General features: G+C 69.9%; 212 protein-coding genes, 3 tRNA genes, 1 other RNA gene, 2 riboswitches and 1 other annotated feature (2 of these 219 cut by a window edge). Of the genes, 119 read left to right on the forward strand and 97 right to left on the reverse strand.

Features of this window, described 5'->3' with window-relative positions:
- Positions 1 to 100, reverse strand: partial view of a hypothetical protein gene (locus BMZ47_RS06975; RefSeq protein ID WP_091860060.1) — the beginning only. The gene continues 149 nt to the left of window position 1, outside the view; only the first 100 of its 249 coding nucleotides appear in the window; the start codon lies at positions 98 to 100; its stop codon lies off the left edge, out of view.
- 98 nt (positions 101 to 198) lie between these two features.
- Between BMZ47_RS06975 and queA the strand changes: the two genes are divergently transcribed.
- Both queA and tgt read left to right on the forward strand, forming a co-directional pair.
- Positions 199 to 1263: a tRNA preQ1(34) S-adenosylmethionine ribosyltransferase-isomerase QueA gene (gene queA / locus BMZ47_RS06980; protein ID WP_091860062.1), complete on the forward strand. Its 1065-nt coding sequence runs from the start codon at positions 199 to 201 to the stop codon at positions 1261 to 1263.
- Complete coding sequence (tgt, locus tag BMZ47_RS06985) at positions 1260 to 2399, forward strand: tRNA guanosine(34) transglycosylase Tgt (protein ID WP_091860064.1); 1140 nt, start codon at positions 1260 to 1262, stop codon at positions 2397 to 2399. Before queA ends, tgt begins: the two co-directional genes overlap by 4 nt.
- Positions 2400 to 2404: 5 nt before the next feature.
- On the opposite strand, the gene BMZ47_RS06990 is transcribed toward tgt, so the two are convergent.
- The 3 genes from BMZ47_RS06990 to BMZ47_RS07000 all read right to left on the reverse strand — a co-directional run bounded on the left by BMZ47_RS06990 (position 2405) and on the right by BMZ47_RS07000 (position 4513).
- Complete coding sequence (locus tag BMZ47_RS06990; protein WP_208601021.1) at positions 2405 to 3460, reverse strand: hypothetical protein; 1056 nt, start codon at positions 3458 to 3460, stop codon at positions 2405 to 2407.
- 204 nt (positions 3461 to 3664) lie between these two features.
- Positions 3665 to 3741 (reverse strand) — tRNA-Pro (locus tag BMZ47_RS06995).
- 79 nt (positions 3742 to 3820) lie between these two features.
- Positions 3821 to 4513 (reverse strand): 4'-phosphopantetheinyl transferase family protein, encoded by a 693-nt coding sequence (locus BMZ47_RS07000; protein ID WP_091860066.1) that lies wholly within the window; start codon positions 4511 to 4513, stop codon positions 3821 to 3823.
- Between the two features lie 127 nt (positions 4514 to 4640).
- On the opposite strand from BMZ47_RS07000, the gene BMZ47_RS07005 reads away from it, so the two are divergent.
- From BMZ47_RS07005 to BMZ47_RS07020, 4 genes are all read left to right on the forward strand, one after another.
- Positions 4641 to 5924 (forward strand): MFS transporter, encoded by a 1284-nt coding sequence (locus BMZ47_RS07005; protein ID WP_244536748.1) that lies wholly within the window; start codon positions 4641 to 4643, stop codon positions 5922 to 5924.
- Positions 5925 to 5988: 64 nt separating this feature from the next.
- Positions 5989 to 8463, forward strand: a complete 2475-nt coding sequence (ligA, locus tag BMZ47_RS07010; RefSeq protein WP_091860070.1) for an NAD-dependent DNA ligase LigA — start codon at positions 5989 to 5991, stop codon at positions 8461 to 8463.
- A 70-nt stretch (positions 8464 to 8533) separates the two neighbouring features.
- On the forward strand, positions 8534 to 9394 hold the full coding sequence (locus BMZ47_RS07015; RefSeq protein WP_091860073.1) for a 3'-5' exonuclease: 861 nt from the start codon (positions 8534 to 8536) through the stop codon (positions 9392 to 9394).
- A gap of 90 nt (positions 9395 to 9484) precedes the next feature.
- Entirely contained in the window at positions 9485 to 10180 is a 696-nt protein-coding gene (locus BMZ47_RS07020; RefSeq protein WP_091860076.1) for an aspartate/glutamate racemase family protein, read from the forward strand.
- A gap of 15 nt (positions 10181 to 10195) precedes the next feature.
- Here BMZ47_RS07020 and BMZ47_RS07025 read toward each other — a convergent pair whose 3' ends face one another.
- Together BMZ47_RS07025 and BMZ47_RS07030 are read right to left on the reverse strand one after the other, a co-directional pair.
- On the reverse strand, positions 10196 to 11248 hold the full coding sequence (locus tag BMZ47_RS07025; RefSeq protein WP_342029060.1) for a threonine aldolase family protein: 1053 nt from the start codon (positions 11246 to 11248) through the stop codon (positions 10196 to 10198).
- 29 nt (positions 11249 to 11277) lie between these two features.
- On the reverse strand, positions 11278 to 12090 hold the full coding sequence (locus BMZ47_RS07030) for an amino acid ABC transporter substrate-binding protein (protein WP_244536749.1): 813 nt from the start codon (positions 12088 to 12090) through the stop codon (positions 11278 to 11280).
- 276 nt (positions 12091 to 12366) lie between these two features.
- On the opposite strand from BMZ47_RS07030, the gene BMZ47_RS07035 reads away from it, so the two are divergent.
- A complete protein-coding gene (locus BMZ47_RS07035) occupies positions 12367 to 13314 on the forward strand; it encodes a LysR substrate-binding domain-containing protein (protein WP_244536750.1) in 948 nt (315 codons plus the stop codon).
- 42 nt (positions 13315 to 13356) lie between these two features.
- On the opposite strand, the gene BMZ47_RS07040 is transcribed toward BMZ47_RS07035, so the two are convergent.
- On the reverse strand, positions 13357 to 15555 hold the full coding sequence (locus BMZ47_RS07040) for a 3-hydroxyacyl-CoA dehydrogenase NAD-binding domain-containing protein (RefSeq protein ID WP_091860085.1): 2199 nt from the start codon (positions 15553 to 15555) through the stop codon (positions 13357 to 13359).
- Positions 15556 to 15668: 113 nt separating this feature from the next.
- Between BMZ47_RS07040 and BMZ47_RS07045 the strand changes: the two genes are divergently transcribed.
- On the forward strand, positions 15669 to 16448 hold the full coding sequence (locus BMZ47_RS07045) for an EAL domain-containing protein (protein ID WP_091860089.1): 780 nt from the start codon (positions 15669 to 15671) through the stop codon (positions 16446 to 16448).
- A 33-nt stretch (positions 16449 to 16481) separates the two neighbouring features.
- Here BMZ47_RS07045 and BMZ47_RS07050 read toward each other — a convergent pair whose 3' ends face one another.
- The 4 genes from BMZ47_RS07050 to rpsT all read right to left on the reverse strand — a co-directional run bounded on the left by BMZ47_RS07050 (position 16482) and on the right by rpsT (position 20786).
- A complete protein-coding gene (locus BMZ47_RS07050) occupies positions 16482 to 16991 on the reverse strand; it encodes a DUF2059 domain-containing protein (RefSeq protein ID WP_007561698.1) in 510 nt (169 codons plus the stop codon).
- 121 nt (positions 16992 to 17112) lie between these two features.
- A complete protein-coding gene (locus BMZ47_RS07055; protein ID WP_091860092.1) occupies positions 17113 to 18321 on the reverse strand; it encodes an acetyl-CoA C-acetyltransferase in 1209 nt (402 codons plus the stop codon).
- Positions 18322 to 18538: 217 nt separating this feature from the next.
- Complete coding sequence (dnaA, locus tag BMZ47_RS07060; RefSeq protein WP_091860095.1) at positions 18539 to 20032, reverse strand: chromosomal replication initiator protein DnaA; 1494 nt, start codon at positions 20030 to 20032, stop codon at positions 18539 to 18541.
- Positions 20033 to 20519: 487 nt separating this feature from the next.
- Positions 20520 to 20786: a 30S ribosomal protein S20 gene (gene rpsT / locus BMZ47_RS07065; protein WP_007561677.1), complete on the reverse strand. Its 267-nt coding sequence runs from the start codon at positions 20784 to 20786 to the stop codon at positions 20520 to 20522.
- Between rpsT and BMZ47_RS27880 the strand changes: the two genes are divergently transcribed.
- Complete coding sequence (locus BMZ47_RS27880) at positions 20785 to 21927, forward strand: hypothetical protein (protein ID WP_139220952.1); 1143 nt, start codon at positions 20785 to 20787, stop codon at positions 21925 to 21927. The two genes, rpsT and BMZ47_RS27880, sit on opposite strands and share 2 nt — an antisense overlap.
- A 224-nt stretch (positions 21928 to 22151) precedes the next feature.
- Complete coding sequence (locus BMZ47_RS07070) at positions 22152 to 22856, forward strand: hypothetical protein (protein WP_139220953.1); 705 nt, start codon at positions 22152 to 22154, stop codon at positions 22854 to 22856.
- A gap of 53 nt (positions 22857 to 22909) precedes the next feature.
- Here BMZ47_RS07070 and ccmB read toward each other — a convergent pair whose 3' ends face one another.
- Together ccmB and ccmA are read right to left on the reverse strand one after the other, a co-directional pair.
- Positions 22910 to 23578, reverse strand: a complete 669-nt coding sequence (gene ccmB / locus BMZ47_RS07075) for a heme exporter protein CcmB (protein ID WP_091860102.1) — start codon at positions 23576 to 23578, stop codon at positions 22910 to 22912.
- A complete protein-coding gene (ccmA, locus tag BMZ47_RS07080) occupies positions 23575 to 24210 on the reverse strand; it encodes a heme ABC exporter ATP-binding protein CcmA (protein WP_091860105.1) in 636 nt (211 codons plus the stop codon). Before ccmA ends, ccmB begins: the two co-directional genes overlap by 4 nt.
- Positions 24211 to 24317: 107 nt before the next feature.
- Here ccmA and BMZ47_RS07085 point away from each other — a divergent pair, with 107 nt between their 5' ends.
- Positions 24318 to 24500 carry a hypothetical protein gene (locus BMZ47_RS07085; protein ID WP_091860108.1) on the forward strand — a complete coding sequence of 61 codons (183 nt, stop codon included), beginning with the start codon at positions 24318 to 24320 and terminating at the stop codon, positions 24498 to 24500.
- Here BMZ47_RS07085 and BMZ47_RS07090 read toward each other — a convergent pair whose 3' ends face one another.
- On the reverse strand, positions 24501 to 25274 hold the full coding sequence (locus BMZ47_RS07090; RefSeq protein WP_091860111.1) for an RNA methyltransferase: 774 nt from the start codon (positions 25272 to 25274) through the stop codon (positions 24501 to 24503).
- Between the two features lie 197 nt (positions 25275 to 25471).
- On the opposite strand from BMZ47_RS07090, the gene BMZ47_RS07095 reads away from it, so the two are divergent.
- A complete protein-coding gene (locus BMZ47_RS07095; RefSeq protein WP_007561658.1) occupies positions 25472 to 26686 on the forward strand; it encodes an NADP-dependent isocitrate dehydrogenase in 1215 nt (404 codons plus the stop codon).
- 301 nt (positions 26687 to 26987) lie between these two features.
- Here the strand turns inward: BMZ47_RS07095 and BMZ47_RS28445 are convergent, their stop codons facing one another.
- The 3 genes from BMZ47_RS28445 to BMZ47_RS07110 all read right to left on the reverse strand — a co-directional run bounded on the left by BMZ47_RS28445 (position 26988) and on the right by BMZ47_RS07110 (position 28636).
- Positions 26988 to 27155: a hypothetical protein gene (locus tag BMZ47_RS28445; protein WP_163006204.1), complete on the reverse strand. Its 168-nt coding sequence runs from the start codon at positions 27153 to 27155 to the stop codon at positions 26988 to 26990.
- A 14-nt stretch (positions 27156 to 27169) separates the two neighbouring features.
- Positions 27170 to 27793 (reverse strand): acyl-homoserine-lactone synthase, encoded by a 624-nt coding sequence (locus BMZ47_RS07105; protein WP_007561654.1) that lies wholly within the window; start codon positions 27791 to 27793, stop codon positions 27170 to 27172.
- A gap of 153 nt (positions 27794 to 27946) precedes the next feature.
- Positions 27947 to 28636, reverse strand: coding sequence for an autoinducer binding domain-containing protein (locus BMZ47_RS07110; RefSeq protein ID WP_244536751.1), 690 nt, complete (start codon positions 28634 to 28636; stop codon positions 27947 to 27949).
- Between the two features lie 203 nt (positions 28637 to 28839).
- Here BMZ47_RS07110 and BMZ47_RS07115 point away from each other — a divergent pair, with 203 nt between their 5' ends.
- The gene (locus BMZ47_RS07115; RefSeq protein WP_007561650.1) at positions 28840 to 29070 is read left to right on the forward strand and encodes a hypothetical protein; all 231 of its coding nucleotides are present in this window, start codon (positions 28840 to 28842) and stop codon (positions 29068 to 29070) included.
- 72 nt (positions 29071 to 29142) lie between these two features.
- On the opposite strand, the gene BMZ47_RS07120 is transcribed toward BMZ47_RS07115, so the two are convergent.
- Together BMZ47_RS07120 and BMZ47_RS07125 are read right to left on the reverse strand one after the other, a co-directional pair.
- Complete coding sequence (locus BMZ47_RS07120; RefSeq protein ID WP_007561642.1) at positions 29143 to 29580, reverse strand: DUF3429 domain-containing protein; 438 nt, start codon at positions 29578 to 29580, stop codon at positions 29143 to 29145.
- 190 nt (positions 29581 to 29770) lie between these two features.
- Positions 29771 to 32968 carry a tetratricopeptide repeat protein gene (locus tag BMZ47_RS07125; protein ID WP_091860119.1) on the reverse strand — a complete coding sequence of 1066 codons (3198 nt, stop codon included), beginning with the start codon at positions 32966 to 32968 and terminating at the stop codon, positions 29771 to 29773.
- 292 nt (positions 32969 to 33260) lie between these two features.
- On the opposite strand from BMZ47_RS07125, the gene BMZ47_RS07130 reads away from it, so the two are divergent.
- Entirely contained in the window at positions 33261 to 35048 is a 1788-nt protein-coding gene (locus tag BMZ47_RS07130) for an acyl-CoA dehydrogenase C-terminal domain-containing protein (RefSeq protein WP_091860123.1), read from the forward strand.
- A 92-nt stretch (positions 35049 to 35140) separates the two neighbouring features.
- Here BMZ47_RS07130 and BMZ47_RS07135 read toward each other — a convergent pair whose 3' ends face one another.
- From BMZ47_RS07135 to BMZ47_RS07165, 6 genes are all read right to left on the reverse strand, one after another.
- Positions 35141 to 36421 (reverse strand): O-acetylhomoserine aminocarboxypropyltransferase, encoded by a 1281-nt coding sequence (locus BMZ47_RS07135; protein WP_091860129.1) that lies wholly within the window; start codon positions 36419 to 36421, stop codon positions 35141 to 35143.
- Positions 36422 to 36505: 84 nt separating this feature from the next.
- Positions 36506 to 36721 carry a hypothetical protein gene (locus BMZ47_RS07140; protein ID WP_007561630.1) on the reverse strand — a complete coding sequence of 72 codons (216 nt, stop codon included), beginning with the start codon at positions 36719 to 36721 and terminating at the stop codon, positions 36506 to 36508.
- Positions 36722 to 36750: 29 nt separating this feature from the next.
- Positions 36751 to 36993 carry a hypothetical protein gene (locus BMZ47_RS07145; RefSeq protein WP_050732968.1) on the reverse strand — a complete coding sequence of 81 codons (243 nt, stop codon included), beginning with the start codon at positions 36991 to 36993 and terminating at the stop codon, positions 36751 to 36753.
- A 651-nt stretch (positions 36994 to 37644) separates the two neighbouring features.
- Positions 37645 to 37719: transfer RNA gene (locus tag BMZ47_RS07155), tRNA-Gly, on the reverse strand.
- A 108-nt stretch (positions 37720 to 37827) separates the two neighbouring features.
- On the reverse strand, positions 37828 to 38292 hold the full coding sequence (locus tag BMZ47_RS07160; protein WP_091860132.1) for an NUDIX domain-containing protein: 465 nt from the start codon (positions 38290 to 38292) through the stop codon (positions 37828 to 37830).
- A gap of 10 nt (positions 38293 to 38302) precedes the next feature.
- The gene (locus tag BMZ47_RS07165) at positions 38303 to 38998 is read right to left on the reverse strand and encodes a fumarylacetoacetate hydrolase family protein (RefSeq protein ID WP_091860136.1); all 696 of its coding nucleotides are present in this window, start codon (positions 38996 to 38998) and stop codon (positions 38303 to 38305) included.
- Positions 38999 to 39135: 137 nt separating this feature from the next.
- Between BMZ47_RS07165 and BMZ47_RS07170 the strand changes: the two genes are divergently transcribed.
- The 5 genes from BMZ47_RS07170 (at position 39136) to BMZ47_RS07190 (ending at position 45402) form a co-directional block, all read left to right on the forward strand.
- Positions 39136 to 40560, forward strand: a complete 1425-nt coding sequence (locus BMZ47_RS07170; RefSeq protein ID WP_091860139.1) for an FAD-binding oxidoreductase — start codon at positions 39136 to 39138, stop codon at positions 40558 to 40560.
- A gap of 678 nt (positions 40561 to 41238) precedes the next feature.
- Positions 41239 to 41988, forward strand: coding sequence for a bacteriorhodopsin (locus tag BMZ47_RS07175; RefSeq protein WP_091860142.1), 750 nt, complete (start codon positions 41239 to 41241; stop codon positions 41986 to 41988).
- Between the two features lie 104 nt (positions 41989 to 42092).
- Positions 42093 to 42947, forward strand: coding sequence for a Brp/Blh family beta-carotene 15,15'-dioxygenase (locus BMZ47_RS07180; protein ID WP_091860146.1), 855 nt, complete (start codon positions 42093 to 42095; stop codon positions 42945 to 42947).
- A gap of 387 nt (positions 42948 to 43334) precedes the next feature.
- Positions 43335 to 43628 (forward strand): DUF2218 domain-containing protein, encoded by a 294-nt coding sequence (locus BMZ47_RS07185; protein WP_039902563.1) that lies wholly within the window; start codon positions 43335 to 43337, stop codon positions 43626 to 43628.
- 181 nt (positions 43629 to 43809) lie between these two features.
- The gene (locus BMZ47_RS07190) at positions 43810 to 45402 is read left to right on the forward strand and encodes an ABC transporter substrate-binding protein (RefSeq protein WP_091860152.1); all 1593 of its coding nucleotides are present in this window, start codon (positions 43810 to 43812) and stop codon (positions 45400 to 45402) included.
- Between the two features lie 57 nt (positions 45403 to 45459).
- Here BMZ47_RS07190 and putA read toward each other — a convergent pair whose 3' ends face one another.
- A complete protein-coding gene (gene putA / locus BMZ47_RS07195; RefSeq protein ID WP_091860155.1) occupies positions 45460 to 49146 on the reverse strand; it encodes a trifunctional transcriptional regulator/proline dehydrogenase/L-glutamate gamma-semialdehyde dehydrogenase in 3687 nt (1228 codons plus the stop codon).
- Between the two features lie 134 nt (positions 49147 to 49280).
- The gene (locus BMZ47_RS07200) at positions 49281 to 50057 is read right to left on the reverse strand and encodes a hypothetical protein (RefSeq protein WP_091860158.1); all 777 of its coding nucleotides are present in this window, start codon (positions 50055 to 50057) and stop codon (positions 49281 to 49283) included.
- A 370-nt stretch (positions 50058 to 50427) separates the two neighbouring features.
- On the opposite strand from BMZ47_RS07200, the gene BMZ47_RS07205 reads away from it, so the two are divergent.
- Positions 50428 to 51474 carry a saccharopine dehydrogenase family protein gene (locus tag BMZ47_RS07205; RefSeq protein ID WP_091860161.1) on the forward strand — a complete coding sequence of 349 codons (1047 nt, stop codon included), beginning with the start codon at positions 50428 to 50430 and terminating at the stop codon, positions 51472 to 51474.
- A gap of 15 nt (positions 51475 to 51489) precedes the next feature.
- Here BMZ47_RS07205 and BMZ47_RS07210 read toward each other — a convergent pair whose 3' ends face one another.
- The 3 genes from BMZ47_RS07210 to BMZ47_RS07220 form a co-directional block, all read right to left on the reverse strand.
- Positions 51490 to 53469 (reverse strand): hypothetical protein, encoded by a 1980-nt coding sequence (locus tag BMZ47_RS07210; protein WP_244536752.1) that lies wholly within the window; start codon positions 53467 to 53469, stop codon positions 51490 to 51492.
- 362 nt (positions 53470 to 53831) lie between these two features.
- Positions 53832 to 55355 carry a UxaA family hydrolase gene (locus BMZ47_RS07215; protein ID WP_091860559.1) on the reverse strand — a complete coding sequence of 508 codons (1524 nt, stop codon included), beginning with the start codon at positions 55353 to 55355 and terminating at the stop codon, positions 53832 to 53834.
- A 134-nt stretch (positions 55356 to 55489) separates the two neighbouring features.
- Positions 55490 to 56206 carry a DUF1194 domain-containing protein gene (locus tag BMZ47_RS07220; protein ID WP_091860164.1) on the reverse strand — a complete coding sequence of 239 codons (717 nt, stop codon included), beginning with the start codon at positions 56204 to 56206 and terminating at the stop codon, positions 55490 to 55492.
- Between the two features lie 81 nt (positions 56207 to 56287).
- Here BMZ47_RS07220 and BMZ47_RS07225 point away from each other — a divergent pair, with 81 nt between their 5' ends.
- Complete coding sequence (locus BMZ47_RS07225; RefSeq protein ID WP_244536753.1) at positions 56288 to 56611, forward strand: hypothetical protein; 324 nt, start codon at positions 56288 to 56290, stop codon at positions 56609 to 56611.
- 10 nt (positions 56612 to 56621) lie between these two features.
- On the opposite strand, the gene BMZ47_RS07230 is transcribed toward BMZ47_RS07225, so the two are convergent.
- From BMZ47_RS07230 to BMZ47_RS07285, 12 genes are all read right to left on the reverse strand, one after another.
- On the reverse strand, positions 56622 to 57395 hold the full coding sequence (locus tag BMZ47_RS07230) for a DUF1223 domain-containing protein (RefSeq protein WP_007561599.1): 774 nt from the start codon (positions 57393 to 57395) through the stop codon (positions 56622 to 56624).
- 7 nt (positions 57396 to 57402) lie between these two features.
- Positions 57403 to 58419: a lipid A biosynthesis lauroyl acyltransferase gene (locus BMZ47_RS07235; RefSeq protein ID WP_091860169.1), complete on the reverse strand. Its 1017-nt coding sequence runs from the start codon at positions 58417 to 58419 to the stop codon at positions 57403 to 57405.
- 87 nt (positions 58420 to 58506) lie between these two features.
- Entirely contained in the window at positions 58507 to 59529 is a 1023-nt protein-coding gene (locus BMZ47_RS07240; RefSeq protein WP_091860562.1) for a zinc-binding dehydrogenase, read from the reverse strand.
- A 45-nt stretch (positions 59530 to 59574) separates the two neighbouring features.
- Complete coding sequence (locus BMZ47_RS07245) at positions 59575 to 59928, reverse strand: type II toxin-antitoxin system PemK/MazF family toxin (RefSeq protein WP_091860172.1); 354 nt, start codon at positions 59926 to 59928, stop codon at positions 59575 to 59577.
- Positions 59918 to 60271, reverse strand: coding sequence for a hypothetical protein (locus BMZ47_RS07250; protein ID WP_091860175.1), 354 nt, complete (start codon positions 60269 to 60271; stop codon positions 59918 to 59920). Before BMZ47_RS07250 ends, BMZ47_RS07245 begins: the two co-directional genes overlap by 11 nt.
- 53 nt (positions 60272 to 60324) lie before the next feature.
- Positions 60325 to 60612 (reverse strand): SH3 domain-containing protein, encoded by a 288-nt coding sequence (locus BMZ47_RS07255; protein WP_091860566.1) that lies wholly within the window; start codon positions 60610 to 60612, stop codon positions 60325 to 60327.
- Positions 60613 to 60724: 112 nt separating this feature from the next.
- Positions 60725 to 61483 carry an SDR family NAD(P)-dependent oxidoreductase gene (locus tag BMZ47_RS07260; RefSeq protein ID WP_091860177.1) on the reverse strand — a complete coding sequence of 253 codons (759 nt, stop codon included), beginning with the start codon at positions 61481 to 61483 and terminating at the stop codon, positions 60725 to 60727.
- A complete protein-coding gene (locus BMZ47_RS07265; RefSeq protein WP_091860179.1) occupies positions 61480 to 62763 on the reverse strand; it encodes a beta-ketoacyl-ACP synthase in 1284 nt (427 codons plus the stop codon). Before BMZ47_RS07265 ends, BMZ47_RS07260 begins: the two co-directional genes overlap by 4 nt.
- Positions 62764 to 62816: 53 nt before the next feature.
- On the reverse strand, positions 62817 to 64052 hold the full coding sequence (locus BMZ47_RS07270; protein WP_091860181.1) for an allantoate amidohydrolase: 1236 nt from the start codon (positions 64050 to 64052) through the stop codon (positions 62817 to 62819).
- Entirely contained in the window at positions 64049 to 65329 is a 1281-nt protein-coding gene (locus BMZ47_RS07275; RefSeq protein ID WP_091860183.1) for a Zn-dependent hydrolase, read from the reverse strand. The genes BMZ47_RS07270 and BMZ47_RS07275 overlap by 4 nt, the downstream gene beginning before the upstream one ends.
- Positions 65330 to 65429: 100 nt before the next feature.
- On the reverse strand, positions 65430 to 65891 hold the full coding sequence (locus tag BMZ47_RS07280) for a tellurite resistance TerB family protein (RefSeq protein WP_091860185.1): 462 nt from the start codon (positions 65889 to 65891) through the stop codon (positions 65430 to 65432).
- Between the two features lie 428 nt (positions 65892 to 66319).
- Positions 66320 to 67834 carry a CYTH and CHAD domain-containing protein gene (locus BMZ47_RS07285; RefSeq protein WP_091860188.1) on the reverse strand — a complete coding sequence of 505 codons (1515 nt, stop codon included), beginning with the start codon at positions 67832 to 67834 and terminating at the stop codon, positions 66320 to 66322.
- 338 nt (positions 67835 to 68172) lie between these two features.
- Here BMZ47_RS07285 and selB point away from each other — a divergent pair, with 338 nt between their 5' ends.
- Positions 68173 to 70119, forward strand: coding sequence for a selenocysteine-specific translation elongation factor (selB, locus tag BMZ47_RS07290; RefSeq protein WP_091860191.1), 1947 nt, complete (start codon positions 68173 to 68175; stop codon positions 70117 to 70119).
- Between the two features lie 16 nt (positions 70120 to 70135).
- Here selB and BMZ47_RS07295 read toward each other — a convergent pair whose 3' ends face one another.
- The 3 genes from BMZ47_RS07295 to BMZ47_RS07305 form a co-directional block, all read right to left on the reverse strand.
- Complete coding sequence (locus BMZ47_RS07295) at positions 70136 to 70435, reverse strand: hypothetical protein (protein ID WP_091860194.1); 300 nt, start codon at positions 70433 to 70435, stop codon at positions 70136 to 70138.
- 110 nt (positions 70436 to 70545) lie between these two features.
- Complete coding sequence (locus BMZ47_RS07300; RefSeq protein ID WP_007561559.1) at positions 70546 to 70824, reverse strand: MSMEG_0570 family nitrogen starvation response protein; 279 nt, start codon at positions 70822 to 70824, stop codon at positions 70546 to 70548.
- A complete protein-coding gene (locus BMZ47_RS07305) occupies positions 70817 to 72043 on the reverse strand; it encodes an MSMEG_0565 family glycosyltransferase (RefSeq protein ID WP_091860197.1) in 1227 nt (408 codons plus the stop codon). The genes BMZ47_RS07300 and BMZ47_RS07305 overlap by 8 nt, the downstream gene beginning before the upstream one ends.
- 338 nt (positions 72044 to 72381) lie before the next feature.
- On the opposite strand from BMZ47_RS07305, the gene BMZ47_RS07310 reads away from it, so the two are divergent.
- From BMZ47_RS07310 to BMZ47_RS07340, 7 genes are all read left to right on the forward strand, one after another.
- Positions 72382 to 72831 carry a cupredoxin domain-containing protein gene (locus BMZ47_RS07310; RefSeq protein WP_091860200.1) on the forward strand — a complete coding sequence of 150 codons (450 nt, stop codon included), beginning with the start codon at positions 72382 to 72384 and terminating at the stop codon, positions 72829 to 72831.
- A 253-nt stretch (positions 72832 to 73084) separates the two neighbouring features.
- Positions 73085 to 73819: an SGNH/GDSL hydrolase family protein gene (locus tag BMZ47_RS07315; protein ID WP_244471564.1), complete on the forward strand. Its 735-nt coding sequence runs from the start codon at positions 73085 to 73087 to the stop codon at positions 73817 to 73819.
- Between the two features lie 112 nt (positions 73820 to 73931).
- Positions 73932 to 74462 carry an ATP-dependent protease subunit HslV gene (gene hslV, locus BMZ47_RS07320; RefSeq protein ID WP_091860206.1) on the forward strand — a complete coding sequence of 177 codons (531 nt, stop codon included), beginning with the start codon at positions 73932 to 73934 and terminating at the stop codon, positions 74460 to 74462.
- 107 nt (positions 74463 to 74569) lie between these two features.
- A complete protein-coding gene (locus BMZ47_RS07325) occupies positions 74570 to 76240 on the forward strand; it encodes a methyl-accepting chemotaxis protein (protein WP_091860209.1) in 1671 nt (556 codons plus the stop codon).
- Positions 76241 to 76292: 52 nt separating this feature from the next.
- Positions 76293 to 76348 (forward strand) — a sequence feature (sul1 is cis-regulatory element that is thought to sense ions involved in sulfur or methionine metabolism; They are found in Alphaproteobacteria).
- Between the two features lie 63 nt (positions 76349 to 76411).
- Complete coding sequence (locus BMZ47_RS07330) at positions 76412 to 77908, forward strand: SulP family inorganic anion transporter (protein ID WP_091860211.1); 1497 nt, start codon at positions 76412 to 76414, stop codon at positions 77906 to 77908.
- A 116-nt stretch (positions 77909 to 78024) separates the two neighbouring features.
- Positions 78025 to 79338, forward strand: a complete 1314-nt coding sequence (gene hslU, locus BMZ47_RS07335) for an ATP-dependent protease ATPase subunit HslU (protein WP_091860215.1) — start codon at positions 78025 to 78027, stop codon at positions 79336 to 79338.
- Positions 79339 to 79400: 62 nt separating this feature from the next.
- A complete protein-coding gene (locus BMZ47_RS07340) occupies positions 79401 to 80225 on the forward strand; it encodes an EamA family transporter (RefSeq protein WP_244536760.1) in 825 nt (274 codons plus the stop codon).
- Positions 80226 to 80231: 6 nt separating this feature from the next.
- On the opposite strand, the gene BMZ47_RS07345 is transcribed toward BMZ47_RS07340, so the two are convergent.
- From BMZ47_RS07345 to BMZ47_RS07360, 4 genes are all read right to left on the reverse strand, one after another.
- On the reverse strand, positions 80232 to 80633 hold the full coding sequence (locus BMZ47_RS07345; protein WP_007561549.1) for a PTS sugar transporter subunit IIA: 402 nt from the start codon (positions 80631 to 80633) through the stop codon (positions 80232 to 80234).
- Positions 80634 to 80807: 174 nt separating this feature from the next.
- Positions 80808 to 81248, reverse strand: a complete 441-nt coding sequence (locus tag BMZ47_RS07350) for an HPr kinase/phosphorylase (protein WP_091860221.1) — start codon at positions 81246 to 81248, stop codon at positions 80808 to 80810.
- Positions 81248 to 83050: a sensor histidine kinase gene (locus BMZ47_RS07355; RefSeq protein ID WP_091860224.1), complete on the reverse strand. Its 1803-nt coding sequence runs from the start codon at positions 83048 to 83050 to the stop codon at positions 81248 to 81250. The genes BMZ47_RS07350 and BMZ47_RS07355 overlap by 1 nt, the downstream gene beginning before the upstream one ends.
- A 16-nt stretch (positions 83051 to 83066) precedes the next feature.
- Entirely contained in the window at positions 83067 to 83777 is a 711-nt protein-coding gene (locus BMZ47_RS07360; RefSeq protein WP_007561543.1) for a response regulator transcription factor, read from the reverse strand.
- Positions 83778 to 84066: 289 nt separating this feature from the next.
- On the opposite strand from BMZ47_RS07360, the gene BMZ47_RS07365 reads away from it, so the two are divergent.
- The 3 genes from BMZ47_RS07365 to lepA all read left to right on the forward strand — a co-directional run bounded on the left by BMZ47_RS07365 (position 84067) and on the right by lepA (position 87119).
- Positions 84067 to 84858: a HugZ family pyridoxamine 5'-phosphate oxidase gene (locus BMZ47_RS07365; RefSeq protein ID WP_091860227.1), complete on the forward strand. Its 792-nt coding sequence runs from the start codon at positions 84067 to 84069 to the stop codon at positions 84856 to 84858.
- Positions 84859 to 84879: 21 nt separating this feature from the next.
- The gene (locus BMZ47_RS07370) at positions 84880 to 85116 is read left to right on the forward strand and encodes a hypothetical protein (protein WP_007561538.1); all 237 of its coding nucleotides are present in this window, start codon (positions 84880 to 84882) and stop codon (positions 85114 to 85116) included.
- 200 nt (positions 85117 to 85316) lie between these two features.
- Complete coding sequence (gene lepA, locus BMZ47_RS07375; protein WP_007561536.1) at positions 85317 to 87119, forward strand: translation elongation factor 4; 1803 nt, start codon at positions 85317 to 85319, stop codon at positions 87117 to 87119.
- A 208-nt stretch (positions 87120 to 87327) separates the two neighbouring features.
- Here the strand turns inward: lepA and BMZ47_RS07380 are convergent, their stop codons facing one another.
- From BMZ47_RS07380 to BMZ47_RS07390, 3 genes are all read right to left on the reverse strand, one after another.
- Entirely contained in the window at positions 87328 to 87645 is a 318-nt protein-coding gene (locus tag BMZ47_RS07380; protein WP_091860231.1) for a c-type cytochrome, read from the reverse strand.
- 166 nt (positions 87646 to 87811) lie between these two features.
- Positions 87812 to 89095, reverse strand: coding sequence for a PQQ-dependent sugar dehydrogenase (locus BMZ47_RS07385; protein WP_091860234.1), 1284 nt, complete (start codon positions 89093 to 89095; stop codon positions 87812 to 87814).
- A 112-nt stretch (positions 89096 to 89207) separates the two neighbouring features.
- The gene (locus tag BMZ47_RS07390) at positions 89208 to 90710 is read right to left on the reverse strand and encodes an NAD(P)/FAD-dependent oxidoreductase (protein ID WP_091860237.1); all 1503 of its coding nucleotides are present in this window, start codon (positions 90708 to 90710) and stop codon (positions 89208 to 89210) included.
- 162 nt (positions 90711 to 90872) lie between these two features.
- Here BMZ47_RS07390 and BMZ47_RS07395 point away from each other — a divergent pair, with 162 nt between their 5' ends.
- Entirely contained in the window at positions 90873 to 92645 is a 1773-nt protein-coding gene (locus tag BMZ47_RS07395; protein ID WP_091860240.1) for a hypothetical protein, read from the forward strand.
- 4 nt (positions 92646 to 92649) lie between these two features.
- Here the strand turns inward: BMZ47_RS07395 and BMZ47_RS07400 are convergent, their stop codons facing one another.
- From BMZ47_RS07400 to BMZ47_RS07430, 7 genes are all read right to left on the reverse strand, one after another.
- On the reverse strand, positions 92650 to 93879 hold the full coding sequence (locus BMZ47_RS07400) for a molybdopterin molybdotransferase MoeA (RefSeq protein WP_091860243.1): 1230 nt from the start codon (positions 93877 to 93879) through the stop codon (positions 92650 to 92652).
- Positions 93876 to 94367 carry a cyclic pyranopterin monophosphate synthase MoaC gene (moaC, locus tag BMZ47_RS07405; protein WP_091860246.1) on the reverse strand — a complete coding sequence of 164 codons (492 nt, stop codon included), beginning with the start codon at positions 94365 to 94367 and terminating at the stop codon, positions 93876 to 93878. The genes BMZ47_RS07400 and moaC overlap by 4 nt, the downstream gene beginning before the upstream one ends.
- 2 nt (positions 94368 to 94369) lie before the next feature.
- Positions 94370 to 95290 carry an indole-3-glycerol phosphate synthase TrpC gene (trpC, locus tag BMZ47_RS07410; protein WP_091860249.1) on the reverse strand — a complete coding sequence of 307 codons (921 nt, stop codon included), beginning with the start codon at positions 95288 to 95290 and terminating at the stop codon, positions 94370 to 94372.
- Entirely contained in the window at positions 95287 to 96324 is a 1038-nt protein-coding gene (gene trpD / locus BMZ47_RS07415) for an anthranilate phosphoribosyltransferase (RefSeq protein WP_091860252.1), read from the reverse strand. The genes trpC and trpD overlap by 4 nt, the downstream gene beginning before the upstream one ends.
- A 35-nt stretch (positions 96325 to 96359) precedes the next feature.
- The gene (locus BMZ47_RS07420) at positions 96360 to 96974 is read right to left on the reverse strand and encodes an anthranilate synthase component II (protein WP_091860569.1); all 615 of its coding nucleotides are present in this window, start codon (positions 96972 to 96974) and stop codon (positions 96360 to 96362) included.
- Between the two features lie 62 nt (positions 96975 to 97036).
- A complete protein-coding gene (gene trpE / locus BMZ47_RS07425; RefSeq protein ID WP_091860255.1) occupies positions 97037 to 98557 on the reverse strand; it encodes an anthranilate synthase component I in 1521 nt (506 codons plus the stop codon).
- 5 nt (positions 98558 to 98562) lie between these two features.
- Entirely contained in the window at positions 98563 to 100464 is a 1902-nt protein-coding gene (locus BMZ47_RS07430; protein ID WP_091860258.1) for a peptidylprolyl isomerase, read from the reverse strand.
- Between the two features lie 197 nt (positions 100465 to 100661).
- Between BMZ47_RS07430 and tpiA the strand changes: the two genes are divergently transcribed.
- Both tpiA and ppk2 read left to right on the forward strand, forming a co-directional pair.
- Positions 100662 to 101423 (forward strand): triose-phosphate isomerase, encoded by a 762-nt coding sequence (gene tpiA, locus BMZ47_RS07435; protein WP_007561514.1) that lies wholly within the window; start codon positions 100662 to 100664, stop codon positions 101421 to 101423.
- A gap of 74 nt (positions 101424 to 101497) precedes the next feature.
- Entirely contained in the window at positions 101498 to 102409 is a 912-nt protein-coding gene (ppk2, locus tag BMZ47_RS07440; RefSeq protein WP_007561512.1) for a polyphosphate kinase 2, read from the forward strand.
- Positions 102410 to 102425: 16 nt separating this feature from the next.
- On the opposite strand, the gene BMZ47_RS07445 is transcribed toward ppk2, so the two are convergent.
- Positions 102426 to 102896 carry a nuclear transport factor 2 family protein gene (locus tag BMZ47_RS07445; protein WP_091860260.1) on the reverse strand — a complete coding sequence of 157 codons (471 nt, stop codon included), beginning with the start codon at positions 102894 to 102896 and terminating at the stop codon, positions 102426 to 102428.
- A gap of 261 nt (positions 102897 to 103157) precedes the next feature.
- Between BMZ47_RS07445 and secG the strand changes: the two genes are divergently transcribed.
- The 4 genes from secG (at position 103158) to BMZ47_RS07465 (ending at position 107584) form a co-directional block, all read left to right on the forward strand.
- Positions 103158 to 103559, forward strand: coding sequence for a preprotein translocase subunit SecG (gene secG, locus BMZ47_RS07450; RefSeq protein WP_091860264.1), 402 nt, complete (start codon positions 103158 to 103160; stop codon positions 103557 to 103559).
- 285 nt (positions 103560 to 103844) lie between these two features.
- Positions 103845 to 105473 (forward strand): CTP synthase, encoded by a 1629-nt coding sequence (locus tag BMZ47_RS07455; RefSeq protein ID WP_007561505.1) that lies wholly within the window; start codon positions 103845 to 103847, stop codon positions 105471 to 105473.
- Between the two features lie 66 nt (positions 105474 to 105539).
- Positions 105540 to 105992, forward strand: coding sequence for a DNA polymerase III subunit chi (locus BMZ47_RS07460; protein ID WP_007561502.1), 453 nt, complete (start codon positions 105540 to 105542; stop codon positions 105990 to 105992).
- Between the two features lie 2 nt (positions 105993 to 105994).
- The gene (locus BMZ47_RS07465) at positions 105995 to 107584 is read left to right on the forward strand and encodes a S10 family peptidase (RefSeq protein WP_091860572.1); all 1590 of its coding nucleotides are present in this window, start codon (positions 105995 to 105997) and stop codon (positions 107582 to 107584) included.
- 3 nt (positions 107585 to 107587) lie between these two features.
- Here BMZ47_RS07465 and BMZ47_RS07470 read toward each other — a convergent pair whose 3' ends face one another.
- Both BMZ47_RS07470 and BMZ47_RS07475 read right to left on the reverse strand, forming a co-directional pair.
- Positions 107588 to 108940, reverse strand: coding sequence for a discoidin/SUN/FTP domain-containing protein (locus BMZ47_RS07470; RefSeq protein ID WP_091860267.1), 1353 nt, complete (start codon positions 108938 to 108940; stop codon positions 107588 to 107590).
- Between the two features lie 125 nt (positions 108941 to 109065).
- Complete coding sequence (locus tag BMZ47_RS07475) at positions 109066 to 110082, reverse strand: DUF4424 domain-containing protein (RefSeq protein ID WP_091860270.1); 1017 nt, start codon at positions 110080 to 110082, stop codon at positions 109066 to 109068.
- 248 nt (positions 110083 to 110330) lie between these two features.
- Positions 110331 to 110525: riboswitch (cobalamin riboswitch) on the forward strand.
- 34 nt (positions 110526 to 110559) lie between these two features.
- Here BMZ47_RS07475 and BMZ47_RS07480 point away from each other — a divergent pair.
- From BMZ47_RS07480 to cobJ, 10 genes are all read left to right on the forward strand, one after another.
- Positions 110560 to 110742, forward strand: a complete 183-nt coding sequence (locus tag BMZ47_RS07480; RefSeq protein WP_007561495.1) for a CbtB domain-containing protein — start codon at positions 110560 to 110562, stop codon at positions 110740 to 110742.
- Between the two features lie 16 nt (positions 110743 to 110758).
- Positions 110759 to 111493 (forward strand): CbtA family protein, encoded by a 735-nt coding sequence (locus BMZ47_RS07485; protein ID WP_091860273.1) that lies wholly within the window; start codon positions 110759 to 110761, stop codon positions 111491 to 111493.
- A complete protein-coding gene (locus BMZ47_RS07490) occupies positions 111486 to 111884 on the forward strand; it encodes a DUF1636 family protein (RefSeq protein WP_007561491.1) in 399 nt (132 codons plus the stop codon). Before BMZ47_RS07485 ends, BMZ47_RS07490 begins: the two co-directional genes overlap by 8 nt.
- Entirely contained in the window at positions 111881 to 112915 is a 1035-nt protein-coding gene (gene cobW, locus BMZ47_RS07495) for a cobalamin biosynthesis protein CobW (RefSeq protein ID WP_007561489.1), read from the forward strand. The genes BMZ47_RS07490 and cobW overlap by 4 nt, the downstream gene beginning before the upstream one ends.
- A gap of 112 nt (positions 112916 to 113027) precedes the next feature.
- Positions 113028 to 113633: a Uma2 family endonuclease gene (locus BMZ47_RS07500; RefSeq protein ID WP_091860276.1), complete on the forward strand. Its 606-nt coding sequence runs from the start codon at positions 113028 to 113030 to the stop codon at positions 113631 to 113633.
- Between the two features lie 11 nt (positions 113634 to 113644).
- A complete protein-coding gene (gene cobN, locus BMZ47_RS07505) occupies positions 113645 to 117121 on the forward strand; it encodes a cobaltochelatase subunit CobN (protein ID WP_091860279.1) in 3477 nt (1158 codons plus the stop codon).
- Entirely contained in the window at positions 117118 to 118548 is a 1431-nt protein-coding gene (gene cobG, locus BMZ47_RS07510; RefSeq protein ID WP_091860282.1) for a precorrin-3B synthase, read from the forward strand. Before cobN ends, cobG begins: the two co-directional genes overlap by 4 nt.
- Positions 118545 to 119225: a precorrin-8X methylmutase gene (locus BMZ47_RS07515; protein ID WP_091860285.1), complete on the forward strand. Its 681-nt coding sequence runs from the start codon at positions 118545 to 118547 to the stop codon at positions 119223 to 119225. Before cobG ends, BMZ47_RS07515 begins: the two co-directional genes overlap by 4 nt.
- Entirely contained in the window at positions 119225 to 120004 is a 780-nt protein-coding gene (locus tag BMZ47_RS07520) for a precorrin-2 C(20)-methyltransferase (RefSeq protein ID WP_091860289.1), read from the forward strand. The genes BMZ47_RS07515 and BMZ47_RS07520 overlap by 1 nt, the downstream gene beginning before the upstream one ends.
- Positions 120001 to 120762: a precorrin-3B C(17)-methyltransferase gene (cobJ, locus tag BMZ47_RS07525; protein WP_091860292.1), complete on the forward strand. Its 762-nt coding sequence runs from the start codon at positions 120001 to 120003 to the stop codon at positions 120760 to 120762. Before BMZ47_RS07520 ends, cobJ begins: the two co-directional genes overlap by 4 nt.
- Here cobJ and BMZ47_RS07530 read toward each other — a convergent pair.
- Positions 120729 to 121526, reverse strand: coding sequence for a cobalt-precorrin-6A reductase (locus BMZ47_RS07530; protein WP_167369006.1), 798 nt, complete (start codon positions 121524 to 121526; stop codon positions 120729 to 120731). The genes cobJ and BMZ47_RS07530 overlap by 34 nt on opposite strands.
- Between BMZ47_RS07530 and cbiE the strand changes: the two genes are divergently transcribed.
- Genes cbiE through BMZ47_RS07550 form a run of 4 tightly spaced genes read left to right on the forward strand, consistent with a single transcriptional unit; the run spans position 121525 to position 125235 of the window.
- Positions 121525 to 122745 carry a precorrin-6y C5,15-methyltransferase (decarboxylating) subunit CbiE gene (gene cbiE / locus BMZ47_RS07535; protein WP_091860295.1) on the forward strand — a complete coding sequence of 407 codons (1221 nt, stop codon included), beginning with the start codon at positions 121525 to 121527 and terminating at the stop codon, positions 122743 to 122745. The genes BMZ47_RS07530 and cbiE overlap by 2 nt on opposite strands.
- The gene (locus BMZ47_RS07540; protein WP_244536754.1) at positions 122742 to 123146 is read left to right on the forward strand and encodes a cobalamin biosynthesis protein; all 405 of its coding nucleotides are present in this window, start codon (positions 122742 to 122744) and stop codon (positions 123144 to 123146) included. The genes cbiE and BMZ47_RS07540 overlap by 4 nt, the downstream gene beginning before the upstream one ends.
- Positions 123143 to 123919, forward strand: a complete 777-nt coding sequence (gene cobM, locus BMZ47_RS07545; RefSeq protein ID WP_091860302.1) for a precorrin-4 C(11)-methyltransferase — start codon at positions 123143 to 123145, stop codon at positions 123917 to 123919. Before BMZ47_RS07540 ends, cobM begins: the two co-directional genes overlap by 4 nt.
- Positions 123916 to 125235: a cobyrinic acid a,c-diamide synthase CobB gene (locus BMZ47_RS07550; protein ID WP_091860305.1), complete on the forward strand. Its 1320-nt coding sequence runs from the start codon at positions 123916 to 123918 to the stop codon at positions 125233 to 125235. Before cobM ends, BMZ47_RS07550 begins: the two co-directional genes overlap by 4 nt.
- Before the next feature lie 91 nt (positions 125236 to 125326).
- On the opposite strand, the gene BMZ47_RS07555 is transcribed toward BMZ47_RS07550, so the two are convergent.
- Entirely contained in the window at positions 125327 to 125737 is a 411-nt protein-coding gene (locus BMZ47_RS07555) for a helix-turn-helix domain-containing protein (protein ID WP_091860310.1), read from the reverse strand.
- Between the two features lie 484 nt (positions 125738 to 126221).
- On the opposite strand from BMZ47_RS07555, the gene hmuQ reads away from it, so the two are divergent.
- Together hmuQ and BMZ47_RS07565 are read left to right on the forward strand one after the other, a co-directional pair.
- The gene (gene hmuQ, locus BMZ47_RS07560) at positions 126222 to 126569 is read left to right on the forward strand and encodes a heme-degrading protein HmuQ (RefSeq protein WP_007561461.1); all 348 of its coding nucleotides are present in this window, start codon (positions 126222 to 126224) and stop codon (positions 126567 to 126569) included.
- 428 nt (positions 126570 to 126997) lie between these two features.
- A complete protein-coding gene (locus BMZ47_RS07565; RefSeq protein WP_091860313.1) occupies positions 126998 to 128503 on the forward strand; it encodes an undecaprenyl-phosphate glucose phosphotransferase in 1506 nt (501 codons plus the stop codon).
- A gap of 4 nt (positions 128504 to 128507) precedes the next feature.
- Here the strand turns inward: BMZ47_RS07565 and BMZ47_RS07570 are convergent, their stop codons facing one another.
- Positions 128508 to 128993 carry a transcriptional repressor gene (locus tag BMZ47_RS07570; protein ID WP_007561457.1) on the reverse strand — a complete coding sequence of 162 codons (486 nt, stop codon included), beginning with the start codon at positions 128991 to 128993 and terminating at the stop codon, positions 128508 to 128510.
- Between the two features lie 123 nt (positions 128994 to 129116).
- Here BMZ47_RS07570 and BMZ47_RS29115 point away from each other — a divergent pair, with 123 nt between their 5' ends.
- From BMZ47_RS29115 to BMZ47_RS07580, 3 genes are read left to right on the forward strand one after another with little or no spacing between them, the layout of a single operon-like run.
- Entirely contained in the window at positions 129117 to 129251 is a 135-nt protein-coding gene (locus BMZ47_RS29115; RefSeq protein WP_268868448.1) for a hypothetical protein, read from the forward strand.
- Positions 129248 to 130054, forward strand: coding sequence for a metal ABC transporter ATP-binding protein (locus tag BMZ47_RS07575; protein ID WP_091860317.1), 807 nt, complete (start codon positions 129248 to 129250; stop codon positions 130052 to 130054). The genes BMZ47_RS29115 and BMZ47_RS07575 overlap by 4 nt, the downstream gene beginning before the upstream one ends.
- A gap of 47 nt (positions 130055 to 130101) precedes the next feature.
- On the forward strand, positions 130102 to 130926 hold the full coding sequence (locus tag BMZ47_RS07580; RefSeq protein ID WP_085985782.1) for a metal ABC transporter permease: 825 nt from the start codon (positions 130102 to 130104) through the stop codon (positions 130924 to 130926).
- On the opposite strand, the gene BMZ47_RS07585 is transcribed toward BMZ47_RS07580, so the two are convergent.
- The 3 genes from BMZ47_RS07585 to BMZ47_RS07595 are packed head-to-tail and all read right to left on the reverse strand — an operon-like array spanning position 130927 to position 133654.
- Positions 130927 to 131790 carry an SDR family oxidoreductase gene (locus BMZ47_RS07585; RefSeq protein ID WP_091860319.1) on the reverse strand — a complete coding sequence of 288 codons (864 nt, stop codon included), beginning with the start codon at positions 131788 to 131790 and terminating at the stop codon, positions 130927 to 130929. It lies immediately after the preceding gene.
- Positions 131787 to 132932, reverse strand: coding sequence for a tRNA epoxyqueuosine(34) reductase QueG (queG, locus tag BMZ47_RS07590; RefSeq protein ID WP_091860322.1), 1146 nt, complete (start codon positions 132930 to 132932; stop codon positions 131787 to 131789). Before queG ends, BMZ47_RS07585 begins: the two co-directional genes overlap by 4 nt.
- 29 nt (positions 132933 to 132961) lie before the next feature.
- The gene (locus BMZ47_RS07595; RefSeq protein ID WP_007561448.1) at positions 132962 to 133654 is read right to left on the reverse strand and encodes a glutathione S-transferase family protein; all 693 of its coding nucleotides are present in this window, start codon (positions 133652 to 133654) and stop codon (positions 132962 to 132964) included.
- A 255-nt stretch (positions 133655 to 133909) separates the two neighbouring features.
- Between BMZ47_RS07595 and BMZ47_RS07600 the strand changes: the two genes are divergently transcribed.
- The 5 genes from BMZ47_RS07600 to BMZ47_RS07620 all read left to right on the forward strand — a co-directional run bounded on the left by BMZ47_RS07600 (position 133910) and on the right by BMZ47_RS07620 (position 138449).
- Positions 133910 to 134713, forward strand: a complete 804-nt coding sequence (locus BMZ47_RS07600; protein WP_007561446.1) for an undecaprenyl-diphosphate phosphatase — start codon at positions 133910 to 133912, stop codon at positions 134711 to 134713.
- 96 nt (positions 134714 to 134809) lie between these two features.
- Positions 134810 to 136690 carry a methylmalonyl-CoA mutase family protein gene (locus BMZ47_RS07605; RefSeq protein WP_091860325.1) on the forward strand — a complete coding sequence of 627 codons (1881 nt, stop codon included), beginning with the start codon at positions 134810 to 134812 and terminating at the stop codon, positions 136688 to 136690.
- 32 nt (positions 136691 to 136722) lie between these two features.
- Positions 136723 to 137112, forward strand: coding sequence for a hypothetical protein (locus tag BMZ47_RS07610; protein WP_091860328.1), 390 nt, complete (start codon positions 136723 to 136725; stop codon positions 137110 to 137112).
- Positions 137113 to 137236: 124 nt separating this feature from the next.
- Positions 137237 to 137683 carry a hypothetical protein gene (locus BMZ47_RS07615; protein WP_091860580.1) on the forward strand — a complete coding sequence of 149 codons (447 nt, stop codon included), beginning with the start codon at positions 137237 to 137239 and terminating at the stop codon, positions 137681 to 137683.
- A gap of 46 nt (positions 137684 to 137729) precedes the next feature.
- Positions 137730 to 138449, forward strand: coding sequence for a glutathione S-transferase (locus BMZ47_RS07620; RefSeq protein ID WP_091860331.1), 720 nt, complete (start codon positions 137730 to 137732; stop codon positions 138447 to 138449).
- A 9-nt stretch (positions 138450 to 138458) separates the two neighbouring features.
- On the opposite strand, the gene BMZ47_RS07625 is transcribed toward BMZ47_RS07620, so the two are convergent.
- Entirely contained in the window at positions 138459 to 140201 is a 1743-nt protein-coding gene (locus BMZ47_RS07625; RefSeq protein WP_091860334.1) for a bifunctional protein-serine/threonine kinase/phosphatase, read from the reverse strand.
- On the reverse strand, positions 140198 to 141736 hold the full coding sequence (locus BMZ47_RS07630; protein WP_091860337.1) for a YifB family Mg chelatase-like AAA ATPase: 1539 nt from the start codon (positions 141734 to 141736) through the stop codon (positions 140198 to 140200). The genes BMZ47_RS07625 and BMZ47_RS07630 overlap by 4 nt, the downstream gene beginning before the upstream one ends.
- Positions 141737 to 141894: 158 nt before the next feature.
- On the opposite strand from BMZ47_RS07630, the gene BMZ47_RS07635 reads away from it, so the two are divergent.
- The 4 genes from BMZ47_RS07635 (at position 141895) to BMZ47_RS07650 (ending at position 144625) form a co-directional block, all read left to right on the forward strand.
- Positions 141895 to 142155, forward strand: a complete 261-nt coding sequence (locus BMZ47_RS07635; RefSeq protein ID WP_091860341.1) for a PepSY domain-containing protein — start codon at positions 141895 to 141897, stop codon at positions 142153 to 142155.
- A gap of 41 nt (positions 142156 to 142196) precedes the next feature.
- An RNA gene (gene ffs, locus BMZ47_RS07640) (signal recognition particle sRNA small type) lies at positions 142197 to 142295 on the forward strand.
- Between the two features lie 36 nt (positions 142296 to 142331).
- Entirely contained in the window at positions 142332 to 144221 is a 1890-nt protein-coding gene (locus BMZ47_RS07645) for a DNA polymerase III subunit gamma/tau (RefSeq protein WP_091860344.1), read from the forward strand.
- An 80-nt stretch (positions 144222 to 144301) separates the two neighbouring features.
- The gene (locus tag BMZ47_RS07650) at positions 144302 to 144625 is read left to right on the forward strand and encodes a YbaB/EbfC family nucleoid-associated protein (RefSeq protein WP_007561429.1); all 324 of its coding nucleotides are present in this window, start codon (positions 144302 to 144304) and stop codon (positions 144623 to 144625) included.
- 140 nt (positions 144626 to 144765) lie between these two features.
- Here the strand turns inward: BMZ47_RS07650 and BMZ47_RS07655 are convergent, their stop codons facing one another.
- On the reverse strand, positions 144766 to 145668 hold the full coding sequence (locus BMZ47_RS07655) for a DMT family transporter (protein WP_091860583.1): 903 nt from the start codon (positions 145666 to 145668) through the stop codon (positions 144766 to 144768).
- A gap of 119 nt (positions 145669 to 145787) precedes the next feature.
- Between BMZ47_RS07655 and BMZ47_RS07660 the strand changes: the two genes are divergently transcribed.
- The gene (locus tag BMZ47_RS07660; RefSeq protein WP_091860347.1) at positions 145788 to 146273 is read left to right on the forward strand and encodes a MarR family winged helix-turn-helix transcriptional regulator; all 486 of its coding nucleotides are present in this window, start codon (positions 145788 to 145790) and stop codon (positions 146271 to 146273) included.
- A gap of 42 nt (positions 146274 to 146315) precedes the next feature.
- On the opposite strand, the gene BMZ47_RS07665 is transcribed toward BMZ47_RS07660, so the two are convergent.
- A complete protein-coding gene (locus tag BMZ47_RS07665; protein WP_091860350.1) occupies positions 146316 to 147935 on the reverse strand; it encodes a phosphoenolpyruvate carboxykinase in 1620 nt (539 codons plus the stop codon).
- A 418-nt stretch (positions 147936 to 148353) separates the two neighbouring features.
- Between BMZ47_RS07665 and recR the strand changes: the two genes are divergently transcribed.
- From recR to BMZ47_RS27885, 5 genes are all read left to right on the forward strand, one after another.
- The gene (gene recR, locus BMZ47_RS07670) at positions 148354 to 148959 is read left to right on the forward strand and encodes a recombination mediator RecR (protein WP_007561422.1); all 606 of its coding nucleotides are present in this window, start codon (positions 148354 to 148356) and stop codon (positions 148957 to 148959) included.
- Between the two features lie 125 nt (positions 148960 to 149084).
- The gene (def, locus tag BMZ47_RS07675; RefSeq protein ID WP_050733091.1) at positions 149085 to 149600 is read left to right on the forward strand and encodes a peptide deformylase; all 516 of its coding nucleotides are present in this window, start codon (positions 149085 to 149087) and stop codon (positions 149598 to 149600) included.
- Positions 149601 to 149606: 6 nt separating this feature from the next.
- Positions 149607 to 150536 carry a methionyl-tRNA formyltransferase gene (fmt, locus tag BMZ47_RS07680; protein ID WP_091860353.1) on the forward strand — a complete coding sequence of 310 codons (930 nt, stop codon included), beginning with the start codon at positions 149607 to 149609 and terminating at the stop codon, positions 150534 to 150536.
- On the forward strand, positions 150536 to 151285 hold the full coding sequence (gene truA, locus BMZ47_RS07685; protein ID WP_091860356.1) for a tRNA pseudouridine(38-40) synthase TruA: 750 nt from the start codon (positions 150536 to 150538) through the stop codon (positions 151283 to 151285). Before fmt ends, truA begins: the two co-directional genes overlap by 1 nt.
- A gap of 55 nt (positions 151286 to 151340) precedes the next feature.
- Entirely contained in the window at positions 151341 to 152777 is a 1437-nt protein-coding gene (locus tag BMZ47_RS27885) for a hypothetical protein (protein ID WP_139220954.1), read from the forward strand.
- A gap of 38 nt (positions 152778 to 152815) precedes the next feature.
- Here BMZ47_RS27885 and dapE read toward each other — a convergent pair whose 3' ends face one another.
- A complete protein-coding gene (gene dapE, locus BMZ47_RS07690) occupies positions 152816 to 153985 on the reverse strand; it encodes a succinyl-diaminopimelate desuccinylase (protein ID WP_091860359.1) in 1170 nt (389 codons plus the stop codon).
- 205 nt (positions 153986 to 154190) lie between these two features.
- On the opposite strand from dapE, the gene BMZ47_RS07695 reads away from it, so the two are divergent.
- Positions 154191 to 154583: a PilZ domain-containing protein gene (locus BMZ47_RS07695; RefSeq protein WP_139220955.1), complete on the forward strand. Its 393-nt coding sequence runs from the start codon at positions 154191 to 154193 to the stop codon at positions 154581 to 154583.
- Positions 154584 to 154633: 50 nt separating this feature from the next.
- Here BMZ47_RS07695 and BMZ47_RS07700 read toward each other — a convergent pair whose 3' ends face one another.
- Both BMZ47_RS07700 and BMZ47_RS07705 read right to left on the reverse strand, forming a co-directional pair.
- The gene (locus BMZ47_RS07700) at positions 154634 to 156976 is read right to left on the reverse strand and encodes an amylo-alpha-1,6-glucosidase (RefSeq protein ID WP_007561411.1); all 2343 of its coding nucleotides are present in this window, start codon (positions 156974 to 156976) and stop codon (positions 154634 to 154636) included.
- Between the two features lie 148 nt (positions 156977 to 157124).
- Positions 157125 to 158255 (reverse strand): glycosyltransferase family 4 protein, encoded by a 1131-nt coding sequence (locus tag BMZ47_RS07705; protein ID WP_091860365.1) that lies wholly within the window; start codon positions 158253 to 158255, stop codon positions 157125 to 157127.
- 386 nt (positions 158256 to 158641) lie between these two features.
- On the opposite strand from BMZ47_RS07705, the gene rpmI reads away from it, so the two are divergent.
- From rpmI to BMZ47_RS07740, 7 genes are all read left to right on the forward strand, one after another.
- The gene (gene rpmI, locus BMZ47_RS07710) at positions 158642 to 158845 is read left to right on the forward strand and encodes a 50S ribosomal protein L35 (RefSeq protein WP_007561407.1); all 204 of its coding nucleotides are present in this window, start codon (positions 158642 to 158644) and stop codon (positions 158843 to 158845) included.
- A gap of 50 nt (positions 158846 to 158895) precedes the next feature.
- The gene (gene rplT, locus BMZ47_RS07715) at positions 158896 to 159273 is read left to right on the forward strand and encodes a 50S ribosomal protein L20 (RefSeq protein ID WP_007561402.1); all 378 of its coding nucleotides are present in this window, start codon (positions 158896 to 158898) and stop codon (positions 159271 to 159273) included.
- Positions 159274 to 159436: 163 nt separating this feature from the next.
- Positions 159437 to 160519 carry a phenylalanine--tRNA ligase subunit alpha gene (gene pheS, locus BMZ47_RS07720; protein WP_091860368.1) on the forward strand — a complete coding sequence of 361 codons (1083 nt, stop codon included), beginning with the start codon at positions 159437 to 159439 and terminating at the stop codon, positions 160517 to 160519.
- A 23-nt stretch (positions 160520 to 160542) separates the two neighbouring features.
- Positions 160543 to 160842, forward strand: coding sequence for a hypothetical protein (locus BMZ47_RS07725; protein ID WP_091860371.1), 300 nt, complete (start codon positions 160543 to 160545; stop codon positions 160840 to 160842).
- On the forward strand, positions 160842 to 161324 hold the full coding sequence (locus BMZ47_RS07730; protein WP_091860374.1) for a hypothetical protein: 483 nt from the start codon (positions 160842 to 160844) through the stop codon (positions 161322 to 161324). The genes BMZ47_RS07725 and BMZ47_RS07730 overlap by 1 nt, the downstream gene beginning before the upstream one ends.
- 18 nt (positions 161325 to 161342) lie before the next feature.
- Positions 161343 to 163763, forward strand: coding sequence for a phenylalanine--tRNA ligase subunit beta (pheT, locus tag BMZ47_RS07735; RefSeq protein ID WP_091860377.1), 2421 nt, complete (start codon positions 161343 to 161345; stop codon positions 163761 to 163763).
- 10 nt (positions 163764 to 163773) lie between these two features.
- Complete coding sequence (locus BMZ47_RS07740; protein ID WP_091860380.1) at positions 163774 to 164655, forward strand: DUF1186 domain-containing protein; 882 nt, start codon at positions 163774 to 163776, stop codon at positions 164653 to 164655.
- Here BMZ47_RS07740 and BMZ47_RS07745 read toward each other — a convergent pair.
- The 3 genes from BMZ47_RS07745 to BMZ47_RS07755 form a co-directional block, all read right to left on the reverse strand.
- Positions 164644 to 165423: a HesA/MoeB/ThiF family protein gene (locus tag BMZ47_RS07745; protein WP_091860586.1), complete on the reverse strand. Its 780-nt coding sequence runs from the start codon at positions 165421 to 165423 to the stop codon at positions 164644 to 164646. The two genes, BMZ47_RS07740 and BMZ47_RS07745, sit on opposite strands and share 12 nt — an antisense overlap.
- Before the next feature lie 97 nt (positions 165424 to 165520).
- Positions 165521 to 166042: a translation initiation factor IF-3 gene (infC, locus tag BMZ47_RS07750; protein WP_007561393.1), complete on the reverse strand. Its 522-nt coding sequence runs from the start codon at positions 166040 to 166042 to the stop codon at positions 165521 to 165523.
- A gap of 239 nt (positions 166043 to 166281) precedes the next feature.
- Positions 166282 to 167505 (reverse strand): glycosyltransferase family 4 protein, encoded by a 1224-nt coding sequence (locus BMZ47_RS07755; protein ID WP_091860383.1) that lies wholly within the window; start codon positions 167503 to 167505, stop codon positions 166282 to 166284.
- A gap of 170 nt (positions 167506 to 167675) precedes the next feature.
- On the opposite strand from BMZ47_RS07755, the gene BMZ47_RS07760 reads away from it, so the two are divergent.
- The gene (locus BMZ47_RS07760; RefSeq protein WP_091860386.1) at positions 167676 to 168443 is read left to right on the forward strand and encodes an alpha/beta hydrolase; all 768 of its coding nucleotides are present in this window, start codon (positions 167676 to 167678) and stop codon (positions 168441 to 168443) included.
- 6 nt (positions 168444 to 168449) lie between these two features.
- Here BMZ47_RS07760 and BMZ47_RS07765 read toward each other — a convergent pair whose 3' ends face one another.
- Entirely contained in the window at positions 168450 to 168734 is a 285-nt protein-coding gene (locus tag BMZ47_RS07765; protein WP_007561386.1) for a BQ00720 family protein, read from the reverse strand.
- A 148-nt stretch (positions 168735 to 168882) separates the two neighbouring features.
- A complete protein-coding gene (locus tag BMZ47_RS07770; protein ID WP_039902549.1) occupies positions 168883 to 169311 on the reverse strand; it encodes an Hsp20 family protein in 429 nt (142 codons plus the stop codon).
- 462 nt (positions 169312 to 169773) lie between these two features.
- Here BMZ47_RS07770 and BMZ47_RS07775 point away from each other — a divergent pair, with 462 nt between their 5' ends.
- The 8 genes from BMZ47_RS07775 to BMZ47_RS07810 all read left to right on the forward strand — a co-directional run bounded on the left by BMZ47_RS07775 (position 169774) and on the right by BMZ47_RS07810 (position 174856).
- Positions 169774 to 170229 (forward strand): hypothetical protein, encoded by a 456-nt coding sequence (locus BMZ47_RS07775; RefSeq protein ID WP_244536755.1) that lies wholly within the window; start codon positions 169774 to 169776, stop codon positions 170227 to 170229.
- A gap of 62 nt (positions 170230 to 170291) precedes the next feature.
- Positions 170292 to 170768, forward strand: a complete 477-nt coding sequence (locus BMZ47_RS07780) for a Tat pathway signal protein (protein WP_091860588.1) — start codon at positions 170292 to 170294, stop codon at positions 170766 to 170768.
- 132 nt (positions 170769 to 170900) lie between these two features.
- Positions 170901 to 171596, forward strand: a complete 696-nt coding sequence (locus BMZ47_RS07785) for a MotA/TolQ/ExbB proton channel family protein (RefSeq protein ID WP_007561378.1) — start codon at positions 170901 to 170903, stop codon at positions 171594 to 171596.
- Positions 171597 to 171743: 147 nt separating this feature from the next.
- Positions 171744 to 172217 carry an ExbD/TolR family protein gene (locus tag BMZ47_RS07790; protein WP_007561376.1) on the forward strand — a complete coding sequence of 158 codons (474 nt, stop codon included), beginning with the start codon at positions 171744 to 171746 and terminating at the stop codon, positions 172215 to 172217.
- Positions 172218 to 172221: 4 nt separating this feature from the next.
- Positions 172222 to 173208: a cell envelope integrity protein TolA gene (gene tolA / locus BMZ47_RS07795; protein WP_007561374.1), complete on the forward strand. Its 987-nt coding sequence runs from the start codon at positions 172222 to 172224 to the stop codon at positions 173206 to 173208.
- A 296-nt stretch (positions 173209 to 173504) separates the two neighbouring features.
- Positions 173505 to 173864, forward strand: a complete 360-nt coding sequence (locus BMZ47_RS07800) for a hypothetical protein (protein ID WP_007561372.1) — start codon at positions 173505 to 173507, stop codon at positions 173862 to 173864.
- A 6-nt stretch (positions 173865 to 173870) separates the two neighbouring features.
- Entirely contained in the window at positions 173871 to 174131 is a 261-nt protein-coding gene (locus BMZ47_RS07805; protein ID WP_091860393.1) for a BrnA antitoxin family protein, read from the forward strand.
- 176 nt (positions 174132 to 174307) lie between these two features.
- Positions 174308 to 174856, forward strand: coding sequence for a formaldehyde-activating enzyme (locus BMZ47_RS07810; RefSeq protein WP_007561369.1), 549 nt, complete (start codon positions 174308 to 174310; stop codon positions 174854 to 174856).
- Between the two features lie 93 nt (positions 174857 to 174949).
- Here the strand turns inward: BMZ47_RS07810 and BMZ47_RS07815 are convergent, their stop codons facing one another.
- The 3 genes from BMZ47_RS07815 to BMZ47_RS07825 are packed head-to-tail and all read right to left on the reverse strand — an operon-like array spanning position 174950 to position 176705.
- The gene (locus tag BMZ47_RS07815) at positions 174950 to 175432 is read right to left on the reverse strand and encodes a YaiI/YqxD family protein (protein WP_091860396.1); all 483 of its coding nucleotides are present in this window, start codon (positions 175430 to 175432) and stop codon (positions 174950 to 174952) included.
- Positions 175429 to 175632, reverse strand: coding sequence for a hypothetical protein (locus BMZ47_RS07820; RefSeq protein WP_091860398.1), 204 nt, complete (start codon positions 175630 to 175632; stop codon positions 175429 to 175431). The genes BMZ47_RS07815 and BMZ47_RS07820 overlap by 4 nt, the downstream gene beginning before the upstream one ends.
- Entirely contained in the window at positions 175632 to 176705 is a 1074-nt protein-coding gene (locus tag BMZ47_RS07825) for an adenylate/guanylate cyclase domain-containing protein (protein WP_007561364.1), read from the reverse strand. Before BMZ47_RS07825 ends, BMZ47_RS07820 begins: the two co-directional genes overlap by 1 nt.
- Before the next feature lie 334 nt (positions 176706 to 177039).
- Here BMZ47_RS07825 and BMZ47_RS07830 point away from each other — a divergent pair, with 334 nt between their 5' ends.
- Positions 177040 to 177879 carry an aldo/keto reductase gene (locus tag BMZ47_RS07830; protein WP_091860401.1) on the forward strand — a complete coding sequence of 280 codons (840 nt, stop codon included), beginning with the start codon at positions 177040 to 177042 and terminating at the stop codon, positions 177877 to 177879.
- Between the two features lie 113 nt (positions 177880 to 177992).
- Positions 177993 to 178439 (forward strand): DMT family transporter, encoded by a 447-nt coding sequence (locus tag BMZ47_RS07835; protein WP_091860404.1) that lies wholly within the window; start codon positions 177993 to 177995, stop codon positions 178437 to 178439.
- An 11-nt stretch (positions 178440 to 178450) separates the two neighbouring features.
- Here the strand turns inward: BMZ47_RS07835 and BMZ47_RS07840 are convergent, their stop codons facing one another.
- Complete coding sequence (locus BMZ47_RS07840) at positions 178451 to 180631, reverse strand: transglycosylase domain-containing protein (protein ID WP_091860407.1); 2181 nt, start codon at positions 180629 to 180631, stop codon at positions 178451 to 178453.
- A gap of 451 nt (positions 180632 to 181082) precedes the next feature.
- Here BMZ47_RS07840 and BMZ47_RS07845 point away from each other — a divergent pair, with 451 nt between their 5' ends.
- Positions 181083 to 182057: a cyclase family protein gene (locus BMZ47_RS07845; RefSeq protein WP_091860411.1), complete on the forward strand. Its 975-nt coding sequence runs from the start codon at positions 181083 to 181085 to the stop codon at positions 182055 to 182057.
- Between the two features lie 166 nt (positions 182058 to 182223).
- Here BMZ47_RS07845 and BMZ47_RS07850 read toward each other — a convergent pair whose 3' ends face one another.
- Positions 182224 to 182571 (reverse strand): ATP-dependent helicase, encoded by a 348-nt coding sequence (locus BMZ47_RS07850; protein WP_244536756.1) that lies wholly within the window; start codon positions 182569 to 182571, stop codon positions 182224 to 182226.
- 218 nt (positions 182572 to 182789) lie between these two features.
- Here BMZ47_RS07850 and BMZ47_RS07855 point away from each other — a divergent pair, with 218 nt between their 5' ends.
- Both BMZ47_RS07855 and BMZ47_RS07860 read left to right on the forward strand, forming a co-directional pair.
- On the forward strand, positions 182790 to 183281 hold the full coding sequence (locus BMZ47_RS07855; RefSeq protein WP_167369007.1) for a hypothetical protein: 492 nt from the start codon (positions 182790 to 182792) through the stop codon (positions 183279 to 183281).
- A gap of 106 nt (positions 183282 to 183387) precedes the next feature.
- A complete protein-coding gene (locus BMZ47_RS07860) occupies positions 183388 to 183633 on the forward strand; it encodes a hypothetical protein (protein WP_007561348.1) in 246 nt (81 codons plus the stop codon).
- 10 nt (positions 183634 to 183643) lie between these two features.
- On the opposite strand, the gene BMZ47_RS07865 is transcribed toward BMZ47_RS07860, so the two are convergent.
- From BMZ47_RS07865 to BMZ47_RS07875, 3 genes are all read right to left on the reverse strand, one after another.
- Positions 183644 to 184711 (reverse strand): acyltransferase family protein, encoded by a 1068-nt coding sequence (locus BMZ47_RS07865; protein ID WP_091860420.1) that lies wholly within the window; start codon positions 184709 to 184711, stop codon positions 183644 to 183646.
- A gap of 105 nt (positions 184712 to 184816) precedes the next feature.
- Positions 184817 to 185191, reverse strand: coding sequence for an HNH endonuclease family protein (locus BMZ47_RS07870; RefSeq protein WP_007561344.1), 375 nt, complete (start codon positions 185189 to 185191; stop codon positions 184817 to 184819).
- 22 nt (positions 185192 to 185213) lie between these two features.
- Positions 185214 to 186053, reverse strand: a complete 840-nt coding sequence (locus BMZ47_RS07875; RefSeq protein ID WP_091860423.1) for an alpha/beta hydrolase — start codon at positions 186051 to 186053, stop codon at positions 185214 to 185216.
- A gap of 196 nt (positions 186054 to 186249) precedes the next feature.
- Positions 186250 to 186355, forward strand: a riboswitch (TPP riboswitch).
- A 70-nt stretch (positions 186356 to 186425) separates the two neighbouring features.
- Here BMZ47_RS07875 and thiC point away from each other — a divergent pair.
- The 5 genes from thiC (at position 186426) to BMZ47_RS07900 (ending at position 191878) form a co-directional block, all read left to right on the forward strand.
- A complete protein-coding gene (gene thiC, locus BMZ47_RS07880) occupies positions 186426 to 188312 on the forward strand; it encodes a phosphomethylpyrimidine synthase ThiC (protein WP_007561340.1) in 1887 nt (628 codons plus the stop codon).
- Between the two features lie 186 nt (positions 188313 to 188498).
- Positions 188499 to 188837, forward strand: a complete 339-nt coding sequence (locus tag BMZ47_RS07885) for a flagellar protein FlaG (protein ID WP_007561339.1) — start codon at positions 188499 to 188501, stop codon at positions 188835 to 188837.
- A 180-nt stretch (positions 188838 to 189017) separates the two neighbouring features.
- A tRNA-Gly gene (locus BMZ47_RS07890) sits at positions 189018 to 189092 on the forward strand.
- 360 nt (positions 189093 to 189452) lie between these two features.
- Positions 189453 to 190772 carry an O-antigen ligase family protein gene (locus BMZ47_RS07895; protein WP_091860426.1) on the forward strand — a complete coding sequence of 440 codons (1320 nt, stop codon included), beginning with the start codon at positions 189453 to 189455 and terminating at the stop codon, positions 190770 to 190772.
- A gap of 449 nt (positions 190773 to 191221) precedes the next feature.
- On the forward strand, positions 191222 to 191878 hold the full coding sequence (locus BMZ47_RS07900) for a glycosyltransferase family 25 protein (protein ID WP_091860429.1): 657 nt from the start codon (positions 191222 to 191224) through the stop codon (positions 191876 to 191878).
- Between the two features lie 61 nt (positions 191879 to 191939).
- On the opposite strand, the gene BMZ47_RS07905 is transcribed toward BMZ47_RS07900, so the two are convergent.
- Positions 191940 to 192629, reverse strand: a complete 690-nt coding sequence (locus tag BMZ47_RS07905; protein ID WP_167369009.1) for a class I SAM-dependent methyltransferase — start codon at positions 192627 to 192629, stop codon at positions 191940 to 191942.
- A gap of 547 nt (positions 192630 to 193176) precedes the next feature.
- Here BMZ47_RS07905 and BMZ47_RS07910 point away from each other — a divergent pair.
- From BMZ47_RS07910 to BMZ47_RS07935, 6 genes are all read left to right on the forward strand, one after another.
- On the forward strand, positions 193177 to 194859 hold the full coding sequence (locus BMZ47_RS07910; protein ID WP_091860435.1) for a hypothetical protein: 1683 nt from the start codon (positions 193177 to 193179) through the stop codon (positions 194857 to 194859).
- On the forward strand, positions 194856 to 195257 hold the full coding sequence (locus tag BMZ47_RS07915) for a DCC1-like thiol-disulfide oxidoreductase family protein (RefSeq protein WP_050733844.1): 402 nt from the start codon (positions 194856 to 194858) through the stop codon (positions 195255 to 195257). Before BMZ47_RS07910 ends, BMZ47_RS07915 begins: the two co-directional genes overlap by 4 nt.
- Positions 195258 to 195448: 191 nt before the next feature.
- Positions 195449 to 196210 carry a 5-oxoprolinase subunit PxpA gene (locus tag BMZ47_RS07920; protein ID WP_091860438.1) on the forward strand — a complete coding sequence of 254 codons (762 nt, stop codon included), beginning with the start codon at positions 195449 to 195451 and terminating at the stop codon, positions 196208 to 196210.
- A complete protein-coding gene (locus BMZ47_RS07925) occupies positions 196207 to 196944 on the forward strand; it encodes a 5-oxoprolinase subunit B family protein (RefSeq protein WP_091860441.1) in 738 nt (245 codons plus the stop codon). The genes BMZ47_RS07920 and BMZ47_RS07925 overlap by 4 nt, the downstream gene beginning before the upstream one ends.
- Positions 196941 to 197957, forward strand: coding sequence for a 5-oxoprolinase subunit C family protein (locus tag BMZ47_RS07930; RefSeq protein WP_091860444.1), 1017 nt, complete (start codon positions 196941 to 196943; stop codon positions 197955 to 197957). The genes BMZ47_RS07925 and BMZ47_RS07930 overlap by 4 nt, the downstream gene beginning before the upstream one ends.
- 102 nt (positions 197958 to 198059) lie before the next feature.
- On the forward strand, positions 198060 to 198848 hold the full coding sequence (locus BMZ47_RS07935) for an aldolase (RefSeq protein WP_039902535.1): 789 nt from the start codon (positions 198060 to 198062) through the stop codon (positions 198846 to 198848).
- Here BMZ47_RS07935 and BMZ47_RS07940 read toward each other — a convergent pair whose 3' ends face one another.
- On the reverse strand, positions 198849 to 200147 hold the full coding sequence (locus BMZ47_RS07940; protein WP_091860447.1) for a lytic murein transglycosylase: 1299 nt from the start codon (positions 200145 to 200147) through the stop codon (positions 198849 to 198851).
- Positions 200148 to 200433: 286 nt separating this feature from the next.
- Between BMZ47_RS07940 and BMZ47_RS07945 the strand changes: the two genes are divergently transcribed.
- The 3 genes from BMZ47_RS07945 (at position 200434) to BMZ47_RS07955 (ending at position 202695) form a co-directional block, all read left to right on the forward strand.
- On the forward strand, positions 200434 to 200931 hold the full coding sequence (locus tag BMZ47_RS07945; protein WP_091860450.1) for an SRPBCC family protein: 498 nt from the start codon (positions 200434 to 200436) through the stop codon (positions 200929 to 200931).
- A 139-nt stretch (positions 200932 to 201070) separates the two neighbouring features.
- Positions 201071 to 202483 carry a pyruvate kinase gene (gene pyk, locus BMZ47_RS07950; RefSeq protein WP_091860453.1) on the forward strand — a complete coding sequence of 471 codons (1413 nt, stop codon included), beginning with the start codon at positions 201071 to 201073 and terminating at the stop codon, positions 202481 to 202483.
- Between the two features lie 83 nt (positions 202484 to 202566).
- Positions 202567 to 202695, forward strand: a complete 129-nt coding sequence (locus tag BMZ47_RS07955; RefSeq protein ID WP_007561257.1) for a hypothetical protein — start codon at positions 202567 to 202569, stop codon at positions 202693 to 202695.
- Positions 202696 to 202749: 54 nt separating this feature from the next.
- On the opposite strand, the gene BMZ47_RS07960 is transcribed toward BMZ47_RS07955, so the two are convergent.
- Positions 202750 to 203937, reverse strand: a complete 1188-nt coding sequence (locus BMZ47_RS07960; RefSeq protein WP_091860456.1) for a patatin-like phospholipase family protein — start codon at positions 203935 to 203937, stop codon at positions 202750 to 202752.
- Between the two features lie 417 nt (positions 203938 to 204354).
- On the opposite strand from BMZ47_RS07960, the gene BMZ47_RS07965 reads away from it, so the two are divergent.
- Complete coding sequence (locus tag BMZ47_RS07965) at positions 204355 to 204885, forward strand: GcrA family cell cycle regulator (RefSeq protein WP_007561252.1); 531 nt, start codon at positions 204355 to 204357, stop codon at positions 204883 to 204885.
- 11 nt (positions 204886 to 204896) lie between these two features.
- Here BMZ47_RS07965 and BMZ47_RS07970 read toward each other — a convergent pair whose 3' ends face one another.
- Positions 204897 to 205859 (reverse strand): TAXI family TRAP transporter solute-binding subunit, encoded by a 963-nt coding sequence (locus BMZ47_RS07970; RefSeq protein WP_091860459.1) that lies wholly within the window; start codon positions 205857 to 205859, stop codon positions 204897 to 204899.
- 281 nt (positions 205860 to 206140) lie between these two features.
- Here BMZ47_RS07970 and cysK point away from each other — a divergent pair, with 281 nt between their 5' ends.
- The 5 genes from cysK (at position 206141) to BMZ47_RS28450 (ending at position 208923) form a co-directional block, all read left to right on the forward strand.
- Positions 206141 to 207115, forward strand: coding sequence for a cysteine synthase A (cysK, locus tag BMZ47_RS07975; RefSeq protein WP_091860462.1), 975 nt, complete (start codon positions 206141 to 206143; stop codon positions 207113 to 207115).
- Positions 207116 to 207501: 386 nt separating this feature from the next.
- On the forward strand, positions 207502 to 207999 hold the full coding sequence (locus BMZ47_RS07980) for a hypothetical protein (protein WP_091860465.1): 498 nt from the start codon (positions 207502 to 207504) through the stop codon (positions 207997 to 207999).
- A 123-nt stretch (positions 208000 to 208122) separates the two neighbouring features.
- Positions 208123 to 208461, forward strand: coding sequence for a hypothetical protein (locus BMZ47_RS07985; protein WP_007561244.1), 339 nt, complete (start codon positions 208123 to 208125; stop codon positions 208459 to 208461).
- Positions 208461 to 208778, forward strand: coding sequence for a hypothetical protein (locus tag BMZ47_RS07990; protein WP_091860468.1), 318 nt, complete (start codon positions 208461 to 208463; stop codon positions 208776 to 208778). Before BMZ47_RS07985 ends, BMZ47_RS07990 begins: the two co-directional genes overlap by 1 nt.
- Positions 208771 to 208923 carry a hypothetical protein gene (locus BMZ47_RS28450; protein ID WP_007561240.1) on the forward strand — a complete coding sequence of 51 codons (153 nt, stop codon included), beginning with the start codon at positions 208771 to 208773 and terminating at the stop codon, positions 208921 to 208923. Before BMZ47_RS07990 ends, BMZ47_RS28450 begins: the two co-directional genes overlap by 8 nt.
- A gap of 426 nt (positions 208924 to 209349) precedes the next feature.
- Here the strand turns inward: BMZ47_RS28450 and typA are convergent, their stop codons facing one another.
- On the reverse strand, positions 209350 to 211176 hold the full coding sequence (gene typA, locus BMZ47_RS07995) for a translational GTPase TypA (RefSeq protein WP_007561238.1): 1827 nt from the start codon (positions 211174 to 211176) through the stop codon (positions 209350 to 209352).
- 368 nt (positions 211177 to 211544) lie between these two features.
- On the opposite strand from typA, the gene BMZ47_RS08000 reads away from it, so the two are divergent.
- From BMZ47_RS08000 to BMZ47_RS08010, 3 genes are all read left to right on the forward strand, one after another.
- On the forward strand, positions 211545 to 212246 hold the full coding sequence (locus BMZ47_RS08000) for an SDR family oxidoreductase (RefSeq protein WP_091860470.1): 702 nt from the start codon (positions 211545 to 211547) through the stop codon (positions 212244 to 212246).
- A 330-nt stretch (positions 212247 to 212576) separates the two neighbouring features.
- Entirely contained in the window at positions 212577 to 215225 is a 2649-nt protein-coding gene (locus BMZ47_RS08005) for an ABC transporter ATP-binding protein (RefSeq protein ID WP_091860473.1), read from the forward strand.
- A gap of 118 nt (positions 215226 to 215343) precedes the next feature.
- A complete protein-coding gene (locus tag BMZ47_RS08010; protein WP_091860476.1) occupies positions 215344 to 216768 on the forward strand; it encodes a cytochrome P450 in 1425 nt (474 codons plus the stop codon).
- 131 nt (positions 216769 to 216899) lie between these two features.
- Here the strand turns inward: BMZ47_RS08010 and minE are convergent, their stop codons facing one another.
- The 4 genes from minE to minC (BMZ47_RS08030) form a co-directional block, all read right to left on the reverse strand.
- On the reverse strand, positions 216900 to 217238 hold the full coding sequence (gene minE / locus BMZ47_RS08015) for a cell division topological specificity factor MinE (protein ID WP_007561229.1): 339 nt from the start codon (positions 217236 to 217238) through the stop codon (positions 216900 to 216902).
- Positions 217235 to 218050 carry a septum site-determining protein MinD gene (gene minD, locus BMZ47_RS08020; protein WP_007561227.1) on the reverse strand — a complete coding sequence of 272 codons (816 nt, stop codon included), beginning with the start codon at positions 218048 to 218050 and terminating at the stop codon, positions 217235 to 217237. The genes minE and minD overlap by 4 nt, the downstream gene beginning before the upstream one ends.
- Before the next feature lie 28 nt (positions 218051 to 218078).
- Positions 218079 to 218807 carry a septum site-determining protein MinC gene (gene minC, locus BMZ47_RS08025; protein ID WP_007561226.1) on the reverse strand — a complete coding sequence of 243 codons (729 nt, stop codon included), beginning with the start codon at positions 218805 to 218807 and terminating at the stop codon, positions 218079 to 218081.
- Between the two features lie 487 nt (positions 218808 to 219294).
- On the reverse strand, positions 219295 to 220050 hold the full coding sequence (gene minC / locus BMZ47_RS08030; protein ID WP_091860479.1) for a septum site-determining protein MinC: 756 nt from the start codon (positions 220048 to 220050) through the stop codon (positions 219295 to 219297).
- Between the two features lie 112 nt (positions 220051 to 220162).
- On the opposite strand from minC (BMZ47_RS08030), the gene addA reads away from it, so the two are divergent.
- Positions 220163 to 222889 carry the 5' portion of a double-strand break repair helicase AddA gene (gene addA / locus BMZ47_RS08035; protein ID WP_091860482.1) on the forward strand. 762 nt of this gene lie beyond the right edge of the window, so 2727 of the gene's 3489 nt are visible here — the first part of the coding sequence; its start codon is at positions 220163 to 220165; its stop codon lies beyond the right edge, outside the window.

The raw sequence follows: 222889 nt of genomic DNA on the forward strand, positions 1-222889 counted from the left end.
CGTTGTCCGGATCCTCGGCTTTGAGGATGATCTGCTCGGTGCCGGGCAACGGCCAGCGGGGATCGGCGGCATCGCGGGGTCGCACGGCGTACCAGGGCATATGTCGGGCCTCTCCCGCTTCGGTGAGGCGAGAACCGGCAGGGGTGCGAACCGGTTCCGAGGTTGAAACCGCGTCCGGTTCGGTGCAGGCACCCGGCGATGCGCGTGGACCTGTTCGATTTCGATCTGCCGGAGAGCTGCATCGCCCTGCGCCCGGCCGAGCCGCGGGATGCCGGGCGGCTCCTCGTCGTGCGTCCGGGCGATGCGCTGGCGGATTGCAGCGTGCGCGACCTGCCCGGTGCGCTCCGGGCCGGCGACGCCTTGGTCTTCAACGATACGCGGGTGATCCCGGCGCGCCTCATCGGCGTGCGCACCCGCCCCGGCGCTCCGGGGCAGCGCACCGAGGTGATGCTGCACCTGCGCGAAGCGCCGGCGCGCTGGCGCGCCTTCGCCCGGCCGGCCAAGCGCCTGACGGCCGGCGACGCGCTTCAGTTCGGGGACCTCCGCGCCACCGTCTTCGAGAAGGGCGAGGCCGGCGAGATCGTCCTCGATTTCGACCGCGCCGGCGCAGCGCTCGACGCTCAGATCGCGCTGGAAGGCGCCCTGCCCCTGCCCCCCTATATCGCCGGCAAGCGCCCCACCGACGCCCGCGACACGACCGACTATCAGACCGTCTATGCCCGCCATCCCGGTGCCGTCGCCGCGCCGACCGCGGGGCTGCACTTCTCTGATGACCTGCTGGCGGCGATCGACGCGGCCGGCCTGCAGCGCCACCACGTCACCCTGCATGTCGGCGCCGGGACGTTCCTGCCGGTCAAGGCGGACGATACCGAGGGCCACCGGATGCATGCGGAGATCGGCATCCTCGATGCCGAGACCGCCGCCGCCCTCAACGCGGTCCGGGCCGCCGGCGGCCGGATCGTCGCGGTGGGCACGACGGCCCTGCGCCTGCTGGAGAGCGCCGCGAGCCCCGCGGGCACGCTCTCGGCGTTCTCGGGGCCGACCGACATCTTCATCACGCCCGGCTACCGGTTCCGCGCGGTCGATGCGCTCGTGACCAATTTCCACCTGCCGCGCTCGACGCTGTTCATGCTGGTCTCGGCCTTCTCGGGCCTCGACACGATGCGGGCGGCCTACGCGCACGCGATCCGGAGCGGCTACCGCTTCTACTCCTACGGCGACGCCAGCCTGCTGTTTCCGGGCCCGCGCGCGGACATGCCATGACCGAAACCGTGCCCTTCGGCTTCACCCTGCACGGGCAGGACGGCACCGCCCGGACCGGCGAGATCGCGACGCCGCGCGGGAACATCCGCACGCCGGCCTTCATGCCCGTGGGCACCGCCGCGACCGTCAAGGCGATGTATCCCGGTCAGGTCCGGGAGCTCGGCGCCGACGTCGTGCTGGGCAACACCTACCACCTGATGCTGCGCCCCGGCCCCGAGCGGATGGCGCGGCTCGGCGGCCTGCACACCTTCATGAACTGGGACCGGCCGATCCTGACCGATTCCGGCGGCTTCCAGGTGATGTCGCTCTCGGCCCTGCGGAAGATCGACGAGCAGGGGGTGACCTTCCGCTCGCATATCGACGGCACGGCCCATCACATGAGCCCGGAGCGCTCCATCGAGATCCAGGGCCTGCTCGGCTCCGACATCCAGATGCAGCTCGACGAGTGCGTGCGCCTGCCGGCCGAGCACAAGGCGATCGAGAAGGCCATGCACCTGTCCCTGCGCTGGGCGGAGCGCTGCCGCGTGGCGTTCGGCGAGCAGCCGGGCAAGGCCATGTTCGGCATCGTCCAGGGCGGCGACGTCCCGGCGCTCCGCATCGAGAGCGCCCGCGCCCTGACCGACCTCGACCTGAAGGGCTACGCGGTCGGCGGCCTCGCGGTCGGGGAGCCGCAGGCGGTGATGTTCGCCATGATCGAGACCGTGGAGCCGCACCTGCCGCAGGCCAAGCCGCGTTACCTGATGGGCGTGGGCACGCCCGACGACATCCTGGGGGCGGTCGCCCGCGGCATCGACATGTTCGACTGCGTGATGCCGACCCGGGCCGGCCGCCACGGCCTCGCCTATACGCGGAACGGCCGGGTCAACCTGCGCAATGCCCGCCATGCCGAGGATACGGCGCCGCTGGATGAGACCTCGTCCTGCCCGGCCGCGCGGGACTATTCCCGGGCCTATCTGCACCATCTCGTCCGGTCGAACGAGATCCTGGGCATGATGCTGCTGACCTGGAACAACCTCGCCTACTACCAGGACCTGATGGCGGGCGCCCGGGCGGCGATCCGCGAGGGGCGTTTCGCGGATTACTGCGCCAGCACCCGGGAGGGCTGGGTGCGGGCCGAGCGCGCCGCCGCCGGATAGGCGCGTTACGGGTGGGCCAGGACCCGGTAGAACCCGGCCGGGTCGCCGGCGCCTGCGCTGACGGCCTCTCTCAGGCCCGCCACGATCCGCGCCGCCACCGGCAGGCGGTAATGCAGCGCGTCCCAGTAATTCGCGTCCTGCGTGGTCACGGGCGAGGCGAAGCGGAAATCGACCACGACGGCTCCGTGTCCGGCACCGATCGCCACGACACGGGCCTTGCAGGCCTGCTCCCGCCGGCCCGCCGGGGTGTCGGGCGCGCCCTGCGCGGCCGCGTGGACCGGCATGAAGGCGAGGAGCTTCAAGGCGTTCTGCGGGACGCGTCCGAGGAGCGCATCGAGCCGCGCGAGCGCCGGCATCGGGGCATCCGGCCGCTCGGAGGATGCCGCCGAATCGAGGGCGCCGGCCCGGATATGCGCGCGGGCACGCGCGGCATCGTACAGAGCCTCGGGCGGCGTGAAGACGGCGTAGCCGTCGGGGCGGATTCGCGGGCGGGTCAGGCCGAGGCGCGCGAGCCCCGCCTGCGTCGCGGTCGTGAGCGCGCGCAGGCTGAACTGGTGCAGGACGCCCCAGGGTGTGCCGGTCTCGTAGATCCAGTCCGGAAAGGCGTTGGCGGTGCGGGCCGGCGGATCGGCGGCGCACCAGGTCGAGTCGAGGCCGAACAGGACCGCCTTCACCGGCCGGTGCGCGAGGAAGAGTTCAGCCAGGCGGATCTGCTCGTCCGGGGTCGCGGCGTTCATGGCCAGATTGGCGAAGCGCGCGTCGAAGGCGGCATCGAGGGCGGCCGGGTCGAGCAGCCGCGCCGTCGAGGTCCCGAACACGGCGGCGTCGAACGCACCGCCCCGGGCGATCTGCGGGTAGGAGAGGCGCTGGTTCGTATCCATGATCGGGCCCGGCGGATGGCCGGGGGCCGCACGCAAGCCGTAGGGGTCGAGGAGCGCGATGCCGAGCAATGCGGCGACCCCCACGACAGCCGCGCCGATCAGAAACAGCCGTGCAAAGCCGGCCCAGATAGCAGGCGACGTCTCGACGTGGCGGAGACCGGCTTGTGTTTCAGAGGCCATAGGCAGGCCGCATACAAGGTTCGACGGAGGCCGTCGCCCTCGGTCGAACCGCTCCCGCCGAGCAGGCTGCACCGGTCCGCTCAAGACCGTGAGGTCGACAGATTTGTCCGAAAGGATCGCCAAGCGCCGGCGAGCACGTTCCAGGGAACGCGATCGAACCAACAATGCGATAAGGCGGGAAGACCTCCGCTCCCTGAAGGAGCTTGGTCGGAGTGGCAGGATTTGAACCTGCGACCCCCACGTCCCGAACGTGGTGCGCTACCAGACTGCGCTACACTCCGAAGGCCGAATTGCGTGTCCGCAACTGCCGGCAGCGGGCTTATAGCCGCGCCTTTCCCGGACCGCAAGGCCGGTGTTGGGCTATCTGCGCAGACGGCTCGGCCAGTCCTGGGCCAGATGCCGGACCGCGACGGTAGCCGCGCCGGATTGCACCGCCGCCGTGGCTGCGTAATCCGGTCCGGCATCGATGTCGGCAAGGGTCATTGCGCCGCCGTTGGTCATACGAAGAAGGCGCGCGGGCGCGGGCGGCACGCTGACGCTGAAGCGGTCGAGGGGCAGTGACAGGCCGGTGCCCAAGGCTTTCACCACCGCCTCCTTCCGGGTCCATAGGCCGAAGAAGGCCGCGTTGATCGCCGGCAGGGGCTGTGCCGCTAGGGCTGCGGCCTCGTCGGACGCGAAGTGCCCGCGTGCGATGCGCAGGACGTCCGGGATGGGCCTAATCTCCTCGACATCGACACCGATGGCTGCAGTCCGCGTGAGTCCGACGAGGGCGCGGCCCCCGGAATGCGACAGGTTGAAGCCCACGGAGCCGTCGACGAGCTCGGGCTTGCCGGCAGCGCCGGTTTTCAGGCGGATGTCGCCCGGCGGGAGGCCGAGCGCGTCGCCGAGGATCAGCCGAAGCGCTGCATGGCTCGCCTGGTAGCGAGCGCGATCGGCCGGACGGAGGAATCGGCCGGCACGGTCGCGCTCCTTCGCGTCGAGAACCGTGCCGCAGAGTACGAGCTGCGCGGCCGAGAGCGCGAGATCGACGATCCAGACTTCGGCCGCGCTCACGCGACGCCTCCCGGCAGGGCTTTGCAGGCCGTAAGGTGCTTGTGACGGAGCGGCACGGGTTCGGGTCCGGTAACGGCGGGGGAAGGAGCATCGTCGTGCGGCAGCGGGCCGGCAAGTGCATCACGACTTGAGCGGCCGGTCCGATCGGACATGGCTGCAGGCTCCGAATCTGGCCGGGCGGCGCGCCCGCTACGGTGTGTTCTTCGCGACCTATCTCTACCAGGGGCTGATCGCCGGATTCTCGCTGACCGCTCTGGCCAATCACTTGGCCGCGCACGGCGTCGCCGCAACCGAAGTCGGGTTTCACTTCGCCCTGGCCGGCCTGCCCTGGACGCTGCAGCCGATCCTGTGGGGTCCGCTGGTCGATCGCTCCGGGGATCGTCGCATGGGCCGGCGCCGGCCCTTCGCGGTGGCGGCGATCCTCGGGTGTCACGCGACGATCGCCCTGATGCTGCTGCTCGGGGTCGATCAGGTCGGCCTGCTCGGTCTCGCCTTCCTGGTCCATAGCCTGTTCGCGTCCCTGCTCGACACCGCCTGTGACCGGCTGATCATGGACCACGTCCCCGCGGCCGAGCTCGGCCGGGTCAGCGCCTGCACGCGGGCCGGGTTCGTCGCCGGGACCAGCCTCAGCGCCGCCGGTCTCGGATGGATGCTGGCGGGCTACGGGCTGAGCGTGAGCCTGTCCGCGCTGCTTGCCGCCGGCATCCTGGCGAGCCTGCCGATGCTTCTCGTGCGCGAAGCACCCGACGATGCGCTGCTGCATGTCGGCAGGCGCGGGCCGCCGCCGCGGCGCGTGCCGTTCTCGCGTTTCCTGCGCCGTCTCGGCCTCGCCCTGCGGCGGAAGCGGGCCCTGCAGCTGCTCGCCCTCTGCTTCGCCCTCGACGCCGCCCTCGGGCTGTTCGAGCTGCCCTTCTCGATCGATTTGCTCCAGGGCCGGGGCTGGGACCCGGCGACCCTGTCCCGCCTCCAGGCGGGTCTGGCACTCGTGAGCGGGACCGCGGGCGCCTTCGCGATCGGCCTGTGGTCGGATCGTGCCGGGCCGGTGCGGCCCCTGCGGGCCCTGCTGCTCGCGAGCGTCGTGACCTTCGTGCTGGCCGGCATCCTGATCGCGGCCGGCCTGCTGGGGTCGGCCGCCCCCCTGATCCTGGCGCTCACCCATGCGCTGCCGGGCCTGCTGATCGTCGCGCTGATGCCGGCCCTGCTCCAGGCCAGCCGCGGCAGGGCCGGCGCCGCGACGCAGTTCGAGGTCTACATGGCCGCGATGAACCTCGGCTCGGTCGCCGGCACGGCGTTGTCGGGCTGGCTCGTCCCGGTGCTGCCGCTGGCGGCCCTGAGCGGCGTGGTCGCCGCGATGTTCCTCGGCGCCTTCCTGCTGGTCGGGCGCGGCGATCTGCTCGCCCCCCGCGGTTGAGAGAAGCGGGGATGCCGCCCCGCCGCAGGCTCCCGTAGGGCCCGCGATGCGCTAGAACGCCCCCATGCCAACCGCAAAGCCCGATACGCCCGAGCTCGATCTCACCGCCGAGGAGGCGCGGAGCGAGCACGCACGGGTCTCGGACGCGATCCTCGAGGCCGACCGCCTCTACTACCAAGAAGACGCGCCCGAGATCTCGGATGCGGAATACGACCGCCTGCGCCGTCGCTTGGAGGAGATCGAGACCCGTTTCCCCGATCTCGCCGGGACCGGTGCTGCGAGCACGTCGGTGGGCGCGAAGCCCTCGGAAAAGTTCGCCAAGGTTCGGCATGCCGTGCCGATGCTGTCGCTGGGCAACGCCTTCGACGCGGAGGAAGTCGCCGAGTTCGTGGCCCGCGTCCGGCGTTTCCTGGGCTGGCCCGACGAGACGCCCCTCGCCTTCACGGCCGAGCCGAAGATCGATGGCCTGTCGCTGTCGCTGCGCTACGTGGACGGCAAGCTGGAGACCGCGGCAACCCGCGGGGACGGCGAGGTCGGCGAGAACGTCACGGCCAATGCCCGCACGGTCCAGGACATTCCGGCGGTGCTCGGAGGCTCCGGCTGGCCGGAGATCTGCGAGGTGCGCGGCGAGGTCTACCTGTCGCATGCGGATTTCGCCGCGATCAACGCCCGCCAGGAAGCCGCCGGCAAACCGCTCTTCGCCAATCCGCGCAACGCCGCCGCCGGGAGCCTGCGCCAGCTCGATCCGAGCATCACCGCATCCCGCCCGCTGAAATTCTTCGCCTATGCCTGGGGCGAGCTGTCGGGACCGATCGCCGACACGCAATTCGGCGTCCTCCAGCGCTTCGCCACCTGGAGCCTGCCGGTGAACCCCCTCACCCGGACCTTCACCGATATCGAGGCGATGCTCGGCCATTACCGGCAGATCGAGGCGGATCGCGCCGGGCTCGGCTACGACATCGACGGCGTCGTCTACAAGGTCGACGACCTCGCGCTGCAGAAGCGGCTCGGCTTCGTCTCGCGCTCGCCGCGCTGGGCGCTGGCCCACAAATTCGCCGCCCAGGAAGCCACGACGATCGTGGAGGACATCGTCATCAATGTCGGCCGCACCGGCTCGCTCAATCCCCTGGCGAAGCTGCGGCCCGTGACGGTGGGCGGCGTCGTCGTGTCCAACGCGACCCTGCACAATGAAGGCTACGTGAAGGGTGTGGGCGCCGACGGCGAGTTTATCCGTATCCCTATTGAAGACGGGATAGGTGCCGACGGTCAACCGAAGCTAGAACCCCGCGATATCCGCGTCGGCGATACGGTCACGGTGGTCCGCGCCGGCGACGTGATCCCGAAGGTGATGGATGTCGACCTCACCAAGCGCCCGCCGGATTCGACGCCCTACGCCTTTCCCGAGACCTGCCCGGCCTGCGGCAGCCGCGCCGTGCGCGCGGTCAACCCGCGCACCGGCCGCCCCGACGCGATCCGGCGCTGCACCGGCGGCCTGATCTGCCCGGCGCAGGGTGTCGAGCGGCTCAAGCACTTCGTGTCGCGCAACGGCTTCGACATCGAGGGTTTCGGCGAGACCTATATCGAGGTCCTGTTCGAGGCCGGGCTGGTGCGCCAGCCCGCCGACCTGTTCCGGCTGGATTTCGAGACGCTGAAGGCGGCGGTCGTGGCGCGGCGCGAGGCGCTTTCGGCCGAGCGTCGCGCCGAGGCCGGGGCCACCGAGCCGCCGAAGAAGGCCGCCAAGAAGAAGGGCGAGGAGGAGGACAAGGCGATCAAGAACCTGCTGGCCGGGGTCGAGGCCCGCCGCCGGGTTCCCATGAACCGCCTGCTCTTCGCGCTCGGCATCCCGCAGATCGGCGAGGCCACCGCGAAGGCGCTGGCCAAGCGCTTCCCCGACATGCCGACGCTGATCGCCGCCATCAGGGAGGCGGCGGCTGTCCAGCCGGGGCCGGACTGGGTCGAGCTGACTGCCGTGCCGCGGGTCGGCGGCACGACCCGGGACCGGTTGCTCGATCTCGGCTTCCCCGACGACGCCCCCACCGACGGGCCGCGCGCGCGCCTCAGCGCGCCCCAGCGCGAGAATCTTCTGAAACATTACGGCGACGCCGACGCCGTTCGGGCCGCGCTGGCCCGCGCCGCCGAGCAGAAGCCCGGCGATGCCTATCGGCTGTTCGCCGACGACGGCGAGATCGGGCCGGTCGCGACCGATGCGCTGATCCTGTTCTTCTCCGAGCCGCACAATTCCGACGCCGTCGCGGCCCTGCTGGAGGAGGTGACGGTCGAGCCCATGGAGCGGCCGGCCGCCGCTTCGGCCTTTGCCGGCAAGACCGTGGTCTTTACCGGCACCCTGGAGAAGATGACCCGCAACGAGGCCAAGGCGGTGGCCGAGCGGCTCGGTGCGAAGGTCTCAGGATCGGTCTCGGCCAAGACCGACCTCGTGGTCGCGGGCCCCGGGGCCGGCTCGAAGCTCAAGGATGCGGAGAAGCACGGCGTCCGGGTCGTGTCGGAAGACGATTGGCTGGGGATGGTGGCCGAGGGTTGATGCGCGAGTCGCGCGGGCTTAGACCGGTCTGGAACACCCCGAGAACGTTCCCCGGCATGGTCCACCCGCGATGACGGTCCTGGCCCTCGACTTCGAGACGGCCAACGAACGGCGCGACAGCGCCTGCGCGGTGGGTCTCGCTTGGATCGCGGACGGGCGCATCGTCCGCCGGGAAAGCCACCTGATCCGCCCGCCGGAGATGCGGTTCTCGCCGGGCAACATCCGGGTTCACGGCATCCTGCCGGCCAATGTCGCCGACCAGCCGGATTTCGCCGGCGTGATGGCGCCCTATCTCGGCGACCTGACGTGCGGGCTGATCCTGGCCCACAATGCCAGCTTCGATATCGGCGTTCTGCGGGCCGGCCTCGCCCGCGCCGGGCTGCCGGTGCCGGCCCTGTCCTATCTCTGCACCGTCCAGATCGCCCGCCGGGTGTTTCCGGCGCCGGAGGGGTGCGGCCTCGGCAAGGTCGCCCGGCGCCTCGGTATCCGGTTCGAGCACCACGATGCCGGCGAGGATGCCTATGCCTGCGCGGCGATCGCGCTGGCGGCCATGCGCCAGACCGAGACGCCGGATATCCACGGCCTCGCCGCGGCGATCGGCGTGCCGGTCACCCGAGTGACGGGCGGTCCGCCGCTCCCCCGCCGGGCTCCGGGGGCGATCAGCAATCGGGCGCTGGCCGCCTTCCCGGCGGCGCCCTCGGCGCTCAGCTTCACGATCCGGGGCTCCACCGGCAACCAATACAGCGTCGTGCTGGAAGAGCGGGCCGGCGGCCCGCAGCTGCGCTGCACCTGCACGGCCGGCCGCTACGGGATGCGCTGCCGCCACGTGAAGGCACTGGAAGTCGGAGACATCACCGACCTCCTCTCCGACAACGCCAACGATGTCGAACTGCTCGCCCGCATGCTCGGCGCGAAGGTCCGCGTCGCCTAAGCGGATCGGTTCGCGGCCCGTATTTTATCCTTCGCAGCCAACCAAGCTTTGCGATAGATCTGCCGGGTGAATCTGGCCGGCGGAGATGTCATGCGAACGATCGGCCTGCTCGGCGGCATGAGCTGGGAAAGCTCGGCAGAGTATTACCGCATCCTGAACCAGGGTGTTCGTGATCGGCTGGGCCCGACGGCCTCGGCCCGCTGCGTGTTGTGGTCGTTCAACTTCGCCGAGATTGAGGAACTTCAGCACCGGAGCGATTGGGACGGGCTGACGACACGCATGGTCGATGCCGCCCGGCGCCTCGAAGCCTGCGGCGCCGACTTGCTTCTGATCTGCACCAACACGATGCATCGGATGGCGCCGGCCGTTGAGGCGGCGGTGCGCGTGCCCCTCCTCCACATCGCCGATCCCACGGCGGAGCGGATCAAGGCGGCCGGCTTCCGGAAAGTCGGGCTGCTCGGCACCGCCTTCACGATGGAGCACGCCTTCTACAAGGGCCGGCTGGCCGAGCGGTACGGCTTGGACGTCATCGTGCCGGGCCGAGACGACCGGGCGACGGTCCATCGGATCATCTACGAGGAGTTGGTGACCGGGAAAGTGATCCCTGAGTCGCGAGCGGCCTATCGCGCGATCATGGCCCGATTGGTCGAGGATGGCGCCGAGGCCATCATCCTGGGCTGCACCGAGATCATGCTTCTGGTGCAGGCGGCGGACAGCCCCGTTCCGCTCTTCGACACGACCGCGCTCCACGCCGAGGCGGCGATCGAGATCGCCTTAGCCGGCTGAACGCGCGCCGGGCGATCAAGCCGCGGCGAGGCAGCTCCGGAACGCCGCGACCGCACGGTCGATATCCGCCGGGGTGATATGCCGGTGTGTGACCAGACGCAGACCGCGCTCTCCCAGCGGACGGGACAAGACACCGTTGGCTTCGAGATCATGAACCCAGTAGCCGCTATCGCGACCGGTCCCGGCCAAATTCACCTGGACGATGTTGGTTTGCGGGATGGTTGCCGCGATGCGTGGATCGAGCTTGTTCAGTCCCTCGCTGAGCCGCCGTGCCGTCGCATGGTCTTCGGTAAGCCGGGCGCCCATCACCGTCACTGCCTCCAAACCAGCCGCCGCCACGATTCCGATCTGACGCTGCGTGCCGCCGAGCATCTTACGGAGACCTCTCGCCTGCGCGATGACGGAGGTGGGGCCGGCGAGCACCGCGCCGGCCGGCGCGCTCAGCCCTTTCGATAGGCAAAGAGAGACGGTGTCGACCTGGGCGGCGATCTCCGCCGGGGTCACGCCGAGATGTACGGCAGCGTTGAAAAGCCGCGCGCCATCGAGATGGATTGGGATTCCGCGCGTCCAGGCCATGCCGGCCACCGCTACCATATGAAGCAACGGCAGCACGGTGCCGCCGGCCGCATTGTGCGATGTCTCAAGCGCGATCATCGCGGTTCGAAGCGGGCTCGCCCCCGGCCGCAAGGCGTCCTCGAGCCGGTCAAGGTCCATGGCCCCCTCGGATCCCGGGATACCGAGCAGGAAGGTTCCCGTGAACGTCGCAGCGCCCCGCTCGGTGTTGACCATATGAGCCTGTGCCTCGAGCAGGATTTGCTCGCTGCGCTGGACCTGGGCCAGGATTGCCAGCAGGTTTGCCATGGTGCAGCTCGGCACGAACAGGCCAGCTTCCTTGCCGAGAATGTCGGCCGTCGTAATCTCCAGTTCGCGCACTGTCGGGTCGCCTTCGAGCCCGTCATCACCGAGTGGAGCACTATGCATCTGCGCGTACATCGCCTCGGTGGGCTGCGTGACCGTATCGCTGCGCAAGTCGACCACGCTCGGCCGCGTTCGGGATTCGTCGGACATCATCATCTCGGACAGGACCTTGGCGGGTTTTACTTGTAATCGGCCTCGTCACCGGAATCTGTTGGCTTGGCGAGTGCCCGCTTCAAGATTTCGCTCATCGGCAAGTCGAGGTTGATGCCCTTTGGCGGAAGAGGCGACTGAAAATATTTCGTGTAGAGTTTAGCGATCGTACCGTCCTGAATCATCTCGACCACGGCTTTATCGACCGCGGCCTTGAAGTCTGGGTCGTCCTTCGGTTCCAGAATGCCATAAGCCGAGAACTCAAGCCCTTTATCGCCGATCTTGTACTCCGAGGGATCCTTAGCTCCGGCGACAGTCGCGTGGGCCAAAGCGTCGTCGTTGATCATGCCGGCCGCACGCCCGCTGGCCATGAGAAGAAAAACTTCGCCGGTATCTTTGGCTGGCATGATGCGGAGACCGAGCTTGTCGCGCACGTTGATTCGCGTAGCGACGCGCTGGGTCTCCCCGCCCGCCTGCGCGGAAATCGCCCTGCCTCGAAACGACGCCAGATCGTTCACGTCCACTGGCGTGTCTTTTTTAGCGGTCAGCACGACCTGCGCAACGAACGTCGTAGGCGCGAATGCCACGAGCTTATGCCGCTCGGGCAGGTTGCTTGCCGTCCCGCATTCGAGATCGATGGTCCCGTTGTTAATCAAAGGAATCCGCGTCGCCGACATCACTGGGACATGGCGCACCTCAAGCTTGGGCAGGTCCAAGGCGACCTTCAACTTTTCGGCGACATGCTCGCATATCTCAAGTGAATAGCCGACGGGCTTCGCATTTCCGTCCAGGAAGCCGAATGGCGGAGATGAATCCGGAAATCCGAGGCTTATCTGCCCCATGGACCGAAGCTTATCCAGGCGCCCAGACCCCGCGCTAGCGGATATAGTAATAGCTCCGGCCCACAGCAGCGATGCGAGCAGTAACGAAATCCTGTTCAACACCCAGAGGCTCCATTCTCGACAAAACCCCAGCTTCGTTTCTGCGAGGCTGGCACCATGCGGTATGCGAACATAGACTCGCTGGCTTGCCGGAAGGTGTTTATCCTAGCCACCTCGATCGGCGTCCAATTCCAATTTTTCTTCGGACCATGCGTATCTGATATGGCCAAGCGGCGAATGACCTTCCGTCACATCGAGGCTTTTCGCGCCGTGATGGCCGTCGGCTCGATGACGGGGGCTGCGCGGCTGCTGCACACTTCGCAGCCTCAGGTGAGCCGATTGGTCGCCCAGTTAGAGGTGATGACTGGCCTGCCGTTGTTCGATCGCAGCGGCAGCCGGCTATCGCCGTCCCTCGATGGCATGCGGTTCCACGCCGAAGTCGACCGAGCCTTTGTGGGCTTGACCAGCTTGGAAGCGGCGGCGGCGCGTATCCGCGCCTTTGGTGCTGAGCGCTTACGGGTTGCGGCTATGCCACGGCTGGCCGGGGGCCTGCTGTCCCGCGCGGTGGCACGCTTCAAAGCGGAGCATCCCGATGTAATCGTCGCGATTCATTCTGGAGACGACGAAACCGTGAACAGTTGGATCGCCAGTGGATCCTGCGATGCGGCGTTGACGATGATCTACGGAGATGCCCCGAATTCGCGGCTCGATCATGTGCTGACGATGGATTGCGTCGCCGTCCTTCCGCTCGACCATCCGCTTGGCAGTCGGGCTTGTCTCACGCCTGAAGATTTTCGCGGCATCCCGTTCGTCGCATCTCCTGCGACGAGTGCCCTACAGACCCAGATCGAGGCGGTGTTTGCCGCGGCGGCAGTGGATATGACGATCACCGCGGAAGCTGGCCTCGGCGCCGCGATCTGTACCCTGGTCTCGGCCGGGCTCGGTGTCAGCCTCATGAACCCCCTGGCTGCTTACGAGGAAGCGAAGGTTTCCCCCATCATCATTCGCCCCTTCGCACCCGCGCTGCCGGTGCGGTTCGCACTTCTATTCCCACCTGACCACACGCGAGGCCGCCTGATGCGGGCCTTCGGCGCGTGTGCGCGAGCCATCATGCTGGAGGAACTCGCCCGTCTACCGGGCGCAGTGAACCAGGCCGTTCCCGAGGCGTTCGGGAACGGCCCTTGAGTCATCGTTTGAAATGATCAGCTGCCGCGACGTCAGGGGATGTCAGGCCGCGCGCTTCTGCTCCCCATAAAAAGTCCCGCCCCGCTCGGCCATGGCCGCCAAGCTGTCCGGCACCCGGAATCGGGATCCGTGCTTGGCCTCCAGACCGCGGGCGAGTGCCACGAAGGCATCCGCGCCCATGAAGTCGATGTAGGACAGGGTGCCGCCCGTGAACGGGGCGAAGCCGAAGCCGAGAATCGAGCCGACATCGGCCTCCCGGGGATCGGTGACAACGCCCTCGCCGACGGTCCGCGCAGCCTCGAGCGCCTGGACCACCAGCAGCCGCTGCTTCAGCTCGGTGAAGTCCACCGCCTCCGGGTCGAGGCGGTTGGGCTGCAGCTCCGCGAGGCCCGGCCAGAGGCGCTTGGGCGCGCCCTCCGGGTAATCGTAGAACCCCTTCCGGTTCTTGCGCCCGAGCCGGCCCTGGCCCTCGACCATGGCGGTGAGGATCGTCTTCTGGGCCGGATCGACCGCCCCCGCCCCGACCTGCGCCTCGGTGGCCTTGGCGATCTTGAGCACGAGATCGAGGGCGACCTCGTCGTTGAGCGAGAGCGGGCCCACCGGCATGCCGGCCTGGCGGCCGGCGCTCTCGATCATGGCGGGCGGCACGCCCTCGGCCAGCATCTTGTGGCCTTCGAGGATGTAGGCGCCGACGCAGCGGTTGGCGAAGAAGCCGCGGGCGTCGTTCACGACGATCGGGGTCTTCTTGATCAGCCGCACGTAGTCGAGGGCGGTGGCGAGCGCTGCGTCGCCGGTGGCCTCACCCTTGATGATCTCGACCAGCATCATCTTCTCGACGGGCGAGAAGAAGTGGATGCCGACGAACCGATCCGGCCGCTGCGAGTGCTTCGCCAGGCCCGTGATCGGCAGCGTCGAGGTGTTGGAGGCGAAGATCGTGTCGGGGCCGATCACCGCCTCGACCTTCTGGATCACCTCGGCCTTGACCGTGGGGTCCTCGAACACCGCCTCGATCACGAGGTCGCAGCCCGCCAGCGCGGCATAATCCGCCGTGGGGGTGATCCGTCCCAGCAGCGCGTCACGATCGGCTGTCTTGGCGCGCCCCTTGTTGATCTGGCCGGTGATCAGCGTGTGGGCGTAGGCCTTGCCCTTTTCGGCGGCCTCTACCGACTGGTCCACCAGCACGACGTCGAGACCGGCCTGGGCGGTGACGTAGGCGACGCCGGCGCCCATGAAGCCGGCGCCGATCACCCCGACCCGCCGCAAGGTGGTGGGGGGCACGTCCTTCGGCCGGCGGGCACCCTTGTTCAGCTCGCCCATGGAGATGAACAGCGTGCGGATCATCGCCGCCGCCTCCTTCGAGCGCAGGATATGGGCGAAGTACCGGCTCTCGACCCGCAGGGCGAGGTCCATGGGCAGCTGCAGGCCCTCGTAGACGGAGGCCAGGATCGCCTTCGCGGCCGGATAATTGTCGTGGGTCTCGCGGCGGTAGATCGCGTTGGCCGGCGGCCAGATCATCATCCCGGCGGGCGAGTAGACCTTGCCGGAGGGCGCCTTGAACTTCGGCACGTCCCAGGGGGCGACCGCGGTGCCGCCCTCGCGGATCCAGGCCTTGGCGCGCTCGACGATCTCGGCCTGCGGCGCCACCGCGTGGATCAGGCCCATGCCCTTGGCCATCGGCGCGCGGATCTGCTCGCCCTTGAACAGCATCTGGAGCGCGTCGCCGGTCTGCATCAGCCGGGCGACCCGTTGGGTGCCGCCGCCGCCCGGGAACAGGCCGACCTTGATCTCCGGCAGCCCGACCCGCGTCTTCGCATCATCGGAGGCGACCCGGTGGTGGCAGGACAATGCCAGCTCGAAGGCGCCGCCCAGGCACAGGCCCTGGATCGCCGCGGCGAACGGCTTCCCGCAGGTCTCGAGCCGGCGGAACAGCAGCGAGAGGCGCCGCGACGCCTCGAAGAAGTGGCGCATCGCCACCTCCTCGCCCTGCTCGGCCTTCAACTGCTCGTAGGCCCGGCCGAGCCCCTGCAGCATCGTGAGGTCGGCGCCGCCGGAAAAATTGTCCTTCCCGGTGGCGATGACGCAGCCCTTGATCGCGGCGTCCGAGGCGACCTGCTCGATGATCTGCTCGAGTTGGTCCATCACCGCTTCGGTGATCACGTTCATCGACCGACCGGGCATATCCCAGGTCGCCACCGCAATACCGTCGGCGTCGGTCTCGAAGCGGAAATCCGTCAACGTCATGGTGCCGTCCTCCCAAAGTCTCGCCGTCTAAATGCCGAGGGTTTTACGTTAAGGTTGCATTGAGTGCTGGGGCGCATGATCCGCTGGTCGGGGGGAACCGACGGAATCGCTCCATGACGAAGGACAAAGGCTGTCGCGCGTGTCGCGACGGTGCCGCCCTCGATTTCGACTTCACGATGGCGTTCCAGCCGATCGTCGATGTCGGATCCGGACATGTCTGGGCCTACGAGGCGCTGGTGCGCGGGCCCAACGGCGAGCCGGCCGGCACGATCCTCGACCGGGTCACCGACGCGACGCGCTACCAGTTCGACCAGGCGGCGCGCGTGAAGGCGATCGAGCTGGCCGGGCGCCTCCTGCCGCGCGACAGCGATACCCGCCTGTCGATCAATTTCATGCCGAACGCGGTCTACGAGCCGAATGCCTGCATCCGCGCCTCGCTGGAGGCCGCACGGCGCGTGGACTTCTCCTACCGGCGCATCATGTTCGAGTTCACCGAACAGGAGCGGTTCCAAGACATCGAGCATGTGAAGCGGATCGTGGCCGCCTATCGCCAGCAGGGCTTCCTGACGGCCCTCGACGATTTCGGCGCCGGCTTCGCGGGGCTCAACCTGCTGGCGAATTTCCGGCCCGATCTCATCAAGATCGACATGGAGCTCGTGCGCGGCATCGATACGGATTCGGGACGGCACGCGATCGTCGCGGGCATCATCGCGATCGCCCGCGCCCTCGGGGTCACCGTTCTGGCCGAGGGCATCGAGACCGCGTCGGAGCGCGATGCCCTGCGCGGCCTCGGGATCACGCTCATGCAGGGCTATCACTTCGCCAAGCCTCAGCTCGAGGCGCTGCCCGAGGTGGAGGGGTTCGCACCCAGGGCGGCCGCGCGCGCGGCCTGAAGCCAGCCCATCGCGCGCGGGGGACGGCACCGGCTACTTCGGCGCCGGAGCGGGCGGAGCCGCCGGCGGCGGGACCGGCGGCGCACCGGTCTTGGGCGCGTTGTCGGTGGCTGCGGCCACCGCCAGCATGTTGAGCAGCTTCGTGACCGAGTTCTGCGAAATCGCGGTCACCGCCGAGTTGGGATCGGCGTTCATCGTCTGGAACTTGAGGTAGGTCGGATCGGAATAGATCTCGTCCAGATGCTTCAGCTCGGCGAGCGTGAACTTCTGGGCGTATTCCTTCGACAGGCCTTCGATCATGAGGCCGCGCTGCTTCTCGAACTCGTCGGAGAGCTCCTTGCGGACGGCCTCGGCGCGCGATTCCGGCATCGGCGCCACGGTCTTCTCCAGGGCGACGTTGAAGCCGGTCTGCAGGTTCTTGATCAGGGTCTTGTTCACGAGCGAGGTCGCCTCGGCGACGCGGTCGGACGCCTCGTCGGCACGTGCGGCGAGCGGCAGGCTCAGGGAGACGCCCAGGCAGAGCGTCGCGATCAGGCGGTTCAAGGGCTCGACTCCCAATGTTTTATCGTCCGGACCCGATTTGGGCCGACCGTCGCCCGCGCCTCTAGCAGCGTTCCCGGGCTTTGGGGAGCGGCCGTGTTCCGCCCCCGCGCCGCACCCCCGCTCAGACGCGCTCGATGATCGTGGCGGTGCCCATCCCGGCACCGATGCAGAGCGTGACCAGCGCCCGCTCCTTGCCGGTGCGCTCCAGCTCGTCGAGCACCGTCCCGAGGATCATCGCGCCGGTGGCGCCGAGGGGATGGCCCAGGGCGATCGCGCCGCCGGTGACGTTGACGATCTCCGGATCGAGATCGAAGGCCTGGCAGAAGCGCAGGACCACCGCCGCGAAGGCCTCGTTCACCTCGAACAGGTCGATGTCCGACAGGCTCAGCCCGGACCGGGCCAGGACCTTGCGGGTGACATCCACCGGGCCGGTCAGCATCAAGGCGGGGTCCGAGCCGATATTGGCAAAGGCCCGGATCCGCGCCCGCGGCCGCAGCCCTGCTGCGTCGCCGGCGGCCTTCGAGCCGACCAGCACCGCGGCGGCGCCGTCGACGATGCCCGACGAGTTGCCGGCATGGTGGACGTGGTTGACCGTCTCGACATCCGGATGCGCATCCGTCGCCACGGCATCGAACCCGCCCATCTGCCCCATCTGGACGAAGGAGGCCTTCAGCGCGGCGAGCGACTGCATGTCGGTGCCCGGCCGCATATGCTCGTCGCGGTCGAGCAGCGTGATGCCGTTCACGTCGCGCACCGGGACCACCGAGCCGCCGAACAGCCCGTCCGCCCAGGACTTGGCCGAGCGCGCCTGCGAGCGGACCGCGTAGGCGTCGCAATCGTCCCGCGAGAAGCCGTACTTGGTGGCGATCAGGTCGGCCGAGACGCCCTGCGGCATGAAATACGACTTGATGGCGATCGCCGGATCGACCGGCCAGGCGCCGCCCGAGGCGCCGATGCCGATGCGGCTCATGGATTCGACACCGCCGCCCACCGCCATCTCGTGCTGGCCGCTCATCACCTGCGCGGCGGCAAAGTTCACCGCGTCGAGGCCCGAGGCGCAGAAGCGATTGATCTGGACGCCCGGGACATGGTCGCCGTAATCGGCGACTAGGGCGGCGGCGCGGGCGATGTCGCCGCCGGCCTCGCCCACCGGATCGACGCAGCCGAGGATGACGTCGTCGACGAGCGCCGTATCGAGGCCGCTGCGGTCCTTCAGCGCCCGCAGGGCCGTTTCGGCCAGGCGCAAAGCAGTCACCTCATGCAGCGCGCCGTCCGCCTTTCCACGGCCGCGCGGCGTGCGGACGTGATCGTAGATGAAGGCTTCGGGCATCGGCGTTCCCCAGCGTGTTCTTGCCTCTTGGCGACGCGGCCTTAACGGGTTGATTCGCTGAGCGCCAGTCTGCCACGGCGGGGACGCGTCAGACCATCCCGGGCCGCCGTGAAACGGTCAGCCTGTAGCCCCGTGAAACGGAAGCGCGCCCGATCGGGGTTCGATCGGGCGCGCTCGGGAGAACGGTTGACGGGTGGCCTGGAGCCCGTTCGGGATCCTAGTCCTGCAGCATGCGCTTCAGGAGTTCGACCTCATCGCCGAGAACCGCGTCCTCGCCGATCTGCTTCTCGATCTTGCGCACCGCGTGCAGCACGGTGGTGTGGTCGCGCCCGCCGAACCGGCGGCCGATCTCGGGCAGCGAGCGCAGGGTCAGCACCTTCGACAGGTACATCGCGATCTGGCGCGGCTTAACCACCGCAGCGGTGCGCCGCTCCGACAGGATATCCGAGCGCGAGACGTTGTAGCGCGAGGCGACCAGCTTCTGGATGTCCTCGATCTTGATCCGCTTCGGCTCGCGATTCTTTACGAGGTCACGGATCGCGCTCTCGGCGGTCTCCATGGTGACGGCCGTGCCGGTGAGCGTGGCATGGGCCAGGAGGCGGTTGACCGCCCCTTCGAGGTCGCGGCCATTGGCGGTGATCGCCCGGGCCACGTAGGTCGCGACCTGCGGCGACACGTCGAAACCCGGATGGGCCGCCCGCACCGCGGCGAGACGGGCCGACAGGATCGAGACCCGCAGGGCTTCGTCGAGGGCGGTGATCTCGACGACGAGGCCGCCGCCCAGGCGCGAGCGGACGCGCTCGTCCAGCGCCTCCAGCTCGGTCGGCGGCCGGTCCGAGGCGACGACGACCTGGCGGCCGGCATCGATCAGCGCGTTGATGGTGTGGCCGAACTCGGCCTGGATCGACTTGCCCTGGATGAACTGGACATCGTCCAGGATCAGCAGGTCGATGCCGCGCAGCCGCTCCTTGTAGGCGAGCGCCGACTGGGTCTTCAGGGCGTTGACGAAGCCGTACATGAACCGGTCGGCGGTCAGATAGATCACCCGGCGGCCGGCCTCGCGGGCGGCGTGGCCGATCCCGTGCAGCAGGTGGGTCTTGCCCAGGCCGACGCCGGCATGGAGATAAAGCGGGTTGTAGAGGGCGCCCTCGCCCTGGTGCCGGGCGACCCGCTCGGCGGCGGCGTGGGCCAGCGCGTTCGAGCGGCCGATGACGAAGCTCGCGAAGGTCAGACGCGCATCGAGCGGCGTGCCGCTGAGGTCACCCCCGGCATCGGCGGAGCGATGTTCCGACGGCGTCGCGACCGCCGCCACGGGGGCCGGCGTCCCGGTCGCGTGGAGCCGGGCGAGCGGACCGCTGGCCGGGCCGGCCTTCGGGGCACCGATCGCCGCCGGACGAGCCGGGGCGGCCGTGCCGCGCACCCCGACCTCGATCCGGGCGATCTCCTCCGCCTCGGCCTTGAAGGTACCCAGAACCCGGTCGAGGTAGTGGGATTCGATCCAGCTCTTGAGGAAGCGCGTCGGCACGGTCAGCCGTGCCGTGCCGCCCGCCACGCCCTCGAGTTCCAGACGGGCGAACCAGCTGGCGAACACGTCCTCACCGAGCTCGGCGCGCAGCCGCCGCTTCACCCGCGCCCAGGCGGATCCGAAATCCGTGTTGCCGCCGCTGCGGCCGCCCTCGTCGTCGCTCGCCACCGTTCCGTCGACACGCATCACTGGCTCTCCCGACGCCGCCGGCGGAAACCCGCAGGCAGCGCGTACGCACGATTTACGCCCTCAGCGTCCCGCATGACCGGGCGGGACAGACTCCGTTGGCGGAGTCAACTCCCCACCAAGGAACTTTTGCCGATTGGAAGAGCCTATCAACAATTACCTACAGTTCCTTTAACAGTGGGACTTGTGGGGACGGCCCAGATTCCCAACCGCAAGTGTTTCCTGACCCAACCAAGCCGCTTGCTAGAGTCTTGGCGAATCGGATTGATTCGCTCTCGTCCCGATATCGGCAGTTTTTGCTTGAACCCAGTTAGTTTCTGTTAAGCTACACGCCGCCCCTAGACTCTGCAACGCGCGAAATTCTGGTCTAGGGTTAACGCTTCGCGAGGCCGGCGCGTCCGGGTCGGAAACGGGCCTCTGGAAAGCGCGCACGAAAAAGCCCGGCGCGAAGGCCGGGCTTCCTGTCGTCCAGTGATGCGGTGGCGGCTTAGGCGGCCAGCGCCTTCACCCGGGCGGCCAGGCGCGAGACCTTCCGCGAGGCGTTGTTCTTATGGACGATGCCGTGCTGGGCAGCGCGCATCATCTCGGGCTCCGCGGCGCGCAGGGCGGCCAGCGCGTCCTGCTGGTTGCCGGTGGCGATCGCCTCCTCGACCTTGCGGACGAAGGTGCGCATGCGGGAGCGGCGCGAGCGGTTGATCGCCGTACGCTTGGCGATCTTGCGGGTCATTTTCTTGGCCGAAGCGGTGTTGGCCATGGAGTCCTCGTTCTCTTCGTCGGGCGATGCCGACGGGCCGGCTCAGCCGGAAATCGGTCGTCGCATCAGGTTGTCAGGCGATGGCCGAGACGCAGCGCGCGCGAAAGCGCGGCCCCTCGGCGAAGCGGCCTCTATAGTTAGCGCGATGCGGCGCGTCAACGCGGAACAGCCCGCAGCTATCGGCGCGAGCCCAAATTCTTCGATCTTGACATTTTTCCTATGTTCTTGTTTTGTTCAGGCGGCCACGGAATGGGCGGTCTGGCAGGGCTTGGCCACGATGCGTGAAAAGTCTCAAGCGCACAGCGAGTCTATCGTCCTGCGCAACGTTCTCGCCGGTCTCGTACTGGAGACCAAGCTGATCCGCCTGCAGCGGCAGTTCCAAGCCAAAGGTTGGGAGACGCAGCCACGCGCCCCAGCAGGACAGCCAAACGGCAGCGAGTGGGTGCAGGGTCCCGGCGGTGGCCAGTGGGCCTCGCTCCACGAGGATCGACCCGGCGGACCGTCCCCACAGGATCCGCCCGCACTTACGGACAGCACGACGCTCGAGGATGGGACGCGCGTCCTCTCGATCCGAGTGCATGCTGGGCGAAAATCCTTCGATGAACAACACACCGTTACAGCGCCGGACGGCGAGAGCCGGATCTTCGAGACATCCGGCGCTACGCAAACAATCCTAGACGGTCAAACCGGCGATGGGCTGTCGCGGAGTACCTTCACGGCGACGGACTTCGTCTCGGAACCCCTCGTGCAGCCGGCTTTCCTGCCAGCTGTGCCGTTGGCGATCGAAGGCGCTCTTGCGGCGATTCAGTCAGCGCGAACGCTCGAACTCGCCCTATCGCTGCTGACGGTTCTGTCAGCGCGCAAGAACGGCTTCGGAGCAGTGCTGGGGCTAACTGCGCACGAATATGCGCTCGACGCGAGTTCTCAGGCGAACATGGCGATCTGGGTCGGACCAATCGGTCAGCAAGCTCTCGACGGTGCTTGCCCACGCAACGGCGAAGTTCGAGCCATGACCAATGAAGTCGCGAAAACGGTCAGGGCGTCGGGAAACTATCGGAACGCGACGGATTTCGGCAACAAAGTCCATATCGAAATCGCGAGACGGGTGAATTTACAAGCGGATCAGGATTTCAAAGCCTAACTCCTACTTGACCCTTCTGGACATAAGCCGAATGCACGACGCCCTGGAAACGTCAGGCTCGACCTGCTGGAAAATGTCAGAGCCTCGCAGACCGTGTGCATCTACGACTACAAAACCGGCAACGGGGAGATTTCGATGGCCCGCGCTGCGCAGCTCGTTGCAGCCGCGGCAAAATCATATCCTGGCCTTCGACGAATCATCATGATTCAAGTGAGACCGGAATTATGAGCTCGGCTCCGCAGATCAAAAGATTAGCCGGCCCTTTGTTCGCCCGGCATAACAATCTGGTGATGGTCGCCGGAAACATCGTATGTTTCTGCCCAGTTACACACTGCACTCGGTATATTTACATCAATAATCGACCAAAGCGAGGTTACTTCACCGTCGAATGGCATGTCGACACCCTGTTCGAGCCTTCGGACTCTGCCTACATCGCCTTGGGCAGAACGTTCGGCCTGCTTGGCCGGTCGCTGCGCTACCGGCCCAAGGGGCAGACCGGTCTCTTCGAGTGGGATGACCCGACCATGCCTGGCGATTTCGTCGATCAGGTTGAGGCCGAGATCATACCTCTGTTCGATACCCTCGACACTTTGGAGAAGACGATCGCGTTCCTGCGACCACACCCGCAGAACCCCTTCGCAGATTATCCACCCTGGAAGACGCTCATGCATGTCGCCCTCGGCGAGATTTCGGCCGCACAGGTGACGTGGCGGCCCGTGATGCATCAATACGTGACCGGGACGGTCCTCCAGGACGCTCGGAGCCAACGCCAGTACGATCAGTGGTGCTTATTAACCGAACCGCTAATGGCTGACGATCGTGCGGCATTGGCGCGGTTGCTGCACGGCTGGGAGGCTTCCAACGTCATCGGCACGAAGCTTGAGTCTTATTGGCTTTCGACACCATTCCCACTTGAACTCGGGGCGTGAGGTATCGTCTGACGGGTTGAAGATCGCAGCATACAGTGCACGACAGCAAACGATCACTCCGGCCAGCGCAAAGCCGCCGCCGCAGCCAACGTCCCGACCACGGCGGCAATCAGGGTCAGCGCCGCTAACACCGCCAGCGGCACGAGGAACGGCACCGTTCCGCCCGTCGCCGCCTGGGCGGCCGAGACGCCGAAGATCAGGCTCGGAATCATCAGCGGCAGGACCAGGACGGCGAGAATCAGCCCGCCCCGGCGAATCGAGGCGGTGAGCGCCGCCCCGACTGCGCCGATGAAGCTGAGCGCCGGGGTTCCGGCGAGCAGGGTCAGTGCCGTGGCGCCCATGGCGGTGCCGTCGAGGGCGACGAGCAGGCCGAAGAGCGGTGAGGCGAGCGCCAGGGGCAACCCGGTGGTCAGCCAATGCGCCGTGACCTTGGCCAGCACGACGCCCTCGAGCGGCACCGGGGCGGCACTCATCAGGTCGAGGGAGCCGTCTTCCTCGTCGGCCTGGAACAGGCGGTCGAGGCCGATCAGGGTCGAGAGCACCGCGGCGAGCCACAGGATCGCCGGGCCGATCCGCGACAGCAGGTTGAGGTCGGGCCCCAGCGCGAACGGCACCAGGGCGACGATCATCAGGAAGAACACCAGCGACAGGGCGCCGGAGCCGCCGACCCGTCCGGCCAGGCGCAGGTCGCGGGCGATGAGGGCGAGGATCGCACGGGTCACGCCCAATCCTCCATGGGCTCGGGCTCCAGGGCGACGGAGGCCTCGATGCGCAGCTCCGCCGCACCGTCGAGGCCGAGCGCCTGGTGGGTCGCCGCGATCACGAGACCGCCGTCGGCCCGATGCGCGGCCATCAGGTCGGCCAGCAAAGCCTGCGAGGCGGTGTCGAGGGCGGCGGTCGGCTCGTCGAGGAGCCAGAGGGGGCGGTGGCAGACCAGCAGCCGCGCCAAAGCCACCCGCCGCCTCTGGCCGGCCGACAGGTAGCCGACCGGGAGGTCGTGGGCGTGTCCGAGGCCGAGCCGCTCCAGCGCGTCCCGGGGCGGCAGGCGCGCGGCGCCGAGGAGCTTCTGCGCGAACAGCAGGTTCTCGCCGGCGGTGAGCGCGCTTTTGAGCCCGTCGCGATGGCCGACGACGTGGAGGCATTCCGGCAGGCTCGCCTCGCCGACCTCGGCCACGTCGATACGTCCGGCATCGGGCCGCAGCCGGCCCGACAGGATCGCGAGCAGGCTCGATTTCCCAGCGCCGTTCCGCCCGGTCACCGCCAGGGCATCCCCCGGCCCGAGGGCGAAGGTCAAGCCGGAGAAGATGCGGCGCCCGGAGCGGCGGCAGGCGAGATTGTCCACGCTGAGCCGCACCCGATACCCCGCCCTCTCGCCAACGCTTGGCGCCTCCATGCCTGATTGCCACGCGCAACGGAACCGTGCCGTCACGCTCCATCTTTCCTCCCGATACGGAGGCTCCGATGAACGAGGCGAGACACCCGAGCGAGGCCGACATCGCCGCGACGGCGGATGCGGTCGCGGGAAGGGCCCTGGTCGAGGCACGGGTGGCGCAATGCACGCCCGAGGAGCAGGCGGCGTTCTGGGAGGCCGTCGGCCGCTGCTTCGGCGGCGGCACGCCGCCCGACATGCAGGCTGCCGACTGATCAGGACCCCTTTCGCGTCAGGGCCCGCAGCGCGCCGCGGAAGGTGCGGACATCCTGCTCGGTCAGGCTCATGCGGTGGAGCATGTCGCGCATGTTGCGGGCGATGATGTCGCGCTTCTCCGGCGGGTAGAACCGGGCCTCGTCGAGGGCCGTCTCCAGGCTGCCGAACAGGGCCACCAGGGCCTCCCGGGTGGCCGGCGGCGACAGCAGCTCCCCCGAGAACGGCAGCACCGCCCGCCCACTGGCCTGGCGCCAGGCATAGCCCACCAGCAGCACTGCCTGTGCGAGGTTCAGCGACGGAAAGTCCGGCGAGACCGGGAAGGTGATGATCGCGTCGGCGAGCGAGACTTCGTCATTGGTGAGCCCGACCCGCTCGCGGCCGAACATCACCGCGGTGCGCTGCCCCTCCCGGGCGACCAGCTCGCCCATGGCGGCCTCGGGGGCGAAGACCCGCTTCATCTGACCGCGCTCGCGCGCCGTGGTCGCCAGAACGTACTGGAGGTCGCCGATCGCCTCGGCGACGCTGCCATGGATCGTCGCCCGATCGAGCACATGGGTGGCGCCCGAGGCCGCCTCGCGCACCCCCTTCTTGGGCCAGCCGTTCTTGGGGTTGACGAGACGCAGCTCCGACAGGCCGAAATTCGCCATGGCCCGGGCGGTCATGCCGATATTCTCGGCCAGTTGCGGCTCGACCAGGATCACCACCGGGGCGAGTCCGGGCGGCAGCTCGATGATCTTCGTCGGCGTCTCGCCGGATGCGTCTGGGGTCGTCATGCCGGCCCTCTGGCACAGGGGGCGACCGCCCGTCGAGGGTCGGGTGACGAAGCCGCCCGGATGACAGCCCGCGGCTTCCGCTGCCGAAAGGGCCGCGCTATGTCGCCCGAGCGATACGTACCCGATGGATATTCGGGCAGGCGGCCGCACGGCACTTGCAAACCGTGCGCGGGGACAACGCGAGAAGGCATCGGTCCATGGCGAAGATCAAGGTAGCGAACCCCGTCGTTGAACTCGACGGCGACGAGATGACCCGGATCATCTGGGCCGAGATCAAGAACAAGCTCATCCACCCCTATCTCGACGTCGACCTCGAATATTACGACCTCGGCGTGGAGCACCGCGACGCCACCAACGACAAGGTGACGGTCGATGCCGCCGAGGCGATCAAGCGCCACGGCGTCGGGGTGAAGTGCGCGACCATCACGCCTGACGAGCAGCGGGTGAAGGAGTTCAACCTCAAGGAGATGTGGCGGTCGCCGAACGGCACGATCCGCAACATCCTGGGCGGCGTGATCTTCCGCGAGCCGATCATCTGCAAGAACGTGCCGCGCCTCGTGCCCGGCTGGACCCAGCCCTTCGTGATCGGCCGCCACGCCTACGGCGACCAGTACCGCGCCACCGACTTCAAGGTGCCCGGCAAGGGGCGCCTGACCATCAAGTTCGAGGGCGACGACGGCACCGTCATCGAGAAGGAGGTGTTCAAGTTCCCGGACGCCGGCGTCGCGATGTCGATGTACAACCTCGACCAGTCGATCATCGACTTCGCCCGGGCCTCGCTGAACTACGGCCTGGCCCGCAAATACCCGGTCTACCTCTCGACCAAGAACACCATCCTCAAGGCCTATGACGGCCGGTTCAAGGACCTGTTCCAGAAGGTCTACGAGGAGGAGTTCGAGGCCAAGTTCAAGCCGCTCGGGATCACCTACGAGCACCGCCTGATCGACGACATGGTGGCCTCCTGCCTGAAATGGTCGGGCGGCTACGTCTGGGCCTGCAAGAACTACGACGGCGACGTGCAGTCGGACACCGCCGCGCAGGGCTTCGGCTCGCTCGGCCTGATGACCTCGGTGCTGATGACCCCGGACGGCCAGACCGTCGAGGCCGAGGCCGCCCACGGCACCGTCACGCGCCATTACCGCGAGCACCAGAAGGGCCGCGAGACCTCGACCAACTCGATCGCCTCGATCTTCGCCTGGACCCGCGGCCTGTCGCACCGGGCCAAGCTCGACAACAATGAGGAACTGGCGAAGTTCTCGGCGACGCTCGAGAAGGTCTGCGTCGACACCGTCGAGGCCGGGCACATGACCAAGGACCTCGCGCTCCTGGTCGGTCCCGACCAGAAGTGGCTCTCGACCACGGGCTTCCTCGACAAGGTCGATCAGAACCTGAAGACCGCGATGGGCGTCTGAACGCCCCTACCCCGGTCGTGTTTGTGCGGCGGGCGCCTCGGGGCGCCCGCCGTTTTCATGTCGATCCATTCCCCGGGCGACGCTGCGGCCTACGAGGACGGCGAGGACCGGACTGAAGGCCGAGAGGCCAGCTCGGACCGCGCCCCGGACCAACGAGCCAGACGGCGATAACGGCGCCCCGGAGCGGCGTGAGCGGCACCTGTCGGAAGATGCCTCCGACGCCGACCAGGGCGATCGGCATCGGCCCAGGATCGATCAGCGCGGCCCCACCGACCGAGACCGCGCTGAGTGCGGCGCCCGATCAGGCTTCGGCCCGGTGATCCGGCGCGCAATTCTCGGCGAGCGCCTTGCCGACCTCGATCAGCAGCAGGTCGATCGCCGCCCGCATCAGCGGATCGCCGACCGAATCGATGAGGTCGCGCACCGAGAGGCACTGCGCCGCGAGGGCGTCCAGCGGGGCATCGTTCATGTCGGGGTTTCTCATCACGCGGCCAGGTAAGCCGGCTCGGATACGAGGACGGACCGGCTATCGCCGTGGACCGTGCGCAGCCGCGCCAGGGTGCGGTCATCGAAGGCGGCGGTGGCCGCCATGATCTCCTCGCCGCCGATCTGGATCGGCAAGCCGAGCGGCTGGGCGCGGAAATGCAGCTGGATGACGTGGATCATGTACAGGGTCGGCATCTGCAACAGCAGCGCCGTGAGGCCGTGCTCCCTGCCCCACTCGACGATGCCGGTGAGCAGCGCGATCGAGACCGGGTTGACCACCCGACCGCGGGCGCGATGCGAGCGGGCGACGCCTTGGCGGGTCCATTCCCAGAGATGCGGCCCCACGGGGCGCTCGCCTTCGCAGAGCTGCGGATAGACATCCGACAGGAGATGCGGCCGCGTCGTCGGCAGGAGGCGGCTGTAGCCGATGACAGTGTCGCCCTCCATGGCGAGGAAATGCACCGCGTGCGGCGTGTCGAACTGGTCGATCTCCCGCCCGTCCGGCCGGGCGAGATCGGTCCAGCCCTTTTCCTCGACGAAGATCTGGTGCCGCAGGCGCCAAGCCTGCTCCATCGCGTCGCCGTAGCGATGCGCGTTGGCTGGGGTGACCACATGGATCATGAAACAACCTCACGTCTCTATGCCGTGAGTGTCCCGCCTTCGTGGTCGCGTGTGTACTACGTGAAACCGTAGGGTTGCGTGTAGCGCGCAGGCTCAATGCAACCGTGAATTCCGATCGCGGATCGCGGTTGGGCCGGCGGAGCGGCGCGAACTCTACGTTATGAGGCCGGCCCGCAGGGCCTGCGCGACGGTGTGCGCCTTGTTCACCGTGTCGAGCTTCGCGCGGGCCGAGCGCAGGTGATAATCGACGCCGGACGCGGTGATGCCCATCACCACGCCGATCTCGGCGTCGGTCTTGCCCTCGGCGGCCCATTGCAGGGTCTCGCGTTCCCGGGGCGACAGCCGTACCGGCTCACCCGGCACCGGACGTGCGTTCATCAGCAGCAGCTGCCCGACCGCGTAGGTCGCCACCAGATTGACCGCGATGCGGTCGGCTGCCTCGATCTCGATTGCCGCTCCGGAGAAGCTGATGCCGCCCGGCTCGCCATCGAGCGTCACGAACGGGATCGTGAGCCCGGCCCGGATGCCGAATTCGCCGGCCTCGTTCATCACGCGACCGGCCACCGGGGTGTCGGGCTGCACGGTACTCCAATCGAACGGGGCGGCGGTGGTGCAGAGCCGGCGAACGGTCGGGTCGTGCAGGGCGTAGCCGCGGGTCACGTAGCGCCGGGCCCATTCCTCGGGCATCGTGCTGGCGAGGACGTAGCCCGCATGGCGGCGCGTCGGCAGGTTCGGCTCCGGCACGATGCCGGCCATGACGTAGGAAATCCCGTGGCGCTTGAAGGCGCCGACCAGCAGGCCGGCGATTTCGTCCGGCGTCGCGGCGCGGTCAAGATCACGCAAGATGTTGAACGTCCGGTCTAAATGTCTCGAATGCGGCATGCTCGACCCGGGGTTTTGCACGTTGCGCGACAAATCGCAGATCACCACAACCTGAGGATGGCATCTGCGGCGCTTCGGCGATAGGTTGTCGGCGAAATCTCCCCCCGTGGCGGAAATCTTTTCGGCCGCGATATGTGACACGGTCGGGTGCGAGCACCGAACCAATGATCGACGATGAAACGCCCCCAACCACGCGCTACCTGCTCGAGCGCATCGCCGAGACGCTGGACGTGCCGCCGTCCTACTTCTTCCGCGTCGACTCGGTCACGGTCGATCCGAACGGGCCGAGCGCGGCGCAATGCGAAGAGGCGGCGTCCCTGTTCCGGGCCATCAAGTCACCGACCCGCCGCGGCGCGGTGCTGAAGCTGCTGCGGGAGATGGCGGCCGATTCGTGAGCAGGCGCGCGCGACCGAAGTCGGCTAACGGCTGAGCCGAGGATCGACGTCACCGGGACGTCGCGCGAAAGCTCAGGCCGAGACCAGCAGGGCGGCGCCGGCCACGCCCGAGAGAACGAGCCGCAACCGGCCGAGCCAGAGGGGCACGAGGCCGCGGCGGGGCAGGTCCTGATCGATCAGGCCCCAGGCCAGAACCAGGGCGCCCAGGACGCGCAGATCCCAAGGCGCGGGCGCGGCCATGGCGGCCCAGGCGACCAGGGACGGGACGATCGCGATCACGTAATCGCCGTTGCCGGAATTGCGGGCCGCCGCCGCGCCCCAGCGAATGCCGCCCAGAAACGACGCGATCACCGCCCCGTACGCCGACAGGATCGTCCGTGGCGAGAGGCCGATGCTGCTCAAGCCGCCATCGGTGCCCGAGACAGCCAGCGCCGCGAAGCCCAGGAACGGGATCAGGCCGGCCACGCCCAGCACGAGCGCGCTGATCGGGACCGAGTTCCGGTGCGCCATCCATTCTCCGAGCCGCCACACGAGCAACGGCTACGCCTTCTTCAACGCAGGCGGGTGCCGCCCGGGTCAAGCGTTCCCGCATCGGGGCTGAGCGGTCAAGCTGCGACCAGGGCGGCAAAAGAGAGCATCGTCCCGGGAGGCCGCGGACGGATCTTCGGGACGATGCTTCGGGTTTCGTGAACGCGCGACGCTAGGACTTGCGCGACGGCGCGGTGAAGGCCGTCGGGTTCGGCGTCGGCGCACCCAGCAGCGACATCGGCGCCGTGACGCCGTCCTTCGGAGCGGGCGGCTCGTTCACCGCCGCGTCGATCTTGCGCGGCTTGAAGGTTGCCGCCAGGCTCTTCGCGCTGGCGAGGTCGGCGGGGCTCAGCTTGTTGGCCACGTCGTCGCGCTTCTTGGCGGCGTCGTCGTCACCCTGCGCCGCAGCGGCGGAGAACCACGCGTAGGACTGGACCAGATCCTGCGTCAGGCCGAGGCCGCGGGCGTAGAGCACCGCCAGATTGTACTGGCTGTCGCGGACGCCGAACTCGGCGCCCTGCCGGAACCACGAGGCCGCGGAGGCGAAATCGGGCTTGCCGTTGGCGGCGGGGTTCTCGGCGTAGAGCACCGCCAGGTTATGCATCGAGCGGGCATGGCCCTGCTCGGCCGCGCGCCCGTACCAAAGCTTGGCCTTGTCGAGGTCGCGGACGACTCCCGAGCCCTTCTCGTAATGGCCGGCGAGCTTGTACTGGGCGGGCGCGTAGCCGGCGACCGCCAGCTTCTCGAAGAGCTTTGCCGCCACAGCGAGGTCGCGCGGCATGCCGCGGCCATCCGCCTCGCGGGTCGCCAGATCCCAGATCGCCGTCCCGTCGCCGTCCAGAGCGGCTTGCTTCACCTTGGCGAGGGCGGGCGGCAGGGCGCCGAGATCCGCCTGCATCGTGTTCATGCCCGAGACCTGGGGCACGGCTGCCTTGGCATTGGCCGGACGCGCCTCGGCGGGAGGCGGAGTCGGCAGGGCCTGCGTGGTCACCGGATCGGCGATGGCCGGCTTCGGCGCCGCAGCCTCGGCGACCGCCTCCTGGCGCGGCTCACGGGCCGGCTCGATGCGCGCCGGGGCGACTTGCGAGGTCTGGACCGGGCGGGGCGCTTCCTCGGGTGCGCGCAGGCTGATCGCCTGGAGCGCACCGAGCGCCAGCACGATCGCCGCGAGCCCGAGCAGCAGCGGCCGGCGGCGGCGGTTGATCTCGGCGCGCAGGCGATCGAACCGGCTCTCGCCCGTCGTGGCCGCTTCCGCCTCGCCCTTGCCGGCGCGCAGGTCCCGGCGATCGGCCGGGGCTTCCGCGGCGAGCTCCGCCTGGGCGGCCTGGGCGGCGCGGCGGGCCGCCGCGATGAAGCTGGTCTTGATATCGGTCTCGCCGGCCTCAGGAAGCGGGCGCGGGCGGGACGCCTCGCGGTTCGGACGGCGCACCGCGGTCTCGCGCGACACGCGTGGCTCACGGCCCGGACGTCCGCTGCCCGGCTCCAGCAGATCGTCGGTCAGGCGCGACGCCTCGGGCGCGGCGCCCCGGGCGATCTCCGGGCTCGTCGAGGCCATCAGCCGCTCGTCGAGAGACGGCATGCGCGGGTTCGCGGCTTCGGCGGGGCCCAGCCGGTTGACCAGGCGCTCGAGGGCGGATTGCACGCCCTCCAGGGTGGCGCCGAGACGCTGGTCCGACGCGATCTGGCGCGCCTGCATGTCGGCGAGGCTCGCCCGCAGGAGCCCGATCTCCCCGAGATCGGCGCTCGGGAGGGTGGATCCCTTCAGGGTCTGGGCGACGGCATTGCGCGCGGCGCGCTCCACGACAGCCTCGCTCGGCGCCGATTCGCGCAGGGCCGCGACCTGCTGCAGGAGGTCGTCCATGGTCCGTTCGAGCCCGGCCAGGGCCGGATCGCCGCCGCGGGGCGCATCGAGCCGCCCCGCCAGGGAGACGACCTGCTTCTCCAGCGCATCGAGGCCCTCGTGCTCCGAGCGGCTGCCGACCTGGTCGACCTTGTCGGCGAGGCTGCGCAGCATGGCGTGGATCGAGGCCATGTCATTCGACTGGGCCGAATCCGGCTCCCCGGCGCGATCGAACCTCTGGTCGCGCGTGTACAAACCATCGACCTTGTCGGCGAGCGTCTGGATCTGCTCGGCGATGGCGCTCGGCGCGCCGGTTCGCACGTCGCTGCGGATCTCCTCCAGAAGCGGGCGCAGGCTGGCATCGGTCCCGGTGCGCTGCAGCTGCGCGATCTGGGCGCTCACGGCCTGCAGGCTGTTCGCCAGGCCCTGGATGCGCTCCGGACCCGCCAGGGCCCCGATGAGGCGGCGGATCTCCTCGAGCTCGGCGAACAGGCCGGCCAGGGTATGGCCGTCCGACCCGGCCGGGCCGGACGCGGCGACGCTGTCGAGACGCTCGGCCAGGCGGCGGACGTCGTCGGCGACCCGGGTGTGGACGTTCTCGGCGACCTCCTCGGCCAGGCGCTCGACCTGCGCCCGGACCTGCTCGACCGGAGCCGCGATGGCAGCGAGATCGGTGCCCACCTGAGCCCGCTCGATGCCGTGGGCCAGCGTGGTGACCGCCTGCTCCAGGGCGCCGACATCCCGGCTGGTCGCCAGTTGGTTGATCGCCTCGCGCAGGCGGACGGTCTCGCGCTGCAGCTCGGAGACCGCGGCCGACGGGGCGGCCATCTCCTCGACCCGCGCCTCCAGGCGGCGGGCGAGGTCCATGCGCATGCTCGCGACCACGCCGCCATCGGCCGGGCCGCCCGAGAGCGCGCGGGCGCCGACGCCTTCCGACAGCTCGCGCTGGCGCTGGCGGATATCCTGGACGGCGTTGCGGATCTCGACCGCGTCCGGGCGTCCGCGTCGGGCGGAGGGACGCGCGGAGGCGAATTGCTCGCCGAGCTGCGACATCCGCCGCTCGATATCGCCGAGCCGCTCGGTCACCTGCTGGACCGGATTCGCCTTCAGGGCGCGCTCGATCCGGGCCTCGATCTCGGCCAGACGCCGGGCCTCCGCCTCCTGGGCCAGGCGCCGCTCCTCGTCGAGCGTCCGGTTGAGGCCGTCGATGCGGCTCATCAGGGCGGCGAAGCCCTGGCCGTAGGCATCCGGTGCCGGGTCCGGATGGGTCTCGGCGTGCCGCTCGAACCGGGCGTCCTGATCCGCGGCAGCCTCGTGCTGGTCGATCTCGTGCCGGGAATCCAGGCGGGCGGCCTGCTCGGCCCTCTGCCGGCGGCGCTGCCGGCGGTTACCCTGGAGGCCCTGCTGCTGCGGCACCACCGAGGCGATCCAGGTCTCGAGCGGAACGCCGGCTCGCGCCGCCACGTCCCGGGCGGCGTCCAGCACCTCCGGGTCGAAACTGTCGAGCTGCGGCATGGCGTTGCGGGTCATCGATGGCCTGTCGTCGGCAGCGTTCGGCGTTGATCCTGTTCGCGGGACGGGACCGAGAGACGGTATCCACGGAACGCGGGTGCCGGATCGTTCGAGGGGACCTTTAACTTTCTTGGTAAACACACGGTTAAGGTGCGGTTGACCCAGTAATCTTCAGCGCCGGCGCGCGGAGGCGTGACACATCCCGCGGCCGCGACGGCAGAACCGTTGCTCCCGGCGCGACGGCGCGCTTAGATGCTCGCAAACGGGCGGGCCGAAGGTGGCATCAGCCTGAGCGAGGGGGAATCCCGTCATGCCGCACTACCGTGCTCCGGTCGACGACACGCTGTTCCTGCTCAACGATGTCCTGGGCTTTCATAACCGGGACAACCTCGCCGGCTTCGCCGACGCCTCCCCGGACGTGGTCGAGGCGGTCCTGCGTGAGGGCGCGAAGCTCGCCGAAGAAGTCCTCGCCCCGGTGAACCGGGCGGGCGATCTCGAAGGCTGCCGCCGCGAGCCCGATGGCAGCGTCCGGACGCCCACCGGCTTCAAGGCGGCCTACGACGCCTACGCGCAGGGCGGCTGGATGGGTCTCGCGGTCCCGGAAGCGTTCGGCGGCCAGGGCCTGCCGCACACCATCAACACGGCGATGCAGGAATTCGCGTCGGGGGCGAACCTCGCGCTCGGCATGTATCCGGGCCTGACCCAGGGCGCGATGGCCGCGCTCCTCGTCCACGGCACCGAGGAGCAGAAGGCGCTCTACCTGCCCAAGATGGTCGAGGGCGCCTGGACCGGCACGATGAACCTCACCGAGCCGCATTGCGGCACGGATCTCGGGCTCCTGAAAACCAGGGCGGTGCCGAACGGCGACGGCTCCTACAGCCTCACCGGCACCAAGATCTTCATCTCGGCCGGTGAGCACGACCTCGCCGAGAACATCGTCCACCTGGTCATCGCCCGGATCGAGGGCGCCCCGGCCGGCACGAAGGGCATCTCCCTGTTCGTGGTGCCGAAATTCCTGGTGAACCCGGACGGCTCGCTCGGCGCCCGCAACGGTGTGTCCTGCGGCTCCCTCGAGCACAAGATGGGCATCCACGGCAACGCCACCTGCGTGATGAATTACGACGGCGCCACGGGCTGGCTGGTCGGCCAGGAGAATCGCGGCCTCAACGCCATGTTCGTGATGATGAACGAGGCGCGGCTCGCGGTCGGCGTCCAGGGGCTGGGCCAGTCCGAGGTCGCCTACCAGAACGCCGTCGCCTACGCGAAGGAGCGGCTCCAGGGCCGGGCGCTGACCGGCGCCAAGGCGCCCGACAAGGCCGCCGACCCGATCCTGGTCCACCCGGATGTCCGGCGCACGCTGATGCAGATCCGGGCCTTCAACGAGTCCGCCCGCGCCCTGATGCTCTGGACCGCCCTGCAGGCCGACATCCTGCACCGGTCCGAGGACGCCAAGGAGCGCCAGACCGCCGACGATCATCTCGGCCTGCTCACCCCGGTGGTGAAGGGCGTGCTCACCGACCGCGGCTTCGCCAACGCGGTGGATGCCCAGCAGCTGTTCGGCGGCCACGGCTATATCGAGGAATGGGGCATGTCGCAGTTCGTGCGCGATGCCCGGATCGCCATGATCTACGAGGGCGCCAACGGCATCCAGGCCATGGACCTGATCGGGCGCAAGCTGCCCAAGGACGGCGGCCGGGCGATGATGACCTTCCTGGGCGAGGTCCAGACCTTCCTCAAGGACCACGGCGAGGATCCCGCGATGGCGCCGTTCACCCAGCCGCTCCAGGCCGGGTTGAACGATCTCCAGGGCGCCGTGATGTGGCTGATGCAGAACGCCTTCTCGAAGCCCGACAATGCCGGCGCCGGCGCCACGGACTTCATGCACCTCTTCGGCTTGGTCGCCCTCGGCTACATGTGGGCGCGGATCGCCAAGGCGGCCCAGGTCCGCAACGCCGAGTCGGCCTCGCCCCGCTGGGAGTCCAAGCTCACCACCGGCCGTTTCTTCATGGAGCGGATGCTGCCGGAGACCGGCCTGCGCCTCGCGCGGATCAAGGCCGGGGCGGAGACCACCATGGCGCTGGCGGACGAAGCGTTCTAGCCCCGACCTGCGGTCCCTCCCCGACCCATCATCCTGAGACGCCCGCTCCGCGGGCGAACTCCAGGATGATGCGATTTGATCGGATCGGCGCCTCAGGCGCTCAGCGCGCCGTCCAGATCCTCGATCAGGTCGGCCGGATCCTCGAGGCCGATCGACAGCCGCACCACCTCGGGGCCCGCGCCGGCGGCGGTTTTCTGTGCGTCGGTGAGCTGGCGGTGCGTGGTCGAGGCCGGGTGGATCACCAGAGAACGGGTGTCGCCGATATTGGCCAGGTGCGAGAAGAGCTGGAGGTTCGACACCAGCTTGACCCCGGCCTCGTAGCCGCCCTTCAACCCGAAGGTGAAGACCGCGCCGGCACCGTTCGGCGTGTAGCGCTTGGCGAGTGCGTGGTAGCGGTCGGTCTCCAGGCCCGGATAGCTCACCCAGTCGACCGCCTCGTGCTGCGCCAGATGCTTGGCCACCACCAGGGCGTTGTCGGAATGGCGCTGCATCCGCAGCGGCAGCGTCTCGATCCCGTTGAGGATCAGGAAGGCGTTGAACGGCGACAGGGCCGGCCCGAGATCGCGCAGGCCGAGCACCCGGCACGCGATGGCGAAGCCGAAATTGCCGAAGGTCTCGGCGAGCACCATGCCGGAATATTCCGGCCGGGGCCGGCTCATCATCGGGTAGCGGGCATCGCCAGCCCACTGGAACGAGCCGCCGTCGACGATCAGGCCGCCGATGGAATTGCCGTGCCCGCCCAGGAACTTGGTGGCCGAGTGCACGACGATGTCGGCCCCGTGCTCGAACGGCCGGATCAGGTATGGCGTCGCCATGGTGTTGTCGACGACGAGCGGGATGTTGTGCTTCTTGGCGACCTGCGACAGCGCCGCGATATCGGTGATGACCCCGCCCGGATTGGCGATGGACTCGCAGAAGATCGCCTTGGTCCGCGGCGTGATCGCCGCCTCGAACGAGGCCGGGTCGTCGTTGTCGGCCCAGGCCACCGACCAGCCGAAGTTCTTGTACGAGTGGTTGAACTGGTTGATCGAGCCGCCATACAGCTTGTTCGAGGCGACGAACTCGTCCCCCGGCTGCATCAGCGCGTGCATGGTCAGGAACTCGGCGGCATGGCCCGAGGCCACGGCGAGCGCCGCGGTGCCGCCCTCCAGCGCCGCGATGCGCTCCTCCAGCACGGCGTTGGTCGGGTTGGTGATGCGGGTGTAGATGTTGCCGAAGGCCTGGAGCCCGAACAGCGAGGCGGCGTGGTCGACATCGTCGAACACGAAGCTCGTGGTCTGATAGATCGGCGTCGCCCGCGCGCCGGTGGCTGCGTCGGGCGCGGCGCCGGCATGGATCGCAAGGGTGTTGAAGCCGGGCAGGCGGTCGGTCATCGTCTGGTCTCCTCGCACCGTCCCGCCTGTATGCCCGGCCCGGTGCGGCGCGCAAGGTTCCGACCGGCGCCCGGCGCGATTCGGCTACGCGTCGTGCGAGGCGCCGATATCGACGTGCGGCTGCCCGGCATCGACGAGGGCGCGGTCCACGGCCTCGATCGCCAGCAAGGTCCGGGTCAGGTCCTCGGCCATGGAGATCGGCGCGACGTCGATCCCGCCCAGGCGCTTGGCGATGGCGTTCCTCTGCCGCGCCAGGGCACCGCGTGCGCGTTTCAGGTCTTCGACCTCGTCGACGGTCATCCGCTATCCCTCTTTGAGGCCCGAGCCGTTCAGTCGCCCGGCGTCCAGTCGATGTTCGGCCGCTGCGCCAGCATCCGGTCGAAGTAGTTGGCGACCGCCTGGGCGCCATCCGTGTGCATCATCGCGACCGGATGCGCGAGGTAGGCGCGGGCGAGATCCATCGGAATCTGCCCGGACTGGAGGGCTTTCAGCACCTCGTCGATGAATGCGTCGTTGGCCTCGTTGAAATCGCTCGACAGCTTCTTGCGGTCGTTGAGCGCCTTGATCGGCATGCCGGGTCCTCTGTCGCGGGCGGGTTTGGAATGGTCACCAAGCCGGTGCGCGGCCGCGCAGATCCGTGCGGGGACGCGGGACTTTGCGGGCGGCCCTTGCCGCGCCGTCCACTCATCGGGCGGTCACGGCAAACGGATCTCCGCAAGAACCGGCCCGTCGATGCAACTCCTACGAGCGTGCGATTGCACACTTAAGTAACTGCGCCGCCACGTCGGTTGAAGCGGATTTCCGGCGTGACACGTTAATCCACCATGTCGAGTGATCTGATACCCGCCCACAGCGTCGAAGTCATTCCCTGCGCGAGCGATCCGCGGTGCTTCCGCTGGATCATCCGGGCCGGCGGAGGCGCGGTCGTCGAGCACTCACCGTACGCGTTCGTGACGCAGAACGGCGCCCGAATCTCGGGGGAGTGCTGGATCCGCGAGCATTTCGCGGACGGCGTGCGCGGCTGAGCCGGTCCCCCTCGCCGAAGCGACGCTGAATCCGGCTTCGCTTCGGCGGTCTGCGTCATCTCACGGGCGGATCCAGCGGTCCGCCGAAGAACTGGCCGCCCGAAGGTTTCCGCAAGTCACACGACGACGACGCACGCAGCCTCAAAAGCAAAAACGCCCGTACGGGCGTTTTGCGAGATCCTGGTTGGGAAGGAAAACTGGAGCGGGCGAAGGGATTCGAACCCTCGACCCCAACCTTGGCAAGGTTGTGCTCTACCCCTGAGCTACACCCGCTCACTAGTGCCTGGCCGCCTGGACTTCCGTGCCGGCGGCCCCCGGCGGCGCTCTCTAAACACCATTCCGCCGGGCGACGCAAGCGCCCTTTTTCAGGTTCGTGACGATTCACCAGATCGGGTCCGGCGGGAGGCCCTCCCGGATCTCGCGCAGGCGGGCGCGGGTCGCCCGGGTGGTGCCCTCCGGCAGGGCGTTGGCGGGAAAGAAGGCGCAGGCGGCGATCTCGCGATCGGGCGTCTTGGGTCGCAGCACCGCGAAGGCCGGCAGCACGAACACCGCGACGTGGTCCCGGGGTGCGGCGGCGGCGTTGCGGTAGAGCCCGTGCAGGCGCAGGGGCGCCTCCGGGACGATCTCCGCCTCCTCGCGGAACTCGCGCTCCATCGCGCCGATTGCGGTCTCGCCGCGCTCGACGCCGCCGCCGGGCAGGTGCCAGCCGCTGATGTAGGTGTGGCGGACCAGGGCGACGCGGCCCTGGCCGTCGAGGGCGACACCGCGCACGCCCAGGGTCATCCCCCGGGACGCGAGCGACCCGAGGTGGAACAGGCGCCGCAGGAACGGGCGGTCGAGGAGCATCCTCGGCGCGTCAGACGACGTCGAGGGTGATCTCACCCAGGCCGGCGATCGCCGCGACCATGCGCTCGCCGCGCTGGACCGGGCCGACACCCGACGGCGTGCCGGTGAAGATCAGGTCGCCGGGTTGCAGGGTGAAGTAGCGCGACAGGTAAGCCACCTGCTCGGCCACCGACCAGATCATGTCCGCGAGGTCGCCCGTCTGGCGGATTTCGCCGTTCACCGCGAGGGTGATCGCCCCCCTGGCCGGATGGCCGATCGCCGAGGCGGGGAAAAGCGCGCCGATCGGGCCTGAATGGTCGGCGGCCTTGCCGAGGTCCCAGGGCCGCGACAGCTTCTTGGCCTCGTCCTGCAGGTCGCGCCGGGTCATGTCGAGGCCGATCGCGTAGCCGTAGACGTGGTCGAGGGCGTCCGCCACCGGGATGTCGCTGCCGCCGCCCGCCAGAGCCGCCACCAGCTCGACCTCGAAATGGTAGTTCCGCGTCTGCGGCGGGTAGGTGTGCGGCGCCGGCTCGGGCCCGACGATCTGCAGGGCGTCGGCCGGCTTCATGAAGAAGAACGGCGGCTCGCGATCGGGATCGGCGCCCATCTCGCGGGCATGGGCGGCGTAGTTGCGCCCGACGCAGTAGACCCGGCGCACCGGGAACAGGTCGCTGCTGCCGGCGATCGGCAGGGCGATGCGGGGCGGGTTCTGGATGACGGACAGCATCGCGGCCTCGGGCTCTGGGGCGTGGGGGGATCCGGGCGCGTGGCCGCCCGGGGGCACAGGAGCGTTGTAAGGCGTGCAGGGGCCCGCGCCATCCCGACGCTTGCAACCGGCCCGGCCTGGTCTACAAAATTTCGCCGATGACGCCGCCAGCCCCCACCCACGATACGCTGCTCAGCGCGTTGCGCGACGGGCTCGGCGCGCGCCATGTGCTGACCGAATCCGAGGATCTCGCCCCCTATCTCGTCGAGAGCCGCAAGCTGTTCACCGGATCGGCGCTGGCGGTGCTGCGGCCGGGCAGCACCGAGGAGGTGGCCTTCGCGGTCCGGGCCTGCACGCAGGCCGGCATCGCTGTGGTGCCGCTCGGCGGCAATACCGGGCTGACCGGAGGCGGCATCCCGCAGGGCGGCGTGGTCCTGTCCCTGGAGCGGATGAACCGCCTGCGCGCGGTCGATCCGGTGGATTCCACGATCACGGTCGAGGCCGGGATGATCCTCTCGGAGATGCAGGATGCGGCCGAGCGGGCCGGCCTGCTGTTCCCGCTCTCCTACGCGTCGCGGGGCTCGGCCCGGATCGGCGGCGGCATCGCCACCAATGCCGGCGGCATCGCGGTGCTGGCCTACGGCAACGCCCGGGATCTCGTCCTCGGGCTGGAAGTCGTACTGGCCGACGGCCGGGTGTGGAACGGGCTGAGGGCGCTCCGGAAGGACAATGCCGGCTACGACCTCAAGCAGCTGTTCATCGGCTCCGAGGGGACACTGGGCATCGTCACCGCGGCGGTGCTGAAGCTGTTCCCGCGGCCGCGCTCCACCAGCGTCGCCTTCGTGGGGCTGGATTCGGCGCGCGCCGCCCTCAAGCTGTTCGTGGCCCTGCGGACCCGGATGGACCGGGATCTCACGGCCTTCGAGTACCTGCCGCCCTTCGCGCTGGAGATCGTGCTGCGCCACGTCCCCGGCACGGTCCGGCCGCTCACCGGGGAGCATGGCGCCTACGCGCTGATCGAGGTTTCGTCGGCGCGGCCCGATGCCGATACCCGCGCCGAGCTGGAAGCCGCCCTCGGCGACGCGCTGGAAGCCGGCCTGATCGCCGACGCGACCATCGCGGCGAGCGGAGCCCAGAACGCCGCGCTCTGGAGCCTGCGCGAGGGTGTGCCCGAGGCCCAGACCCGCGAGGGCGCCTCGATCAAGCACGACGTGTCGGTGCCGCTCTCGAAGCTGCCGGACTTCCTGGAGCGGGCGGGCGCGGCCTGCATCGCGGCGATGCCGGGCCTGCGGCCCTGCGGCTTCGGCCATTTCGGCGACGGCAACATCCACTTCAACCTGACGCAGCCGGAAGCGATGGACCGCGCCGCGTTCCTGGCGGAATGGGGCCGGTTCAACCGGATCGTCCACGACATCGTGCACGGGCTCGGCGGCTCGATCGCGGCCGAGCACGGCGTCGGCCTGATCAAGCGCGACGAGCTCGCGCATTACGGCGACCCGGTCGGGCTCGACCTGATGCGCCGGGTGAAGGCGGCGCTCGACCCTGCGGATCTGATGAATCCCGGCAAGGTCATCCCGAGCTAAGCTGCTCAGCCGCCTGACCGAGCCGGACGGCCGGACTCTGTGGTCAGGACCGTGGGGCGCAAACCGAGTTCGGCCGCGTCACCCTAGATCCGGAAAGCGACCTCGGCCGTCATGGGGCGAAGCGCGTCGGACCTTCCGATCCGAACGGGTGGACACAGGATCGTTCCGCCTGCCCGCCGACGGAAGATCGCGGCGGAGACCATTCAGGACACAGCTCCATCGCCCGAAGCCGCGCGATATAGGCTCGGACTTGGCAACGCTCGATGTCGGGCTCGCCGGCGGCGCAGATTCCCAAACGGCTGATGGGCCCGCGACCATCCGCCATCCAAAGCGACGGATGCCTCCGCGACCCTTCGTCCTGCCACACCGTCCGCTCGTCCGTCTTCACGGCAGACGACGTGCCTGTGTCACCAGGCCGGCGCCGCGCGGGGTCAAATGGCTGATCGAGCTAAAAAGTATCCTCGCGCGGAGCCCTGCGCGGCGATCGTGCAATCGCCGGCTTGTCGCCTTTTCCGCACCCGAGCAGGAGCGTTTCCGAACCGCGCCGGACACGCCGCTAGGCGTGGCATCTCACTCGACTGTGACCGCGGTCCTACGCAACGATCCTCATCAAAGCCGATTGGGCAGGGGTCGCACGTCCCACGGCGTGACGTCCATCCCTGTGCAAACGAGATTTTGATGACGCCTCAGTTCTGGCTCTGGTTGGGCTTTGTGGGAATGGCGGCCGGTGCCGCCGCCATCCTGTTCCTGGCAAAGCGGCGGACGCCAGCCGAGGAAGCCGACGGGATCATTCACGGAATCGTGCCGATCATCGCGGCTTGCTCCTATTTCGCGATGGCGACCGGCCAGGGCAGCATCGTGCTCCCCGCCGGCCCCGACGCGGCCGAGGCGGCACGCCAATTCTACTTCGCCCGTTACATCGACTGGACGTTCACGACGCCGCTGCTTCTGGTCGGGCTCGCGCGTACGGCGATGCATTCCGGGATGCGCCGCCCGGCCGTCGTCTGGGGGCTGATCGGCTCCGATCTGATCATGATCGTGACGGCCCTGGCTTTCGGCCTGTCCGATGTCGCCGCGGTGAAGTGGACCTGGTTCGCCATCTCCTGCGGCGCGTTCGGAGCCGTGTTCTACGGGATCTTCGTGCAGCTGCGTGAGGAGAATGCCAGCGAGCGTGCCGACGTGCGCACCGCCTTCCGGCGCAACGCGGTGTTCCTCACCGCTGTCTGGTGCGCCTACCCCGTGGTCCTGCTGGTCGGCCAGGACGGCCTGGGCTTCCTGTCGCCGACCCTCGCCCTGGCGGTGATCGCGATCCTCGATCTCACGGCCAAGGTCGTCTACGGCATCCTCGCCACGATGGAGACGACCCGCGCCGTCGATCGCGATCTCGCGGAGGGACGCCCCGCGGCGCCGCTGCGCCGGGCGGCCTGACGCGGATGGCGGCCACGTCGTCCATCCTTTCCGAACGGGAGGCTGTCCGGGCGAGCCGCCGACGCGTCCACGCGCCGGGGGCTGTGCTCCGACGCGTCCCCGGCGTGCTACTCGTCCTCGGGCTCACGGCCTCGGCGCTCCTGCCCCGCGACATCGCCTGGCTCGTGGCGCTGACGATCGTCATCCTGCTCGGGGTTCCCCACGGGGCTCTCGACGGCGCCATCGCGGCCCCCCTGCTGCGCCCGCGCTACGGTCGGGCGTGGTTCGGGATCTTCGCCGTCCCCTATCTCGGGCTCTCGGCGCTGGTGCTCTTGGCCTGGCAGGTTGCACCCCTGGCGACCCTGGCGGGTTTCCTGGCGCTCTCGGTCCTGCATTTCGGCGAGGAGGATGCGGGCCCCGGCCGGCCCTTCGAGGCGATCGTGCGTGGGGGACTTCCGATCGCCCTGCCGGCCCTGCTTCGGCCCGATGAGACGGCCGACATCTTCGCCTGTGTCGCCCGTGTGTCGATGCCTCAGCTGCCGGCTTGGTGGATTGCATCGGCGTGGCTCTGGCTCGCCCTCACGGCGTTCTGGCTCCTCACGCACCGTCCACGCGGCGCTGTCCTGACCGAGTTGATCCTTTTGGCCGCTGCCTTCTGGGTGCTGCCGCCCCTGACGGCCTTCACGCTGTATTTCGTCGGCCTGCACGGCCCACGGCACATGCGCGCGCTGGTGCGCGACCCGATCAAGGCACCCGGCATCGATACGATGCGGCGCGCATGTCTCGCCTCGCTGCCGGTCTTCGCGCTGACCCTTTTGATCGGTGCGGGGCTTTGGCCGCTTTATGCGCCGGGTGCCCACGATCATGTGGCCAATCTGCTGACCCTGACCCTGCAGATGCTCTCGGCGCTGACCGTGCCCCACGTCATCCTCGACCGCATCGCGGCCGGGCAGCCGGCGCCGTCGTCTCCGGGCCGATGACAGCACCGTTCAGCCGTCGCGGCGGCCGAGGCTGCAACGTATTGCGCAACCTGACTGCGCGAACCGCTAGTCCGTCTGAGACCCGACTTATCCTCGGAGTTCGCAGGTCGAGGATCGGCGTCGCGGCCCGGGAGAGAATTTGTGCGGCGCGCCATAATTCGGCACGGCGGCGGGTGCAGGAGTTGCCGCGACGGCGCGGTGTGCCGCCGCCGGACCGGGCATTAAGCGCCTGCTAACGCTTCGGGCCGACCCTCAATTCAGACGCCGGGGACGCCCGCGCCCGCCCAGGCATGGTCCTTGCTCAGGGTTCATTCATTTCGCATGTGCGAGATCAATGACCAGACGTCCACCGACAGACAGCTTTTGATTTCTTTGGAGACCGACGGAATGCCTACCTCCCAGGCCCGTGTGCAGACCGCCGAGGCGAGCCGCTACCTGCAGCAGCTCTGCCGGCACTGGAGCCACAAGTTCAAGGTCGAGGCGACCCCCGAGCACGGCACGGTGCCGTTCGGCGAGGACCGCGTCTGCACCTTCGACGCGGAGCCCGACGCCCTGGTGATGCGCATCGACAGCGCCGACCCGGTCAACCTCACCCGCCTCGAGAACGTGGTCGCCGACCACCTCGCCCGCTTCGCCTTCCGCGAGAGCCTCGGCGACATCCGCTGGTCCCGCGCCGCCTGATTTCTCGGTGGCGATGCGCTGAAGCGCGCCGAACCGTCACGCTGGGGCGCGTCCGGAAACAGACCGGGCGGCCTGTTTCGTCCCTCGAATATGTCTTGGCCGGTTGCTGGCGTAGGCTTTGCAACCGGGGTGGGCCGCGCGCGTCAGCGTCGGCAACCCCAGGATATGAGCGGACGACAGCATGAAGCGACGCACCCTGCTGCAAGGCGCCGGCGCCCTGATCGCCGGCGCGGTGGCACGCCCCGCCCTGGTCCGGGCCGCCTCGGCCACCACGCTGCGCTTCGTGCCCTACGCCGACCTGGCGCTCCTCGATCCGATCATCACCACCAACTACGTCACGCGCACGCATGCGCTGATGGTGTTCGACACCCTCTACAGCCTCGACGCGTCCTACCGCGCCCAGCCCCAGATGGTGGCGGGCCACGACGTGTCGCCGGACGGGCTCACGTGGCGGCTCACCCTGCGCGACGGCTTGCGCTTCCATGACGGCACGCCGGTGCTGGCCCGCGACGTGGTCGCGAGCCTCAAGCGCTGGTCCCAGCGCGATGCCTTCGGCGGCGCCCTGTTCGCGACGGTCGACGAGCTGTCCGCGCCGTCCGACACCCTGGTGCAGTTCCGCCTGAAGCGGCCGTTCCCGCTGCTGCCGGACGCCCTGGCGAAGCCGACCTCCTATCTGCCGGTAATCATGCCCGAGCGGCTGAGCGCGACGCCCGCCACCCAGGCCGTGCCGGAGATGATCGGCAGCGGGCCCTATCGCTACGTCGCGGCCGAGCGCGTGCCCGGCTCGCTCAACGTCTACCGTAAGTTCGAGGATTACCGGCCGCGCCAGGACGGCACGCCGAGCTTCACCGCCGGGCCGCGGATCGCCCATTTCGACCGGGTCGAGTGGCGCACGATTCCCGACGGCGCCACCGCCGCGGGGGCCCTGCGCTCCGGCGAGATCGACTGGTGGGAGCAGCCCCTGGTGGATCTCGTGCCCGACCTGCTGCGCCAGCGGGACGTGCGCGTCGAGCTCGTCGAGACGACCGGGCTGATCGGCCAGATCCGGCTCAACCACACCTTGCCGCCCTTCGACAACCCGAAGATCTGCCGCGCGCTGCTGTCGGCCGTGGACCAGACCGAGATGATGGATGCGGTGGCCGGCAGCGATCCCGCGATCCGGCGCGGCCCGGTCGGCATCTTCACCGCCGGCGGCCCGATGGCGTCCGACGCGGGGATGGAGGTGCTCTCCGGCAAACGCGACCTCGCCGCCGCCAAGAAGGCCCTGGCGGCGGCCGGCTACAACGGCGAGAAGGTCGTGCTGCTCGCCGGCACCGACGTGCCGCGGATCAACGCGGTCTGCGAGGTGATGGCCGATCTCTGCCGCAAGCTCGGCATGAATCTTGACGTGGTCGCCACCGATTGGGGCACGGTGAACCAGCGGATCCTCAACGCGAAGCCCCTGGACCAGGGCGGCTGGTCGATGTTCGGCATCTTCTCCGGCGGCCTCGACATGATCTCGCCGGCCTATCACCTCGCGGCCCGCGGCAACGGTCGCGCCGGCGTCCCGAGCTGGCTCACCGACGCGCCGCTCGAGGAGCTGCGCAGCGCCTGGTTCGCGGCCCCGGACCTCGACGGGCAGAAGGCGCTGGCGGCCAAGATCCAGGCCCGGGCGCTCGAGGTCGGCGCCTACATCCCCTGCTGCCAATACTTCCAGCCCACCGCCTACCGACGCGACCTGGAGGGCGTGCTCACCGGCCTGCCGCTGTTCTGGAACCTGCGCCGATCGGCGTGAGCGGTTCGACGCATCGTCTTGGTCCGAAAGCCGGCGACCACCTCGCGGGCCGATGCCCTAGCCGATCGACATCAGGCTGGCATTGCCCCCCGCGGCCGCGGTGTTGATCGCGGTCGAACGCTCCTCGATGAGGCCGGGCAGCGCGTAGAGAGCGCCCGCCGCCAGCGCCTCCGGCGTTCGGCCCTCGACCTGGACGATCGGCCCGGGCCGTTCGGCCAGGGCGCGGTTCAGCGCGCGCAGGCCCGGCGCATCGCCCTCGTACAGCACCGCCCGCACGGCGCCGGCCCGGTCGAGGTCGGGTGCCCGCTCGATCCGGGCTGCGCAATCCTCCGGCAGGGCGCGCAGCAGATCGTCGGCGTGGCTGGAGCCGATCACCACCGCCCGGTTGCCGGCCGCCAGGATCGCGCCGAGCTGGGCCAGCAGCCCAGTCTCGGTCTGCGCGACGGCCGCGACCCGCCCGCGGGGGTGCAGGGCGTAGAGGTTGCGCTCGCCCACCGGTCCGGCCAGCTCGACCTCGGCGCCGTGCGGACAGCCTTCGGCGGCGAGCCGTTCCGCCAGCGGGCCGTGACCCCGGGCGCGCAGCCAATCGCCGTAGCGCCGGCTCAAGCCTTCGTCGCCCGTGAGCCCGTCGAGGGCGGCGGCCGGGGGGCGCTTCAGCAGGCGGCCGAGATAGAGCGGGCCGCCGGCCTTCGGCCCGGTGCCGGACAGGCCGGACCCGCCGAAGGGCTGTACCCCGACCACGGCACCGATGACGTTGCGGTTCACGTAGCGGTTGCCGGCCCCGATGCGCCCGAGCACCCGGGCCACGGTCTCGTCGATGCGGGTATGGAGGCCGAAGGTCAGGCCGTAGCCGGTGGCATCGATCTCGGTGAGCAGCCGGTCCAGGTCGGCGCGGGCGTAGCGCAGGACGTGCAGGACCGGCCCGAACACCTCGCGCTCCACATCGGCGACGCGGGCGATCTCGACGAGCGTCGGCGGCACGAAGGTCCCGTGCGGCGCCTCGGCCGGCAGCGGGACCTGATGGACCGGAAAGCCGCGCGCCCGCATCGTCGCGACATGCCCTTCGATGCGCTCGGCCGCCGCCCGGGTGATGACCGGGCCGACATCGACCGCGAGCCGGCGCGGATCGCCCAGAACCAGCTCGCGCATCGCGCTCTTGAGCATCGTGAGGGTGCGGTCGGCGATCTCCTCCTGCAGGCACAGGATGCGCAGGGCCGAGCAGCGCTGGCCGGCGGAATCGAAGGCCGAGGCGATCACGTCGGCGACCACCTGCTCGGCGAGCGCCGAGGAATCGACCACCATGGCGTTCTGACCGCCGGTCTCGGCCACCAGCGGGACCGGCTCGCCGTCCCGGGTCAGGCGCTCGGCGAGGCGACGCTGGATCGTCTTGGCCACCGCGGTCGAGCCGGTGAACATCACTCCCTGCGCCCGCGCATCGCCGATGAGCGCCGCGCCGACCTCGCCGGGCCCGGGCAGAAACTGCAGCGCAGCCTCCGGCACGCCGGCCGCGTGCAGCACCCGGATCGCCTCGGCGGCGATCAGCGGCGTCTCCGCGGCGGGCTTGGCCAGGACCGGGTTGCCGGCGGCCAAAGCGGCCGCGACCTGGCCCACGAAGATCGCCAGGGGGAAATTCCAGGGCGCGATGCAGACCGCTGGGCCGAGGGGCCTATGCGTGCCGTCGAGCGTCCGCTCGGCCTCGGCCGCGTAGTAGCGCAGGAAATCCACCGCCTCGCGAACCTCCGCCACGGCGTTGGCGAAGGACTTTCCGGCCTCGCGCACGATCAGGCCGATCAGCACCGGCATCCGGGCTTCCAGGGCGTCGGCCGCTTCGCGCAGGCGGGCGGCGCGGATCTTCGGCGCCGTCGCGGCCCAGGCTTCAGCGGATGCGACGGCCCGGGCAAGCGCAGCCTCGATGGCGGCGGGCGACGCGGCCCGGACTGCGCCGATGATGTCCCGGTGGTCGGCCGGGTTGCGCACCGGCATATCCGCCGACGCCGGGTCGATCCCGGAGGGCACCGCCCGCCACTCCGTCCGGCCACTTCCGGCCAGGTCTTCGGCGAGACGAGCCAGGGCCGCCTCGTCGGCGAGGTCGAGGCCCGCGGAATTGGCGCGGCTCCCGCCGAAGAGGTCGCGGGGCAGCGTGATGCGCTCGTGCGGCGCGCCCGGGACCGGCATCGCTGCGACCGCCGCCACCGGATCGGCGATCAAGTCCTCGACCGGCACGGCAGCGTCGCCGACGCGATTCACGAAGGAGGAGTTGGCGCCATTCTCCAGGAGCCGGCGAACCAGATAGGCCAGCAGGGTCTCGTGGGTGCCGACCGGCGCGTAGATCCGGCAGGGCCGGTCGAGCCTGCCCGGCCCGACGACCGCCTCGTAGAGCGGCTCGCCCATCCCGTGCAGGCACTGGAACTCGTACCGCCCGATGGAAAAATCCGGCCCGGCCATCTCGACGATGCTGGCCAGCGTCTGGGCGTTGTGGGTGGCGAATTGCGGGAAGACCGCGTCCGGCGCCGCGAGCAGTTTGCGCGCGCAGGCGAGGTAGGACACGTCGGTGTGCAGCTTGCGGGTGAAGACCGGGAAATCCGCGAGCCCGTCTACCTGGGCGCGCTTGATCTCGCTGTCCCAGTAGGCCCCCTTCACCAGGCGGACCATGAGCCGGCGCCGGCTGCGGCGGGCGAGGTCGATGAGCACGTCGATCGCGAACGGGCAGCGCTTGCCGTAGGCCTGGACGACGAAGCCGAGCCCGTCCCAGCCCGCGAGATCCGGGTCGAAGGCCAGGGTTTCGAGGATGTCGAGGGACAGATCGAGCCGGTCCGCCTCCTCCGCATCGATGTTGAGGCCGATGTCGTAGCGCCGGGCGAGGCGCGCGAGGTCCCGGACCCGGGGTGCCAGCTCGGCCATCACCCGCCCGCGCTGGGAGCGGGTGTAGCGGGGATGGAGCGCCGAGAGCTTGATCGAGATGCCCGGCCCCAAAAAGATCCCGCGGCCGGCCGAGGCCTCTCCGATCGCCCGGATCGCGTCCTCGTAGGAGCGCAGGTAGCGCGCCGCGTCCTCGGCGGTGAGGGCGGCCTCGCCGAGCATGTCGTAGGAATAGGTGAAGCCCTTCGCCTCCATGCGCTTGGCGTTGCGCAGGGCCTCGGCGATGTCGCGCCCGGTGACGAATTGCTCGCCCATCAGCCGCATGGCGAGGTCGACCGCCTTGCGGATCAGCGGCTCGCCCCCGCGCCCGATCAGCCGGGTGAGCGCTGCCGACAGGCCGGTCTCGCTGCGCGTCGCCGCGAGCCGACCGGTGACCAGCAGGCCCCAGGTCGCCGCGTTCACGAAGGGCGACGGGCTGTGGCCGAGATGGGCGGCCCAGTCGCCGCCGGCGATCTTGTCCCGGATCAGCGCGTCGCGGGTGGCGGAATCCGGGATGCGCAGCAGCGCCTCGGCCAGGCACATCAGGGCGACGCCCTCCTGGCTCGACAGGGCGTATTCGTGGATCAGCCCCTCGACCCCGCCGTGCCGGGTCTGGCGGCGCAGGGCCTCGACCAGATGTCGCGCGGTGTCGGCGACGCGCCCGGCGGCCTCGGGCGGCAGGCGTGCGCGATCGAGCAGCGGCGCGACGCAATCCGGCTCGGGCCGCCGGCAGGCCGCGACCATCGCGGCCCGCAGGGGCGACAGTGGCACGACCTCGGCCGCGAGGGCCGCGAACGGGTGCCCCTCCGCGTCGGCGGATCGCTCGGGACGGCCGGATCCGGACATGATGCGCCTCTCGGAATTGCGCGACGATTCACACCGTCGTCTCAGGCTACATCGTCCGCCGCTCTTGTTCAGGCCTTGTCGGCCGGATCCGACGTCGCATCCGCTGCCGGGCCGCCAATTTTCCGCAGCGTACCTTACGGGCGCTTGGCATGCGCGGCGTCGATCGCGTCGGTGAGCAGAGCCTGGACGCCTTCGCGGCGCAGGGTCGATGTCGGGATCACCACGGTATCGGCGCAGGCCTGGACCGCGTGGACCAGATCGAACGCGACGGCGAGGCCGCCCGTCTCGGCGTCGGGCCATACCGTCATGGCCGGCGGTTCGCCCGAGAAGGTCTCGGTCACCGCCTCCCGGCATTCCTTGTCGTCCGTATCCTCCGCGCTCTTGCCGGTCTTGGGCCGGTAGGCCTGCAGGTAGAGATTGTGCAGCCGCTTGGATGACAGAGCCACCATCCTGGTCCCGTCGGCCTGGGCCTCGAGCACGACCTTGCCGGTCAGGGCGGGCGGCAGCAGGGTCGTCCAATCCACCGGCGCACCCGTGGTGAGGTCGTAGACGATCGCCGTCGTGCTGTTGTTCGGATGCGGACCGCCGCAGGACCAGCTGTCGTTGATGACGTAGCTCAGAAACCGGGGACCGCGCATCGGCGTCTGGACACTCCGGTCCCAGGAGGCGTACTTGCCGCCCTCTTGCTTGCAGGTTTGCGCGGCCTTGCGGACATGGGCGTCGATGCGCTTCACTGCGGCGTTGATCTTGCGCTCGGCCTCGTCGACCGGGTCGACGATCTGCGGCAGGGCGTCGATATCCGGGCCGGCGTTGCCCGGCTTCAGTTGCACGATCCGGTCGGCCGCGGCCGCGGGAACACTGGCGGCGACGAGCAAAGCCCCGAGTGCCGCAAGCCGAAGACGTACCTTCATCGATCGCTCCCAAGCACCCTGCGCCGCTGGTTCACAACGAGTCGGACCACCGAACGCGAGTCCGCCCCCGAATACGGAACGGTCTCGCGGCGCTCAACCCGCCATCTGGATGCCGATCTAACGGATCGGTGGAGATCGCCATGTCTTCGCGCGCACACCGGATCGGTTGCGCAGGATCGGTTCCGGGACGAACATTGCCCGGTTCATGCCGGCGCGGCGGGCAGGACCGCATTTTGTCCGGACTCGACTTCCGAACGACTATCCGCGCCGGAAACCAGGCTCCCGAACATCTGACCGGCCTCGCCGCATCGACCGCGTGCCGCGGACAGCCCTTGCCGTCGCGAGCGCCCACCATGGTACAGGGGCGCCCATGACCGAGATCCTGATCTACGGCGCCACGGGCTATACCGGCACGCTGCTCGCCGAACACGCCGCCGCGCAGGGCCTGCGTCCGGTCCTGGCCGGGCGCGACCCCGACAAGCTCCGGCCGCTCGCCGCCAGGCTGGGGCTCGGCTGGCGCGCCGCGCCCCTCGACGATCCGGGCCGGCTGCGGGAGGCGCTCGCCGGGATCGGCGCGGTGATCCACGCGGCCGGGCCGTTCTCCAAGACGGCCCGGCCGATGGCCGAGGCGTGCCTCGCCACCGGGACGCATTACCTCGACATCACCGGCGAGATCGACGTGCTCGAATCGCTCGCCGCCCGGGATGCGGAGGCGAAGGCCGCGGGCATCGTCCTGCTCCCGGCGGCCGGCTTCGACGTGGTGCCGAGCGACTGCCTCGCCGCCCATGTGGCGAAGCGGCTACCGAGCGCCACGCATCTCCGCATCTCGATCGGCGGCTTCGGCGGCTTCAGCCGCGGGACCGCCCGCACCATGGTCGAGGGCATCGCCTGGGGGACGCGGGTGCGCCGGGACGGCCGCATCGTCGAATTGCCGAGCCCGCCCCGCGGCAGCGCCGATTTCGGCCATGGCGCCCGGCGCACCGTGGGGCTCGGCTGGGGCGATGTGTCGAGTGCGTGGTACTCGACCCGGGTCCCCAACATCGCGGTCTATTTCGAGGCCTTCCCCGCCATGGCGGCGGCCGCGGGCCTGCCGTCCGGGCTGCGCCGGCTCATCGCCAGCGGGACGGCGCAGCGCCTGATCAACCGCGGCATCGACCGGCTGCCGCCGGGGCCTTCGGAAAGCGCGCGGGCCAGGGCGCGGAGCACCTTCCTCGCCGAGGCCTGGGACGGATCTGGCAATCGGGCGGCGAGCCGCATGGAAACTCCGGAGGGCTACACGCTGACGGTCCTGACCGCCCTGGAATCCGCGCGGCGCGTGGCGTCCGGCGCGGTCCCCCCGGGGTTCCATACCCCGGTCACCGCCTTCGGCCCGGATTTCATCCTGGGCTTCCCGAACGTCGTTCGGACCGACCTCTGAGCGGCGGACCGTGATCTAGCGCGACGCGAACGGGCGCCGCGCCGCGAGGGCCGCGCGGACACGTTGGCCGTAGGGCGACATCCGGAGGCCGTCCGTGAGCCCCTCATACAGCTCAGCCTTCGGGACCGGGGGATCGAAGTCCGGCAGTTCCATGAACCGGTCGAGCTCGTCGAGGATCGCCTCGGCGAAGGCGTCGGGGGACAGCAGCGCTTCCGCGGCACCCACCAGGCCGGACGTGTCGAGATGGCCGCCGAGGATGATCGCGCCGTCCCGGTACTGGATCATCGCGGCGTAGATGCCGAAGCGGATCATGGCGGCATCGCGCCAGCCGGTCTCGGCGATGTAGGTCTCCAGGATCACGTCGCGGCTGTGGGTCTCGTGCTCGCCGTCGCGCCGGTCGAGATAGCGGCGGAACACGTCGTGCGCCCCCGGATCGAGATGGAGCAGTGCCTGCATCGCCGGGGCGAGCGCGCCCTGATTCTCCTTCGGTCCCCAGATCTGGCGATAGAGCTTCTTGGCGGCGACGATGTCCGGCTGGACGTCCAGATAGGTCGTCAGCAGCGCGCGCAGCTCCGGGTCGACCGCGATGCGCTCCCGGGCGAGGCGGGCGAAGAACGCCGTCTCGGTCATCGTCCGCCCGCCGACCTTGAACGCCAGATCCAAGACATCGTCCTGCAGCAGGTCGGCCAGGCCTGTGCGGATCATCTGCGCGAGTCGCTGCAGTGCATCGGCGATGGCGGCGTGTTCGAACGCGGCCACAACCACCACCGGCCGCGGACAGGCCTTCGCCAGGAACCGCTGAATCGCCGAGGATTTCGGCCCGGCCCAGGCTGTCGGCTGGAACCCGTCCTCGTCCTCCGAGATGCGCCGCGCAGATTGATCCTCCGCACACCACGCGCGCGGGATGAAGACCGCGCCGCCGACCCAACCGGCCCTGATGGCGATCGGCTGATCCGGGCTCACGTCGAGGATGTCGGGGCTCTTGAAATGGAGATAGGCCGGCCCGGTGAACCGTGACCCGTCGAAGCGTTCGAAATGGAAGACCGGCGAATGCGCCCCGTCCAGACCGATGCGCTGGAACTCGTGCTGCTCATCGCGCTTCTGCCACGGGGTGCCGGGCTCCGTTCTCTCGGCGCTGTAGCGAATCGCCTGCACCCAGACGCCCGCCTCGTCCGGCTCCCAGACCATCGCGGTGATGCGCAGGTCGCGCTCCGGCACGGCCAGCCTGAGGAGCGTCTTCCGGAGTTGAGGGGGCACCGTGGTCCAGAGCTCGATCGCTCGTCCGCCCCCCGCCTCCACCCGATGCGCCGGGCTTTCGCCGGACGCCGCCGGCGCGCCGGCCGTCAGCGTGACGGTAAGGCGGCCGCTGGGGCTGAGCCACCACCATCGCCGCTCATGCGGCAGCGGCGTGTACTGCACCGACCCGTCGACGGGGTTCAGCTGGCACAGCCCATAGCCGGTCTTATCGGGAGCGCACCGGTCGCCAATGAACGCCACGCCACCCCCCGGGACCTCGAACAGGTCGGAATGGATGGTGATGTTGACCGGCGCGCCTGGCTTGCGCGGGATGACAAGATCCTCGACGAGCCGCGCGACCGAACCATTGCCCGACCAGAGCAGGCCTTCGCCCTGCAGGATCGTCTCGAGCGTGTCGGACCGCAGCACCGCAATGGAATGGCAGTATTCCTCCGGATCAAACGGCCGTTTATCCCCATGGACGACGATCAACTCGGCATTACGCGCAACGAATATTCCTGCGATCGTGGCATAACGTTCCGGAATGGACCCGCGCGCGCGTTCCTCGCCGAGGCGCCAGTCGATCAGGCAGAGTTCCCCGGTCTTGCCCAGGCAGACGAGCCGATCCGCGCCCACGAAGGCCGCCGCCCTGATCCTCCCCTCGCGGAAGGGCTTGAACAGCCGCCAGGCACCATCCTGTTCGACGGCCGCGACAGCGCAGTAGTGGCGTTGGGTGCCGGTGATCTCCAAGCGCGGCATCAAGGCTCTCCGGGTCGGAACAGATCGTCGGCAAGATGTCGTCCGATGTCGGAATCATTCAGATCGCAGCGATCGATTGAAACAAGCGCGCTGGAAATCCGAGACGTCCGACAGTCTTCACCACATTCAAACGACGCTTCAACCGGATGATATATTTACCGGACGCGCAAAGACGCCGGGCCGACGAAGGCACGTCTTCGCGCCACCGCGATAGTTCGGATATGTGCGCACCGGCGGCAAGCCGATCACGGTGAGCTAGGACACCGAGGCGCCGCATCCGCGACCCGATTCGGCTCAAGGAAGCGGGCGGCTCAGCCTATCGGCCCCGCGGCGCGATCACCCGGCTCGCGCTCGAATGCGCTTCACACCGTCGCGCCGAGCTGCCAGGTCGCGAATTCCGACGCGCCGAAATCGAACTGCTCGCTCTTGGTGCGCTCGCCGCTCGCCACCCGCAGGATCAGCTCGAAGATCCGCTGGCCGGCCTCCTCGACGCTTTCTTCGCCGTCGAGGATCGTGCCGCAATTGACGTCCATGTCCTCTTCGAGCCGCCGGTACATCGCCGAGTTGGTGGCGATCTTGATCGATGGCGACGGCTTGCAGCCGAACACGCTGCCGCGCCCGGTGGTGAAGCAGACGAGGTTGGCCCCGCCGGCCACCTGCCCCGTGGCCGAGACCGGGTCGTAGCCGGGGGTGTCCATGAACACGAAGCCCTTGGCGGTCACTGGATCGGCGTAGCGCACCACGTCGACCAGGTTGGTGCTGCCGGCCTTGGCCATGGCACCGAGCGACTTCTCGAGGATCGTGGTCAGGCCGCCGGCCTTGTTGCCCGGCGACGGGTTGGCGTCGATCTCCGAGCCCTCGCGGCGGGTATACTCCTCCCACCAGCGCATGAGGTCGACGAGTTTCTGGCCGACAACGGGGCTCACGGCCCGCCGGGTGAACAGATGCTCGGCCCCGTAGGTCTCGGTGGTCTCCGACAGGATCACGGTGCCGCCGTTCTCGACCACGCGGTCGCTGGCGATCCCCAGAGCCGGGTTGGCCGAGACGCCGGAATAGCCGTCCGAGCCGCCGCATTGCAGCGCGACGATCAGCTCGCTCGCCGGCACGGGCTCCCGGCGGACGACGTTGGCCTCGGCCAGGATGCCGGTGACGAATGCGATGCCGGCCTCGACGGTCTTGCGGGTGCCGCCGAGCGTCTGGATGTTCATGCTGCGGATCCGGTCGCCGAGGCCCTGCTCCTCCAGGAAGGCGCCGATCTGGTTCACCTCGCAGCCGAGACCAATCATCACGATGTGCGAGAAGTTGACGTGCCGGGCATAGCCCGCGAGCGTCCGGCGCAGGAGCTTCAGGGGCTCGCCCATCGCCATGCCGCAGCCGGTCTTGTGGGTCAGCGCGACTACGCCGTCGACATTCGGATAGGGGGCCAGCGGATCGAGACCGAGGATCGGGTGGCGCCGGAACGCGTCGGCGATCAGGTCGGCGACGTGGGCGCTGCAATTCACCGAGGTCAGGATGCCGACATAGTTGCGCGTCGCCACGCGCCCGTCCGGCCGGCGGATGCCCTGGAAGGTGGCCGGCGGCGTGACGAGCCGGGTTGGGCGGGCATCGACCCCGAAGGCGTAGTCGCGGGCGAACTCGCCCATGCCGAGATTGTGGACATGGACATGCCGGCCGGCGGCGATGTCATCCTTGGCGAAGCCGATGATCTGCCCGTACTTGGTGACCGCCTCGCCGAAGCGATGCGGCCGGACCGCAACCTTGTGGCCCGGCAGGATCCGCTCGGCGGCTGTGATGCCCGGAGCCACCGGCGTGCCCGGCTCGATCGCCGTCCGGGCGACCGCCACGCCGTCGTCCGGCCGCAGGGTGATGACGGGATAGGCGGACAGCGTGTCGACCGTGATCGGCATCGTGGTTCCTCCCTGGGCCGCGCCTCGCCGGGTGCGTGCGCGCGAAGCCTAACGCCCCGGCAGGGACGGCGCGAGCAGCGCGGGTGACGCGGGAGCCCGGATGTCGTCGGGTGTCAGGAGATCTCGCGCACCAATTTGGCGATCAGGGCCCGGCCGAAGGCCTCGAACCCCTCGGCCGTCATGACGAAGGCGCCCTCGCCGCCGATCACGGTCTCCCGGTAATAGGCCGCGAGCCCGCTCGGGGGATTGGTGTGCTCGCGCAGGTAGCCCGGCATCCCGGCGGGGTCGGTGACGATCACGATGCCGTTGATGGTGATGCCCGACGCCACGGCCGAATCCCGGGCCTCCGCAATGGAGCGGCCCGCATTGCCGGTGCCGTCGCCGGAGATGTCGATGACCATCCGCTCGGCGGCGTAGGGCGAGCGGTCCAGCAGCATGGCGGCGAAGCCGATCGCCGAGCCGATGGCGGTCCGGCCGTAGAACGGGCGCGGCACCGCGGCGAGGCGCCCCGCGAAGGCCGCGGCATCCGCAGCCGTGGCGATGACCATCCAATCGACCGCGATTTGCTGCTCCCCGGGGCCCGCCCAGTCGAACAGCGCCACCGCGATGCGTCCGCGCTTGCCCTCGGCGATCGCCCGCAGGACGCGCGGATCGCTGAAGGCTTCCGCATAGCCCCGCCGCTCCAGGGCGAAGCGCTCCGCGCTGATGCTGAGCGAGACGTCGACCGCCAGCACGAGAAGGACGTCGACACCGGTCTCCGCGGCGACGGCGCGCCGTCCGGCCAGGGACAGGGCGGCGAGCATCCCGGAGAGCAGATGGCGTCGCCGCATGGCCGACACTCGGTGATGGGCGCCCACGCGGTTCGGCGGACGGCCTCACGCAGGCAACGACCCGGCCGCCCGGGCGGTTCGATGCCGCGTTCGGTCGCAGAGCGCACCGACCGGTCCGCGCTATCTGCGGACGGAACAGGATGCATCCGGCATCGCACAGATCTCGAAGGTTACACACGGACCATGCGGATTTTAAACTGGATCGGTCGCGTCGCGGATCGCGTGCTCGTTGCAGGCGTAACCGGGAGCGTTGCGCTGCTGAGCCGCGGGCTCGACGCGCTGATCGGGCTGGTCGGCCGCTCGTCCGAGCGCCTCGATGCGAAACTCGGCGGCTTGGCGCGGGCGTCGGACGAACGCCGCCGCCGGAAGGGCCGTCGGCCCCTGAACCCGATCACGCTGGATTAGGCACGGGACTCTACAGGCCCGGCCCCTTGGCGGCGCCGAGGATGCGGCCGGGCCTGCCCTCCGCGGCGCCCTGGACCAGGATCACCCAGCTGTCGGCCTCGGCGATCTCGGCGAGGGTGCAGGGCACGTCGAAGCGCGTCGGCTGCCCGGTCCAGCTGCCGAGGCGCTGGATGCCGCGCACGACATTGACGTAGGTCGCGGTCCGGCCGCCATTCTCGCCGGCCTGGATCGCGATGGCCCGGCTGCGCAGCACCGGCACCAGCCAGACATCGCCGCGCGTGTCGGGCCTGGCCTCCGGCGCGGCCCCGACCTCCACGGCGATCCGATCGCCCTTGATCTCGCCGCGGACCGGGATCGGCAAGCCGCCGCGCTGCGTGGCCTCCCGCATCAGCCGCTCGAGCGCCGGACGGTCCGAGCCCACGGCGAAGCCGCCGCCATCGACCACGACCTGCGGGGTGAAGACCTGCCGGGCCCCGCGAGCCCGCGCATAGGCGCGCTGGCGCTCGGTCAGCGGCCGCAGGGCCAGGGTGTCCTTCCAGCCGAGATAGTCCCAGTAGGTCACCGGCAGCGTCAGGGCGACCACGCCCGGCTGGCGGGCGAGGTCGCGGATGATCGGGTCGGCACCCCGGCAGGCACCGCAGCCCTGGCTGGTGAACAGCTCCACCACGGCGCGGACCGGCTCCGCCCGTGCCTCGGCCGCGGCCGAGACGGCGCAGAGGAGCGCTGCCACGCACAGCGCGCGGCTTTCGCCGATCCAGATACGGGCGCGGTGCCGATGCGTCATCAGGCCATCAGAGCGTCTGGGAAGCTGTCTGGGAAATCACGTTGGCTTGAGAAGGTTCTACTATCGGTTGCGGTTGATTGGGCTGTTTTCTCGTCTTAGGCAACATGTCCGGGCGCCAGCGGCGGTGCATCCAGAGCCATTGGCCCGGATTCTCGCGCACCCAGCCTTCCACCACCGCGGTCATCGCCTGCATGGCGCCGGCGACATCGATCACCCCGTCGGCGTTCCGCGGCAGATCCAGGGGCGGCGTCAGCTCCAGCCGGAAGCGACCCTTGGGCAGGCGGACGACGCGGACGCCGTGGACCGGGCAATCGTAGTGCCGGGCGAGCTTGGCGAGCAGCGGGTTGGCGAGGCACGGCCGGCCCATGAAGTCGACCACCACGCCGCGGGTGAAATGCTGGTCGATCAGCTGCCCGAGATGGCCGCCATTCTCGACCACGTCGCGCATGGCGAAGACGGCCCCGGGCGTGGAGGCGGCGAGGCCGCCCATGGAGCGACGGCGGACCTCCTGGACGAGCCGGGCGGCGGCGGGATTGTTCGGCGGCCGGAACACCGCGGTCGCGTCCAGGCCGAACTTGGCCGCGCAGATCGCCGGAAGTTCCCAGTTCGCGAGATGCGCGGAGAAGATCAGCCCCGGCTGTCCGTCATCGCGCAGGGTGGCGAAGTGCTCGATCCCGGCGACCTCGGTGCGCATCGGCTCGGTCGAGTCGGGATCGAAATCGAACAGCGCGTCGAGATGGGCGTATTCGGCCCCCGTCCGCCCGAGATTGTCCCAGGCCTCCAGGGCGATCCGCTTCCGTTCCGCCTCCGGCATGTCGGGGAAGGCGCCGCGCAGGTTCGCCATCGCGGTGCGATGCGCCGGCAGCAGCGGCCCGACCGTCCGCAGCAGCGCGGCGCCCAAGGCGGTGGCGCGATCCGGCCCCAGCGCGCGCGCCAGCCAGACCAGGCCGCGGATCAGCGGGATCATGGCGAAACCCGCAAGCCGCGGGAAAGACCGTCGAAGGATGAGGGCGAGGCGCAGCACATTGGATTCCCGGGCACGATGCGGGCAGGCCCGGCAGTTCGCGTATAAAGCGAAGCTTAACCCATCTTCCGCGCCGTGCGATACGTTTTAGAGGCTGACGAGGATCTTCCCGAAGACCTTGCGGGATTCGAGGCGTTCGAGCCCCTGCGCGAAGTCGCCGAGCGGGTAGACCGTGTCAACGACCGGACGGATACCCAGGGCCATCTTGTCGAGCGCCTGGGCAATATTCGCCAGCGAGCAGCCGAACGAGCCGGTGATGCGGTATTGCTGCTGGAACAGCTGCATCAGGTTCATGGTGGCCGAGACGCCGGAGGTCGAGCCGCAGGTCACCAGCCGACCGCCGCGCTTCAGGCAGAGCAGCGAGCCGTTCCAGGTATCGGCGCCGACATGCTCGAACACCACGTCGACGCCCTTGCGCTTGGTCAGCCGCCGGACCTCGCCCTCGAACCGCTCGGTCCGGTAGTTGATGACGTGGTCGGCGCCGAGCTCCGCCGCCTTGCGGCCTTTCTCGTCGTCGCCGACCGTCGTGTAGACCGTGCAGCCGATCGCCTTGGCCATGCGGATCGCCGCGGTGCCGATGCCGGACCCGCCGGCATGGATCAGCACGCTCTCGCCGGGCTCCAGCCGGGCATTGTCGAACAGCATGTGCTGGACGGTGCCGAAGGCGATGCCGGCGCAGGCCGCGTCGGTGTCGCTGACCCCGTCCGGCACCTTCACGGCGAGGCGGGCCGGCACGGTCACCAGCTCGCGGGCAAAGCCGTCGATGTGGAAGCCCATGACGCCGGACACGTCCTCGCAGAGGTTGTCGCGGCCCTCGCGGCAGGCGCGGCACTGCCCGCAGGTCATGGCGCCATAGGGTACGACCCGGTCGCCGGGGGCCAGCGCTGTGACGTCGGGGCCGACCGACTCGACCACGCCCGCCGCCTCAGCGCCGACGATGAGCGGCATCTTGCGCTTGGCGAAGGCCATGCCGCGAAAGCCCCAGACGTCGATGAAGTTCAGGCCGACCGCGCGGATGCGGATCCGCACCTCGCCCGGCCCCGGTGCGGCGGGGGCCTCGACCTCAGTGAGGCGCAGGTCGCGGTCGCCGAATAGTTGCAGGGCTTGCATCGTGATCGTGTCGTCCTCGGCGGCCTCGGGAAGCCGCACCAGTGATTAGGGTTCGGCGCGGTGGGACGCACCCAGGATCGCGTCCATTTGGAGCGCCAGGCGGGTGCGATCCGGTTCGCCGAGATGCCCGATCCGGCGACCGATCTGGCCGTTCGGCAGGGTGAACAGCTTACACCGAATGACCGAGCCGTGCCGGAGGCCTGCGGCGGCGAGATTGACGATCCGGACATCGCTCGGCCAGTGACTGTCGGCGCCCGTGGTTATCATGGCGGTGACGACGTGTCCGTGCGTGCCGTTGAAAGGGTTGGTCGACAGCACCACAACCGGTCGGGGCTTGCGAACCGGCACGTCGACGAAGGGGAAGAGCGCCGTCAGGACATCGTAGCGCTCAAAGTCCATCGTAGGCGGCCGCGTCTTCGGGACTGTTCCATTCGGTCAGCGTGGCACTCAGAGACAGCAGGTATGGATCGGTTCGGGGCGCTTCGGGCTCGACGGTGATCGTCGCGCCCCGGCGCGTCTGCAACTCCCGCCAGGCGGCGGCGTCCGCTTCGTCCGGGCCGATGGCGTCGGTCGGCTGTCCGGTTGCCCGGTCCGGCACTTTCCGGAACCGCATGGGTTGTCCCTCGATCCGCAGGACGATCGGCTGATCGGGCGACAAGGTGCGGATCGCCCGGGCCAGATCAGGATCGCCCTCGATATGGCGCGCCCGAAGCACCTCGTCGCGCAGGATCATGGTCGCCATCGCAGCACCTCCGGATGAGAGGTAGCCAGCACCGCCCGGGGGATCAACACGCACTAATCCGGCGCCAGGTAGCGCCGCCGCGCCCAGCCGACGGCGCGTCCAGCCTTGACCCGGCACCAGGTGGTCCGGCTCGGCGTGTCGTTGGTGCAGCCGAAGACCAGGGCGCGGGTGCGGATCTCGCCGACCTGCTCGGACGCGGCGTCCGGCTCGGCGCGGATCGAGAGGGGCTCGCCGGGGGGCAGGCCGGAGATCCGGTAGGCTTCCGGTTCGGCGTGGGCGCCGCCCGGGACGACGGGGGCTGCGAAGCAGAATCCGGCAAGAACGATGAGGCGGGCGCGCATCGGCAAGTCGCTAGAGCATGGCGCGTGCGAGGGGAATTCCAGGTTCCGAGTCTATCATTGCCGTACGGGACGTTTGGAGACTGATCCGAAGAGGCGCGATACGCCCAAAAAATCAGGTGCGGTGGACGCCCATCATCGCGGTGAGGCCGCCATCGACCGGCAGGACCGCGCCGGTGATGTAGGCGGCGACATCGCCCATCAGGAAGGCGACCAAGGCGGCGACATCCTCGGGCTGGGCGAACCGGCCTGCGGGGATCTGGCGCTCCATCCCGGCCCGGTGGGCGGCGTAGCGGGCCAACATGGCGGTGTCGACAAAGCCCGGGGCGATGACGTTGACTGTGACCCCGCGCTTGGCGGTCTCGATCGCGAGCGTGCGGCAATAGGCGATGAGCGCGCCCTTGGTTGCCGCGTAGGCCGCGTTGCCGGCATTGCCCCGGAGGGCGGCCACGGAGCCGATCGCGATGATGCGGCCGGTGCGTGCCTGGGTCATCGGGCGGACCAGGGCCTTGGCCAAGCGGGTCAGCGCGAAGAAATTGACCTGCATGGCCGTCTCGGCCCTGTCCTGGTCGAACATTGCCGCGAGGGCGTCGCTCGGTTGGCCGGCATTGTGGACGAGGCCGTGATAGCCGCAATCCTCGGCCGCCGCGCAGAACGTGTCGAGGGCGGCCTTGTCGGCGAGGTCCAAAGCGTGCCCGGTGAAGGCGCGATCGGGATATGCGGCGCGCAGCTCCGCGAGCAGCGCCTCGGCGGCCTCCCCCGAGGCGCGGTAGGTGAAGTCGACCGCATGGCCCGTACCGGCCAGCGCGCGCACGATCGCGGCGCCGACACCCGAGGCGCCGCCGGTGACGAGGACGCGGCGGGCGGCGCTCACGCCGGCTCCGCCCCGAACACCAGGCAGGTGTTCTGGCCGCCGAACCCGAAGGAGTTCGACAGGACGGTGCGGACCGGAAGGTCCCGGGCGGTCTCGACCACGTCGAGGCCGATCGCCGGGTCCGGCACCCGGTGGTTGATGGTCGGCGGGATGCGGCCGTTCCGGATCGTCAGCAGCGACACCGCCGCCTCGATGGCGCCGGCCGCCGTCAGCGTGTGGCCGATCATCGACTTGTTCGAGGTCACCGGCAGGGAGGGCGCGCGCGCGCCGAATACGGCGGCGAGCCCCAACGCCTCCATCTTGTCGTTCTCCGGGGTCGAGGTGCCATGGGCGTTGACCGTGTCGATCCCCTCGGGTTCGAGCCCGGCATCGTCCAGGCTCGCCCGGATCGCCGCGATCACCGGCGCCCCGTCGGGACTGGAGCGGGTGCGGTGGAAGCCGTCGCCCTTCTCGCCGCAGCCGAGCACGTAGCCGAGGATCTTGGCGCCCCGCGCCACGGCAGCCTCGGCCTCCTCCAGGACCAGGGCGGCCGCGCCCTCGCCCATCACGAAGCCGTCCCGATCCTTCGAGAACGGCTTGGACGCCTCTTCGGGGGCGTCGTTGCGCGTGGAGAGCGCCGAGAGCAGCGAGAAGCGGATCAGCGATTCCGGATTCACCGAGCCGTCGGTGCCGATGCAGAGCGCCGCCGCGGTCTCGCCCCGGCGGATCGCCTCGACGCCGAGCTGGATCGCGGTGGCGCCCGACGAGCAGGCGGTGGAGAGCGAGATTGGCGAGCCCTTGGTGCCGAACCGGTCGGCAATGCGGTCGGCCACGGTGCCGAAGATGAACAGGTCGTGCCAGGCGTCGAAGCGCCGGGTCGCGGCGGCCCGGAGCAGGCCGGCATAATCGACGTCGCCCTCGCCGCCGGCCGCCTCTGCCAAGGCTTGGCGTTGCGGCCATTCCATCTCCACCGGCGGGACCGCGATGAACAGCGCCCCCGGGAAGTCGCCCGCCATGCCGATCCCGGCCTGCGCGACCGCCTCCTCGGCGGCCTCCGCGGCGAAGCGCTCGGACAGGAGCGGCGCGACCAGCGGCTCGGTATCGAGGAAATCCACCGTGCCGGCGATCCGCGTCCGCAGGCCCTCAGTGGAGAACCGGCCGATGGCGTGGATGCCGGAGCGGCCCGCACTCATAGCCGCCCAGGTGTCGACTTGGCCCTGCCCGAGGGAGGAGACGACGCCGATGCCCGTCACCGCGATCAGCGGCCGGCCCCTGGCGTCGCGATAGGATCGCGCGCTCATGGTGCGTCTGTACGGGATTTTGGGGCGGCGTACACCCGTTCCGCGTGCGCCGTTCAGACCCCGTGTCGCGCGGCGGAAAACGCCTTGATCGCCCCGAACAGCACCCGCGCCCCGGTCTCGATATCCGGCAGGCTCGCGAATTCCGCCGGATTGTGGCTGATCCCGCCCCGGCAGCGCACGAACACCATGGCGATCGGCGCGATCGCCGCCACCGCCATGCCGTCATGGCCGGCGCCGCTCGGCAGGGCAAGGACGGGCAAGCCCTCGGCGGCCACCGCCTCCCGGACCAGATCCGTCAGGCCGGGATCGCACGGGATTGCCGCAGCCTCGTGCAGCAGGCGCGTCTCGAGATCGAGGTGGCGACGTTCCGCGATTGCAGCGACGGCCGCTGTGATGTCGGCGAGCGCGGCGAGACGCTGGCCATCGTCGGGGGCACGCAGATCGAGGGAGAAGCGCACCGCCCCGGGAATCGTGTTCACCGCGCCGGGATGCGCCTGGATCCGGCCGACGGTCCCGACCAGATGCGCCTCGCCCCGGCAGCGTGCCTCGACGGCGAGCACGCATTCGGCGGCGCCGGCCAGAGCGTCGCGCCGCTCGCTCATGGCGACCGTGCCGGCATGGCCGGCCTCGCCGGTTAGGGTGAAGTCCAGGCGGCTGGCGCCGGAAATCGCGGTCACGACGCCCACCGGCAGGCCGGCCTTCTCGAGCATCGGCCCCTGTTCGATATGCAGCTCGAGATAGCCGAGAACCGCATCCGGCGATCGTGCCGCGGACGCGATCGCCGCGGGATCGAGCCCGTAATCCCGCATCGCCGCAGTGAGGGTGACCCCATCCGCGTCGGCGACATCGAGCACGGCCGGGTCGAGACGGCCCGCGAAGGCGCGGCTGCCGATCAGGGTCGCGGAGAAGCGCACGCCCTCCTCGTCGGCGAAGGCCACCACCTCCAAAGCGTGCGGCAGGCGGATCCCGTCGCGGGCCAGCGCCTCCACGCAGGCGATCCCGGTGATCACGCCGAGCGGCCCGTCGTAGCGGCCGGCATTGCGGACCGTATCGAGATGCGATCCGACGACGAGGGCCGGACCGCCGGGCTCGGGTCCCTCGATCCGGCCGATCAGGTTGCCGACGGCATCGTGGCGCACCGCCATCCCGGCCTCACGCATCCAGCCCGCCACCAGGGCCTCGGCCCTGGCCTGCTCGGGCGTCAGGTAGAGGCGGGTGATCGTGCCGGGCTCGGCCGTGATCGCCGCCAGCGCGTCGAGGCGCGCCTGGATACGCGGGGCGAAGATCATCGCGCCGGCGGTTCCATCCGCGGCGCGTTGGCGAGCCGCAGCACCGTCTGCAGCAGGACGTCGGCGCCGGCCGCACAATCGCCCGGGGTGGCGGATTCCGATTCGTTGTGGCTCACGCCGTCCTTGCACGGCACGAAGATCATCGCGGTCGGAACCTTGGCGGCGAGGTTGCAGGCATCGTGCCCGGCCCCGGAGATGATCCGCCGCCTTGCATGGCCGAGGCTCTCGGCCGCCGCGTCCACCGCGGCCACGATGGCCGGATCGAACGGCACGGGCTCCTTGCGCCAGATCCGGGTGAGCGCGATCTCCAGCCGGCGGCTTTCGGCGATCTCGGTGGCGGCCTCGCGCAGGCTCGCCTCCATGGCGTCGAGGGCGGGCGAGCGCGGGTCGCGCACATCCACCGTGAAAGCGACGCGGCCCGGCACGACGTTGCGGGACGGCGCCAGGATCTGAGCCTCGCCGATGGTTGCCACCGCGGAGGGCGCGTGCGCCAGGGCGATCCGCTCTGCCGCCAGGGCGAATTCGGAGAGCGCCAGCAGCGCATCCCGGCGCCGCGGCATCGGGGTCGTGCCAGCATGGCTCTCAAAGCCGGTGATCAGCCCGTCGAACCACATGATCCCCTGGCCGCCCTCGACCACCCCGATGGTCTTGCCCTCGGCTTCCAGGATTGGGCCCTGCTCGATATGCAGCTCGACGAAGGCGCCGATCGCGCGGGCGCCCACGTCTTCGGCACCCCGATAGCCGATCGCGTCGAGCGCCTCGGCCACGGTGATCCCCGCAGCGTCGCGCTTGGCCAGGATCTCGTCGGTGGTGAAGTCGCCGGCATAGGCGGCCGAGGCCATCATGGCGGGGGCGAAGCGCGAGCCCTCCTCGTTGGTCCAGTTGACCACCATCAGCGGCGCCTCGGTCTCGAGGCCGGCATCGTTCAGGCTGCGCATCACCTCGAGCCCGGCCAGGACGCCGAGCACGCCGTCGAACTTGCCGCCGGTGGGCTGGGTGTCGAGATGCGAGCCGAAGGCGATCGGCGGGCGGCTCATGTCGCGGCCCGGTCGGACGGCGTATTGGGTTCCGAGCGCGTCGACCGTGACCGTGAGCCCGGCCGCCTCGCAGGCATCCCGGAACCAGTCGCGCACGCGCCCGTCCTCGGCTGACAGGGTCAGCCGGTTGATGCCGCCGGCCGGGGTGCCGCCGAAGGCGGCGGTCTCCAGGATCGTGGCCCAAAGCCGTGCGCCGTCCGCGCGCAGGTTGTGGGTCTTGCTCGGATTGGTTTCGGCCATGGCGGGTCCTCTCACGGCGCGACGCCGTGCGGCAAGATCATCGAACGCCCTTATCGGGTGTCGCGCCGGCCGGGAGCAACGGTGATGCCAGGCGCCTCGGTCACACCGGCGAACGCCGCACCGGATTGGCGCGCAGCAGACCCTCGCCATCGACCTGCAGGGCGACGGCGATCTCGCCCAGGGCATTCGCCTCGATGCCGCTGATCCCATCCTGGTCGGCCACGTCGGCGGCGATCAGGAAGACGTTCTCGCGCTGGCTCGCCGGCCGCTCGACGATCGCCGAGACGTGGCGCAGATTCTCGGCGCGGCCGAGCCGGGTGCGGGCCCGGGCGATGCCCTCGTACAGCTCCGTCTCCAGCATCAGCGCGTCGTAGCCCTTCACCAGGACCGGATCGGCGCGCAGGCCGTGCAGGGCGGCGTCGAATTCCTCGCCGGCCACCTCGCCATCGGCCACGATGACGTTGGCCGCGGCCGAAACGGCGGCGAGCATCAGGGCTTTGTCGCCCGCATAGGCCGTCACGGTACGGCCGACACGGCTGAAAATGTCGCTCAGAAGGCTCATGCCGAATATTCGAGGTGTCCGCCGGAGCGAGAGGGATAGCAGAGTGCGGTGCGGAAGGAAGCCGCCTGGAAGCACCCGGACGACGCGACGCGGGTCCGGCTTCCCGGCAGGATTTCGACGCGGACGCGTTTCAGAAATCCTCCGGCAACATCCGTATGTGAATCATGCATCCAACCGCGTCCCCAGCGCGGTGGGCGGGAGCCCGGGTCCGCTATCCCCCCCTCAGGCGGGCCCGGTTCCATCTCAACGCCGTCGGGACGGTGCGCGGGTGGCCCCAACCGCGCCTGCCGTTCCGACGGCGGTCTCGCAGCTTCAATGGCCGAGCGCGCGCCCCGCTGTGCAGGGCACCGCGCGCTTCGTGCCGAGCCGCTCAGAACCCAGCACGGATCGGCTGCCTCACGCCGCAGCGGTGCGCCTGCGGGAAAGCGTCAGCGCCAGAACGGCTTGACGTCGAGCAGTTCGGAGCGCGCCTCCGCGGCGGCATTGAGCAGGTCCTGGGTGCTCGCATCGTCCAGAACCGGCATCGGCCGCCCGCCGAGGCTTTCCGTCATCGACCGCGCGGTCTCGATATCGTTCAGCGCGCCGAGATGGTCCTGCAGGTCCGACAGCGCGGCGCCGAACTTGTCCTGACGGCGGCGAGCCTTCTTCTTCGGGAACAACTCGGCGAAGAATTCCGCCCCGTAGCGGAGTTTCTTCGCAGCGATCCGCGCCCGGTGACGGGTATGCGGATCGAGCTTCTTCAGGCCGCGGCCACGCTTCTTCAGGCGCTCGCGGGCGCGGTCGAGGACTTGGGCCGCGAAGGCTCGGCCGTCCTCGGCGGCGGCCTCCTGCCTGGCCCAGGCGCCGGCCTCGATCCAGCCGGCGAAGTCGATGATCAGCCCGCGCCATTGCGGGCTCTCCAGGGTTGCCAGCACGGAATCGTAGGCTTTGGCGCGCTCGGTCTCGGCCAGATCCCGCAACGCGTCGAGATCCGCGTCGCCCGGACGTTCCTTCGCCAGGCGCGGCAGCGTCTGGCTGAGGAACACGTCGAGGTTGCGGGCGTGACCGAAGGGCTCGGTGACGCGCTTGATCTCGTCGCCGAAGCTGATCGCGCGTGGGTCGCTCTCCAGGATCGGGGCAAACAGCGACAGCGCCGAACGCAGCCGCCGCAGCGACACGCGCATCTGGTGCAGGGCCTCCGGGGCGTGGCTCGCCAGGAAGGCGGTCTCGTTGAGCCGCATATGGCGCAGGCACGCGCGCGCCACCCGGCGGAACACCTCGCCGGCGCTCGCATCGTCGGGCAATGCGACCGGCTCGGCCTTGACCACGGACGGGCCGGTGCCATCGATCAGGGCGAAGCCGCGGCTGCTCTTGGCGGTGGCGCTCAGGCGCAGCGGCACGGTCTCGGCGAGCGTCTGGGCCAGGGCGAACAGGTCGGCCGGCTCGCCCTCGGCGATCTCGAGCTCGACCTCGCAGATGGGCGAAGCGCCGGACGGGCTCTCGACTCGTCCCTCGTCCAGGGTCACGAGAATCCGCGACTCACCCTGCCGGACCGGGATCACCCGGCGGGTGACGATCGTAGAGAACAGGCGCTCCAGCGGCGCATCCGCCTTGCGCAGCACCTTCTCGGCCGCGGTGTCGGCCCAGGCAGCCGGATCGGGCGTCTCGCCCGCGATCTCGGTCTCCCACTCGGACCGGTCGAACAGGCCGACGCCGCCCTGCCCGGCCTTCACGGTCTGGATGTGCCGGCCGCCCTGATTGCGCACCCGCAGGGTGAGCCCGGCGGCGCGAAGGTCCTGATTCGGCGTGTCGTAATAGGTGCTGACGAGGAGCTCGGGCTCGGCGCCTTCGGCCCCCTGGAGCCGCGGATGGGCCGCCAGCGCGGTCAGGTCGGAACCTGCGCAATCGAGCTTCAGCTCGATCTCGCGGGGGTCTGCCACGGCGTGGCTATCGGTCTCGCTCATGCTCTCCTCTTCGAAACGTCCGGTTCTTAACTCGGCGGGGCGCCCACCGGGTTGCATCCGAGCGTCACGATAATCGGTCTAGGCCGGGCCCTCGCGGCGTTGCAATCGCGGGCGGGCGGAAATCGAGCCTCAGGCCGCGCCGGGGCGCCCGGCCCGGGCCCGGGTGCGGATCTCGAAGCGCTCCAAATTTGCGCTTTCCCAAACCGGGAGGCCGTGGCAAAACCGATTGTCCACAATTGATCTGCCTCCTGTGCTTCGGCCCCGCCCGTTCGGCGGCGAACGGCGCGACGCGGTGCCAGGTAGACGGAATCCCTCACTGTGAGAGCGGTGCGCCCCGCGTGGACGGTTGCGCCGCGGAGATCGTCGGGTCGGTGGCTCCCTTGAAGACACTTCTGGTCGGTGTGATCGGGCATGTGGATCACGGCAAGACGGCCCTGGTCCGGGCGCTCACGGGAGTCGAGACGGATCGGCTAAAGGAGGAGCGGGACCGCGGCGTCTCGATCGTCCCCGGCTTCGCGCTGCTGGCCTCCGAGCAGGGCGAGATCGACCTGGTCGACCTGCCCGGCCACGAGCGATTCGTCCGCGCCATGGTCTCCGGCGCCACCGGCATGAGCGCCGTGCTGCTGGCGGTCGACGCCAACGAAGGCATCAAGCCGCAGACGGTCGAGCATCTGGAGATCGCCCGGCTGATCGGAGTCCGCCGCGGCGTGCTGGCGCTGACGAAATCCGATCTCGCGACCCCCGCCACGATCACGGCGCGCGCCGCCGAGATCACCGCCGCCGCCGCCCGCGCCGGGCTCGAGGCGCCGCCGGTGATCGCCACCTCGACCCTCACCGGCGCCGGGATCCCGGACCTCGCCCAGGCCCTCGCCGCGCTGCTGGCGGAGGCGGAGCCGCGGGTCGATGACGGATTCCCGTACCTGCCGGTCGACCGGGTCTTTACCCGGCCGGGCTTCGGCACGGTGGTGACCGGCACGCTGCGGCGGGGGACGCTGGCGGTCGGCGACACGCTGGAGATCGTGCCCGGCGGCCGCAGCGCCGTGGTGCGCAGCCTCCAGATCCACGGCCGCCCGGTCGAGCGCACCGAGCCCGGCCGGCGGACGGCGGTGGCTCTGCGCGGCGTCGGCCTCGACGAGATCGCCCGCGGCGACGCGCTTACGGTGCCGGGCCTCCTCGCCCCGTCGCAATGGCTCGACGTCGCGCTCACCGCCGCGTCGAGCGCAGACGCCCCCCTTGCGGGCGGGAGCGCCTGCCGGCTCCTGTTCGGCACCACCGAGGTCGAGGCCCGGCTGCGCCTCCTCGACCGCGATGCACTGGAACCGGGCGCGACCGCACCGGCGCAGCTGCACCTCGCCGAACCGGTCACCGTCCCGGCCCGTGAGCCCTTCGTGCTGCGTCTCGATTCGCCGCCCGCCACGGTGGCGGGCGGCCGGGTGCTCGATCCGGCGAGCCGCCGTCGGCGGCGGCACGATGCCCGGGTGCTCGCGGACCTCAACGCGCTGGCGACGGGCAAGCCGTCCGATGCTGTGGCGGTTCGCCTGGCCCAGGCCGGTGCGGCCGGCGCGACGCTGCCCGACCTCGCCCGCGCGGCCGGCACCGGCCTCGAGCGGGCCCGGCAAATGCTCGCCGCATCGGGCGCCCGGGAGGTCGGCGACCGGTTCATCGGGGCCCCGGCCTTCGCGTCGCTGCGCACCGCGGCGCTGACGGCCCTGTCCGGGCATCACCGGGACAACCCGATGGAGCACGGCATCGCGCTCGAGCGCCTCGCCAAGCTCCTGTCGCTGCCCGAGCCCCTGACCGGACTGGTGCTGCGCGACCTGGCCGCGACCGGCGGCACGGTCCAGGCCGGCGCGTTGTGGCGCCGGTCCGATTTCGACCCGGCCCGCAACGAGAGCGACACGGCGCGCAAGCTCGAGCAGCTGTTCCGCCGGGCCGGCCTCAACCCGCCCGACGAGAGCGAGGCGGTGGGCCGCGATGTCCGCCGGCGCGAGGCGCTGACCTATCTGGTCGGGGCCGGAACGGTCATCCGCGCGATCGACCGGGTTCAGCGCCGGGCGGTGCTGTTCCACCGGGAGGCGGTGGCGGTCGCCCGGACGCGGCTCGCGGAGGCGTTCCCGAACGCCACGACCCCCGAGACCGGCTTCCTGGCCCGGGAGGCCGGCGCCGCCCTGGGAATCTTACGGAAATTCTCGATCCCGCTCCTCGAACATCTCGACGCCGTCGGCTTCAGCCGCCGGACCGGCGACCGGCGGGTGATCGTCGATCTGGAGCCGGGCGGGCGTTGAGGCGCCGATACCGGGTCTAGTAGCCCTCGCCCGGCCAGTCGCCGATGCCGGGCTCGTAGCAGGTGTATCCGATCAGGCAGGCCGGGTTGTCCCGGGTCGGCCGGAAGGCGCGGCGGGCGATCTCGGTGATTTCGCAGAACGACCGGTCCCGCACGAAGCGGTCGTAGGTCTGGCCGCCGGTCCCGAGCACGATTGCGCCACGGGCCTGGACCAGCCCGGCCGCCTGCCGACAGGTCATGGTGGTGCTCGACGGGCGAGTCTGCGCCGCGGCAGGAGCCGCGACCATCAGGGCGGCCGCGGCGATCCGGATCATCATCGGGTGTGCCTGGCTCGATCGGCGTGCATGTCAGGACAACGCCACCGGATCCGGGACTTGCGCTGTGTCGGTTCGCCACGGATCGGCATGGCCCGGGCGCGGCGGCCTCCTTACTCCTCGAACGCCTCGACATGCACGGTGCCCGGCTCCTGGCGTCGGGCGCTCTCCTCGATCCGGGCGAGCTGCGCCTCGGCCCGCCCGCAGGGAAAGCCGTAGCGCTCCTGCACCCGCGCGCTGGCACTGCCGAGGGCGAGGCGGGTCAGCGCCAGAAACTCGTCGAGGGCGTAATCCTGTCCGACGGCGAGGTGGTCCTTGATCACCAGGGACGGCGAGTAGCAGGCCTCGCGGCTGCCATCCGGCCAGCGGATGTGGAAGCGCATCTCAGGCATCGCCGGGGATCCGTGTGGTGTTCCAGGCGCCGGATCCCGTGGCGATCGCCGCCACCGGCGCGGGTCCCGGAACCAGGGATGCGTAGGTCGGCAGATGTCGGGCCGCGCAGGACTCCCAGGCATGGGCGCGAGCGACCTCGAAGCCGGCGACCCGCAGGCGGACGCGCCGGGACGGGTCCAGGCTCGCCTGCATCGCATCCGCAATGGCGTCCGGTTCGTCGGGCTCGACCGCGAGCGCCTCCCCGGGGGCGAGGTACTCGGTGAAGGGTGGGCGCGCCGACACGATGACCGGCGTGCCGCAAGCCATCGCCTCCAGCACGCACAGCCCGTAGCCCTCGCTCAGCGAGGGGAAGACCAGGGTGTCGGCGATCCGGTAGAGACCGGGCATGTCGCGCTGGGCGATCGGCCCGGTCCGGATCACCGGCTTGCCCGGGCCGACTTCCAGACCCTCGCGCTCCAGCGCGGCGCAGCACCGGGCCTCGTAGCCGGCATGGTCGAGAAGCGAGACGCCGCCGGCCACGACGAGCTGGGCGTCGGGGATCCGGGCGCGCAGGCGCGCGAAGGCCTCGATGATCGCCAGCGTGTTCTTGCGGGCCTCGAACCCGCCGACGCTCAGGAAGACCGGCCCGGCCCCGAGGCCGAGACGGTCGCGCAGCTCGGGATCGCCGGGGGCCGGCTCGGGCGTATAGACGGCTCCGTCCACGCCGTTCCCGACCACCTCGGCCTGGGCGCCGTATTCCGCCGCGATGGCGGCGGCCCAGGCCCGGCTGACGCAGAGCAGCCGCCCGGCATCGAGGATGGCCCGGTCCTGCCACTGGCTGAGCTGCGGGTCCGGAAGCGTGTCGATGTGGTGGACCGTGCGGACGAAGCCGGGGATCAGCCGCCGGCGGGTCAGTGTCGCGAGGGCGTTGCCGCTGATCCCGCAATGGGCGTGGAAGACGTCAAAATCGCAGGCTGCCGGGGTCGAGAAATGCGACAGGTAATCGGCGATCCTGGAGCGGACCAGCGCCACCGTCGGCTCGGCGACCGGCTTGGCCGCCACCGACACGACCGGGCAGCGCGCGTCCCGGAAGAAACCGCGGCCGGTCGGATCGGGGGCGTGGACCACCGCCTCGTGGCCGAGGCCGCACAGGGCCTCGCCGAGCGCCAGGGCATGGACCACGCCGCCGCGGGGATTGGTCGAGTGCGTGAGGATTGCGATGCGCAAGCGGGCGACCATGGGACGGCTCACCGAGGCCTGCAGCCGGTTCGGACATCGCGCTCGACATCCCGGACCAGGATCTCCGCCGCCCTCTCGGGGATCCGTGCCGACCCAACGCATCGATCGTGCCGAACGCGGTCCCGGCGAGCGGCATCGGCAATAAAACGTCAGGTTTCGCTGCCCCCGCGACGACGCCCCCCCGGTCTGAGCCACGGCGTCGCGCACCGGAACTGTGGTCCGACGGCGTCATTGCCGGGAAGACACCCGGGCACCGAGGGCATCGTCTTGCTCCGAAAGAGGGCACACCCCTTTCGGGACGATGCTCGAGTCGCGGGAGACGGTGGAGAATCCCAGCCTTGCGCAACACCCTCATCGCCGCCGCCATGGCCACGCTGCTCGCCGGTTCGGCGGGCGCCGCCGACAACCCGCAACTCGGCAAGCCGTCGAGCGACGCCCTGCCGCCGGTCGAGCTGACCATCACCCTGCGGGACGGCAAGCCGGTCTGCGCGCCCGCCGAGATCCGCCTGCCGGCCAACACCAACGTGATGCTGCAGGTCGTCAGCCAGGCCAACGTGCCGGTGACGATCACCGCGGAAGGCCAGTTCGAGCAGGGCCACCTGCTGCACGCCGACGGCGATCTCGTCCACGTCATGAGCGAGAAGGGCTACACCGTGAAGGCCAATGGCCGCGGCACGCTCAAGCTGCGCACCCTCGATGCCGGCGAGCACAGCTACGGCTGCACCGCGAACAACAAGCGGGACGCGCCGTTCGTCGGCAAAATGGTTCTGTCCCCGCCGGCCGGCTGAAGCCGAACCCGCCCACCGTTGACGCCGCGCGGTTCCGGCCGCGCGGTCGTCCGCTGTTAATTTTGCGTTACGAATTCACTTTGCCTTCAAGGGACCGGCGGAACCGCTCTTTTCAAGTCCCTGTGTCAGATTGTATCTGTCGTTTACGAGCGGCGGAGCAATCGGTCCCGTGTCCCAGAATCCGACATCTTTCAGTCCCGCCAAGCCGCGCCGTAAGCGGCTTCGGGATGTGTTGATTCTGTGCGGCCTGCTGATGGTGCCCACTGCGGTGCTCGCCTACGCGGATCTGCTGCCCGACTCGCTCGACCTGCTCGGCATCGATCTGAGCGAGAGCCCCGACCTGCCGCATGTCGCCCGGCAGATCGCCATCGGCGCGCCGCTCAAGATCGTGGCCTTCGGCTCGTCCTCCACGGAGGGCATCGGCGCCTCGAGCCCGGCCAATTCCTACCCGTCCCGCCTGCAGGTCGACCTGCGCAAGAAGCTGCGCGGCATGGATGTCTCGGTGATCAACCGGGGCATCGGCGGCGAGCATGTCGACGACATGCTGAAGCGCCTGGACCGCGACGTGATCGCGGCTGAGCCGCAGCTCGTCATCTGGCAGACCGGCAGCAACGACCCGCTGCGCGGTGTCTCGCTCGATCATTTCCGCGACGCCACCGCCGCGGCCATCCGTCGGATCCGGGAAGCCGGCATCGACGTGGTGCTGATGGAGCCGCAATGGTGCCCGAAGCTCGATTCGACGCCCGGCTCCTCGCGGTTCCGCGACGCCGTGCGCTCGATCGGGGATGAGCTCGACGTGCCGGTGATCCGCCGGGCCGACTTGATGCATGGCTGGGTCCGCGAAGGGAAACTCACCGCCAAGCAGCTCTTCGCCTCGGACGGCTTGCACATGGCCGATGGCGGCTACGCCCTGCTCGCCCAGGCAGCGGCCGATTCGATCCTCACCGATGCGGGCTCGGTCCACACCGCCGAGGCGGTTGCCGAGTAGCCGACGGCTGGACGCGGCCGGCAAAGCTCCCCATCTCGGCCGCACCGAGATCGGAGCTGAAACCTTGAGCCACGACGCCTTCAGGTACGACGAACGGGGCTCCGTGCCCCAGATGCACGCGACCACGATCCTGATGGTCCGCAAGGGCGGCCGCGTCGTCGTGGGCGGCGACGGGCAGGTGAGCCTCGGCCAGACCATCGTGAAGGGCAATGCCCGCAAGGTCCGGCGCCTGGCCAAGGGCGCGGTGATCGGCGGCTTCGCGGGCGCCACCGCCGACGCCTTCACGCTGTTCGAGCGGCTGGAGGCCAAGCTGGAGCAGTATCCCGGCCAGCTCACCCGGGCCTGCGTCGAGCTCACCAAGGATTGGCGCACCGACCGCTACCTGCGCCGCCTCGAGGCGATGATGGTGGTGGCCGACAAGGAGGTCAGCCTGCTCCTGTCCGGTTCGGGCGACGTGCTGGAGCCGGAAAGCGGCGTCATGGCGATCGGCTCCGGCGGCAACTACGCCCTGGCGGCCGCCCGCGCCCTCGAGGATACCGACCTCGACGCCGAGGCAATCGTGCGCAAGGCCATGGCGATCGCCGCCGAGATCTGCGTCTACACCAACGGGAACCTGGTGATCGAAGCGCTCGATCAGAGTTGAGCGCCTCCTGCCCGCGATTCGGGCGTGAGCCGCGATCGGGAGTGCTTAACGCGGCATTGAATAATTCTGCTTAGTTTCAGCCCGCGCATGCTCGGACTGGAACTAAAATGAACATCGGCGGGAAACTCCTGGCCTTCGTGGGCGCCTGCAGTCTTACGACGCTGGTCGTGGCCGGCGTGAGCGTCGCCACGCTGCAGAGCTTCGAGCGTTCGCTGGGGCAGGTCGAGGGCGCCTCGACCCGCGCGCTCTACGCGGCCAATTTTAACCGCCTCGCCGCCGAGGTGACGATGGATTCCCGCGGCGTCTACGCGGCCGCCGACGCCACCGACGCCGCCAAGTACGCTGCCGGCGTCCGCAAGGGCCTCGCCGACATGGACGCGCTCCGCGCCGCCTGGGCGCCGCTGGTCACCGAGGACGAGCGGCCACTCTTCGACGCCATGGCGCGCAACGCCGACGCCTACCGGACGATGCGGACCGCGATCGCGCAGGCCGGCGAGACGATCGGCCCGCGCGCCGCCGCGGATCTCGGCTTCAACGACGCGAACCGCGCCAACCGCAAGGCCTTCCAGGCCGGCATCGACGCGCTGGTGGGCCGCGGACGCGACGAGATGGCGACCGTGAAGGCGCAGACGCAGGATCTGTTCGCGGCGCGCACCCGCCTCCTGCTCGGGCTCGCCTTCCTGGGCACCATCGCCTGCGCCGCCCTCGGGCTCCTCGTGGGGCAACGCCAGATCGCCCGGCCGCTGCGGGCGGTCTCGGAGGCGATCCAGCGCCTCTCGCGGGGCGACCTGTCCCTCCCGGCGGTCAAGGCCGGCCGCGACGAGATCGGTGCGATCTGGACGAGCATGGCGGTCTTCGCCGGGACGATGCGGGAGGCTGAGACCCTGCGCCTGGAGCGTGAGCGGACCGGCACCGAGGCGGCCACCCGCAAGCGCGCCGAGATGGTCGGCTTGGCCAACCAGTTCGAAGGCAGCATCGGCGGCCTAGTCGGGCATCTCGCCAGCGCCGCCGCCGGTATGGAGCGGGCCGCCGCCGCGATGGCCGGCAATGCCGAGCGTACCGACCAGCAATCCCGGGCCGTGACCCGCGCCGCAGAGACCACGGCGCACAATGTCGAGGCGGTGGCCGCCGCCACGGAAGAGCTCGCCGCCACCGCCAGCGAGATCGGCGTCCAGGTCTCGCAGACCTCCGAGGCCGCGGCGGGCGCGGTCGAGGCGACGAGGCGGACCCGGTCGAGCGTGCAGGCCCTCGCCCGCACCGCCGACGGCATCGGGCAGGTCGTGTCGCTGATCTCGACCATCGCCGGCCAGACCAACCTGCTGGCCCTCAATGCCACCATCGAGGCGGCCCGCGCCGGCGAGGCTGGGCGCGGTTTCGCGGTGGTGGCCACCGAGGTGAAGGCCCTGGCGACCCAGACCGCCCGGGCCACCGACGAGATCGCCGGGCAGATCGCCGCCATGCGGGCGGCGACCCACGAGGCGGTCACCGCCATCGAGGAGATTGGCGGCACGATCGAGCAGGTCCACGGCATCGCGATCGGGGTCGCCTCGGCCGTGGAGCAGCAGCAGGTCGCCACGCAGGAGATCGCCCGCAGCGTCGCCGAGGCGGCGAGCGGCACCCGCGCAGTGACCGAGACCATGTCGCTGGTGCTCGAGGCCGCCCACGAGACCGGGGCCAGCGCCGGCCAGGTCCTCGACGCGGCGGCCGACATCGCCCGCCGGTCCGACGGGCTCGGCGGCGAGGTCGCGGGCTTCGTGGCCCAGGTGCGGGCCGCCTGACGCCGCCGATGTTGCATCGCGATGCCAGGGCCCGTAGGGTCTGAGCCATTCGCAAGGACCCGGTGAAAGCCCGGGTGGCTCTTCCGGCCGCCGATCCGCCGGACCACGCATCCGAGACGCCACACGATCCGCCCCTCAAGCGGACGCGCGTCTCGTGCGGATTTTCATCACATGCAACGCAGCACAACCGGAACCGGCGGCCCTCTCGGGTCGTGGGTGTCCAATATCCGCGGCGATACCCTGTCGGGCATCGTCGTCGCCCTGGCGCTGATCCCGGAGGCGATCGGCTTCTCGGTCATCGCCGGGGTCGATCCCAAGGTCGGGCTCTACGCCTCGGTGGTCATCGCCTGCACGATCGCCTTCGCGGGCGGGCGCCCGGCCATGATCTCGGCCGCCACCGCCGCCACCGCGGTGGTGATGGTCGACCTCGTCCGCGAGCACGGCGTCCAGTACCTGTTCGCCGCCACCATCCTGATGGGCGTGATCCAGATCCTGGCCGGCCTGCTCAAGCTCGGCCGGCTGATGCGGTTCGTCTCGCAATCGGTGATGACCGGCTTCGTCAACGCGCTGGCGATCCTGATCTTTCTCGCCCAGCTGCCTGAACTGACGGGCGTCACGCCGGCGACCTACGGGCTGATCGCACTCGGGCTCGCGATCATCTACGGCTTCCCGCGGATCACCCGGGCCGTGCCCTCGCCCCTGGTGGCGATCGCGGTCCTGACCGCGGTGACGGCGATCTTCCACCTCGACGTTCGCACGGTCTCGCATCTGGGCGCCCTGCCCTCGACGCTGCCGAGCTTCGCCCTGCCGGACGTTCCCTTCACCTTCGAGACCCTGCGGATCCTGCTGCCCTACGCGGCGACGCTCGCCGCCGTCGGCCTGCTGGAGAGCCTGCTCACCGCGCAGATCGTCGACGACCTGACCGATACCGGCAGCGACAAGAACCGCGAATGCATGGGCCAGGGCGTCGCCAACATGGCGTCGGCCGTGTTCGGCGGCATGGGCGGCTGCGCGATGATCGGGCAGTCGGTCATCAACGTCTCCTCGGGCGCACGGGGCCGGCTGTCGACGCTGGTCGCGGGGGCCTTCCTGCTGCTGCTCCTCGTGGCGCTGCAGGACCTGCTGGCGGTCGTGCCGGTCGCGGCGCTGACGGCGGTGATGATCATGGTCTCGCTCAACACCTTTTCCTGGCGGTCGCTGGCGCAGCTGCGCACCAACCCCCTGCCCTCCTCGGCGGTGATGCTGGCGACCGTGCTCGTCGTGGTCGCCACCAAGGACCTGGCGCAGGGCGTTCTGGCCGGCGTGCTCCTGTCCGGGGTGTTCTTCGCCGGCAAGGTGTCGAGACTCAGCCAGGTCGCTGCGACGCTCTCGGAAGATGGCCGGACCCGGACCTACCGGGTCACCGGGCAGGTGTTCTTCGCCTCGGCCGGCACCTTCTCGGAGGCGATCGACGTGCTGGAGCCGGTGGATCGCCTCGTCATCGACGTGCAGGACGCGCATTTCTGGGACATCTCGGCGGTCGCCGCCCTCGACCGCGTGGTCCTGAAGGCGCGCGGCCGCGGGCGGATCGTCGAGGTCGTCGGCCTGAACGCCGCCAGCGCGACGCTGGTCGAGCGATTCGGAACGCACGACAAGCCCGGCGCCGCGGCGTCGCCGGCGGGACACTGAGCCGGTAAGCTGGCCCCTGCGGCCGCGCGCCGCCTCTTGCGTCGCGCGCGCCGCGACCCCATTCCCGGCCTGGGCCCGTGGTTTCGTCGGGCCGGGAAAAACAGGATGGCCCAGCGGTGACGACGTTCTCTCCGCGCGAGATCGTGTCCGAACTCGATCGCTTCATCGTCGGGCAGCACGACGCCAAGCGCGCCGTCGCGATCGCGCTGCGCAACCGCTGGCGGCGCCAGCAGCTGACCGGCCCGCTCCGCGAGGAGGTGGCGCCCAAGAACATCCTGATGATCGGGCCGACCGGCTGCGGCAAGACCGAGATCGCCCGGCGCCTCGCCCGGCTGGCCAATGCCCCGTTCCTGAAAATCGAGGCGACCAAGTTCACTGAGGTCGGCTATGTCGGCCGCGACGTGGAGCAGATCGTCCGCGACCTCGTGGAGGTCGCGATCGGCCTGACCCGGCAGGTGAAGCGCGAGGCCGTGAAGGCCAAGGCCGAGGCGGCTGCCGAGAACCGGATCCTCGACGCCCTGGTCGGGCCCACCGCCAGCCAGGCGACCCGCGACAGCTTCCGCCGAAAGCTGCGCGACAGCGAGCTCGACGACAAGGAAGTTGAGCTGGAACTGGCTTCGGGTGCCCCCGCCGGCCTGCCGATGTTCGAGATCCCAGGCATGCCGGGCGCCTCCTTGGGGGCGATCAATATCGGCGATGTGCTCGGCAAGGCGCTGGGTGGCCAGCGCGGCAAGCCCCGCCGGATCCTGGTCCGGGACGCCTACGCGCCGCTGCTCGCCGAGGAATCCGACAAGCTGGTCGATGACGACGCCCTGATCCGCGAGGCGATCCGCGAGGTCGAGAATAACGGCATCGTCTTTCTCGACGAGATCGACAAGATCTGCGCCCGCGAGGGCCGCTCCTCCGGCGACGTGTCCCGCGAGGGTGTGCAGCGCGACCTGCTGCCGCTGATCGAGGGCACGACGGTGGCGACCAAGCACGGCCCGGTGAAGACCGACCACGTCCTGTTCATCGCCTCGGGCGCCTTCCACGTCTCGAAGCCCTCCGACCTGCTCCCCGAGCTCCAGGGCCGCCTGCCGATCCGCGTCGAGCTGCAGCCGCTGACGGTGGACGATTTCCGCCAGATCCTGACCTCCACCGAGGCCAGCCTGCTCAAGCAGACCGTCGCCCTGATGGAGACCGAGGGCGTGACCCTGACGTTCACGGACGACGCCGTGGACGCGCTCGCTCGCGTCGCCGTCGAGGTGAACTCCTCCGTGGAGAATATCGGCGCCCGCCGCCTTCAGACCGTGCTGGAGCGGGTGATCGACGAGATCTCGTTCACGGCGACCGACCGCTCCGGCGAGACGGTGCCGATCGACGCCGCCTATGTGCGCGCCCGGGTCGAGGATCTGGCGGCCAACGCGGATCTGAGCCGGTTCATTCTGTGACCACGCTTGCGGAGCGAGGACCCGTTTCGGTCCTCCTCCCGGTCGCCGCGCTGGTGACCGGCATGGTCTCGCTGCAATACGGCGCGACCATCGCGAAGAACCTGTTCCCAGTCGTCGGCGCGGCCGGGACCTCGGCCCTGCGGGTGGGTTTCTCGGCGCTGATCCTGATCGCCGTCTGGCGTCCGTGGCGGCGGAGCCTGGCGCGGCGCGAGGCGGGGTGGATCGCGCTCTACGGGATCACCCTGGGGTTGATGAATCTGTTGTTCTACCTGGCGATCGCGCGGCTGCCGCTGGGGCCGGCCGTGGCGATCGAGTTCGCCGGGCCGCTCGCCATCGCGCTGATCGCGTCGCGCCGCACCACGGACTTCCTGTGGATCGGCGTCGCGGTGGCCGGGCTCGGGTTGCTCCTGCCCATCGCGCCCACGAGCCCGCTGGACCCGCTCGGCGTCGCTCTCGCCCTCGGGGCGGCCCTGGCCTGGGCGCTCTACATCCTGTTCGGTCAGCGCGCCGGCCGGATCGACGGCGGACAGGCGGTGTCGCTGGGGATGCTGGTGGCCGCCCTCGTGGCGGCGCCGTTCGGCCTGGCGGAGGCCGGCGCGGCCCTGCTGGCCCCGGGCGTCCTGATGGCCGGCCTCCTCGTGGCGCTCCTGTCGAGCGCCCTGCCCTACTCGCTGGAGATGATCGCCCTGCGCCGCCTCGACCGGAAGAATTTCGGCGTGCTGATGAGCCTGGAGCCGGCGGTCGCGGCCTGCGCTGGCTTCGCCCTGCTGGGCGAACGGCTCGGCGCCGTCCAATGGCTCGCCATCGGGCTGGTGATCGCCGCCTCCGCGGGCATCACGGCCACCAGCCGCAGGCCGGCGCAGGAACGGGTGATCGAAGAGGTCTGAGAAACGTTATTTGCCGGCGAGAACGCGCGACGCGACGTTGATGTATTTGCGGCCGGCTTCCTGGGCGTGAAGGACGGCGTCGCCGAGATTCTCCTCGTCGCGGACGCTCGCCAGCTTGATCAGCATCGGCAGGTTGATCCCCGCCACCACCTCGACCGAGCCGCCGTTCATACACGACAGCGCAAGGTTCGAGGGCGTGCCGCCGAACATGTCGGTCAGCACCACTACACCGTCACCGGTGTTCACGCGACAGACCGCGGACATGATGTCCCGCCGTCGCAATTCCATATCGTCTTCCGGCCCGATCGTGATCGTCTCGATCTGATCCTGAGGGCCGACCACGTGCTCCAGGGCGGCCTTGAATTCGGTCGCCAATAGCCCGTGAGTGACGAGCACCATGCCAATCATCGACACGTGTTCCAACGTCCTCTGTCTGCCGCCATGTTGTGCAATGCACAGGTCCCAACAAGGCGATCGCGACGTTTTTGCTCGGACATTACCGCGATCATGCCATGCGGGCTCGGCGCGCGCTATGGGGTCTCACCACCGTGACGCGAATCAACGGCCTGTGCGGCTGCGAAGTCACGGCTTGCCCTTTCGCAATGCCGCACGAATCAGCAACGTCGCTAATCCGGCCCGCCGCACGCCTCGATCGAGCACCAAGCGGGGCAGCCGAAGGCCGAGGATTTCAGCAACCTCCGGCGGTTCCGGCAGGCGCGGCGCGTCCGTGACCAGATCGGCCACGAGATTCAGGACCGTGTCCGGACGGAGCTTGAGGCCGAGATCGGCGGCGGACAGGATGCCCTGACCGCGTATCTCGACCTGGCCCGCCAAGGTCTCATGAGGTCGGGCGAGCAGCGAATCGGCGTGCCGTTCGCAGATCACCCGGTCATCCGCGACGAGCGCTCCGTCCGGCTCGGCGGCGAGGAGCACTGCGAGGCTCGACTTGCCCGAGCCGGACGGGCCCCGAATCAGGATGCCGGCATCGCCCAGGGCGACGCAGGCGGCGTGAAGGCTCGGCATCAGGCGTGGAGCTGGCGCGGCGCTGCGGGAAGGCGGACGGTGAAGCGGGCGCCGCGCACCGTGGGCTCGCCGTCCTCGTCGGGGGCGCCGGGGCGGTTCTCGGCGCGGATCGTGCCGCGATGGGCCTGTACGATCTGCCGGGAGATCGACAGGCCGAGGCCCGAATTCTGTCCGAAGCCCTGCTCGGGCCGGTCGGTGTAGAAGCGCTCGAAGATCCGCTCCAGGGCGTGCTCGGGGATGCCCGGCCCCTCGTCCTCGCAGACCATCTCGACCTCGCCACGGACCCGGCGCAGGGCGACCCGCACCTTGGCGTCGGTGGGCGAGAACGACCGGGCATTGTCCAGCAGGTTGTTGACTACCTGCCCCAGCCGGCTGTCGTGGCCGATCACCGTGAACGGCGCATCCTGGTCCGCGATCGCCTCGACGTCGAGCTGGATCAGGCAATCCTTCGGCCGGCGGCGCTCGTTCGCCACCGAGACCACCGTGGTCAGCAGTTTCTTCAAATCGACCCGGCGCGCCTCGGCGCGGGCCAGTTCCGCGTCGAGCCGCGAGGCATCGGCGATGTCGCTGATCAGCCGGTCGAGGCGCTTCACGTCGTGCTGGATGATCGCCATCAACCGACCGCGCGAATCGTCGGACTTCGCGAGCGGCAGGGTCTCGACCGCGCTGCGCAGCGAGGTCAGCGGGTTCTTGAGCTCGTGGCTCACATCCGCGGCGAAACTCTCGATCGCGTCGATGCGCCGGTAGAGCGCCTGGGTCATGTCCCGGAGCGCCCCGGACAGATGGCCGATCTCGTCGGTGCGCTGGGTGAAGTCCGGGATCTCTTCCCGGGTCTTGATCCCCATCCGCACCTTTTCGGCGGCCTCGGCGAGACGGCGCACCGGGCCCGCGATGGCGCCAGCGAGCAGCGCGGAGAGCACCACCATCACGGCCGAGGCGACCAGGAACACCTGGAGCAGGCCGAACCGCTCGGACGCGATGACCCGGTCGATCGCGTCGCCCTGCGTCGAGATCAGCAGCGCGCCGCGCACTGAGCCGGCGCGATGGATCGGCACCGCCACCGAGACGGTGGTCTCGCCCAGCGCATTGCGGCGGACCAAGCTGCCGCGATTGCCGTTGAGCGCCGCCTGGACCTCGCGCAGCGAGTGGCCGTTCACCGGCCCGGTCTCCTCGGGCTGGGCGGAGCGGCTGCCGAACAGGGCACTCAGCTTCGTCTGCACCGCCTGGAAGGCGGATTCGAGCATGCCGGCCTTGTGCGGCTTGGCGGCAATCGGATCACCGCGGCCGGCATCGCCGCGCTTGAACAGGGTCCGGGTGTCGAACAGCAGGCCGCCTTCCTGGTCGTAGACCCGGGCGCGGTTGCCGGTGGGCGTCACCAGGCGCGAGAGCAGCGGCGCCACCTTCTCGGGGTTAAGCGAGAAGGCGAGCGGCTGCGATTCCTCCTCGGCGGCCTCGCCGGCCTGCTGCTGGAGCAGCTTGTCCGGGTCGATCTGGATCGTGTCCGTATCGACCGAGGCGGAGGCCGCGATGGCGCCAGCGATGATCTCGCCCTGGATCGCCAAGCTCTGGATCCGGGCCTGGATCAGGCCCTGCCGGAACTGGTTCAGGTAGAGGAAGCCGACGAGCAGCGCGATCAGCCCGACGAGGTTGAGCACGACGATGCGGCGCGTCAGGCTCGACGACGCGCGCTGTCCCACCGCGTCCCAGAGGGCGCGCGGCCACGTCAACGGTCGGGAGAGGAGCTGGGTGAGCGAGGCGCGAGGCTCAGCGTCCTCGGCCTGGGCGGGGGTACGGCCGGTCACGGAGCGGATCCTTGGATCACGCCTCCTTGAACCGGTAGCCGACGCCGTACAGCGTCTCGATCATGTCGAAGCTCTGGTCGGTCACTTTGAACTTCTTGCGCAGGCGCTTGATGTGGCTGTCGATCGTGCGGTCGTCGACATAGACCTGATCGTCGTAGGCCGCATCCATCAGGGCGTTGCGGCTCTTCACGACGCCGGGGCGGTGGGCGAGCGCCTGGAGGATCAGGAATTCCGTGACGGTGAGCGTCACCGGCTCGCCCTTCCAGGTGCAGGTATGGCGCTCGGGATCCATCATCAGCGAGCCGCGCTCGAGCGAGCGGGCCGCGACCTCGGCCTCGCCGCGCGGGGTCGAGCCGGGGGCTTCCTTGGCGAAGCGCCGCAGCACCGCCTTGACCCGCTCCACCAGCAGGCGCTGCGAGAACGGCTTATGGATGAAGTCGTCCGCGCCCATCTTGAGACCGAACAATTCGTCGATCTCCTCGTCCTTCGAGGTCAGAAAGATCACCGGAAGGTCGGATTTCTGCCGCAGGCGTCGGAGAAGCTCCATCCCGTCCATGCGCGGCATCTTGATGTCGAAGATCGCGAGGTCCGGCGGGGAATGCCGCAGACCGTCGAGGGCGGAGGCGCCGTCGGTATAGGTCTGGATGCGGTAGCCTTCGGTCTCAAGCGCGATCGACACGGAGGTCAGAATATTCCGGTCGTCGTCGACGAGGGCGATGGTTGGCATGCGCGGTCCCTGACTGAACGGGCTCAAGCGCGGTCCCGGCTCTTCGCACGGGCCGCGCTTCATCCCGGCCCCCGAGGGGCAGGCGGAAGTGCGAACCGGGCCGGTTTCGGCGCCGCCCGGTTCGCGCAACGGGACAGGTGCTTTAGTACGGTCGATCGGAAAAAGCGAGCGGCGGTCATAGCTTGGCCATAAAGGCCGATCTGACGCGGGCCGCGGCGCTCGTGCGCCGGCTAAGGCATCGCTACCATGGCGCCCGATTGTGGCGGCGGTTCGAAACCCGGGGGATTCCATGGCGGATGTGAGCACAGGTGCGTCGGAACAGCGCGAGCCGGCCCGCCCGCTTCCCGCCGCGGACGCGCCCTTCGACGCTATCGGACTCTCCCGGATGCTGCTGCGGAGCATCCGCTCCGGCGCGCTGGCGACGCTCGACCCCGAGGGGACGCCCTTCGCCTCCCTGGTCACCATCGCCACCGATCAGGACGGCACACCGCTGATGCTGCTGTCGCGGCTCTCGGCGCATACCCGCAACCTGCTGGCCAACCCGCGCTGCTCGCTGCTGTTCTCGCAGGGCGGCAAGGGCGATCCGCTGGCGCATCCCCGGCTCACCGTGGTCGGAAGCGCCGTCCAGACCGCCGAGCCGCGCGCGCGGGAGCGGTTCCTGGCGCGCCATCCGAAGGCAAGGCTCTATGCCGACTTCCCGGATTTCGGGTTCTTCGCGTTGGATCCGAAGGCCGGCCATCTCAACGGCGGTTTCGCGAAGGCCGCGACGCTGACCCGCGAAGAGCTGCTCCTCGACCTGACCGGGGCCGAAGCCATCGTCGCCGGCGAGCGCGGCGCGGTCGAACACATGAATGCCGACCATGCCGACGCGCTGGCGCTCTACGCGGCCGCGGCCGGTGCGGAAGCCGGGCTGCCCTGGCGGCTGACCGGGCTCGACCCGGAAGGCATGGACCTGATCGCCGGGGAGCGCACCGTACGGGTGGTCTATCCGGAGCGGGTCTCCGATATGAGCGGCCTGCGTAAAAGCCTGGTCGCGATGGCGGCGCAGGCGCGCGGGGGTGTCGGAACGGCCGAAGCGTAACGCCCGAGATCGCCCTCAGGCATGGCGAAGCGCGGTGTGCTGCACCATATCCGCGCGATGAGCGACACACAGACAGACACCTACCCATTCAGCCTCGATGTGCAGCCGGTCGGCGAGAGCGGCTCAATGTTCCAGTGGAGCATCCGCAAGCACGGCAAGCTGCATCAACGCTCCGACCGGAAGCACCCGACCGAGTCGAAGGCTCGGACCCATGGCGAGGCAGAGATCGAGCGCCTGATCCGCGACCGCGGTCGCTGATCGCCGAACCCGATCGAATGAGACGGCGGGGGCCGGATCGCGCCGGCTCCCGCCTCATGCGTGTTCCTGCCTGAACGTGCCGCGCCGGCCCGCCGCTTGGCGCGTTCCCGCGGCGCTGCTATCTCGCGCGTGAGCCGACCTATCCGAACACGCCCAGACGTCAGACGGTGCGCGCCGTCGCGCGCCCGAACGGAATGCCGATGACAACCCCGATCGACAACATCCGCAACTTCTCGATCGTCGCGCATATCGACCACGGCAAATCGACCCTGGCGGACCGGCTGATCCAGGCCACCGGCACCGTGGCCCTGCGCGACATGAGCGAGCAGATGCTCGACTCAATGGATATCGAGAAGGAGCGCGGCATCACCATCAAGGCGCAGACCGTGCGCCTGGAATACCGGGCCGAGGACGGCAAGGATTACGTCCTCAACCTGATGGACACGCCCGGCCACGTAGATTTCGCCTACGAGGTGTCGCGCTCGCTCGCCGCCTGCGAGGGCTCTCTGCTGGTGGTGGACGCCTCCCAGGGGGTCGAGGCGCAGACGCTCGCCAACGTCTACCAGGCGCTCGACGCCAACCACGAGATCGTCCCGGTCCTCAACAAGGTCGACCTGCCGGCCGCCGAGCCCGACCGGGTGAAGGAGCAGATCGAGGAGGTGATCGGCCTCGACGCCTCCAACGCGGTACCGATCTCGGCCAAGACCGGCCTCAACATCGAGGCGGTGCTCGAGGCGATCGTCACCCGCCTGCCGCCGCCCAAGGGCGACCGGAGCGCGCCGCTCAAGGCCCTGCTGGTGGACAGCTGGTACGACGCCTATCTCGGCGTCGTCGTGCTCGTGCGCATCATCGACGGCGTGCTCAAGAAGGGCATGACCATCCGGATGATGGGCGCCGACGCGGTCCACGGCGTCGACCGGATCGGCGTGTTCCGCCCGAAGATGGCCGAGATCGGCGAACTCGGCCCGGGCGAGGTCGGCTTCTTCACCGGCTCGATCAAGGAAGTCGCCGATACCCGCGTCGGCGACACGATCACCGAGGACAAGCGCCAGACCAGCTCGATGCTGCCGGGCTTCAAGGAGGTCCAGGCCGTCGTGTTCTGCGGGCTGTTCCCGGTGGACGCCGCCGAGTTCGAGAACCTGCGCTCGGCCATGGGCCGGCTCCGGCTCAACGACGCGTCGTTCTCCTACGAGATGGAAAGCTCGGCCGCGCTGGGCTTCGGCTTCCGCTGCGGCTTCCTCGGCCTCCTCCACCTGGAGATCATCCAGGAGCGGCTGGAGCGCGAGTTCAACCTCGACCTGATCTCCACCGCGCCCTCGGTGGTCTACCGGCTCAAGATGCGCGACGGCACCGTGAAGGAGCTGCACAACCCGGCCGACATGCCGGACGTGATGAAGATCGAGCTGATCGAGGAGCCCTGGATCCGCGCCACGATCCTGACCCCCGACGAGTATCTCGGCGGCGTGCTCAAGCTCTGCCAGGACCGCCGCGGCGTCCAGATCGACCTCAACTACGTCGGCAAGCGCGCCATGGTGGTCTACGACCTGCCGCTGAACGAGGTCGTGTTCGATTTCTACGACCGGCTGAAATCGATCTCGAAGGGCTACGCCTCCTTCGACTACCATGTCTCCGACTACCGCGAGGGCGACCTCGTGAAGATGTCGCTCCTCGTCAACGCCGAGCCGGTGGACGCCCTGTCGATGCTGGTCCACCGCACCCGCGCCGAATCGCGCGGCCGGGCCATGTGCGAGAAACTGAAGGACCTGATCCCCCGCCACCTGTTCCAGATCCCGGTCCAGGCGGCGATCGGCGGCAAGATCATCGCCCGCGAGACGATCAAGGCCCTGTCCAAGGACGTCACCGCCAAATGCTACGGCGGCGACATCTCGCGCAAGCGCAAGCTGTTGGACAAGCAGAAGGAAGGCAAGAAGAAGATGCGCCAGTTTGGGCGCGTGGAGATCCCGCAGGAGGCGTTCATCGCGGCGTTGAAGATGGATGATTGAGGGACGGGCGCGTGCTGCGCTCTTCCCCGATTGCTATGGGGGAGACCCGGGGCCTGATCTAGCTTCCGCATGCGAACGTGAAACCCGCCGCGCCCGTCATTGCGAGCGCAGCGAAGCAACCTAGGACAGCGCGCGGCAGCAGAACGTGGCGTTTCCCTGGGTTGCTTCGCTGCGCTCGCAATGACGGTGTGGCGCGCGGGAAACGTTTTTACCCCGGCGGAAGCACGTCGATCTGGATGCCCGCATAATACGCTGCCAGGTTTGCGATGTCGGCATCCGACAGCTCCTTGGCGACCACGCTCATGATCTCGTTCTGCCGCTTGCCGTCGCGGTACTCGCTGAGCGCCTTCACGAGGTAGGGCTCGACCTGGCCGGCGAGGTTCGGCGCCTCCGGCAGCTTCGAGAGCCCGTCCATCCCGTGGCAGGTCTGGCAGGCGCTGGCCTTCTTGCGCCCGAGCGCGGCGTCGCCGGCCTGGGCCGAGAGCGGGACGAGCAGAGCGGCAAGAAGGAGAAGCGGGCGGATCATCGGGGGGCTCAACAGACGGTTTCACGAACGGTCGACGCAAGAGGCGTAGGTCCCCTCTCCCGCACGGGAGAGGGGGCGCGGCGCGGCCTTCACAAGCGACCGTAGCCCGCACGAGGCGAAGGGTTCGTGGCGCCTCTCACGAACAGGGGCGCCAAGTCTCGAAAACCTATTTCTCGTAGGAGATCCGGTAGATCGCCCCGGCGGCATCGTCCGAGACCAGCAGCGAGCCGTCGAGCATCACCGCCACGTCCACCGGGCGGCCGAGATACTCGCCGTCGCCGGTCAGCCAGCCCTCCGCGAACGGCTTGACCGCGCCGAGCTTCCCGTCCGCGCCCATGGGGGCGAACATCACCCGGGCGCCCACCGGCTCGGTGCGGTTCCAGGAACCGTGCTCGGCGATGAAGATCCCGCCCTTGTACGAGGCCGGGAACTGCTTGCCGTTGTAGAAGGTCATGCCGAGATCGGCCGCGTGGGGCGGCAATTCGGCGACCGGGGGGACCGCGTCCGCGGGCGGGGTCTGGTCCTTGTACTCGACGGTGCGGACCGCGCCGCCGCCGTACCAGGGGAACCCGAAATTCTCGCCGGCCTTGGTGGCGTGGTTCAGCTCGCCCGGCGGCTTGTCGTCGCCCATGCCGTCGACCTGGTTGTCGGTGAACCACAGCGACTTGTCGGCGGCGAAATCCATGCCCACCGAATTGCGGATGCCGGTGGCGAAGACCTCGCGGTTCTTGCCGTCGGCGTCGATGCGGATGATGCCGCCGATGCCGGCCTTCCGGTACAGGTCCATCTTCTCGGCCGGGGGCACGTTGTAGGGCTGGCCCAGCGCGATGTAGGTCTTGCCGTCCGCCCCGACCCGGCAGACCCGGGCGGTGTGGTTGAAGCTCTCCTCCGCAGCCGGAATGAGCGCACCCTCCTTCACGAGAATGCCGGCGGCAACGTCGGGATTTTCATAAAAAAACTCGGCGGCCGGGAAGGCCAGCACACGGTTTTGCTCGACCACGGTGAGCACGCCGTCCTTCGAGAAGCAGACGCCGTTGGGGATCTTGAAGGCGATGCCGGGTGCGAAGGCGCGGACCTCGTCGGCGACCCGGTCCTTGTCGCGGTCGGTGACCGTGTAGACCTTGTTCTTGCGGGTGCCGACGAACAGCACGCCGGCATTGGGCCCGACCGCGATGGCGCGGGCATCCGGCACCACGGCGTAGAGGTCGATCTTGAAGCCCTCGGGCAGCTTGATCTTGCCCAGCGTCTTGCGGATCGCGTCGGCCCGACGGCCGCTCTGCGGGACCTCGGGGGCGGCCTGGGTGTCGGTGCTGCGGAAGCTCTGGAGCTTCTCGAGGTCGTCGGCCTTGGTCTTCGTCTCAGCCGGCGCCGCACCCTGCGCGAGGGCCGACACGGCGAAGGCGGGCAGGGCGACACCCGCCCAGAGCGCGGCGATGATCACAGAGCGCATCTTTATTCGTCCTCCCGCCGCCCTTGGATACGGGCGTTGTCGGAGCGAACGATAGAGTTTCACTTCGGGCCGGCAAGCCGCATCGGTGACGCGGCTCCGCCCTTGTCCCGTGTCAGGCGACCTTGCGGGGAACGAGGCGCTCACTCCCCAGGGCGGCCCGGGCCCCGGACACGCCGGACTCGGTGTATTCCGCGTCCTCGTTGACCTGCCAGACATCGTGCCGGCGGCGGCCGCAGAGGATGTTCTCCACGGTCAGCATCGCGGTCATCATCGCGTGGTCCTGGTTGTTGTACTTGTGCATGCCGTTGCGGCCGACGAGGTGCAGGCTCGGGAAATCCCGCTCCAGCTCCCGCCGCACGGTGACGACGTGGCCGGCATAATCCTCGTCGTAGACCGGATAGGCCTTGGGCTGGCGGACCACGCAGGCATCGACCACGTCGGCCGGGTCGATCAGGCCGATCTGGCCGATCTCGCGCTTGGCGAGGGCCACCAGCTCGTCATCCGAGGCGGTCCAGAGCCCGTCGCCCTCGAAGCAGAAATATTCGAGGCCGAGGCAGGTGTGGTCCGCGTCCGGGACCATCTCGGGCGACCACGAGCGGAAGTTCTGCACCCGCCCGACCTGCACCGACGGATCGTGGATGTAGATCCAGTTATCCGGGAAGTTCTTCTGGGATTTTGCGATGAGCGCGACGGTGAGGAAGTCGCGGTACTTGAGGGAGCGTGCGTTGAAGGTGCTGAGCGGGCGCGGGCGGATCGAATCCACCAGCTCCCGCACCGGCGCGGAGGAGATCACGTGCCGGGCCGTGAAGGTCTCGCGGCTGCCGTCGGCGCTGCGGGCCGCCACGGTCCAGATGCCGGTGCCGGCATCGTAGCTGAGGGAATCGACCCCGCGGTCGAGGCGCACGCGGCCGCCCTGGGCCTGGATCTTGGCGGCGGCCGCCTCCCACATCATGCCGGGCCCGCGGCGCGGATAGCGGAAGGACTCGATTAGGGTCTTGATCACCGGGCCGCCGGCCTTCGGCGCCTTGCGCAGGCCGAGCGAGCGCTTGATGCCGTCGCGGATCGCTGCGCCGAGATCGAGCCCCTTGATGCGCTGGGCCGCCCAATCCGCCGAGATCGCGTCGCAGGACATGCCCCACACCTTCTCGGTGTAGGTCTTGAAGAAGATCGAAAACAGCCGCTCGCCGAACTGGTTGCGCACCCAGGCGTGGAAGTTCTTCGGGTCGCGCACCGGCCGCATGCGGGCATACAGGTAGGAGGCCACGCAGGCCGCGCTGGTCGCCAGGCCGAGATTGCGCAGCGCCTCGAACGCCTTGAGCGGGTAGGCGTAGTACTTGCCCCGATAGTAGATCCGCGACAGCCGCGGCCGCTCGATGAAGTCGTTGGGCAGGATCTCGTCCCAGAGATCGACCACCGCCTTGGACTTCGAGAAGAACCGGTGGCCGCCGATGTCGAACAGGTAGCCGTTATGCGAGACCGTGCGCGAGATGCCGCCGACCTGCGCCGGGTCGCGCTCCAGCACGGTGACCGACCGCCCCTGCTTCGACAGCAGGTAAGCGGCGGTGAGGCCGGCCGGCCCCGCGCCGATCACCAGCGTCTCGGTGTGGTGGCTCATCCCCTGCTCCGGCTGCCGTCGCGGCCGGATCCCGGCCGGCTCGCGCGGAGATTGGGCGCGGATGGTTAAGGAACCGACTCACGGTCGATTGACCGGCCGTTAAGCCGGTTCGCGCAGGCTCCATCCCGCGCTCGAGCTCGGCGCGTCCGGGAACCCGCACAGATGCCGCCCGCGGCCGCCGCCTCGCCGGCACGGATCGACACCCGCGCCTTCCTGTGGCTGGTCGTGGCCCTGTCGCTCGCGACCATGCACGCGCCGCAGGACATCTGGGACACGATCCGGCACCTGCGCGTGCCCGATACCGACGACGCCATGCGGCTCGTCGCGGTGCGCGACCTCCTGGGCGGCCAGGGCTGGTACGACAACGTCCAGTACCGGTTCCTCCCGCCCGAGGGCGTGGCGAGCCACTGGTCGCGCCTCGTGGACGCGCCGATCGCCGGGCTGATCCGGGTGCTCACGCCGCTTGTGGGACGGCCCCGCGCCGAGGGGCTGACGGCCGCGTTCTGGCCGCTGCTGCTGTTCGGGCTGTTCTGCGCCCTGATGTATCGCGGCGTCCGCGAGACCTTCGGGGACCGGGCTGCGATCCTAGCTTTGCTCGTGGCATCGCAGACCTTCGGGATCGTGATCCAGTTCCAGCCGGGCCGGGTCGACCATCACAACCTGCAGATCCTGGCGATGCTGGGCCTCGCGTTCTGCCTGATCCGCGGCGGCTTTCGCGCGGGCCTCGCCGGTGGCGGGCTCGCGGCCCTGTCGCTGGCGGTGGGCCTGGAAGGATTGCCCTTCTTGGCGCTCGGCGCCCTGGCCTGCGCCGGCGATTGGTGCTGGCGCGGCCGCCCCGCCCTCCCCTGCCTTGCAGGATTCGGCCTCGGGCTCGGCGTCGCCGCGCCGCTCCTGTTCGCCGCGCAGACGGCACCCGCCCTCTGGACCGTGACGCGCTGCGACGCGCTCTCCCCGCCCTGGCTGTGGCTCGCCGCCGGCGGCCTCGGCTTCGCAATGGCGGCGGCCGCCTTCCGTCGTCATTTGACCACAGCTGGACGGCGCGTCGCTCTGGCAATCCTCTGCGGGATCCTCCTGATCGGCGGCTTCGCCCTCGCCTTTCCGGTCTGCCTGGACGGACCGTTCCCCGGAATGACGCCCCTGGTCCGGGAGCATTGGCTGCTCACCGTCAACGAGATGGCCTCGCTGCCGAAATCCGTCGTGCAGGGCCGGTGGGAGATGCTGGTCTTCTATCCGGTGGTGCTGCTCGCGACGCTGACTGCCACCGGGATGGCCTGGCGCGGCCCGCAGCGCCGGGCGTGGTCGGTAGCGGCCCTGTTCCTGTGGCCGGGGCTGCTCCTGGGCTACGCCCAGTTCCGTGGCCTCTACATCGCCTCGGGCTTCGTGCCGCTGGTGGCGGGGCCGGTGATCGACCGCGCCTTGACGCCGGCCGCGCAAGCCGGCTCGCGCCGCTGGGGCGCGGCCCTGCTCGGTGGCAGCCTGGTCAGCGCGCTCTGGCTGGCGCCGATGGCGCTCGCGGAACGGCTCGTGCCGCCCGCCCGGACGGCACCCGATCCGGCGGCCGCGCTCGCCTGCCAGGGCGATGCCGCCGTGCGGCCCCTGGCGGGTCTGCCGGCCGGGACCGTGCTGGCGCCGATCGCGCTGGGTCCGTCGATCCTGCTGCGGACGCCGCACAGGATCGTCGCCGCGCCCTATCACCGGGCGATCCCGGGCCTCACCGCCGCGATCGAGGGGCTGGGCGGGACGCAAGCCGATCTCGACCGCGTGCTCGATGCGTTCCGGGTCCGCTATCTGGTGGCCTGCCCGGGCCGGCCGGCCGACGACCTCCAGCCCGAGCCGGCTTTCGTCACTCGGCTTGCCCGCGGGGAGATTGGCTCCGACCGGCTAGAGCCGATCGCCCTGCCCGGCCCGCTGAAGGTCTGGCGCGTGGCGCCGTGAGCCGTCAGAGCAGCCGGCGGTCCAGCCGGATGATCCGGCACGGATCGCCGGCCTTGGCCGCCGGCTCATGCGGCGCGCGGATCAGCAACGCCTCGGCGCGGCCGAGGACCGCCAGCATCGAGGAATCCTGGCGCTGCTCGGGCGAGGCCACGGGCAGCCGGCCGGGCTCGATGGCGAGGCTCGCCCGCATGTAGTCGGCGCGGCCGTCATTGGCCGGCAGATCGCGGCCGAGCGTGGCCGGCTCGCTGCGGTCGGCCCCGGCCTGGGCGTCGCCCTGAAGGGCCCGGATCGCCGGCACGACGAACAGCAGCCCGCAGACGATCGACGAGACCGGATTGCCCGGCAGGCCGATCACCAGCATGTCGCCGAGGCGCCCGTGCATCAGCGGCTTGCCGGGCCGGAGCGCCACCCGCCAGAACCCAAGTTCCAGCCCTTCCTTAGCGAGCGCCGCCTGGACGAGGTCGTGATCGCCCACCGAGGCGCCGCCGAGCGTGATCAGCAGGTCGGCCCGGGCTTCGCGGGCCCGGCGGAAGGCGTCTTCCAGGGCGCCGTGATCGTCCGCGGCGATCCCGAGATCGATGATCTCGGCGCCCGCGTCAGACGCGAGCGCGGCCAGCGCCAGGCTGTTCGAGGCGACGATCTGGTCCCAGGCCGGCTCGGCGCCGGGCTCGACCAGCTCGTCGCCGGTGGCGAGGATCGCCACGCGCGGCCGGCGCCGGACCGACAGGCGCGGATGGCCGGCCGCCGCCGCCAGCGCCAGACGCCGCGCGTCGAGAGTCATGCCGGCGACCAGCAGGGTCTCCCCGGCGGTGAAGTCGAGGCCCGCCCGGCGGATGAAGCGGTTCTGTTCGACGGGTTCGACGACCCGGACGGTCTCACCCTTGGCCTGGGCGTCCTCCTGGATCAGGATCGCGTCGGCGCCCTCGGGCACGGGTGCGCCGGTGAAGATCCGCACCGCATCGCCGGGGCCGATGCGGCCGGAGAATCCGTGTCCCGCCGCGCTGGTCCCGATCAGCTTCAGACTCGCCCCGACAGCCGAGGCGTCGGCGAAGCGGACAGCGTAGCCGTCCATGGCGGAGGCCGGGAACGGCGGCTGCGTGCGGGCGGCGGCGACATCGGCCGCCAGGGTCCGGCCAGCGGCCTGGGCCAGGGGAACGGTCTCCGCCTCGACCGGGTCGGACACGCTCGCCAGGACCCGCGCCAGCGCCTCGGCGACCGGGATCAGGCCGCTCATGCGTCGGGCGCCCGGTAGGACCCGGAGCGCCCGCCATCCTTGGCGACGAGGCGGATGCCCTCGATCCGCATGCCGCGATCGACCGCCTTCACCATGTCGTAGACGGTCAGGCAGGCCACCGAGACGGCGGTCAGCGCCTCCATCTCGACGCCGGTCGGCCCCTGGACCCGCACCTCGGCGGCGATGCGCAAACCCGGCAGCGCGTCGTCCAGGTCGCACTCCACCCGGACCTTCGAGAGCAGCAGCGGGTGGCAGAGCGGAATCAGTTCGTGGGTGCGCTTGGCCGCCATGATCCCGGCGAGCCGGGCGGTGCCGACGACATCGCCCTTCTTGGCGTCGCCCTCGCGGATCAGCGCCAGGGTCTCCGGCCGCATCACCACGCTGCCCTCGGCCCGGGCGGTCCGGTCGGTGGCGGGCTTGTCGGTCACGTCGACCATATTGGCCGCGCCGGTGGTGTCGAGATGGGTGAGCGTCGAACCGGGCTCCATGCTCAGCCCTTCTTCTTGTCGTCTTGCTTCTTGGCCTTGCCGGCCTTGGCGTCCGGCTCCGATCCGCCGTGCGCGCCGAACAGCAGCGTCCGGGTCGCCGCGGTCACGTCCGCCTGACGCATCAGGCTCTCGCCGACCAGCACGACGCCGAGGCCGTGCTCCCGGAGCCGTTCGACATCTCCATGGCCGCCGATGCCGCTCTCGGCCACAGCGATCCGGTCCTTCGGGATGCCCGGGGCGAGGCGGATCGCGGTGTCGAACGAGACCTCGAAGGTCTTGAGGTTGCGGTTGTTGATCCCGATCAGGGCCGTGCCCAGCGGCAGCGCCCGGGTCAGCTCGGCCTCGTCATGCACCTCGACCAGCACGTCCATGCCGAGCTCGTGCGCGGTGGCGACCAGGGCTTCGGCCTCGTCGTCGTCGAGGCAGGCCATGATCGCGAGGATGCAATCGGCGCCCCAGGCCCGCGCCTCGTAGACCTGGTAGGGCTCGAACAGGAAGTCCTTGCGCAGGACCGGCAGCCCGCAGGCCGCCCGTGCCTCGGTTAGGTATTCCGGCCGGCCCTGGAACGACGGCTCGTCGGTAAGAACCGAGAGGCAGGTGGCGCCGCCCGCCTCGTAGGCGGCGGCCAGCATCGCGGGGGCGAAATCCTCCCGGATCAGCCCCTTGGAGGGCGAGGCCTTCTTCACCTCGGCGATCAGGGCCGGGCGGCCGGCGGCGAGATGCGTCCGGATCGCCGCCGCGAAGCCGCGGACCGGATCGGCCTGGGCGGCGCGGCGCTCCAGCTTGGCGAGCGGCACGCGCAGCTTCGCCTCTGCGATCTCGCGGCGCTTGTAGGCCTCGATCCGGGCCAGCACGTTGGGCCGCTCGGGCGGCGCCTCGGCAGAACCCTCCTGGGCCACCGATTCCTGCGTGAGCGTGCTCATCGGCACTCCTGCCCGTTCGAGCGATCGTTCGAGGCCCGGACCAGGCGGGCGAGGGTGTCCCGCGCCGCCCCGGAATCGACGGCATCCTGCGTCCGCGCGAGCCCGTCCGCCAGGGTCGAAGCCGCCCCCGCGACGACGAGGGCCGCGCCTGCATTGAGAACGGCGATGTCCCGGTAGGCGTTGCGTGCGCCCGCCAGGACGGCTTCGAGCGCCCGCGCATTGTCGGCGGGATCGCCGCCGCGCAGCTCTTCCGGCGCCCGGAGCGGCAGGCCGAGTTCGCGCGGCTCGATGGTGAAGCGGGTCAGGCGGCCGTCCTCGAGGGCGACCACCCGGGTCGGCCCGGTGACGGTGATCTCGTCGAGACCGTCCGAGCCGTGGACGGTCCAGACCCGGCGGCTGCCGAGCTCGGCCAGCACCCGGGTCAGCGGCTCGGCCAGCGCCTCCTGGGCGACGCCGAACAGCTGGTAGGCGACGCCGGCCGGGTTGCACAGGGGACCGAGCAGGTTGAAGATCGTCCGCACCGGCAGCTCGGAGCGCACCGCCGCGATGTGGCGCATGGCCCCGTGATGGGCCTGGGCGAACAGGAAGCACAGATTGGCCTCGGCGAGGCACCTTGCCTGCCCCTCCGCATCGAGGCCGAGCTTCACGCCGAGCGCCGCCAGAACGTCGGCGGCGCCGGAGCGCGAGGTCGCAGCGCGGTTGCCGTGCTTGGCCACCGGCACGCCGCAGGCGGCGACCAGGATGGCGGCGAGCGTCGAGACGTTGACGCTGCCGGAATGATCGCCGCCGGTACCGACCACATCGACGGCGTTGTCGGGCGCCGCAATCCGGGTCATGCGGGCACGCATCGCCTCGGCCGCGCCGACGATCTCCTCGACAGTCTCGCCGCGCACCTTCAGTGCGGCCAGGAAGGCGCCGGCCTGGACGGGCGTGACCTCGCCCGACAACAGGTCGTCGAAGGCCGCGCGCGCCTCCGCACGGTCGAGGGCCAGGCCCCCGGCGACCTTGGCGAGATGGGGTCTGAAACTGTCCATGCGCTCTGTCGGAAGGCCGCCCCGGCCGTCCGGGGTCAATGCACGTCGGGGCGGGCTCTGTCACGCGCCGCGTTCCAGGCGGCGGCGAGATCCAGGAAGTTCTTCACGATCTCCGTGCCGTGCTGCGACCGGATGCTCTCGGGGTGGAACTGCACCCCGTGCAGCGGTCGCTCGGCATGTTCCAGCCCCATGATCAGGCCGTCCGCCTCGGCGGTGACCCGCAGAGTCTCGGGGCAGCTCGCGCGGTCGACCACCAGGGAATGGTAGCGCGTCGCCTCGAAACTGTCGTTGAGGCCGCGGAACAGGCCGCTGGCGCCGTGCCGGATGGTCGAGACCTTGCCGTGCAGCGGCAGCGGCGCGCGGATCACGTCGCCGCCGAAGGCCTGGCCGATCGCCTGCAGGCCGAGGCAGACACCGAAGATCGGGATCTCGTCGGAGAGATCGCGCACCACGTCGAGGCAGATGCCCGCTTCGTTCGGCGTGCACGGGCCGGGCGACAGCACGATCGCGTCCGGCGCCTTGGCGCGGATGTCGGCGACGCTCAGCGCATCGTTGCGGGCGACCTCGACGGCGCCGCAGAGCGGGCCGATCAGGTGGACCAGATTCCATGTGAAGGAATCGTAGTTGTCGATGACGAGGACGTTGGACATCGCGGCGGCACGCTCGGGCATTTTCGCGATGTGAGCCCTCTCACCCGCGGGGTCAACCTGCCCTATTGCCCGCGCTTCGCTTGGGCAGCGAACCGCACCGCCTCCTCGGCGGCCCGGAACAGGGCCTTGGCCTTGTTGACGCATTCCTGCTGCTCGGAGGCCGGGTCGGAATCGTAGACGATGCCGGCGCCGGCCTGGACGTGCATCCGCCCGTCCTTCACCACGGCGGTGCGCAGGACGATACAGGTATCCATCTCGCCGCGGGCGCCGAAATAGCCGATGCAGCCCGCATAGGGCCCGCGCTTCTCGTGCTCCAATTCGTCGATGATCTCCATGGCCCGCACCTTCGGGGCGCCGGAGACCGTGCCGGCCGGGAAGCCTGCCGCCAGGGCGTCAAGGGAATCGTGGCGGGGGTCGAGGTCGCCCTCGACGTTCGACACGATGTGCATGACCTGGCTGTAGCGCTCGATGAAGAACGAATCGGTGACCCGCACGGTGCCGATCTTCGAGACCCGGCCGGCATCGTTGCGGCCGAGATCGAGCAGCATCAGGTGCTCGGCGCATTCCTTCGGGTCGGCCAGCAGCTCGGCCGCCAGGGCCGCGTCTTCGACCGGGGTCGCGCCGCGACGGCGCGTTCCCGCGATCGGCCGGACCGTGACGGTGCCCTCGCGCACCCGCACCAGGATCTCCGGCGACGAGCAGACGATCTGGAAGGCCTCGAAATCGAGGTAGCAGAGGAACGGGGCCGGGTTGGTCCGGCGCAGCGACCGGTACAGGCTGTAGGCGGGCAGCGTGAACGGCGCCGAGAAGCGCTGGGACAGCACCACCTGGAACACGTCGCCCGCGACGATGTACTCCTTGGCCCGCGCCACCATGGCGGCGAAAGCCTCCGGCGACGTGTTCGAGACCGGCTCAGGATGCGCCACGCTCGAGAGATCAACCCGGGCGTCCACCGGCAGCGGCCCTTCGAGGGCTTCCGCCACCCGGTCGAGGCGCGCGAGCGCGGCCTCGTAGGCGGCGCGGGCGGTGACGCCGGGCGCCGGGCGGACGGGTGAGATGACGGTGATCTGGTCGCGGATCGAATCGAACACCACCATCACGCGCGGGCGCATCAGGATCGCGTCCGGCACGCCCAGGGGATCCGGGTTTGGCTCGGGCAGCCGCTCCATGGCGCGGACCATGTCGTAGCCGAGATAACCGAACAGGCCGGCAGCCATCGGGGGCAGGTCCTGCCCGTCGGATCCGCCGATGGCGCTCTCGGCGATCAGGGCCCGGAGGCTGGCGAGCGGCGCCCGGTCGTCCGGCTCGAACGCGTCGAGATCGGCGCCCCGGGCGATGGCGGGGGCGCCGTCGCGGCAGCGCCAGATCAGGTCCGGATCGAGCCCGATCATCGAGTACCGGCCGCGCACCGCGCCGCCCTCCACCGATTCGAGCAGGAAGGCCGGGCCGGAATGCCGGGCCCGCAGCTTGAGGAACGCCGCCACGGGCGTCTCGAGATCGGCCACGAGGTTCAGCTCGACGAGGCTCGGCTGACCGGCCTCGTAGCGTCCGGCAAACGCCGCGTAGTCAGGCGCCTCGGCCATGGCCCTCAATACTCTCCGCCGATGGCGCGGCGCAGGGCCGCCTGGTCGATCTTCACGCCGGCATTCTTCTGGACCTCCGAGATGTACTGGGACAGCACGTCGTCGGCGAGCGCGGCCTGGAAGTTCTTGGTGATGGTCTTGTCGGCCTGGGTGTCGACCACGAAGGCCGGCATCGTCGCCGCCGTGACCTTGAACACCGCCCGCGAATCGCCCGCCGCCGCGGTACCGGCCTTGCCGACCGGGGTCGCGAAGATCAAGTTCACGTCGTCGGTCGTGAGCATGTCCTTGGCCTGGTTGCGGGCGAGGTCCAGCGCCTCCTGGGTGTTGACCCCGACCTCCTGGGCGACCGCCTCGATGGTCGCGCCGCCGTTGAGCTTCTCGACCAGCTCACGCCCCTTGGCCTGGAGGCGCTTGGCGATCTCCGCGGCGGTCCAGCCGGCCTTCACGCCGTCCCGGACCTCGTCGAGGGGCTTGTCGTGCGCGGCGTCGATGCCGGTGACGTCGTACCAGACATAGCCGCCGGACTTGGTGCGCAGGGGCTCGTTGTCGCCGCCGATCTCGGCGCGGAACAGGGCCGGCAGGGTGGTGTCCGGGTCGGGGATGTCGGCGACGCGCTGGCCGTCCGGGCCCTTGCCCTGGGGATCGACCGCCTTGACGGTCACGAGCTTGAGCCCGCGCTCGGTGGCGATGTCGGCGAGCGGCTTGGCGCCGGCGCGCTGATCCTCGATCGCGTCGCGGGTCGTCTCCATGGCGTCCCGGGCGCGGCTCAGCGCCAGGTTCTTGCGGATCTCGCCCTCGACCTCCTCGAACGGCTTGACCGTGCCGGGCTCGATCTTGGTCACCCGCAGCAGCACCGTGCCGAACCGGCCCTGGACCGGCTGGCTCACGCCGCCCTCGGGCAGCGCGAAGGCGGCATCGGCCACGACCTTGTCGAACAATTCGGCCTTGGTGAGCGTGCCCAGGGTCAGGTCGGTGCCGCCGGTGCGGCGCTCCTCGGCGACGGCCTCGAAGGTCTTCGAGCCGTCGTCGATGGCCTTGCGGGCGGCCTCCGCGGCGGCCGCGTCCGGGAACACGATCTGCTGGATCGTGCGCTTCTCCGGGCTGCCGTAGCGGCCCTTGTTCAGCTCGTAGGCGGCCTTGGCATCCGCGTCGGTGATCGCCTCGGGCTTGGCCATCGCCTCGGGATCGACCACCAGCAGGGTGGCGGCGCGGAATTCCGGCGCCCGGAAGCCCGACTTGTTGGCCTCGTACCAGGTCTTCAGCTCGTCCTCGGTCGGGGCCAAGATCTCCCCGGCCACGGAGGGCGTGAGCATCAGGTAGGCGGCCGAGCGGCGCTCGGTGGAGTAGCGGTGGACCGCCTCGCGCATCGCCGCCGGGACATGGAGGTCGGACGACACGGCTTCGGCGAGCTGCAGCCGGGCGATGACGGCGCGCTGCTCGCGCACGAACAGGTTCTCGTTCAGGCCGGCGCGCTGGAGCATCTGGTAGAACAACGTCGGGTCGAATTGGCCCTGGGCGTTCTGGAAGCTCTTCTCGTCGTGGATCGCCCGGATCACCGACGCGTCCGGCACGCCGAGGCCGAGATCATGCGTCTTCTGGTCGAGCGCCGCCTCGGTGATCAGTTGCGACATCACCGCCCGGTCGAGGCCGAGCATACGCGCCTGATCGGGGGTGAGCGCGCGCTTCAGCTGGGCCTGATAGCGCTGCAGTTGGTTCTGGTAGGCCTGGCGCACCTGCTCGGCGGTGATCGGCGTGCTGCCCACCGTGGCGACGTTGTTGCTCGAGCCGCCGCGGAAGAACTCCTCCACGCCGAAGATGCCCACGCCCGCGATCAGCAGCGCGAAGATGATCGTCAAGACGATCTTGCCGAGCCAATGCTGGCTGGCGTTGCGGATGCCCTGAAGCATGATCTGTGATCGGATACCTTCGGCCTTCGACCCGTCGCCGGGCCGGTGCCATCCCTGAAAGGCGTTCGCGATAGACCATTCGCGTCCACAGGCAAAGGCTCAGCCTATCGGACGGTTTGCGCGCTCAAGCTCGCTCTGGTAGGCCCCGCCGACCCCGGAAAAGCCGAGGCGGCACGGGGGTGAGGCGAGGGCTAGGGATGACGCAGACGGGGCGGAAACCGCTGGTCGCCGGCAACTGGAAGATGAACGGGACGCGGGCATCGATCAAAGTGGTCGAGGCGATCCGCGACGGGATCACGCCGGAGCTTGCCGCCCGGGTCGACGTTTTGATCTGCCCGCCGGCGACGCTGATCGGCTCCTGCGTGGCGGCGACAGCCGGATCGCCGATCGCCATCGGCGGCCAGAACCTGCATGCCCGGCCGAGCGGCGCCTTCACCGGCTCGATCTCGGCGGAGATGCTCGCCGATCTCGGCGCCAAATACGTGATCGTCGGCCATTCCGAGCGCCGGGCCTACCACCACGAGACCGATGACGGCGTCCACGCCAAGGCGCTGGGCGCCCGCCGGGCCGGCCTGTGCGGGATCATCTGCGTCGGCGAGACCATCGAGGAGCGCGAGCAGGGCCGCGCCCTCGACATCGTCCGCGCCCAGCTCGCCATCGGCCTGCCGAAGGGCGCGACCGCGGCCGACACGGTGATCGCCTACGAGCCGGTCTGGGCGATCGGCTCCGGCCGCACCCCGACGCCGCGCGACATCGCCGAGGTTCACGCCTCCCTCCGCGAGATGCTGGACAAGCTCGTGGGCGACGAAGCCCACCGGATCCGCATCCTCTACGGCGGCTCGGTCAAGCCCAGCAACGCCCGCGAGCTGATGGCGGTGGAGAATGTCGACGGCGCCCTGGTCGGCGGCGCGAGCCTCGTGGCCGAGGACTTCCTGGGGATTTGCGCCGCCTACGCGTGAGGCGCCGGGGTTCTCGGAGCTGTCACACGATCCTGCTTTGAGGGGCGTGACGACATCCGACCAAGAAGCCCGACATGACGATCGACCATGCCTCCGCGGATCCCACGATGGTGGAGATGATCCGACGCGAAATCCTCGACAGCTACGACGAGGAGATGGAACTCGGCTTCGAGGATGACCGCCTCGACAGCCTCGAAGGCGGATCGGAATCCGGCCTCGACCGCAGGCGCTACTTCCGCGACCTCCTGCACCTCCAGCACGAGCTGGTCCGTCTCCAGGACTGGGTCCAGCACAAGAAGCTGCGCGTCGTCGTCCTGTTCGAGGGGCGCGATTCGGCCGGCAAGGGCGGCGTGATCAAGCGGATCACCCAGCGCCTGAACCCGCGCGTCTGCCGCGTCGTGGCCCTGCCCGCGCCGAGCGAGCGCGAGCGCACGCAATGGTACTTCCAGCGCTACGTCACCCACCTGCCCGCGGGCGGCGAGATCGTGCTGTTCGACCGATCCTGGTACAACCGCGCCGGCGTCGAGCGGGTCATGGGCTTCTGCTCCGAAGCCGAGGTGGAGGAGTTCTTCCGCTCCGTGCCCGAGTTCGAGCGTATGCTCGTGCGCTCGGGCATCATCCTGTTGAAGTACTGGTTCTCGATCACGGACGAGGAGCAGGCGCTGCGCTTCCACATGCGCATCACCGATCCGCTCAAGCAGTGGAAGCTCTCGCCGATGGATGTCGAATCCCGCCGGCGGTGGGAGGATTACACCCGCGCCAAGGAGGACATGCTGGCCCGCACCCACATCCCCGAGGCACCCTGGTGGGTCGTCGAGGCTGTGGACAAGAAGCGCGCCCGGCTGAACTGCATCAGCCATCTGCTCGAGCAGATCCCCTACGAGACCGTCGAGCATCCGCCGGTTCACCTGCCCGAGCGGGTACGCCACGCGGATTACCTCCGCACGCCGACCCCGCCGGAGATGCTCGTCCCCTCCCGCTACTGACCGGACTCGACGCGCGTCAGAGCTTGAACGCCTGACGCGCCATCAGCCGCCAGCGGCCGCCGTCCCGGCGCCAGACCTGCAGGACCCCGATATGGACCGGGGCGGTCTTGCCGTTCGAGACGGCCTCCCCGGAGAAGACGTGCCGGACAATCGCGTCCTCCCCGATCACAGAGGCCGAACGGTCCGACAGGGTGATGCTCGGGAAGCGCGAAGCGCCGCTGGTCAGCGCCGCGATGAAGGCCGCCTTGTCCTGCACCACGCCGCTCGAATGGCCGTAGCTCAAGCCGTCGAGGGTGAGGGCGTCCAGGGCGGCGCCGTCCGCCGCGAGCAGGGCCTGGGTCAGGGAATCGACGGCCGCCTCGACCGCGGCGCCCTGCGCGGCGTCGGTCGTCCCGGCGGCGAAGCCCGGCGTCGGGTAAATCAGGATCGGCGCGGCAGCGGCGATGGCGAACGCGGCAGCGAGCGCCGAACGGCGAGATAGGGTCATGGCGGGCCTCCCGGGCGGGGCGGCGTGTTGCGTGAGCCGCCCTTCCCGCCCGACAGAGCACGACCGGCGGCGCGGCGCGAGAGCTGCGGGCGACACCGCGAGGCCGATCGTCAAGTTGGCGGCGGCCGGCGAGTGGTGTATGGCCGGCACAGATTTGCGACCGGCGCGCCAAGTCGAACGTTTGGCACCGGTCGCCGCGCCCGCCGCCGGACCGGCCTCTCGGGACCGGCGCGCGAGGCCGAACCAGATTCCGGAACACCGATGCAGACCGTCCTGATCGTCGTCCACCTCATCATCGTGCTGGCGCTGATCGGCGTCGTGCTGCTCCAGCGCTCCGAAGGTGGGCTGGGCCTGGGCGGCGGCGGCGGTGGTGGCGTCGCGGGCTTCATGACCGGCCGCGGCCAGGCCAACGCCCTGACGCGCGCGACCGCGATGCTGGCCGCCCTGTTCTTCACCACCAGCATGCTGCTCGCCGTGATGTCGCACCGCTCGGCGGCGCCGAAGTCGATCCTCGACACCGGCGCGTCGGCGCCCGCCGGCCAACCGGCCAAGCAGCCCACCGGCGCCGACAACCTGCTCGACACCCTGCGCCAGCAGCAGGACCGTGCGCCCACCACCGCCCCGGCCCAGCCGGCCGTGCCCGAGGCGCCGCAATCGCGCTGATGCCCACCTGACCGGCATCGTGCGCGCCGTGCCGGAACGGATGCCGATCGGGAAACCGGCGCGAACCCTGGATCAAGCATCCAGGGTCTGCGCCGGGCGCGCGTGACATCCGGGTCCGGGCGCCGCAAGAGGACGGTCGGCGGATGAGCATGGGGCCGACGATTCGGCTCGGCTCCGGCCCGTCCGGGCAGGCCGTTTCCCGTGCCTGCACGATCCCCAGCCATTCCATCGCCGGCAGGCTTGCCGTTTGGCAAATGCCAGCGCCTTCTTTATGGACCGAGGCCCATGACGCGGTACGTTTTCATCACCGGCGGCGTGGTTTCCTCTCTCGGTAAGGGACTCGCCTCCGCAGCGCTCGCCGCCGTGCTTCAGGCACGGGGCTATCGGGTCCGGATGCGCAAGCTCGACCCCTACCTGAACGTCGATCCGGGCACGATGAGCCCGACCCAGCACGGCGAGGTCTTCGTCACCGACGACGGCGCCGAGACCGACCTGGATCTGGGCCATTACGAGCGCTTCACCGGCGTGCCGGCGAGCCGGGCCGACAACATCACGACAGGCCGGATCTACCAGGACATCATCGCCAAGGAGCGGCGGGGCGACTATCTCGGCGCCACGATCCAGGTGATCCCGCACGTCACCAACGCGATCAAGGATTTCGTCCTCGACGGCAACGACACGTTCGACTTCGTGCTGGTCGAGATCGGCGGCACCGTCGGCGACATCGAGGGTCTGCCGTTCTTCGAGGCGATCCGCCAGCTCGGCCAGGAACTGCCCCGCGGCACCTGCTGCTACGTCCACCTGACGCTGCTGCCCTACATCCCGTCGGCGGGCGAGCTGAAGACCAAGCCGACCCAGCACTCCGTGAAGGAGCTGCGCTCGATCGGCATCCAGCCCGACATCCTGCTGTGCCGCTGCGACCGGCCGATCCCCGTCGAGGAGCGGCGCAAGCTCGCCCTGTTCTGCAACGTCCGCGAGACCGCGGTGATCGAGGCGCTGGACGTCGCCTCGATCTACGAGGTGCCGCTCTCCTACCGGAAGGCCGGGCTCGACCGGGAGGTGCTCGGCCATTTCGGCCTGGAGCATGGCGAGGAGCCGGATCTCGGCCGCTGGACGACGATCTCCGACCGGGTGCGCAACCCCGAGGGCGAGGTCTCGATCGCCATCGTGGGCAAGTACACGGGGCTGAAGGACGCCTACAAGTCGCTGACCGAGGCGCTGATCCACGGCGGCATCAGCCACCGGGTCAAGGTCAACCTCGAATGGATCGAGGCCGAGGTGTTCGAGCGCGAGGACCCCGCGCCGTTCCTCGAAGGCCTGAACGGCATCCTGGTGCCCGGCGGCTTCGGCCAGCGCGGCGCCGAGGGCAAGATCCGCGCGGCCCGCTACGCCCGCGAGAAGCGCATCCCCTATCTCGGCATCTGCTTCGGCATGCAGATGGCGGTGATCGAGGCCGCCCGGTCCCTGGCCGGCGTGCCGGATGCCAACTCGACCGAGTTCGGGGAGACCTCGGAGCCGGTGGTCGGCCTGCTCACCGAGTGGCTGCGCGGCAACGAGCTGGAGCGCCGCGCCGCGGTCGGCGATCTCGGCGGCACGATGCGGCTCGGCGCCTACGACGCGCAGCTCGACCCCGATTCGAAGATCGCCCAGATCTACGGGTCCGACCGGATCTCCGAGCGCCACCGCCATCGCTACGAGGTCAACATGGCCTATCGCGAGCGGCTGGAGGCCAAGGGCCTGCGCTTCTCCGGGCTCTCGCCGGACGGGCTCCTGCCCGAGACGGTGGAGCATGTCGGGCACCCGTTCTTCATCGGCGTGCAGTTCCACCCGGAGCTGAAGTCGCGCCCGTTCGAGCCGCACCCGCTGTTCAAGGGTTTCGTCGGCGCGGCGATCGAGCAGAGCCGGCTGGTCTAGAACACCGGAGCCGCGGCTGCGCGCCGCTGCTCGCTCCGTGCGCCCGAACCCTATATCGGTCGGATCGTGACCGAGATCCTGTTCTACCACATGCAGCGCCAGCCCCTGGAGAAGGTGCTGCCGAACCTCGTCGAGCGCTCGCTCGGCCGGGGCTGGCAGGCCGCGATCCAGGCGGCCACCGAGGAGCGGCTGCAGGCCCTCGACGACCACCTCTGGACCTATTCCGACGAGAGCTTCCTGCCGCACGGCACCGACCGCGACCCCGATGCGGCCGGCCAGCCGGTGGTGCTGACGCTCCGCGACGTGAACCCCAACACCGCCTCGATCCGGTTCCTGGTCGAGGGCGCCGACCTGCCGCCCGACGCAGAGAGCTACGAGCGGATCTGCATCCTGTTCGACGGGACCGACCAGGACGCCCTGCTGCGCGCCCGCGAGCAGTGGCGGCAGGCCAAGGAGGCGGGTCACGCCGTCGCCTACTGGCAGCAGGACGATTCGGGCCGCTGGAACAAGAAGGCTTGACCGTGCTCCTCAGCAAGCGTCTCGCGCATGCCGCGCTCGCCCTCACCCTCGTGGCGGCGCCGCTGCCGCTCCGCGCGCAGGACGCCCACCATCCCGGCCCCCAGGCCGAGGCGAAGCCGGCCCCGCGCGGCCCGGAAGGCCGCCGCCTGCCGCCGGATTCCACCACCCGCCAGAGCGTCAAGCTCCCCGACGGGCGCAGCCTCGACTTCACCGCCACGGCCGGCAGCCTGCCGCTGGTCGACGAGGCCGGGAAGCTCCAGGCCGAGATCGCCTATGTCGCCTACACGATGGCCCCGGAGGCCGGGCGCGAGCGGCCGGTCACCTTCGCGATCAACGGCGGACCGGGCGCGGCCTCGGCCTACCTGAACCTTGGTGCGATCGGTCCCTGGCGGTTGCCCACCGGCGGCACGAGCATCAGCCCGTCGCAAGCGGTGGCGCTCACGCCCAACGACGGCACCTGGCTCGACTTCACCGACCTCGTGTTCATCGATCCCGTCGGCACCGGCTACAGCCGGGCCAGCGACGGCAACGGCAAGACCTACTGGAGCATCGACAGCGACGCCGCGACGCTGGCCGCCGTCATCGCCCGCTACCTGCGGGTCAACGACCGGATGGCGAGCCCGAAATTCTATGTCGGCGAGAGCTACGGCGGCTTCCGCGGCCCGCTGGTCACCGAGAAGCTGCAGGAGGAGATCGGGATCGGCCTGTCCGGGATGGTGCTGCTCTCGCCGGTGCTCGATTTCGGCTGGCTGGAGACCCCGCGGGCGAATCCGTGGGGCTACGTGCTGAAGCTGCCCTCCCTGGCGGCCGGCGCCCTGGAACGGGCCGGCACCATGCCGAATCCGGCGCTGCTGAGCGACGCCGAGGCCTACGCGGCGGGGCCGTATCTGACCGACCTGCTCAAGGGCCCGAGCGACACCGCCGCGGTCGCCCGGATGACCGACAAGGTCGCGCCGCTCACCGGCTTCGACCCGGCCTTCGTCCGCGCCCAGGCCGCGCGTCTCTCCACCCGCAGCATCCAGCGCGAGATCGACCGGACGGAGGGCCGCGTCACCAGCGCCTACGACACCGGCATCACCGGCTGGGACCCGAACCCGGATGCCGCGCAGCCGAGCTTCGAGGATCCGCAGCTCACCGCGCTCCAGGCGCCGCTGACCAGCGCCATGCTCGACCTCTACGCGCGCACGCTGAAATGGCCCATGCCGAACCTGCGCTACGAGCTTCTGAGCAACGCGGTGAATCGCGGCTGGAGCTGGGGCTCGGGCCGGCAGGCGCCGGAAGTGCTCTCGAACCTCAAGGGCGTCCTGGCTCTCGACGGCCAGCTGCGCGTCCTCGTCGCCCACGGCTTCACCGATCTCGTGACGCCGTATTACGCCTCGAAGCTGCTGCTGGCGCAGGTCCCGGCCTACGGCGCCGGGCGTCTCAGCCTCGCGGTCTATCCCGGGGGGCACATGTTCTATTCGCGCGACGATTCCCGGGCCGCGTTCAAGCGCGATGTCCGGCGGCTCTACCAGGACGCCCTCAAGGCCCGCGATGGCGGCTCGGCGCCTCCGGCCGGGGCACCGGCGGAACGGCTCAAGGACGCGCCCTGACGGTCACGCCGCGTCGTCGAACGCGAGCGCCTCGGCCGGATAGTCGATCATCATCCGGCGCTGGGCGTCGGTGTTCTGCCACTCGCCGACCTTCATGTAGCGTCCCGCGATGTCCCGGACCTCGACCAGCTTGCGGATGGTCTCGATGCCCTGGAACGCCTGCGGCCAATTGGACGCGAAGTAGAACACCTGCTCGACCCGCTCCGACAGGTGGCAGATCGCCGGACCGAAAGTGCCCAGGCCGAAGACGAGGTAGCGACCGTTCACCAGCGCCGCGACATCGGCCACGAGCGACTCGCTCTGCGTCTCCACCGGCAGGCCCAGGCCTTTCGCGTAGGCTTCCACCTCGGCGATCACCGGGTTCAGCCGGTTCTCGAAGACCAGCTTGACCGAGCGGATCCGCCCCTCGCCGCGCAGCCGGTCGATGACCATGCGGTAGAAGGCGAAGGGCGGCTGCGGGTAGTGCGGATCGACCCAGGTGCTGAAGATGTCGCCCGAGCGGATATGGATCAGGAGCTGGTCGTCGGGCTTGGGGGGGAACGTCGCCGGCAGCCCGTTGAACAGCGGGCGGATGATCTCCTGGATGATCGCCCGCGAATCCGGCGGCGTCTCGAGCCCCACCAGACGCTGGAACTGCGTCGGGTCGAAATACAGGCCGGACAGGAAGTAGCCGTCCGCCGGCAGCGCCTCATCCGGCGGGATAAAGGTGATGCCGTCGCGGGTGAGCCGCTCGGTCAGGAAGATCACCTTGCTGCGGTCGACCTTCGGGACCTTGACGTATTTGAGGTTCAACGCCTTCGCGACCGAGAGCGCGATGATGTACTGGACCAGGCAATTGCCGAACGCGCCGTTCTCGAACAGCGACAGGCCGACGAGGGTGCGGCTCGCCCGATCCGGTCCGCTCTCCAGGCTGTAGGCGAGGTAGCGGTTGGCGCCCGGCTTCTCGTTGAGGAGCGTCACGTCGAGGTCGAGCATCGCACGCAGCGCGATCAGGTCGATCGCGGCCTCCTCGGCGCGGACCTGCACGGCGGCCACCCGGTCGGGATTCGGCACCGCGATGCGCACGGACCGCGTCCAGGCGCGCTCATCGGCCTCGATGAATGCGGTGCTGGAGCCCGCCTCGCTCTGCCGGGACGCAAGGCCGGGCTCCGACCAGGACGCGCCGTCCTGCAGCACGAGGATCGCGACATCCGCGGCGGGTGCCGGATCCACCCCATTCCACACCACGACGATGGAATGGATCGGGAAACGGCCGCCGAGATCGATCTCCAGCCAGGTCGTATTCGCGACCGCTTGCGGCGTGCGGCCATCGGCGAGGTCGACGAGGGCGGGATTCGAGTCGTCTGCCGGGGCCATCATGTCTCCGGGGCGGATCTGGGCCGGTCGCGCCGGGGCGCAGCCGGACGGCGCGACCGGCGGTGCCCGCATCGACACCGGCCCGTCAAGCCCGCCCGCTGAAGCCATCGCGCCCGGTCGCCGGCTCAGCCGTTCGTCCCGGACTTCAGGAGGAGGATGTCGATGTCGCGCTGGGGGACGTAATCCTTCACGACCATCTCGAACGTGGTCGGCCCGGTCTTCTTCACGTTGGTGCCGCAGAACGCGATGAGGGTCGCTGGGTCGCCCTTGTCCACGACCAGCTTGAACGTGCCGATCGGTCCCGCCCAGTTCCCCCCGGACGTGATGACGTAGGAGAGGTACTGCTCATAGGCCTGGAACGACCGGCTGCCATCCGCGCTCGCCCGGCGGTACAAAGCCTGGGCCGCCTTCTCGAACGCGGGCTCCGTGCAGTAGCGGGTGGCGTATTGCGCCTTCTGCGCCGGGTCCACGTTCGGAGCGCCGTAGGACAGGCTGGGCAGGCTGCCCAGGCTCGGCACGTAGCTCTGGCGGACCGTGATCTCCCGGCCGGCCGGGAAGACCTGCCGGCGCCAGAACTTCGATTTCAGCGTCCAGAGCGGGACATCCGCGATCGTGCCATCCTTGTGCACCTGCCGCTCCAGGATGCCGTCGGCGGCCAGGGCGAGGCGCCGGCGCTCGCCCAGACGGCGCAGGGCCTCTTCCGTCGCCTCGACGGTCGGCATCAGGGGAATGCCCAGGCCCTTGAGGCGATCCGTGATCTCGACGGGCGGCGCACCGTTCCGGATCAGGAAGGCGCGCTGCTCGACTTGCGATTCGACCGGCCGTCCATCGACCTCGGTGGCGAACTTGAGGAAGTTGTCGTGGGCCGGATCGGGAATCGCGGTCAGCATCTCGCGATCCCCGGTGACGTCGGGCATCGGAAACGCGATGGTGGTCTCGATATCGGCGTCGGTGAGGTTGCGGAACCGGTAGTCGATCCGCACGGCCTTCTCGGACAGGTACAGTTCCTCGGAGGCGAGCGCGATCTTGTCGGTCTTCTCGAGGACCAGACCGCCCGCGGCGAGCGCGGCGCTGCTGTCATCCGCCCGGGCGGGCAAGGACGCCGTCGCCGCGAGGGCGAGGGCCAGCCACAAGGTTCGCATCGGTATCACACTCAACATGCTCGGGAATCGGCGGCCTGCGCGGCCGCTGCGGGAGTCGTCCGCCGGCAGTCCGGATGATCGGGGCTGATCATGTTCGGCAAGTCGGGGCGGGACGGTTTCACCGCGAAGATCGTCGCCCGGACGCGGCAAAAGCTTCACAGCAACCGACCACACCACTGAACCACGTCATACCCGAAGAGTCGGAGATGATTCCGCCGCGCCTCCGTTGTGCGAGAGCTGTCATGCGTCTACAACGATCCCGTGACGGTGCCCCGGCAACGGGGTGAAAAGGGAATGCGGTGAGGAGCGCGAGTTCCGAATCCGCGGCTGCCCCCGCAACTGTGAGCGGCGAGCGTCTGCCAGTAGGCCACCGGAGCGATCCGGGAAGGCGGCAGGCGCGCCGAGCCGCGAGCCAGGAGACCTGCCGTCACGCTGAGATCCCGCAATGCCGCCGGTGGGGCGGCTGGAGACACGCTGATGACCACCTCGACCCTCGCACCCGTCGCCACCGGCACCCGCGCTGCCGAGCGCCCGGTCGCCGTCGCGATCGCGGCTTTCCTCGGACTCGGCCTGCTGTTCATGGCGGGCTTCTCGCCGGCGATCGCGCTGCACAACGCGGCGCACGATTTCCGGCACACCCAAAACTTCCCCTGCCACTGACGCCCCTGCCCCAGGGATGATCATCCGGCTTCTGTCGGCGGCTCTGGCCGCCGGCTTCCTCGCGGCCGTCGTCGTGACGGGCCTCGAGCTGACGCTGACCTCGCCGCTGATCGTGGCGGCCGAGCGTTACGAACATCAACAGACGCATCAGGCCGAGCGCGGCCTGCCGATCGTCCTGGCGCATGCCGGGCACGATCATGCCGCGCCGGATGCTGCGCCCGAATGGCAGCCCGGCGAGGGCCTGCCGCGCATGGCGTTCACGGCCCTGGCGACCCTCGTGGGCGCGGTGGGCTATGCGCTGCTGCTCGGTGCGGCGATCCTCGCCTGCGGGCGGGAGCCGACCCGCCAGGTCGGCGTCGCCTTCGCGATCGCGGGCTTCGCCAGCGTCGCCCTGGCCCCGGGCCTCGGCCTGCCGCCCGAACTGCCCGGCAGCGAGGCGGCACCGCTCGCCACCCGCCAAGCCTGGTGGGTGATGACCGCCGCCGCCACCGGCATGGGCCTGTACCTGATCGCGATCCGGCGCTCGCTGATCGCGATCCTGGGCGGGCTCGTTCTGATCATCGCCCCACACGTGGCCGGCGCACCGCAGGCCCCCGAGGCCGCCTCCGAGCTTCCGGCGGCGCTGGCGGCACAGTTCGCGGCCCGCTCGCTGGCGATCAGCTTCGTGTTCTGGCTGCTGATCGGTCTCGGCTTCGGCTGGGCGTGGCAGGCCTTCGCCCGGGGCCCGGCGCGCGGGACGGCCCATGCCTGAGACCGTCCTCTACGTCTGCACCACCTGCCGCCGCCCGGGCGACGACCCGGACGGCCCGCGGGCCGGGGCGCGCCTGCTCGACGCCCTGCGCGCGGGCAACGCCGCGCCGGACCTACGGATCGAGGGGGTCGAGTGCCTCTCGGTCTGCAAACGGCCCTGCTCGGTGGCGGTCGCCTCCGCGAACCGCTGGACCTACGTCTACGGCGACATGGATCCGATCGAGTCCGCCGCCATTATCCTCGGCGGCCTCGCGTCCTACGCGGCGACGCAGGACGGCATCGTACCGTGGCGGGAGCGGCCCGCCGCCTTCAAGACCGGCGTGATCGCCCGGATCCCGCCCTTCCCCGATCCCCGCCCGCTTCCGGCCGGCACCCTGGAGGCTGCGGAATGACCATCGTCACCAAGATCCCCTGCACCATCGTCACCGGCTTCCTCGGGGCCGGAAAGACCACCCTGGTCCGCCACGTCGTCGAGAACGCCAAGGGCCGCCGCCTGGCGATCCTGGTCAACGAATTCGGCGATGTCGGCTTCGACAAGTCGTTCCTGGCCGCCTGCGGGGTCGAGGGCTGCACCGAGGACTCCATCGTCGAGCTGCCGAATGGCTGCATCTGCTGCACCGTGGCCGACGATTTCGTGCCGGCGCTCGAGACCCTGCTCGGCCGCGCGGAGCCGCCGGAGCACATCCTGATCGAGACCTCCGGCCTCGCCCTGCCGAAACCCCTGGTCCAGGCCTTCCAGTGGCCGGCGATCCGCTCGCGGGTCACCGTCGACGGGGTCGTGGCCGTGGTGGACGGTCCGGCCGTGGCCGCCGGTGCCTTCGCGGAGGATCCCGCGGCGCTGGCCGCCCAGCGCGCCGCCGACACGGCGGTCGATCACGACAACCCGCTGGAGGAGGTGTTCGAGGACCAGCTCCTCTGCGCCGACCTCGTCGTTCTCAACAAGTCCGACTTGCTCGATGCCGAGACCCGGGCGCGGGTGCGCGCCGAGGTCGAGGGGCATCTGCCCCGGGCCGTGAAGGTGGTCGAGACCGCCAACGGCGCGATCGACCCGCTGGTGCTGCTCGGGCTCGGCGCGGCCGCCGAGGACGACCTCGATGCCCGCCCCTCGCATCACGGCGACGGCGAGGATCACGACCACGACGATTTCGAGACCGTGGCCCTACCGGTCCGCCCGGCCATCACCGCCGGCGACCTCGCGGCCCGGGTGGAGAAGGCCGCCGAAGCTCCGGGCGTCCTGCGCATCAAGGGGTTCGCCGAGGTCGAGGGCAAGGCCATGCGCCTCGTGGTGCAGGGGGTCGGCCGGCGCGTCGTCCACCATTTCGACCGTCCCTGGCGGGCGGGCGAGAGCCGTGACGGGCGCCTCGTGGTGATCGGCCTGAAGGGGTTCGACCAGGGCGCCGTCGCCGCGGCGCTCGCGGGATAACGGCCTATCTTGCTATCGTATCGTGGTCGCAGACAATCGATCCCGGACTTTGCGCATCGTGTGCTAGTCTCCAAGAGTGACGCGTGTTGGGGCCGAGGGAGCGCCTCGAACCATGCTGGATCGCAAGCCAGAACCGATGTCGGTTGACGCGTTCCTCACCTGGGCCGAGACCCAGGCCGAGCGCTACGAGCTCGTCGGTGGCGTGCCCGTCCGGATGATGGCAGGTGCGCGCAACATTCACGACGATATCGTGGTGAACCTGCTCGCCCTGCTGCGTACGAACCTACGGGGCAGCGGCTGCCGGCCCTTCACCGGCGATGGCAGCGTCGAGACCTTGCCGGGCCAGATCCGACGGCCGGATGTCGGCGTCGATTGCGGTATACGCGATCCCAACGCCCTGATCGCGGCCGAGCCGCGCCTCGTGGCGGAAGTCTTGTCGCCGACGACCCGCGACTTCGATGCCTTCGCCAAGCTGGCGGAATACAAGGCCGTGGTCAGCCTCGCGCACATCTTGCTCGTCGAACCGAACGCTCCCGAAATTCGGTCGTGGTCTCGCGACGATGCAGGGGCTTGGCAGGAAGCGCGCGTCACGGGACTCGACGCGACACTGGAGCTGCCCGCCCTGCGCCTGAGCCTGCCGCTGGCCGAGATCTACGACGGCGTCACCTTCCCGGTCCGACCGCGCCTCGTCGCGGACGAACCCCGCCCGGTGGAATAGGCCCGGGCGCCATGCATCTCGTTCGCATCGATAGCGTCTCGCTCGACGAGGGCGAGGCGGCGGTGGATCTCGGGCAGGAGCCCGGGGACCTCGTCGTGCTGTCGTTCACCGACAGCGACCTCGCCGGGATCGGGCAGGCCCAGGCCGCCGAGCCGGGTTTGCCGAGCCTGCGGCTCGCCAAGCTCGCCAAGCTCCGGCATCCGATGTCGGTCGATCTCTATGTCGAGCGCGTGGTGTCGCGGGCGAAGCTCGTGGTGATCCGCTGCCTCGGCGGCCTGGATTACTGGCGCTACGGGATCGAACGCTGCGCCGCCGCGGCGCGGGCGCACGGGGTCGTGCTGGCGGTGCTGCCGGGCGACGACCGGCCGGACCCGCGGCTGGCCGGCTTCTCCACCGATCCGGATCTCGCGCAGCAGCTCGACGCGTATTTCCGTGCCGGCGGCCCGGAGAATCTGCGGCGGATGCTGCGCCTGCTCGCCGCCCGGATCGGCGCGGGCGGTGCCGTCGAGCCGCCGCAGCCGCTGCCGCGGGGCTTTCCCTGGTGCCCCGGCTGCGGCGTGCTCGCACTGGATACGGCGATCGAGGCGGCCGAGACGGCGGTGCCGCTCTCGGACCCGCGCGTGACCGCGACCCCGCTCGCCCTGCTTCTGGTCTACCGCTCCGCGGTGCTCGGCGGCGATACCGCGCCCTTCGTCGCCCTGGCCGCGTCCCTGCGCGCCCGCGGCATCGGTGTGCTGCCGATGGCGGTCTCAAGCCTCAAGGAGCCGGTGGCGGCCCGGGCGGTCGCCGAGGCCGTACGGGCTCGCAAGCCGGATCTCGTCATCGCCGCCACTGCCTTCTCGGCGCGGGAGGACGGGATCGATTTCGTCCTCGACGGCGCCGATTGCCCGGTGCTCCAGGCCTTCACGGTCGGCGCCCCCCGGGCGGCCTGGGAGGCCTCGGCCCGAGGTCTCGGCGCCGCCGACCTCGCCATGCAGGTCGCCCTGCCGGAATTCGACGGCCGGCTCTCCGGCTTCCCGATCTCGTTCAAGGAAGAGGCCCCGGAAGTCGCCGGCTTCGCCGAGCGCCGGGCCGTCCCCTATACCGCCGGCATCGAAGCCCTGGCCGAGCGGGCGGCGGGCTGGCTGCGCCTCGCCGCCCTCCCCCGCGCCGAGCGGCGGGTGGCCGTCGTCCTGTCCGATTATCCCGCCCGCGGCGGCCGGGCCGGCTTCGCGGTCGGCCTCGACACTCCCGAGAGCGCCCGCGCGCTTGTTTCGGACTTTGCTGAAGCGGGTTACGCGACCGGCGCGCTGCCAGAGCCGGACGCGCTGATGCAGGCGCTCACCGAGGGCGCGGCGGACTTCACGGTCCCGCTGGCGGATTATGCTGCCTGGCTCTCCGGATTGCCCGCGGCGTTGCGCGATGCGCTGCTGGAAGCCTGGGGCGGGCCCGCCGACGACCCGATCTGTCACGGCGGCCTGTTCCGGTTCCGGATGGTCACAGCGCGTGCCGCGCACCAGTCCCTCACTGCGGACGACCACATTCAAACGCTGCCGCAGGGAACTCCGGTCCCCTCTCCCGCACGGGAGGGGGGGCACGTCGCATCTTTCGCGCGCCGAATGACGAATGCCGAGGCCTTGGTGGGAAGGGGCGGGCAACTCGCGGTCTTCCTCCAGCCCGACCGCGGCCGCGATCCCGACCGCAAGGCCGGCTATCACGACCCGGATCGCGTCCCGACCCACGCCTACCTGGCCTTCCACCTCGGCCTGCGCCGGCGTTTCGACGCGCTGGTGCAGCTCGGCACGCACGGCACCACCGAATGGCTCCCCGGCAAGGCGGTGGCCCTGTCCCCGGACTGCGTCCCGGCGCTCTGTATCGGCGGGCTGCCGGTGATCTACCCGTTCATCGTCGACGACCCGGGCGAGGCCGCGCCGCTCAAGCGCCGGCTCGGCGGGATCGCCCTCGGCCACATCACCCCCGACACGACCCTTCACGCCCTGCCGCCGGAGGCCGCGCGCCTGCGCGAGTTGGTGGAGGAGTATTCGGCCGCCAGCGTGCTCGATCCGCGCCGGGCCGGCCTGATCGCGAGCGCGATCCTGGAGGATGCGGACGCCGCCGGGCTGCTCGACGGCGCCGGTATCGGCCCGGACACGCCGATGGAGGAGGCGCTGACCCGCCTCGACGCCCATCTCTGCGACCTCGGCGAGACCACCTTCCGCGACGGCCTGCACGTCTTCGGACGCGCCCGCGACGGTGCGCCGGACGCCGTCATTGCGAGCGCCGCGGGCGAGCGGGCGGGCCTGCTCGCCGCGCTCGACGGCCGCTTTGTGCCGCCGGGCCCCGCCGGCTCGCCGTCGCGCGGCCGGGCCGACGTGCTGCCCACCGGGCGCAACCTCGCGACGCTGGACCCGCGGGCGATCCCGAGCCGCGCCGCCGCGCTGCTAGGGGAGCGGGCCGCCGCCTCGGTGGTGACCCGCTACCTGCAGGACGAGGGCGAGTACCCGGCCCGGATCGTCATGGATCTCTGGGCCTCCCCGACCCTGCGCACCGGCGGCGAAGATGTCGCCCACGCCCTGGCGCTGATGGGCGTGCGGCCGGTCTGGGACCATGCCAGCACCCGGGTCACCGGCTTCGAGGTGCTGCCGCTGGCCATGCTCGACCGGCCGCGCATCGACGTGACCGTGCGCGTCTCGGGCGCGTTCCGCGACACCTTCCCGGATACCCTCGCCTTGCTTGATCGCGCCGCCCGCGCCGTGGCCGAGCGGGACGAGGAGGATGCCGAAAATCCCCTGGCTGCCGCCCGGCGCCGCGGCGAAGACATCGCCCGGGTCTACGGGGCCGCCCCCGGTCAATACGGCGCCGGCACGGCCGCCACCGCCCTCGACGGCGCCTGGGATGACCGGGCCGATCTCGGCCAAGCCTATCTCGCGGCGAGCGGCCATGCCTATGGCGACCGCGAGGGACCGGATGCGGCCTTCGGCGCCCGGGTCGCGGCGGCGGATGCCTATCTGCACGCCTTCGACGTGGCCGAGCGCGACCTGTTCGACGGCGACGCGGCGGTGGACGCCATGGGCGGCTTCGCGGCCGCGGCGACGCTCCAGGGCGCCAGCCCCGCTCTCTACAGCCTGGACGTCTCGGTTCCGGAGCGCCCCAAGACCCGGACCGCCCGGGAGGATGCCGCCCGGCTGATCCGCGGGCGCCTGGCCGATCCGCGCTGGATCGCCGCCCAGCTCCGCCACGGCTACCGGGGCGCGCAGGAGCTGGCCCAGGGCCTCGACGCGGTCTTCGTCCTTGCCGCCGCGAGCGACGCCGTGACCGATGCCGGCTTTGACCGGCTCTACGCCGCCTGGATCGCCGATCCCGAGGTGTTCGACCGGCTGCGCGCGGCGAACCCTGCCGCGACCCGGGCGATCCTGGAGCGGTTCGACGAGGCCCGCGACCGCGGCCTGTGGCACAGCCGGCGCAACGCGCTGCCGGCCGACGCGCTGATGCCGGAGGCCGCCGAATGAGCGTCGCCACCCATCGCCGCGTTCTTCCCGAGGCACCGACGCGCCGGGGCTGGTGCCCCGGTCTCAGCCGGCCGATGCCCACCGGGGACGGCCTGCTCGCCCGGGTGCATCCGCCGCTGGGGATCCTGACCCTTCCGCAGGCCCGGGCGGTGGCCGAGGGCGCGCGCCGCTTCGGCAACGGCCATCTCGACCTCACCGCCCGCGCCAACCTTCAGATCCGGGGCGTCTCGGAGGCGACCCGCGCGCCGCTCGCCCGCCTGCTGGAGGCCGCCGGCCTCGGCGACACGCGCGCCGACGGCGGCCCGCAGCGCCTGACGCTCACCAGTCCCCTCGCCGGCCATGATCCCGCCGAGACGTTCGACGTCCCGGCCCTCGCTCGCGCCATCGAGGCGGCGGGGCTCGCCGTGCCGGGGCTGCCGGCCAAGACGCTGGTGGTGGTCGACGGCCGCGCGGGTGCGGAGATGCCGGACGCCGATGCGTACGTCTTCTCCCGTGCCTCCGGCGAGGTCGGGATCGCAATCGCCGCGGAGCAGGGTTTTCACGATCTCGCCACCTGTACCGAGAACGAGGCGCCGGCCGCGATAGCGGCGCTGCTGAAGGCCTTTGCCCGAAGCGGCTTGCGGCGGATGCGCGATCTATCGCCCGATGCGTGCGATGCGATGGAGGATGCCGTTCGGCTCGCGTTGCAGGCGCAAGTCCCCTCTCCCGTGCGGGAGAGGGACAGGGTGAGGGATGCGACCTCTCCGGAAAGCGCGCCCCCCTCACCCCAACCCTCTCCCGCACGGGAGAGGGGGCACGGTGGCCTCACTCCGGACGTTGCGCCTTTCTCCCCACCGGCCGGCCTCACAATGCTGGCGGCGAGTCAGTCAGTGCTCACCGTGGATGCGCCGTTCGGTCGCTGCACGGCGGACGCCCTTGATCGCCTGGTGGACCTCGTCGCCCGCCTCGACGCGAAGGAGGTCCGCCTGTCTCCGGCCCGCGGCTTCGTGCTGCTGCTCCCGGCATCGCCAGAGGCGGATCTGTCGGACCTGGCCCGGGACTTCATCGTCGCACCCGACGATCCGCGGCGCAGCGTCGCCGCCTGCACCGGTGCGCCGGCCTGCGCCTCCGGATCGACGCCGACGCTCGCCGACGCCGCCAGTGTCGCGGAGGCGTTCCGGCCGTTCGCCGTGGACGGGCGCGCGGCCCATGTCTCCGGCTGCGCCAAGGGCTGCGCCCGGCCGGGCCCGGCGGACCTCACCCTCGTCGGCCGGGATGGCCTCTACGGCGCAATCGTCGGCGGCGCGCCTGGCGATGAGCCGGCGATGCATCTCCCTATCGAGGCGGTGCTGGAGCGGTTAGGAAGGGCGAAGACAATCGGGCTCGCCGCCGCTTTCGCGCCGGATCGCGCCAGGACCGATATTGGGAGGACCAGGAGACCGGCATGAGCGCGAGCCAGAATGCCCTGCGCCAGGCAGGTTCGGAGCCGGAGGCCACCTCTCGCTACGAGTATATCCGCGACGGCGCCGCGATCTACGCGCGCTCCTTCACGATGATCCGGGCCGAGGCCGACCTCACGCGCTGGTCGGGCGCGGCCGAGCGCGTCGTCGTCCGGATGATCCATGCCTGCGGCATGACCGATCTCCCCGCCGACGTGGAAATGTCGGACGGCTTCGCCGAGGCCGGTGTCGCGGCGCTCCAGGCCGGGGCCCCGATCCTGTGCGATGTCCGGATGGTCGCCGACGGCGTCACCCGGGCACGCCTGCCCGCCAACAATCCGGTCGTCTGCACCCTCGGCGATCCGCGGGTGCCGGATCTCGCCAAGAGCCTCGGCACCACGCGCTCGGCCGCCGCGATGGAGCTGTGGCGCGAGCATCTGCCCGGCAGCATCGTGGCGGTCGGCAACGCCCCGACGGCGCTGTTCCGCCTGCTGGAACTGCTTGATGCCGGCGTGCCGCCCCCGGCCGCGGTGATCGGCATCCCGGTGGGCTTCGTCGGCGCGGCCGAATCCAAGGACGCGCTGGCCCGGGACGGCCGCGTCCCCTTCGTGGTCGTCCACGGCCGCCGCGGCGGCAGCGCCATGACCGCCGCAGCGGTCAACGCGCTGGCCAGCGAGGTCGAGTGATGGACGGGTTCGAGCGTGTCGAGGCGCCCATCGAGGAGATTCCTACCGCCGCGGTGACCGGCACCCTCTACGGGGTCGGCATGGGCCCGGGCGATCCGGAGCTGCTCACCGTGAAGGCGCAGCGCATCCTGATGCGCGCGCCGGTTCTGGTGCATTTCTGCAAGCGCGGCCGGCGCGGCAACGCCCGCACCATCGCGGACGCGATCCTGCGCGACCCGGCCCGCGAGATGCCGCTGGCCTACCCCTACACCACCGAGATCCACCCGGAGCACCCGGATTACGTGGCGGCGCTGGCCGCCTTCTACGACGACGCGGCCGGGCAGCTCGCCGACCATCTCGGCGCGGGCCGCGACGTCGCGATCCTGTCGGAGGGCGACCCGTTCTTCTACGGCTCGTTCATGCACCTGTGGCGGCGCCTCAAGGACCGCTTCCCGGTGGAGGTGGTCCCGGGCGTGACCGGCATGTCCGGCTGCTGGACCCGGGCCGGCACGCCGATCACCTGGGGCGACGACATCCTGACGGTCCTGCCGGCGACCTTGCCACTCGATGCGCTCACCGAGCGCCTGCGCGGTACCGACGCCGCCGTGCTGATGAAGCTCGGCCGGCACCTGCCGAAGGTCCGGGCGGCGCTCACCGCCGCCGGGCTCATCGACCGGGCGATCTATGTCGAGCGCGGCACCATGGCGGGCGAGCGCGTGGTGATGCTCGCCGACAAGGCGGATGACGACGCGCCCTATTTCTCCATGGTCCTCCTGCCCGGCGAGGGGCGGCGGCCGTGAGCGGCAGCCTCACGGTGGTCGGCCTCGGCCCCGGGGATGCCGGTTTGCTGACCGAATCCGCCCGCCGGGCCCTCGACGCCGCGGACGATCTGGTCGGGTATTTCCCGTACGTGGCCCGCGTGCCCGAGCGTCCGGGCCTGATCCGGCATGCCAGCGACAACCGCGTGGAGGTCGACCGGGCCCGGCATGCCCTCCAGCTGGCGGCATCCGGTCGGCGCGTCGCGGTGGTGTCGGGGGGCGATCCCGGCGTGTTCGCCATGGCCTCGGCCGTGTTCGAGGCGGTGGAGCATGGCGAACCCGCCTGGCGGGACCTCGCCATCACGGTCGAGCCGGGCATCACCGCGATGCTGGCCGCAGCGGCCCGGCTCGGGGCACCGCTCGGCGGCGACTTCTGCGCCCTGTCGCTCTCGGACAACCTGAAGCCCTGGCCCGTGGTCACCGCCCGGCTGGAAGCGGTGCTCCGTGCCGATCTCGTCATCGCGCTCTACAACCCGATCTCCACCGCGCGGCCCTGGCAGCTCGGGGCAGCCCTCGAACTCGCCGCCGGGATCCGGGCGCCGGAGACGCCAGTGATGTTCGCCCGGGCGATCAGCCGGCCGGACGAGGCGATCCGCGTCTCGACCCTCGCTGAGGCGCGCGACGTGCCGGCCGACATGGCCACGATGGTGATCCTCGGCGCCTCGACCACGCGGCTGATCCCGCGGACCGATGGCCTGCCCTTCGTCTACACGTCGCGCAAAGTCGCGGGGCCGGCATGAGCGCCGGCATCGAGCCAGCGCAGCGCAGCCGCGGCGTCGGGGACGCTCGGCACGTCGGGCTTCTCCGGGCGACGTACCATGATGACGGGAATCCCGAGGCTGCGCGCTGCGGCGATCTTGCCGTAGGTCGCAGCCCCGCCGGAATTCTTGCTGACCAGGATCTCGGTGCCGGTGGCGCGCATCAGCTCCGCCTCGGCTTCGGCGTCGAACGGACCGCGGGCCTCGAGGGCGGTGAGGTGTGGGACCGGCAGCACCCCGTCCAGCGGCTCGACCGTGCGCGCCAGATAGGCGTGCTGCGGCGCCGCCGCGAAGGCGCCGGCCTCCTGCCGACCGATGGTCAGGAACACGCACCGGGGTTCGTGTCCGAGGGCAGTGACTGCCTCCTGCATGTTGGCGACCTCGGTCCAGAAATCGCCGGGCGCGCGGCGCCAGGCCGGCCGGCGGATCGCGAGCAGCGTCACGCCAACTGCTTCCGCGGCGCGGGCGGCGTTGCCCGAAATGGTCGCTGCGAAGGGATGCGTCGCATCGATCAGGCGATCGATACGCTCGCTGCGCAGATAAGCGGCGAGACCCTCGGCACCGCCGAACCCGCCGATTCGCGTCGGCACCGGCTCAGGCCTCGGCGCGGCTGTGCGGCCGGCCAGGGACAGCATGACGGCGTATTCATTCCGGCCAGCCAGCGACCGCGCCAGGGCACTCGCCTCGCCGGTGCCGCCGAGGATCAGGATTCGCATCGCGCCGCCGCTCATCGGGGCCTTGTCCATGAGCGCTGAGCCCCTGTCGAGCGGCCCGTGGTTGTCGATCGTCGGCATCGGCGAGGATGGGCGGGCCGGGCTCGCACCCGCCGCCGCCGCCGCGCTCGATGCCGCGCGGGTCGTCTATGGCGGCCGGCGCCACCTTGCCCTGGCCGCGCCCCTCGACGCCGAGACGCGGCCCTGGCCGAGCCCGATCCACGAGGCCTACCCGGAGATCCTGGTCCGGCGCGGGCAGCCGACCTGCATCCTCGCCACCGGCGACCCGTTCCATTACGGCATCGGCGCCGAGATCGCCCGGCTGGTGCCGCCCGCTGAGATCCGGGCCTTCCCGCAACCCTCGGCCTTCAGCCTCGCCTGTGCGCGGCTGGGCTGGCCCATGGCCGAATGCGGCCTCGTCACCCTGCACGGCCGGGCGCTCGCCCGGATCGTCCCGCATATCCAGCCGGGCGCGCGCCTCCTCGTCCTGTCCTGGGACGGCACGACGCCGGCGGCCCTGGCGGACGTTCTCACCGCGCGCGGCTTCGGCGCCTCGATCATGACCGTTCTCGAGGCGATGGGCGGCCCGCGCGAGCGGATCCGCTCGGCGCCGGCCGTTTCCTTCGACCTCGCGGCGATCGACCCGCTCAACACCGTGGCGATCGCGGTCGGAGGTGAAGGACACGCGCTGCCGCTGGCGCCGGGCCTCGACGACGGCCTGTTCGAGAATGACGGGCAGCTCACCAAAGCCGAGATCCGGGCGCTGACGCTCGCGGCGCTCCGCCCGCATCCGGGCCTGCATCTCTGGGATGTCGGGGCCGGCGCGGGCTCCATCGCCATCGAGTGGATGCTGCGCCATCCGAGCCTGCGCGCCACCGCCATCGAGGCGCGCTCCGAGCGGGCCGAGCGGATCCTCCGGAACGCGCAATCGCTGGGGGTTCCGGACTTGGCGGTTTTGACCGGCGCAGCGCCGGACGCGCTCGCCGGCCTGGATGCGCCGGATGCGGTCTTCATCGGCGGCGGCGTCTCCGAGCCGGGCATTCTGGCGGCCTCGCTTGCGGCGTTGAAGCCGGGCGGGCGCTGCGTCGCCAACGCGGTGACGCTCCAGGGCGAAGCCGCGCTGCTCGCGGCCTTTGCCGAGTACGGCGGCAGCCTGCGCCGGTTCTCCGTCGACCGGGCGAGCCCGGTGGGCGGCCTGCACGGCTGGCGGCCGGCGATGCCTGTCACTCAATGGGCCTGGACCAAGCCATGAGCGACCGGATCGTCGCCGGGATCGGGTTCCGTCGCGGCACGGGCGCCGAGGAGATCGCCGCGCTCATCGCCCGTGCCCTCGGCACCATCGGCGCCGGCCGCACCGATCTCGCTGCCGTCGCGACGGCGGCCGACCGGGCCGCGGACCCCTCCATCTGCCAAGCCGCGGCGGCGTTCGGCCTGTCGCCCTGCCCGGTCGAGGCACCGGCCCTGGAAGCCTGCGACACCCGCGTGGTCACGCGCTCCGCCCGGATCGAGCGCCTGCGCGGTGTCGGCTCGCTGGCCGAGGCGGCGGCCCTGGCGGCGGCCGGGCCGGAGAGCCGCCTCGCCCTCCCCCGCATCGCCAGCGCCAGCGCAACCTGCGCCCTCGCGATCCCGCACGACACCGCTCGGCACCCATGACCGTCCACTTCATCGGCGCCGGCCCCGGCGCTGCCGATCTCATCACGGTGCGCGGCCGCGACCGCATCGCGGCCTGCCCGGTCTGCCTCTATGCCGGCTCCCTGGTGGCGCCCGAGATCCTCGGCTGGTGCCCGCCGGGTGCGCGCATCGTCGACACGGCGCCCCTCGACCTCGACGCGATCATGGCGGAGATCGCGGCCGCGGAGGCACGCGGGCAGGACGTGGCGCGGCTGCATTCGGGCGACCTGTCGATCTGGAGCGCGCTGGCCGAGCAGATGCGCCGGCTCGACCGGCTCGGCATCGCCTACACCGTGACGCCGGGCGTGCCGGCCTTCGCGGCCGCCGCCGCGATGCTGCGCCGGGAGCTGACCGTGCCGGGCGTGTCGCAATCCGTCGTGCTGACCCGCACCTCCGGCCGGGCGAGCGCGATGCCCGAGCGGGAGACCCTGGCGGCCTTCGCGGCCACCGGGGCGACGCTGGCGATCCACCTGTCGATCCACGTGGTCGAGACAGTCGCGGCCGAGCTGATCCCGTTCTACGGCGCCGCCTGCCCGGCAGCCGCGGTGTTCCGCGCCTCCTGGCCGGACGAGCGGGCGCTGATCGGCGACCTCGCCGGGTTGCCGGCCCTCGTGGCCGAGGCCGGGCTCGAACGCACCGCCCTGATCCTCGTCGGTCCCGCGCTCGGCGCCGCCGACTTCCGCGAGAGCGCGCTCTACGCCCCCGATTACGACCGGCGCTACCGGCCGGGCGGTACCGTGGGGAGCGCGGTTTGAGCGCCCCCGGCCTGCTGGTCGCGGCGCCGCGCTCCAGCTCCGGCAAGACCACCGTCACGTTGGCGCTGATGCGCGCGTTGAGGCGGCGGGGCCTGCGCGTCCGCGGCGCGAAATGCGGGCCGGACTACATCGATCCGGCCTTCCACCGGGCGGCGACCGGCCAGCCGAGCTTCAACCTCGACAGCTTCGCCATGGTGCCCGACCTCCTCGACGCCCTGGCCGGCGAGACCGCGGCGCAGGCCGACATCGTGGTCGCCGAGGGCTCGATGGGCCTGTTCGACGGCGTCCGGGCGGCGGAGAGCCGGACCGGCGCGAATGCCGACATCGCCGCCCGCTACGGCTGGCCGGTGGTGCTGGTGGTCGACGTCTCCGGCGCGGCGCAATCGGCCGCCGCCGTGGCGCTCGGCTGCAAGCTCTACGATCCGCGGATCCGGATCGCCGGGGTGATCCTCAACAAGGTCGCGAGCGCCCGTCATCGCCGTCTCGTGGAGGCCGGCATGGAGCGCGTGGGGCTGCCGGTCCTTGGCGCGCTCATGCGCGACGCCGAACTGGTCCTGCCCGAACGCCATCTTGGCCTCGTCCAGGCCGGGGAGACCGCCGACCTGGAATCCCGGCTCGACCGGCTGGCCGATCTTGCCGAAGCCGGAATCGACCTCGACGCCGTGCTCGCCTGCGCGAGCGGCGGCGCCCCCGCCTCGACCGGCGTGCTGCCGCGCCCGCCCGGGCAGCGCGTCGCGATCGCCCGGGATGCGGCGTTCAGCTTTCTCTATCCGCATCTCGAGACCGGATGGCGCCTGGCCGGGGCCGAGATCGTGCCGTTCTCGCCGCTCCTGGACGAGGCGCCACCGGATACCTGCGACGCCTGCTGGCTGCCGGGCGGCTACCCCGAGCTGCATGCGGGCCAGCTCGCCGCCGCAAGCCGTTTCCTCGACGGCCTGCGCGCCTTCGCGACCACGCGGCCGGTCCACGGCGAGTGCGGTGGCTACATGGTCCTCGGTCAGACGCTGGAGGATGCGGACGGCACCACCCACGCCATGGCCGGGTTGCTGCCGGTCGCCACGTCGTACCGCAAGCGCAAGCTGCATCTTGGCTACCGCGTCGCGCGGCTCTGCAGCGACGGCCCGCTCGGCCGGCGCGGGGCGCGGGTCGTGGGTCACGAATTCCACTATGCCAGCGAATTGTCGCCGGCCGCCGCGGAGGCGGACGCTTTGGCCCGCGTCACGGACGCGGAGGGGACGGACCAGGGCCTCGCCGGCCACCGGGTCGGGTCGGTGGGTGGGAGCTTCTTCCACCTCATCGCGGCGGATGACGGGTGATCCTCGGCTCGACCGGCATCCGGAATAGGTCGGACCAGCCTACGGTCGGCCGGACCGCGAGACGCGTCACCGGTCCGACAAGGACTGGCGTTCAGGCGGGATCGGCGGCGGGCGGCGCCGTGCGGGCCTGCGCGAGGCGGGCGGCGCTGCGCACGAGCGCCAGGACATCCCGGCGCATCTGCTCGTCCTCGATCTGCGCATAGGCGCGCAGCAGCTCGATCGCCCCGTGGGCGCTGAGGAAGCCGAACACGTCCTCCTGGGCGTTCTCGCGCGGCTCGCTCTCCTCGAAGAAGGCGGAAACCGGCACCTCGAGCAGGCGCGCGATCTCACGGAGCCGGCCGGCCCCGACCCGGTTCTGGCCCTTCTCGTATTTCTGAACCTGCTGGAACGTCACGCCGACGGCGTTGCCGAGCGCGGTCTGGCTGAGACCTCGCGCCTTCCGCAACGCGGTGATGCGGATACCGACCAGACGGTCCACGTCCGTGGTCTGTTTCGGCATCATTTGACCGTTCGTGTCCTTGTCCACACTCTGAACAACGTCCCCTTGCGGATCCGGTGTTCTGGCCTCGCCGTCGCGCCGCTTCACCGTCCCACCCTCGATCTCATATCGCGCCTATACCTAACGTGCTGTGTCACACGCTAGAGCAGCAGCCGACTGCATTGCAAATGGCCGCGTCTCTAAGCCCTTATTGCCCCCGGCTCTCGAACGCGGAACAAGATTCCGCGTCAACGACGAGCCCTATAGCAGTCGGTCAACACCCCGACCGCGACACAATACGAACCGTACCGCAATTGGACACCAAGTTGTTAAGCTCCGCAAGTCTAGGTCCACATCTTGTGGTTTAACCTGACGTATCTTCGAAACATTGTTGCTGAAATGTCGATGGGCTAAGACTGCGCAGTCCTTGGCGCGCGCCGCGTCGCCGCAGCAGGGCTCGCCCGGACGGGGTTCGGGGCCTAAATTCGGTGCGGCAACGGAGATCACCATGTTTATCGCGATGAATCGCTTCAAGGTCGTTAAGGATGCGACCGAGGACTTCGAGGCCGTCTGGCTCGGCCGCGACAGCCACCTCGGGGAGATGGAAGGCTTCGTCGAGTTTCATCTGCTCCGCGGTCCGGAGCAGGAGGACCACGTCCTCTACGCCTCGCACACCGTCTGGCGCTCGCGCGCCGACTTCGAGGCCTGGACGCGCTCCGAGCAGTTCCGCAAGGCCCATAGCCGGGCGCCCTCGACCAAGCCGCTCTATCTCGGTCATCCGCAATTCGAGGGGTTCGAGATGGTCCAGACGGTCGGCGGCGCGGACGGCGCCAAGCAGCACGCCGACGCCGTCTGACGCGACCTGTCACGGTATTCAGGGCGCTCGCTGCCGGATCGGCGGCGGGCGCCTTTTAATTTAGGGTTGCCGTATCCCGCGCACGGCAATCGCGATGATTGAATCCCCGCGAAAGCGGCAAGATCCGCCAGGCCACGCGCCGGTGGGGGGATTCAACCGGCCAGCAATGATCTGACATTCCAACGCAACTGCTGGTATCGGGCTGTCGAGCCCCGCCGGGCCGCATGTGTCTGTATTCCGGTGACTCAGCATTTACCATGTATTGCCGACGACCGGACGTTCGCCTACATGGGCGGCCACGCCTCTGCTGCCGAAACGCTCACCGTCGCGGCTCACCCCTTGCTCCGTCATCGGCAGATGCCGGCGCTGAAAACTTACGTGTTTCAGACCGGTACAAAGTCCGATCAAACCGGGACGTGGCGAGCGAAATGTTTCACGAGCGGGTTCCGGAGACGTTCCAGGCCTTGCCGACCTCGGCCGAACGCCGTCGCAGCGTATGGTCGGCGCTCCTGCCGCGCCGCGGTCGCGCGCTGGCGCGCATCGCCATGTCGTCGTCGATGGCGGTGGCCGACATCGTGGCGATCGTCGCGGTCATCCTGGGCGTCGAATTCGCCTATCAGGTCGCCTTCGGGGGCGAGAGCGTCTGGGTGACGGCCCTGCGCGGCCTGCGGCTGGCCGCCCTGCTCGGCGCGATCATCGTGGCGACCAACGTGCTGCGGGAGGATTACAGCCTCGACGGCATCATGGCGCAGAAGCTCAACATCCAGCGCATGGCCTCGCTCTGGCTGGTCGCCTGGGCGGCGGTGCTGCTGGTCGGCTTCCTGACCAAGACCACGAACGATTACTCGCGCCTCGTCTCGATCGCCTCCTTCGTCATCGGCCTGCCCGTCCTGGTGATGACCCGGACCGCGGCGACCCGTCTGGTGCGCCGCAGCCTCGCATCCGGATCCGCCTCCGCCAGCCGCGTCCACCTGGTCGGCTACGAGGAGGACATCGCCCGCTTCTATGCCAGCCACGAGGCCGATCAGCTCGGATCCCGGATCGTCGGCACAAGCTACCTGCGCCGGATCGATCCGGGCGCCGACACCGTGTCGCGGCACGACCAGCTCCAGGAGGATCTCGACCTCGCCGTGTCGGTGGTGCGGTTCCTGCGGCCGGACGATGTCTTCGTGCTGGTCCCGTGGACCGACACCGCCGAAGTCGAGCGCTGCATCGACGCTTTCCTGCGGGTGCCCTCCGCGCTGCATCTCCGGCCCGGCAGCGTGCTCGACCGGTTCCCCGACATGCAGGTCGCCCGGGTCGGCGGCGTCTCCGGCATCAATATCGGCCGCCGGCCGCTCAACATCGCCGAGATCGTGCTGAAGCGCGCCCTCGACCTGGTCGTGGCGGCGATCGCCCTGGTGTCCCTGTCGCCGCTGCTCGCAGCGATCGCCGTGGCGATCAAGCTCGACAGTCCGGGCCCGGTCTTCTTCCGCCAGAAGCGCTACGGCTTCAATCAGCAGCCCTTCGGCGTGTTCAAGTTCCGGTCGATGCGGGCGGATGCCAGCGCGGTGTTCAAGCAGGCGACCCGCAACGACAGCCGCATCACCCAGGTCGGCGCGATCCTGCGGCGGACGAATCTCGACGAGCTGCCGCAGCTCCTCAACGTCCTGCGGGGCGAGATGTCGCTGGTCGGTCCCCGGCCGCACGCCCTGGCGCATGACCGCAGCTTCGAGCGGCGGATCGCGCTCTACGCCCGGCGGCACAACGTCCGGCCCGGCATCACCGGCTGGGCGCAGGTCAACGGCTATCGCGGCGAGACCCTGACCGACCTCGATATGGAGCGGCGCGTCGCCTGCGACCTGCACTACATCGACAATTGGTCGATCTGGTTCGACATCCAGATCATGCTGCTCACGATCGTGTCGCGCCGGGCCTACAAGAACGCGCGCTGACGCGTCAGCCGGCCTGCTGCCGCTCCCGGCAGGCGCCGCAATCGCCCTCGACCTCGAGGATGCTGTGGGCCGGCGTGAAGCCCGCCCGCTTCAGGGTACGGTCGAGACCGTCCTCCAGCATCTCCGAGGAGGCCTCGTCCACGCCGCCGCAGGTGCGGCAGATCAGGAACACCACGCCCTCCCCCGGAGCATGCCCGTGGGCGCAGGGGATGAAGGCGTTGCGGCTCGCGATCCGGTGGACCAAACCCTGCTGCATCAGGAAATCGAGGGCGCGGTACACCGAGACCGGCGCCACGCGCTTGCCCGGTGCGCTGAGCTTCTCGGCAATGTCGTAGGCGCCCTGGGCCTTACCGGCCTCGGCCACCGCCTCCATCACCTCCCGGCGCAGGGGCGTGAATTGCAGTCCGCGCTCGCGGCAGACGGCCTCCGCCCGCGCGAGCATGTCGGCGACATCGCCGTGGCACGCGTCGTGGCCCTCGTGACGGTGCATGTTCGCTCCAACCGCAAATCCGCCGGTTGTCCAGCGGGTTTGTTACAGTGTATCACTGCCGCCCCGGACCGCACCAGTAGCCGAACGGTCCCCGCGCCGGCCCGAGCGCGCGACGAGGACGTCTTGCCGACCATCGCCACCCCACGCCGAGCGGCCCCACGATCCCTGTTCCGCAGCGGGATCGGCCCGCGCCTCGCCCTCGCCGTGGTGCTCTCCACCCTGGTCTGGCTCGTGATCGCCTGGGCGCTCGCGGCATGAGCATCCGACCCGCCACACGAGAATCGATCCGCCTGGTCGGCATCACCCTCGGCTACGACCGGCATCCGGCAGTCCACCACCTCTCCGGGACCGTGCGCGCCGGCGACCTGCTGGCCCTGGTCGGGCCGAACGGCGCCGGCAAGTCGACCCTGCTCAAGGGGATGGCCGGCGAGATCCGCTGCCTGGAGGGCCACATCGATCGCTCCGGCGCCCTCGCCTACATGCCCCAGGCCGACGAGATCGATCGCAGCTTCCCGCTGAGCGTGATGGACCTTGCCGGCATGGGCCTGTGGCGGAAGGCCGGATCCTGGCGTGGCCTGGAGCGCTGGCGGCCGGAGATCGGGGCGGCCCTCGACGCGGTCGGGCTCGGCGGCTTCGAGGCGCGCCCGATCAGCACGCTCTCGGGCGGCCAGTTCCGGCGCGCGCTGTTCGCCCGGCTGATCCTGCAGGATTGCCCGGTGATGCTCCTCGACGAGCCGTTCACCGGCATCGACAACCGCACCGTCGAGGATTTGCTGGCCCTGATCCGGCTCTGGCACGGCCAGGGCCGCACCGTCGTCGCGGCCCTGCACGACCTGACCCAGGTGCGCGAGCATTTTCCGACGACACTCCTGCTCGCCCGCGAAGCCGTGGCCTGGGGGCCGACCGCGCGAGTGCTCACGCCGGAGAATCTGGCGCGCGCGCGCAATCTCTCCGAAGCCTGGGACGAGGATGCCGCGGTGTGCGTCGGCCCGAAGCCGGCCGTCGCGCTAAGCCACGACCACGGCCCGGAAACTCACCACCATCACGAGGACGCCGCGTGATCGATCCGTTCGGGCCGATTCTCGCGCCGTTCGTCGAGTTCGGGTTCATGCGCCGGGCGCTGGCGGGCTGCCTCGCCCTGTCGGTCTCCGCGCCGCCGGTCGGGGTGTTCCTGACCTTGCGCCGCATGAGCCTGATGAGCGACGCGATGAGCCACGCGATCCTGCCCGGCGCCGCGGCAGGATTCCTGGTGGCCGGCCTGTCGCTGCCGGCCATGACCGTCGGCGGGCTGGTGGCCGGCCTGGCGGTGGCGTTGCTGGCCGGCGCCGTCACCCGGGCGACGGTGGTGCGCGAGGATGCCAACCTCGCGGCCTTCTACCTGATCTCGCTGGCCGGGGGCGTCCTGCTGGTGTCGTTGCGCGGCTCGCAGATCGACCTGATGCATTTCCTGTTCGGCTCGGTCCTGGCGCTGGACGACGCCGCCCTGATCCTTCTCGGCGGCATCAGCACGCTGACGCTGGTCGCGCTCGCCGCGATCTACCGGCCGCTGGTGATGGAATGCGTCGATCCGCTGTTCCTGCGCACGGTCAGCCGCAGCGGCGGGCCGGTGCATCTCGCCTTCCTGGCCCTGGTGGTGATCAATCTGGTCGGCGGGTTCCAGGCGCTCGGGACCCTGCTGGCTGTCGGACTGATGCTGCTGCCGGCGGTGGCCGCCCGGTTCTGGGCGCGCGATCTCGGCGGCCTGATCCCGATCTCGATGCTGATTGCCGCGGTGGCGAGCGTGTCGGGGCTCAGCCTGTCCTACCAGCTCGATTTGCCGAGCGGCCCGGCCATCGTGCTGGCCGCCGGAGCGCTCTACCTCGTCTCGATGCTGGCCGGCCCGCGCGGCGGCCTGCTCCGCCGCCTGATCCGGCCGCGCCACCTCGAAGCCTGATCAGGCCTCGTCCTTCAGCGCGGCGAGGCCCTCGCGGTAGGTCGGGTAGGCGAGCGCGACGCCGAGCTCGTCCCGGATCAGACCGTTCCGAACCCGCTTGTTCTCGCCGTAGAAGCTGCGCGCCATCGGCGACAGGTCGGCGGTCTCGAAGTCGATCTCGGGCGGCAGCGGCAGGCCGGTCAGCGCGGCGACGTGCTCGGTGACGACCTGCGGCGGGGCCGGCTCGTCGTCGGTGACGTTGTAGACCGCGCCCGGACGGGGACGGTCCAGCGAGGCCAGCAGCGTCGTCGCGATGTCGTCGACATGGATGCGGTTGAAGACCTGTCCGGCCTTCACAATGCGCTGCGAGCGGCCCTCGCGCAGCTTCACGATCGGGTTGCGCCCGGGGCCGTAGATGCCCGCCAGCCGGAACACCTGCACGGCCTTTCCGGTGCGCGCACCGAGCTCGAACCAGGCCGCCTCGGCGTCGAGCCGGATCCGGGAGCGGGCGCTGCGCGGCGCGGGGGGCGTCGTCTCGTCGATCCAGGCCCCGCCCTGGTCGCCATAGACCCCGATGGTCGAGAGGTAGCCGATCCAGCCGATCTGGCTCGCCGCAATCGCCTCCTCGTAGCGCCGCAGCACCGGGTCGCCCTGCTCGGAGGGCGGCGCCGAGACGAGGAGCGCGTCGGTGTCGGCGAGATCCTCCGCGATGCGAGGATCGTCGGCCTCCGGGCCGAAGCCCCGCATGGTGAAGCCGGTCTCGGCGGCGATGCGCGCCGCGGCCGCCGGATCGGTGACGGTCGCCCGCACGGTCTGGAAACGGTCGCGCGCCCGCTCGGCGAAGCGGCGGCCGGTGAAGCCGAGCCCGAAGATGAAGAGGTTCATGCCGGGGATGTCTCGCCGAGGTGAAGCTCCGTCAAGGCGGTGGCGGCGCTCCACTCATCGCGCACATGCGAATCCGTCTCGGCGACCCCATGCCGCCGGTGCAGGGCCCGCACGGCGTCCGGCTCGAGCAGCCGACCGCAGGCCCAGACCGCCATGCCGCGCACGAGCGGCGAGGCGTCGTCCAGTCGCGCGATCGCGGAATCTGCCAGGCGCGGGTCGCCGGAATTGCCGACCGCGATCATGACGTTCCGCAGAAACCGGTCCCGGCCGGTGCGCTTCACCGGGGTTCCGGCGAAGAACTTGCGGAAGGACGCGTCGTCCAGTTCGGCGAGATCGGCCAGGGCCGGCGCTTCGAGATCCGCCCGGGCCGCCAGCCGGGCATCGGCAGCTGTGCGGGCGAACTTGTTCCAGGGGCAGACGGCGAGGCAGTCGTCGCAGCCGAAGACCCGGTTGCCGATCGCAGTCCGGAATTCGTCCGCGATCGGCCCAGCATGCTCGATCGTCAGGTACGAGATGCAGCGCCGGGCATCGAGGCGGTAGGGCGCCGGGAACGCGTCGGTCGGGCAGATGTCGAGGCAGGCCCGGCAGGAGCCGCAATGCCCGCGCCCGGGCGCGTCGGGCTCGAACTCCGCGCTGGTGTAGATCGCCCCGAGGAGCAGCCAGTTGCCGTGCTCGCGCGACAGCAGGACCGTGTGCTTGCCCTGCCAGCCGAGCCCGGCCGCCTCGGCGAGCGTCTTCTCCATCACCGGGGCGGTGTCGCAGAACACCTTCACCCGGACGTCGCCCTTGGCGGACAGGTAGCCGCCGAGCTCCTTGAGCCGGCCCTTCAAAACTTCGTGATAGTCCCGGCGCCGCGCATAGGCCGCGACCGCGCCGCGATCCGTCCGGGCCACGAGGTCGAGCGGGTCGTCCTCCGGGCGATAGCTCATGGCGAGGACCAGGATGCTGCGCAGGCCGGGCCACAGGCCGACGGGGCTGGCGCGCTGGTCGGCGCGCTCCGCCATCCAGTCCATCGTGCCGTGGGCGCCCTCCTCCAGCCAGCGCGACAGACGGTCGGGTAGGTCCGGCAGGCGGTCGGGCCGGGTGATCCGCAGCCCGCAGAAGCCGAGATGCTGCGCCCGGGCCTCGACGAGGCGACGCAACTCGGCGCCGAAATAGGTCCGTCTCGGGCTCAGAAATCCAGATCCGCGTAATGGGCCGCCGGCGGCATGCCGGCCACCCGGTCGGCCAGCAACCCCCGGAACGAGGGCCGCGACTTGACCCGAGCATACCAGTTGCGCGCCATCTCGTCCTCGTCCCACGGGACGTCGCCGAGATAGTCGGCGCAGGAGAGGTGGGCGGCGGCCGCGAGATCGGCATAGGTCAGGTTGTCGCCCGCGAGCCAGCGCCGACGGGCAATCAGGTAGCCGATATATTTGAGGTGGTAGCGCACGTTGGTCCGCGCCGCCCGGATCGCGTTCATGTCCGGCGGGCCGCCGCCCTCGTGGGCCGACATGAAGCGTTTCGAGATCTTCTCGTTGACCAGGTAGCCGGTCACCTCCGAGTCGAACTTGATCAGGAACCAGTCGAGCAGGCGCCGGACCTCGACCCGCTCCACCGTGTCGTCCGGCAGCATCCGCCGCCCGGACAGGCCGAGCCCGCGCGTCTCGTCGAGATATTCGGCGATCACCCCGGCACCCGGCACGACGAGACCGGTCTGCTCCAGCAGAACGGGCGTCGACCCGGCGGGATTGATCAGCAGGAAGTCGTCCCGGCGCTCCCAGGGGCGCTCCTCGAACAGCGTCGGTTCCAGGCCCATCTCGGCCAGGACGAGACGGATGAACCGGGAATTCGCGCAGAAGGGGAAGTGGTAGAGGGTCGCCATTGAGGCCGTCAGGACTGCTCGGTCTGACGGCGCGGCCAGTCCCGCGCCGGTCGTCGGCCCAGGCGCGCGGGTCTTCGGCGCGCAGGACTTCAGAGCGAGCGTTATTGCTCGATCGTTGCCGAGCCCTTAACACGCGCCGCCTGTTCCGGTAACTGCCCGTCAACCCTGATGGGCGATGCCTCCGGGCGCAATTTTCCCATGGTCCGCGGCACGCTCACGAGGGGCGGTCGCGCGCCCGCGGCGCGAGGCTCGACAATGGATCCGGCAAGCATCGGCAAGGCGGTCCTGCTCGCCCTGGTGGAGGGCGCGACCGAATTCATCCCGGTCTCATCCACCGGTCACCAGCTCCTGGTCGGCCACTTCATCGGCTTCCACTCGCCCAACAACACTTTCGAGGTGCTGATCCAGCTCGGGGCGATCCTGGCGATCCTCGCGGTCTATTTCCGCCGGCTGATCGGCATCGCCACCGCGCTGCCGACGAATCCCCAGGCTCGCCGCTTCGTGATCGGCATCCTGGTGGCCTTCCTGCCGGCCGCGATCATCGGCGGCCTCTTCTCGAAGGTGATCAAGGCCTACCTGTTCAACCCGTGGATCGTCTGCGCGACCCTGGTGGCCGGCGGCCTGGTGCTCCTCGTCATCGACGACACCGACCTCGAGGTGAAGAAGACCGACGTCTACGACTTCACCCTGCCGATGGACCTGAAGATCGGCATCTTCCAGTGCCTCGCGATGATCCCGGGCGTGTCGCGCTCCGGTGCCACCATCGTGGGCGCGATGCTGATGGGCGCCGACAAGCGCTCCGCCACCGAGTTCTCGTTCTACCTGGCGATGCCGACCATGGCCGGTGCCTTCGCCAAGGACCTGTTCGACAACTACAAATTCCTGTCGCGCGACGATGTCGGCCTGATCGTGATCGGCTTCATCGTCTCGTTCCTCTCGGCGCTGTTCGTGGTCCGCGTCCTGCTCGACTACGTGTCCCGCCACGGGTTCCGGCTGTTCGCCTGGTGGCGGATCATCGTCGGCGCGCTGGGCTTCGCGGGGCTGATCATCCTCGGATAACAATCCTCGCCCTTCGGGCGATTGCCTCCGGGCGAGCGGCGTGCGAGGCACGACCCTGAAAGCGGTGCACAAGACGCCGCGCCCAGGGACGTTCCGATGGAAGACACACCGCTCGCCGACCTGTTCGAGCCCGCCGACCGGGCGCGCTGGCTCGGCCTCGTGGACAACGTCCTGAAGGGTGCCGATTTCGAGAAGCGGCTGGTCTCCCGGACGAGCGACGGCCTGCGGATCGAGCCGCTCTATCCCCGGGCCGAGCCGACCGCCCAGCCCTTCCGCGAGCCGGGCCCCTGGCGCGTTTCTCAGCGGGTCGACCATCCCGAGATCGCCGCCGCCAACGCCCAGGCGATGACCGATCTGGAAGGCGGCGCCGACGCCCTGGCTCTGGTGTTTGCCGGCTCACCCGCCGCCCGCGGTTACGGCCTCACCGTGAGCAGCGTCGCTGATCTCGACGCCCTGCTGAAGGGCGTGATGCTGCCCCTGATCAGCCTGCGCCTCGATGCCGGCGCCCGCGGCCTCGAAGTCGCCGGCCTGGTGAAGGCCCTGGCGGCGCACCGGGGCGAGGACCTGTCCAGCTACGATCTCGACCTCGGCATCGATCCGGTCGGGACGCTCGCCGCCACCGGCAGCCTCGGGGCGGTCTGGAGCGAGATCGCCCCGCGGCTGGCCGCCACCGTTTCCGACCTCGAAGCGGCGGGCTTCAACGGTCGGGCCTTCCTGGCCGACGGACGCCCCTACCACGAGGCCGGCGCCGGCGAGGCGGCCGAGCTCGCCGCCGTGCTCGCCACCGCCGTGACCTATCTGCGCGCCCTGGACGCGGCCGGCCACGACCTCGCCACCGCCCGCGACCGGATCGCTGTGCTGCTCGCCGCCGATGCCGACGAGTTCGTCACGGTGGCGAAGTTCCGCGCCCTGCGCCGGCTCTGGGCCCGGATCGAGCAGGCCTGCGGTCTGGAGCCGAAGCCCCTGCGCCTCCATGCCGAGACCGCGTGGCGGATGATGACCCGGCGCGACCCGTTCGTGAACATCCTGCGCACCGGCATGGCCGCCGCCTCTGCCGGCATGGGCGGCGCCGATGCGGTCACGGTCCTGCCCTACACCCAGGCGCTCGGCCTGCCCGACGCCTTCGCCCGCCGGGTGGCGCGCAACAGCCAGATCGTGCTCCTGGAGGAATCGCACCTCGCCCGGGTCGCCGACCCCGCCGCCGGCGCGGGCGGGTTCGAGGCCCTGACCGACCAGCTCGCCGAGGCGGCCTGGGCGGCGTTCCAGGCGATCGAGGCCGAGGGCGGGATCGTCGCCTCGCTCAGCGTCGGCAAGCTGCAGCGGCGCATCGAGGCGACCCGCGAAGCCCGGGCCAAGGCGGTGGCGACCCGCCGCGCGCCGCTGACCGGCGCGAGCGAGTTCCCGAACCTCGCCGAGAAGCCGGTCACGGTCCTCGACGTGAAGCCGGTCACCGCCGGACCCAGCTCGAATTTCGGCGCGGGCTCGGCGGTCGCCTGTGATGCGCTGCCCGCGATCCGCCTGGCGGAGCCCTTCGAGGCGTTGCGCGACGCCGCCGATGCCTACCTGGCCAAGACCGGCCGGCGGCCGAGCGTGTTCCTCGCCAATCTCGGCGCGGTCTCCGCGTTCAACGCCCGGGCGACCTTCGCGGCCAACGCCTTCGCGGCCGGCGGCATTGAGGCGGTCTCGAATGATGGCTTCACCGATACGGCCGCCCTCGCGGATGCGTTCCGGGACTCGGGCGCCGCGCTCGCCTGCATCTGCTCCACCGACGCGATCTACGCCGAGCAGGCCGTGCCGGCCGCGGAGGCCCTGAAGCAGGCCAGAGCCGGCACGATCTACCTTGCCGGCAAACCGACGGATCTGCTCGATCCGCTGAAGGCCGCGGGCGTTCACGCCTTCCTGCATGTCGGCTGCGATCTGGTGGCCCTGCTCGACGGCGCGCTGCGCGCCGCCATGCGGGCCCCCGCGACCCGCTGAGACGCCCCCATCTGCCTGCCCCGACCAACGCCATGAGCCGACACCGTTTTGCGCGCCTGATCGGCGCCGGCCTGATCCTCGGATGCGCGCGTCCCGCGGCGGCCATGCCGCGGGGCGTCCCGGTCCCGGATCGGTTCGACGGCACCTGGAGCGTCGAGATCCTCACCGAGGCCGGCGCCTGCGACCGGGCCTATCGGTACCCGGTGCGGATCGAGCACGGGCAGGCCCGGCTTGTCGGGACCGCCTTCGTGGTGCAGGGCAGCGTCACCCGGAACGGCGTGGTGCGCGGCTCGATCGCCAGCGGCATCGCCACCGCCGACGTCGCCGGCCGGCTCGGCCCCAACGGGTTCGGGGCCGGCACCTGGGTCGCTACCGGCGCCGTCGCATGCCGCGGTCGCTGGCGGGCCGAGCGGCGCGGCTGACGCGTCGCGAAATGGTCCGCATCTTGCCCGAGATCGGGCGGATGCAACGTCCCCTCAGCCGCGATCCCGACGCAATCATGAGGGAATGCTGAACGCCATTCGGACACCCGACGAGGCCGCCCGCATGAAGTCCACGATCCTCGCCACCTTCGCCGTCCTCACGCTGGTCTCGACCGCGCAGGCCCGTCCCCACCGCCACCCGGCGGCTCCGGCCGTGAACCAGGCGGAGGCCGAGAAGGTCCTGGGCCCGCTGCGGCAGGCGGCGACGGAGTGCTTCGCGGAGACCGTGCTGGCCAACCCGAAGGCGACCGCCGAGGCCCGCGCCGGCCATTGGTACGAGGCGGTGGGCATCACGGGATTCCTGTGCCGCCCGGAGGTCGCCGCGATGATCCAGGCCCATGACCGGATCTACGGTGCCAAGACCGGCGAGCGCTACTTCAAGGGCGCCTACGTCAAGCACCTCGACCAGCAGCTCGCCGAGCATCTGCAGCCGATGCTGGCCCACAAGGCGGTCGCCAGCGCCGAGCCGCCGCCCGAGAAGGTCACGGACGGCGACGCCCCGGCCAACTGAGCGGGAACCACGCGGGGCGCTGCGTCTTCTCGGTGGAGGAGACGCGATGCCCTACGAGCTGCATTACTGGCCGATGATCCAGGGGCGCGGCGAGTTCGTCCGCCTGGCCCTTGAAGAGGCCGGCGCCGCCTACGTGGACGTCGCCCGCCAGGACGATGACGACGGCGGCATCGAGCCGATGCTGGACCGCCTCGACGACCCGAAGAACCCGCGGCCGCCCTTCGCGCCGCCATTCCTGCGCGACGGTGCCGTCGTGATCGGCCAGACAGCGGCGATCCTGCTCTATCTCGGCCCCCGCCTCGGCCTCGTCGGCGAATCCGAGCCGGACCGGATCTGGGCGCACCAGCTGCAGCTCACCATCGCGGATGCGGTGGACGAGGCCCACGACACCCACCACCCCCTCGGCGTCGGCCTCTACTACGCGGACCAGAAGCCGGAAGCGCTGCGCAGGGCACAGGGTTTTCGCGACGAACGCATCCCCAAATTTTTTGGGTATTTCGAGCGGGTGCTGAGAGCCAACGGCGGCGAACATCTGGTCGGCTCGACGCTCTCCTATGCCGACCTGTCCCTGTTCCAGCTCGTCGCCGGCCTGCTTTACGCCTTCCCGAGGGCCTCCGCCGCGGCCCTGCGCGAGACGCCCCATGTCGCGCGGCTGCACGAGGCGGTGGCGCAGCGGCCGCGCATCGCCGCTTATCTCGCGAGCGACCGGCGCATCCCGTTCAACGAGGACGGGATCTTCCGCCGGTATCCGGAGCTCGACGGTTAAGCCCGCAATCTATCGGGGCGGGTGGGCGATCAGGATGCCGGCCAGCACGAGCACGATGAGCCCCAGCACCAGCGACAGCAGCCGCCAGAACAGCAGCGGGTCCCGCTCCAGCAGCGAAGCGCGCCGCGTCTCCGTGAAGGCCGGGTTGGGGTGCCGGAGGTCGTGGACGAACTCCGAGAGCGCCTGGTAGCGCCGGGCGGGATTGGGATGGACGGCCTTGCGCAGCGCCCCGTCGACCCAGACCGGCAATAGCGGCCGGACGCCCCGGGCGGAGGCGTAGCGGAGCTTGCGCTGGGCGGCCCGGGTCAGGGCCCGGGGGACCCGATCGCCGTAGGGCAGCCGGCCGGTGAGCATCTGGTAGGCGATGACGCCCACCGAGAAGATGTCGGAGGACGCGGTCGAAGGCTCGCCAAGAAAGCATTCCGGAGCCGTGTACTGCACCGTGCCCAAAATCTCGGCGGCGTCGATCCGCGGATCGCCCTCGACCACCCCGGCCACCTTGGTGGCGCCGAAATCGATGACCTGCACGGTCCCGGCCTTGTCGATCAGGACGTTGTCGGGTCGCAGATCCTGGTGGACCATCTCCCGCCGGTGGAAGGCCTGCACGCCCTTGGCGAGCTGCTCGATCAGCCCGCGCACCGCCTCCAGCTCGGGCGCAGCGTGGTCGCGCATCCACTGCGTCAGGGTCTGGCCCTCGACGTAGCGCATCACCGTGTAGAGGTGGCTGCGGCGGCGGGTCTGCGGATGAGCCTTGAGGACGTGCGGGCTGTCGATCCGCCGGGCGATCCACTCCTCCAGGGCGAAGCGCTTGCGCTGGGCCGGGTCGTCGCGCAGGTCGAGCGACAGGACCTTCAGCGCGACCCGATCCCCCGTCTCCGCGTCGATCGCGAGATAGACCCGGCTGCGTGGTCCGGAATGGAGCGTGCGCAGCAGCCGGTAGCCGTCGAACTCGGCCGGCGGGTCGAGCAGCGGGGCGGGATCCAGCCTCTCGACACCGCCGAGGAGATCCGCCGGCTCGCCCTCGGGCAGGGAGTCGAGCCGCACGATCTGGACGGTCAGGTTGTCCGGGCTGCCGGCCTCGTGCGCGGCCTCTGCGATCGCCCGGGCGGCACCATCGAGATCGTCCCCGGCCGCCGCGATCATCGCGGCCACGTCCCGGGCGCGGACATGCTCGTGGATTCCGTCGGTGGTGAGCACGAAGACGTCGCCGGCCTCGACGCTCACCGCGTGGTAGTCGATCTCGACATGCCCGCCCGCGCCCAGGGCGCGGCCGAGATAGGATTCCGCCGCCGAGACCACGACCCGGTGATCCTCGGTGAGCTGTTCCAGCGACCGGCCGGCGACGCGGCAGATCCGGGCATCGCCGACGTGGAAGAGGTGCGCCGTGCGCGCCTTCAACACCAGCGCGCTGAAGGTGGTGACGTAGCCCTTGTCGGCATCGTGCGGGTTGAGGCCCCGCCGCGTCTGGGCGTAGAGCCAGGAATTCGTCGCCGCGATCACGCGCTGCGCCGAGGATTTCACCGACCACGTATCGGGGGTGGCGTAGTAGTCGCTGAGGAAGCTCTTGACCGCGGTCTCGCTCGCCTGGGCACCGACCGCGCTGCTGCTGATCCCGTCGGCCAGCGCCACCGCGATGCCCTTCAGGCCGAGCGCCGGCTGGGACGGCACCAGGGCGCCGTGGAAATCCTGATTGGCCTCCTTCCGCCCGGCCGCGCTGGCCTGGCCGATCGTGACGGTCAGGTCCGCCTTCACGCGGCCGCCGCCGACGCGTCGCCCCGGCCGCGATAGGACAGGGCCTCGGCCAGATGCAGACGGCGCACCTGCGCCTCGCCGTCGAGGTCGGCGAGCGTGCGCGCCACCCGCAGGGTCCGATGGAAGCCGCGGGCCGAGAGCCGCATGCTCTCCGCCGCCTGGCGGATCAGGGCCGTCCCCTCCGCATCCGGCGATGCGACCTCCTCGATCAGGGTCGCCGGGCAGGTGGCGTTCGTGGTGGCGGCCGGCAAAGCGTGGGCGGCGTAGCGCGTCGTCTGGAGCGTGCGGGCGGCGGCGACCCGGGCCGCGGCCTCGCGGGAGCCCTCGGCCGGCGGCGGCAGGATCAGGTCGGCGGCGGTGACCGCCGGCACCTCGATGCGCAGATCGATCCGGTCCAGCATCGGCCCGGAGATCCGCGCCTGGTACTGCGCCATGCAGCGTTCGTTCAGCCCACGCCGGCAGGCATAGCCCGGCTCGAGCCCCTGGCCGCAGCGGCACGGGTTCATGGCGGCCACGAGCTGGAAGCGGGCCGGATAGGTCACGCGGTGGTTCGCCCGGGCGATCATGACCTCGCCGGTCTCCATCGGTTGGCGCAGGCTGTCGAGCACCTGCGGCGCGAATTCGGGCAGCTCGTCCAGGAACAGCACCCCGCCATGGGCGAGCGACACCTCCCCGGGCCGGGCCCCGAGGCCGCCGCCGACGAGTGCCGCCATGGAGGCGGAATGGTGTGGCTGCCGGAACGGCCGGCGGTTCGAGAGCGCCCCGTCCTTCAGCTCGCCCGCCACCGACTGGATCATCGAGATGTCGAGCAGCTCCCGGGGCGTGAGCGGCGGCAGGATCGAGGGCAGCCGGGCCGCCAGCATCGACTTCCCGGATCCGGGCGGACCGTTCATCAGAAGGTTGTGGCCGCCGGCCGCCGCGATCTCCAAAGCGCGCTTGGCACCCTCCTGGCCCTTGATGTCGGAGAGGTCCGGCAGCGGCCCCGCCAGGCCGGCCACCGAGGGTTCCGGCCGGGCCATGACCTGGCTGCCCTTGAAGTGGTTGGCGAGCTGGATCAGCGAGCGCGGCGCGAGCACGTCGAGGTCGCCCCCGGCCCAGGCCGCCTCGGACCCGGTGGCGGCCGGGCAGATCAGCCCGAGGCCGCGGGCCCCCGCCGCGAGCGCGGCCGGCAGCACGCCGTTCACCGCCGTGATGCTGCCGTCCAGCGCCAGCTCGCCGAGCACGCAATAGCCGCCGAGGGCGTCGGCCGGGATCGCCCCGATCGCCGCCATGACGCCGAGCGCGATCGGCAAGTCGTAATGCGAGCCCTCCTTGGGCAGGTCGGCCGGGGCGAGGTTGACGGTGATGCGCTTGGCCGGCAGCGCCAGCCCGGAGGCGATCAGGGCGCCGCGCACCCGCTCGCGCGATTCGGCCACCGCCTTGTCGGGCAGGCCGACCACGTTGAACACGACATTGCCCGGGATGATCTGGACCTGCACGTCCACGGACCGGGCCTCGATCCCCTCGAACGCCACGGTGGCGACGCGTGTGACCATAGGTCGGCAGTCCTGAGCCCCGGTGTCGGCGTGGCGCGGCGGGCAACCTTAGCTGTGCTGGAAAATCGAAGCGGGCTCAAGAGGATCGCGGTTCTGCGGGAACCCCGGCGCCGTCCCGCTGTTCAAAGCCGGCACACAATCGAGACACGGAGACTTCGATGCGCCTCGCCGCCCCCCTGCTCGCCCTCACCCTGGCCGCCGGCCTCACCTGCGTCGCCCGGGCCGACGAGAAGCTCCCGCCCGACCAGCAGGCCAAGGTCGAGGCCATGCTCCGCCAGGAGGGCTTCACCAAGTGGAAGGAGATCGAGCTCGACGACGGCATGATCGAGGTCGACGACGCGATCGACGCCAACGGCAAGCAGTTCGACCTGAAGCTCGATCCGAAGACCCTGGCTGTGGTCAAGCGCGAGGCCGAGTAGCCGGCGCTTGCGTTCGGCCAAGAGCCCGGCCATATAGCCGGCGGGGGGTTGGCGAGGGACGTTTCACTCGCCAACCGGGTCAGGTCCGGAAGGAAGCAGCCCTAACGAGACCGAGCGGGTCTTCGTCCAGCCTCCCACCTTATTTCCTGGCGCTCGGAAGCCCGACCCGACACGGCATGGACGCTTCGACCGGCACGCCTGACGACGAGCCGGGCCTGCCCGGGTTCGCAAGCCCCGCCAGCGCGGCGACGCCCTACCGGGTGCTCGCGCGGAAATACCGCCCGACCAATTTCGGCGACCTGATCGGCCAGGACGCCATGGTGCGGACCCTGGCCAACGGGTTCTCGGCCAACCGCATTCCCCAGGCCTGGATGCTGACCGGCGTGCGCGGGGTCGGCAAGACCACCACCGCCCGCATCCTCGCCCGCGGCCTCAACTATGCCCGGGCCGGAATCCCCGATACCGGCCCGACCGTGTCGATGCCGGAACTCGGCCTGCATTGCGCGGCGATCATGGAATCCCGGCACATGGACGTGCTGGAGATGGATGCCGCCTCGCATACCGGCATCGACGACGTGCGCGCGATCATCGACGGCATCCGCTACGGGCCGGTCTCCGCGCGCTACAAGGTCTACATCGTGGATGAGGTCCACATGCTCTCCGAGAAGGCGTTCAACGCCTTCCTGAAGACGCTCGAGGAGCCGCCCCCCCACGCGAAGTTCGTGTTCGCCACCACCGAGATCCGCAAGGTTCCGGTGACGATCCTGTCGCGCTGCCAGCGCTTCGACCTGCGCCGGGTCGAGGCGCCGGTCCTGCACGCCCATCTCGCCAAGGTCTGCGCGGCCGAGAAGGTCGAAGCCGAGGACGAGGCCTTGGGCGCCATCGTGCGTGCCGCCGAGGGCTCCGTGCGCGACGCGCTCTCGCTGCTCGACCAGGCCATCGCCCACGGCGCCGGTGCGGTCACGGCCCAAAGCGTGCGCGACATGCTCGGGCTCGCCGACCGGGCCCGGATCCTCGACCTGTTCGAGGCGGTGATGCGCGGCGCCGTGCCGGCGGCCTTCGCCGAGTTACGGGCGCAGTACGATTCCGGCGCCGACCCGTCGGTGGTGCTGTCCGACCTCGCGGCCTTCACCCATCTCGTGACCCGCCTGAAGGTCGTGCCCGAGACCGCCTCCGACCCGACGCTGAGCGAGACCGAGCGGGTCCGCGGCGGCCAGTTCGCGGAAAAACTCTCGATCCGCGCCCTGTCGCGGGCGTGGCAGATCCTGCTGAAGGCGATTCCCGAGGTCCAGGCTGCCCCGCGTCCGCTGGCGGCGGCCGAGATGGCGATCGTCCGCCTCGCCTACGCGGCCGACCTGCCGACCCCCGACGAAGCCCTGCGCCAGCTGAAGGCCGAGGCCGCGGCGGCGCCCGTCGAGGAGGCCCCGGCCACCTCCGGCCGCCCGCCCCTGCCGCCGATCCCCGACCTGCGCGGCGGCGGCCCGAGTGCGGCGGCGTCCGTCGCACCGCGGCCGATGCCGGTCGGCGCGCCCATGGCCTCCGCCGCGGCGGCACCGGTGGCGATGTCGACCCCGGCCCCGATCGCGATGGTCGCCCCGGCGGAGCGGCCGGCCGCACCGCCCGCGCCACGGCTCGCCCGCTTCGAGGACTTGGTCGCGCTCGCGGACGCCAACCGCGACATCCTCCTGAAGACCGCTCTGGAGCGGGACGTCCACCTCGTGCGCTTCGCGGAGGGGCAGATCGAGTTCCGCCTCGCCCAGGGCGGCCGGTCGAGCCTGGCCACCGATATCGCCGCCGCGATCCTGCGCTGGACCGGGCAGCGCTGGGTCGTCTCGGTCTCCAAGGAAGAGGGCGCGCCGACCCTCGATGCCACCGTCAAGGCCGCCACCGAGACCCGCCGCGAGAACGCCGCCGCCGACCCGTTCGTGCGCGAGGTGCTGACGCGCTTCCCCGGTGCCGAGATCGTCGATGTCCGCGAGACCGCGCCGCCGCCGACCGCCGATCCGGCGATCACGGGCGACGGCGACCCGGTGCCGGCGGACGAGGTCCCGGACGACGACTTCTGAGGAGCGGGCACGGCCGCACGTGGCGGCGCGCCGCCATCATCCCCACCTAGACTGATCTTCACGCGACGAGAGAGAGCTGCATGCGCGACCTGATGGGCATCATGAAGCAGGCTCAGGCCATGCAGGAGAAGATGGGCTCCCTGCAGGCCGAGCTCGACGAGATCGAGGTGACCGGCGCCTCCGGCGGCGGCTCCGTGCGCGTCACCATGAGCGCCAAGGGCCAGATGAAGGGCGTCAGCATCGATCCGTCCCTGATGGTCGCCGACGAGCGGGAGATCCTCGAGGACCTGATCGTCGCCGCGTGCAACGATGCCCGCGGCAAGGCCGAGGCGACGATGCAGGAGCGCATGGCCGAGCTGACCAAGGGCTTGCCCCTGCCGCCCGGCATGAAGCTGCCGTTCTAGGGGCGGCCCGGAATACGGGTCTGGAGCCGCGGTTCTCCGGATCTAGCCCCCCCTTGTCCTTCGAGGCCCGATGGCGCGGGCACCTCAGGATGAGGGCGGGGATCGGACAGGTGGGTCCAGCGGCACATGCCACGTCTTCGTCAACGCGGTCGCCGGCTGACGAGGACGATCCCGGCCAGGATGAGCGGGATCGCCAGCGCGAGGATCGGCGGGAAGCGTTCACCCAGCAGTGCCACTGCCAGCCCCTTGCCGGTGATCGCGCCGATCCAGCCGATCTGGCTGAGCCCCACCGGGCCGCTGCGCTTCTGTAAGACGAAGAACAGCGCGTAGGTGGCGGCGATGATTGCCGCCTGCATCGGCAGCAGGCCGGCCGTCGAGGCCGAGGGCACCGCGAGAAGCGGGATTCCGGAGGCAACCGCGTAGGCCCCGATGAGCGCCGTGGCGGTCAGAACCATGATCGGCGCCAACAGGCGCGGCGACGCGTGGTCGGGCCACGCCGCCGAGCGATAGATATTGCCGGCGGCGACGCTGAGCGGCGCCGCGAGGGCGAGCCCGGTCCAGAGCCCTCCCCCGTCGGCCCCCGTCAGGCGCGACACGGCAAACAGCAGCGCGCCCGCGAGCCCGAGCGCCATGCCGGCCAGCCCCTGGACTGAGAGCCGATCCATCCCGAGGGCCAGCGCGAGGCCGTAGGTCAGCAGCGGCGGGAAGGCGAGGCAGAGCGCCACGAAGCCGGCCCCGACATGGGGGATCGCCGCGAAGGACAGGATGTTCGGAAGGGCGAAGCTCAACAGCCCGGCCTGCAGCCCGTAGCGCAGGAGCGCCGGCGACGGTGTCAGCCGTTCGCCCGCCACGGCTGCAAGCATTGCCAGAATCAGCCCCCCGCCGAGCGCCGACCAGAACAGGAAGGCGATCGGAGGCCAGCCCGACCGGCTGGCGAGGCCGGCGACCACGGTCGTGAGGCCGAGCAAGGCTCCGGTCGACAGGAGCAGAAGGTAGGCCGGCGGCGCGGCACGGGGCGTCGCGATCCCAGCCGGTGCATTCATCGTCCCCTCCCGATCCATAGGCGATCCCTGCCGATTGCCATCCAGAATCGGCAGACCTAAAATCTCGCCGCAAAGTATCTTTACGTCAAGATATCGGAGGCTGCGCCGTGGTGGACGGGATGGATCGTGCGGCCCGGGCCGTGGCGCAGTGGCAGCGTGAACGGCCCGATATCGACGCGTTTCCCATGGAGGTTCTGGGCCGCCTCGCCGAGCTGGCGCAGGTCGTCCTGCGCGACCGGCTCAACCCGGTCTTCGCGGAATTCGGCTTGCAGCAGGGTGAGTTCGACGTGCTGGCGACGCTGCGGCGGTCCGGCAGGCCATACGCGCTAACGCCCACTGCCCTGTGCGAGGCCGCGATGATCTCATCGGGCGGGATGACCGCGCGGATCGACCGCCTCGAGAAGGCCGGCTTGATCGAGCGTCAGAAGCACCCGTCGGATCGGCGTGGGACACTGGTCGCGCTGACCCCGAAGGGCTCGGCGCTCATCGATGCCCTGCTTCCGCGCCATATCGAGGCCGAGCGCCAAGTCCTGGCGCCGCTCACCGAGGATGAGCAGCGCATCCTGAACAGGCTTCTCGCGAAGCTGATCGCCGGGCTCGGCTGAGCGCGGGCGGCCGCAGGATGGGCCGCCCGGTCGGTAAGACGCCTACGCGGCGATCGCCTGAGCGGTCGGCCCGGCGGCGCGCACGTCGGAATCGACATGGGCCTCGAAGCGCTTGAAGTTGTCGTCGAACATCTTCACCAGCCGCGCCGCCGTCTCGACGAAGGCGCTCTTGTTGCCCCAGGTCTTGACCGGGGTGAGGATGTCCGCCTCGACGCCCGGCACCGAGACCGGCACCGCGAAGCCGAAATACGGGTCGCGGCGGAACTCGGCCTGGGCGAGCGATCCGTCGAGGGCGCCGGCGAGCAGGCGTCGCGTGACGCGGATCGGCATGCGCTGGCCGGTGCCGACGCCGCCGCCGGTCCAGCCGGTGTTGACCAGCCAGCAATCGACCGCGTGCTTGGCGATCAGGTCGCGCAGCAGGTTGCCATAGACGCTCGGGTGCCTGGGCATGAACGGCGCGCCGAAGCAGGTCGAGAAGGTCGCCTCGGGCCCGGTCAGCCCGCGCTCGGTGCCGGCCACCTTGGCGGTGTAGCCCGAGAGGAAGTGGTACATCGCCTCGGCGCCGGTGAGCTTGGCGATCGGCGGCATAACCCCGAAGGCGTCGCAGGTCAGCATTACGATGTTCTTCGGATGCCCGGCCCGGCCGGTGGCGCTCGCATTGGCGATGAAGTCCAGCGGGTAGGCGCAGCGGGTGTTCTCGGTGAGCGAGGCATCGTCGAAATCCGGCACGCGCGTGACCGGATCGATCACCACGTTCTCCATCACGGTGCCGAAGCGCTCGGTGGTGGCGTAGATCTCGGGCTCGGCGTTGCGCGAGAGGCGGATCGTCTTGGCGTAGCAGCCGCCCTCAAAGTTGAAGATGCCCTCGTCCGACCAGCCGTGCTCGTCGTCGCCGAGCAGCTGGCGCGAGGAATCGTTCGACAGGGTGGTCTTGCCGGTGCCCGACAGGCCGAAGAAGATCGCCGAGCCGCCCTCGGGGTCGAGCGCCGCATTGGCCGAGCAATGCATCGGCATGACGTGCTGGCCGGGCAGGATGTAGTTCAGGTAGGTGAAGACCGACTTCTTCATCTCGCCCGCGTAGGCCGAGCCGCCGATGAGCACGAGCTTCTTGGCGAAATCGATGGCGATCACGGTCTTGGAGCGGCAGCCGTGCCGGGCGGGATCCGCCTGGAAGCTCGGCAGGTCGATGATCGTCAGGTCCGGCACGTAGGTCGCGAGCTCGGATCGGTCCGGCCTGATCAGCAGGTTGCGGATGAACAGCGAGTGCCAGGCGAACTCGGTGAACACCCGGGCCCTGACCCGGTGGGCCGGGTCGGCACCGCCATAAAGGTCCTGGGCGAACAGCTCCTTGCCCTCGGCGTGCTTGAGGAAATCCTGGCGCAGGGTCTCGAACTGCTCCGGCGTGATCGCGCCGTTGTTGTCCCACCAGATCTCGTTCTCGGTGCTGGCATCGCGCACCACGAACTTGTCCTTGGGCGAGCGGCCAGTATGGCTGCCGGTGGTCGCCACGAGGGCGCCGCCGCGGGCGAGCTGGCCTTCCCTGCGGAACAGCGCCTCCTCGTAGAGGCTCGGCGCCTCGAAGTTCCAGCGGACGGCCTTGAGGCCGCGGAAGCCGGCGGCGTCGGCACCGTGGGCCGCGTTGTGGTCACCGATATTGGTCAAGAGCGTATCTCCCGGAGCCCCTGTTCGTGCCGTCGACGCGACATGACCGGACGCCAGCGGTGTCCGGGTTTACCCGGGGGACGTCCGTGCGGTCGTACAGGTCCGCCGCACGCTGGATCTCCGTTCCCCGGTCGCTCGTCCGCCCCATACTGGATAGGCGGCCAAGCGTTGCCGTCTTACCGGGTGTCGCGGGGGGCCCGCAACGTGAACGCAGGCGTTTGACCCCGGTGATGATCGCAGGATGCCGCCGTTGTAACAGTCGGCGGACGGTTGTTCTTCGGCGCGGCGCAGGCTCATCGGCCCGAACGACCGGATCGGGGTGGGCGGAGATGCGCTCTTGCGCACCGCCGGGGGCCGGCTATGCCCTGCCGAACGTTCCGCAGACGCCCATTCAGCAATTCCCCGCCCCAGAGGCACGATGCCCCAAGCCGTCGCCGGCCCCGAAATCGAGCGCCTGATCCAGCTTCTGTCCCGGATGCCGGGGCTGGGACCGCGCTCGGCGCGGCGGGCGGCGCTCCAGCTCATCAAGAAGCGCGAGACGCTGCTCGCCCCGCTGGCCGACGCCATGCGGGTGGCGGCCGAGCGCATCGTGGTCTGCTCCAGTTGCGGCAACGTCGACACCTCGGAGCCGTGCACGATCTGCCGCGACACCGAGCGGGATCCCTCGACCCTGGTGGTCGTCGAGGATGTCTCGGACCTCTGGGCCCTGGAGCGGTCCGGAGCGGTCAAATCGCGCTACCACGTGCTCGGCGGCGTCCTGTCGGCCCTGGACGGCGTGCGGCCCGAGCACCTCAACCTGGCGAGCCTCGTGGAGCGTGCGGCCGATCCGGCGGTGAAGGAGATCATCCTGGCGCTGAACGCCACCGTCGACGGCCAGACCACCGCCCATTACGTCACCGAGTCGATCCGGCACCTCGACCGCAAGGTGACCCGCCTCGCCCACGGCGTCCCGGTCGGCGGCGAGCTCGACTATCTCGACGAAGGCACGCTCACCGCGGCGATCCGCAGCCGCACCACCTTCTGACGGTTTTGCCGGGGCGGTGTCGCGGCGACCTGCAGAAGCGGTATTTGACCGGCCCCGACCCACGCCATATTGCCTCGGAATCCCCGGAGTCCGCGTCTGTGGCGCTCCCCTTGCCGGTTTCCGCCATGACCATCCGTCCGCTCGTCATCCTCCCCGACGCCGTCCTGCGCCGCACCTCGGAGCCGGTCGGACCGATCACGCCCGAGATCCGCACCCTCGTGGCCGACATGTTCGAGACGATGTACGACGCTCCGGGCGTTGGGCTCGCGGCGATCCAGGTCGGCGTCGCCAAGCGGGTCGTGACCATCGACACCTCGAAGGAAGAGGGCGTGCGCGAGCCGCGGGTCTTCATCGATCCCGAGATCGTCTGGTCCTCGGAGGAGAAGCGGGTCTACGACGAGGGCTGCCTGTCGATCCCGGAATATTACGCCGAGGTCGAGCGGCCGGACCGGGTCCGGGTGAAGTTCCGCGACATCGAGGGCCGGGAGCAGGAGATCGAGGCCGACGGCCTTCTGGCGACCTGCATCCAGCACGAGATCGACCATCTGAACGGCGTGCTGTTCATCGACCACATCTCGAAGCTGAAGCGCGACCGGGTGATCAAGCGCTTCACCAAGGCGGCCAAGCGCGACGCGGCCTGACCCCCGATGCGCGTCGTCTTCATGGGCACGCCGGATTTCGCGGTGCCGACACTGGCGCGGCTCGCGCAGGACGGCCATGACATCGCCGCCGTCTATACCCGCGCGCCTGCCAAGGCCGGCCGCGGGATGAGCCTGCGGCCGTCGCCGGTCCACGCGCTGGCCGACAACCTCGGGATCCCGGTCCTGACGCCGGCGAGCCTGCGCAGCCCGGACGCCGTCGAGACCTTCGCCGGGCACCGGGCCGACGTCGCGGTGGTGGTCGCCTACGGGATGCTGCTGCCGCAGGCGATCCTGGATGTGCCCAGGCACGGCTGTCTCAACCTCCACGGGTCGCTGCTGCCGCGCTGGCGGGGTGCCGCGCCGATCCAGCGCGCCGTGATGGCGGGAGACGCCGAGAGCGGCGTCGGCATCATGCGCATGGAGGCCGGGCTCGATACCGGTCCCGTCGCCTTGGAGGGACGCGTCCCGATCGCGCCGGGCATGACCGCCGGCGAATTGCACGATGCGCTGATGCCCCTCGGGGCCGAGCTGATGTCCCAGGCGATCGAGCGCCTTGACCGGGGCGCCCTGACCTTCACGCCGCAGGCCTCCGAGGGCGTCGTCTACGCGCACAAGATCAGCAACGACGAGGCGCGGATCGACTGGTCGCTTCCGGCCGCGGAGGTCGCGAACCGGATCAACGGCCTGTCGCCGTTCCCGGGGGCGTTCTTCGCGGTCGATCTCGGCAAGGGGCCGGAACGGGTGAAGGTCCTGCGCACCGCGGCCGGCGCCGGCACGGGCGCGCCGGGGACGCTCCTCGATGCCGAGGGCCTGGTCGCCTGCGGCACCGGGGCGGTCCGGCTGACGGAGTTGCGCCGGGCCGGCAAGGGCGGCAGCGCCAGCGGCGCCGAGTTCGTGCGCGGCGCGCGCCTCGCGCCCGGCACGCTTCTCGGCTGATGCCCCGCTACAAGCTCGTCATCGAATACGACGGCACGCCGTTCTGCGGCTGGCAGCGTCAGTCCGACGAAGCCACGATCCAGGGCGCGATCGAGGCGGCGGTGACGCGCTTCTCCGGCGAGGATGCCCGGCTGACCTGCGCCGGCCGGACCGATGCCGGCGTGCACGCCATCCACCAGGTGGCCCATCTCGACCTCGCCAAGCACTGGCGGACCGACACCGTCCGCGACGCCATCAACGCCCATCTGCGACCGCAACCCGTCGCCGTGCTCTCCGCCGAGATCGTCCCGCCGAGCTTCGACGCCCGGCACTCGGCGATCCGCCGGCACTACCGCTACCGCATCCTCAACCGCCGCAGCCCCGCGGCCCTGACCCGCGCCCATGTCTGGCACGTGCCCTGGCCGCTCGACCCGGATGCGATGCATGACGCCGCCCAGCGCCTCGTCGGCCTCCACGACTTCTCCGCCTTCCGAGCGGCCGAGTGCCAGGCCAACAGCCCCGTGCGGACGCTGGACCAGCTCGACGTGGCCCGCGCCACCATGGCGCTGCACGAGGAGATCGTGGTGACGACCTGCGCGCGCTCGTTCCTGCACCACCAGGTCCGGGCCATGGTCGGGACGCTGATGCTCGCCGGCTGCGGACGCCTCTCGGGTGACGACGTCGCCGACATCCTGGCCTCGGGCGAGAAGCGCCGGTGCGGGCCGCTGGCGCCGGCCTGTGGGCTGACCTTCGTGGGGGTGGATTACTGAATTCAACGATTTTTCACATCGCCTGACAATCTAACGTTTACCCCGCGCTAAATTCGTGCCTAATTCGCCCCTGAAATCGGCAGATACTGATTTCGAGGGGTTAATAATGGAAATAGCGTCTCAGTTTGCCATTGGCATGACGACCTCGTTTGCTGTTCTGTCGCCGGGAATTTTTATTGCAATTCGAGAGGCAGTAAAACGGCAGCGTCAGGAAATAATAACTGACCTTGCTACAGTATTCGATTCGGGAGAAGAGCATAAGCTCAACTTGATACCGTCATTCGAATTTGTGAAATATAAATATTTTGTAGGTTCAAGGCGCAAAACCGATCCAGAATTCGGGGTCGCCGATGGGAGCCGGAAATCAGGAGGCCCATTCGATCCGCATCGTAAGCGCGAAGATTATTCTACAATATCTTGGCTTATCAGCTCTAGTGCATTCAGCACAGTAGCTGGCATAGGCGTATTTTATATTATATCTTTGCTGATTTATTTGATGTCGCCGCAGTCCACGAACCAAAGTGCGTTTACATGGGCCGACGTCACTTATCCAAAAATCGATAGTCTTGGCATGATTTGGTTGCTAGCAATGTGCGCGGCCTTTGCCGGGAGTTACCTTATGGCACTCCGCAGCCTTTATCGAGCAATTAAAAACTTTGATTTAAGCCCAGGTACGATTGTATCTGAAACGATTAAAGTGTTGATCAGCATTGTACTGGCGCCGGTAATCGCAATTTCTATTCTCATCCTCGGGACAGAAATCGTCCATACCTTTGCCAATGTCGGAGCACCACGTCTCGACTCTTTTGGAACTGCTGCAGTAATAACAGCATGCTTCGTGGCCGGTATCATGCCGGATGTGGCTCTTCGGTTTCTCATTCAGCGCGATCAACTCAAAAATTTCAAGCAAGAAGAGAATGAAATCTTTCAGGCATTTAAAATCACGCCAGTTGAAATTATTGACGGGATCGACAGTGACATTCGCGCGCGGCTCGAGGATCACCATATACATTCAACGCAAAACTTGGCGGCGGCCAATCCGTTGATGCTTTTTGTCGAGACACCCTATGGTGTTTACCAAATCATGGATTGGGTAGCGCAGGCACAACTTTGTTGCTCTGTGGGACGCGACAAGATTATTCGATTGTGGCCTCTTGGCGTGCGTACGTTGTTTGACCTTGAACGTCTTGCAGACAAAAGCGATGCGTCAAACCAAGCTCTTTTACTAGAAGTTGGGCGCATCATTCTTGGCTCGACCTTGATTCCACCTGACGTAAAAGATCCAGCTGCAGCTGCTGCTCTCGTAAAGACCAGCATAGAGTTACGACTTGATGATCCGCATGTCCAACGTTTAAGACAGATCTACATCGCAGTGGGTGACCGTCTTGGTTCGAAGAGTCGTCGATTCCGAGGAAGCAGATATCGGGTTCTGTGCCGCAACCGGACACGGCGCGGATGGTCCTGCAAGGGCTTTCTGTCTCAGCACGCGTGAAGCTGAGGGTCGGCGTTTACCATAATTGATGGGCGTGTTTAGCCCGGCAAGGAAAAGTACGCGTTCAGCACCCGCTCATAAATCGCCGTCAGCCGCTCGATATCGGCCACGGCCACGCATTCATCGACCTGGTGCATGGTCTCGCCCACCAGGCCGAACTCGATCACCGGGCAGGCATCCTTGATGAACCGGGCATCCGAGGTGCCGCCGGTGGTCGACAGCGTCGGCGTCAGGCCGGTCTCGGCCTGGATTGCCCGGGAGACCAGATCCACGAAGGCGTCGGGCTGGGTCAGGAAGGCCGGGGCGTTCGAGGGTTGCAGGTCGAGGGTGAAGCGCACGGCGTTGCCGGCGGCCTGCTCGAGCCGCCGGCGGAGTTCGGCCCCGAGGCTGGCCGCAGTCCAGTCGTCGTTGAACCGGACGTTGAAGGTGGCTCGGGCGGTCGCCGGGATCACGTTGGTGGCGGGGTTGCCGACATCGATCGTCGTGAATTCGAGGTTCGAGGCATCGAAATGCGCGGTGCCGCCATCGAGCGGCTCCGCCACCAGCGCCGAGGCGAGCCGCAGAAGCCCGGGGATCGGATTCTCGGCCTTGTGCGGGTAGGCGACGTGACCCTGCCGCCCGAGCACGGTCAGCTTGCCGGTGAGCGAGCCGCGGCGGCCGATCTTGATCATTTCGCCGAGCCGCCCCGGATTGGTCGGCTCGCCCAGCAGGCAATGGTCGAAGCGCTCGCCCCGGGCGCGGGCCCAGTCGAGCAGCTTGACCGTCCCGTTGACCGCCGGCCCCTCCTCGTCGCCGGTGATCAGGAAGGCGATCGAGCCCGGGAACGTGCCGCCCCGTCGCGCGATGAAGGCCAGGGTCGCGGCCAGCATGCAGGCGACGCCGCCCTTCATGTCGGCGGCACCGCGCCCGTAGAGCAGACCATCCGCCACCGTGGCGTCGAACGGGCCGTGGCGCCAGGCGCCGTCGCCTTCCGGCACGACATCGGTGTGCCCGGCGAAGACGAGGCACGGCCCGCGATCACCGATCCGCGCGTAGAGGTTCGGGGTGTCGGGATAGCCCGGCTCGGAGAAGACCGGCCGCTCCACCGAGAAGCCCGCCCCGCTCAGCGCCTGCGCCACCACATCGAGGGCGCCGCGATCCTCCGGTGTCACCGAGGGGCAGCGGATCAGCGCTTGGGCGAGCGACAGAGCGGAATGATCGGCCGGCATGGGGCGTGTCCCGAGGTGGAGAGGCTGGCTGTGCCCCTTACACCAAGTCGCGCGGATCCGGGCTGCCTCGCGTACCGCGTCCGATCATCCGCGGCCCGACGAGGAGCGGAACCGGGTCACCGCCGGGCGGGCTCTAAGTATCCCGAACGTGGATCGCATCCGGTCAGCCAAAGTTTGCCGGATTGCCGGCCTGTCACACGAGTGCGTGAAGTCAGTCCTGATCGGCGGCACGGTCAGACTTTGTCAGTCCTGTGGTCCGTATGCTGCGCGCAATCAATCAGCGCGCAAAGGGATGGATCGGATGGGAAGCAGGGCGGGTGGCGTCCCGGTCGATGCGACGGTCAACAGGCGCGACGGCGAGCGACGGGACGTGCTGATCCCGGCGACGATCCAGTATCCCGACGGCGATTCGGTCCCCTGCATTGTGCGGGACATGTCGCCGACCGGCGCGATGCTCTCGGTCTCGCGCCGGCATCGCTTGCCGCTGACCTTCACCCTTGCGGTGCCCGGTCATGACAGGAGCTATCCGGTCCGGCGGGTCTGGCAGCGGGCCGATGCCGCCGCGATCGTGCTCGATCTGCCGGTCGGCGACGCCTGATTTCCGGCGTCTCCCGCCACGGCACCGGGCCGCGGCGGGAGGCGAGCGGCCTATTTCGTCACGATCACCTGCACGTCGCCGTGGCGGCGCAGCACCGACACGGTGACGTCGTCGTCGTAGCGCTGGAACCGGATATCCAGGCGCGAGGCTCCCAGCTTGACGTTGTAGAGCGTCACGCCGTCGAGGAAGCCCGGCAGGATCGGGTTCTTCAGCCGGACGCTGTTGCGGTCGTGGTCGAGCTCCAGGCCCAGGCAGGCGGCCAGGAACGCGAACGGCGCCGCCGCCGCCCAGGCCTGCGGGCTACAGGCGACCGGGTAGGCCACGGGGCCGCGCTGGCGCCGGCGCATGAAGCCGCAGAACAGCTCCGGCAGGCGCTTCTGGTCCTGGTAGAGCGCGGTGTCGAACATCCCCTGGAAGATGCGCGCGGCCTCGTGCTTGCGGTCGTAGCGGGCGAGCCCCATCGCGATCAGGGCGTTGTCGTGCGGCCAGATCGAGCCGTTGTGGTAGGACATCGGGTTGTAGCGGGCCTCGCCCTTGGCGATGGTCCGCACGCCCCAGCCGTTGAAGCCGTCCTTGCACAGCAGGGTCTCGGCGACCCGGGCCGCCCGCTCCGGCTTGGCGATGCCAGTGAACAGCGCGTGCCCGGCATTCGACGAGCGCACCGCGCATTGCTTCTTGGCGCCGTCGAGGGCCAGCGCGTAGGTGCCGATCTCCTCGTTCCAGAAGGCCGCATCGAACCGCTCGCGCAGGGCGGCCGCCTCGTGCGAGAGGCGCTCGGCCATCGGGTCGTGTCCGAGGAGCGCCGCGAGCTTGGCCATGCCGTTCTTGGCGGCATAGACGTAGCCCTGGACCTCGCACAGGGCGATCGGGCCCTTGGCCAGCTGTCCGTCGGTGTGGAAGATCGAATCGTGGCTGTCCTTCCAGCCCTGGTTCTCGAGGCCCTTGTCGGTGTCGCGGGCGTATTCAACGAAGCCGTCGCCGTCCCGGTCGCCGTAGCGGTCCATCCATTCCAGCGCGAGTTCGAGCGACGGCCAGATCGCCCGGATGGTCTCCAGGTCGCCCGTCACCGCGTAATATTCCCAGGCCAGCATCACGAAGAGCGGCGTGCCGTCGATGGTGCCGTAATAGTGGCGGAACGGCACCTCGCCGAGCATCGCCATCTCGCCCCGGCGGGTCTCGTGCAGCACCTTGCCGGGCTGGGCATCGGCCGCGGGATCGACCGCCTTGGCCTGGGTGGCGGCGAGGTAGCGCAGGACGCCGCGGCCGAATTTCGGATCGATCCACAGCGCCATCAGGGCCGTGATGATGCCGTCGCGGCCGAACACCGTCGAGTACCAGGGGATACCGGCGAACGGGTAGATCCCCTCCGGGGTCCGGCTCGCGAGCATGTAGAGGTCGGCGGTGGCCCTGCACAGGCCCTCGTTGAACTGGTCGTTCGACGAGATGATCGTGGTGATCCCGGCGGTCAGCTCGCGCAGGTCCCGGCGCGAATCGCGGTAGGCCCGGGCGAAGATCGTCCCCTCGCTCAGATCCTTCGGCTCACGCCGGGCGCCCCCGACATTGGCCGCCAGGGTCAGCTTCGCGGCCGCATCCTCGCCGACCATCTCGCCGCTCGGCGGCTTGGTGAAGGCCCGATGCGCTTCGAAGGTCACGCGAATGAACAGGGAGGCGCGGCCCTCCGGCGGCAGGGAGACGTCGAAGGCGACGCGGCCCGGCTCGATCAGATCCGGCTTGGGGCCGAAGTGCAACGAGGTCGTGCGCACGATCTCGTCGAGCCCGACATAGCGGAACTGCACCTCCCGGTCGCTCGCCACCAGGACGCCGCGCTTGCCGCGCTCCTTGCGGTCGGTGCCGCGCACCTCGAACAGGTCGCGGTAATCCGCGTCGAAGGTGACGGCGATGCGCAGGCGGCGGTGCTTGGAATCGAACGAGCGCAGGCCGATCCGGTCGTAGCAGGCGCCCCGGAACAGGAACTTGGTGCGCTCGATCGCGATCGTCTCGCGCGGGATCGAGGTCTCGTCATGGGCGTCGAGGCGGATGTCGGGCGTGGTCATGTCGACGCTGAGCGCGCCGTTGTCGTCCTGCATCACCGAGGACAGCATCAGCGGGCGCTGGCCCTCCACGGTCAGTTCGAGCCGGGAGAGATAGCGGGTATCCTGGAAATACAGGCCCTCCGGCCCGGGCTGGACACCGATATCGCCGTAGGAATCCAGAACCCCGAACGCCTCCCCGAACTTCAGCGCCCGCAGGGGCCGCTCGACCAGGGAGGTATGGGCCTCGATGTGGTAGGTCGGCAGCACATCATCGGCGTCCTGGAAGCCGGGCGCCACCGTGACGGTGCTGGCCTGTGTCCGGGCGGCCGCATTGTGGGCCGCCGTATTCTCCGCCGCCATGCAGAACGTCTCCGAGTGCGTGTGAGGGGTACGAATCGAGAGGGCCGCCGCATCGGCTCTGATGCGGCGGCCCTCGTGACCATTCGGATGAGGCGCCTTTACGACGCTAGGCCGGGCCGGCCGTCTCTCGCAAGCCCGATGCCGGGGCTCAGGCCGGCATCGCCGCGACCGAGATCGCCGGCCGCGCAGAGCCATTCACGTCGCCGTAATGCGGCGTAAAGCCGGATTTCGACAGCTGGATCACGTCGGCGCCGCGGGAGAGCAGCTCCTCGTACGCGGCGACGTATTTCTTGACCATGCACTCGGCGGTGAACTGACCCTCGAAGTGGCGGCGCACGCCCTCGCGGCTCATGGTCTTCACCTTGGCCACGGCCTCGACCGCGTCGTCCATGGTCTGGCAGAGCACGCCGCTCACGCCGTCCTTGATCACCTCCGGCACCGAGCCGTTCCGGAAGGCGATCACCGGCGTACCGGCCGACATCGCCTCGATCATGACCAGGCCGAAGGGCTCCGGCCAGTCGATCGGGAAAGCGAGCGCCAGGGCGTTGCCCAGGAAGGCCTTCTTCTGCTCCTCGTTGATCTCGCCGATATACTCGACCAGCGGGTGATGGGTCATCGGCTCGATGACCTCATCCCAGTAATCCTGGTCAGCCTTGTCGACCTTCGCGGCGATCTTCAGCGGCGTGCCGGACCGGATCGCCATCTCGATGGCGCGATCGGGACGCTTCTCGGGAGAGATGCGGCCGAGGAACGCCAGGTAGCCGCCCTTGGCCTCCGGCGAGTACGGGCAGTTCTGCGACGGCAGGCCGTGATGGATCGTCGCCAGCCAGTTGACGTTCGGCGGCATCGGCTCGCGCTGGTTGTCGGAGATCGAGACCAGCGGCATGCCCGTGAAGGTGCGGTAGACGGGCATGAAGTCCGGCACGTCGAGCCGACCGTGCATCGTGGTGATGCACTTGTGGTTCAGATCCTCGAACATCGGATACTGAAGCAGGTCGATGTGGAAGTGCAGGATGTCGAACTCGTGGGCCCGACGGTGCACCTGATGCAGCATGGCCAGGTGGCTGGCCGTGTGATCGCGGTAGCCGAGCAGCCGCAGCCCCTCCGGCGTGCAGGCCGCGAGCTTGGCGGACGTCTCCGAATCGCCGCTGGCGAACAGGGTGACGTCGTGGCCCTGGCGGACCAGTTCCTCGGTGATCCAGCTGACGACGCGCTCGGTGCCGCCGTAGAACTTCGGAGGGACGGCCTCCGACAACGGAGCGATCTGGGCAATGCGCACGAAGTGTCTCCTGGTTGGCCGTATTTGACGGGGGGTCTAACCCTGCCGGCCTGAGCGGGACATGAATGAAACCGACGGCCAAGGTTATGGTTCCTCCGCCGAGGGGTTGTCGCGACCAGTTTTGTGCGGCGCGGGAGCTGTCCCCGCATTCCCCGATGCGAGCGGCCTCACGCCTTGGTAGACGCGGTGGCGGGCGGGTTGCACCCGTCCGGCACGGAAGCCGTTGCCGTGGCTGCGTGTTTCTGTCATAAGCCGGCCCGCGTCGAACCGCCCGGCCGATAGGGCTGCCGTGGCGGCTCGTGCTGCTCCACCAGAAGCATCATCGCGCACACCTCATCCGACCCTCGCGGGGCGGCCAGAGGGATTTTCGCGCAACGGAGAGCCAAATGCCCAAGCTGAAGACCAAATCAGGCGCCAAGAAGCGCTTCAAGATCACCGGCACCGGCAAGGTGATGTACGCCCAGGCCGGCAAGCGCCACGGGATGATCAAGCGGACGACCAAGCAGATCCGCAACCTGCGCGGCACCACGACCCTGTTCGAGGGCGATGCCGCCAACGTGAAGAAGTACTTCCTGCCGAACGCGCGGTAAGCCTTCGACACCCGTTGCCACTGTCTTTCGTCGAACCCAGGAGATAACCGATGGCCCGCGTCAAGCGCGGCGTGACCAGTCACGCGAAGCACAAAAAAGTTCTGAAGGCCGCCAAGGGCTATTACGGCCGGCGCAAGAATACGATCCGCATCGCCAAGCAGGCGGTCGAGAAGGGCATGCAGTATGCCTATCGCGACCGCAAGAATAAGAAGCGCACCTTCCGCGCGCTCTGGATCCAGCGTCTCAACGCGGCGGTGCGCGAGCACGGCCTGACCTATTCGCGCTTCATCAACGGTCTTGCCAAGTCCGGCATCGTCGTCGACCGCAAGGCACTGTCGGAGTTGGCGATCCACGAGCCGGCGAGCTTTGCCGCCGTGGTCGAGAAGGCCAAGGCCGCCCTCCCCGAGACCACCGCCAAGGCCGCCTGACCTCAGGCCCGCGGCGAGACACAGGAAGGCGCGGCTCTCCCCCGAGAGTCGCGCCTTCGTCGTTCTCGGGGGCCGTTACGCCCCACGCGCGCTTGCACGCGGACGAACAACGCGCGAGAGCACGCCGCAACGACGGCTCCGACACCCCTGCTCGAAGACAGCGATGACCGATCTCGACACCCTCGAACGCGATCTCCTGGCCCAGGTGACGGCGGCGTCCGACGAAGCCGCCCTCGACGCGGTGCGCGTGGCCGCGCTGGGCAAGAAGGGCAGCGTCTCGGACCTGCTCAAGACGCTGGGCGCCATGACGCCCGAGGAGCGCAAGGAGCGCGGCCCCCTGATCAACGGCCTGCGCGACCGGATCCAGGGCGCCGTCACGGAGCGCAAGACCGCCCTGGTCGAGGCCGCCCTCGAGGCCCGGCTCGCCTCCGAGCGGGTCGACGTCACGCTGCCCCTGCGCGAGGCCCCGGAGGTGCGCGGCCGGATCCACCCGATCACCCAGGTGATCGACGAGATCACCGCGATTTTCGCCGATATGGGCTTCGCCGTCGCCGAGGGCCCGGATATCGAGACGGACGAGCTGAACTTCACCGCGCTGAACTTCCCGCCCGGCCATCCGGCCCGGGAGATGCACGACACGTTCTTCCTGGCGCCGGACCATGCCGGGACGCGCAAGGTGCTGCGCACCCACACGTCGCCCGTCCAGATCCGCACGATGCGCTCGCAGACGCCGCCGATCCGGGTGATCATCCCGGGCCGGACCTACCGGCACGATTCGGACCAGACCCACACGCCGATGTTCCATCAGGTCGAGGGGCTGGTGATCGACACGGCGGCCAACATCGCCAACCTGAAATGGGTGCTGGAAGAGTTCTGCAAGGCCTTCTTCGAGGTCGACGGCGTGAAGATGCGCTTCCGCCCCTCGTTCTTCCCCTTCACCGAGCCGTCGGCCGAGGTCGACATCCAGTGCTCGCGCAAGGGCGGCGAGATCCGCTTCGGCGAGGGCACCGACTGGCTGGAGATCCTGGGCTGCGGGATGGTGCATCCGAACGTGCTGCGCAATTGCGGGCTCGATCCGGACGCGGTGCAGGGCTTCGCCTTCGGGGTCGGCATCGACCGGATCGCCATGCTTAAATACGGCATGCCGGACCTGCGCCCGTTCTTCGAGGCGGATGTCCGCTGGCTCGACCATTACGGCTTCCGGCCGCTGGACGTGCCGAGCCTGATCGGCGGTTTGACGGGGTAAGGCGCGAGCGGGAGGCGGCCACGATGACCGAGGGCGAAATCCGCACGATTGCCAACGAGATCCTGTCTCGGACGCTGGGAAGTTCCGGCTATGAGCGGGTCGAGGTGCAGCCCGGCTTCGATCATGCCGGTGAACCCTCATGGTTCCTCAAGGCGGTGTTCAAGCCAGGATCTGGTGTCACCGACGGCAGGCGTCTGAACGGCGCCAATGCCGATCTGCGGATGAAATTGTTGGAGCGCGGTGAGGACCGCTTCCCCTACCTGAACGTCGAATATCCCGACGACGAGGTGCTGGCCGACGACGAGGAGCTTGAGAAGCCGTAATGTCGCGTCTCGGCAATCCCCTCGTCTACGATCTTCTCGACGTGGCAGAGAGCTTGGCGCGCCAGAGCGGCCGGATGAACTTGCGTAAGGCTTCGATGCGGCGGGCGGTGAGCAGCGCCTATTATGCGGTGTTCCACGCCTTCTGTTTTGTCTGCGCGAGCGTCATCGTCGGCTGGAAGCGGAGCGCCGAACTAGAATCCGTCTACCGCATGCTCGACCACGGCCAAATCAGGAAGCGTCTGACATCCCCGGAAGCCGCGCAGATCGCGCCAGACGTGGCCAGGATCGGTGCCACCTTCACGGTTCTTCAGGAGCGTCGGCATCTGGCCGATTACAGCTCGCCGGCTCTCCCAGTGAGCCGGAACGAAACCCTTGCGATCCTGGCTCGCGCCCACGAGGCCGTGGAGGCTCTCGAATCCCTTGGCGACGACCAGCGGCGCAAGCTGGCCGTCCTCCTCATAACGAAAGCGCGGCTGTCCTGAGCCGCAAGGTTCCGATCGATGAAATTCACCCTCTCCTGGCTCAAGGAACACCTCGACACCGAGGCTTCCCTCGACACGATCGCCGAAACGCTGACGCGGATCGGCCTCGAAGTCGAAGGCGTCGAGGACAAGGCGGCCGCCCTCAAGCCCTACGTGGTCGCCCGGATCCTGACCGCCGAGCAGCACCCCAACGCCGACCGGCTCCGGGTCTGCACCGTCGAGACCGGCGCGGGCGCGCCCGTGCAGGTGGTCTGCGGTGCGCCGAACGCCCGCGCTGGCCTCGTGACGGTGTTCGCGCCGCCCGGCACCTACGTGCCCGGCAAGGGGATCACGCTCTCGGTCGGCACGATCCGCGGGGTCGAGAGCCACGGCATGCTGTGCTCGGGTTCCGAGCTCGGCCTCGGCGAGGACCATGACGGCATCCTCGAGCTGCCGGCCGAGGCGCCTTTGGGCCAGAGCTACGCGCTCTATGCCGGCCTCGACGACCCGGTCATCGAGATCAACCTGACGCCGAACCGCCCGGACTGCACCTCGGTGCACGGCATCGCCCGCGACCTCGCGGCGGCCGGGATCGGCACGCTCAAGCATGCGACGCTTCCGGGCGTGCGGGGCGAAGGCCCCTGCCCGGTCGAGATCGACCTCAGCTTCGCGCCGGAGGACCGGCAGCTCTGCCCGCTCTTCGCCCTGCGGCTGGTGCGCGGCGTGAAGAACGGTCCGTCGCCCGCCTGGATGCAGGCCCGGCTGCGGGCGATCGGGCTTCGCCCGATCAACGCCCTGGTGGACATCACCAACTACGTCACCTTCGACCGGGGCCGGCCCCTGCACGTGTTCGACGCGGCGAAGGTCTCGGGCAAGCTGACGGTGCGGCGCGCGCGGGACGGCGAGAGCCTCGTCGCACTGGACGGGCGCACCCACACCCTCACCGACGACACGGTGGTGATCGCCGATCAGGCCGGCGTCGAATCGATTGCCGGCATCATGGGCGGCCAGGCTTCCGGCTGCGACGAGAGCACCACGGATGTGCTGATCGAATCGGCCCTGTGGGACCCGGCCAACATCGCCCAGTCCGGCCGGCGCCTCGGCATCATCACCGATGCGCGCTACCGGTTCGAGCGCGGGGTCGATCCGGCCTTCACGCTGCCGGGCCTGGACCTGGCGACGCGCCTGGTGATGGATCTCTGCGGCGGTACGCCGTCCGAGGCGACAATCGCCGGCGAGCCGCCGGAATCGGAGCGGATCATCGACTTCCCGTGGACCGAGGTGCGGCGCCTGGCCGGCATCGAGCTGCCGCGGATCGAGATCAAGCTGATCCTGGAGACGCTCGGCTTCCACATCTCCGGCACCGGCGACCGGGTGAAGGTCCTGACGCCGTCCTGGCGGCCGGACGTGGAAGGCAAGGCCGACCTCGTCGAGGAGGTCATCCGCATCGCCGGTCTCGACCGGGTCGAGCCGAAGCCCCTGCCGCGGCTCGCCGGGATCGGCCGGCCGCTGCTCACCGTGATGCAGAAGCGCACCCGCACCGCCAAGCGCGCCCTGGCGAGCCGCGGCCTGATGGAGGCGGTGACCTGGTCGTTCGTCCCGCATGCCGATGCCGAGTTGTTCGGCGGCGGCGGCGCCGATCTGGTGCTGGCCAACCCGATCGCCTCTGAACTGTCCGACATGCGCCCGAGCCTCGTGCCGGGGCTCCTGCGGGCGGCGCAGCGCAACGCCGATCGCGGCTATCCGGACGCGGCCCTGTTCGAGGTGGGCCAGTGCTTCGCCACGGACCAGCCGGAGGGCCAGAGCATCCGCGCCGCCGCGGTGCGGCGGGGCAGCGCCACCCTGGCGGGCGCTGGACGCCACTGGGACGGATCGGCCAAGACCGTGGATGTCTTCGACGCCAAGGCCGATGCGCTGGCGCTGCTGGGCAGCCTCGGCGTGCCGACCGGCGGCCTGCAGGTGACCGCGGGCGGCCCGTCCTGGCTCCATCCGGGCCGTTCGGGGACGCTGCGCTTCGGCCCGAGATCCGAGATCGGCTGGTTCGGCGAGGTCCATCCGCGGACGCTCCAGGCCCTCGACCTGAAGGGCAGCCTGGTGGCGTTCGAGATCGTGCTCGACGCGCTGCCGCTGCCCAAGCACAAGCCGACCAAGGCCAAGCCCGCCCTGGCCCTCTCGGAGTTCCAGCCCCTGTCCCGGGACTTCGCCTTCGTGGTCGGGCGGGACGTGCCGGCGGGCGACATCGTCAAGGCGGCCCAGGGGGCGGAGCGCAAGCTCGTCGCCGGCGTCGAGGTGTTCGACCTCTACGAGGGGACTGGCGTGCCGGAAGGTTCGAAATCGGTGGCGATCGCGGTCCGCCTGCAGCCGGTGGAGCGCACCCTGACCGATGCCGAGATCGAGGCGGTGAGCGCCAGGATCGTGGCCGAGGTTTCCCGCCGGACCGGCGCGACCCTGCGGGCCTGAGGAGGACGGCATGAGCCGAATCGCAGCGCTGATCGAAGACCTGGCGGCCTCCGAGTACCGGCCGACCAAGGCCCTGCGCGAGGCGCTGGCGCATCCGGCCGAGATCGCCGAGGCGACCCTGCCGCTGCTGGAGGCCGCCGCCGAGGGTCGCGAACTCGCGCCGGAGCAGGAGAACCTCCTGTTCTGGGGCCTGCACGTGATGGCGCATGCCCGGGACACCCGTGCCCTGGCGCCGCTCCTCAAGCTGCTCCGGCAGGACGAGGAGACGCTCGACGCGGTTCTGGGCGATGCCGTGACCGCGACCCTGTCCAAGGTCATGTCCAGCCTGTTCGACGGCGATCACCAGCCCCTGTTCCGGCTGATCCTCGACAGCACCGTCGACGATCTCACTCGCATGGCGCTGCTGTCGGCCTGCACGTTCCTGACGCTGGAAGGCCGCATCGAACGGGACGCGATGCACGCGTTGCTGGTCCGGTTCGACGACGCGAAGGCGGCCGTCGAGGAGGGGCCCGCCTGGGTCGGCTGGGAGGAGGCGATCGCGCATCTCGGCTTCCGCGATCTCGCGCCCCGCGCCGCGGCGGCCCGGGCCGACGGGCGGATTACGGACGAGATCAGCGACGCGGCCTGGTTCAAGGAGGCTCTGCGCAAGGCCGAGACCAAGCCCGAGGACCGGGACCGCCTCGGCCCCTACCAGTACGGCTATCTCGACGATCCGGTCGAAGCCCTCGACTGGACCGCGGAGGGCGCGGGCGAGCCGCAGCGCAACCCGCTCAAGGATGTCGGGCGCAACGATCCCTGCCCCTGCGGCTCGGGCAAGAAGTTCAAGAAATGCTGCCTCGGCAAGCTCGAGGCCGAAGGGCCGTGGATGCCGCCGGGCACCCTACTCGGCTGAGGCGCCGTTGAGCGGGTTGTCCGGATCCCAGCCGTAGCTCAGCGTCTCGAACCGCATCGACCGGGCATCGACCATGAGCAGGCGGCCGACCAGCGGCTCGCCGAACTCCGCCACGGCGCGGATCACCTCCATGGCCATCAGCGAGCCCATCACGCCGGCCAGCGCCCCGAGCACGCCGGCCTCGGCGCAGGCGGGGACGCTGCCCGGCGGCGGCGGATTCGGGAACAGGCAGCGGTAGGTCGGGTTCGGCGCGCCGCCGGGGCCGGTCTCGTGCGCCCGGATGGTGGTGAGCGTGCCGTCGAACCGGCCGAGTGCGGCCGTCACCAACGGGCGGCGCGCGTGGAAACAGGCGTCCGAGACCGCATAGCGGGTGGCGAAATTGTCCGAGCCGTCCGCGACGAGGTCGTAGCCCGCGATCAGATCGACGGCGTTGTCCGGCGTAATGCGGAACGGGTGCGGGACCACCATCACGTGGGGGTTGAGCCGCGCCACCGCGTCGGCCGCGCTCTCGACCTTCGGCCGGCCGAGATCCGGCGTGCCGTGGATCACCTGCCGCTGGAGATTGGAGAGCGAGACGGTGTCGTCGTCGACGATGCCGATCGTGCCGATCCCGGCCGCGGCGAGGTACTGGATCAGCGGGGCGCCGAGCCCCCCGGCTCCGATGACCAGCACACGGGCCGCCTTGAGGCGCGCCTGACCGGGTCCGCCGACCTCGGCCAGGACGAGGTGGCGGGCGTAGCGTTCGATCTCTTCGGGAGCCAGGGCCATCGCGAGGAGATAGTCGCCCACGTCCCCGGACGGAAGCACCACAGACGCGAACGCCGCCCCGATCAGGAGGCGGCGTAAACAGCAATTGGCGAACGGATCAGCGCGGCGCCAGGATCATGATCATCTGGCGGCCTTCGAGCATCGGCTCGCTTTCCACCTTGGCGATCTCGGCCGTCTCGTTCTTCACGCGCTCCAGGAGGCGCAGACCGATATCCTGGTGAGCCATCTCACGACCGCGGAAGCGCAGGGTCACCTTGACCTTGTCGCCCTCCTCGAAGAAGCGGTGAACCGACTTCATCTTGGTGTCGTAATCGTGCTTGTCGATGCCGGGGCGGAGCTTGATCTCCTTGACCTCGACGGTCTTCTGCCGCTTGCGCGCCTCGTTCTGCTTCTTCTGCTCGTTGAAGCGGAAGCGCCCGTAATCGAGCAGCTTGCAGACGGGAGGCACCGAGTTCGGCGCGATCTCCACGAGATCGAGGCCGGCCTCTTCAGCGAGGGTCAGCGCGTCGAAGAAGGGGACGACGCCGCGGTTCTGCCCGGTATCGTCGATCAGCTGCACTTCTCGCACCCCGCGAATGTCGCGGTTGGCGCGCGGCCCGTCCTTCTGCGGGGCCGGCATGGCTCTCATCGGTCTACGAATGGCTTCGATCTCCTGCTGCAACGACGAAACGGCGGACCGGATGACCCGTTCCAAGGATCTCCTGACCGCCAGCCGCTCCGGTCCCTTCCGGACATACTACGTTGGCGGAAGCCCGCCCAGAGTCAACGGGTTGCCGGCGCGGCCGGTGAAATAATCGACAGGCTGTCGAACGGCCGGTCTCTTGCCGATCGCCGCGCTGTCTTCGGCCTGCCCGTTCCTCAGGAGCGGCGGCCGAGCAATTCGGCGTAGACGGCGAGCGTGTCGCCGGCCATCCGCTCCAGCGAGAAATTCGCCTCGACATGGGCGCGGCCGCGGCGGACCAGCGCATCACGGGCGCTGGCGCCCAGCGACAGGGCCTCGGTCAGGGCCGCGGCGAACGCAGCCGCGTCGCCGGGCGGAACGCGCCAGCCGGTCCGCTGGCTGGCCGAGACGTCGGGCGGTGCCAGCACGGTCTCGGGGACGGCGCCGAGATCGGAGACGACCACGGGCGTGCCCAGAGCCTGGGCTTCCACGGCCGAGCGGCCGAACGCCTCGGGCTCGACGGACGGCACGGCGACAACGGACGCCGCCCGAAACGCGGCCGGCATGTCGGTGCAATGACCGACCCGGCGGACGATGCCGCCGAGGCCGCGTGCGGCGATCAGCGCGTCGAGCTCGCGCTCGTAGGCGGCCCGACCCTGGGGGTCGCCGGCGAGCACCACGGCGAGATCCAGGACGCCCCGGTCGCGCATCTGCGCGGCGGCGTCGATCAGCACCCGGTGCCCCTTCCAGGCGGTGAGCCTTGCGGCGAGCAGGATCACCCGCTCATGCGGCGCCACGTTCCAGGCCCGGCGCAGGGCCTCGACCCGTCCGGCCCCAACCGCCACCGGATTGAACACGGCGAGGTCCGTGCCGCGATGGATCACCCGCACCCGGTCGCCAGCCTGCTCGGCATGCAGCCGATGGATCAGGTCGGCGGTGTAGCGTGAGTTGGCGATCACCACGTCGCCGCGGGCCATCACCGAATTGTACAGTACCTTGACGCCGGTGCGGCCGGAATAGCTGCCGTGATAGGTGGTCACGAACGGCAGGCCGAGCCGGCGCGCCGCGCCGAGCGCCACCCAGGCCGGGGCCCGCGACCGGGCATGGACGATCTGCACGCCTTCGCGCCGGCACAGGGCCATCAGCCGCACGACGTTGATCGCCATGCTGGCCGGGTTCTTCGAGGCAGCCGGGAATCGCAGCCAGTGCCCGCCCTTGGCCTGCAGCTCACCGATGAGGCGCCCGCCCTCGGTGGCGACCAAGGCCTTGGCGCCGACCGTCGCGAGGGCGGCGGCCACGTCGACCGTGGTCCGCTCGGCGCCGCCGGCATCGAGCTCCGGGATGATCTGCAGCACGCGGGCGCCCGCGAGAACATCGATTTCGGCGGGGAAGCCCGACAGGCTGCGCGTCACGTCACCCATCCGCGCTCGGTCGACGTGGAGACGCAAGCCCCCCGCCGGCATCTGCAACATGCTCGTACCCATTGCCCCAGCATCGCGGTCGCGCTTTACGGTCTGGTAAACGGAGGTTGAAGCCGACCCGGTCAGGGAAGGACTTGTTCAAGCTCGACATAGGCCTACGGGAGGCATCGATGACCGATACAGGGCCGGATTTCATCACCGTCGGCGCGGGAGCGGCCGAACGGCGCATCGCCGTCAGGGCGCGCGAGGGGGCGGGTCCGCCCGTGGTCTGGCTGGGGGGATTTCGCTCGGACATGACCGCCACCAAGGCCGCGGCCCTGGACGCGTGGGCGTCGGAGCAGAACCGGGCCCTGGTGCGGTTCGACTATGCCGGCCACGGCGCATCGAGTGGGGATTTCACCGCCTGCACCATCTCGTCCTGGCTTGAGGACGCAAAGGCTGTCCTGGCGGCCTACGTCAAGGAGCCGCCGATTCTGGTCGGATCGTCGATGGGGGGCTGGATCGCCTGCCTGGCCGCACGGGACCGGATGGCGAGCGGCCAGAGGAATGCGGGGCTGGTCCTGATCGCGCCGGCGCTCGACTTCACGGAAGACCTGATCTGGGCGCAGCTGGACGAGGCTGGGCGCGCCGCGCTGATGCAATCCGGAATCCTCCGGCGGCCGAGTGACTACGCACCCGAACCCGACCCCATCACCTACGCGCTGATCGAGGACGGTCGCCGCAACCGGCTGCTCGAGCGGCCTTTCGATCCGGGCTGCCCGGTTCACATTCTGCAGGGTATGCGCGACCTGGACGTCCCGTACCCGCACGCGCTCAAGACCGTTTGGCGGCTTCCGGCCGAGGGCACGGTGCTCACCTTGATCGCCGATGGCGACCACCGCCTGTCACGGCCGCAGGATATCGCGCGGCTCGTGGCGGCGGTGGCCGGAATCGGCTGACCGGGATCAATGCAGGCTGACGGCGTGGAGATCCTGGGCGACCGCGTTGGCCAGCACCACGTCCCGTGAATCCGCCAGCATGATCGGCTCACCGCTCGCCGACAACAGGGCGAACAGGTCGAGACCCGGCATCAGTTCCGGTGCCTGTGGAAACAGGCGGCGAACCTCGTCGGACCGGATCGGTCGGACGTAGGCGATGTGCCCCTCGCCCAGCGCCGCCAGATCGGCCGGGTTGAACTCGGCCGGGTCGAGATCGGCAGGGGTCAGGGGCGATGCGTTCAAGTTCGTCATGTCTTGCCCTCCTGGGGTGGCAGAGCGTCCACCGCCGGTCCCGGAGGCACCGGTGGCTCCACGCTGATGTGGGGATTCCCGGCGCCCAATCAATCGACCTAACGCATCGTCGGGCAGGATCCATACCGGTCCCGCAATCGTCCGCGGGCTAGCCGCGGGCGCCGATATCGATCTTGCGCACGATCCGATCCGGCTCCGGCCGGACGAGATCGATCGAGAGAAGGCCGTTGGCGAGATCGGCTCCCAATACTTCCATGCCGTCGGCCAGCAGGAAGGTTCGCTGGAATTGCCGCGCCGCGATGCCGCGGTGCAGGAAGTGTCGCTCGCGCTCCTCGACCTGCCGGCCGCGGACGACGAGCTGGCTGTCCTCCAGCATCACGTCGAGCTGATCGCGCGTGAACCCAGCGACCGCCAGAGTGATGCGCAGGCGCTCCGGCTCCCGCTCGGTGCGGGGCAGGCGCTCGATGTTGTACGGAGGATACCCGTCATTGGCGCCCTTCGCGACACGGTCGAGCGCCTGCTCGATCTCGTCAAAGCCGAGCAGGAACGGATGCCCGAAGGGCGAGGGTCGAGTCATCGCGGCCATCATCCTCACAGCGAGGCCTCCGACCCTGGGACTAGCCGCAGCCCGCGGATCTCCGAGCACCTCGACACCATGGAGCCCGCACAGGGCAGCGCTCCACCGGGCGGAACGCCGCCGGCAAGAGGGAGATATGGCCGGCGGCCCCAAGCCCATCAAGGGAACGGGTTAATTTCCTCCGACGATCACTATTCGCGCCTCACACAAGCCAACGATGTGGGAGGTTCAGGCAAGAGAAGGCGGGATCTTCCAGCAAGCTTCGCCACAGCTACGCTTTCGTCTAACAGTTTGGAACTGCTCTGATTTTCTCGCCGGGCCTTGATCCGAAAGGCCGGCATAGCTACTGCCGCCGCTGGTAATCGTCGGCCTGGGCGGGCGATTGCCGAGCCTTCCCGGAACCCAGCGGGATGCAGCGGAGCCCCGATGAGCGCGCCTTCGAGTCCGGCAAGTCATACGGCAATGCAGCGTGTCGTCGACGTGTGCGGCGACGAGGCCGACATCCTCGCGTTGTCGGTCGCCCGATTCGTGGCAGCCGGCTACATGACCAGCGATGTCGCGTGCTGGAATGCCGCCTTCGACGGTGCGGAGCAGCTCCTCGGCCCGGCGGAAGGGTGTCGATTCGTCGCCAGCGTGGTCGCGATCGTCCGGGCGCTCCGGGCCGAGCGCGAGGACGATTGGTCGTTCATGCCGGCGAGCTGCTGTCGGGTCACGGGACACGAATGCGCCCTGGTGGCGCTGATCGGCCGGGCCCGGCGCCGGCTCTGGGCCGATCTCGAAGAGGCCGCGGCCGCGATCACCGGGCGTGAGGCGGCGCCGCGCCTCGTCGCGGCGGTTCGCGCCGCCGTCGCCACCCTCGACGAGGCGGCCGAGCGTCTGGCGCCGACGGGGTGCCCGAACCGGGTCGTGCTCCACTGAATCGGCTGCGTCAGCGGCCTTCCCCGGCCTCGGTCGGGCTCACGAGAAGAGGAAATCGGTTGGTGCTTGCCTTGAGCGTCCCTCTGTACCGCCGGCGGATCGGGCGGATCGCCCTCGACACGGCGGCCTGCCTGGCGCTTTCGGCGCTCCTCGTCGTCTCGGCCCTGGCCCAGGAGGCTGCGCCCGAGAAGGCACCGCTGAAGCTGCAGCTGAACAAGCTTGAGACCGCGGGCGAGGCCTGCCGGGTGACCCTCGTGGTCGACAATGCGAAGGGCGCCGGCCTCAAATCCTACAAGGTCGACCTGTTCGCCTTCGACCCGGAGGGGGTCGCCCAGAAGCGCGTGGCGGTGGAGCTCGGCCCGCTTCCGGGCCGCAAGACGACCGTGAAGATCTTCGATTTCCCGGGCATCGCCTGCGCCAAGGTCGGCCGGGTGCTGCTGAACGACGTCCTGGCCTGCGACGGCGGCGACGCCGCCCGGGAGGCCTGCCTGGAGCGGACCGAGACCGAGACGAAGGCAGGACCCGCCTTCGACCGCTGACGCGGTCGGCCCGACGGACGTTGCGACGACGCCGCCCGGCAGCGAGAGCCGCCGGGCGGTCAGCGGCTTTCGCCGCATCCCGATGAGACGGCGGCCGTGGGCCGCATGACACCACGACGCCAGGAGCCCGCGATGGACCCGACACAAGCCCCGGCCGAGGCCGCCCACGACTTCTCGTTCCTCGGCCTGTTCCTCCAGGCCGACCCGATCGTGAAAGGCGTGATGATCCTGCTGATCATCGCCTCGATCGCGTGCTGGACCGTGGTGTTCGAGAAGATCATCCGGCTCTCCGCCGCCCGGCGTCAGGCCAAGGCCTTCGAGACGCTGGTGCGCTCGGGCGGAAGCCTCGACGGCGAGCACAAGGGCCTCACCGGGCATGTCGTGAAGGCCGCCATCGACGCGTGGCGCGACCAGGATCCGACCGAGACCCGGGCCGAGCGGCGCGAGCGGATCGAGCGGGCCATGCGCGGCGCCCTCGGCCTCGAGATGAAGCGCCTGCGCACCGGGTTGCCGCTGCTGGCGACCTCGGGCTCCACGGCCCCGTTCGTCGGCCTGTTCGGCACGGTCTGGGGCATCATGAACTCGTTCTCGTCGATCGCGCGGAGCCAGGACACCTCGCTGGCGGTGGTCGCGCCGGGCATCGCCGAAGCCCTGTTCGCCACCGCGATCGGCCTCGTCGTCGCGATCCCGGCGGTCATGGCCTACAACAAGCTCTCGGGCGACATCGGCGGCATCCAGAGCTCCTTCACCTCCTACATCTCGCTGCTGGGCGACCGGCTCGCGCGCGAACGGACCGGCGCCGGGCAGCACCGCGCCGCCGCGGAGTAGCCGTCGGCCGGTGCCGGGTCGCGTCGCGCTGCGACGCGGTTCGGCACCGACCCTATGATCTGAGGCGCCCGCCGACGCCGTACCGGCCGAGAGCGGCCCGACCCATGGCCCGACCGGGGCCGCCTGCAACCAACCGGAGACGCCGCAATGGCGATGGCATCGATCCGCGCAAGCGACGATGACGACCTCGACGACATGCCGATGTCCGACATCAACGTCACCCCGATGGTGGACGTGATGCTCGTGCTGCTGATCATCTTCATGGTCGCGGCGCCGCTGATGACCACCGGTGTGCCGGTGCAGTTGCCGAAGACCGCGGCGGCCAAGGTCGCCCAGTCGAAGAAGCCGCAGGAGGTCACGGTCGACAAGGACGGAAACCCGTCGATCGCCAAGGAGGTGTTCACCATGGACAGCCTCATGCCGCGCCTGCGCGAGATGGCGGCCGCCGACAAGGACCAGGTCATCCTCGTGCGCGGCGATCGCGACGTGCCCTACGGCAAGATCATGGAGGTGATGGGCCTCGTCGGTCAGGCGGGCTTCACCAAGGTGTCGCTGATCGCGCAGTCGCCGGGCGGCCCCGCCCCGGCGGCCCCGGCCGCTCCCGCAGGGACCGCTCGCTGAATCGATGAGTACGCTGACTTCGACGGATCTGTCGGCAGGTCCCGGCGACCGCCGCCCCTCCGGGCTGCTCGCTGCCTTCCTGGTCGCGTTCGCGCTGCACGCGCTCGCGCTCGTCGGGATGATGTTCTACCGGCTGACGCCGCCCGCGCCCCCCGGCGAGCAGCAGATCTCCATCGATCTGGCACCGGTGATGAGCGATGCGGCGACCGAGGCGCCCTCCGAGCAGCAGATGAGCCAGGCCGCGCCCCCCGAGGCCAAGCCGGTGGATCTGCCGCCCGACGAGGCCGTGCAGCCGCCCCCGCCGGAGATGACCGAGGTCAAGCCCGACGAGACCCAGGCCGTCACCGAGCCGCCGCAGGAAGCCGTCCCGGTGGAGGCGCAGAGCGAGGTGATCACCTCGGCTTCCGAGGCGGCCGAACCGCTGGCGCCGCCGCCGACCGAGGTCGCCAAGACCGAGGATCCGCCGAAGCCGAAGCCCGATCCGGCAAAGCTCAAGGCCGAGCGCGAGGCGAAGCTTCGCAAGATCCGCGAAGAGAAGCTGCGCGAGCAGAAGCGCGAGGAGCGCCTGGAGGAGATTCGCGAAGCGAAGCTGAAGGCGGCGCGCGAAGCCAAGGCGAAGCAGGCCAAGGCCCAGCAGGGTGCGGAGGCGCGCAACTCCGCCTCGGCCTCCCGCCAGAACGCCGCCGGCCGGGCCGCCGCCGGCAGCGATCCCAGCGCGCTGCGCCAGTGGACCGGAGCGATCAGCGCGGCCATCCACAGCCGGATGAATCCGGGCGCCGCCGCCGGCACCGCCGGGGGCACCGCCATGGTCCGATTCACAGTGACGCGCTCGGGCTCGGTGACGGGCGCCGGCCTCGCCCGGTCGAGCGGCGTCGGCCAGATCGACAGCGCCGCGCTCGCGGCGGTGCGCGGCGGCATGCCGCCGGCGCCCCCCGGCGTGACGCAACCGAGCCTTTCGGTGACGATCCCGCTCAACTATCGCGTGCGTTGAGCGGGATTAAGCGGCGCTCGCCGAGGCAGAGACGCGTGGTTCGATTGAACAGGCGCCCCGCGTTCTGAGACGAATACGCTCCCCTGTCCTGCTCGACCGATCGGCCGGATTCGCCAGGGACCGCCAGAGCGTGCTATTGCGCTTTAGATCACGGCCTCGAACAGTCGTCGCAGGACGACGCGGCGGGGCGGATCATCCGGCCTTGCCCCTCCACCCCTCGAACAGGCCGGACCCGTTCCAGACACTGATCCTGCGCGCAGGATGCTGTGCCGCTGGCCCGGGGCGAAAGGCACAGGATGAGCGACGAGACTGAGACCGACCTCGACGAGGCCGAGGACATCCGCGACGCGGAAGCCGAAGCCAAGACCCGCGCCGACAACCGCGCCGAGCGTGCGGAGCGCGCCGAGCGCATGGCGCGCGAGGGCGCGCAGGCGATGGCCGAGCACCATGCCTCGATCAAGGCGATCGACGAGCGGACGCTGAAGCTCCGCTCGCTGCGACTGGCCAAGGAGGCCGCCGAGGCCGAGACCAAGGCCGCCGAGGTTCAGGCCAAGGTTGCCGAGAAGGAAGCCAAGGCCGCCGCCAAGATCGCGAGCAAGAGTGCCAAGGGCGCCGCCAAGAAGGTCGCGCCGAAGAAAGCTGCCGCGAAGGACTGAGGGCCGATGGCCGACGATCGCAACCGCCGCCGATTCACCGATCCGCGCTCGGCCGCCGAGGCAGCCTTCAAGGCTGCCACGACCGCCAAGCCGACCGCCCCACCCCCGCCCGCGTCTCCCCGCCCGGCGGCGGTTCCGGGGGCCCGGGAGATGGTCACCCTGCGCCTCGACAGCGCCGTGCTCGCCCATTTCCAGAAGGACGGTCCCGGCTGGCAGGACCGCGTCAACGAGGCGCTGAAGGCCCTCGTCCCAGCCTCGAACGATTGAACCCGGGACGCGGCCGCCAGCGAGCGCGGCCGCGGCGGGACACGATCGTGGGCCCTTGGGCCTTGCGCCAGACCGATACCCGAAACTTGAGACCGCGCGCCCGCACGCCAACCTGACGGTCGGTCACCGACCTTCGGGGCGATGCGTCGGCGCCGCGTGCGATGGAGCCTACCCTTATGAGTGAACGCATCATCCTCCGGGCCGGCGAAGCCCTCGTAGCGGGCGGCCCGCCCAACACCGCATCCGAGCCGGAAGTCATCATCGGCGAGCTCGACGGGCCGGTCGGCACCGCCATCGCGACGCTGACCGGCGATCAGGTCGTCGGACACAGCCGCGTCTTCGCTCTGCTCAACACCGACATCATGGTCCGTCCGGTGACCCTGTGCGTGTCCAAGGTCAGCGTGACCGAGAGCAAGTACACCTCGATCCTGATGGGCACCGTGCAGTTCGCCATCGCCAACGGCGTCCTCGACGCGGTGCGGGCCGGCTACATCCCGAAGGACAAGGCCAACGACCTCGGCATCATCTGCTCGGTCTGGCTGAGCCCCGGCGTGATCCAGGCGGAGACCGTCGACCACAAGGCTCTGTTCGAGATCCAGCGCAAGGGCATGACCGAGGCGATCCGGAAGGCCATGACCAACGAACCGTCGATCGACTGGTTGCTGGAGAACCAGGACAAGATCGTCCACAAATATTACACGATGGGTCTCGAAGGTAAGATCTGACCGTCGTCATTCAGCCGACGAGCGAGAACGGCCCGGGCGAAAGCTCGGGCCGTTCTCGGTTTTGCGTGACCCGAGGCTCGAGCCGAACATCCTTTACCCGGCAGCCGGCCGCTCCCGCAGGATCCGGTTCACCGCGCGGTCGAGGGCGGACAGGAACGACGACCGGTCGGCGCGGGAGAAGGGGGCCGGGCCACCCGTGATGGTGCCGGCCTCGCGGAGCGATTGCATCAGGTCCCGGGTCGCCAGCGTCATGCCGATCGAGGCCTCGCTGAACGGCTTGCCGGTGAAGGCCAGCACGGTGGCGCCGGCCTTCACGCAGCGCGCGGCGAGCGGCACGTCGGCGGTGAGCACGATGCTGCCGCGGCCGACGCGCTCGGCGATCCAGTCGTCGGCCGCATCCAGCGCCGATCCGACGACGACACGCACGATCCAGGGCTCCCGCGGCAGATTCAGCACGCTGTTGGCCACGACATAGACGGTGAGGCCGTAGCGCGCGGCGACCCGATAGGTCTCGTCCTTGACCGGGCAGGCATCGGCGTCGAGGTAGATCGGCGGCCGGCTCTCCTCCGCGCTCATCGCCGCGGCACCAGCTTGGAGGCGAAGCCCGCCAGGATCAGGAGCGCCCCGAGGGCGAACTGCCAGCGCTCGATATCGCCGCCGATCGAGAGGATGACCGCGCGGCCGATCACCACCAATCCGACCAGCGGCGGCCCGAAGCGCAGCACCAGTTTCAGGACGGTGAGCGCCGTCCAGGGCCCGGTTCCGGAGGACGCCATCAGCGCGCGGCCGCGACCCGGCGGGGAGCGGGCTCCTCGGCGATCCCCGTATCGACGGCACCACGCTCCAGCGTCGCCACCGCCAGCGGCGCGCCCCGCCCGCGCAGGGCGTGCGCCCCCAGCGAGCGCGCCCGCACCCCGGGCGGAAGCCGCGGCAGCCGGCCCAGGAGATCCTGCGAGATGAGGATGCCGACGCCGAGCGGACGGCACAGGGCCTCGATCCGCGAAGTGACGTTCACGGCATCGCCGAAATACGCGATCTTGTGGCGATCGACCCCGACTTCCGCGGTCACCACCGAGCCGCCATGGAGGGCCGCCCGCAGCTTCGGCACCGTGCCGAACCGGGCGATCCAGGCCGCCTCGTCGGCCTCGATCCGGTCGATGACGTCGAACACGCAGGTGACGCAGCGTGCGTCCTTCAGGCCGCGGCTCATGGGCCAGGTCACCATCGCGAGGTCGCCGATGTAATCGTCCACCGAGCCGCCGTTGCGGCGCACCGGCTCGGCCAGGGTGGCGAAGACCGCGCTGAGATATTCCTGCGCGCGCAGATCGCCATGCGTCTCGGCGAAGGCGGTCGAGCCGACCACATCGAGGAACAGGAAGATCCGCTCCTCGGCGACCGGCTTGTGATAGCGCCCGATCATGAAGTTCACGAAGATCTCGCCGCCGACGAGGTCGCGCATCCGGATCACGAAGACGAGGAGGCCCGCCACGGCCAGCGCGTAGGCGAGGACCCGGGCGGTCATCCGCGTCGCCACGGCGAGCTCGTCGCCGGTGAGACCGAGGCTCCAGACGATCAGGCCGCCCAGCGCGTTGCCGGCCACGATCATCAGCACGTAGGCGAGTTCCGCCGCGATTACGTAGAGCCAGGCCGGCAGGCGCCGGATCCGTGCCTGCAGCCCGGCCAGGATCAGGCCCCGGTCGAAGGCCAGCACGGTGGCGCCCATGCACAGGCCGTAGGTGAAGCCGGCGAGCGGCGCGGCGGCATCCGCGAAGATGACGTTGTAGAGCAGCCCCGCGCCGGCGGCGGCGAGCAGGATCAGACCCCAGAACATCCGGTGGGCCGGCAGCATCAGCGCGTCTCCCACTGGACCGAACGCGCGGCCGGAACGCGCGACGCCTTCCGGCCCGGCCCGAGCTTGAGCGGCTGCGTCCGAGGCGCGGCACGCAGCCTCGCGGACACCCTGGCAGCCTCATTGAGCGCGGCGTGAGACACTGGCCTAAAGTTTCGCACCGGAGCGGCGACCGCCCATTGCTCATCCCCCCAAGATGGCGCGAGTAAGGCGCGGCGGGCGTTCGGGCCTGCAGGCCGGGTCGCCCATCGCTCGGGCGGATGCGGGCTCGGCCCGGACCTGCAAGCCGACGCCAAACAACAACAACCATCGCGGCCGGGAAGGGAGCGCTGCCATGTATGCCAGGAGCTTCGGAACGACGCGCGTTTCTGTGCCGGTCATCGGCCAGGGCACGTGGCACATCGACGGGTCGGACCGGGCCGACGCGGTGCGCGCCCTGCGGGCCGGCATCGATGCCGGCATGACCCATATCGATACCGCGGAGATGTACGGCGATGCCGAGGCGATCGTGGCCGAGGCGACCACCGATTGCCGCGAGGAGGTTTTCCTCGTCTCGAAGGTGGTCCCGGGCAATGCCACGCGCCGGGGCGTCGTGCGGGCCTGCGAGGCCTCCCTGCGGCGGCTGAAGACCGATCGGCTCGACTGCTACCTGCTGCACTGGCCCGGGCAGCATCCCCTGGCCGAGACGATCGCGGGATTCGAGGATCTGCGCCGGGCGGGCAAGATCCTCGCCTGGGGGTTGAGCAACTTCGACGTCGACGATCTCGACCAAGTCCTCGCTATCGCGGGGCCGGACCGGATCGCCTGCAATCAGGTCCTGTATCACCTCAACGAGCGGGCGATCGAGCACGCGGTGCTGCCCTGGTGCGAGAAGCACGGGGTCGCGATGGTCGGCTATTCGCCGTTCGGCAGCGGCGAGTTTCCGGATCCCGCCAGCGCCGGAGGCCGCGTCCTCGACGGGATCGCCCGCGCCCACGGCACGACCCCCTACGCGGTGGCCCTGGCTTTCCTCACGCGGCTGCCCGGCACCTTCACGATCCCCAAGACCGGCCGTCCGGCCCGGGCGATCGAGAATGCCGCCGCGGCCGACCTGCATCTCGGCCCGGCCGAACTCGCCATGATCGACGCGCATTTCCCGCGCGGGCCGCGCCCCCGGATGCTGCCGATGTTGTGAGGAGCCGAGGACGACCGGCGTGGCGTGACCGATGTGGCGAGGGCGGGGGAATCGCGGTACCGCCGCCAAACCACGGCCGTCACCCCCGCGCCGACCGAAAGCAGCCGCCCATCATGCTGAAACTGCTCCTGCCCTCGTCTCTCGCCCTCGCGGCGGGCGTCAGCATCGTGATCCAGCAGGCGCTGAACGCCAATCTCCGCACGGCGCTCAACTCGGCCGCCCTGTCGGGCGTCGTGAGCTTCACGGTCGGGGTTGCCTGCATGGTGGTCTTCGCCCTCGTCGCCCGCGACCCGATTCCGTCCGCCGGGATGCTGGCGCGAATCCCCTGGTGGGCGTGGAGCGGCGGGATGTTCGGGGCGATCTTCATCGGCCTCGGGATCGTCCTCGTCCCGCAGCTCGGGGCCGGGACCTTCCTGGCGCTCCTGGTCACCGGCCAGATGCTCGCCTCGGTGATCTTCGACCATTACGGCTGGCTCGGCCTCGCCCAACGGCCGATCGACGTGCCGCGGGCGCTGGGCGTCGCGCTCCTGATCGGCGGCGTGGTCCTGATCCGGCGCTGAGCCGGACCTACCTATTCACCGATCCCGAACAGCTTCTCGACGAAGTTGCGGTCGTCCTTCGCGGGCGCCCGACGCGAGGGAGCCTGCTGGCGGGGCGCCGGGGCGGCCGGATCCCCGAAGATCTGGCCGAGGATGTCGGTCGGGGCGCCCGGTGCCGCGCTCGCCACCGAGGCGGTGGTCTCGGGCGGCGGCTTGCGCCAGCGGTTCAGGCCGGGCAGCGGCACCGGGTTCTGACCCTTCAGCGCCTGGGTCATGTAGGTCTTCCAGATCTCCGCCGGCAGATTGCCGCCGGTGACCTTCTTGGTGAGTTCGCCGTCGTCGTTGCCGAGCCAGATCCCGGTGACGAGGGTACCCGAATAGCCGATGAACCAGGCGTCGCGGAAATCCTGGGTGGTGCCGGTCTTGCCCGCGAGTTCCCAGCCCGGAATGTCGGCCTTCTTGGCCGTGCCGGACGCGAAGGTCTCGTGCATCATGGCGTTCATCATGCCGTCGGCATTGGCGTCGATGACCCGTCCGAGGCCGTTCTCCGAGCGCTTGTACAGGACCTTGCCGGCGGCGCTCTTCACGGAGGTGACGACGTACGGGATCACTCCGGTCCCGCCATTGGCGAAGGCCCCGTAGGCGCCGACCATTTCCAGAAGCGTCACTTCGGAGGTGCCGAGCGCGATCGAGCCGTTGGCCTGGAGCGGCGAGGTGATGCCCAGCCGCTGCGCCGTCTGCACCACGGTCTTCGGGCCGACCTCCTGGCCAAGCCGCACCGCCACCGTATTGAGCGAATGCGCCAGCGCGGTGCGCAGGGTGACCGGGCCGTCGTAGCGGTGGGAGTAGTTCTCCGGCGCCCAGTTGCCGATCCGGATCGGCGCGTCGTCCTTCACCGTCTCGGGCGTCGCCCCGTGCTCCACGGCGGCGAGGTAGACGAACGGCTTGAACGAGGAGCCGGGCTGGCGCTTGGCCGTGGTCGCCCGGTTGAACTGGCTCTGCGCGTAGTCGCGCCCGCCGATCAGCGCGCGGATCGCCCCGTCGGGCCGCATCGAGACCAGGGCGCCCTGGCCGACATTGAACCGCGTGCCCTTGGCGTTCAGCTCATCGGTAAGCGCCTTCTCGGCCAGGGCCTGAAGGCTCGTATCCACGGTGGTCTGGACGGTGATGTCGGTGTCGAACTTGCCGACGTAGTCGTCGAGCACGTCCATCACGAGGTCGGCGACGTAGTTGGCCGAGCCGCCGCCCCGGGCATTGGCGGGCCGGGCCGGCTGGGCCAGCGCCACCTTGGCGTCCTGCGCCGGGACGAAGCCGAGTTCCTGCATGGCCGCGAGCACCTGGGCGGCGCGGGCCTGGGCGGCCGGCAGGTTGCGGTTCGGGGCGAGCCGCGAGGGCGCCTGGACGAGGCCGCCGAGCATCGCCGCCTGGGCCAGCGACACCTCCTTGGCGGGCTTGCCGAAATAGCGCTGCGCCGCGGCCTCGACGCCGTAGGCGCCGGCGCCGAAATAGACCCGGTTCAGGTACAGTTCGAGGATCTCGTCCTTGCTGTACTTGTGCTCCAGCCACAGGGCGAGGATCGCCTCCTGGATCTTGCGCGAGGCGGAGCGCTCAGGCGTCAGGAACAGGTTCTTGGCGAGCTGCTGGGTGAGCGTCGAGCCGCCCTGCGCGACGCCGCGCCGGGTCAGGTTCTGGCCGATCGCCCGGAGGATGCCCACCGGATCGACGCCGAAATGCTGGTAGAAGCGCCGGTCCTCGATCGCCACGAAGGCCCGGGGCAGGTAGGGCGGCAGCTCCTTGATCGAGACCACCCGGCCGCCGGTCTCACCCCGGTTGGCGAGCAGCGAGCCGTCGCTTGCCAGGATCGCGATGTTGGGCGGCCGCTTGGGCACCGCCAGCTGGTCGATCGGCGGTAGCTGCGAGGCGTGGTAGGCGATGAGACCGGCGATGCCGATCACCGCCCACAGGCCGAGCACCACGGTGCCGTAGACGATCCGGCCGAGCCACGAGCGCCGCCGCCGGCCGGATTTCTTCGGGGACCGGCGCGCCGTGGTCTTGGCCGGGGCCCGCGTCGTCTCGCCCGCTCGCTTGCCCACGCGCTCTCCTGTCCCGGCCCGGTCGTCCCGGGACAGGCGCAGGTCGAGTTCGCCGCGATCCCGGACGCGCCCTTCCGGCACGTCGAAATTCGGCTCCATCCTGCCCCGACCCTTGGCCATGCATCCCGTCTTCGAACGATCCGACACCGGCGCGCGCGTGGATTGCGGCGCGACCCGGTTACCGCACGCGAATTGCGGCGGATTAGCGGGGAGGACGGACCGGACGCTCGATCACGCCCGTACCTCGACCGCGCACCCGGGTCATGACCGCTGCCGATGGCGACCCTGCGGTCAGCTTGGGGCAACACGGTGTCCAACCGGTTAAGCGGATGGGCGGGCGGCGGTGCGGACCTCTGGCTTTCGGGCGGTCACCGAAGGCAGCGCAGGTCGAAAGCGGCCTGCTCGCCGACCCCGACCTTCGGCAGAATGACTGTCCCGCGCCGTCTGCTTCGAGACGCCGGGAGGCGCACCGAAACGTCTTGGCTCCATTCAAACGAAGTGGGCGGGGATTTGCGACGATCGCGTTTCGGGCCTTAATCGGCGCCCCGGACACGGCTCGGAACCCGAATCCATGTTTCGATCGCCTTTGAACGCCCTCGCGCGCGGCACCCGGCATCGAACGCTCGCCAGCCGGCTCCCCTGGGCCGTGATGTGGCTCGCGCTCCTCGGCGTACCGACGCGCGCGGCGGACGACACCGCCCTCTGGACGGTCTACGAGACCGCCTTGAAGCGCGCGAAATACGTCGATCTCACCCACACGATCACGCCCGCGATCCCGGTCTGGGCGGGCTTCGGTCCCTCCACCTTCGCACGGGCGCAGGCCGGGGCCGATCTCCCGGATTTCGCGAAAAGGGGCGAGGCCTTCACCTTCGAGAAGAACGGCTTCGAGGCGACGCAATACCGGCTCGCCACCGACCAGCTCGGCACCCAACTCGATCCGCCCGCGCATTGGGCGCCCGAATACCCCGCCATCGACGAGCTTCCTCCGACCTACGCGGTGCGTCCGCTGGTCGTGATCTCGATCGTGGATGCCGTGCGGGCGGACCCGAACTACGCGCTCCAGATCGCCGACATCGCGCGCTGGGAGGCGGCCCACGGCCGTATCCCGGAGGGCGCCGTGGTCTTCGTGCGCTCCGACTGGTCGAAGCGCTGGCCGGACCCGGCTCTCGCGACCCTCAAGCAGTTTCCCGGCGTCTCGCTCGCCGCACTCAAGTTCCTGCACCTGGAGCGCAAGATCCTGTTCCACGGCCACGAGCCGCTGGACACCGACTCGACGCCCACGCTGGAGGGCGAGCACTGGCTCATGCACAACGGTTACGCCCAGGCGGAGGGCGTCGCCCATCTCGACCAGGTGCCCGAGGCCGGCGCCCTTGTCGCGATCGGCTATCCGAAGTTCGGCGGCGGCACCGGAGGCTACGCGCGCTACGTCGCCATCTGTCCGCCAGACTGGCCGCACGGCGTCGCGATCGGCCCCGCCGATGCGCCGCTGCCCAGATCGGACACACCCCTGCGATTCGACCCGGCGGCTGGCATGCGGATCCGTTGACCGACCGCCACCGCCGAGCGGGGATCCGTTTCGGAGCCGCGGACGCACCGCCGAGCGCCCGCAATCGATCGCGCGATGCCGGCGGAACTCCTTTGAACGGGGGCTCGCGTTCGGACAACGCTTTCGCTGCGCGTCCGCCCGATGACAGCTTAAGGCGATCGGGGCTCTAACCGGCCGCCGTCGGATCCTGGCCGAGCACCCGCCGCGCCTCGGCGAGCAGCACCGGGTGCCGGACCGATTGCGGGCCGGCATCGGGGGTCTCGCGGCCGAGCCGGGCAATGCGCGATTTGAACAGGCGCCGACGCAGCCCGAACCGGCCGATGCTGGCATTCAACGCCAGCAGAACGGTCCGCACCGCCTCGGTGCGTTCGCGCTCCTCGACGATCTCGGCCTTCAGCACGGCCTCGCGTTGCAGGGCCGCGTCGAGTTCGAGACGCACGGCGGCGCGGGACGCCTCGTCCTGCCGCGCGGCTTCGAGCTGCAGCCGGCATTCCTGCAGCGCGCTGAGGATCATGAGCTCCTGCGCCGACGCATCCCGCATTGGTTCCTCCCGACGCGCCAGTCCCGGTGGACAACCCGGCGCGCGCCCGATCCCTGTCACACGATATCGGTCCCGGCCTGCGACCGCGTGTGGACCGTCATGGGTTCGCCATACCGGTGCCGGGCTCTAGCCGGAAGCCACCGCGCCGCGATATCGAGGCCGCGATCAACGGCCAGAAAGGGATCGACGACGTGCGTTGCAGGATTGCCGTGGCCCTCGGGGGCCTCTTGCTCGGCCCAGCTCTTGTCGAGCCAGCATCGGCGCGGGTCGAGCAGCTCGACACGGTGAACCTGGTCGCCTGCGCCCAGGACGGCGGGGTGTGCCGGATGCCCTACCCGACCAATGTCTATTACGGCGTGCCCGGTAAGACCAACGGCCGGCCGTTCCCGCAGGGCGGCATGGTCCCGTGCAACAGCCAGACGTTCGGCGATCCCGCCCCGGGCCAGCCCAAGAGCTGCTGGTACGCGCCGCGCCTCAGCGAAACCCTCGGCGGCGGCCCACGCGCCCGTGATCGCGACCGCGACCGCGACGACGATTACGACGACCGTCGGCGCGACGATTACCGGCGGCGCGACGATTATCGCGACGGCCGCGACTACGACCGCCCGCGGCCGCGCCGGTCCTACGACGAGGATTACGGCCCGCCCCGGCGCAGCTACCGGGATGACCGGGACGAGTATTGATCGGTTGGCAGGGAGATCAGTCTCGCCGCCATATCCGGGCTGTTAACCGGCTTCCGGCATCGTTCGGCTCGCGAATCTTGGCTTCGCGGGCCGGCTGGAGGGTGCGATGACGGAGGATCGCCGCGGGGCATTCCGCAAGAATGCCTTCACGTTCGGCACATTGCTGCTCGCCTGCGGCGAGGTCGGCTGCCTCGTCTGGGACGCGACCGAGACGGGCGCACAGATCGAGGTCGAGAGCGATCAGGCGGTGCCGGACCGGTTCCCGATCCGCCTCGCCGAGGGCGCAGACCCGCGGCCGGCCGCAGTGGCCTGGCGGCGGAGCCGCCGGATCGGCGTCGCCTTCGAGGGCTGACCGCCGCCGCTCAGGTCGTCGCCAAGGTCGAGCGCGGCCGGGGCCGGGTCGCCAGCCGAAACAGCTTCGGGCGCACGAACAGCAGGTTGAGCGGCGTATCGCGCACCAGCCGCTCGAGTGCCAGCGGGAGCAGGAGGGCGGCGGCCATCACGATCAGCCCGGCCAAACCGATATCCGTCACGAGGCCGGTGCGGATTAAGACTTCTCGGGTCGCGGCCATCGGCAGCGAGAAGGCGAGATAGATCACGATCGAGCGTTGGCCGCAGATCCGCAGGGTCTCGGCCAGGACGCCGCCCGCCCGCTCGATCAGCGCAGCCGTGACCACGATCGCCAGCGCGCCGGCCGCACCGAGGGCGAGGCTGACCAGCGGCAGGCTGGCCAGCGTCGGGTAGACCGGGTTGCCCGTCGCCGTCAGGGCGAGCCATCCCTCCAGGCCGGCCCAGGCGGCGAGACCGCAGAGGGCGAGGCCGGCATGCCGGCGGGCATCCTCCGCCAAAGCGAAGATCCGGCCGGCGAACAGGTAGCCCGCCACGAAGTAGACGTAGCGGCCGCAGAACTCCTCGATCAGGGTCGCCTCGCTGCGGATATCGGCCATCTGCAGGAGGGCGGCCCCGGCCAGCAGGAGTGGCCCCGGGCATCGGCGCAGGGCCTTGGTCACCACCGAGAAGACGGCCAGCAGGTAGACGAACCACAGGCTGGAATACGGTTCGATCAGCGCGTGGGCGAGATGTGCGGCGAACGCCCCGGGCCCGGCCTCACCGACCAGGCTGCCGTATCGGGCCGCCGACTGGATCACGAGCCAGAGCAGGTAGAAATACGCGAAATGCACGACCCGGCGGTCGGCGAACAGGCGCCAGTCCCGGTCGATCACACGGCCCAGGAACAAGCCGGACAGGAGGAAGAAGTCCGGGATCCGGAACGGCTTGGCGAAGGCCACGATCGGGTGGAGGAACCCCTCGCCCCCCATCGCCAGGCCGGTGCCGATGACGGAATGCATCATCACCACCAGGAGGATGCAGATCCCCTTGGCGACATCGACCCAGGCCAGCCGGCCGTCCGCGTCCCCTGCCCCGCCCATCACGCCACTCCGAGACCGAGGCGAGCGTGCACCGAGAAGGTTGACGGGGATGCGTGAGCCGGGACGTAACCTCAGGATGTGCTGAGCGCCGGGTAAACGGCGCGCTCAGTCCCGGCGCCGGCCGGCACGCCGGTCCCGGGTCATGCGCGTGGCGGCGTAGAAATCGTCGGGCTTGCCGCGGATCCAGACCAGGAAGCGCGCGATCTCGGGATCGGCCCGCAGCGCGTCCACGTCGGCGAGGCGCTTGGCGATCTCGGCCTCGCTGTAGCGGGCATGGATCGCCGAATGGCAGATCTGGTGCAGGCGGACCGTGCCCTGGTGGGTGCCGCCCTTCAGCTTCGGGGTGAGGTGATGCAGGCTGGAGCGGGCGCGCGGCGGGATCGATCGGCCGCAGAGCGGGCAGACCGGGTCCGCCCGGGGGACGGCGCCGGGCATCTCCGGATCGTCGGCGTTCCAGCGCCGGGAGCGGCGTCCGACCAAGCGATCCCTCCTCTCAACCCGATCACGGCACGGCGCCGTCCGCAGGACAACAGGCCGCCCCGACGCGACCGCGAAACGCCGCCTCGGCCTCGCGATCCCGGACGCCGAAGATCGAGACGTGATCGCCCGGGACCAGCGCGAACCGCGCCCGCGGCCCCGCGGCCTCGGCCAACGCCCGCGCGAGCTTGGCCGGCACCACAGGGTCGTCGGTGCCCTGGACGATCAGGACCGGCTCGGTCCCGTCGCGGATGCGCAGGTCCGAGCGGTAGGTGTCGCGCAGGAGCCAGGACGGGGCCAGCGGGACATGCAGCCGCACGGCATGGGCGAGCGAGTCGAACGGCGCCTCGAGATAGAGCCCGATCGCTGCGATGCGCCCGGCCAGCGCGACCGCCACCGCGGCCCCCAGGGAATGGCCGTGCAGCAGGATCGGCGCACCCGGGGCCCGCTCCTGCACGGCCGCGATCGCCGCCGCCCCATCGCGGATCAGCCCGTCCTCGGTCGGCGTCCCGGTCGAGCCGGGATATCCCCGATAGGCGGGTGCCAGCAGGCCCCACCCGGCGGCCCGCCAGGGATCTGCGGCGAAGCGGGCGGCATGCGGCTCCGGCCGGGACCCATTGCCGTGGAAGCTGACGATGACCCCGCATCCCGGCCTCGGCGCCCGCCACAGGGCGAAGAGCCGCTCGCCGTCCTCCGTGGTCAGGGTGATCGGCTCGGTCCCGGGCGGGGTGAAGCGGCCGATCGCGGGCTCACCCTTCCAGGCGGCGCCGGGATAGATCAGCCGCCGCTGGAACACCGCGAGTGCGATGAGCGCGGCCAGATAGATCAGGGCCACGATGGCCAGCAGCAGGAGCAGGATGCGCATCGGCGATGTTCGGCGGCTTCAGGCGGCGAAAATTATAGCCGCGGTTCACCTGCCCGGGAGGCAAGTCCGATCCGACAGCGCGCGGCCTCACCGCATTGTCGGCGGTCCGCCGGAGCATTGAGACCGAGTCCCCCTGTCCTGTCAGCCTCCGCGCTTGACGCAGCATTGACAAACCCTTTGCCGGGGCCGAGTCTTGAACCGTTCCGAGGGGGGCCCTGCAGGGGGCTGAGATTGGGCACGCTGCCCTGACCCTTGAACCTGATCCGGCTCATACCGGCGGAGGGACGGGAACCTGCGGCTGCCTGCGTGCGGCCGGATCTCATCTCAGCCATCGCGTGGTCCGGAACACTCCAACACGAGGAGAGGCCCACGATGAACGCACCCGTTCTTCCCAAGGACGTGAAAGGCAGCCCGGAGACCGTGACCACCGGTCCGGTCACCGGATCGCGCAAGGTCTATGCGAGCCCGGCGGGCCGGTCGGACATCCGCGTCCCCTATCGCGAGATCGTCCTGTCCGATCCGAAAGAGGAGCCGGTGCGGGTCTACGATCCGTCGGGCCCCTACACGGAGACCGATGCGCGCATCGACCTCACCGCCGGCCTGCCCGGCGTGCGCGAGCCCTGGATCGCTGCGCGCGGCTACGCCGCCGTCGAGCCCCGCGCGGTCAAGCCCGAGGATAACGGCTTCGCCGGCGACAAGCTCGTGGCCCCCTGCCCGGCCGAGCGGACGATCCGCAAGGCGGGTCCCGGCCAGATGGTGACGCAGTACGAGTTCGCCCGGGCCGGGATCATCACCGAGGAGATGATCTACGTCGCCCATCGCGAGAATGCCTGCCGTGACGCGATGCTGGCGGGCGCCGAGGCCACGCTCGCCGACGGCCAGAGCTTCGGCGCCTCGGTCCCGCCGTTCATCACCCCCGAATTCGTGCGCGACGAGATCGCCCGCGGCCGGGCGATCATCCCGGCCAACATCAACCACACCGAGCTGGAGCCGATGGCGATCGGCCGGAATTTCCTGGTCAAGATCAACGCGAATATCGGCAACTCGGCCGTCACCTCGTCGGCGGCGGAAGAGGTCGAGAAGCTGGTCTGGTCGATCCGCTGGGGCGCCGACACGGTCATGGACCTGTCCACCGGCCGCAACATCCACAACATCCGCTCGTGGATCATCCGCAACAGCCCGGTGCCGATCGGGACCGTGCCGATCTACCAGGCGCTGGAGAAGGTCGGCGGTGATCCGCTCAAGCTCGACTGGGAGGTCTTCAAGGATACCCTGATCGAGCAGGCCGAGCAGGGCATCGATTACTTCACCATCCATGCCGGCGTGCGGCTCGCCCACGTGCCGCTCACCGCCCGCCGGGTCACCGGCATCGTCTCGCGCGGCGGCTCGATCATGGCGCGCTGGTGCCTGGCCGGGCACCGGGAATCGTTCCTGTACGAGCATTTTGACGAGATCTGCGACATCATGCGGGCCTACGATGTCTCGTTCTCGCTGGGCGACGGCCTGCGCCCGGGCTCGATCGCCGACGCCAACGACGCCGCGCAGTTCGGCGAGCTCGAGACGCTGGGTGAGCTGACCAAGGTCGCCTGGGACAAGGGCTGCCAGGTGATGATCGAGGGCCCCGGCCACGTGCCGATGCACAAGATCAAGGTCAACATGGAGAAGCAGCTGCGGGAATGCGGCGAGGCGCCGTTCTACACCCTCGGCCCGCTGACCACCGACATCGCCCCCGGCTACGACCACATCACCTCGGGCATCGGTGCCGCGATGATCGGCTGGTTCGGCACCGCGATGCTCTGCTACGTCACCCCGAAGGAGCATCTCGGGCTCCCGGACCGGGACGACGTGAAGACCGGGGTGATCACCTACAAGATCGCCGCCCACGCCGCCGACCTCGCCAAGGGCCACCCGGCCGCCCAGCTGCGCGACGACGCGCTCAGCCGCGCCCGGTTCGACTTCCGCTGGGAGGACCAGTTCAACCTGGGCCTCGATCCGGATACGGCCCGCCGCTACCACGACGAGACCCTGCCCAAGGACGCCCACAAGGTCGCGCATTTCTGCTCGATGTGCGGCCCGAAATTCTGCTCGATGAAGATCACGCAGGATCTCCGCGCCGAGGTGCTGGCGATGGAGGAGGCCGGCGAGGTGGTGGGCGCGTCGCCGATCATGTCCAAGGCCGAGGCCGAAGCCGGCATGCGGGCGAAGTCGCAGGAGTTCCTGGCCGAGGGCGGCAAGCTCTACGTCGACGCCGCCGAGTGAGGGCCGGGCACGCCCTGCCCGTTCAGGGCGGGGCGTGCCGGTCAATTTATCCTGATCCGGTAACCCGATCTTCATCGCGAGTCCGGACCGGCGGCGCCCATCCCGCCCGGCGGGGGGCGGTGTTAACGAACGCTTAGGCGCCAGATCCGCTGAATCCCCCGATCACAGGATCGTAGGAGATCAGCCATGGATATCCGTCCGCTCAGTGCGACGACGCCGGGGCCTCAGGGTCTCGACGCCCTCGCGGCATCCGCGGCCTCGGCCGTCACGCAGCAGAACACGCCGGCGCAGGACGCGACCACCCCGCTCGAACCCGCGGTGAAGCTCGACATCGCCCCGGCCGGCGACAAGGCGCGCTACATCCAAGATCCGGACACCAGTTCGATCGTGTTCCAGGTGGTCGATCCGAATTCCGGCACCGTGATCGACCAACTCCCGAGCGAGACGGCGTTGCGCAACCGCGCCTACGACGCCGCGCGCGAAGCGCGCGAGGCCCAGCCCGGAAAACTGTCCCGCGTCGCCTGACCCGATCCCGGCTCCGCACGTCACGTCGCGGAGGCCACGGGCCGCCGATCCTGTCGAAACCGCAAAACCCCGTTTGACGCCATCGCCGCGGGGCTGCTAGATCGGTCCCGTACACGGGCGCGCGGAGCCCCGACGGCGCTGCGGCCTCGTCGGTGCCGAGAACACCGCACCGATCGTGTCGCGGGCGTAGTTCAGTGGTAGAACGTCAGCTTCCCAAGCTGAATGTCGTCGGTTCGATCCCGATCGCCCGCTCCATCGTCTTTCCTGTCATCGTCGAACGGCCTTGCGAACCCGCATCAGGGTGATCGCCTGTCTGCGCCATGCAGACTATGCCCCCGCACGGCGCGCGGCCTGAAGCCATCCGGTTTCCGACGCGGCGCCCATGAGCCTCCCGTCTCTGCGCGTGCTGCGAAACGCGGAGGCGCCGCGTTCGCGGATCGGCCGCCGAACCGGATGGAACGGCCTAGCCAAGCTGCTGGTCGGGTCGATCACCCATCCGGCCTACCTCGATTGGCGGATTCGGCCCGGCACCGCGCCTCGATAGACTGCCCTTCGTAAGGAACCCCCGACACCTCCGCCCGACGGCGGCGATCGGGAGGTTCGGGACGGGGTGCGATGGCTTTGCGTCGAGACACGGCCGGCTTCGGGTTGGACCACGCCGCCGGGCTGAGCTGGCTCGCGACCGGCGCCCCCGGGGCGGCGATGGAGCGGGCCTCCGGACGGGGCGTGCGACGCCGGAACCGCCCCGCTGACTTGCCGCGCCTTGGGCTCGCCGCCATCCCGTGGATCCTGCTGATCCTGCTGGCGCCGTTGAGCGGCGAGCAGCTCAAGCTTCCGGGACTCGATAAGGCCGTTTGGCTCGGCGCCGACCTGGCCGCCCTGGCCTTCCTGGTCCTGCGGCGGGATCTGACCAGCACGCTGTTCGGAAGCCGGCCGATCCTTCTGCTCTGGCCGGCGCTGGCCATGCTGTCGGCGGCCTGGTCCCTGACGCCGGGTATCACGGCCTATCACGGCCTCCAGCTGCTCGCCACGATCGTGGCCGGCATCGCCATGCGCGCCACGGTGGGACTGTCGGGCATCGTCCGGATCGTCTTCCTCGGGCTGCTCGGGGGGCAGATCCTGTCGATCGTGCTGGGCGTGGCCGCCCCCGGCATGACCCGCGGGCTCAGCGGCGAATGGTCCGGCGTCTACTCGCACAAGAACGTGCTGGGCAGCCTGATGAGCCTCCAGCTCCTCTGCGCCGCGTGCCTGTTCCTCCAGGGCTGGCACCGGCTCCTGACCGGTGCCGCCTTTCTCGGAGCGCTGGGGCTGCTTGCGTCGTCCCATTCCGCCACCGCCCTCGTGGCCGGTGCCCTCGGGCTCGCACCGCTCGTCGTCATCATCGCTTGGCGCCAGGGAAACCTCGTCACGGGCTTCTGCCTCGGCGTGGCCATCGCGCTTGCCGGCATCGGCATCCTGATCGCGGCGACCCATGGGGCTGCCCTGTCGACGAGCCTCCTCTCCGATCTCGGGAAGGACACGACGCTCACCGGGCGTACGATCCTCTGGCAATTCGGCATCGACCAGTTCTGGCGGGAACCCTTCATCGGGATCGGCTACAAGGCCTATTGGGAAAGCCCGATCACCACGGCCCCCTACCTCCACTTCACCACCAAGCAGAAGGTCTGGTTCTTCCACAACAACTTCATCGACATCGCCGTGGCCTTCGGAACCGTCGGCCTGCTCGTCTTCGCCTGCGTCCTGCTCGACACGGCGCGCCGGATCGTCCGGCACTTCGCCCGCTCGCCCGGCTACGTGGAAGCCTGGCCGATCCTGTTCCTCTCGCAGATCACCGTCCTGATCTGTTTCGAATGCCCGCTCTTCGTGAACCACGGCGTGCATCAATTCCTGATGGCCGCGATCCTGCCGGTCCTGCGGTCACCGCGGGCGCGCTGACGATCCGCTGCCGGGCGCGTGAACCGGCGTCGAGACGCGCAATGGTAAGGCGCTCGAAGCTCCCACGCTTCGCGTGGCGTGTTTTTGGTTGCCCTTTCGTCAGATGCCGATCGTTAGCCCTGAACTCCGGTTTTTATAGTCCTACGGGCAGATTTACATATTTCGGTCACACCGAAAATCATGAACCCACCCTGCGTTTCCGGTCGTCTATTCAAACGCATACAGTCGTAAAATCTATTTCGCACAGAGCGGTCAGTTAGAAAAACCTCACCATCTCGATTACTGAATTCGATAAAAATTTTTATTGCAATACATCGGTAAATGCGCATTATTGCGCATCGAAGGTCGGTTCCATGTGCTGCATTGCAATATCCGCACCGCGGTATCGCGAGAGACATGCTTATATCACCCGGCATCTCCATTCGATCTGGGGGCCGGACTTCGAGATCATGGGCATCGACGGAACGATAGCCGGCCGCGACGCGTCGCCCAATTCCGATCTGACGCCGGAACAGATCGGCTGCGCCCTGTCGCATCTGGCGGCCTACGAGTCGGTGATCGCCCGCAAGATGCCCTGGGCGCTGATCGTCGCGGATGACGCTGTCCTGCCGCCCGACATTCACGACATTCTGGTTCGGGTCGAGGCAACCCTGCGCCGAGGCGATGTGGTGCTGCTTCACAATCGCCCGCCGCACAGGGCCAGCTTCAGCACCGTGGATGCCGTCTCGATCGGCGATTATCGGCTCTGCCTGCCGATGCGCATGAGCGGGCTCGGCACGAGTGCAGCTTACGTGATCACCCGGCAGGCCGCGGAAGGCATCCTGGCGGCGAACCGGCCGGTCGTGGCGGCCGCGTATGAGTGGGGGTACTTCTACGAGCGCAAGGCCGTCAGCCGGGCGCGCGTGATGTCGCCGAATCCCGTCTCGATCCATGCCTTCGATGCGCCGCTTCTTCCGGCCGGGTCGAACGCCCGCGGCCTCGTGAAGGGCAGCCGCCTCCTCCGGCCGTTCCTCGCTGCGAGCCGCAGGTTCCTGGACGCGCGCATGGCAGGAACCACAGTCTTCGTGGACGAAGCCTCGCCCTACGGGACCATGTCGCCGCAATAGCGTGCAGAATTCGGGCTCCGGTCGGGGCGCTTTGCCCGGCCGAAGCCCCGCACGAGACCGTTCAGTTCAGCTTCTTCGTCAACCGCAGGCAGAGGATGCCGGGCTTGTCCGCGCCCGGGAACGGATGGCGATCCGTCAGGCTGCCGTAGACGTCGTGATCGTCCCGGATCCCGAACACCTCAATGCGTGCGACGGTGAATTCGTCGAACTGGTCGACGATGCTCATGTCCAGCAGGTGCGGTTCGGTGACGGTCGGCGGATGGTTGATCTCGACGATCAGCAGGATCGTCCCGCCGGGCGCGCAGACGCGCTTGAGCTCGCCGACGGTGCGGCCGACATCCTCGACGTGATCGAGGGCGTTGAACATCGTGACGACGTCGAACCGGCCGTTGGGGAACGGAATGTTCTCGCTCGGCGCCGCGACGTAGCGCATCTGATGGAGGCCGCGATTGAGCTTCACGTAGGAATCCGCCAGCGGATCGAGACCGACCCGCTCCAGAGCCTCGGTGGCCCATTCCAGGCTTCCGACCGGGCCGCACCCGACATCGAGGACCCGTTTGCTGGCATAGAACTCGCGATCCAGGCCGAAGAACGTCGTGTAGAACGGCACCAGATGCGCGTTGTAGAAGCGCCCCTTCGACTTCCACAGGGTCTTGCGCCAGAAGGCCAGTTCGACCAGCTCCTTGATCGACGACCGCAGGGCGGGCCGCTGGGCGAGGAACCGGCCGGCGCTCTGCTTGATCAGCAGCATCTCATATCCTCCTGTCTCGATCGCGTCGCGCGCGTGGCACCCTTCGTCGCGTGGCCGGCGATCCCCTGAACTGTTCGCGCGCGTCATCTCGGTGATCGCCGGATCGGGGCGGTGAACTCACGCTGTGCCGGCGCGTCGGGCTCGGGCCACGAGCGAACCCATCTCGCAGGCGTTCGGGCGGCGAGACAGGTCATCCTTTCGGATAAAGACGCCGGGCCGCACGAGGTATCTGGGACCCGCCATGGGGCCGGTCGCCTGGACAACCGCGAACCCCGTCGCGCTGGCCGGACGATGCGCCAAAACGGAATGCGAAGCTTGGCTTTGTTCGCCGGCTCACACCGAAAGGCGTAGCCGGCATCCGCCGACTTTGCGCTTGGTCCGGACCGCGACCGTGGCACGCTCGCCGTCGAAGCACTGGACCGCTCGAGGATCGCGCGCACAGGGGTGATGCCCCTCCGCCGGTCCCACGGCCCCGCGCCTTCAGGAGCCACCCGGCCGCCGCGCTGCCGCTGCGTCCGCCACGCGAAGCTGGCAGCGAAGATTGACGATGATCAGATCTCTTTCAGGCGTGGATCCGAACGGTACCGTCCGGCTCCGGGAATCCCGGCTGGCGGGCACGGTCTCGTTCGCACAGGCGCGGCCCTACCTGATCCTGCTCGCGCAGATCGCCGCCCTCCTGACGATCATCAAGCTGTCCCGGGTCATCGACGAGCGGAACAACTATTACATCATGGTCCTGCCCTTGGTGCTCGCCGCCGCGATGCTCCGCCGAACCTATGCCGCCTCGGACAGGGCCGCGGTTCGGCTGCTTCAGTTGATCGGCGTGATCTCGGGCGCCTACGCGCTCGTTCACTACCCGCTCTTCCCGATGGTCGAACACGGTTTCAAGGCGACGATAACGCTTTGGGCCATCGTGGGCCTCTGGATCGCGTCGGTGGCGTCCGGAATCCTGTGCCTGCGCTGGCCGTCGCTCGGCGTCGTCGGGGCTGCCTATCTGGTCTGGAGCAAGCTTGCCGTCAGCCGGGTGACGGGCCTCTGGCACGGGCACATCATCGATGTCGTCCCCCTCGCGGAAGTCAGCTTCTGCCTGCTGGCCGGCCTCGCCGTCATCGCAGTGACCGATCGCGTGCGCGCCCGGCCGGACCTGACCGAGTCCGCGCGGGGGGACGTGGCGACGGCGAGCGCGCTGTTCTCGAAAATCCTGATCGCCGCGGCGATCAGCATCCATCTGGGCAACTACTACTCGTCGTTCCTGGCAAAGGTGACTTTGGATGCCGGCCCGACATCCTGGCTGCTCGCCAACGACCCTGCGAAACTGTTCAGCGTCGGTCTCGACAACAACCACGTGTTCTACGCGAGCTGGTCCTGGCTGGTGGAGGGCATGCGGACGGTCCTGAACCATGGCGGAGCGGTAACGAACGCGCTCATTCTGCTGGCGCAGGGCACGGCGCTGGTCGGCATCCTCATGCCGCGGCGCTGGCTCCTGCTGCTGCTGCTCGGCTTCGACGCGATGCACCTGTCCATCGTGATCGTCATGGGCGCCAATTTCGCCCCCTGGATCCTGCTGAACCTCGCGATCGGCGCCGTTGTCGTCAGCCGGCACTATCAGCGGCCGCCGCTGCTGGTCGGGATCCTCTCGGTGCTGTTCATCCTCACCGACAACAGCTTCATGACCCAGGCGCGGCTGGGCTGGTACGACACCGCCGCAAACAACAAGATGTATTTTCAGGCGGTCGATAAGGATGGCGGCCGCCACTACGTTCCGACGAACTTCTTCACCTTCTACTCGTATCCCTTCGCCCACATGGCCTACGGATCGCCGGACGCCGAGACCGCCTTCGCCCTCGACAACCCGAACGGCGGAACGCAGGTCTACCGCAAGGTGCTGGCCTCGCTGACATGCGACGTCCCGGTCCTGACCGCCCGGGACGGCGCCGGGCAGGACCTCTCGAAGAACGAGATCGACCGGCCCGCCGTCGATGCCTATATCCGCGGCTATCACAGCCTGGTCAGCAGAATTGCCGACACGCTCGGATCCTTCCCGCACGCCCTCTACCCGCATCACTTCTTCGTCCCGCTGCAGCACGGGGCGAGCTTCGACGGCGTGGCCCTGAACGACGTCGTCGCCTACATCTACCGGCGCGAATCCGTCTGCCTCGGCATGCAGGACGGCGTGCCGGTCCGGCGGCTGGTCTCGCAAGCCGAGCATCGGATCGAGCTGAGGCCATGAGCGACGCCAATCTGACGGTCGTCTACGACGGCGAATGCCCGTTCTGCAGCAATTACGTGCGCCTGATGGCCCTGCGCCGGTCGGTCGGCACCGTGGCGCTGGTCGATGCCCGGGCCGGCGGCCCTCTGGTCGAGGATCTGGCCCGGCGCGGCTATGATCTCGACAACGGCATGGTCGTGCGCCACGGCCGCAGCCTGTATTACGGGCCGGATGCTCTGGTCCTGCTCTCGACCTTGAGCGAGGACAGGGGCGCAATCGGCCGGGTGCTGTCGCGGCTACTCCGGAGCCCGACCCGCGCCCGCCTGCTCTATCCGGCGATGAAGCTCGGGCGGCGCGCGACGCTCGCGCTCCTCGGCCGCGGGCTGATCGCCCGGCCGGATCCCGGCCTGCCGCGCTGAAGCCTCCGGCCCGCGCAGCCGGTTTCAGAACCGTCGGCGGTCCCCCGGCATCGGCCTTGCTGGTGCTCGCGCGCCTTCCTTCGACGCGATACTCTCGACTTCTGGGCGTGGGCGGTGTGGAAGGTGCACCATCCGATCGCGATGCGCGCTGCCTGCCCGGGCCGGTGCGCAGCACAGAGGGGACGAGTCCGTTGGCCAGCGTGGACCTGAACTCCGATCTCGGCGAGGGCTACGGCGCCTACGCCTGCGGCGATGACGCGGCGATCCTCGGCATCGTCACCTCGGCCAACGTCGCCTGCGGCCTGCACGCGGGCGATCCCGAAATCATGGCCCGCACGTTCGCGCTGGCCAAGGACCGTGGCGTGGCGGTCGGCGCCCATCCCGGCTTCCCCGACCTCTGGGGCTTCGGACGGCGGCGCATGCCGTTCACCCCGCCCGAGATCGAGCGGCTGGTCGCCTACCAAGTGGGTGCCGCGCAGGCGCTCGCCGCCTATGCCGGCCACCGGATCACCTACGTGAAGGCGCACGGGGCACTCGCCAATCTCGCCGCCGAGGATCGCGCGGTGGCCGACGCGATCGCGAAGGCGGTCCGGGCGGTCGACCGGGACCTGGCTTTGCTCGCCATCGCGCTCACCGCCCAAGTCGAGGCGGGTGAGGCGTGCGGCCTCGAAGTCCACCAGGAAATCTTCGCCGACCGCGGCTACACCGAGGCGGGCCTGCTGATCCCGCGCAACCAGCCCGGCGCCCTGATCACCGAGGCCGATGCGGCTGCGGAGCGGGTCCTGCGCATGGTCGAGGGCGGGGCGATCCTCACCGCCTCGGGCAAGGCGCTGCCGACGCCGATCCGCTCGATCTGCGTTCACGGGGATTCCGCCCACGCCGTGGCCACAGCCCGGGCGGTGCGCGCCCGGCTGGAAGGCGCCGGCGTCACGCTGGCGCCATTCCGTCCATGAGCGACGCCGAGCACGAGCCGCGGCTGCTCGATTCCGGCGAGGCGGCGCTGGTGGTGGAGTTCGGCAGCACCGTCGATCCCGACATCAGCGATCGCGTCCTGGCCTTGGACGACGCCCTCGGCGCCGACCCGCCCGAGGGCCTGCGCGAGCGCGTGCCGACCTACCGCTCCCTGATGCTCCACTACGATCCGCTGGTGCTCGATCGGGAGACGCTCGTCGCCCGCGTCCGCACGCTGGCCGCACGGACCTCCGCGCGCGCCGGCACGGCGACCCTCTGGACGTTGCCCTGCTGCTACGACGCCCCGCACGGGGAGGATATCGGCCAGGTCGCCGAGCGCACCGGCCTGTCGCCCGATGCTGTGGTGGCCACCCATGCGGGCGCGACCTATCGGGTCTACATGTACGGGTTCGCGCCGGGCTTCGCCTATCTCGGCGGCCTGCCCAAGTCTCTGGCAGTACCCCGGCGGGCGAGCCCGCGTCCGCCGCATCCCCGCAACGCCGTGGTGATCGGCGGCGGCCTCGCCGCGGTGGCGACCGTGCCGATGCCGACCGGCTGGTACGTGATCGGCGCGACGCCGGCCCGGCTCTACGCTCCGGAACGCGACGAGAGCTTCTTCGTGGGCGCCGGCGACCTGATCCGGTTCGAGCCGGTCGATGCCGCAACCTTCGCTGCGCTGGATGCCCGGGAAGCGGCCGGCGAGCGTGTCGCCCGTCGCGAGGAGGCTCGTCGATGACCGCCCTGGTCGTCGAGGCCGCGGGCCCCGGCATCACGCTGCAGGATGGCGGCCGGCACGGCTACCTGCGCTACGGCATCACGGCCGCGGGTCCGATGGATCCTCTGATGCACGCGACCGCCAACCGCGCGGTGGGCAATCCCCTGGACGCCACCGCGATCGAGGTTTCCACCGGCGGCCTGACGGTGACGGCCGAGCGAGGCGCTGTCGGGATCGCGATGGTGTCCCGGAGCTTCAGGATCGCCCTCGACGGCGCGGCCCTGCCGGATGCCGTGGCGGTGACGCTCGAACCCGGCCAGACGCTGACGGTCCGCGCGGGCGCTTCGGGCGCCTGGGGCTACCTCGCCGTGCGCGGGCGCATCGACGTGGCGCCGGTTCTCGGATCGACCGCGACGCATACCCGCTCCGGCCTCGGCGGGCTGAATGGGCGCGGGCTCGCGGCCGGCGACCGCCTTCCCGTGGCCGAGGCCAGGCCCGGCGAGGTCTCCCCGCACCGGCTGATCGCCCCCTGGCTCGACCGGGATCCCAAAGAGATCCGGGTCGTGCTCGGCCCGCAGGACGACTATTTCGCCCCCGACCAGATCGCCGCCTTCCTGGCCGGCCCCTGGAGCGTCTCGCCGCGCGGCGACCGCATGGCCTGTTTCCTGGACGGGACCCCGCTCAAACACGCCAAGGGCCACGACATCGTCTCGGACGGCGTGGCGATGGGGGCGATCCAGGTGCCTGGCAACGGCCTGCCGATCATCCTGATGGCCGACCGGCAATCCACCGGCGGCTATCCGAAGATCGCCACCGTGATCGGCCCGGATCTCGGGCGCCTCGCGCAGGCGCAGGGCGGGACGCTCCTGTCGTTCCGGAGCGTCACCGTCGCGGAAGCGGTGGCCGCGCGCCGGGCCGAGCGCGACACGCTGCGCGAGCCGGTGCCGCGCGAGCCTGTCGTGCGGTCGGATTTCGCGTCGGATTTCCTGCTCGGGCTCAACCTCGTCGACGGCGTCACCGATGGGCGCGCGTGATCGACGGGGCGCAGGGTGGTTCACCGCGCCGCAGGACCGCGTAACATGCCGGGCCGGCCGAGTCCGGCGGCCCAGATCCGAACCGAGAGAGAGCCCTCACGCATGGCGCACGCCGTCACCGCTTCGAGCACGCCGCCCCTGCGCAGCAACGAGCCCCTGAACGCGGACAGCGTCCGGCGCGCCCGGGTCGACCTGGCCGCCTGCCTGCGCTGGGCCGCGCGCAACGGTCTCGAGGAGGGGATCTGCAACCATTTCTCGGCGGTCCTGCCGGAGCGGCCGGACCTGTTCCTGGTCAACCCCTACGGCCTGGCCTTCGCCGAAGTCACGGCGTCGAGCCTGCTCCTGTGCGACTTCCACGGCAACGTCGTGGAGGGCGACGGCCAGCCCGAGGCGACGGCGTTTCACATCCATGCCGAGCTGCACCGGCTGAAGCCGAAGGCGCGGGCCGCTTTCCACACCCACATGCCCTACGCCACGGCTCTGGCCATGCTGGAGGGCCAGCCGCTGCTCTGGGCCGGGCAGACCGCCCTGCGCTTCTACGGCCGGATCGCCGTGGACGAGGATTACAACGGGCTGGCGCTGGATTCCCGCGAGGGTGAGCGGATCGCCCGCAGCGCGGGAGACGCCGACGTGGTGTTCCTGAAGAACCACGGCGTGATGGTGCTGGGCGAGACCATCGCGGAGGCCTGGGACGACCTCTACTATCTGGAGCGCGCCGCCCAGGCGCAGGTGCTCGCCATGAGCACGGGACGCACCCTGAAGGTCGTGCCGGAAGAGATCGTCAGGCACGTCGCCGCCCAGGAAGCCGCCGGACGCGCCGAGAGCGCGCGGCTGCACCTGGAAAGCGTCAAGCGCGTGCTGGCCCGGGACGAGCCGGCCTTCCTGGCCTGATCAGGGCGCCGTCCGGATCCGCTCCAGCAGAGCGGGATCGGCGTAGCCGTCCGCCGGCAGGCCCTGCGATCCCTGATAGGCCCGCAGGGCTGCCCGGGTCTTCGGGCCGATCTTCCCGTCGACGCCGCCGGTGGCGTAACCGCGCTCGGTCAGCCGGGTCTGGAGGTCGCGGCGCTCGTCGCCGGTGAGGGCGCGGTCGCCCCGGGGCCAGTCGCGCGACAGACCCGGATCGCCGCGCAGGCGGTCCGAGAGCAGCGCCACCGTCAGCGCGTAGGCGAGCGCCGTGTTGTAGCGCAGGATCACCGCGAAATTCGGCCGGAGCAGGAAGGCGGGGCCGCGGATGCCCGCCGGAAGAATCAGGGTCGCCTGCGCGGAATCATCCGCGATCGGACGGTCATGGGCGAGCTTCACGCCGAGGTCCCGCCAGGCCGCGAGACTGCGCGATGTCGTCTCGTCGGCGCGTGCGGCGTCGAACCCGTCCGGGAGCACGACCTCGTAGCCCCAGCCTTCTCCGGATCGCCAGCCATGGGCGCGCAGGTAATTCGCCGTGGAGGCGAGCGCGTCCGGCGCCGAGGTCCAGATGTCCCGCTTTCCGTCGCCGTCGAAATCGACAGCGTGGTGCTGGTACACGGTCGGCATGAACTGGGTATGGCCCATGGCGCCGGCCCAGGACCCGGTCAGGCCGCCGGGCATCCGGTCGAGCGGCACCTCGTCGCGCGCCAGGATCTGCAGGGCGGCGGTCAGCTCGTCGCGCCAGTAGGCGGCTCGGGTGGGATCGCCGCAGCTCAGGGTCGCGAGCGAGCGCACCACCGGCTTCACCACGCCGGGATTGTCGAGCACGGTGCCGTAGGTCGATTCCACCCCCCAGAAGGCGACCAGGGTGTAGCGGTCGACACCGTACCGGGCCTCGATCGCCGCGAGCGGCCCTGCCAACGCGGCGAGCTTGCGCTGCCCCGCCTCGATCCGCGCCGGCGTGACGCTGGCGTCGATGTAGTCCCAGATCGGCCGGACGAACTCGCCCTGGTTCTGGGTGGCGGCCAGCACGTCCGGGTCCGGCTCCAGGCCGCCGAGCTGTGCCTGCGCGACGGCCTGCGGTACGTCGTGCGCGGTCGCCCAGGCGATCAGATCGGTGCGGCAGGTCTCGAAGGATGGGGCGGGCGCGGGAGGCGGCGCTGGCTCCGGCGCCGCGACGGCAAGCCCCGGAGCCAGCGCCAAGGCCGCGATCCCGAGCCTGAAGGCGCACAGCCCCGGATGCCTGCCGTGCCGCGATGGGGAAGCCGACTTGATGCGATCGTCCATCGACCTCTCCGGCTCAAAGCCTGATATGCGGTTTCCGGTCGGAGCGCGCTCCACCGACATCGCGAGCGCAACGAAGCAACCGGGGGAAACGCGACATTCGAAGATCGCGCGCCGCTCTGGGCCGCTTCGCTGCGCTCGCGATGACGGCCGAGCGGCCGAGCGATCGACCCTGGGCCGTCTTATCGGCTGAGCCCGGCGGTTTCCAGGGATCGGCCGCCAGGGCCCGGATGGGTTTCCGTCACTAGAGGCCCTACTTCCGTTCGGGACATCCGGCGGAGACCCAACTGTGAAGCGATCCGTCCGTGCCGTGTCCGGCATCGCAGCCCTGCTCAGCGCCGGTCCGGCCTGCGCCCTGGAGGTCACCCGCAGCCGGGATATCCCGGCGCCGCCCGCGGCGGTCTGGGCGCTGGTCGGCGAGTTCTGCGCCATCGGCCTGTGGCATCCGCAGGTCGAGCGCTGCATCCTGTCGCGCGAAGACGACGACGACGGCATCCGCGCGCAGATCCGCGGCCTCGTGACCAAAGGCGGGCTCGGGACGATCGTCGAGGTCGAGACCGCTCGCGACGAGGCGGCCATGAGCTACAGCTACAGCTTCATCCAGGGCCCGCTGCCGGTGCGCTCCTACAACGCGACGCTGGCGGTTCGGCTGAACGGCGCGGGCTCCACCGTGATCTGGACCGCCACCTTCGACGCGGAGGGCATGACCGACGCGGAGGCCGTCAAGGACATCACCGGTGTCTACGACGCGGGCCTCGCCGGCATCGCCCGCGAGCTCGCCCGCTAGGCGGCCGGTCCGCACAGGCAATTGACGCGGTGCAGCAGAAAAAGCTCGCCTCCGTGCGCATCCTTACCAATGTGAGCAGCGTCGGCGGGCCCGATCGCCCGGCCGATTCCCGGAGGTCGTGTTGAAGGCAGAGACCCGCATGCGCCGTCACCGCCACGCCAAGATCGTCGCCACGGTCGGTCCCGCAAGCTCCGCGCCCGACCAGCTGCACGCCCTGTTCCTCGCCGGGGTCGATACCTTCCGGCTCAATTTCAGCCACGGGGTGCAGGAGGATCACGCCAAGGTCCACGCGGCGATCCGGGCGCTGGAGCGGGAGGTCGGCCGCCCGATCGGCATCCTGCAGGACCTGCAGGGCCCCAAGATCCGGATCGGTACGCTGCAGGGCGGCCGCCTCGATCTCGTGGCCGGCGAGACGATCCGCTTCGTGCTCGAAGGAGCCGAAGGCGACAAGCAAGCCATCCCGCTCCACCATCCGGAGATCTTCGCCGCGGTGGTGCCCGGGCAGGAACTCCTGATCGACGACGGGCGTGTTCGGGTGCGCGTCGTCGGGCCGGGCCGGGATTCGATCACCGCCGAGGTGGTGACTGGCGGCCCGATCTCGAACCGCAAGGGCGTCAACCTGCCCGGCACCCTGCTGGACCTGTCGCCGCTCACCGAGAAGGACCGGGCCGACCTCGCCTTCGGGCTCGAACTCGGCGTCGATTGGGTCGCCCTGTCCTTCGTCCAGAAGCCGTCCGACGTGATCGAGGCGCGCGGGATCATCGGCGACCGCGCCGGCATCATGTCGAAGATCGAGAAGCCGCAGGCGCTCGAGCGGATCGACGACATCATCCGGCTCTCGGACGCCGTGATGGTCGCCCGCGGCGATCTCGGCGTCGAGATTCCGCACGAGGACGTGCCCGGGCGGCAGAAGGAGTTGATCCGCGCTTGCCGCCTCGCCGTGAAGCCGGTGATCGTGGCGACCCAGATGCTCGACTCGATGGTCCAGGCGCCGGCGCCGACCCGGGCGGAGGCCTCCGACGTCGCCACGGCCATCTATGACGGCGCCGATGCGGTGATGCTCTCGGCGGAATCCGCCACCGGGAAATATCCGGTGGAGGCGGTCTCGATGATGGACCGGATCATCCGCAGCGTGGAGGGCCACAAGCTCTACCACTCGATCGTGGCCGCCTCCGAGCCCGGCGAGGAGGAGACGCCGCCCCATGCCGTGGCGACCGCCACCGCGGATCTCGCCGAGGCGGTGCGGGCCGCCGCGATCGTGACCTACACGACGAGCGGCACGACGGCAGCGCGTGTCGCCCGCAAGCGCCCGGCCTCGTCGATCCTGGCGCTCACGCCGAGCCTCGCCACGTCCCGCCGGCTCTGCCTGCTCTGGGGCGCGCACAGCGTGCATACCGACGATGTCGATTCCTACGAGGAGATGACCGCCAAGGCCGGCCTGCACGCGCAGGCGGAAGGCTTCGCCAAGCCCAACGACATCATCGTCGTCACCGCCGGCATCCCGTTCCATACGATGGGCAACACCAACAACATTCGCCTGATGCAGGTGTGAGGCCGGGAGCCGGGGAACGTCGCCCGCGCATCGTCCGTTAATGGGCAAGCTGCGCCGTTTTGGCGCGAACGCCGGAGAGAGCCATGAGCCTGATCGGACGCATCGTCACCAAGCTTCTCGGCAACGAGAACCGCCCCATCGACCGCGACGACCGGAACGCCAGCACGGCGACCCCGATCGGCCGTCTGGTCACCAAGATCCTGGGCAAGTAAGGGTCCCGATCGCCGCGCGCCCGAGAGGGCGCGCGGCGCTGATCATTAGCGCTGTCAGTTCGCCACCGCGTTCGCGGTCTGCTTGAGCGTCGGCGACGCCGGAACGGTGTGCTGCCAGAAGGTGCCGGTCCGGCCCTTCTCCAGCCCCTCCTGATACAGGGCCCGCATGTAGGCGGTATCGAAGCCCTTGGCGGCGGACACCTTCGGGCCGTTCTCGTCGATATAGGTGAGGTTGAAGCCCATCCCATTGTTGCGCGCGAGCGCGTAGGTCGCCGACAGCGTGGCGCGCGAGCGGGCGCGGCTCGCCGTCGTGAACGAGCGCTCGACGATCGACAGGGTGTTGTTCTTCGTCACCTCGAAATCCGGCTCGAGACGGCCGTTGATCACCACGTAGATGTTGGCCTTGCCGCCGGTGCGGATCCTGCCGTCACGCAGCAGCAGCGTCTGCGGGAGCGTGAAGACCGGCGTGACCACCGAGCCGTCGACATGCATCTCCTGGAAGCGCGAATCGGCGGCCGTCACGTCGATCATCTGCGGCGGGAACACCGCCGGGATGCTGGCCGAGGCGGCCAGGACGTCGCGGAACAGCTCCAGCGCGTTCGGTGCGCCGCTCGAGGCGATGACGCCCATGTTCCAGATCACGGCGCGCTGCGAGTCGAGATTGGTCGTGACCACCATGAGCCGCCGGCCCTTGGCGTGCTCCTCCGCGATGGCCGTGAGCAGCTCCGGGGTGACGTAGCGGCCGATCAGGTTGCGCAGCCGCCCGTCCCCGAACAGGCCCGAGCCGAACACGATGTTGGCGAGGTTGGGCGAGGTCACCAGCTCGCCGGCGACGCCGCTGGTGTAGAACTCGGTCAGGTACGGATCGTAGGCCGGGCCCAGGAACGCGAAGGGGGCGATCAGCGCGCCGGTCGAGACGCCGGAGACCAGCGTGAATTCCGGACGGGTGCCGGAGGCGGTCCAGCCGTTGAGTACGCCGGCCCCGTAGGCGCCGTCCCCGCCGCCGCCCGACAGTGCCAGGTAGTTGAAGCCGGCGGACCGGCGCTGCGGATTTCCGGCGAGCTCGGCGATGGTCTCGACCGACGCGTCGGCATAGACCCGCGCGCCCGGGATACCGGGCACGCTGGCGAAGGCCGCCTGCTCGGCCGTGTAGGCAGTGCGCGGGACGCTGCCGCAGGCCGCGACCTGGCCGGCCAGCGCGAGCGCGACCAGCGCCCGCAGCGACCCCTGACGGTAACCCATCGTCCTCACCCTAAATAACAGCAACGCTCGCCCCTTCTGCCACACGAAAGCAGCTTGGCCGTGACCCCGTTCCGGTCACGCCGAGCATTCGGTGCGATTGCTCCCGCCTGTGACGCCGGCGCCACGCCCCGCCGAGCCCGAGGCGGCGGTAACCACCTTCCCCGATGCAGCGGCCATTGCCGGTGGACAGGGCTGGTCTTGGTCTCGGGGCCGCCCTTGCAAGCGTCGCGAGCGCCGCGCTAGGGTCCGGTCGTGGCCTGACGAGACAGGGTGTCGCACGCGGTGCGGCAGCCGACGCGCATGGGTGACGCGCAAGGGTGCGGTCCGCACGGCCTTCCGGCCGAGGTTCCTGGCCGACCCGGACCGCAGATCGTCGCCCAGTCACGGCGCGCGGGCCGCAGGGGGCGGAGGGGGACTATGGAAGCGGGCCTGAGCTGGACGGATGATCGCGTGGCGCTCCTGCGCCGGTTGTGGGAAGACGGGCAGAGCGCGAGCAAGATTGCGGCGCAACTCGGCGGCGTCACGCGCAATGCGGTGATCGGCAAGGTGCATCGCCTCGGCCTCGGCGGTCGTGCCCGGGGGGGCGAGGAAGCTCAGGTTGCGCCGCAGGCCGCCAAGGCCGTGGAGATCGAGACCGCCATCGCGGTAGTCGAGACCCAGGCGCCCGAGCCGGTGGCGATCCTCTCGCATCGCCCTGCGCCGGTCTTCCCGACGCCCGCCCCGGCCGCACCGGAGCCCGTGGCGCTGTCGGTGTCGCAGCGCGTCACGATCATGGACCTGCGGGAATCCATGTGCCGCTGGCCGCTCGGCGATCCGACCACGCCGGAATTCCGGTTTTGCGGCGCCCGCTCGATCACCGGCCTGCCTTACTGCACGCATCACGCCGAGATCGCCTATCAGCCGGCCGCGGAGCGCAAGCGCGACCGGCGCGTCGCCTCGTTCCGCTAGGATCGGGTGCCCTAGCGGATCGGGACCCCGACCTCGCTGAGGTAGCGACGGGTGCCGTCATGGATCTGCGCGGCCGGCACGATCCCGGAGAGGTTCTTCGGCTGGCTCGCCGAGCCCTGCGGGTGGCGCGCCGCCATGTCTGACCGGGCCAGCGCCCTGACGATCCGGTAGGCCGTGTCGGCTGCGAAGCCGGGCCGGACGAGAACGAGGCTCCAGGAGCCGATCGTCTCGATCGCTTCGGCCTGGCCGGGAAAGCTTCCGGGCGGGACCGTCAGCCGCCGGAACGTCGCGCCCGGCTGGGCGAGGCGGGCGATGCCGGCCTCGGACGGTCCGAAGAATCGAGCGCCGCCGGGCGCATGCGCCAGGGCGAGGAAGCCCGGCCAGCCGAGCCCGCCGCCCCAGAGTGCCTCCGCGCGCCCATCCAGCACCATCGGCGGCCCGTCGCCGGCCCGGTCGAGCAGGATCGGGCGGATATCGCGTTCGGGGTCGAGCCCCGAAGCCTGGAGCGCGCTGCGGCCCATCACCGTGAGGCCGGAATTGTGCGTGCCGAGCACCACGGTCCGGCCGCGCAAGTCGTCCACGGTGCGGATCGCGCTCCCCGCCGGCACGGCGAACAGGCCGGGCGTCGGATACATCGGAGCGAGGATCGTGAGACCGCCGGGCTCGGCCAGGGCTGGGGTGGCGTATTCTCCCTGGACCAAAGCCAGGTCGACCCGGCCGGCACGCAGCAGCCCGACATTCTCCGCCGAGCCGCCACTGGCCCGTGCCTCGATGATCAGATCGGGATCCGCCGCCTGGACCGCCGCCGCGAAGGCATCTCCGAAAGCCGGAAAGCCGCCGCCCGGCGTCGCGGTAGCGAGGACGACGCGCGTCGGCTCCGCCGCATGGGCCGACCGGCCGAGGAGGAGGCCCAGGGCGGCGAGCAGCCCGGCGCGGCGAGTCGGTCCGCCGCCAACGGTCAAATGGCGCGTCATCTGACAATCCTGGTCGTCCGCCCCGGGCGTCCGCGGCGGGCAGCGTTCATACGGAGAACGATATTCCAGAAAAGGCCGGCGCATCAGAGACCTTCTTCCACGATTTCGGGTATTCCCCAGCGCCGGCAAAAAGAACTTTCGCACAGGACACTTAGCCTGATTGCCCCGGCTTCGGCGACGCGATATCGCAGCCTCGTGTCCGGCGGCGCGCCAGTGCTTCCCTTGGCTCGGGCCCGCCGGACCCGACATTGATCCGACCCGACACCTGCAGGAGTTCCGCGATGGCCGATTCCCTCAACGCGCCGGCGAAGGTCGGCCACGGTCGTGTCTACGGCTCGATCACCGAGACCATCGGCAACACCCCGCTGGTGCGCCTCAACCGCCTGCCCAAGGAGCACGGCGTCGACGCCGAGATCCTGCTGAAGCTCGAATTCTTCAACCCGATCGCGAGCGTCAAGGACCGCATCGGCGTCAACATGATCGACGCGCTCGAGGCCGCCGGCAAGCTGCAGCCCGGCGGCACGCTGGTCGAGCCGACTTCCGGCAACACCGGCATTGCGCTGGCCTTCGTGGCCGCGGCCCGGGGCTACCGGCTGATCCTGGTGATGCCCGAGACGATGTCCCTCGAGCGGCGCAAGATGCTGGCCTTCCTGGGTGCCGAGCTGGCGCTCACCCCGGGCGCGCAGGGCATGAAGGGCGCCATCGCCAAGGCCGAGGAACTCCTGAAGGAGATCCCGGGCTCGGTGATGCCGCAGCAATTCTCGAACCCGGCCAATCCCGAGATCCACCGCAAGACCACCGCGGAGGAGATCTGGACCGATACCGGCGGTCAGCTCGATGCGTTCGTGGCTGGCGTCGGCACCGGCGGCACCGTGACCGGCGTCGGCGAGGTGCTGAAGCCGCGCCTGCCGAACCTCAAGGTCTTCGCGGTCGAGCCGGTGGACTCCCCGGTGATCTCCGGCGGCCAGCCCGGCCCGCACAAGATCCAGGGCATCGGCGCGGGCTTCATCCCGGAGAACCTGCACACCGACATCCTCGACGGCGTGCTCAAGGTCTCCAACGACACCGCCTTCGAGACCTCGCGGGCGCTGGCTCGGCTGGAGGGGATTCCGGGCGGCATCTCGACCGGCGGCAACGTCGCGGCCGCGCTGGAACTGGCCAAGCGGCCGGAATTCCAGGGCAAGCGGATCGTCACGATCGCCTGCTCGTTCGCCGAGCGCTACATCTCGTCGGCCCTGTTCGACGGCATCGGCTAGCCCGGTTTGGCGAAGGCGCGCCGCGCGCCGACGCTGACGTTTCAAGCCGCGTCTGTCCCCATGGGGCCGGCGCGGCTTTTTCTTTGGCGGGAGGCCGGGACGATACCGTGCCCAGGAAATGTTTTAGTATTCAACCGTCGTTACTCCTCGGCTGTCGCAGATGACGGAAGACCCCTTGGTGACCGAAATCGACAGCAACGATTTTACGGCCGAAGAAATCCGAAGATTTAACGCAGTCGCAGCCACCATCCTTTCACTTTGACTTGGCCATGCGCCCGGAGCGGCGCTGTTCCCGGATGAGAACCTTGGAAAAACCGCGCGCATAGGTCATCTGGATCACGCGCCGTCGCTCCACCCGCGATCCGGCACCGGACGGACTGACTCGCATGCGCTGGCTTCTCGTTCTCATCAGTTGCCTGCTTGCCCAGACGGCGCAGGCTCAGGGCTTCGCGAGCCACGATCTCACAAGCGTCGTGGATCAGGTCAGGATCGCGATCGACCCGAAGGCGTCGGTGCAGGCGACGCCGCTGAGCCTGACCATGACGTGTTCCCCGTGCAAGGGTTCGCCCACGGTCGACATCGAGCTCGGACGGCTGACCGACGGGACCGAGAAGCGTGTGCGATCCGGGGAGACGTCCTTCGCCAAGCTCGAATCGCTCTGCATCAAGCAGAATCCCGATTGCCGCCTCTCATCCCTGCCGGTCAGCCCGGCGGTCGGATGGATCACGGTCTACGGGCTCGGGAATGGCGGGGGATCGACCGCGGTGATCCTGCGCGACGGCGACCTCCTGACCATCCAGGCCAAGGCCGACAGCCCCGGCCACGCCGAGGATTCGGTTCGGGCGCTCGTCCAGGGCATGACACCCAGGATCGTCGGGCCCTGACGCCGCAGCGGGCTCGATTGCGGCAGGCGGAGCACCGCTCGCGCCGGATCGGAACGCCCGACGCAACTCTGGTCTCCCGCCCCCGTTGTCCCGCAACAGCGCGACACAGGAGAGGCAGACGCCATGGCAGAGCAGACGAAGCGGCCGTCGTTGAAGGATTTCAACGCCAACGCGGACCGCAATGGCCAGGATCTCGGCCAGGATTCGCCCCTCGACGTGGGCTTGGCGGCCAACACCCAGACCGACCTCAAGCGGGACCCGGCGGGCGACGCCCAGGCGGCCCGGATCGCCTCCGGCACGCCCGGCTCGGATGCCACGGACGCCACCGAGGCCGAGACGCCGCCTGAGAACCTGAAGAAGTTGCAGGGCGATTTCGGCACCGCGTCCGGCAAGGGTTCCAATTTGGGCGAAGCCATCGACCGGGCGACCGCCGCGGTCGGCCAGGATGACGGGAAGCGGTGATGGGCAGAATCACCAGCGATTCCGGCACGATCACCCGCAAGCCCGACGATACGGTCGGCTCACCGGGCGAGCACCCGGCCGGCGGTGGTCACCAGACCGCCGAACAGGCGGCGATCACCGATATGGGCGCGGGCGGAGCGGCCAAGACCGAATCCAAGGAGGGCTGGGGCAAATCCGGCGAGGCCGGACGCGCACCGCCCGCCATCGGCGGCTCCTCGGGCGGCCATTCCGACCAGACAGCGTCACGGGCCCCGGCTGCCGACCAAAAGGTGGCCGACGGCCACTATCGTGTCGAGCAGGAGAACAGGAATGAGTGAGCGTGAAGATCCGAAACCGAAGAAGCCGGCCAACGTGGCGCCCGACGCGGTGAAGGACCCGAACGAGAAGACCGACGGCAAGCCCGGGATGGGTCCGCAGGGCGGCAAGAGCCAGAACGACGAGACCGATCCGGGCAGCAGCTGAGGATCCTAACGGGCGCCGGCGACCGCGAGGCATCCGTCTCGAGGTCGGCCGGAGGTCTTTTACACAAGACAGCGGGATGCGAAGCGGCCGGACCGCCCGGACGATCACATCCGGTGTGCATCCGGCCGCGGCGCAGGCGTGCCGAACCTCGTCCCGTCGGTGCGCCCCCCCCCTGCCCTGCCGCCGGTTTCGGCGGCGACCCATCGGTCCGCGCGATCCTCGCCGACGCCAGGGCCGAAGCCGAACGCGACGGCAGGCGGCCCTTCGCCGGATCGGGGGTCGGACCCACGGGTTTCACGCAGGCCTCTCGAAACAGATCCGCCGAGCCCAAGGGCTCGGCGGCAGGATTCGATGGGTCAACGCGGGAGGACAGGAATTGCCACCGGCGACCGGGCATGAAGGCCCGGTCGTCGCGCGCCCTTCAGCTCAGGCGGCGGTGTCCTTCGACGAGCGCTCGACGCGCTTGCGATCGTTGGGATCGAGCACGGTCTTGCGCAACCGGATCGACTTCGGCGTGACCTCGACCAGCTCGTCGTCCTGGATCCAGGCGAGCGAGCGCTCCAGGGTCATCCGGATCGGCGGCGTCAGGCGCACGGCCTCGTCCTTCGAGGTGGTGCGGATGTTCGTCAGCTTCTTACCCTTGAGCACGTTCACCTCGAGATCGTTCTCGCGGTTGTGCTCGCCGATGATCATGCCCTGATAGACCTTCCAGCCGGGCTCGATCATCATCGGGCCGCGATCCTCGAGGTTCCACATGGCGTAGGCCACGGCCTCGCCCTTGTCGTTCGAGATCAGAACGCCGTTGCGGCGTCCGGCGATCTCGCCCTTGAAGGGCTCGTAGGCCTTGAACAGGCGGTTCATGATCGCCGTGCCGCGGGTGTCGGTCAGCAGCTCGCCCTGGTAGCCGATCAGGCCGCGGGTCGGGGCGTGGAACACGAGGCGCAGGCGATCGCCGCCCGACGGCCGCATCTCCAGCATCTCGGCTTTGCGCTCGGACATCTTCTGCACGACGACGCCGGAATGCTCCTCGTCGACGTCGATCACGACCTCTTCGATCGGCTCGAGCAGGTTACCCTCTTCGTCCTTCTCGTAGACCACGCGCGGCCGGGAGACGGCGATCTCGAAACCCTCGCGCCGCATCGTCTCGATCAGGATGGCGAGCTGGAGCTCACCGCGGCCGGACACGTAGAACGAGTCCTTGTCGGCGGCCTCCTCGATCTTGAGCGTGACGTTGCCCTCGCCCTCCTTGAACAGGCGGTCGCGGATCATGCGGCTGGTGACCTTGTCACCCTCGGTGCCGGCGAGCGGCGAGTCGTTGACGATGAACGACATGGTCACGGTGGGCGGATCGATCGGCTGGGCCTGGATCGGGGTGTCCACCTGCGGGTCGCAGAACGTGTCGGCCACCGTGCCCTTGATTAGGCCGGCGATGGAGACGATGTCGCCCGCCTCGCCGACATCGATCGGGGCGCGCTCCAGGCCGCGGAAAGCCAGGATCTTGGAGACGCGACCGGTCTCGACCACCTTGCCGTCCCGCGACAGGACCTTGATCTGCTGGTTCGGCTTGACGGTGCCGGAGGCGATGCGGCCGGTGATGATCCGGCCCAGGAACGGGTTGGCCTCGAGCAGGGTGCCGAGCATCCGGAACGGGCCGTCCTCGACCTTGGCCGGCGGCACGTGCTTGAGCACGAGCTCGAACAGCGGCTTGAGGCCCACCGACGGGTCGGCATCCGGGCTGTCGGCCATCCAGCCGTTGCGGCCCGACCCGTAGAGAATCGGGAAGTCGAGCTGCTCGTCCGTGGCGTCGAGAGCAGCGAACAGGTCGAACACCTCGTTCACGACCTCATTGATGCGCGCATCCGGACGGTCGACCTTGTTGATCGCCACGATGGGGCGCAGGCCGATCTTGAGGGCCTTGCCGACCACGAACTTGGTCTGGGGCATCGGCCCCTCGGCGGCATCCACCAGCACGATCACGCCGTCGACCATCGACAGGATGCGCTCGACCTCGCCGCCGAAATCGGCGTGGCCGGGGGTGTCGACGATGTTGACGCGGGTGTCCTCCCAGACGACCGAAGTCGCCTTGGCCAGGATCGTGATGCCACGCTCCTTCTCCAGGTCGTTGGAGTCCATCGCCCGCTCCTCGACCCGCTGATTCTCGCGGAAGGTGCCGGACTGGGCCAGCAGCTTGTCGACGAGCGTCGTCTTGCCGTGGTCGACGTGGGCAATGATGGCGATGTTGCGCAGATTCATGGCGGCCCGAAACGGGTTGTGCCGGCTCCCTGGCGGCCGCGCGGCGCGGCCGTCCGCGCCGGGTGAGGTACGGTCGTGGTGGTTGCGTCGCAATATAAGCCCACGCGTCCGCCCGCAAGGCCGTCGCGCACATGCCGGCCTTTCGTGGCGTGCGTCGTGCCCGGCTAAACCACACGTGGTGCCAGGATTTTTCTGCCGGCGACGCCGCGATCGGCCTGCCGGCCGTCTGCGCGGTGCGACGTTTTCAGGAGAAGCCGCTGCGTTCGACGGCTCCGGTGCCGTAAACGGACACAGTCTGCCGGCGGTGGCGATTCGCCGCCCCTGCCCCGGCGTCGGACGCAGTGCCGGGCGAGAACGGAGCGTACGCTATGAGCAGGAAGGTGGCTCTCGTGACGGCGGGCGGCAGCGGCATGGGGGCGGCCGCCGCCCGGAAGCTCGCGGCCGAGGGCTATGCGGTCGCGATCCTGTCGTCGTCCGGCAAGGGTGAGGCGCTGGCGCAGGAGCTGGGCGGTTTCGGGATCACCGGCTCGAACCAATCGACCCAGGATCTGGAGCGCCTGGTCGGCGGGGCGATGGCCCGGTGGGAGCGGATCGACGTCCTGGTCAACAGCGCCGGCCACGGGCCCCGGGCGCCGTTGCTCGACATCACGGACGCGCAATGGCACGCCGGCCTGGACACCTACCTCCTGAACGTGGTGCGGCCGGCGCGCCTCGTGACGCCGGTCATGCAGGCGCAGCGTGCCGGCGCGATCATCAACATCTCGACCGCCTGGGCCTTCGAGCCGAGCCCGATGTTCCCGACCTCGGCGGTGTTCCGGGCCGGGCTCGCCGCGTACACCAAGCTGTTCGCCGACACCTACGCGGCCGACAATGTCCGGATGAACAACGTGCTGCCCGGCTGGATCGACAGTCTGCCCGCCACGGAGGAGCGCCGGCAGAGCGTCCCGATGGGCCGTTACGGAAGCACGGACGAGATCGCCGCCACGATCGCGTTCCTCGCCTCGGACGGGGCGGCCTACATCACCGGTCAGAACCTGCGCGTCGATGGCGGCCTGACCCGCTCGATCTGACCCGGCGCCCCGCGCGGATTGCGCAGGCGCAAGTTCTGAGCCGCGGCGGTGCCGCTGTACGGCCCTGTTGCCCTATATGACGCTGCAATGACGCTGCTGTCTCGCATCGGGGAAGCGGAGTCGCGCCGACGGACGCAGCGCTGCCGGAGCCCGGTTCCTCGGGCCCGGCCGGCGGCACCGGTCCGTTGACGCGCCCCCGAGGCCCCGCTCCCCGGCAGGCCTCTTGAATGGAACTGCGACCCTCAATGGCGTTCCGGCTCGGATCTGTGCGCGGGCGCACGACAAACCCGCATCGACTCCGCCAGTACGGGCGCACACCGGACGGACGCGATGCGCGAGCTTGAGCCGCGACTTTTCCCGTATATCTGGCGCTACTCCAAGGCCGACCAGCTCAAGATCTGCGCGGTGGTCCTGGCGTCGCTGCCATTCTACTTCGCGTCGCTCGATCTGCCGAAGCGCATCGTCAACGACGCGATCACCGGCAAGGCGTTCGCGCATGGCGAGGCGACCGCTCCGTTCCTCGAGATCACGATCGACTGGCCGGCCCCGCTCGGCGGCGGGACCACGCGGCTGTTCGAGGGGTTTCAGTTCGACCGGTTCGAGCTGCTGCTGGGCCTGTCGACCCTGTTCCTGGCGCTCGTCCTGATCAACGGCGCCTTCAAGTTCTGGATCAACCTGCAGAAAGGCATCCTCGGCGAGCGGATGCTGCGCCGGCTGCGCTTCCAGCTGTTCTCGCTGATGCTGCGCTTCACCCCGGAGGCGCAGCGCGAGGTGAAGTCGTCCGAGACGGCGACGATCATCCGCGACGAGGTCGAGCCGATCGGCTCGTTCATCGGCGACGCGATCGTGGTGCCGGTCTTCCTCGGCACCCAGGCGGCGACCGCCCTGGCCTTCATCATGATGCAGAACGTCTGGCTGGGCCTCGCGGCCGGCGGGATGGTGGCGGTGCAGATGACCGTGATCCCGCGGCTGCGGCGCCAGATCATCCTGCTCAGCCGCCAGCGCCAGATCGCCTCGCGCAACCTGGCCGGCCGGGTCGCCGAGGTGCTCGACGGCCTGCCGGCGGTGACGCTCAACGACACCGGCCGCTGGGAGCGGGCCGAGATCGGCGGCCGGCTCTACAGCCTCTACGACCTGCGCCTGCGCATCTACCGCCGGAAATTCGCGGTCAAATATCTCAACAACCTGCTCGCGCAGGTGACCCCGTTCCTGTTCTACGCCATCGGCGGCGTGTTCGCGCTCAAGGGCGAGCTCGATATCGGCCAGCTCGTGGCGGTGCTCGCCGCCTATCGCGACCTGCCGCCGCCCCTGAAGGAGCTGATCGACTGGGACCAGCAGCGTCTCGACGTCGAGGTGAAGTACGAGACCGTGGCGGCGCATTTCGGGCCGCAGCGCCTCCAACCCGCGGAGCGGGAGATCCAGGGGACGCCGCCGCGGCTCGGCAGCCCGCTGCGGGTCGAGGCGCTGGCGCTGCGCGATCCCCAGGGGGGCCTGCCGATCGAGGTCGGCGACATCCAGGCCGACCTGCCCGGCCAGCTCGCCCTGGTCCCCCCCGGGCCGGTCGCGCAGGAATTCGCCCGCGTGCTGGCCGGCCTGCGCGTTCCCCCCAGCGGCACGGTGCGGATCGGCGATCACGACCTGTCCACCCTGCCGCGCGCGACCCGGTCCCGCCGCATCGCCTTCGCGGATCTCGAACCGGTCCTGTTTCCCGGGACGGTGCGCGACAACCTGCTCTACGGATTGCGGATCAAGCCGCTGCGGACCAAGGGCATCGACCTGAGCAAGACGCGGATCAACGAGGCGGTGAAGACCGGCAATCCCGCCGACAGCATCGACGATCCGTGGATCGACTACGGCCGGTTCGGCGTCCGCGACGCCCGGGAGCTCGACGAGCGCCTGCTCGACCTGCTCTTCCGCCTCGATCTCGGCGACGACCTGTACCGGTTCGGCCTTGGCGCCCTCAGCACGGTGGTCCACGATACCCCGGCGGGCCAGCGCATGATCGCGGCCCGGGAGCATCTGCGCGAGCATTTTGCCCGGAGCGGGCTCGCCGACCTGGTGATCCCGTTCTCCCGCGGGACCTACAACCAGCAGGCGACCGTGGCGGAGAACCTGATGTTCGGGGTGCCGCGCGACCCGAGCCTGACGGATCCGCGGCGGCTCGCCAGCGTGCGGCTGTTCCGGGAGGCCCTGGAGCGGGTGAAGCTGCTGGACGACCTCGACCGCATGGGCGTGGCGATCGCCCAGAACCTCAAGGACATCTTCGCGGACGTGCCGCCCGGTCACCCGCTGTTCCGGCGCTTCTCGCTGATCACCCCGGACGCGCTGCCGGATTACCTGCGCCGGCTCGCCCGCCTGCCCGCGGCGGGCCGCCTGGACGAGGCCGACAGCGTCGCCTTCCTGGCGCTCGCGCTGGCCTATGTCGAGCCGCGGATGCGCTTCGGCCTGCTCGACCAGCCGCTCAAGCTCCGCATCGTCGGTGCCCGCGGCGTGGTGCAGGCGTTCATGCACGGCCATGACGGCTGCGATATCGAATCCTACGATCCCAACCGGATCAACCCGCGCAGCACGGTGCTCGACAACCTCCTGTTCGGCCGCATCGACACGGCCCGGATGCACGGCGAGGCGATCATCCAGCGCGAGGCCCGGGCTGTGTTCCGCCAGTTCGACCTCGAGCGCCCGGTCCAGAGACGCGGCCTCGACAGGGAGGTCGGCAATCGCGGCCAGCTCCTCACCGATCGGGTGCGCGTCCGGATCGGCTTGGGCCGGGCGCTGCTGCGCGACCCGGAGATCCTGGTGGTGGACCGGGTGAGCGAGCAGCTGGAGCGCGGCGTCGAGACCTTGCTCGACGTGACCGCGGCGGTCCTGCCGCGCGCCAGCCTGGTCGCCAGCGTGTCGAGCGAAGCCGACGCCGCCCGTTTCCCCGCGCGGCTGCCGCTGCGGCCCAACGAATCCCGCCTGCGCAACGCAGCCGAGTGATCCCCGCGGGCGGCCCGGACACCGCTCCGGTGGCGCGCGCGTTCGATGAGCCGCGACGCGCGACCCGCGTCGCCCGGCGGTTTACAGTGCGGGCCGTCTCCGGCACAGGATGTCCGACATGCCCCCATTATCGGACGCGATCGCGAGTTCGGCCCGGACCAGCCCGAGCCTCGCCGGCCTGCCGCGCCTGGTGCCGCCGCACCCGGCCCTGGCGGAGCACGAGCTGCCGCTCCCGGCCTATCTGCGCTCGATCCGTGACAACGGTCTGGCGGGCTTCCCCCGGCGCGCCTTCGAGGAACCGATCACCCGCCGCGGCCTGCTCGGCCGGTCGAGCTACGTGCTGAGCGATCCCGAGGCGATCCGCCATTTCCTGGTCGAGAACCAGGCCAACTACGCCCGCACCAGCGGGACGGTGCGGATCCTGCGCCCGATCCTCGGCGACGGGCTGCTGATCAGCGAGGGCTCAGCCTGGCGCCACCAGCGCCGGACCCTGGCACCGGCCTTCACGCCCCGGGCGATCGACGGGCTGGTGCCGCACATCGCCGCCGCCGTGGACGACGGCATGGAGCGGATCGTCACCGAGGCGGCGGCCGGTCCGATCGACCTGTTCATGGCCTTCCACCGGCTGGCTCTGGAGATCGCCGGCCGGAGCATGTTCTCGGTCGGCATGGACCAGTACGGCCCGGAGCTGCGCGACTTCATCGCAGAGTACAGCATCAAGATCGGCCGGCCGCATCTCCTCGACATCGTGATCCCGCCGGGCTGGCCGGTGCCGCTCGATTGGTCCCGGGCGCGCTTCCGGCGGCGCTGGATCCCGTTCCTCGACCGGATCATCGCGGCCCGCCAGGCCGCGACGCGGGAGGCGGGCCATTCCGGCGACCTGCTCGACCTGCTCGCCACCGCCCGCAACCCGGATACCGGCGCCCCGTTCAGTGCCGCGGAGCTGCGCGATCAGGTGGCGACCATGATCCTGGCCGGCCACGAGACCACGGCCGGGACCCTGTTCTGGGCCGCCTACATGCTGGCGCTTGCCCCCGAATTGCAGGAGCGGCTCGCCGCCGAGGCGCGAGCGGCCGACCTCACCGACCCGACCCATTGCCAGAGCGACGGGCGGCTGCCGCTCATCCGGGCGACGGTGGACGAGACGCTGCGTCTCTACCCGGCGGCCTTCGTCATCGTCCGCCGGGCGCTGGGCCCCGACACGATCGCGGGTCACCCGGTCAAGAAGAGCGACATCGTCATGGTGAGCCCGTGGGTGCTCCACCGGCACCGGACGCTCTGGTCCGATCCGGAGGCCTTCGACCCCAGCCGCTTCCTGCCGGGAGCGAAACCGCCGGCCCGCTTCTCCTACCTGCCGTTCGGGGCGGGCCCGCGCGTCTGCATCGGTGCGCAATTCGCGCTGATCGAGACGGTCCTGTCGTTGGCGCGGCTGCTCGCCCGCTTCCGGCTGGTGCTGGAGGATCGCGAGCCGATCCTGCCGCACGCGGTGGTCACCACACAGCCGCAGCGTTTCGCCAAGTTCCGGCTGATCCCGCGCGATTGACCCCTCGCCTTACCCGGACACCGGCCCCCCGGACCGTGCCGCGGAGGCGTTCCAAAAAAAGCGAAGCCGCACCCGGCTCAGCGGGCGCGGCTCGCGCAGGTTCGTGTCGGCGGTGGCGCGTGCGGCCGGGCTCAAGCGGCCTTCTTGGCGGCCGGCTTGCGTCCGACCTTGTTCGCCGCGACCTCGGCGAGCTTGGCCGCCAGCTTCGCATCGAGCTTGGCCGAGGCACCGAGCGGAAGCTCGATGTCGAGGCCCAGCGTCGAGACGCCCTCGCCGCGCTCCAGGGTGACCTTCACCTTGTCCGGCTCGACCGAGACATGGTTGGCGATCACCGCCAGGATCTCCTCGCGGAGCTGGATCACCAGGTCGGGGCGACCCGACTCGGCGCGCTCATGGGCGAGAATCAGCTGCAGGCGGTCGCGGGCGACCGCGCCGGAATTGCGCTTCTGGAAGATACCGAGGATGCTCATGCCGCCCTCCGCATGAACAGCTTGTCGAGGAAGGACTTCCGCTCGGTCGGCATGCTCATCGGCACGTCCTCGCCCTTCAGCCGGCGCGCCGCATCGGCGTAGGCCCGCGCCGGGGCGCAGAGGGGGTTGTTGAGGGTGACCGGGCAGCCGAGGTTCGAGGCGCGCAGCACCTCCTGGCTCTCGGGAATGATCGCCAGCAGCGGGATCGACAGGATGTCGAGCACGTCCTCGGTCTTGAGCATGTCGCCGCGGTCGGCCCGCATTGGGTCGTAGCGGGTGAGGATCAGGTGCTTCTCCATCTCCTCGCCCTTCTCCGCCTTGGCGGTCTTGGAATCGAGGAGGCCGATGATCCGGTCGGAGTCGCGCACCGAGGAGACCTCGGGGTTGGTCACCACCACGGCCACGTCGGCGTGGTGCATGGCGAGCTGGGCGCCGCGCTCGATGCCGGCCGGCGAGTCGCACACCACCCAGTCGAACCGCTCGCGCAGCTCTTCCATCACCCGGGCGACGCCGGCATCGGTGAGCGCGTCCTTGTCGCGGGTCTGCGAGGCCGGCAGCAGGTGCAGGGTGTCGAGCCGCTTGTCCTTGATCAGGGCCTGCGGCAGCTTGGCGTCGCCGTTGACCACGTTGATGAGGTCGTAGACCACCCGGCGCTCGGCACCCATGACGAGGTCGAGGTTACGCAGGCCGACGTCGAAGTCGACAACGCACACGCTCTGCCCACCCTGCGCCAGGGCCGCTCCGAGGGCCGCGGTCGTCGTCGTCTTGCCGACGCCGCCCTTGCCCGATGTGACGACGAGAACCTTTGCCACGCGTCGATCTCCCTTGATCCTGAGCTTACTAGTCTAAGCTTGCCATTCGGATGTTGCCGCCATCGAGCCAGACCTGAGCGGCCTTGCCGCGCAGGGCCGTGCCCATGTCCTCCGCCGTCCGCACGAGGCGGTCGATCCCCAGCAACTCGGGCTCGAATTTGCGGCAGTAGATTCGTGCTCGCGGGTTGCGCGCCGCACCGGCGATCGCGCGGCCCCGCAGGGCGCCGTAGACGTGGATCGAGCCGCCCGCGAGGATTTCGGCGCCGGAGGAGACGGAGCCCATCACGGTGACGTCGCCGGTCGGGTTGATCACGCTCTGTCCGGAGCGGACCGAGCCCTCGACGGTGATCGAGGTGACCACCTGCGGCTCCGGCTCGGCGGGGGCGGCCGGCATCTCGACCGTGTCCGACGGACGCCCCTGCACCAGCAGCGGCGGCAATCCGGACGCGACGGCGTCGATCCCCTCGATCCCCAGGACCGCGATGCCGCGGGCCTTGAGCTCGGCCATTAACGTTTCGAGCGCGTCCGGCTCGGGCTTGAGCTGGGCGCAGTCCAGGATCACGGCCCGGCCTTTCAGCAGGGTCGGCGAGCGCTTGAGCGCCGCGTCGAGGCCCGCGAGCCACTCCGGAAGCGGCGGCTCGGGGGTGAGGGCCAGGCCCTTGAACGCCCGCCCGCGAAGGCTGAGCGGCCGGGGCGCAGGAGCCGCCGCTGGGGCGGTCTCCGGGTCGTCGATCGGCTCGGGGAGGGTTTCGCTCATGTCGGCCCGTTAAGAGTCCTTACCGGACCATTGACGGCGGGCATGGTTACCGAAGGGTTAAGTTTTGGATCCGGTCGGCAAATTCTGCCGGGATCCTGGGATCGATGGACCGAGGGGTCGGTGCGGCCCGTGGTCAGAGGGGGCCCGACCACCGCCTGGTTTCCGGCTGACGCAGTCCGATAGTACCTCGCGACCGCGCAGGGTCGATCCTGGCTAAGCTCTTAGCGCAGATCGCATTTGCCGATGCGACGCGATTGCTCGGACCTGCACGGTGCATCTGTAGTGCGCGATATTCGCGGCACGCTGAACATCACCGCGCGCGCCGCTTACCGCGGTTGGACGCCAATGCGATCCCGGCGCAGCTTCGCGCGATCCTTCGCGTATTCATCAATATCCCGGGCCGGTTTTCCGCCCTTCAGGCTCTGCCCCTGCGTCCGCGCGTGGCGTTGGCTCAGCGGCGAACGCGAGTCCGCGCCGTCTGCTTTCCTCACCCCCGTTCGAACAACCCCAGCTTGATCGCATCCTCGACCAGCCGAACCTCGACGGCCTGACCGCGGAAGGCCGGGTCGAGGTCGTCGGCGGCGCGGTAGAGGCCGTCGATCGCCACCAGTTCCGGCTCGAAGCGGCGGCACCAGATCCGCGCGCCCGGGTTGCCGGCGGCGCCCGCCACCGCCCGGCCGCGCAGGGCGCCGTAGACGTGGATCGAGCCGCCGGCGATCACCTCGGCGCCCGAGGCGACGGCGCCGAGCACGGTCACGTCGCCTTCGAGATGCAGCACGGTCTGGCCGGAGCGCACCGGCGCATCGAGGATCAGCGAACGCGCGGCGTTCTCCTTGGGCGCCGGCTCGGGCGGCGTCTCCTCGCCCGGTGTGGCGACCTCGCCGGCCGGGCGACCGCCCGACAGGGCCGGCGGCAGATCCGGGGTGAGGATCGACGGCGGCGCGCCCTCGATGCCCAGGATCGCGATCCTGCGGGCTGCGAGTTCCGCGAGCAGGCCGTCGAGATCCTCCCGAGTAAGCTTCAGCCCGGCGAGGTCGAGGATCACCGGCCGGCCGGCGAAGAAGTTGGGTGCGCGCCGGTTCAGGGCGTCGAGGTCGCCGAACCACTCGGCCACGGGCGGTATCGGGGCCAGCACGGTGGCCATGAAGGAGCGGCCGCGGAAGCGGATCGGCGGGCGCGCCGGCTCGGATGTCGGCTGGGTCACGGGCGTTTTCGGTGGCGTGAGAATGTCTGACGCATCCATGCGGCGCGGCTGCGCCCGGGGCAATCCCGCTCGGCGCAGTGTGACGCCTTGCTCGGCCCGCCGGTGCATTTCTGTTGTAGAGAGGTCGGCCAGCCCAATCCGGACGAGACCGTTGAGCAGCGTACACGCGCCCAGACCCTTCGTCGTCGACGATCTGACCCAGGCCAACCAGCGCCGGGCGGCCGATCCGCGGGCCTCGGCCTGGGTCTCGGCCAATGCCGGGGCCGGCAAGACCAAGGTGCTCACCGACCGGGTGGTGCGGCTGCTCCTCGACGGCGCGCCTCCGGGCCGGATCCTGTGCCTGACCTTCACCAAGGCGGCGGCCGCCAACATGGCGATCCGGGTGTTCCGCCTGCTTGGCCGTTGGGTGACCCTGGACGATTCCGCGCTCGCCGCCGAGCTGGAGGCGCTGACCGGGGAGCGGGCCGACGCGGAGCGGCTGCGCATGGCCCGGCGCCTGTTCGCCCGGGCGGTGGAGACGCCGGGGGGCCTCAAGATCGAGACTCTGCACGCCCTGTGCGAGCGGCTCCTGCACATGTTCCCGTTCGAGGCGAATGTGCCCGCCCGCTTCGTGGTGCTGGACGAGACCAAGGCCCGGGAGATCTTCGACATCGAGATGGCCAACGTGCTGGCCGACGCGGTCTCGAACGGCGACACGCCGCTCAGCGCCGCCCTGGCGCGGGTCACCCCGGAGGCCACCGGCGACACCCTGCGGGCGGCGATCCGCTCCGCGTTGCGCGCGCGGAGTCTGATCGGCGACCGGGCCCGGATGGACCGGTCCTTCGAAGACTTGCACGGGGCTTTGGGGCTTGCCGCCGAAGAGAACGCGGAGGCGCTCGAGGCCGCGATCCTGGAGGGCGGCCCGGGCTGCCGCCCCGAGGATCGAGCGGCGTTGATCGAGGCTTTGCGCACCGGCAAGGCCAATGACGAGAAGCTCGCCGAGGCTCTGGCGGCGGCCGAGGCCGAGCGGGCGCAGTCGGAGGGGCTGCCGGACCGGTCCGAGGCGCTCGATCTCTACCGTGGGGTGTTCTTCACCCAGAAGGACGAGCCCAAGGCCGACAGCAGCCTCGGCACCAAGAGCGTCCCGGCCGCAGTGAAGGAATGCCTGATCGCCGAGCGCGACCGGCTAGCGCCGCTGTTCGACCGCCTGCGCGCTGCCCGGGCCCATGCCCGGACGCAGGCGCTGTTCCAGCTCGCCGCCGAGATCCACCGCCGGGTCGAGGCTCAGAAGGCGCGGCTCGGGGCACTCGATTTCGACGACCTGATCCACAAGGCGCTGGACCTGCTGGCCCGGGTCGGGGCCGGCTGGGTGCTGTACAAGCTCGACCGCGGCATCGACCATGTGCTGGTCGATGAGGCGCAGGATACCAACCCGGAGCAGTGGGAGATCCTGCGGGCGATCACCCAGGAATTCGCCGCCGGCGAGGGCGCCCGGGCCGGGACCCGGACCCGCTTCGCCGTGGGCGACCCGAAGCAGTCGATCTACGGCTTCCAGGGCGCCGAGCCGCGGGAATTCGCCCTCACCCGGGCGGCCTGGATCCAGGAATCGCGCGCGGCCGGCCTCACCTTCGAGGACGTGCCGCTGACCCTGTCGTTCCGCTCGACCGGCCTGGTCCTCCAGGCGGTCGACGCGGTCTTCGCCCTCGACGCGCATAACGAGGGCCTGTCCTTCGAGGATTCCGCGCGGCGGACGGTCCATGCCAGTGCCCGGCCCGGCGCCCCCGGGGCGGTGGAGCTGTGGCCGATCGCCGAGCCCGAGCCGACACCGGAGCCCGATGCCTGGACGGCGCCGGTGGACGCCCCCGAGACCAGCGCCCCGGCGATCGTCACGGCCCGACGGGTGGCGCAGGCGGTGCGGACCTGGACGAGCCAGGGCGACGCCACCGGCCGGGTCTGGCGCCCGGGCGACGTGCTGATCCTGGTGCGCAAGCGCGGGCCGGCCTTCGAGGAGGTGATCCGCGCCCTGAAGAATCTCGGCGTGCCGGTTGCCGGCCAGGACCGGCTGGAAGTCTCCGCCCATATCGCGGTGGCCGACCTCGTCGCCGCCGGACGGGCCGGGCTGCTGCCGGCTGACGATTTGACCCTCGCCACCGCGCTCAAGACGCCGCTGGTCGGGCTCACGGACGAGGATCTGGTGCGGCTCGCCGCCCGCCGCGACCTGTCGGAGACCCTGGAGGATGCCCTGCACCGCCACGCCGCGGCCGGCGATCCGGCGGCGATCCGCGGCCTCTCCGCGCTCTCGGACTGGATCGCGCTCGCGGGGCTCCACGGCCCGTTCGGCTTCTACGCGCGGCTCCTCGGGCCGCAGGGCGGGCGAGCGAAGCTGGTCGCCCGGCTGGGCGGCGAGGCGGGGGACGCCATCGACGTGTTTCTCGCCGCCGCCGCCCAGGCCGAGACCGGCGAGGACGCGCCCTCGCTCGGCGGCTTCCTGGCCCGCTATGTCGGCACCGAGGCCGGCCACACGGTCAAGCGCGACATGGAATCCGGCCGCGACGAGGTGCGGGTGATGACCGTGCACGGGGCCAAGGGCCTCGAGGCGCCGGTGGTCGTGGTCCTGGATGGCTGCGAGCCGCTGGGGCGCAATGACCCGCCGCTCCTGCCGCTCGCCGCCAATGGCGCGGCGCTGCCGCCGGTCTGGTCGAGCGGGAAGACGCAGGATTGCGCGGCCACCGGCGAGGCCCGCGCGGCCCTGCTCGCCCGGGCCCGGCAGGAGCACAACCGCCTGCTCTACGTCGCGATGACCCGGGCGGCCGACCGGCTCATCGTGGCACCGTTCCGGGGCCACGAGCGCGAGAGCGAGGCGGCCTGGTGCCGGATGGTCCGGGCCGGCCTGGAAGCC

Origin of the sequence: Methylobacterium brachiatum (genome assembly GCF_900113845.1) — a bacterium.
Taxonomy (GTDB): domain Bacteria; phylum Pseudomonadota; class Alphaproteobacteria; order Rhizobiales; family Beijerinckiaceae; genus Methylobacterium; species Methylobacterium brachiatum.

Excerpts from the sequence above, each read along its gene's own strand:
- queA (WP_091860062.1), top strand. The coding sequence starts at position 199 with ATGCGCGTGGACCTGTTCGATTTCGATCTGCCGGAGAGCTGCATCGCC.
- tgt (WP_091860064.1), top strand. The coding sequence starts at position 1,260 with ATGACCGAAACCGTGCCCTTCGGCTTCACCCTGCACGGGCAGGACGGC.
- BMZ47_RS06990 (WP_208601021.1), bottom strand. The coding sequence starts at position 3,460 with ATGGCCTCTGAAACACAAGCCGGTCTCCGCCACGTCGAGACGTCGCCT.
- ligA (WP_091860070.1), top strand. The coding sequence starts at position 5,989 with ATGCCAACCGCAAAGCCCGATACGCCCGAGCTCGATCTCACCGCCGAG.
- BMZ47_RS07015 (WP_091860073.1), top strand. The coding sequence starts at position 8,534 with ATGACGGTCCTGGCCCTCGACTTCGAGACGGCCAACGAACGGCGCGAC.
- BMZ47_RS07020 (WP_091860076.1), top strand. The coding sequence starts at position 9,485 with ATGCGAACGATCGGCCTGCTCGGCGGCATGAGCTGGGAAAGCTCGGCA.
- BMZ47_RS07025 (WP_342029060.1), bottom strand. The coding sequence starts at position 11,248 with ATGTCCGACGAATCCCGAACGCGGCCGAGCGTGGTCGACTTGCGCAGC.
- BMZ47_RS07030 (WP_244536749.1), bottom strand. The coding sequence starts at position 12,090 with ATGGGGCAGATAAGCCTCGGATTTCCGGATTCATCTCCGCCATTCGGC.
- BMZ47_RS07035 (WP_244536750.1), top strand. The coding sequence starts at position 12,367 with ATGACCTTCCGTCACATCGAGGCTTTTCGCGCCGTGATGGCCGTCGGC.
- BMZ47_RS07040 (WP_091860085.1), bottom strand. The coding sequence starts at position 15,555 with ATGACGTTGACGGATTTCCGCTTCGAGACCGACGCCGACGGTATTGCG.
- BMZ47_RS07045 (WP_091860089.1), top strand. The coding sequence starts at position 15,669 with ATGACGAAGGACAAAGGCTGTCGCGCGTGTCGCGACGGTGCCGCCCTC.
- BMZ47_RS07055 (WP_091860092.1), bottom strand. The coding sequence starts at position 18,321 with ATGCCCGAAGCCTTCATCTACGATCACGTCCGCACGCCGCGCGGCCGT.
- dnaA (WP_091860095.1), bottom strand. The coding sequence starts at position 20,032 with ATGCGTGTCGACGGAACGGTGGCGAGCGACGACGAGGGCGGCCGCAGC.
- BMZ47_RS27880 (WP_139220952.1), top strand. The coding sequence starts at position 20,785 with ATGGAGTCCTCGTTCTCTTCGTCGGGCGATGCCGACGGGCCGGCTCAG.
- rpsT (WP_007561677.1), bottom strand. The coding sequence starts at position 20,786 with ATGGCCAACACCGCTTCGGCCAAGAAAATGACCCGCAAGATCGCCAAG.
- BMZ47_RS07070 (WP_139220953.1), top strand. The coding sequence starts at position 22,152 with ATGAGCTCGGCTCCGCAGATCAAAAGATTAGCCGGCCCTTTGTTCGCC.
- BMZ47_RS07085 (WP_091860108.1), top strand. The coding sequence starts at position 24,318 with ATGAACGAGGCGAGACACCCGAGCGAGGCCGACATCGCCGCGACGGCG.
- BMZ47_RS07090 (WP_091860111.1), bottom strand. The coding sequence starts at position 25,274 with ATGACGACCCCAGACGCATCCGGCGAGACGCCGACGAAGATCATCGAG.
- BMZ47_RS07095 (WP_007561658.1), top strand. The coding sequence starts at position 25,472 with ATGGCGAAGATCAAGGTAGCGAACCCCGTCGTTGAACTCGACGGCGAC.
- BMZ47_RS28445 (WP_163006204.1), bottom strand. The coding sequence starts at position 27,155 with ATGAACGATGCCCCGCTGGACGCCCTCGCGGCGCAGTGCCTCTCGGTG.
- BMZ47_RS07105 (WP_007561654.1), bottom strand. The coding sequence starts at position 27,793 with ATGATCCATGTGGTCACCCCAGCCAACGCGCATCGCTACGGCGACGCG.
- BMZ47_RS07115 (WP_007561650.1), top strand. The coding sequence starts at position 28,840 with ATGATCGACGATGAAACGCCCCCAACCACGCGCTACCTGCTCGAGCGC.
- BMZ47_RS07120 (WP_007561642.1), bottom strand. The coding sequence starts at position 29,580 with ATGGCGCACCGGAACTCGGTCCCGATCAGCGCGCTCGTGCTGGGCGTG.
- BMZ47_RS07125 (WP_091860119.1), bottom strand. The coding sequence starts at position 32,968 with ATGACCCGCAACGCCATGCCGCAGCTCGACAGTTTCGACCCGGAGGTG.
- BMZ47_RS07130 (WP_091860123.1), top strand. The coding sequence starts at position 33,261 with ATGCCGCACTACCGTGCTCCGGTCGACGACACGCTGTTCCTGCTCAAC.
- BMZ47_RS07135 (WP_091860129.1), bottom strand. The coding sequence starts at position 36,421 with ATGACCGACCGCCTGCCCGGCTTCAACACCCTTGCGATCCATGCCGGC.
- BMZ47_RS07140 (WP_007561630.1), bottom strand. The coding sequence starts at position 36,721 with ATGACCGTCGACGAGGTCGAAGACCTGAAACGCGCACGCGGTGCCCTG.
- BMZ47_RS07145 (WP_050732968.1), bottom strand. The coding sequence starts at position 36,993 with ATGCCGATCAAGGCGCTCAACGACCGCAAGAAGCTGTCGAGCGATTTC.
- BMZ47_RS07160 (WP_091860132.1), bottom strand. The coding sequence starts at position 38,292 with ATGCTCCTCGACCGCCCGTTCCTGCGGCGCCTGTTCCACCTCGGGTCG.
- BMZ47_RS07165 (WP_091860136.1), bottom strand. The coding sequence starts at position 38,998 with ATGCTGTCCGTCATCCAGAACCCGCCCCGCATCGCCCTGCCGATCGCC.
- BMZ47_RS07170 (WP_091860139.1), top strand. The coding sequence starts at position 39,136 with ATGACGCCGCCAGCCCCCACCCACGATACGCTGCTCAGCGCGTTGCGC.
- BMZ47_RS07175 (WP_091860142.1), top strand. The coding sequence starts at position 41,239 with ATGACGCCTCAGTTCTGGCTCTGGTTGGGCTTTGTGGGAATGGCGGCC.
- BMZ47_RS07185 (WP_039902563.1), top strand. The coding sequence starts at position 43,335 with ATGCCTACCTCCCAGGCCCGTGTGCAGACCGCCGAGGCGAGCCGCTAC.
- BMZ47_RS07190 (WP_091860152.1), top strand. The coding sequence starts at position 43,810 with ATGAAGCGACGCACCCTGCTGCAAGGCGCCGGCGCCCTGATCGCCGGC.
- putA (WP_091860155.1), bottom strand. The coding sequence starts at position 49,146 with ATGTCCGGATCCGGCCGTCCCGAGCGATCCGCCGACGCGGAGGGGCAC.
- BMZ47_RS07200 (WP_091860158.1), bottom strand. The coding sequence starts at position 50,057 with ATGAAGGTACGTCTTCGGCTTGCGGCACTCGGGGCTTTGCTCGTCGCC.
- BMZ47_RS07205 (WP_091860161.1), top strand. The coding sequence starts at position 50,428 with ATGACCGAGATCCTGATCTACGGCGCCACGGGCTATACCGGCACGCTG.
- BMZ47_RS07210 (WP_244536752.1), bottom strand. The coding sequence starts at position 53,469 with ATGCCGCGCTTGGAGATCACCGGCACCCAACGCCACTACTGCGCTGTC.
- BMZ47_RS07220 (WP_091860164.1), bottom strand. The coding sequence starts at position 56,206 with ATGCGGCGACGCCATCTGCTCTCCGGGATGCTCGCCGCCCTGTCCCTG.
- BMZ47_RS07225 (WP_244536753.1), top strand. The coding sequence starts at position 56,288 with ATGCCGCGTTCGGTCGCAGAGCGCACCGACCGGTCCGCGCTATCTGCG.
- BMZ47_RS07230 (WP_007561599.1), bottom strand. The coding sequence starts at position 57,395 with ATGACGCATCGGCACCGCGCCCGTATCTGGATCGGCGAAAGCCGCGCG.
- BMZ47_RS07240 (WP_091860562.1), bottom strand. The coding sequence starts at position 59,529 with ATGCAAGCCCTGCAACTATTCGGCGACCGCGACCTGCGCCTCACTGAG.
- BMZ47_RS07245 (WP_091860172.1), bottom strand. The coding sequence starts at position 59,928 with ATGGACTTTGAGCGCTACGATGTCCTGACGGCGCTCTTCCCCTTCGTC.
- BMZ47_RS07250 (WP_091860175.1), bottom strand. The coding sequence starts at position 60,271 with ATGGCGACCATGATCCTGCGCGACGAGGTGCTTCGGGCGCGCCATATC.
- BMZ47_RS07255 (WP_091860566.1), bottom strand. The coding sequence starts at position 60,612 with ATGCGCGCCCGCCTCATCGTTCTTGCCGGATTCTGCTTCGCAGCCCCC.
- BMZ47_RS07265 (WP_091860179.1), bottom strand. The coding sequence starts at position 62,763 with ATGAGCGCGCGATCCTATCGCGACGCCAGGGGCCGGCCGCTGATCGCG.
- BMZ47_RS07270 (WP_091860181.1), bottom strand. The coding sequence starts at position 64,052 with ATGATCTTCGCCCCGCGTATCCAGGCGCGCCTCGACGCGCTGGCGGCG.
- BMZ47_RS07275 (WP_091860183.1), bottom strand. The coding sequence starts at position 65,329 with ATGGCCGAAACCAATCCGAGCAAGACCCACAACCTGCGCGCGGACGGC.
- BMZ47_RS07280 (WP_091860185.1), bottom strand. The coding sequence starts at position 65,891 with ATGAGCCTTCTGAGCGACATTTTCAGCCGTGTCGGCCGTACCGTGACG.
- BMZ47_RS07285 (WP_091860188.1), bottom strand. The coding sequence starts at position 67,834 with ATGAGCGAGACCGATAGCCACGCCGTGGCAGACCCCCGCGAGATCGAG.
- BMZ47_RS07295 (WP_091860194.1), bottom strand. The coding sequence starts at position 70,435 with ATGATGATCCGGATCGCCGCGGCCGCCCTGATGGTCGCGGCTCCTGCC.
- BMZ47_RS07300 (WP_007561559.1), bottom strand. The coding sequence starts at position 70,824 with ATGCCTGAGATGCGCTTCCACATCCGCTGGCCGGATGGCAGCCGCGAG.
- BMZ47_RS07305 (WP_091860197.1), bottom strand. The coding sequence starts at position 72,043 with ATGGTCGCCCGCTTGCGCATCGCAATCCTCACGCACTCGACCAATCCC.
- BMZ47_RS07315 (WP_244471564.1), top strand. The coding sequence starts at position 73,085 with ATGGTGCCCACTGCGGTGCTCGCCTACGCGGATCTGCTGCCCGACTCG.
- hslV (WP_091860206.1), top strand. The coding sequence starts at position 73,932 with ATGCACGCGACCACGATCCTGATGGTCCGCAAGGGCGGCCGCGTCGTC.
- BMZ47_RS07325 (WP_091860209.1), top strand. The coding sequence starts at position 74,570 with ATGAACATCGGCGGGAAACTCCTGGCCTTCGTGGGCGCCTGCAGTCTT.
- BMZ47_RS07330 (WP_091860211.1), top strand. The coding sequence starts at position 76,412 with ATGCAACGCAGCACAACCGGAACCGGCGGCCCTCTCGGGTCGTGGGTG.
- BMZ47_RS07340 (WP_244536760.1), top strand. The coding sequence starts at position 79,401 with ATGGTCTCGCTGCAATACGGCGCGACCATCGCGAAGAACCTGTTCCCA.
- BMZ47_RS07345 (WP_007561549.1), bottom strand. The coding sequence starts at position 80,633 with ATGATTGGCATGGTGCTCGTCACTCACGGGCTATTGGCGACCGAATTC.
- BMZ47_RS07350 (WP_091860221.1), bottom strand. The coding sequence starts at position 81,248 with ATGCCGAGCCTTCACGCCGCCTGCGTCGCCCTGGGCGATGCCGGCATC.
- BMZ47_RS07360 (WP_007561543.1), bottom strand. The coding sequence starts at position 83,777 with ATGCCAACCATCGCCCTCGTCGACGACGACCGGAATATTCTGACCTCC.
- BMZ47_RS07365 (WP_091860227.1), top strand. The coding sequence starts at position 84,067 with ATGGCGGATGTGAGCACAGGTGCGTCGGAACAGCGCGAGCCGGCCCGC.
- BMZ47_RS07370 (WP_007561538.1), top strand. The coding sequence starts at position 84,880 with ATGGCGAAGCGCGGTGTGCTGCACCATATCCGCGCGATGAGCGACACA.
- lepA (WP_007561536.1), top strand. The coding sequence starts at position 85,317 with ATGACAACCCCGATCGACAACATCCGCAACTTCTCGATCGTCGCGCAT.
- BMZ47_RS07380 (WP_091860231.1), bottom strand. The coding sequence starts at position 87,645 with ATGATCCGCCCGCTTCTCCTTCTTGCCGCTCTGCTCGTCCCGCTCTCG.
- BMZ47_RS07385 (WP_091860234.1), bottom strand. The coding sequence starts at position 89,095 with ATGCGCTCTGTGATCATCGCCGCGCTCTGGGCGGGTGTCGCCCTGCCC.
- BMZ47_RS07390 (WP_091860237.1), bottom strand. The coding sequence starts at position 90,710 with ATGAGCCACCACACCGAGACGCTGGTGATCGGCGCGGGGCCGGCCGGC.
- BMZ47_RS07395 (WP_091860240.1), top strand. The coding sequence starts at position 90,873 with ATGCCGCCCGCGGCCGCCGCCTCGCCGGCACGGATCGACACCCGCGCC.
- BMZ47_RS07400 (WP_091860243.1), bottom strand. The coding sequence starts at position 93,879 with ATGAGCGGCCTGATCCCGGTCGCCGAGGCGCTGGCGCGGGTCCTGGCG.
- moaC (WP_091860246.1), bottom strand. The coding sequence starts at position 94,367 with ATGGAGCCCGGTTCGACGCTCACCCATCTCGACACCACCGGCGCGGCC.
- trpC (WP_091860249.1), bottom strand. The coding sequence starts at position 95,290 with ATGAGCACGCTCACGCAGGAATCGGTGGCCCAGGAGGGTTCTGCCGAG.
- trpD (WP_091860252.1), bottom strand. The coding sequence starts at position 96,324 with ATGGACAGTTTCAGACCCCATCTCGCCAAGGTCGCCGGGGGCCTGGCC.
- BMZ47_RS07420 (WP_091860569.1), bottom strand. The coding sequence starts at position 96,974 with ATGTCCAACGTCCTCGTCATCGACAACTACGATTCCTTCACATGGAAT.
- trpE (WP_091860255.1), bottom strand. The coding sequence starts at position 98,557 with ATGGCCGAGGCGCCTGACTACGCGGCGTTTGCCGGACGCTACGAGGCC.
- BMZ47_RS07430 (WP_091860258.1), bottom strand. The coding sequence starts at position 100,464 with ATGCTTCAGGGCATCCGCAACGCCAGCCAGCATTGGCTCGGCAAGATC.
- tpiA (WP_007561514.1), top strand. The coding sequence starts at position 100,662 with ATGACGCAGACGGGGCGGAAACCGCTGGTCGCCGGCAACTGGAAGATG.
- ppk2 (WP_007561512.1), top strand. The coding sequence starts at position 101,498 with ATGACGATCGACCATGCCTCCGCGGATCCCACGATGGTGGAGATGATC.
- BMZ47_RS07445 (WP_091860260.1), bottom strand. The coding sequence starts at position 102,896 with ATGACCCTATCTCGCCGTTCGGCGCTCGCTGCCGCGTTCGCCATCGCC.
- secG (WP_091860264.1), top strand. The coding sequence starts at position 103,158 with ATGCAGACCGTCCTGATCGTCGTCCACCTCATCATCGTGCTGGCGCTG.
- BMZ47_RS07455 (WP_007561505.1), top strand. The coding sequence starts at position 103,845 with ATGACGCGGTACGTTTTCATCACCGGCGGCGTGGTTTCCTCTCTCGGT.
- BMZ47_RS07470 (WP_091860267.1), bottom strand. The coding sequence starts at position 108,940 with ATGGCCCCGGCAGACGACTCGAATCCCGCCCTCGTCGACCTCGCCGAT.
- BMZ47_RS07475 (WP_091860270.1), bottom strand. The coding sequence starts at position 110,082 with ATGCGAACCTTGTGGCTGGCCCTCGCCCTCGCGGCGACGGCGTCCTTG.
- BMZ47_RS07480 (WP_007561495.1), top strand. The coding sequence starts at position 110,560 with ATGACCACCTCGACCCTCGCACCCGTCGCCACCGGCACCCGCGCTGCC.
- BMZ47_RS07485 (WP_091860273.1), top strand. The coding sequence starts at position 110,759 with ATGATCATCCGGCTTCTGTCGGCGGCTCTGGCCGCCGGCTTCCTCGCG.
- BMZ47_RS07490 (WP_007561491.1), top strand. The coding sequence starts at position 111,486 with ATGCCTGAGACCGTCCTCTACGTCTGCACCACCTGCCGCCGCCCGGGC.
- cobW (WP_007561489.1), top strand. The coding sequence starts at position 111,881 with ATGACCATCGTCACCAAGATCCCCTGCACCATCGTCACCGGCTTCCTC.
- BMZ47_RS07500 (WP_091860276.1), top strand. The coding sequence starts at position 113,028 with ATGCTGGATCGCAAGCCAGAACCGATGTCGGTTGACGCGTTCCTCACC.
- cobN (WP_091860279.1), top strand. The coding sequence starts at position 113,645 with ATGCATCTCGTTCGCATCGATAGCGTCTCGCTCGACGAGGGCGAGGCG.
- cobG (WP_091860282.1), top strand. The coding sequence starts at position 117,118 with ATGAGCGTCGCCACCCATCGCCGCGTTCTTCCCGAGGCACCGACGCGC.
- BMZ47_RS07515 (WP_091860285.1), top strand. The coding sequence starts at position 118,545 with ATGAGCGCGAGCCAGAATGCCCTGCGCCAGGCAGGTTCGGAGCCGGAG.
- BMZ47_RS07520 (WP_091860289.1), top strand. The coding sequence starts at position 119,225 with ATGGACGGGTTCGAGCGTGTCGAGGCGCCCATCGAGGAGATTCCTACC.
- cbiE (WP_091860295.1), top strand. The coding sequence starts at position 121,525 with ATGAGCGCTGAGCCCCTGTCGAGCGGCCCGTGGTTGTCGATCGTCGGC.
- BMZ47_RS07530 (WP_167369006.1), bottom strand. The coding sequence starts at position 121,526 with ATGGACAAGGCCCCGATGAGCGGCGGCGCGATGCGAATCCTGATCCTC.
- BMZ47_RS07540 (WP_244536754.1), top strand. The coding sequence starts at position 122,742 with ATGAGCGACCGGATCGTCGCCGGGATCGGGTTCCGTCGCGGCACGGGC.
- cobM (WP_091860302.1), top strand. The coding sequence starts at position 123,143 with ATGACCGTCCACTTCATCGGCGCCGGCCCCGGCGCTGCCGATCTCATC.
- BMZ47_RS07555 (WP_091860310.1), bottom strand. The coding sequence starts at position 125,737 with ATGATGCCGAAACAGACCACGGACGTGGACCGTCTGGTCGGTATCCGC.
- hmuQ (WP_007561461.1), top strand. The coding sequence starts at position 126,222 with ATGTTTATCGCGATGAATCGCTTCAAGGTCGTTAAGGATGCGACCGAG.
- BMZ47_RS07565 (WP_091860313.1), top strand. The coding sequence starts at position 126,998 with ATGTTTCACGAGCGGGTTCCGGAGACGTTCCAGGCCTTGCCGACCTCG.
- BMZ47_RS07570 (WP_007561457.1), bottom strand. The coding sequence starts at position 128,993 with ATGCACCGTCACGAGGGCCACGACGCGTGCCACGGCGATGTCGCCGAC.
- BMZ47_RS07575 (WP_091860317.1), top strand. The coding sequence starts at position 129,248 with ATGAGCATCCGACCCGCCACACGAGAATCGATCCGCCTGGTCGGCATC.
- BMZ47_RS07580 (WP_085985782.1), top strand. The coding sequence starts at position 130,102 with ATGCGCCGGGCGCTGGCGGGCTGCCTCGCCCTGTCGGTCTCCGCGCCG.
- BMZ47_RS07585 (WP_091860319.1), bottom strand. The coding sequence starts at position 131,790 with ATGAACCTCTTCATCTTCGGGCTCGGCTTCACCGGCCGCCGCTTCGCC.
- BMZ47_RS07595 (WP_007561448.1), bottom strand. The coding sequence starts at position 133,654 with ATGGCGACCCTCTACCACTTCCCCTTCTGCGCGAATTCCCGGTTCATC.
- BMZ47_RS07600 (WP_007561446.1), top strand. The coding sequence starts at position 133,910 with ATGGATCCGGCAAGCATCGGCAAGGCGGTCCTGCTCGCCCTGGTGGAG.
- BMZ47_RS07605 (WP_091860325.1), top strand. The coding sequence starts at position 134,810 with ATGGAAGACACACCGCTCGCCGACCTGTTCGAGCCCGCCGACCGGGCG.
- BMZ47_RS07610 (WP_091860328.1), top strand. The coding sequence starts at position 136,723 with ATGAGCCGACACCGTTTTGCGCGCCTGATCGGCGCCGGCCTGATCCTC.
- BMZ47_RS07615 (WP_091860580.1), top strand. The coding sequence starts at position 137,237 with ATGAAGTCCACGATCCTCGCCACCTTCGCCGTCCTCACGCTGGTCTCG.
- BMZ47_RS07620 (WP_091860331.1), top strand. The coding sequence starts at position 137,730 with ATGCCCTACGAGCTGCATTACTGGCCGATGATCCAGGGGCGCGGCGAG.
- BMZ47_RS07630 (WP_091860337.1), bottom strand. The coding sequence starts at position 141,736 with ATGGTCACACGCGTCGCCACCGTGGCGTTCGAGGGGATCGAGGCCCGG.
- BMZ47_RS07635 (WP_091860341.1), top strand. The coding sequence starts at position 141,895 with ATGCGCCTCGCCGCCCCCCTGCTCGCCCTCACCCTGGCCGCCGGCCTC.
- BMZ47_RS07645 (WP_091860344.1), top strand. The coding sequence starts at position 142,332 with ATGGACGCTTCGACCGGCACGCCTGACGACGAGCCGGGCCTGCCCGGG.
- BMZ47_RS07650 (WP_007561429.1), top strand. The coding sequence starts at position 144,302 with ATGCGCGACCTGATGGGCATCATGAAGCAGGCTCAGGCCATGCAGGAG.
- BMZ47_RS07655 (WP_091860583.1), bottom strand. The coding sequence starts at position 145,668 with ATGAATGCACCGGCTGGGATCGCGACGCCCCGTGCCGCGCCGCCGGCC.
- BMZ47_RS07660 (WP_091860347.1), top strand. The coding sequence starts at position 145,788 with ATGGATCGTGCGGCCCGGGCCGTGGCGCAGTGGCAGCGTGAACGGCCC.
- recR (WP_007561422.1), top strand. The coding sequence starts at position 148,354 with ATGCCCCAAGCCGTCGCCGGCCCCGAAATCGAGCGCCTGATCCAGCTT.
- def (WP_050733091.1), top strand. The coding sequence starts at position 149,085 with ATGACCATCCGTCCGCTCGTCATCCTCCCCGACGCCGTCCTGCGCCGC.
- fmt (WP_091860353.1), top strand. The coding sequence starts at position 149,607 with ATGCGCGTCGTCTTCATGGGCACGCCGGATTTCGCGGTGCCGACACTG.
- truA (WP_091860356.1), top strand. The coding sequence starts at position 150,536 with ATGCCCCGCTACAAGCTCGTCATCGAATACGACGGCACGCCGTTCTGC.
- dapE (WP_091860359.1), bottom strand. The coding sequence starts at position 153,985 with ATGCCGGCCGATCATTCCGCTCTGTCGCTCGCCCAAGCGCTGATCCGC.
- BMZ47_RS07700 (WP_007561411.1), bottom strand. The coding sequence starts at position 156,976 with ATGGCGGCGGAGAATACGGCGGCCCACAATGCGGCCGCCCGGACACAG.
- rpmI (WP_007561407.1), top strand. The coding sequence starts at position 158,642 with ATGCCCAAGCTGAAGACCAAATCAGGCGCCAAGAAGCGCTTCAAGATC.
- rplT (WP_007561402.1), top strand. The coding sequence starts at position 158,896 with ATGGCCCGCGTCAAGCGCGGCGTGACCAGTCACGCGAAGCACAAAAAA.
- pheS (WP_091860368.1), top strand. The coding sequence starts at position 159,437 with ATGACCGATCTCGACACCCTCGAACGCGATCTCCTGGCCCAGGTGACG.
- BMZ47_RS07725 (WP_091860371.1), top strand. The coding sequence starts at position 160,543 with ATGACCGAGGGCGAAATCCGCACGATTGCCAACGAGATCCTGTCTCGG.
- BMZ47_RS07730 (WP_091860374.1), top strand. The coding sequence starts at position 160,842 with ATGTCGCGTCTCGGCAATCCCCTCGTCTACGATCTTCTCGACGTGGCA.
- pheT (WP_091860377.1), top strand. The coding sequence starts at position 161,343 with ATGAAATTCACCCTCTCCTGGCTCAAGGAACACCTCGACACCGAGGCT.
- BMZ47_RS07740 (WP_091860380.1), top strand. The coding sequence starts at position 163,774 with ATGAGCCGAATCGCAGCGCTGATCGAAGACCTGGCGGCCTCCGAGTAC.
- BMZ47_RS07745 (WP_091860586.1), bottom strand. The coding sequence starts at position 165,423 with ATGGCCCTGGCTCCCGAAGAGATCGAACGCTACGCCCGCCACCTCGTC.
- infC (WP_007561393.1), bottom strand. The coding sequence starts at position 166,042 with ATGCCGGCCCCGCAGAAGGACGGGCCGCGCGCCAACCGCGACATTCGC.
- BMZ47_RS07755 (WP_091860383.1), bottom strand. The coding sequence starts at position 167,505 with ATGGGTGACGTGACGCGCAGCCTGTCGGGCTTCCCCGCCGAAATCGAT.
- BMZ47_RS07760 (WP_091860386.1), top strand. The coding sequence starts at position 167,676 with ATGACCGATACAGGGCCGGATTTCATCACCGTCGGCGCGGGAGCGGCC.
- BMZ47_RS07765 (WP_007561386.1), bottom strand. The coding sequence starts at position 168,734 with ATGACGAACTTGAACGCATCGCCCCTGACCCCTGCCGATCTCGACCCG.
- BMZ47_RS07770 (WP_039902549.1), bottom strand. The coding sequence starts at position 169,311 with ATGACTCGACCCTCGCCCTTCGGGCATCCGTTCCTGCTCGGCTTTGAC.
- BMZ47_RS07775 (WP_244536755.1), top strand. The coding sequence starts at position 169,774 with ATGCAGCGTGTCGTCGACGTGTGCGGCGACGAGGCCGACATCCTCGCG.
- BMZ47_RS07785 (WP_007561378.1), top strand. The coding sequence starts at position 170,901 with ATGGACCCGACACAAGCCCCGGCCGAGGCCGCCCACGACTTCTCGTTC.
- BMZ47_RS07790 (WP_007561376.1), top strand. The coding sequence starts at position 171,744 with ATGGCGATGGCATCGATCCGCGCAAGCGACGATGACGACCTCGACGAC.
- tolA (WP_007561374.1), top strand. The coding sequence starts at position 172,222 with ATGAGTACGCTGACTTCGACGGATCTGTCGGCAGGTCCCGGCGACCGC.
- BMZ47_RS07800 (WP_007561372.1), top strand. The coding sequence starts at position 173,505 with ATGAGCGACGAGACTGAGACCGACCTCGACGAGGCCGAGGACATCCGC.
- BMZ47_RS07805 (WP_091860393.1), top strand. The coding sequence starts at position 173,871 with ATGGCCGACGATCGCAACCGCCGCCGATTCACCGATCCGCGCTCGGCC.
- BMZ47_RS07810 (WP_007561369.1), top strand. The coding sequence starts at position 174,308 with ATGAGTGAACGCATCATCCTCCGGGCCGGCGAAGCCCTCGTAGCGGGC.
- BMZ47_RS07815 (WP_091860396.1), bottom strand. The coding sequence starts at position 175,432 with ATGAGCGCGGAGGAGAGCCGGCCGCCGATCTACCTCGACGCCGATGCC.
- BMZ47_RS07820 (WP_091860398.1), bottom strand. The coding sequence starts at position 175,632 with ATGGCGTCCTCCGGAACCGGGCCCTGGACGGCGCTCACCGTCCTGAAA.
- BMZ47_RS07825 (WP_007561364.1), bottom strand. The coding sequence starts at position 176,705 with ATGCTGCCGGCCCACCGGATGTTCTGGGGTCTGATCCTGCTCGCCGCC.
- BMZ47_RS07830 (WP_091860401.1), top strand. The coding sequence starts at position 177,040 with ATGTATGCCAGGAGCTTCGGAACGACGCGCGTTTCTGTGCCGGTCATC.
- BMZ47_RS07835 (WP_091860404.1), top strand. The coding sequence starts at position 177,993 with ATGCTGAAACTGCTCCTGCCCTCGTCTCTCGCCCTCGCGGCGGGCGTC.
- BMZ47_RS07840 (WP_091860407.1), bottom strand. The coding sequence starts at position 180,631 with ATGGCCAAGGGTCGGGGCAGGATGGAGCCGAATTTCGACGTGCCGGAA.
- BMZ47_RS07845 (WP_091860411.1), top strand. The coding sequence starts at position 181,083 with ATGTTTCGATCGCCTTTGAACGCCCTCGCGCGCGGCACCCGGCATCGA.
- BMZ47_RS07850 (WP_244536756.1), bottom strand. The coding sequence starts at position 182,571 with ATGATCCTCAGCGCGCTGCAGGAATGCCGGCTGCAGCTCGAAGCCGCG.
- BMZ47_RS07860 (WP_007561348.1), top strand. The coding sequence starts at position 183,388 with ATGACGGAGGATCGCCGCGGGGCATTCCGCAAGAATGCCTTCACGTTC.
- BMZ47_RS07865 (WP_091860420.1), bottom strand. The coding sequence starts at position 184,711 with ATGGGCGGGGCAGGGGACGCGGACGGCCGGCTGGCCTGGGTCGATGTC.
- BMZ47_RS07875 (WP_091860423.1), bottom strand. The coding sequence starts at position 186,053 with ATGCGCATCCTGCTCCTGCTGCTGGCCATCGTGGCCCTGATCTATCTG.
- thiC (WP_007561340.1), top strand. The coding sequence starts at position 186,426 with ATGAACGCACCCGTTCTTCCCAAGGACGTGAAAGGCAGCCCGGAGACC.
- BMZ47_RS07885 (WP_007561339.1), top strand. The coding sequence starts at position 188,499 with ATGGATATCCGTCCGCTCAGTGCGACGACGCCGGGGCCTCAGGGTCTC.
- BMZ47_RS07895 (WP_091860426.1), top strand. The coding sequence starts at position 189,453 with ATGGCTTTGCGTCGAGACACGGCCGGCTTCGGGTTGGACCACGCCGCC.
- BMZ47_RS07900 (WP_091860429.1), top strand. The coding sequence starts at position 191,222 with ATGGGCATCGACGGAACGATAGCCGGCCGCGACGCGTCGCCCAATTCC.
- BMZ47_RS07905 (WP_167369009.1), bottom strand. The coding sequence starts at position 192,629 with ATGCTGCTGATCAAGCAGAGCGCCGGCCGGTTCCTCGCCCAGCGGCCC.
- BMZ47_RS07910 (WP_091860435.1), top strand. The coding sequence starts at position 193,177 with ATGATCAGATCTCTTTCAGGCGTGGATCCGAACGGTACCGTCCGGCTC.
- BMZ47_RS07915 (WP_050733844.1), top strand. The coding sequence starts at position 194,856 with ATGAGCGACGCCAATCTGACGGTCGTCTACGACGGCGAATGCCCGTTC.
- BMZ47_RS07925 (WP_091860441.1), top strand. The coding sequence starts at position 196,207 with ATGAGCGACGCCGAGCACGAGCCGCGGCTGCTCGATTCCGGCGAGGCG.
- BMZ47_RS07930 (WP_091860444.1), top strand. The coding sequence starts at position 196,941 with ATGACCGCCCTGGTCGTCGAGGCCGCGGGCCCCGGCATCACGCTGCAG.
- BMZ47_RS07935 (WP_039902535.1), top strand. The coding sequence starts at position 198,060 with ATGGCGCACGCCGTCACCGCTTCGAGCACGCCGCCCCTGCGCAGCAAC.
- BMZ47_RS07940 (WP_091860447.1), bottom strand. The coding sequence starts at position 200,147 with ATGGACGATCGCATCAAGTCGGCTTCCCCATCGCGGCACGGCAGGCAT.
- pyk (WP_091860453.1), top strand. The coding sequence starts at position 201,071 with ATGCGCCGTCACCGCCACGCCAAGATCGTCGCCACGGTCGGTCCCGCA.
- BMZ47_RS07955 (WP_007561257.1), top strand. The coding sequence starts at position 202,567 with ATGAGCCTGATCGGACGCATCGTCACCAAGCTTCTCGGCAACGAGAAC.
- BMZ47_RS07960 (WP_091860456.1), bottom strand. The coding sequence starts at position 203,937 with ATGGGTTACCGTCAGGGGTCGCTGCGGGCGCTGGTCGCGCTCGCGCTG.
- BMZ47_RS07965 (WP_007561252.1), top strand. The coding sequence starts at position 204,355 with ATGGAAGCGGGCCTGAGCTGGACGGATGATCGCGTGGCGCTCCTGCGC.
- BMZ47_RS07970 (WP_091860459.1), bottom strand. The coding sequence starts at position 205,859 with ATGACGCGCCATTTGACCGTTGGCGGCGGACCGACTCGCCGCGCCGGG.
- cysK (WP_091860462.1), top strand. The coding sequence starts at position 206,141 with ATGGCCGATTCCCTCAACGCGCCGGCGAAGGTCGGCCACGGTCGTGTC.
- BMZ47_RS07980 (WP_091860465.1), top strand. The coding sequence starts at position 207,502 with ATGCGCTGGCTTCTCGTTCTCATCAGTTGCCTGCTTGCCCAGACGGCG.
- BMZ47_RS07985 (WP_007561244.1), top strand. The coding sequence starts at position 208,123 with ATGGCAGAGCAGACGAAGCGGCCGTCGTTGAAGGATTTCAACGCCAAC.
- BMZ47_RS07990 (WP_091860468.1), top strand. The coding sequence starts at position 208,461 with ATGGGCAGAATCACCAGCGATTCCGGCACGATCACCCGCAAGCCCGAC.
- BMZ47_RS28450 (WP_007561240.1), top strand. The coding sequence starts at position 208,771 with ATGAGTGAGCGTGAAGATCCGAAACCGAAGAAGCCGGCCAACGTGGCG.
- typA (WP_007561238.1), bottom strand. The coding sequence starts at position 211,176 with ATGAATCTGCGCAACATCGCCATCATTGCCCACGTCGACCACGGCAAG.
- BMZ47_RS08000 (WP_091860470.1), top strand. The coding sequence starts at position 211,545 with ATGAGCAGGAAGGTGGCTCTCGTGACGGCGGGCGGCAGCGGCATGGGG.
- BMZ47_RS08005 (WP_091860473.1), top strand. The coding sequence starts at position 212,577 with ATGCGCGAGCTTGAGCCGCGACTTTTCCCGTATATCTGGCGCTACTCC.
- BMZ47_RS08010 (WP_091860476.1), top strand. The coding sequence starts at position 215,344 with ATGCCCCCATTATCGGACGCGATCGCGAGTTCGGCCCGGACCAGCCCG.
- minE (WP_007561229.1), bottom strand. The coding sequence starts at position 217,238 with ATGAGCATCCTCGGTATCTTCCAGAAGCGCAATTCCGGCGCGGTCGCC.
- minC (WP_007561226.1), bottom strand. The coding sequence starts at position 218,807 with ATGAGCGAAACCCTCCCCGAGCCGATCGACGACCCGGAGACCGCCCCA.
- minC (WP_091860479.1), bottom strand. The coding sequence starts at position 220,050 with ATGGATGCGTCAGACATTCTCACGCCACCGAAAACGCCCGTGACCCAG.